At 45.1% G+C, this 230,686-nt stretch carries 183 protein-coding genes and 2 tRNA genes (2 of these 185 running past the window's edge); 103 read left to right on the forward strand and 82 right to left on the reverse strand.

Going from position 1 to position 230,686, the window contains the following annotated elements:
* On the forward strand, positions 1-999 hold the 3' portion of the coding sequence (locus ABHV44_RS00705) for an aldehyde dehydrogenase (RefSeq protein ID WP_459072710.1). Its footprint begins 444 nt before the window's first position; only the last 999 of its 1,443 coding nucleotides appear in the window; the start codon falls outside the window, past its left edge; it ends in the stop codon at positions 997-999.
* Positions 1,000-1,338: 339 nt separating this feature from the next.
* Positions 1,339-2,331 (forward strand): OmpA family protein, encoded by a 993-nt coding sequence (locus ABHV44_RS00710; protein WP_459072711.1) that lies wholly within the window; start codon positions 1,339-1,341, stop codon positions 2,329-2,331.
* A gap of 356 nt (positions 2,332-2,687) precedes the next feature.
* Here the strand turns inward: ABHV44_RS00710 and ABHV44_RS00715 are convergent, their stop codons facing one another.
* Together ABHV44_RS00715 and ABHV44_RS00720 are read right to left on the reverse strand one after the other, a co-directional pair.
* Positions 2,688-3,680: a hypothetical protein gene (locus tag ABHV44_RS00715; protein WP_459072712.1), complete on the reverse strand. Its 993-nt coding sequence runs from the start codon at positions 3,678-3,680 to the stop codon at positions 2,688-2,690.
* A 123-nt stretch (positions 3,681-3,803) separates the two neighbouring features.
* Positions 3,804-4,796 (reverse strand): hypothetical protein, encoded by a 993-nt coding sequence (locus tag ABHV44_RS00720; RefSeq protein ID WP_459072713.1) that lies wholly within the window; start codon positions 4,794-4,796, stop codon positions 3,804-3,806.
* Between the two features lie 123 nt (positions 4,797-4,919).
* Between ABHV44_RS00720 and recJ the strand changes: the two genes are divergently transcribed.
* A complete protein-coding gene (gene recJ / locus ABHV44_RS00725) occupies positions 4,920-6,668 on the forward strand; it encodes a single-stranded-DNA-specific exonuclease RecJ (RefSeq protein ID WP_459072714.1) in 1,749 nt (582 codons plus the stop codon).
* Positions 6,669-6,956: 288 nt separating this feature from the next.
* On the opposite strand, the gene ABHV44_RS00730 is transcribed toward recJ, so the two are convergent.
* The 3 genes from ABHV44_RS00730 to ABHV44_RS00740 all read right to left on the reverse strand — a co-directional run bounded on the left by ABHV44_RS00730 (position 6,957) and on the right by ABHV44_RS00740 (position 10,409).
* A complete protein-coding gene (locus tag ABHV44_RS00730) occupies positions 6,957-7,079 on the reverse strand; it encodes a GIY-YIG nuclease family protein (RefSeq protein WP_459072715.1) in 123 nt (40 codons plus the stop codon).
* A gap of 136 nt (positions 7,080-7,215) precedes the next feature.
* Entirely contained in the window at positions 7,216-9,177 is a 1,962-nt protein-coding gene (gene dnaG, locus ABHV44_RS00735; protein ID WP_459072716.1) for a DNA primase, read from the reverse strand.
* Between the two features lie 473 nt (positions 9,178-9,650).
* Complete coding sequence (locus ABHV44_RS00740; RefSeq protein WP_459072717.1) at positions 9,651-10,409, reverse strand: YebC/PmpR family DNA-binding transcriptional regulator; 759 nt, start codon at positions 10,407-10,409, stop codon at positions 9,651-9,653.
* A gap of 322 nt (positions 10,410-10,731) precedes the next feature.
* Here ABHV44_RS00740 and ABHV44_RS00745 point away from each other — a divergent pair, with 322 nt between their 5' ends.
* The 4 genes from ABHV44_RS00745 (at position 10,732) to ABHV44_RS00760 (ending at position 17,730) form a co-directional block, all read left to right on the forward strand.
* Positions 10,732-12,444, forward strand: a complete 1,713-nt coding sequence (locus ABHV44_RS00745; RefSeq protein ID WP_459072718.1) for an ABC transporter ATP-binding protein — start codon at positions 10,732-10,734, stop codon at positions 12,442-12,444.
* Positions 12,445-12,556: 112 nt separating this feature from the next.
* Positions 12,557-16,762 carry a PKD domain-containing protein gene (locus ABHV44_RS00750; protein WP_459072719.1) on the forward strand — a complete coding sequence of 1,402 codons (4,206 nt, stop codon included), beginning with the start codon at positions 12,557-12,559 and terminating at the stop codon, positions 16,760-16,762.
* Between the two features lie 78 nt (positions 16,763-16,840).
* Positions 16,841-17,164: a hypothetical protein gene (locus ABHV44_RS00755; RefSeq protein ID WP_459072720.1), complete on the forward strand. Its 324-nt coding sequence runs from the start codon at positions 16,841-16,843 to the stop codon at positions 17,162-17,164.
* A 41-nt stretch (positions 17,165-17,205) separates the two neighbouring features.
* On the forward strand, positions 17,206-17,730 hold the full coding sequence (locus ABHV44_RS00760) for a hypothetical protein (protein WP_459072721.1): 525 nt from the start codon (positions 17,206-17,208) through the stop codon (positions 17,728-17,730).
* Positions 17,731-17,930: 200 nt separating this feature from the next.
* Here the strand turns inward: ABHV44_RS00760 and ABHV44_RS00765 are convergent, their stop codons facing one another.
* Positions 17,931-19,040: a serine hydrolase domain-containing protein gene (locus ABHV44_RS00765; protein ID WP_459072722.1), complete on the reverse strand. Its 1,110-nt coding sequence runs from the start codon at positions 19,038-19,040 to the stop codon at positions 17,931-17,933.
* A 328-nt stretch (positions 19,041-19,368) separates the two neighbouring features.
* Between ABHV44_RS00765 and ABHV44_RS00770 the strand changes: the two genes are divergently transcribed.
* The 18 genes from ABHV44_RS00770 (at position 19,369) to ABHV44_RS00855 (ending at position 40,178) form a co-directional block, all read left to right on the forward strand.
* On the forward strand, positions 19,369-19,902 hold the full coding sequence (locus ABHV44_RS00770) for a hypothetical protein (protein ID WP_459072723.1): 534 nt from the start codon (positions 19,369-19,371) through the stop codon (positions 19,900-19,902).
* Between the two features lie 744 nt (positions 19,903-20,646).
* Entirely contained in the window at positions 20,647-21,105 is a 459-nt protein-coding gene (locus ABHV44_RS00775) for a GreA/GreB family elongation factor (RefSeq protein WP_459072724.1), read from the forward strand.
* 92 nt (positions 21,106-21,197) lie between these two features.
* Complete coding sequence (locus ABHV44_RS00780; protein WP_459072725.1) at positions 21,198-21,980, forward strand: enoyl-CoA hydratase/isomerase family protein; 783 nt, start codon at positions 21,198-21,200, stop codon at positions 21,978-21,980.
* 17 nt (positions 21,981-21,997) lie between these two features.
* Complete coding sequence (gene dut / locus ABHV44_RS00785) at positions 21,998-22,432, forward strand: dUTP diphosphatase (protein ID WP_459072726.1); 435 nt, start codon at positions 21,998-22,000, stop codon at positions 22,430-22,432.
* A gap of 9 nt (positions 22,433-22,441) precedes the next feature.
* Positions 22,442-23,446 carry a sugar phosphate nucleotidyltransferase gene (locus tag ABHV44_RS00790; protein ID WP_459072727.1) on the forward strand — a complete coding sequence of 335 codons (1,005 nt, stop codon included), beginning with the start codon at positions 22,442-22,444 and terminating at the stop codon, positions 23,444-23,446.
* A gap of 9 nt (positions 23,447-23,455) precedes the next feature.
* On the forward strand, positions 23,456-25,195 hold the full coding sequence (locus tag ABHV44_RS00795) for a tetratricopeptide repeat protein (RefSeq protein WP_459072728.1): 1,740 nt from the start codon (positions 23,456-23,458) through the stop codon (positions 25,193-25,195).
* Entirely contained in the window at positions 25,188-26,102 is a 915-nt protein-coding gene (locus ABHV44_RS00800; RefSeq protein ID WP_459072729.1) for a DUF4292 domain-containing protein, read from the forward strand. The genes ABHV44_RS00795 and ABHV44_RS00800 overlap by 8 nt, the downstream gene beginning before the upstream one ends.
* 7 nt (positions 26,103-26,109) lie before the next feature.
* Positions 26,110-27,306, forward strand: coding sequence for a murein hydrolase activator EnvC family protein (locus ABHV44_RS00805; RefSeq protein WP_459072730.1), 1,197 nt, complete (start codon positions 26,110-26,112; stop codon positions 27,304-27,306).
* Positions 27,307-27,789: 483 nt separating this feature from the next.
* Positions 27,790-28,506 (forward strand): carboxypeptidase-like regulatory domain-containing protein, encoded by a 717-nt coding sequence (locus ABHV44_RS00810; RefSeq protein ID WP_459072731.1) that lies wholly within the window; start codon positions 27,790-27,792, stop codon positions 28,504-28,506.
* 8 nt (positions 28,507-28,514) lie between these two features.
* Entirely contained in the window at positions 28,515-29,099 is a 585-nt protein-coding gene (locus ABHV44_RS00815; protein WP_459072732.1) for an RNA polymerase sigma factor, read from the forward strand.
* A gap of 9 nt (positions 29,100-29,108) precedes the next feature.
* Complete coding sequence (locus ABHV44_RS00820) at positions 29,109-30,212, forward strand: tetratricopeptide repeat protein (protein WP_459072733.1); 1,104 nt, start codon at positions 29,109-29,111, stop codon at positions 30,210-30,212.
* A 192-nt stretch (positions 30,213-30,404) separates the two neighbouring features.
* Positions 30,405-32,573, forward strand: a complete 2,169-nt coding sequence (locus ABHV44_RS00825) for a hypothetical protein (RefSeq protein WP_459072734.1) — start codon at positions 30,405-30,407, stop codon at positions 32,571-32,573.
* A gap of 33 nt (positions 32,574-32,606) precedes the next feature.
* On the forward strand, positions 32,607-33,416 hold the full coding sequence (locus tag ABHV44_RS00830) for an alpha/beta fold hydrolase (RefSeq protein ID WP_459072735.1): 810 nt from the start codon (positions 32,607-32,609) through the stop codon (positions 33,414-33,416).
* A 17-nt stretch (positions 33,417-33,433) separates the two neighbouring features.
* Positions 33,434-34,228: a LytR/AlgR family response regulator transcription factor gene (locus ABHV44_RS00835; RefSeq protein WP_459072736.1), complete on the forward strand. Its 795-nt coding sequence runs from the start codon at positions 33,434-33,436 to the stop codon at positions 34,226-34,228.
* Positions 34,229-34,335: 107 nt separating this feature from the next.
* A complete protein-coding gene (locus ABHV44_RS00840) occupies positions 34,336-35,106 on the forward strand; it encodes a LytR/AlgR family response regulator transcription factor (protein WP_459072737.1) in 771 nt (256 codons plus the stop codon).
* Between the two features lie 10 nt (positions 35,107-35,116).
* A complete protein-coding gene (locus ABHV44_RS00845; RefSeq protein WP_459072738.1) occupies positions 35,117-38,122 on the forward strand; it encodes a ligand-binding sensor domain-containing protein in 3,006 nt (1,001 codons plus the stop codon).
* A gap of 60 nt (positions 38,123-38,182) precedes the next feature.
* Positions 38,183-38,458, forward strand: a complete 276-nt coding sequence (locus ABHV44_RS00850) for a hypothetical protein (protein WP_459072739.1) — start codon at positions 38,183-38,185, stop codon at positions 38,456-38,458.
* A gap of 175 nt (positions 38,459-38,633) precedes the next feature.
* Positions 38,634-40,178, forward strand: coding sequence for a hypothetical protein (locus ABHV44_RS00855; RefSeq protein WP_459072740.1), 1,545 nt, complete (start codon positions 38,634-38,636; stop codon positions 40,176-40,178).
* On the opposite strand, the gene thiL is transcribed toward ABHV44_RS00855, so the two are convergent.
* Complete coding sequence (gene thiL, locus ABHV44_RS00860; RefSeq protein WP_459072741.1) at positions 40,179-41,228, reverse strand: thiamine-phosphate kinase; 1,050 nt, start codon at positions 41,226-41,228, stop codon at positions 40,179-40,181.
* A 228-nt stretch (positions 41,229-41,456) separates the two neighbouring features.
* On the opposite strand from thiL, the gene ABHV44_RS00865 reads away from it, so the two are divergent.
* The 12 genes from ABHV44_RS00865 (at position 41,457) to ABHV44_RS00920 (ending at position 51,810) form a co-directional block, all read left to right on the forward strand.
* Positions 41,457-41,783 carry a HesB/IscA family protein gene (locus ABHV44_RS00865; RefSeq protein WP_459072742.1) on the forward strand — a complete coding sequence of 109 codons (327 nt, stop codon included), beginning with the start codon at positions 41,457-41,459 and terminating at the stop codon, positions 41,781-41,783.
* 50 nt (positions 41,784-41,833) lie between these two features.
* The gene (gene sufB / locus ABHV44_RS00870) at positions 41,834-43,282 is read left to right on the forward strand and encodes a Fe-S cluster assembly protein SufB (RefSeq protein ID WP_459072743.1); all 1,449 of its coding nucleotides are present in this window, start codon (positions 41,834-41,836) and stop codon (positions 43,280-43,282) included.
* 37 nt (positions 43,283-43,319) lie between these two features.
* A complete protein-coding gene (sufC, locus tag ABHV44_RS00875; protein ID WP_459072744.1) occupies positions 43,320-44,072 on the forward strand; it encodes a Fe-S cluster assembly ATPase SufC in 753 nt (250 codons plus the stop codon).
* A 24-nt stretch (positions 44,073-44,096) separates the two neighbouring features.
* A complete protein-coding gene (sufD, locus tag ABHV44_RS00880; RefSeq protein WP_459072745.1) occupies positions 44,097-45,383 on the forward strand; it encodes a Fe-S cluster assembly protein SufD in 1,287 nt (428 codons plus the stop codon).
* 15 nt (positions 45,384-45,398) lie between these two features.
* Positions 45,399-46,133: a TlyA family RNA methyltransferase gene (locus ABHV44_RS00885; protein WP_459072746.1), complete on the forward strand. Its 735-nt coding sequence runs from the start codon at positions 45,399-45,401 to the stop codon at positions 46,131-46,133.
* A 150-nt stretch (positions 46,134-46,283) separates the two neighbouring features.
* Positions 46,284-46,964, forward strand: a complete 681-nt coding sequence (locus ABHV44_RS00890) for a hypothetical protein (protein WP_459072747.1) — start codon at positions 46,284-46,286, stop codon at positions 46,962-46,964.
* A gap of 18 nt (positions 46,965-46,982) precedes the next feature.
* On the forward strand, positions 46,983-47,873 hold the full coding sequence (locus ABHV44_RS00895; RefSeq protein ID WP_459072748.1) for a hypothetical protein: 891 nt from the start codon (positions 46,983-46,985) through the stop codon (positions 47,871-47,873).
* Positions 47,874-48,035: 162 nt separating this feature from the next.
* Positions 48,036-49,271, forward strand: coding sequence for an aminotransferase class V-fold PLP-dependent enzyme (locus ABHV44_RS00900; protein WP_459072749.1), 1,236 nt, complete (start codon positions 48,036-48,038; stop codon positions 49,269-49,271).
* Between the two features lie 50 nt (positions 49,272-49,321).
* Positions 49,322-49,747 (forward strand): SufE family protein, encoded by a 426-nt coding sequence (locus ABHV44_RS00905; protein WP_459072750.1) that lies wholly within the window; start codon positions 49,322-49,324, stop codon positions 49,745-49,747.
* Positions 49,748-49,758: 11 nt separating this feature from the next.
* Positions 49,759-50,070 carry an SUF system Fe-S cluster assembly protein gene (locus tag ABHV44_RS00910; RefSeq protein WP_459072751.1) on the forward strand — a complete coding sequence of 104 codons (312 nt, stop codon included), beginning with the start codon at positions 49,759-49,761 and terminating at the stop codon, positions 50,068-50,070.
* Between the two features lie 21 nt (positions 50,071-50,091).
* Entirely contained in the window at positions 50,092-51,270 is a 1,179-nt protein-coding gene (locus ABHV44_RS00915) for a 1-deoxy-D-xylulose-5-phosphate reductoisomerase (RefSeq protein WP_459072752.1), read from the forward strand.
* A 51-nt stretch (positions 51,271-51,321) separates the two neighbouring features.
* Entirely contained in the window at positions 51,322-51,810 is a 489-nt protein-coding gene (locus tag ABHV44_RS00920; protein WP_459072753.1) for a hypothetical protein, read from the forward strand.
* 70 nt (positions 51,811-51,880) lie between these two features.
* On the opposite strand, the gene frr is transcribed toward ABHV44_RS00920, so the two are convergent.
* From frr to ABHV44_RS00955, 7 genes are all read right to left on the reverse strand, one after another.
* The gene (frr, locus tag ABHV44_RS00925) at positions 51,881-52,444 is read right to left on the reverse strand and encodes a ribosome recycling factor (protein WP_459072754.1); all 564 of its coding nucleotides are present in this window, start codon (positions 52,442-52,444) and stop codon (positions 51,881-51,883) included.
* Positions 52,445-52,480: 36 nt separating this feature from the next.
* Positions 52,481-53,188 (reverse strand): UMP kinase, encoded by a 708-nt coding sequence (pyrH, locus tag ABHV44_RS00930; RefSeq protein ID WP_459072755.1) that lies wholly within the window; start codon positions 53,186-53,188, stop codon positions 52,481-52,483.
* Positions 53,189-53,394: 206 nt separating this feature from the next.
* Entirely contained in the window at positions 53,395-54,222 is an 828-nt protein-coding gene (gene tsf / locus ABHV44_RS00935) for a translation elongation factor Ts (protein WP_459072756.1), read from the reverse strand.
* Between the two features lie 8 nt (positions 54,223-54,230).
* Complete coding sequence (gene rpsB, locus ABHV44_RS00940) at positions 54,231-55,058, reverse strand: 30S ribosomal protein S2 (RefSeq protein ID WP_459072757.1); 828 nt, start codon at positions 55,056-55,058, stop codon at positions 54,231-54,233.
* A 102-nt stretch (positions 55,059-55,160) separates the two neighbouring features.
* Entirely contained in the window at positions 55,161-55,547 is a 387-nt protein-coding gene (rpsI, locus tag ABHV44_RS00945; RefSeq protein ID WP_459072758.1) for a 30S ribosomal protein S9, read from the reverse strand.
* A 15-nt stretch (positions 55,548-55,562) separates the two neighbouring features.
* Positions 55,563-56,012: a 50S ribosomal protein L13 gene (gene rplM, locus ABHV44_RS00950; protein WP_459072759.1), complete on the reverse strand. Its 450-nt coding sequence runs from the start codon at positions 56,010-56,012 to the stop codon at positions 55,563-55,565.
* Between the two features lie 589 nt (positions 56,013-56,601).
* Positions 56,602-57,216, reverse strand: coding sequence for a polysaccharide deacetylase family protein (locus tag ABHV44_RS00955; RefSeq protein WP_459072760.1), 615 nt, complete (start codon positions 57,214-57,216; stop codon positions 56,602-56,604).
* A gap of 93 nt (positions 57,217-57,309) precedes the next feature.
* On the opposite strand from ABHV44_RS00955, the gene ABHV44_RS00960 reads away from it, so the two are divergent.
* The 3 genes from ABHV44_RS00960 to ABHV44_RS00970 all read left to right on the forward strand — a co-directional run bounded on the left by ABHV44_RS00960 (position 57,310) and on the right by ABHV44_RS00970 (position 59,377).
* On the forward strand, positions 57,310-58,332 hold the full coding sequence (locus tag ABHV44_RS00960; RefSeq protein ID WP_459072761.1) for a zinc-binding dehydrogenase: 1,023 nt from the start codon (positions 57,310-57,312) through the stop codon (positions 58,330-58,332).
* Positions 58,333-58,412: 80 nt separating this feature from the next.
* Positions 58,413-58,919, forward strand: a complete 507-nt coding sequence (parS, locus tag ABHV44_RS00965) for a type II RES/Xre toxin-antitoxin system antitoxin (protein WP_459072762.1) — start codon at positions 58,413-58,415, stop codon at positions 58,917-58,919.
* Positions 58,919-59,377, forward strand: a complete 459-nt coding sequence (locus ABHV44_RS00970; RefSeq protein WP_459072763.1) for an RES family NAD+ phosphorylase — start codon at positions 58,919-58,921, stop codon at positions 59,375-59,377. Before parS ends, ABHV44_RS00970 begins: the two co-directional genes overlap by 1 nt.
* Before the next feature lie 3 nt (positions 59,378-59,380).
* Here ABHV44_RS00970 and ABHV44_RS00975 read toward each other — a convergent pair whose 3' ends face one another.
* Both ABHV44_RS00975 and ABHV44_RS00980 read right to left on the reverse strand, forming a co-directional pair.
* Positions 59,381-59,875, reverse strand: a complete 495-nt coding sequence (locus ABHV44_RS00975) for a DUF6495 family protein (protein WP_459072764.1) — start codon at positions 59,873-59,875, stop codon at positions 59,381-59,383.
* 97 nt (positions 59,876-59,972) lie between these two features.
* Positions 59,973-62,408, reverse strand: coding sequence for a DUF5916 domain-containing protein (locus ABHV44_RS00980; protein ID WP_459072765.1), 2,436 nt, complete (start codon positions 62,406-62,408; stop codon positions 59,973-59,975).
* 121 nt (positions 62,409-62,529) lie between these two features.
* On the opposite strand from ABHV44_RS00980, the gene ABHV44_RS00985 reads away from it, so the two are divergent.
* Together ABHV44_RS00985 and ABHV44_RS00990 are read left to right on the forward strand one after the other, a co-directional pair.
* Entirely contained in the window at positions 62,530-62,883 is a 354-nt protein-coding gene (locus tag ABHV44_RS00985; protein ID WP_459072766.1) for a hypothetical protein, read from the forward strand.
* On the forward strand, positions 62,880-63,374 hold the full coding sequence (locus ABHV44_RS00990) for an OsmC family protein (protein WP_459072767.1): 495 nt from the start codon (positions 62,880-62,882) through the stop codon (positions 63,372-63,374). Before ABHV44_RS00985 ends, ABHV44_RS00990 begins: the two co-directional genes overlap by 4 nt.
* A gap of 26 nt (positions 63,375-63,400) precedes the next feature.
* Here ABHV44_RS00990 and ABHV44_RS00995 read toward each other — a convergent pair whose 3' ends face one another.
* The 4 genes from ABHV44_RS00995 to ABHV44_RS01010 form a co-directional block, all read right to left on the reverse strand.
* A complete protein-coding gene (locus tag ABHV44_RS00995; protein WP_459072768.1) occupies positions 63,401-65,581 on the reverse strand; it encodes a S9 family peptidase in 2,181 nt (726 codons plus the stop codon).
* Positions 65,582-65,760: 179 nt separating this feature from the next.
* Positions 65,761-66,741, reverse strand: a complete 981-nt coding sequence (locus ABHV44_RS01000) for a T9SS type A sorting domain-containing protein (RefSeq protein WP_459072769.1) — start codon at positions 66,739-66,741, stop codon at positions 65,761-65,763.
* Positions 66,742-66,759: 18 nt separating this feature from the next.
* Complete coding sequence (locus tag ABHV44_RS01005; RefSeq protein ID WP_459072770.1) at positions 66,760-70,647, reverse strand: DUF7948 domain-containing protein; 3,888 nt, start codon at positions 70,645-70,647, stop codon at positions 66,760-66,762.
* A gap of 131 nt (positions 70,648-70,778) precedes the next feature.
* A complete protein-coding gene (locus ABHV44_RS01010; protein WP_459072771.1) occupies positions 70,779-71,975 on the reverse strand; it encodes an MFS transporter in 1,197 nt (398 codons plus the stop codon).
* 162 nt (positions 71,976-72,137) lie between these two features.
* Between ABHV44_RS01010 and ABHV44_RS01015 the strand changes: the two genes are divergently transcribed.
* Positions 72,138-72,488 (forward strand): DUF4260 domain-containing protein, encoded by a 351-nt coding sequence (locus tag ABHV44_RS01015; RefSeq protein WP_459072772.1) that lies wholly within the window; start codon positions 72,138-72,140, stop codon positions 72,486-72,488.
* A 7-nt stretch (positions 72,489-72,495) separates the two neighbouring features.
* On the opposite strand, the gene ABHV44_RS01020 is transcribed toward ABHV44_RS01015, so the two are convergent.
* Entirely contained in the window at positions 72,496-73,116 is a 621-nt protein-coding gene (locus ABHV44_RS01020) for a hypothetical protein (RefSeq protein ID WP_459072773.1), read from the reverse strand.
* Positions 73,113-74,060: a WD40/YVTN/BNR-like repeat-containing protein gene (locus ABHV44_RS01025; RefSeq protein ID WP_459072774.1), complete on the reverse strand. Its 948-nt coding sequence runs from the start codon at positions 74,058-74,060 to the stop codon at positions 73,113-73,115. Before ABHV44_RS01025 ends, ABHV44_RS01020 begins: the two co-directional genes overlap by 4 nt.
* Positions 74,061-74,240: 180 nt before the next feature.
* Here ABHV44_RS01025 and ABHV44_RS01030 point away from each other — a divergent pair, with 180 nt between their 5' ends.
* Positions 74,241-74,990, forward strand: coding sequence for an acetolactate decarboxylase (locus tag ABHV44_RS01030; protein ID WP_459072775.1), 750 nt, complete (start codon positions 74,241-74,243; stop codon positions 74,988-74,990).
* A gap of 2 nt (positions 74,991-74,992) precedes the next feature.
* On the opposite strand, the gene ABHV44_RS01035 is transcribed toward ABHV44_RS01030, so the two are convergent.
* The 3 genes from ABHV44_RS01035 to ABHV44_RS01045 all read right to left on the reverse strand — a co-directional run bounded on the left by ABHV44_RS01035 (position 74,993) and on the right by ABHV44_RS01045 (position 77,319).
* Positions 74,993-76,669, reverse strand: coding sequence for an acyl-CoA dehydrogenase family protein (locus ABHV44_RS01035; protein ID WP_459072776.1), 1,677 nt, complete (start codon positions 76,667-76,669; stop codon positions 74,993-74,995).
* A gap of 79 nt (positions 76,670-76,748) precedes the next feature.
* On the reverse strand, positions 76,749-77,132 hold the full coding sequence (locus ABHV44_RS01040) for a DUF2784 domain-containing protein (RefSeq protein WP_459072777.1): 384 nt from the start codon (positions 77,130-77,132) through the stop codon (positions 76,749-76,751).
* A 31-nt stretch (positions 77,133-77,163) separates the two neighbouring features.
* Positions 77,164-77,319 carry a DUF1328 family protein gene (locus tag ABHV44_RS01045; protein ID WP_459072778.1) on the reverse strand — a complete coding sequence of 52 codons (156 nt, stop codon included), beginning with the start codon at positions 77,317-77,319 and terminating at the stop codon, positions 77,164-77,166.
* 99 nt (positions 77,320-77,418) lie between these two features.
* Between ABHV44_RS01045 and ABHV44_RS01050 the strand changes: the two genes are divergently transcribed.
* A complete protein-coding gene (locus tag ABHV44_RS01050; protein ID WP_459072779.1) occupies positions 77,419-78,249 on the forward strand; it encodes an alpha/beta hydrolase in 831 nt (276 codons plus the stop codon).
* 6 nt (positions 78,250-78,255) lie between these two features.
* Here the strand turns inward: ABHV44_RS01050 and ABHV44_RS01055 are convergent, their stop codons facing one another.
* The 5 genes from ABHV44_RS01055 to ABHV44_RS01075 all read right to left on the reverse strand — a co-directional run bounded on the left by ABHV44_RS01055 (position 78,256) and on the right by ABHV44_RS01075 (position 84,054).
* Positions 78,256-79,704 carry a flotillin family protein gene (locus ABHV44_RS01055; RefSeq protein ID WP_459072780.1) on the reverse strand — a complete coding sequence of 483 codons (1,449 nt, stop codon included), beginning with the start codon at positions 79,702-79,704 and terminating at the stop codon, positions 78,256-78,258.
* Between the two features lie 19 nt (positions 79,705-79,723).
* Positions 79,724-80,299, reverse strand: coding sequence for a hypothetical protein (locus ABHV44_RS01060; protein WP_459072781.1), 576 nt, complete (start codon positions 80,297-80,299; stop codon positions 79,724-79,726).
* 136 nt (positions 80,300-80,435) lie between these two features.
* Positions 80,436-81,569, reverse strand: a complete 1,134-nt coding sequence (locus ABHV44_RS01065) for a hypothetical protein (protein ID WP_459072782.1) — start codon at positions 81,567-81,569, stop codon at positions 80,436-80,438.
* A 94-nt stretch (positions 81,570-81,663) separates the two neighbouring features.
* Positions 81,664-82,191 (reverse strand): hypothetical protein, encoded by a 528-nt coding sequence (locus tag ABHV44_RS01070; RefSeq protein WP_459072783.1) that lies wholly within the window; start codon positions 82,189-82,191, stop codon positions 81,664-81,666.
* A 60-nt stretch (positions 82,192-82,251) separates the two neighbouring features.
* Positions 82,252-84,054 carry an outer membrane protein assembly factor BamB family protein gene (locus ABHV44_RS01075; protein WP_459072784.1) on the reverse strand — a complete coding sequence of 601 codons (1,803 nt, stop codon included), beginning with the start codon at positions 84,052-84,054 and terminating at the stop codon, positions 82,252-82,254.
* A 234-nt stretch (positions 84,055-84,288) separates the two neighbouring features.
* On the opposite strand from ABHV44_RS01075, the gene ABHV44_RS01080 reads away from it, so the two are divergent.
* Both ABHV44_RS01080 and ABHV44_RS01085 read left to right on the forward strand, forming a co-directional pair.
* Complete coding sequence (locus ABHV44_RS01080) at positions 84,289-84,852, forward strand: RNA polymerase sigma factor (protein ID WP_459072785.1); 564 nt, start codon at positions 84,289-84,291, stop codon at positions 84,850-84,852.
* Entirely contained in the window at positions 84,845-85,609 is a 765-nt protein-coding gene (locus ABHV44_RS01085; protein WP_459072786.1) for a hypothetical protein, read from the forward strand. The genes ABHV44_RS01080 and ABHV44_RS01085 overlap by 8 nt, the downstream gene beginning before the upstream one ends.
* A gap of 1 nt (position 85,610) precedes the next feature.
* Here ABHV44_RS01085 and ABHV44_RS01090 read toward each other — a convergent pair whose 3' ends face one another.
* The gene (locus ABHV44_RS01090; protein ID WP_459072787.1) at positions 85,611-88,700 is read right to left on the reverse strand and encodes a CHAT domain-containing tetratricopeptide repeat protein; all 3,090 of its coding nucleotides are present in this window, start codon (positions 88,698-88,700) and stop codon (positions 85,611-85,613) included.
* Between the two features lie 77 nt (positions 88,701-88,777).
* On the reverse strand, positions 88,778-89,776 hold the full coding sequence (locus ABHV44_RS01095; RefSeq protein WP_459072788.1) for an NAD(P)H-dependent glycerol-3-phosphate dehydrogenase: 999 nt from the start codon (positions 89,774-89,776) through the stop codon (positions 88,778-88,780).
* 118 nt (positions 89,777-89,894) lie between these two features.
* On the opposite strand from ABHV44_RS01095, the gene ABHV44_RS01100 reads away from it, so the two are divergent.
* From ABHV44_RS01100 to rsmI, 12 genes are all read left to right on the forward strand, one after another.
* Positions 89,895-90,137, forward strand: a complete 243-nt coding sequence (locus tag ABHV44_RS01100; protein ID WP_459072789.1) for a hypothetical protein — start codon at positions 89,895-89,897, stop codon at positions 90,135-90,137.
* A complete protein-coding gene (locus tag ABHV44_RS01105) occupies positions 90,119-90,430 on the forward strand; it encodes a type II toxin-antitoxin system RelE/ParE family toxin (RefSeq protein WP_459072790.1) in 312 nt (103 codons plus the stop codon). The genes ABHV44_RS01100 and ABHV44_RS01105 overlap by 19 nt, the downstream gene beginning before the upstream one ends.
* A 112-nt stretch (positions 90,431-90,542) precedes the next feature.
* A complete protein-coding gene (locus tag ABHV44_RS01110) occupies positions 90,543-90,725 on the forward strand; it encodes a hypothetical protein (protein WP_459072791.1) in 183 nt (60 codons plus the stop codon).
* A 29-nt stretch (positions 90,726-90,754) separates the two neighbouring features.
* Positions 90,755-91,234 (forward strand): hypothetical protein, encoded by a 480-nt coding sequence (locus ABHV44_RS01115; RefSeq protein WP_459072792.1) that lies wholly within the window; start codon positions 90,755-90,757, stop codon positions 91,232-91,234.
* A 93-nt stretch (positions 91,235-91,327) separates the two neighbouring features.
* The gene (locus tag ABHV44_RS01120) at positions 91,328-92,875 is read left to right on the forward strand and encodes a glycine--tRNA ligase (protein ID WP_459072793.1); all 1,548 of its coding nucleotides are present in this window, start codon (positions 91,328-91,330) and stop codon (positions 92,873-92,875) included.
* Between the two features lie 195 nt (positions 92,876-93,070).
* Positions 93,071-94,033 carry a gliding motility-associated C-terminal domain-containing protein gene (locus ABHV44_RS01125; RefSeq protein WP_459072794.1) on the forward strand — a complete coding sequence of 321 codons (963 nt, stop codon included), beginning with the start codon at positions 93,071-93,073 and terminating at the stop codon, positions 94,031-94,033.
* The gene (locus ABHV44_RS01130) at positions 94,030-94,965 is read left to right on the forward strand and encodes a PorP/SprF family type IX secretion system membrane protein (protein WP_459072795.1); all 936 of its coding nucleotides are present in this window, start codon (positions 94,030-94,032) and stop codon (positions 94,963-94,965) included. The genes ABHV44_RS01125 and ABHV44_RS01130 overlap by 4 nt, the downstream gene beginning before the upstream one ends.
* Before the next feature lie 85 nt (positions 94,966-95,050).
* Positions 95,051-102,754, forward strand: a complete 7,704-nt coding sequence (locus tag ABHV44_RS01135) for a T9SS type B sorting domain-containing protein (RefSeq protein WP_459072796.1) — start codon at positions 95,051-95,053, stop codon at positions 102,752-102,754.
* A 4-nt stretch (positions 102,755-102,758) separates the two neighbouring features.
* A complete protein-coding gene (locus tag ABHV44_RS01140) occupies positions 102,759-103,655 on the forward strand; it encodes a PorP/SprF family type IX secretion system membrane protein (RefSeq protein ID WP_459072797.1) in 897 nt (298 codons plus the stop codon).
* A 60-nt stretch (positions 103,656-103,715) separates the two neighbouring features.
* The gene (locus ABHV44_RS01145) at positions 103,716-104,069 is read left to right on the forward strand and encodes an MmcQ/YjbR family DNA-binding protein (RefSeq protein WP_459072798.1); all 354 of its coding nucleotides are present in this window, start codon (positions 103,716-103,718) and stop codon (positions 104,067-104,069) included.
* Positions 104,070-104,147: 78 nt separating this feature from the next.
* A complete protein-coding gene (locus tag ABHV44_RS01150; protein WP_459072799.1) occupies positions 104,148-105,080 on the forward strand; it encodes a hypothetical protein in 933 nt (310 codons plus the stop codon).
* A complete protein-coding gene (gene rsmI / locus ABHV44_RS01155; protein WP_459072800.1) occupies positions 105,077-105,748 on the forward strand; it encodes a 16S rRNA (cytidine(1402)-2'-O)-methyltransferase in 672 nt (223 codons plus the stop codon). The genes ABHV44_RS01150 and rsmI overlap by 4 nt, the downstream gene beginning before the upstream one ends.
* Here the strand turns inward: rsmI and radA are convergent.
* The 5 genes from radA to ABHV44_RS01180 all read right to left on the reverse strand — a co-directional run bounded on the left by radA (position 105,745) and on the right by ABHV44_RS01180 (position 115,844).
* The gene (gene radA / locus ABHV44_RS01160) at positions 105,745-107,109 is read right to left on the reverse strand and encodes a DNA repair protein RadA (protein ID WP_459072801.1); all 1,365 of its coding nucleotides are present in this window, start codon (positions 107,107-107,109) and stop codon (positions 105,745-105,747) included. The genes rsmI and radA overlap by 4 nt on opposite strands.
* Before the next feature lie 93 nt (positions 107,110-107,202).
* Positions 107,203-110,598, reverse strand: coding sequence for a T9SS type B sorting domain-containing protein (locus ABHV44_RS01165; RefSeq protein ID WP_459072802.1), 3,396 nt, complete (start codon positions 110,596-110,598; stop codon positions 107,203-107,205).
* A gap of 57 nt (positions 110,599-110,655) precedes the next feature.
* Entirely contained in the window at positions 110,656-114,039 is a 3,384-nt protein-coding gene (locus tag ABHV44_RS01170) for a nidogen-like domain-containing protein (protein ID WP_459072803.1), read from the reverse strand.
* 58 nt (positions 114,040-114,097) lie between these two features.
* On the reverse strand, positions 114,098-115,288 hold the full coding sequence (locus ABHV44_RS01175; protein WP_459072804.1) for a PKD domain-containing protein: 1,191 nt from the start codon (positions 115,286-115,288) through the stop codon (positions 114,098-114,100).
* Positions 115,281-115,844 carry an RNA polymerase sigma factor gene (locus ABHV44_RS01180; RefSeq protein ID WP_459072805.1) on the reverse strand — a complete coding sequence of 188 codons (564 nt, stop codon included), beginning with the start codon at positions 115,842-115,844 and terminating at the stop codon, positions 115,281-115,283. Before ABHV44_RS01180 ends, ABHV44_RS01175 begins: the two co-directional genes overlap by 8 nt.
* Before the next feature lie 279 nt (positions 115,845-116,123).
* Between ABHV44_RS01180 and lepA the strand changes: the two genes are divergently transcribed.
* Both lepA and ABHV44_RS01190 read left to right on the forward strand, forming a co-directional pair.
* Positions 116,124-117,911 carry a translation elongation factor 4 gene (lepA, locus tag ABHV44_RS01185; RefSeq protein ID WP_459072806.1) on the forward strand — a complete coding sequence of 596 codons (1,788 nt, stop codon included), beginning with the start codon at positions 116,124-116,126 and terminating at the stop codon, positions 117,909-117,911.
* Positions 117,912-118,341: 430 nt separating this feature from the next.
* Positions 118,342-119,220: a coiled-coil domain-containing protein gene (locus ABHV44_RS01190; RefSeq protein ID WP_459072807.1), complete on the forward strand. Its 879-nt coding sequence runs from the start codon at positions 118,342-118,344 to the stop codon at positions 119,218-119,220.
* A 23-nt stretch (positions 119,221-119,243) separates the two neighbouring features.
* Here ABHV44_RS01190 and ABHV44_RS01195 read toward each other — a convergent pair whose 3' ends face one another.
* Complete coding sequence (locus ABHV44_RS01195; protein WP_459072808.1) at positions 119,244-120,107, reverse strand: hypothetical protein; 864 nt, start codon at positions 120,105-120,107, stop codon at positions 119,244-119,246.
* 43 nt (positions 120,108-120,150) lie between these two features.
* On the opposite strand from ABHV44_RS01195, the gene ABHV44_RS01200 reads away from it, so the two are divergent.
* From ABHV44_RS01200 to ABHV44_RS01220, 5 genes are all read left to right on the forward strand, one after another.
* Positions 120,151-120,531, forward strand: a complete 381-nt coding sequence (locus ABHV44_RS01200; RefSeq protein ID WP_459072809.1) for a YraN family protein — start codon at positions 120,151-120,153, stop codon at positions 120,529-120,531.
* 71 nt (positions 120,532-120,602) lie between these two features.
* The gene (locus ABHV44_RS01205; protein ID WP_459072810.1) at positions 120,603-121,499 is read left to right on the forward strand and encodes a pseudouridine synthase; all 897 of its coding nucleotides are present in this window, start codon (positions 120,603-120,605) and stop codon (positions 121,497-121,499) included.
* A 58-nt stretch (positions 121,500-121,557) separates the two neighbouring features.
* The gene (locus ABHV44_RS01210; RefSeq protein ID WP_459072811.1) at positions 121,558-122,280 is read left to right on the forward strand and encodes a polyprenol monophosphomannose synthase; all 723 of its coding nucleotides are present in this window, start codon (positions 121,558-121,560) and stop codon (positions 122,278-122,280) included.
* Complete coding sequence (locus ABHV44_RS01215) at positions 122,277-123,623, forward strand: dihydroorotase (RefSeq protein WP_459072812.1); 1,347 nt, start codon at positions 122,277-122,279, stop codon at positions 123,621-123,623. Before ABHV44_RS01210 ends, ABHV44_RS01215 begins: the two co-directional genes overlap by 4 nt.
* On the forward strand, positions 123,620-124,009 hold the full coding sequence (locus ABHV44_RS01220) for a DUF4296 domain-containing protein (RefSeq protein ID WP_459072813.1): 390 nt from the start codon (positions 123,620-123,622) through the stop codon (positions 124,007-124,009). The genes ABHV44_RS01215 and ABHV44_RS01220 overlap by 4 nt, the downstream gene beginning before the upstream one ends.
* Here ABHV44_RS01220 and ABHV44_RS01225 read toward each other — a convergent pair.
* The 6 genes from ABHV44_RS01225 to ABHV44_RS01250 form a co-directional block, all read right to left on the reverse strand.
* Complete coding sequence (locus ABHV44_RS01225) at positions 124,003-125,004, reverse strand: NAD-dependent epimerase/dehydratase family protein (protein ID WP_459072814.1); 1,002 nt, start codon at positions 125,002-125,004, stop codon at positions 124,003-124,005. The two genes, ABHV44_RS01220 and ABHV44_RS01225, sit on opposite strands and share 7 nt — an antisense overlap.
* A 43-nt stretch (positions 125,005-125,047) precedes the next feature.
* A complete protein-coding gene (gene rlmN / locus ABHV44_RS01230; RefSeq protein WP_459072815.1) occupies positions 125,048-126,106 on the reverse strand; it encodes a 23S rRNA (adenine(2503)-C(2))-methyltransferase RlmN in 1,059 nt (352 codons plus the stop codon).
* 57 nt (positions 126,107-126,163) lie between these two features.
* Positions 126,164-128,074, reverse strand: coding sequence for a tetratricopeptide repeat-containing sensor histidine kinase (locus tag ABHV44_RS01235; protein WP_459072816.1), 1,911 nt, complete (start codon positions 128,072-128,074; stop codon positions 126,164-126,166).
* Positions 128,075-128,097: 23 nt separating this feature from the next.
* Positions 128,098-128,574: a hypothetical protein gene (locus tag ABHV44_RS01240; protein ID WP_459072817.1), complete on the reverse strand. Its 477-nt coding sequence runs from the start codon at positions 128,572-128,574 to the stop codon at positions 128,098-128,100.
* Position 128,575: 1 nt separating this feature from the next.
* On the reverse strand, positions 128,576-129,790 hold the full coding sequence (locus ABHV44_RS01245; protein ID WP_459072818.1) for a phosphoglycerate kinase: 1,215 nt from the start codon (positions 129,788-129,790) through the stop codon (positions 128,576-128,578).
* 149 nt (positions 129,791-129,939) lie between these two features.
* Entirely contained in the window at positions 129,940-130,449 is a 510-nt protein-coding gene (locus ABHV44_RS01250) for an acyl-CoA carboxylase biotin carboxyl carrier protein subunit (RefSeq protein ID WP_459072819.1), read from the reverse strand.
* A gap of 45 nt (positions 130,450-130,494) precedes the next feature.
* Here ABHV44_RS01250 and ABHV44_RS01255 point away from each other — a divergent pair, with 45 nt between their 5' ends.
* From ABHV44_RS01255 to ABHV44_RS01285, 7 genes are all read left to right on the forward strand, one after another.
* Positions 130,495-131,307 carry a metallophosphoesterase family protein gene (locus ABHV44_RS01255; RefSeq protein WP_459072820.1) on the forward strand — a complete coding sequence of 271 codons (813 nt, stop codon included), beginning with the start codon at positions 130,495-130,497 and terminating at the stop codon, positions 131,305-131,307.
* On the forward strand, positions 131,307-131,900 hold the full coding sequence (locus tag ABHV44_RS01260) for a hypothetical protein (RefSeq protein ID WP_459072821.1): 594 nt from the start codon (positions 131,307-131,309) through the stop codon (positions 131,898-131,900). The genes ABHV44_RS01255 and ABHV44_RS01260 overlap by 1 nt, the downstream gene beginning before the upstream one ends.
* A gap of 433 nt (positions 131,901-132,333) precedes the next feature.
* Positions 132,334-135,000 carry a M1 family aminopeptidase gene (locus ABHV44_RS01265; protein ID WP_459072822.1) on the forward strand — a complete coding sequence of 889 codons (2,667 nt, stop codon included), beginning with the start codon at positions 132,334-132,336 and terminating at the stop codon, positions 134,998-135,000.
* Between the two features lie 162 nt (positions 135,001-135,162).
* Entirely contained in the window at positions 135,163-136,296 is a 1,134-nt protein-coding gene (hemW, locus tag ABHV44_RS01270; RefSeq protein WP_459072823.1) for a radical SAM family heme chaperone HemW, read from the forward strand.
* Positions 136,293-137,060: a cyclase family protein gene (locus tag ABHV44_RS01275; RefSeq protein ID WP_459072824.1), complete on the forward strand. Its 768-nt coding sequence runs from the start codon at positions 136,293-136,295 to the stop codon at positions 137,058-137,060. The genes hemW and ABHV44_RS01275 overlap by 4 nt, the downstream gene beginning before the upstream one ends.
* 10 nt (positions 137,061-137,070) lie before the next feature.
* Positions 137,071-137,313 carry a hypothetical protein gene (locus ABHV44_RS01280; protein WP_459072825.1) on the forward strand — a complete coding sequence of 81 codons (243 nt, stop codon included), beginning with the start codon at positions 137,071-137,073 and terminating at the stop codon, positions 137,311-137,313.
* Positions 137,283-137,585 (forward strand): type II toxin-antitoxin system RelE/ParE family toxin, encoded by a 303-nt coding sequence (locus tag ABHV44_RS01285; RefSeq protein ID WP_459072826.1) that lies wholly within the window; start codon positions 137,283-137,285, stop codon positions 137,583-137,585. The genes ABHV44_RS01280 and ABHV44_RS01285 overlap by 31 nt, the downstream gene beginning before the upstream one ends.
* Here the strand turns inward: ABHV44_RS01285 and ABHV44_RS01290 are convergent.
* Both ABHV44_RS01290 and ABHV44_RS01295 read right to left on the reverse strand, forming a co-directional pair.
* Complete coding sequence (locus ABHV44_RS01290) at positions 137,582-139,615, reverse strand: urocanate hydratase (RefSeq protein ID WP_459072827.1); 2,034 nt, start codon at positions 139,613-139,615, stop codon at positions 137,582-137,584. The genes ABHV44_RS01285 and ABHV44_RS01290 overlap by 4 nt on opposite strands.
* 65 nt (positions 139,616-139,680) lie before the next feature.
* Positions 139,681-139,854 carry a DUF5522 domain-containing protein gene (locus ABHV44_RS01295; RefSeq protein ID WP_459073006.1) on the reverse strand — a complete coding sequence of 58 codons (174 nt, stop codon included), beginning with the start codon at positions 139,852-139,854 and terminating at the stop codon, positions 139,681-139,683.
* Between the two features lie 151 nt (positions 139,855-140,005).
* Between ABHV44_RS01295 and ABHV44_RS01300 the strand changes: the two genes are divergently transcribed.
* The 10 genes from ABHV44_RS01300 (at position 140,006) to ABHV44_RS01345 (ending at position 160,996) form a co-directional block, all read left to right on the forward strand.
* Positions 140,006-140,965, forward strand: coding sequence for a 1-aminocyclopropane-1-carboxylate deaminase/D-cysteine desulfhydrase (locus ABHV44_RS01300; RefSeq protein WP_459072828.1), 960 nt, complete (start codon positions 140,006-140,008; stop codon positions 140,963-140,965).
* A 97-nt stretch (positions 140,966-141,062) separates the two neighbouring features.
* Entirely contained in the window at positions 141,063-141,233 is a 171-nt protein-coding gene (locus ABHV44_RS01305; RefSeq protein WP_459072829.1) for an addiction module protein, read from the forward strand.
* 384 nt (positions 141,234-141,617) lie between these two features.
* A complete protein-coding gene (locus ABHV44_RS01310) occupies positions 141,618-143,519 on the forward strand; it encodes an amidophosphoribosyltransferase (protein ID WP_459072830.1) in 1,902 nt (633 codons plus the stop codon).
* A gap of 69 nt (positions 143,520-143,588) precedes the next feature.
* Positions 143,589-144,551 carry a T9SS type A sorting domain-containing protein gene (locus ABHV44_RS01315; protein ID WP_459072831.1) on the forward strand — a complete coding sequence of 321 codons (963 nt, stop codon included), beginning with the start codon at positions 143,589-143,591 and terminating at the stop codon, positions 144,549-144,551.
* A gap of 73 nt (positions 144,552-144,624) precedes the next feature.
* Entirely contained in the window at positions 144,625-145,089 is a 465-nt protein-coding gene (locus tag ABHV44_RS01320) for a COG2426 family protein (RefSeq protein WP_459072832.1), read from the forward strand.
* 64 nt (positions 145,090-145,153) lie between these two features.
* A complete protein-coding gene (locus ABHV44_RS01325) occupies positions 145,154-146,230 on the forward strand; it encodes a PA0069 family radical SAM protein (protein ID WP_459072833.1) in 1,077 nt (358 codons plus the stop codon).
* 189 nt (positions 146,231-146,419) lie between these two features.
* Complete coding sequence (locus ABHV44_RS01330; protein WP_459072834.1) at positions 146,420-156,601, forward strand: T9SS type B sorting domain-containing protein; 10,182 nt, start codon at positions 146,420-146,422, stop codon at positions 156,599-156,601.
* A gap of 20 nt (positions 156,602-156,621) precedes the next feature.
* Entirely contained in the window at positions 156,622-157,548 is a 927-nt protein-coding gene (locus ABHV44_RS01335; protein WP_459072835.1) for a PorP/SprF family type IX secretion system membrane protein, read from the forward strand.
* A gap of 23 nt (positions 157,549-157,571) precedes the next feature.
* Positions 157,572-159,734: an OmpA family protein gene (locus ABHV44_RS01340; protein WP_459072836.1), complete on the forward strand. Its 2,163-nt coding sequence runs from the start codon at positions 157,572-157,574 to the stop codon at positions 159,732-159,734.
* A gap of 311 nt (positions 159,735-160,045) precedes the next feature.
* Positions 160,046-160,996 (forward strand): hypothetical protein, encoded by a 951-nt coding sequence (locus ABHV44_RS01345; protein WP_459072837.1) that lies wholly within the window; start codon positions 160,046-160,048, stop codon positions 160,994-160,996.
* A gap of 117 nt (positions 160,997-161,113) precedes the next feature.
* On the opposite strand, the gene ABHV44_RS01350 is transcribed toward ABHV44_RS01345, so the two are convergent.
* Positions 161,114-161,184 (reverse strand) — tRNA-Cys (locus ABHV44_RS01350).
* A gap of 106 nt (positions 161,185-161,290) precedes the next feature.
* Here ABHV44_RS01350 and ABHV44_RS01355 point away from each other — a divergent pair.
* Together ABHV44_RS01355 and purS are read left to right on the forward strand one after the other, a co-directional pair.
* Complete coding sequence (locus tag ABHV44_RS01355; RefSeq protein WP_459072838.1) at positions 161,291-162,028, forward strand: CDP-alcohol phosphatidyltransferase family protein; 738 nt, start codon at positions 161,291-161,293, stop codon at positions 162,026-162,028.
* The gene (purS, locus tag ABHV44_RS01360) at positions 162,025-162,276 is read left to right on the forward strand and encodes a phosphoribosylformylglycinamidine synthase subunit PurS (protein WP_459072839.1); all 252 of its coding nucleotides are present in this window, start codon (positions 162,025-162,027) and stop codon (positions 162,274-162,276) included. Before ABHV44_RS01355 ends, purS begins: the two co-directional genes overlap by 4 nt.
* 56 nt (positions 162,277-162,332) lie before the next feature.
* Here the strand turns inward: purS and ABHV44_RS01365 are convergent, their stop codons facing one another.
* Positions 162,333-162,704 (reverse strand): energy transducer TonB, encoded by a 372-nt coding sequence (locus ABHV44_RS01365; protein WP_459072840.1) that lies wholly within the window; start codon positions 162,702-162,704, stop codon positions 162,333-162,335.
* Between the two features lie 349 nt (positions 162,705-163,053).
* Between ABHV44_RS01365 and ABHV44_RS01370 the strand changes: the two genes are divergently transcribed.
* Complete coding sequence (locus ABHV44_RS01370; RefSeq protein WP_459072841.1) at positions 163,054-163,896, forward strand: outer membrane beta-barrel protein; 843 nt, start codon at positions 163,054-163,056, stop codon at positions 163,894-163,896.
* A gap of 79 nt (positions 163,897-163,975) precedes the next feature.
* Here ABHV44_RS01370 and ABHV44_RS01375 read toward each other — a convergent pair whose 3' ends face one another.
* Entirely contained in the window at positions 163,976-164,695 is a 720-nt protein-coding gene (locus tag ABHV44_RS01375) for a 3'-5' exonuclease (RefSeq protein ID WP_459072842.1), read from the reverse strand.
* A 36-nt stretch (positions 164,696-164,731) separates the two neighbouring features.
* Positions 164,732-165,895, reverse strand: a complete 1,164-nt coding sequence (locus ABHV44_RS01380) for a serine hydrolase domain-containing protein (protein ID WP_459072843.1) — start codon at positions 165,893-165,895, stop codon at positions 164,732-164,734.
* Between the two features lie 81 nt (positions 165,896-165,976).
* Between ABHV44_RS01380 and ABHV44_RS01385 the strand changes: the two genes are divergently transcribed.
* Positions 165,977-166,852, forward strand: a complete 876-nt coding sequence (locus ABHV44_RS01385; protein ID WP_459072844.1) for a tetratricopeptide repeat protein — start codon at positions 165,977-165,979, stop codon at positions 166,850-166,852.
* 232 nt (positions 166,853-167,084) lie between these two features.
* Here ABHV44_RS01385 and lipB read toward each other — a convergent pair whose 3' ends face one another.
* Both lipB and ABHV44_RS01395 read right to left on the reverse strand, forming a co-directional pair.
* A complete protein-coding gene (lipB, locus tag ABHV44_RS01390; RefSeq protein WP_459072845.1) occupies positions 167,085-167,792 on the reverse strand; it encodes a lipoyl(octanoyl) transferase LipB in 708 nt (235 codons plus the stop codon).
* A 73-nt stretch (positions 167,793-167,865) separates the two neighbouring features.
* On the reverse strand, positions 167,866-168,639 hold the full coding sequence (locus tag ABHV44_RS01395; protein ID WP_459072846.1) for a superoxide dismutase: 774 nt from the start codon (positions 168,637-168,639) through the stop codon (positions 167,866-167,868).
* Between the two features lie 308 nt (positions 168,640-168,947).
* Here ABHV44_RS01395 and ABHV44_RS01400 point away from each other — a divergent pair, with 308 nt between their 5' ends.
* Positions 168,948-169,958, forward strand: a complete 1,011-nt coding sequence (locus ABHV44_RS01400) for a T9SS type A sorting domain-containing protein (protein ID WP_459072847.1) — start codon at positions 168,948-168,950, stop codon at positions 169,956-169,958.
* Between the two features lie 587 nt (positions 169,959-170,545).
* On the forward strand, positions 170,546-173,272 hold the full coding sequence (locus tag ABHV44_RS01405; protein ID WP_459072848.1) for a hypothetical protein: 2,727 nt from the start codon (positions 170,546-170,548) through the stop codon (positions 173,270-173,272).
* 699 nt (positions 173,273-173,971) lie between these two features.
* Here the strand turns inward: ABHV44_RS01405 and ABHV44_RS01410 are convergent.
* Positions 173,972-175,021 (reverse strand): transporter substrate-binding domain-containing protein, encoded by a 1,050-nt coding sequence (locus tag ABHV44_RS01410; protein WP_459072849.1) that lies wholly within the window; start codon positions 175,019-175,021, stop codon positions 173,972-173,974.
* Positions 175,022-175,103: 82 nt separating this feature from the next.
* Between ABHV44_RS01410 and ABHV44_RS01415 the strand changes: the two genes are divergently transcribed.
* Positions 175,104-175,403 (forward strand): HigA family addiction module antitoxin, encoded by a 300-nt coding sequence (locus ABHV44_RS01415; RefSeq protein ID WP_459072850.1) that lies wholly within the window; start codon positions 175,104-175,106, stop codon positions 175,401-175,403.
* 242 nt (positions 175,404-175,645) lie between these two features.
* Here the strand turns inward: ABHV44_RS01415 and ABHV44_RS01420 are convergent, their stop codons facing one another.
* From ABHV44_RS01420 to ABHV44_RS01430, 3 genes are read right to left on the reverse strand one after another with little or no spacing between them, the layout of a single operon-like run.
* Positions 175,646-176,644, reverse strand: a complete 999-nt coding sequence (locus ABHV44_RS01420) for a YhdH/YhfP family quinone oxidoreductase (protein WP_459072851.1) — start codon at positions 176,642-176,644, stop codon at positions 175,646-175,648.
* A gap of 41 nt (positions 176,645-176,685) precedes the next feature.
* Entirely contained in the window at positions 176,686-178,134 is a 1,449-nt protein-coding gene (locus ABHV44_RS01425; RefSeq protein WP_459072852.1) for a T9SS type A sorting domain-containing protein, read from the reverse strand.
* A gap of 2 nt (positions 178,135-178,136) precedes the next feature.
* Positions 178,137-182,105, reverse strand: a complete 3,969-nt coding sequence (locus ABHV44_RS01430) for a DUF7948 domain-containing protein (RefSeq protein WP_459072853.1) — start codon at positions 182,103-182,105, stop codon at positions 178,137-178,139.
* A gap of 61 nt (positions 182,106-182,166) precedes the next feature.
* Here ABHV44_RS01430 and ABHV44_RS01435 point away from each other — a divergent pair, with 61 nt between their 5' ends.
* Positions 182,167-183,366, forward strand: a complete 1,200-nt coding sequence (locus ABHV44_RS01435) for a hypothetical protein (RefSeq protein WP_459072854.1) — start codon at positions 182,167-182,169, stop codon at positions 183,364-183,366.
* Here the strand turns inward: ABHV44_RS01435 and ABHV44_RS01440 are convergent.
* Positions 183,363-186,842 carry a hypothetical protein gene (locus tag ABHV44_RS01440; protein WP_459072855.1) on the reverse strand — a complete coding sequence of 1,160 codons (3,480 nt, stop codon included), beginning with the start codon at positions 186,840-186,842 and terminating at the stop codon, positions 183,363-183,365. The two genes, ABHV44_RS01435 and ABHV44_RS01440, sit on opposite strands and share 4 nt — an antisense overlap.
* 223 nt (positions 186,843-187,065) lie before the next feature.
* Here ABHV44_RS01440 and ABHV44_RS01445 point away from each other — a divergent pair, with 223 nt between their 5' ends.
* Positions 187,066-187,827 carry a LytR/AlgR family response regulator transcription factor gene (locus tag ABHV44_RS01445; protein WP_459072856.1) on the forward strand — a complete coding sequence of 254 codons (762 nt, stop codon included), beginning with the start codon at positions 187,066-187,068 and terminating at the stop codon, positions 187,825-187,827.
* Positions 187,828-188,180: 353 nt separating this feature from the next.
* On the opposite strand, the gene ABHV44_RS01450 is transcribed toward ABHV44_RS01445, so the two are convergent.
* Complete coding sequence (locus ABHV44_RS01450) at positions 188,181-188,849, reverse strand: DUF2490 domain-containing protein (RefSeq protein ID WP_459072857.1); 669 nt, start codon at positions 188,847-188,849, stop codon at positions 188,181-188,183.
* Positions 188,836-189,249 carry a hypothetical protein gene (locus ABHV44_RS01455; protein ID WP_459072858.1) on the reverse strand — a complete coding sequence of 138 codons (414 nt, stop codon included), beginning with the start codon at positions 189,247-189,249 and terminating at the stop codon, positions 188,836-188,838. Before ABHV44_RS01455 ends, ABHV44_RS01450 begins: the two co-directional genes overlap by 14 nt.
* Positions 189,250-189,410: 161 nt before the next feature.
* On the opposite strand from ABHV44_RS01455, the gene ABHV44_RS01460 reads away from it, so the two are divergent.
* From ABHV44_RS01460 to ABHV44_RS01470, 3 genes are read left to right on the forward strand one after another with little or no spacing between them, the layout of a single operon-like run.
* A complete protein-coding gene (locus ABHV44_RS01460; protein WP_459072859.1) occupies positions 189,411-190,118 on the forward strand; it encodes a thymidine kinase in 708 nt (235 codons plus the stop codon).
* Entirely contained in the window at positions 190,115-192,601 is a 2,487-nt protein-coding gene (locus ABHV44_RS01465; protein ID WP_459072860.1) for a bifunctional UDP-N-acetylmuramoyl-tripeptide:D-alanyl-D-alanine ligase/alanine racemase, read from the forward strand. Before ABHV44_RS01460 ends, ABHV44_RS01465 begins: the two co-directional genes overlap by 4 nt.
* A complete protein-coding gene (locus ABHV44_RS01470) occupies positions 192,588-195,197 on the forward strand; it encodes a S8 family serine peptidase (RefSeq protein ID WP_459072861.1) in 2,610 nt (869 codons plus the stop codon). The genes ABHV44_RS01465 and ABHV44_RS01470 overlap by 14 nt, the downstream gene beginning before the upstream one ends.
* Positions 195,198-195,324: 127 nt before the next feature.
* Here the strand turns inward: ABHV44_RS01470 and ABHV44_RS01475 are convergent, their stop codons facing one another.
* The 15 genes from ABHV44_RS01475 to porW all read right to left on the reverse strand — a co-directional run bounded on the left by ABHV44_RS01475 (position 195,325) and on the right by porW (position 212,739).
* Entirely contained in the window at positions 195,325-198,828 is a 3,504-nt protein-coding gene (locus ABHV44_RS01475) for an efflux RND transporter permease subunit (RefSeq protein WP_459072862.1), read from the reverse strand.
* Positions 198,829-198,850: 22 nt separating this feature from the next.
* Positions 198,851-200,008 carry an efflux RND transporter periplasmic adaptor subunit gene (locus tag ABHV44_RS01480; protein WP_459072863.1) on the reverse strand — a complete coding sequence of 386 codons (1,158 nt, stop codon included), beginning with the start codon at positions 200,006-200,008 and terminating at the stop codon, positions 198,851-198,853.
* Between the two features lie 20 nt (positions 200,009-200,028).
* Positions 200,029-201,357: a TolC family protein gene (locus ABHV44_RS01485; RefSeq protein ID WP_459072864.1), complete on the reverse strand. Its 1,329-nt coding sequence runs from the start codon at positions 201,355-201,357 to the stop codon at positions 200,029-200,031.
* A gap of 6 nt (positions 201,358-201,363) precedes the next feature.
* Entirely contained in the window at positions 201,364-201,999 is a 636-nt protein-coding gene (locus ABHV44_RS01490; protein ID WP_459072865.1) for a TetR/AcrR family transcriptional regulator, read from the reverse strand.
* A 132-nt stretch (positions 202,000-202,131) separates the two neighbouring features.
* Positions 202,132-203,595 (reverse strand): sensor histidine kinase, encoded by a 1,464-nt coding sequence (locus ABHV44_RS01495; protein WP_459072866.1) that lies wholly within the window; start codon positions 203,593-203,595, stop codon positions 202,132-202,134.
* A 178-nt stretch (positions 203,596-203,773) separates the two neighbouring features.
* Positions 203,774-204,661: an ATP synthase F1 subunit gamma gene (atpG, locus tag ABHV44_RS01500; RefSeq protein WP_459072867.1), complete on the reverse strand. Its 888-nt coding sequence runs from the start codon at positions 204,659-204,661 to the stop codon at positions 203,774-203,776.
* A gap of 41 nt (positions 204,662-204,702) precedes the next feature.
* Entirely contained in the window at positions 204,703-206,277 is a 1,575-nt protein-coding gene (gene atpA, locus ABHV44_RS01505) for a F0F1 ATP synthase subunit alpha (RefSeq protein WP_459072868.1), read from the reverse strand.
* A gap of 54 nt (positions 206,278-206,331) precedes the next feature.
* Positions 206,332-206,880, reverse strand: a complete 549-nt coding sequence (atpH, locus tag ABHV44_RS01510) for an ATP synthase F1 subunit delta (RefSeq protein WP_459072869.1) — start codon at positions 206,878-206,880, stop codon at positions 206,332-206,334.
* Between the two features lie 10 nt (positions 206,881-206,890).
* A complete protein-coding gene (locus ABHV44_RS01515; protein WP_459072870.1) occupies positions 206,891-207,379 on the reverse strand; it encodes a F0F1 ATP synthase subunit B in 489 nt (162 codons plus the stop codon).
* A 103-nt stretch (positions 207,380-207,482) separates the two neighbouring features.
* Positions 207,483-207,713, reverse strand: a complete 231-nt coding sequence (atpE, locus tag ABHV44_RS01520; protein WP_459072871.1) for an ATP synthase F0 subunit C — start codon at positions 207,711-207,713, stop codon at positions 207,483-207,485.
* Between the two features lie 53 nt (positions 207,714-207,766).
* Complete coding sequence (gene atpB, locus ABHV44_RS01525; RefSeq protein ID WP_459072872.1) at positions 207,767-208,873, reverse strand: F0F1 ATP synthase subunit A; 1,107 nt, start codon at positions 208,871-208,873, stop codon at positions 207,767-207,769.
* A 160-nt stretch (positions 208,874-209,033) separates the two neighbouring features.
* Positions 209,034-209,408 carry a hypothetical protein gene (locus ABHV44_RS01530; RefSeq protein WP_459072873.1) on the reverse strand — a complete coding sequence of 125 codons (375 nt, stop codon included), beginning with the start codon at positions 209,406-209,408 and terminating at the stop codon, positions 209,034-209,036.
* Positions 209,409-209,414: 6 nt separating this feature from the next.
* The gene (locus ABHV44_RS01535) at positions 209,415-209,588 is read right to left on the reverse strand and encodes an AtpZ/AtpI family protein (RefSeq protein ID WP_459072874.1); all 174 of its coding nucleotides are present in this window, start codon (positions 209,586-209,588) and stop codon (positions 209,415-209,417) included.
* Positions 209,589-209,595: 7 nt separating this feature from the next.
* On the reverse strand, positions 209,596-210,018 hold the full coding sequence (locus ABHV44_RS01540; protein ID WP_459072875.1) for a bactofilin family protein: 423 nt from the start codon (positions 210,016-210,018) through the stop codon (positions 209,596-209,598).
* A 48-nt stretch (positions 210,019-210,066) separates the two neighbouring features.
* Positions 210,067-212,739: a type IX secretion system periplasmic lipoprotein PorW/SprE gene (gene porW, locus ABHV44_RS01545; protein ID WP_459072876.1), complete on the reverse strand. Its 2,673-nt coding sequence runs from the start codon at positions 212,737-212,739 to the stop codon at positions 210,067-210,069.
* A gap of 156 nt (positions 212,740-212,895) precedes the next feature.
* Here porW and ABHV44_RS01550 point away from each other — a divergent pair, with 156 nt between their 5' ends.
* On the forward strand, positions 212,896-213,789 hold the full coding sequence (locus tag ABHV44_RS01550; protein WP_459072877.1) for a M23 family metallopeptidase: 894 nt from the start codon (positions 212,896-212,898) through the stop codon (positions 213,787-213,789).
* 58 nt (positions 213,790-213,847) lie between these two features.
* Here ABHV44_RS01550 and ABHV44_RS01555 read toward each other — a convergent pair whose 3' ends face one another.
* On the reverse strand, positions 213,848-214,777 hold the full coding sequence (locus tag ABHV44_RS01555; RefSeq protein ID WP_459072878.1) for a PfkB family carbohydrate kinase: 930 nt from the start codon (positions 214,775-214,777) through the stop codon (positions 213,848-213,850).
* A gap of 156 nt (positions 214,778-214,933) precedes the next feature.
* Positions 214,934-215,007: transfer RNA gene (locus tag ABHV44_RS01560), tRNA-Asn, on the reverse strand.
* Positions 215,008-215,147: 140 nt separating this feature from the next.
* Here ABHV44_RS01560 and ABHV44_RS01565 point away from each other — a divergent pair.
* The 5 genes from ABHV44_RS01565 (at position 215,148) to ABHV44_RS01585 (ending at position 219,860) form a co-directional block, all read left to right on the forward strand.
* Entirely contained in the window at positions 215,148-215,606 is a 459-nt protein-coding gene (locus tag ABHV44_RS01565; protein WP_459072879.1) for a hypothetical protein, read from the forward strand.
* Between the two features lie 154 nt (positions 215,607-215,760).
* Positions 215,761-217,239, forward strand: coding sequence for a M48 family metalloprotease (locus tag ABHV44_RS01570; RefSeq protein WP_459072880.1), 1,479 nt, complete (start codon positions 215,761-215,763; stop codon positions 217,237-217,239).
* Positions 217,240-217,246: 7 nt separating this feature from the next.
* Entirely contained in the window at positions 217,247-218,803 is a 1,557-nt protein-coding gene (locus ABHV44_RS01575; protein WP_459072881.1) for a DUF6770 family protein, read from the forward strand.
* Positions 218,804-218,973: 170 nt separating this feature from the next.
* Positions 218,974-219,393: a hypothetical protein gene (locus ABHV44_RS01580; protein WP_459072882.1), complete on the forward strand. Its 420-nt coding sequence runs from the start codon at positions 218,974-218,976 to the stop codon at positions 219,391-219,393.
* Positions 219,394-219,425: 32 nt separating this feature from the next.
* Positions 219,426-219,860, forward strand: coding sequence for a VOC family protein (locus ABHV44_RS01585; RefSeq protein WP_459072883.1), 435 nt, complete (start codon positions 219,426-219,428; stop codon positions 219,858-219,860).
* Here ABHV44_RS01585 and ABHV44_RS01590 read toward each other — a convergent pair whose 3' ends face one another.
* The 5 genes from ABHV44_RS01590 to ABHV44_RS01610 all read right to left on the reverse strand — a co-directional run bounded on the left by ABHV44_RS01590 (position 219,861) and on the right by ABHV44_RS01610 (position 227,653).
* A complete protein-coding gene (locus ABHV44_RS01590; RefSeq protein ID WP_459072884.1) occupies positions 219,861-221,264 on the reverse strand; it encodes a PP2C family protein-serine/threonine phosphatase in 1,404 nt (467 codons plus the stop codon).
* Positions 221,265-221,347: 83 nt separating this feature from the next.
* Positions 221,348-222,028, reverse strand: coding sequence for an outer membrane beta-barrel protein (locus ABHV44_RS01595; protein WP_459072885.1), 681 nt, complete (start codon positions 222,026-222,028; stop codon positions 221,348-221,350).
* A gap of 9 nt (positions 222,029-222,037) precedes the next feature.
* Positions 222,038-222,790 (reverse strand): LytR/AlgR family response regulator transcription factor, encoded by a 753-nt coding sequence (locus tag ABHV44_RS01600; protein ID WP_459072886.1) that lies wholly within the window; start codon positions 222,788-222,790, stop codon positions 222,038-222,040.
* A gap of 31 nt (positions 222,791-222,821) precedes the next feature.
* Entirely contained in the window at positions 222,822-226,088 is a 3,267-nt protein-coding gene (locus ABHV44_RS01605) for a PAS domain S-box protein (RefSeq protein ID WP_459072887.1), read from the reverse strand.
* 8 nt (positions 226,089-226,096) lie between these two features.
* Entirely contained in the window at positions 226,097-227,653 is a 1,557-nt protein-coding gene (locus ABHV44_RS01610) for a toxin-antitoxin system YwqK family antitoxin (RefSeq protein WP_459072888.1), read from the reverse strand.
* A gap of 596 nt (positions 227,654-228,249) precedes the next feature.
* On the opposite strand from ABHV44_RS01610, the gene rpiB reads away from it, so the two are divergent.
* Together rpiB and ABHV44_RS01620 are read left to right on the forward strand one after the other, a co-directional pair.
* Positions 228,250-228,696, forward strand: a complete 447-nt coding sequence (gene rpiB / locus ABHV44_RS01615; protein WP_459072889.1) for a ribose 5-phosphate isomerase B — start codon at positions 228,250-228,252, stop codon at positions 228,694-228,696.
* A gap of 14 nt (positions 228,697-228,710) precedes the next feature.
* Positions 228,711-230,300 carry a M28 family peptidase gene (locus ABHV44_RS01620; RefSeq protein WP_459072890.1) on the forward strand — a complete coding sequence of 530 codons (1,590 nt, stop codon included), beginning with the start codon at positions 228,711-228,713 and terminating at the stop codon, positions 230,298-230,300.
* Positions 230,301-230,314: 14 nt separating this feature from the next.
* Here ABHV44_RS01620 and ABHV44_RS01625 read toward each other — a convergent pair whose 3' ends face one another.
* Positions 230,315-230,686, reverse strand: partial view of a peroxiredoxin family protein gene (locus ABHV44_RS01625; RefSeq protein ID WP_459072891.1) — the 3' end only. 744 nt of this gene lie beyond the right edge of the window; only the last 372 of its 1,116 coding nucleotides appear in the window; its start codon lies beyond the right edge, outside the window; the stop codon is at positions 230,315-230,317.

Genomic DNA, 230,686 nt, shown 5'->3' on the forward strand with positions numbered 1-230,686 from the left:
TGGAACCTGCCTCTTTACCTGTTCACCTGGAAAATTGCTCCAGCTCTGGCTGCCGGCAACTGCGTGGTAGCCAAGCCATCGGAAGTAACGCCCTACACCGCATTTCTACTCAGTGAACTTTGCATAGAAGCCGGATTGCCAGCAGGTGTGATCAACATCGTGCACGGTCTCGGGCCAAAAGCCGGAGATGCCATCATTAAGCACAAAAAGATCAAAGCCATTTCTTTTACCGGAGGCACCAAAACCGGTGAGTACATCGCCCGCACTGCAGCACCGATGTTTAAGAAACTTTCGCTCGAGCTGGGAGGTAAAAACCCGAATCTGATTTTTGCCGATTGCAATTTTGACAAAATGCTCTCAACGACCATAAAATCCTCTTTTGCCAACCAGGGACAGATTTGCCTTTGCGGTTCGCGAATTCTCATTGAGAGGTCGATCTACGACAAATTCAGAGATGCTTTTGTAGAAAAAGTGAAACGGATGAAAGTCGGTAACCCCGCTGATCCCAAAACAAAAATGGGAGCCGTAGTTTCCGAAGACCACATGAATAAAGTGCTCAGCTACATCGAGCTAGCTAAGGAAGAAGGCGGTAAAGTTTTGGCCGGTGGAAACAGAGTGAAAATGGATGGTGAACTCAGTGGAGGCTACTACATCGAGCCAACCGTGATAGAAGGACTAGACCATACCTGCCGCACGAATCAGGAAGAGATCTTCGGCCCGGTGGTTACGCTCATGCCTTTCGACTCAGACGAAGAAGCTGTTGAAAAAGCAAACAGCACGCAATATGGACTGGCAGCTACTGTTTGGACTCAAAATCTCGATCGAGCTCACAAGCTTTCAGCACAGCTAGAGTCTGGAATCGTTTGGGTAAACTGCTGGCTCCTGCGCGATTTACGCACACCATTTGGAGGAGTCAAAAATTCTGGGGTAGGAAGAGAAGGAGGATTCGAGGCACTCAAGTTCTTTACTGAACCTCAAAACGTTTGCATCGAACTTTAATCGTTCGATTCAATTCTCGACTCTATCCTGTTTTGCTTTTTAAATCCGTTGGTGAAAAACCAGCCGAACTGCCGGTTAAACCACTCTTCGAGTTTGGTAATCCATTTCATCTTACTATAGTTCAATTAGGTTATCTGTTAAGATAATGCATTTTCATCGATAAAAATTGCCTTTTCACCGAAGATTTGTGCTAAAAAGTGTAAAATGCGTGATTCCGGGCATGAATGGCTTTTATCTAAAATCACTGACCACCAACATTTTTATGTTCAAAAAAACACCTCAGTGCTTAAATGTGACTGGCGAAAGCCACCATTTTTGTGTAACTTAAAAAGCAAAGTCATGAAGAGAACAATTTTGATGTGTGTTTTGGTAGCCGGATTTCTTTCGGCCTGTGTACCAAGCAGAAAGTTTCAGGAAGTCCAGACTGAAAACAACCAGTTGAAAGCTGCAAACGACCAACTGAGAAGCGAAAATGAATCAATCGAAAGCAGATTGAGTGAATTGGAATCACAGAATGAAACGTTGAGAGAGGAAATTGCCGCATTGAAGAATGACACAACAGTGCTCGGGACTTCTCTGCGCCACATGAGAAATCAGTACGACAAGATCAATGATTTAAACGAAATACTCTCCGAAAAAAGTGACAAGCTACTCCAGGAGTCAGCCGCAGAAAATCGTCAGCTTCTTTCTGAGCTGCAACAAACACAGGTGGAACTGCAGAGAAAAGAGGACAGACTCAATCAGTTGGAATCTGAACTGAACGCAAAAGAGGCAAACCTGAACGAATTGAGCACAGAGCTGAAGAGACGTGAACAACGTGTAAACGAACTTGAAAGCCTTATTGCCAGAAAAGACTCTGCAGTGGCTGCACTTGAACAAAAGATTTCTAAAGCACTTCTCGGCTTCAAAGACAAAGGTCTTACTGTGGAGCAGAAAAACGGAAAAGTTTACGTGAGTCTTGAAGCAAAACTACTTTTCCCATCAGGAAGCACTGCCATCGATCAGGAGGGTAAGCAAGCTCTGATTGACCTTGCTAAAGCAATCGAAAGCACTGAAGACCTGGAGATCATTGTTGAAGGTCACACAGACACCGACAAAATCAGATCTAGCTCTATCCCTCGTGACAACTGGGAGCTGAGTGTGCTTCGTGCTACGAGTGTTGTAAAAATCATGATGGAAAACAGCGACATCGATCCGAAGATTCTCACTGCCGCAGGGAAGAGCGAGTACGTCCCTGTAGATCCTTCAGACAAAGCTAAAAACAGAAGAATTGAAATCATTCTTTCACCTAACCTCAACGAACTGTTCGAGATCATCGGTGAGAAGCCATAGGGCTTTATTTTTGAGCATTTGAATTCACAATAAAGCCGACTGTCATGCTGAACTTGATTCAGTATCTAGTCGGCTTTTTTTATGCTTCTTTCAGGGGTAAAATCACTGGAACTTTTATTCAGCTTTGATGCTCTTTTTGAGAAACTCAATAGATCCAATGGATGCATATCTGGGCATTCTCGAGTAATAATAAAGTGAAGTCACTTCCTAGAGCTCATTCACGCAAATTTAGCTGAACCAAACTTACTGCGCCATTTAAAACAAGCTGATTTCACAGCAAAAAGAAACCCCTACCGCATTCTTTGCAAACGCAGCAGGGGTTGAATCATTAACCGTAAAAAATATTCTTGAGTCTCTTATGGTGGAGTTAGTGGCATGAAGAATTCTCCGTTCGAAACTGTGATCTCAGGTGGATTTACTCCTCCAGACATTTCGATAAGCAACGAAGAGGTGAAAGTTCCTTTGATGTAGCCCGGAGGTTCCACACTGATCTCAGTAATAGTGAGCACACCGGCCTGAGGAGATTCAGGTTCTACACCTGCCGATGAGAATGGATCAGCGCCACCACCTGGAGGCACCAACAACATAAGGTCACCTTCAGGAGCGAACTCAGTATTGAAAGTTATTTCGACTCCTTCTGAACTGGCCCAACCAACCAGAGGTTGATTAAACGAAATATTCAAGGTGTAATCGTCAAGCGTAATTCCCTGCAATACCATATTTCCATCGAGCTGTGCCGTGAAAGTTGGACACTCGTAAGCTTGTCCATCAATTGAGAAGTTGAAGTAATATTCGCAAGGCTCACAAGCTGATCCACCGCAATCTACTCCAAACTCATCTCCGTCTTGCTCACCGTTGGTGCAGTCTCCTGCAGTTTCAGGGCAATCTTCACACTCTGGTCCACCGCAATCAATCCCTGTTTCCTGACCATTTAGAATTTCATCTTCGCAGCTCGGGCAAGGATCGCATTCACCACCACAATCAATGTCTTCTTCGTTACCGTTGAGAAGTCCATCGTTACAGAGCTCTGCACAGGGAACGCAGCTTCCACCGCAGTCAATTCCTGTTTCTCCGAGGTCTGCATCAAGCTGTCCGTTATTGCAAGGTTCACATGGAGGGCAATCTTCGCCACCACAATCAACCCAAACTTCGTTTTCATCGAGCACACCGTTTGTACAAGGATCACATTCGTCACAAACTCCACCGCAATCGATCTGAACTTCATCCTGATTCAACTCTCCATCAAAACAGCTAGCTGGAATTTCGTTATCCGGATTGAGGCACCCGGTGATTATGAAGGATCCCAAAAAGAGATAGAGGAACCCGAAAATTAAATACGCTTTTTTCATTTCTAAAGAATTTTGTCAGGCAATTAGAGCCTCCGAAGATACAATTTCTGGTATAGTTTGATTAAACAGTGATTTTAATCACTTCACACGATCGAAGTGACTTTGGTTGCACCATATAGAAATTTAATTTGGAATTGGCATGTAGAACGTTCCAGAACCAATTGAGATTGTCTCTCCAACTCCAGTAACGTCCTCCACCAAGGCTCCTCCGGTAAATGTACCTTTTATGTACATCGGCTCTTCACCGCGAATTTCCGTAATGGTAAGTGTTGCAGACCCATCAGGGTCATTGGTGGTGTAGACTGTTCCGCTTCCTGGTGCAGTGAGAGTCATCACTCGACCTACATCATCAGCTGTTTCTTCATTAAACACAGTATTGTATCCTGCGGCATTCATCCATCCGGCAAGCGGCTCAGGCATACTGATAGTCACCACTGCATCGTTCAGTCCAACGCCAGTCATCACTAGTCCAGGTGCTTCCAGAGCAGATGTAAAGGTCGGAGCATCGTAAGAACCGTCCAAACTTCCCGCACCACTCACGGAAAATGTGAAGTAGTACTCACACGGCATACATGCCGAACCGCCACAGTCAACTCCGAATTCATCCCCGTCTTGTTCTCCATTTGTACAGTCACCAGCAGTTTCAGGGCAATCTTCGCATTCTGGTCCTCCACAATCGATTCCAGTCTCCTGGCCGTTCATTATTTCGTCTTCACACGAGGGGCACGGATCGCATTCACCACCGCAATCAATTCCTTCTTCGTTTCCGTTGAGAAGTCCATCATCGCACAGCTCTGCGCAAGGCCCACAAGGTCCACCACAGTCGATTCCGGTTTCACCCTGATCGGCATCTTGCTGCCCATTGGCACACGGCTCACAGGGAGGACAATTGCCACCGCAGTCTACCCACTGCTCGTTAGTGTCGAGCACTCCATTGGTGCATGGATCGCACGGATCGCACACGCCACCGCAGTCGATTTGAGTTTCGTTTTGGTTGAGCACACCGTCAAAACAGCTTTCGGGAATCAGCTCGTCCTCATCGGGACTGCAAGCTGCAAAAGCGAAAGACAACAAAAAGAGGTAAATGAAACCAAAGATGAGATAGATATTCTTCATTCCAGAGAGGTTTTGCTAACGGTTAGAAAAGCGAATTTGGGTAAAATTTAGCTTAGTTAATAATTTTTTTTGATTGCTACACTTGAAATGCCAATCTTTGAGTACACTAAACATGTCCCTAAAATGAACAAAGAGGTTGCTTCAGAACAGATCAGATGGCGAGAAGAAAATTTGCCAAATGAGGTAATACTCGAAAAAGTGAACGAAGCCTGGAAATCGCTGAGTGGCCAAAACCCTAACCCAAAAATTGCCTCACTCCTCGCTCAGCGAGAAATCGACACTGAAGAAAAAATGAAGGCCTTTTTTAAGCCTTCCCTCGATGAACTCCACGATCCTTTTTTGATGAAAGACATGGATGCTGCTGTGAGCCGCATTGAGAAAGCAATCACTGAAGGTGAAAAAATCCTGGTTTACGGTGACTACGATGTTGATGGAACAACCTCTGTAGCGTTGGTGTATTCAGTGCTAAAATCTCTGGAAATTTCTACTGGCTACTACATTCCCGACCGCTACTCAGAAGGATATGGAGTTTCAGAAAGAGGGATTGATTACGCCAAAGAAAATGGCTTCAATCTTATTATCGCTCTGGACTGTGGAATAAGGGCAATCGACAAGATCGATTACGCCAGTTCGCGTGGAATTGATTTTATAATCTGCGATCACCACACACCCGGAGATGAAGTACCTAAAGCCGTTGCTGTGCTCGACCCAAAAAGAGAGGGCTGCAACTATCCTTACAAAGAACTCTCGGGTTGCGGGGTTGGGTTCAAGTTGATGCAGGGATTATTCAAAAACCTTGGTTACGAAACCGCCAACCTTTACGAATACCTTGACCTACTGGCCGTGAGTATCGGAGCGGACATAGTGCCGATAACCGGAGAAAATAGAACTTTGGCATCCTTTGGCTTGAAGCGCGTTTTTGAAAACGGTCGTCCGGGAATTACTGAGCTTTTTAAAAGTGCCAAGTTTTCGAGAACGAAAGATGTCTCAATCTCAGATCTGGTTTTTTTGATCGCTCCAAGAATAAACGCAGCGGGAAGGCTCGACTCGGGAGAAACTGCAGTGGAACTGCTCACCACCGAGAGCGAGGAAGAAGCCGAAAGACTCAGCAAACTTCTCGAGCAAACCAACTCCACAAGAAAAACCCTCGACAAAGAAACAACAGGTGAGGCATTGACCATGATTGCTGGCAACGAAGAGTTGGAAATGAGCACCGCCACCGTTGTTTGGAAAGAAGGCTGGCACAAAGGAGTGATTGGAATTGTGGCATCGAGACTCATTGAAAAGTACTACCGTCCTACTATCGTGTTGACAATTGAAAACGGAATGGCCACGGGCTCAGCCAGATCGGTAGAAGGTTTCGACATCCACGAAGCGCTAAAAGCCTGCGACCACTGCATCGAACAATTTGGCGGTCACCCAATGGCGGCAGGGCTCAGTATACGCGAAGAAAACCTCGAGACATTTCGCGAGAGCTTTGGCAAAACAGTGAGCGAGCTTCTGCGCGAAGAACACAGTACGCCCGAAGTCTCCGTGGATCTAAATCTCGAGCTCCACGAAATCACTGCAGGATTCTACAAGCTGTTGAAACACTTCGCTCCATTTGGACCGGGAAACATGCGGCCGGTTTTTAAAACCGAAAACGTAGTGGCTTCACCGAGAACCCGCTCTGTGGGATCTGACAACGCGCACCTCAAACTCGAAGTGACTACAGATACCAACGCCCTTGGTGGAATTGGATTTGGACTAGGAAAGTATGCCAGCCAACTGGCAGCCGGTCAACCATTTTCTATGGTTTACACACTCGAAGAAAATGTTTTTAGAGGCCAGCGCACTCTTCAATTGAATGTGAAGGATATTCACCTGGAATAAGTCTTTGGCTTAAAAGGCTAGCCATTACCAAGTGGGAGAGCCGGTTGTCGAGCGGAGTCGAGACAAGCAGGGACGCTTCGCGCTGTAACATCCTCATTTTTCATGGCTTCTCCAGTTATGAACATGCGATTTATTCTTGCATCTAGCTAGTATTGGAAGGTCTGAATGCTCTCCTTCGATCAGCGCCTCTTTCTTCGCTCTTCCCCATCTTTTTACTTGGTGTTCTCTGCTAAATGCCTCATCAATTCGATGAAATTCTTCGTAGTACACTAGTTCAACAGGCAGTCTTCAACTTGTATAACGAGAAGCTTGCCCTTTCTGATGAAGTCTAACTCGTTCAATCAAATCCCTTGTGGATCCAACATAATATTTGTTATCGGAACATTGGAGGATGTACATGTAGCAAATCATAAGTCAAGCTTTCAAGAATTTAGTTTGATAAATTTCTCTCCCCTACCTCTCTCTCGACTCCGCTCGAGAAACGGCCAACACACAGACTCATTTTCAACATGAATAAGGCTCGTTGAAAAGAAAAGAGTGTAATCTTTTACAAAATCACACTACCAAAGTAGGCCGAAAGCTCGTTGCGGACTTCGATAAGTTTCTTTTTGCGTTCGAGTAACAACCGCAGCTCGAGATCATCGAGTTCACCCTCTTTAAGACTCTGGTCCACCTCGTGAATTTCGCGTCCGAGCCAACTGAGCTTTAATCGATAGATCGCATCTTTGGCCGCCTTGTTCATCTTCATGTCTTCGGTCTCTGGATAGATCTTGTGGCGCACCGCCCAGTTTTCGCTAAGCTCGTACTGATTGGCCAAAATACTGGCTGCCACTTCGCTGATCCGAATGTCTGGATGCTGGGTAAAATGCTTTTCGTCTGGAAAACGATCTTCCTCCAAAATCTTCTCGTACTCTTCGGTGATCAATCGAAAAACCTCCGACTCAAGGTGAATCTCATCTCGGTGGAGCTCATAAATCAGGTACTCCGAAACAGATGTTTCTTCATCCACTTCTTTCTCAACTTCTTCATCGAAGTGCTTTACCTCAATCACTCGGTCTCCGTAATTAAGTAGAATCCGCACCAAATCGCGCTCCTGCGGCTCTAGCGACTGAGCTTCTTTTGAATCTTTTTTTGGAACGGAAACAGGAGTAGTCTCCGACTCCGGCTGGCGTTGTGGACGATGCGAGGATGCAGTGCTTTTGTTCTGCCTTGTGCGGATCAGCCGATTGGTCTCAGCGAGCAACGTCTCCTCCTCCATGTCGAGCAAACGACTACATTCCTGGATATAGACCGTACGCTGGATGGCATCGGGAATAAGCGAGATCGAATGGACAATCTCTTTGATAAGTGTTGACCGCTGAATCGGATCGTCCTTTGAGTCCTCAGCAAGAAGATCTGTTTTGAAAACAATGAAGTCCTTTGACTCGTTTTCGATGTAATTTTTGAGCTGGGTAGTGCTCACACTTTTAGCGTACGAGTCTGGATCCTCGCCTTCCGGGAAAAGCACAACCTTCACATTCATCCCCTGCGACAAAATCATGTCGATTCCGCGGAACGAAGCTTTGATCCCGGCCGGATCGCCATCGTAGAGAATCGTAATGTTGTTGGTGTAGCGCTTTATCTGCCTGATCTGGCCTTCAGTAAGCGAAGTACCGGATGAGGAAACTACATTTTCAACTCCATTTTGATGAAGCGAGATTACATCGGTGTAGCCTTCAACAAGGTAGCAGAGATCTTTTTTAAGTATTTCGTTTTTCGCCAGGTAAAGCCCGTAAAGTACTCGACTCTTGTTGTAGAGCTCGCTTTCGGGAGAATTGAAATACTTGGCGACTTTCTTATCGCTCTTCAGAGTACGTCCCCCAAAGCCAATCACCTTTCCGCTGATGTTGCGGATCGGGAACATTACCCTGCCACGGAAGAAATCATAGGGACTGCCATTTCTCGTTTTGGTAAGTCCGGCTTTCTCCAGAAACTTGAGTTCGTAACCGTTTTTGAGCGCCTCCCGGGTAAAGGCATCCCAGTCGTCCGGGCAGTAGCCGAGCAAAAATTCTTTACAGGTCTCCTCACGGAAGCCACGCTCCTTGAAGTACGAAAGCCCCACTGCGCGACCCTCTTCGGATTCGAAAAGCTGTTTGGTGAAATATTCCTGGGCATAGGTGGTTACTATAGCGAGACTCTCACGCTCGTTGAGTTCTGCAATTTCTTCGGCACTCTGCTCCTCTTCCTGAACCTCGATTCCATACTTATCAGCCAGCCAACGCAGAGCTTCAGGGTAGCTAAACCTCTCGTGCTCCATCAAAAAGTTAACGGCATTACCACCTTTCCCGGAGCTAAAACACTTGTAGATTCCCTTTGCAGGAGACACGAAGAACGATGGCGTTTTCTCGCTGGTAAACGGACTGAGCCCCTTGTAATTGGTGCCGGCTTTTTTCAGCTGCACAAAATCCCCAACCACATCCTCAATCATGATGCTCTCGTAGATCTTATCTATGGTTTCCTTTGGGATCATGTGGTTAAATCAATTGCATCAAAACGGTAACTCTCTACGGAATTAACTCCTTCTATTATCACGATTCGATTCAGTCGTTCAATTTATCTTTTTTCCTTGATGAAAAAAGAAAGAAAAAAATCAAGGCTGTGACCTCTACTCAAAATTTTACTTCATCTCAACTAACTCCGACCGAGTGATCCTGTCGGCTTCTCGGTTTCCGTAAGTCTCGATTTTGAAAAACTTTTTGCGCGAGCTCAAGGCCGATCCGTCTTCGAGGTCAAGCCAATTAGAACAACTACTGAGTTTTCAGCTTGTCGTCTTCGGAGCTTCTTCTCTCTAAAAAGGAGCTAGCAAAAGTAATTAGCATTTGTGACGAAGAGGTCTCTGGAATCCAATTTTTTCATCATCCACCTAAATTAAAAAAGGGAGCGTTTGCGGCTCCCTTCTCTTCTTGCAGGTTGTTATGTATAGGTTTTGGTTAAAGGGCGGATTTATTCTTTTTCCAGTTCGGCTATCAGCTCATCGGTAAGTTCCATGTCGTGGTAAACCGTGTTCACATCATCGTCTTCTTCAAACTTGTCTATCATCTTCAGAATCGTCTGCGCCTGATCGAGCGGCAGAGCGTTTGTAATTTTCGGGATGCGCTGAATCTCGGCATTTTCTGTTTCGATTTTCATCTCTTCGAGCTTGCTCTGCATTTTCCCAAAATCTTCGAAAGTAGTGTAAAGCACAACCTTTTCATCGAGGCGCTCCATCGATTCGAGGCCTCCGTCAATCAATTCCATCTCCAGTTCATCAAGATCGCGCTCACCGAGCTCTTCTTTTTTGATTGTGAAAACGCCTTTAGCATCGAAAATGAAACTGAGAGAACCATTGGTTCCGAGGTTGCCGTCAAACTTGTTGAAAATCGACCGGACACTTGCCACGGTCCTGTTTTGGTTATCGGTAGTGGCTTCCACAAACATGGCGATTCCGTTTGGGCCGTAGCCCTCGAAAGTCATCGACTGCAGGTTTCCGCTGTCGTCACCCTGACCTTTTTTAATGGCGCGCTCCATCGTGTCCTTGGGCATATTGGCACCCTTGGCATTTTGAATCGCCAGCCTCAGAGCTGGATTGGTCTCCGGATCGGGACCGCCATCGCGCGAAGCAATGGTTAGCTCTTTAATAATTCGCGTAAAGATTTTGGCGCGCTTGGCGTCCTGTGCACCTTTTCTGTGTTTGATATTCGCCCACTTACTGTGTCCTGCCATCTCTGTTCCTTTTCTTTTTGCGGACGGTAAATTTAAGGGATTGAAGGTATTTGTGTCAAGGCAGTGCAAAATCCAAGCACCAAGCACCAAATTCCAAAATCCAAAACGGCAAACGCCAAAAAGTCGAGCCCCACAACATTATCACATCTCAAAAAACTCAAGCATCAAATCCCACTTGTGCTCCGCCCGCGTGCCGCTGAAGCTTTAGCGGAGGCGCAAGCTTCAGCGTAGGAATAAAACCCAACAGCTCGAGCTTCCTCAATCCCCAAATTACCTAATTACCTATTCTCCTTACCTTGCACTCGGAAAATGAAAACAATCCATGGCCGAATCTACCCTTTCTGCGAAGCCGATACTCGAAGTCAGTGACCTGTCCATTTCTTTTAGAAGTGACGAAGGACTCAATCCCGCGGTCAAGCACATTTCCTTCGACCTTGATCTGGGAAAAACGCTGGCCATTGTTGGTGAAAGCGGATCGGGGAAATCTGTAACCTCGCTCGCCATTCTCAATTTGCTGCCCATGCCCCCGGCAGTGATCGAAAACGGGAAAATCATTCTCCGTCAAAACGAAGAAGAGCGAAACCTCATCACCCAAACCGACAGGGAAAAAAGGTCACTGCGCGGAAACGTGATCAGCATGATTTTCCAGGAACCAATGAGCAGTCTGAATCCGGTTTACACCTGCGGAGATCAGGTAGCCGAAATGCTGCAACTCCATCGGAAAATGAAGTCTGCTGAGGCAAGAGAAAAAACGATCGAGCTTTTTAACGAAGTCGAACTTCCCAGGCCCGAAAAGATCTTCGACAGCTATCCACACGAAATTTCCGGAGGACAAAAACAGCGCGTGATGATCGCCATGGCCATGAGCTGCGAGCCGCGCATTTTGATTGCCGATGAGCCGACTACAGCTCTCGATGTCACCGTTCAAAAAAACATTCTTCAACTCCTTGAAAAGCTTCAGCAAAAAACTGGGATGTCGCTGATTTTTATCACTCACGACCTGGGCGTGGTGCAGGAAATTGCCGACCACGTGTTGGTGATGTATCGCGGAGAAGTGGTGGAATCCGGCACTGCCGATCAGATTTTTGCCAATCCGCAACACAACTACACCAAAGGTCTTTTAGCCTGCCGGCCAAACCCGCGAAAAAACCGCCACCGGCTGCCTACGCTCAAAGATTTTCTGGAAGATAAACCAGCAACCGACTTCGACCGGTTAGTCGAAAAACCAAAACACACCGAAAAGCTCCTCGAAGTAAAAAACTTCAATAAGTGGTATCCGCAGAAGAAAAGCTGGTTGAAGAAATTTGCTCCAACCGAATATGTGAAAGCGGTGAACGAAGTGAGTTTCGAAGTCTTTAAAGGCGAAACGCTCGGACTGGTTGGCGAGTCAGGCTGTGGCAAAACCACGCTAAGTCGGGCACTCCTTCATCTCATCAAACCCACTTCTGGAGAAGTTATCTACGATGGAAAAACCATTAGCAGCTTTTCGAAAGCTGAATGGAAAAAGCTGCGCAGAGAGATTCAGATTATTTTTCAGGATCCTTACTCTTCGCTGAATCCCCGCAAAACTGTTGGGCAAACCATCACCGAGCCGATGAAAGTGCACGGCATTGGCAAAAGCGCAGCCGACCGAAAAGCCACTGCCATTTCGCTTTTGGAAAAAGTGGGACTTAGCGCTGAGCACTACAATCGCTATCCCCATGCCTTCTCTGGTGGACAGCGCCAACGAATTGTGATTGCTCGTACGCTCGCCCTGGAACCGCGCTTTATTATTTGTGACGAATCGGTTTCGGCACTTGACGTGTCGGTACAGGCCCAGGTGCTCAATTTGCTCAACGACCTAAAAGAAGAGTTTGAACTGACCTACATCTTCATTTCTCACGATTTGTCGGTAATCAAACACATGAGCGACCGCATTATGGTGATGCGTCAGGGGAAAATCGAAGAAATTGGCGAAGCCGAAAAAGTGTACCACTATCCGGCCACAGCATACACGAAGCAGTTGATCGAGGCGATACCCGGAAAAGACTTTTAACGGGTACTTTTTACGTTTTGTCGAAGAATTTGATAGATTCGTCAGATTCTTGTAAGATTTTTCTTACATTTGCCTTCCCGATAATCTATTTGCTTAATAACGAAAAATTAGAATGATGCTATTTAACATTAGAAAAGCGGTTCTAGCGATTTTTTGCCTCGCTATCACCTCAAGCGCAATCGCGCAAGAAACACTAGCCCTTCAGGATTTTGATGGCGGAACGCCAGGTTGGAATTATTCCTCCGATGTTGCCTTTTTTGACAACGGATGGGGATCTGATGGTTATTTTGATATGATCGATATTTCCAGTGCGAGTCCTCTTGACAATCCAAACTTCTCAGGAAACATTCTGGGAGAAAATGATTTGAACGATGACGATGGTGATGGGCCAGCCTACGGAACTTCTGGTTTCGCAAACATCACATTCGAAGATGTCAACATTAACGGTTCACAAAATGTGACTCTTTCATTCGATTATCAAATAATCGGTTACAACTCAGGACAGGACAATGTCAAATATGAGCTACTTTACGATGGAGTTGGTCAGGGAGAAGTGTTCTTGCATGAAGGTGGAGTTGATCCACTTGACGCCTCAGGAAACCTTCTTCTAAGTATTCCGGACAATGTTAATTCAGTTGGACTTGTTCTTTCCATTAGCGACAATGGTGGATCTGCCTACTCCGGTTTCGACAACTTCAAAGTAGAGGGAACAGAACCGAATTCTATTGTATCGGCATCGAACAACTTCTACACTGCATCTGAAAGCAATAACAACTACGCCATTCCATTAAATGTGATTGCTCCGGATGACGTGAACGATATTGACGTTACGATTGCTTACCAGTCTGGAAATCAGGATTTAATTGATGGCTTTGTTACGACAACTGTCACAATTCCCGCAGGTGCTACTTCAGGAACTTTCTCTTTACCAAGAGCCCAAGACGGAATTTGTACAGGAACTCAGGAAGTAGTTCTCGAGATCACAGCCGTGACTGGTGGAAACAACGCACAGATCGGAACGCCTGCATCGTTCACTGTGAGCTTTACTGATAACCAAACGACTTACTCGACTGTTACGAGTGACAATTTCGAGAGTGGAACACTCAGTGGTTGGGTAAACACCGATAATTTCACTGCATCCACTGTTGATGCTATCACGGGCAGCTACTCTCTCAGACATAGTGCAGTTGATATCAACGGAGGCTACAAACACACTTCAAAAACCATTTCGGCTGAACTGGAAAGCCGTAAAACCATTTGGCAAGCGAATCTTCGCAGAACTTTTAGTGTTCCGGGAACTTCATTTGACAATTGGATTTTTTACGCACTTGCTTCCAGTGAGTCAAATCCCTTCGTAGTAGGCGCTCAGGGCTACGTGGTTGGAGTTAACTTTGATGCTTCAAACGATAGCTTGAAGTTGATCCGTTTCGATAATGGACTGCTCGATGATTCAAATTTTGTGGAACTCGCCACAGCTGATTTCACATTCGAAGACAACAATACAGTAGGTGTCAGAGTCGTTCGCGATGACTCTGGAAACTGGAGCCTGGAATACAAAGCTGGAGGTGGATTTAGCAACATGGACAATGCTGGAAGTGCCACGGATAACACTTACGTAAATGCTACCTACACTTCTTTCGGTGGTGAAATCGGCAGTAGTAATCAAAAGGGTAAAATGCATTTCGACAACCTACTCATAACTCAGGAGTCTTGCTCTGCGACTTACTACACTGTAGCCAGCGGTAACTCTGACGACCCGATTTGGTCGACAGAACAAAACGCTGGTCCTGGTGAAGGATTTATTGTCAGCTACACTTCAAACAACCGACTAACGGTTCAGGATGGACACACACTCACACTCACTGGAGAAGTGAAAGCCCTGGATTTCACTATTGATTCCTCAGGAATAGTTGAACTGAATGCAAATGAGTTGAGTATTTACAAAGATTTCATCATTGAAGGAAATTTAGATGGAACAACAGGAACCCTGAGCTTTAAGGGAAATGGTGAGCAGAACATTCTTATAGTCAATTCACCAATCCGGGTTCAAAATTTCAAACTCCAAAACAATGGTCCCAAGGTAGAAATTCAGACAGGAGTGGTAGAAGTAACCGGACTCCTTATGCCTGTAGCAGGTACGTTGGTAACAGGTTCGAACCCAGCCCGCCTGGTATTGATTTCGAATGCCAGCGGAACAGCAGCTGTTGGTGAGTTCAACGCAGCTGCAGAAGTTCAGGGAAATGTGCGCGCCCAGCGTTACATCCCAGCATCAGCAACAGGCTGGATCAATGTTAGCTCGATCCTCGAAGAGGTAACGGTAGAACAATGGGATGACGACATACTCACCACAGGATACCCAGGTTCGGATCACCCGCTGAACCAATTCACTAATATTGCTGGGCATGACGAAACGATCAACGCAGCAGTTGACGAACGTTACGTGAACATTACGTCTAACTCAACCAACCTCCCTGTAACCTCCGGGTACTTCATTTATTTGCTGGGTGGTGCTCAAAACATCGAAGTTGAAGGTGAAATCGCCAGGGATAACATTACCAAAAACGTAACTTTCAGTGGATATTTCGGACCGGCAACAGACGGCTTCAACCTTGTTGCAAACCCATACCCTTCGCCAATCGACTGGGAAGAGGTTTACGATGCATCAACTGGTGTAAATCCAACGATGTACATCTATAGCGCACAGCAAGGTAACTATGTGAGTTACAATGCAATGACCAATGGAGGTACTGCAAGCAACATCATCCCTTCGGGACAGTCATTCTTTGTAAAACTTAATGGAGGCTCTGGTACATTGAATTTTTCCGAGAATCAAAAAGTTGGTCCTTACGATGAATTCCAGCGTTCGAATGAAAACATGAAACCAACAGTGCAGCTGAAAATTGCCGGAAACGGAGAAATTGCCGGCTACACTCACGTGACACTCGATGACGAAGCGACTTTCAACTACGATGATGTAGATGGATTCCAGCTCAGATCTGCTAATAAGAATGCCCCGGAGATTTCTACACTATCGCAGGAAGAGGAATACAATCTCAGTTTCAACTCTGTGCCAACTGACGAAGGTGCGGTAGCAATTCCTGTAAATCTGGACATTCCTGTTGCCGGAACTTACACACTCGAAGTAAGTGATCTCATCAACTTCCCTTCTTCTTCATGCCTCAGCATCGAAGATTTGGAAACCGGTGAAGTGTCTCCTGTAGAATTGGGTGAAACGTTTGATGTGGTAACACAACAAGATTCGATCAACGAAGTACGCTTCATGCTTCACATTACATCGCTTAATAGTGGGAAGTCGGACGTGACTTGCTTTAATGGATCCGATGGCTGGGTAGCAGCTCGTGGAGCAGGCAATGGTCCGTGGACCTACACCTGGTACAACGAAATGGGTGGAGTGATTGCGTATGAAGAAAACATCTCAGTAACTAGCCAGGTTGATGATCTCGCCTTTGGAACTTACTATGTGGAAGTGGAAGACGAAAATTCACTTTGCGGAACACTCACCAAAGTAATCGAGATCAACGAGCCGATGCCGGAGGAGTTGAGCCTTTCGTCTCAATCTGCTACTTGCAACAATGAAGACGGAGAGATCGTGATTGGCGTTGAGAACGCAAATGCAATTGAATACAGCATAACTGGTAACAACGGCTCTGAGTTTAGCAGTTCTGTTGAAGGGGACTCATCAATCATTCCTTTGCTACAAGGAGACGTTTACACTGTAAACATTTCTACGGCTTGTAACACGTTCGAACAAATGACTGTGGATCTCACTGACGAAAATGCGGTGACTGCAGCAATCGACATTGAAAACGATGTTGTGGAAATGCAGGATGGAATTGCAGAAGTGCAGTTCTCACACAACTCAGAAAATGCTACCAGCGTTGCTTGGAACTTTGGAAACGGAGAGACCTCAGAAATGAATAATCCGATCCACACGTTCACTGAAGTTGGTGAGTATGAAATCACCCTCACTGCACAGAACGAGATTTGTGACAACACAGACACTCGCACTATCACTGTGGAAGAAAGTGTGTCTGTAGGTGACGACTTCGACCCATCAGAAGAAATTACGATGACCGCGCTTCGCGAGCGTGTACAACTCGAATTTGGCAATGCTCGCCTTGAGCAGCCGATTGTAGAGGTTTACAACACCGCAGGCCAATTGGTCATCTCTAAAAAGCTATCTAATGTCAATGGCGATATCATTCTAATTGAGACAGCCGGACTGCGTCAGGGAATTTATTCGCTGACCATTCTGGAAAATGATTCCCGAGTTTTCTCGGAACAATTCGTCAGATAACAGATAGGTTATCGGAAAAAGAAACCCCTGCGGAATGCCGTGGGGGTTTTTTTATATTCACGGTAAAGGAATCTTATCATGCTTCGAATTTCAATTCTCTTTCTGTCCCTTTTGGTACTCAGCAACTTTTCGAATGCCCAAAACCCAAGTCAATCAAACTTTAAAAAGTGGAGCGACTGGCAAACCGAAACAGTCTCAAGTTCTGACGGCTCGAGAAAAGTAATCAAACATCGAAAGAGATATTTCAGAGAAGAGGACGTTTGGTTGAGAGTCGAAATAATTCGTAACTACAATGAATGTGGCAAACTAATTCACATGTCGAAAACACGCTGGAAAATGAAGTGCTTTGCTACTGATGCAAAAACCGTTTACAATTGGAATTTTGAGAGGAAGTGCGGGTGATCGACCACAACCAAACCGCTGGCAAACAATGAGAACAGACCATGAAGAATCTTAGTAAGTTCACTCAGTATTTTTTAGGATTTGGCCTAGTCCTCATCATTTACGGATATGTTAGTCGCATAGTCGGACTCTACTTTTTCTGGGAAAGTAAATCTGTTGGATGGGGGTTAATTTTAATAGGGCTTATTGGACTATTGTCTGACAGGGTAAGAGTTAAAAGAAAGATAGACAAGAATTCAGTTCTCGAGAAAATTGGAATTGGACTAATCGTTTTCATAATACTCATTCAAACTATCCTCATTACTACCTTACCGTTTTCAGAAGCTTATTCAGTCTCTAAGAAATTTTTGACTGAGAATCAACAAGTCACTGACGAAGTCGGAAAAGTTGAAGGGTTTGGAATTATTCCTAGAGGTGCTATAGGAAAGTCAACGGACTCGGAAGGAACTTATGGTGCTGCAACCCTAAACCTGACAGTCAAGGGACAAAAGAAATACAAGGATGTCACTGTCTACGTGTTCAAGTACACTGATGAACCAAACTGGATTGTTGAAGAAATCGACTGATAAAGTTTAGCTTAATACAAGAATGCAGAAAGCCACCTAAACCATTTTTCATTAACTTGAAAATTCAATTTAGAATTGAAAATATGCCCCCTCTGGTGCGCGCTTCCAACGCGTACCTCCTCATCCTCAAAAAGCTTATCTTCCCTGTATCAACTCTAACCTCCAGCGAAACACTTCGCCCGGGCCTCAATCAAAATAGGTTATTGTCCTGGCATGCTTTCAAGCAGTGAAAATCCCAAAGCGCTGATGCGTCCCGCATGTTCATGGCCCGATGAAATATTGGTCAAAACCACTACTGCTTTTTTGCTTTCCAGATTGAGGACAAGCATTGAGCGATAACCGCCTGTTCCGCCACTGTGCCAGTACAGTTGTTTTGAGTCTTGCTTGCGAATGAACCAGCCGAGGGCCATATCCCGCTCTTCACTTTCGGTGAAGGTTTTCTGTTGCTGAAATTTCATGGCTTTGTTATTGGGATCAAAGTTGGCCTGTGCAAAACGGGCCAGGTCACCAGCTGTAGAAACTATAGCTCCAGCTCCAGGGATAGCGCCCAGATCCCAGTTCGTTGCGGGCTTTCCACGCTTGGTTAAACCCGGAACGAGATCATCAGCAACCAGTGCTCTTCGGGTTGTTGACTGGTGCATCTCCAGGGGACCAAAAATTCGTTCCTGAAGCATTTCTTCATAGCTCCTTCCCTCAATCTGCGTTAAGGTGTAGCCAAGGATTCCCGGCCCGATATTGGAGTACTGCCATGAGCTTTCCGATTCATCTTCAATTTCCATTTCGTTGCTCATATAATCCCGCAACTTGTCCTCGTCAAAATCTTTATAGGGATTATCCATGTGCCAAAGCGATTCCCAAACAAAGCCGGAGGGAATTCGAGGTAAGCCAGAAGTGTGATTCGACAATTGTTTGAAGGTAATATCGAGGCTGTCGTGGAGTGGAAAATCCAGGTAGTCCCGGATAGGCTGATCGATCTGTAGTTTGTTTTCGATTGCCAAATCAGCAAGCAAGGCAGACGTAAAGACTTTAGACAGTGACCCAATTTCAAATGCGTTGCTCTCATTATCGATGGTAATCAGCGTGTCGTTGCTCCTTTCGGCCCCGTAAAAAGTAACGGTACCATCATCAACAAAAGCGATTGAAAATTGAGTCTGACTAGGAAAGTAGCCGAGGGCTTGAGCGATGCTATCCACCTGACTATTGGATACCCCGGGGCGCAGCTCGAGATTATTTACAGCTTTGTCGAGATTGCTCACGCTACCACATGCAGTGAACAGGGCTAAGAGTATCAGTGGAAATAGTCTTTTCATTTCTTTTATTTCAAACTTCTTTCTGTCAAATTTCTATCTGGCAGAACATCTATACATCAGCGCTCTTGTGCAACTATTAAACGCTGCATTGCTGCTGTTTTCTCTATCATCAAGATTTCTCATTGAATTATTAGATGTACAGCATAAATTTAGTTTGTGCCGATTTCTAAAAAAATGACAGTCATCACCCGAACTAGTACCTTCTGTCATATTAGCGAGCGTTATGAAAGCGTACCTCTCAATTCTCAAAAAACTTAACTTTTCACCCTCAATCCCAAACCCTCAAAAAATGCTTCGAGTCGCACTTCTACTTTTAACCCTTTTCACCATGACGAATCTCTCAGCGCAGGAAAGTGATATTCCCTATCACACGATCCCCGATTATCCGAATGAGTACAATGCAGGAACTGTAGCAGCGCGAATGGTTGACGGACTTGGTTTCCGCTACTACTGGGCAACCGAGGGTTTGCGACCTGAAGACATTCAGTTTAGCCCTTCTGAGGAGAGCCGAAGCGTGCAACTCACCATCGATCACATCTACGGCATGACTCTGATGCTTGCCAGTGTGGTGAATCAATCGCCCCGGGAGATGGAAGAGAAAATGTCGTTTGAAGAAAAGCGAGAAAAAACGCTCCGAACTCTTTTTGACATCAGCAATGCGCTGAGAGAAATGGATGCAAACGATCTCGAGAAGCTCGTAATGAAACGCGGTGATCGTGAAATTCCGTTTTGGAACATGATCAACGGACCCATTGCCGACTGCCTGTGGCACTGCGGACAAATTGTTTCCTACCGCAGACTTTCGGGAAATCCGTTTAATTCGAATGTGAGTCTATTTGATGGGGCGGTGAACGGAGATTGAGGAGGCTCGAGCAATTGGGTTTTAGGTGACTGAGAACGATTGAGGTTACTTGCACAGGTCCTGACACTGAAACAACCCTGAAACAAGTTCAGGGTGACGTCTTCAGCGTGACAGTTCAGGACGACTGTCTTCGTTTTGACGATTATTGTAAGGTGGAGATAAAGTTGTTGGGCTAGCTGGAATTCACTCCTTCGTTGGTGCTTTAAGGTTCTCGTAAAGCCGCAAGATTTTCTTTCAGCTACGATGATTCTCGTGAATAATCCAAAGCTTCAGCGGAGGATTGCTAAGCCACGAAGAGCGCAAAGTACGACTCCGCTGGGGTCGTTAAATAATCGCTCAAAACCTTTTACCTACAAATATTCGTTGCCGCTGGCATCGGCTCACAGGCAAGACAAGGAACCAGCAAGCAGTCAGGTAGGGATGAGATTATGGCAACATTTGGCAAATTCGACATTGCAACCCTCGGTTGAAACCAGGGGAAAAGATTGTGATCTTGCAAAGCGGAACCCAGCAGGTTCCAATATTTGTAGCAAACAGTTTGTGAATTTAATCCCGACCCCGGAGTGGGTCGAATCTTTTTGACCTCCTAAGGACAACGAAAAGCTCCAGAGGAGCGACATTGTGGTAAAATGATATCTGTATGGATATGAGAACAAGTCCCAGAGGGACGACATTTTGGTTCTCGCAGAAATGCATTTTCACCGACATTTGCCTTGTCAAAAAACTTTAAGCTGATTGACCAAAATGAAATCATCTGAATTAAAAATTGCGCTCTGCGAAAAGCTCCACGAGGAGCTCGATCAGAAAATTGAAGCAGCACGACAGGACGTGGAGTCAAACCGAGAATCGCGCGACACGGCCACAAAAAGCACTGCTGGTGACAAACACGAAACCAGCAGGGCGCAGATGCAAACCGCTCTCGAAAACAGCGAAGCCCAGCTCAACAAAACTATCGCACTCAAAAACCAACTGAATAAAATCGATCCAAAGAAAAAACTGTCTGAAGTAGAATTTGGCAGCCTGATCAACTCTGAGCGCGGCACCTTTTTCGTTTCCATTCCCTTCGGAAAAGTAGAAATTGACGGCACAACAATTTTTGTGATTTCTCCTGCAGCACCTCTCGCTCAGGCCATGATCGGCAAAAAGTCTGGCGAAGCAGCGAACTTTCAGGGAAGTGATTTTAAAATCTTGGAGGTACTGTAGTCCACTGGTTTTAGGACTCTCCCGATCGGACTTTTATCCTCTCATTTTTCGGCTAACTTTGCACGACTGCAAATTTTGAAAAACAGGGACCTATGGCCTTTGAAAACATACTGATAGAACGAGAAGAACCAATTGCCGTGCTCACGGTAAACCGCCCAAAACAACTCAATGCGCTCAATCGCGCAACCATCAAAGAACTCAACACTGCTCTCAACGAACTCGACCAGGACGACAGCATCCGCGTGGTGATTATCACCGGGGCTGGCGAAAAAGCTTTCGTTGCCGGTGCCGACATCAAGGAGTTTGCAAACTTCAGCGTGGAAGAAGGAAAGTCGCTGAGTGCCGATGGCCACAAGTTGCTCTTCGACAGGGTTGAAGAAATGACCAAGCCGGTGATTGCCGCAGTAAACGGATTTGCCCTCGGTGGCGGACTGGAGCTCGCCATGGCAGCCCACATGCGCATTGGGTCTGACAACGCCCGCCTCGGACTTCCGGAAGTTTCTCTCGGAGTAATCCCCGGTTACGGTGGAACGCAGCGCCTCGCCCAGCTTGCCGGAAAAGGCAAAGCCATGGAGATGATCACTTCCGCAGGAATGATCAAAGCCGATGAAGCAAAAGAATGCGGACTGCTCAACAAAGTGGTTCCTCAGCCAGAGCTCATGCAAGCCTGCAAAGACCTCGCTGGAAAAATCGCCAACAACTCTCCACGCGCCATCACCGCAGCCCTCAGCTCAGTACTGGCCAATTACAAAGACGGTGTAAACGGTTTCGACAAGGAAATCGAAGAGTTTGGCAAATGCTTTGGAACGGAAGATTTTAAAGAAGGAACTTCTGCGTTTCTCAACAAAGAAAAGCCGAATTTTAAAGGAAAATAAACGTTACTTCTCGCGATATGAAAGTTAAGATCATCAATAAATCGGCTCACAAGCTGCCGAATTACGAAACCGAACTCTCTGCCGGAGTGGACCTCAGAGCTAACATCGAGCAGAGCATCGCCATCAAACCGCTGGAGCGCAAACTGATTCCCACAGGTCTTTTCATAGAACTACCTGCCGGACACGAAGCTCAAATTCGCCCGAGAAGCGGACTGGCTTTTAAACACGGAATCACCGTTTTGAACTCGCCAGGTACCATCGATGCCGACTATCGCGGTGAGCTCAAAATTCTTTTGGTAAATCTTTCGAACGAGGCGTTCTCTATCGAAAACGGTGAACGAATTGCTCAGATGGTAATTGCCAAACACGAGCAGGCCGAGTGGATTGAAACTGAAGAACTGGAAGTGACACAGCGCGGAGCCGGAGGATTCGGCAGCACTGGAAAAAACTAATTTTTAAACATGAAGATAATCGTCCCCATGGCCGGAATGGGTAAACGCATGCGGCCACATACACTCACTATTCCAAAACCACTTTTGCCCATTGCCGGCAAGCCAATCGTTCAGCGACTGGTGGAAGACCTCGCTGAAGTTTGCACTGATCCTGTTGACGAAATCGCTTTTATTATCGGTGACTTCGGGAAAGAGGTAGAAAAAAATCTTGTGGAAATTGCCGAAAACCTCGGAGCCAAAGGCACAATCTGCTACCAGGAAGAAGCGCTGGGAACAGCCCACGCCATTCTTTGCGCAAAAGAAACGCTAGAGGGCAAAGTGATCGTGGCTTTTGCAGACACGCTTTTCAAGGCAGACTTTAAACTCGATGACGAAAAAGATGGTGTGCTGTGGGTTCAGCAAATCGAAAACCCGGAGCAGTTTGGAGTGGTGAAAGTCGATGACAACAACGTGATCACCGACTTCGTGGAAAAACCTGCTGAGTTTGTTTCGGACCTCGCCATGATTGGGATCTACTACTTTAAAGACGGTGCAGTTTTGAAAGACGAGCTCCAGTACCTCATCGACAACAACATCATAAAAGGTGGAGAGTACCAGCTGCCAGATGCGTTGAAAAACATGACCGAGAAAGGAATGAAATTTTCTCCCGGCACTGTTGACGACTGGCTCGATTGTGGAAACAAAAACGCCATTGTGCACACCAACCACCGCGTGTTGCACTACAACCGCGACAAGAACATGGTAGCCGATTCGGTAAAAACCGAAAACGCTGTAATCATTCAACCATGCTACATTGGCGATGACGTAGAAATCACAAACTCTGTTATCGGCCCGCATGTTTCCGTTGGCAGCGGCTGCATTATTGAAAATTCGGTAGTTTCGAATTCCATCGTTCAAAAAAACACAACGGTAAAGCACGCCAACTTCACGAACTCAATGCTGGGTAACTTTGTAGAGTACCTGGAGTTTCCGAGCGAGCTGAGTATCGGAGATTACTCAACTACCGGCAAATAAAAAACGTGAATGACAAAGCAATTTCTGGCATATCTTTTCCTGACCGCCCTCTTGATTACTGGCTGCAAGAGCACTGAAGAAACTAGTGCTCAAGCGGATCCTGACAACCCGGATCAAACGGTAAGCAACGAGGATGATTTCTACTTCCAGCGCAAGTTTTTTGATGCGCAAGCCCAAAAGAATCTCGGCAATCTCGACAAGGCAGAAGCGCTCTTTAAAGAATGCCTGGAGAACAGGAAAGAAGCAGTTGTCTACTACGAGCTTGCACGAATTGAAAAGGAAAATAATGACCTGAGCGAGGCACTGAAAAACGCTGAAACGGCTCACAGAAAAAAACCTGAAAACTACTGGTATGCCGACTTGCTGGCTTCGATCTACAAAGAGACTGGCGATTTTGAAAAGTCTGAAGAGCTCTATCGCATTCAGCTAGAAAACAACCCATCGCGGCTGGAAACTTACTTCGAGCTGGCCACCGTGCAGCTCAATCAGGACAAGGTGGAAGAAGCTATCGAGACTTACGACAAGCTTGAAAAAGAAATTGGTGTTTCGGAGGAGCTTTCACTTCAAAAGAAAAAGCTCTACGACTCGATCGGGCAAACTGAAGAAGGAATAAAAGAGATCGAGCGTCTTTCGGCAAACTATCCAGGAGAGATGCGCTACCTGGCCTTGCTTCACGATGTTTATGCCGAAGCTGGCAAAAACGAAAAAGCCGGAAAGATCCTCGAAAAAATGGAACGCATTGACCCGGAAAACGGGATCGTTCAGATGAAGCTTTCTCAGTATTACGCGGCCAATGGACAGGACGAAAAATCCTTTGACGCGTTGAAAAAAGCATTTCACACTCACGACATCGAAATTGACCAAAAAGTCGGTGTTCTGCTCAAGTTTTACTCGATCTCTGAGTTTGACCCAACGGCCATGGAACGAGCGCTGGAGCTCCTGGAAATTTTGGAAAACACGCATCCAAAAGAGCCTAAAGCTTACGCCATTCACGGAGACTTTCTTTCGAAAAACGGCAACCTAAAAGGTGCCACTGAAAAATATGAAAGAGCCCTTACACTCGACCAGGGAAGGAAAGCGATCTGGGAACAGCTAATGGCCATCGACTCTCAGCTTCGAAATTTCGAGAAGCTTGCCGAACACAGCGATCAGGCACTTGCACTTTTCCCGAACGATGCCCGGTTTTACCTCAACAACGGCATTGCCCACGTCAATCTCGGCAATCTTGATGAGGCCATTTCCATCCTGCAGGCAGGACGTTCATTCGTGATCGGTGACGACAAATTGAAAAGCCAGTTTTACAGCACCCTCGGTGAGGCTTACCATAAAAAAGAAAATTACACAGCCTCTGACGAAGCTTTTGAAACTGCGCTGGAGTTGGACCCCACCAATGTCTTCACCATGAATAACTACAGCTACTACCTGTCGGTTCGTGAAGACAACCTCGAGAGGGCAGCTGAACTGGCACTCAAGGCAAACACACTTCGGCCAGAGCAGCCATCTTTTCAGGACACTTACGCCTGGGTTCTTTTCAAGCAAGGCAATTTTCAGGAAGCGCGCGACTGGCTCGAGAGAGCAATCGAAAATGGAGGCATCAACCAGGGCGTGATACTCGAACACTACGGTGATGTGCTCTTCGAACTCGGAGAGATTGACGCGGCCGTTGAACAGTGGAAATCGGCTCAAAATCTCGGTGGAGGAACAGATCTGCTCGACAAAAAAATTCAAGACAAGAAACTCTATGAGTAGAAGCCACCTCAGCATCTTTGCAAGTCTGCTCATGGCGGTCTTGATCCTCACCGGTTGCTCTAACAAGAAGCGTGCAGCTCGTGGAAAACCTCTTAAAAACAGAAACGCGATTGCACTGGCCAACAGACTGGAAAAGTCCCAGTTTCAGTTTGAGTGGATCGGGATGAAAATCGCAACCGAAACTGAGTTTGACGGAAACCGAGAGTCGTTTAAAGCCAACATTCGCATGAAGCGCGACAGCGCCATCTGGATATCGGTATCTCCACTTATGGGAGTAGAAATGCTGCGCGTTCTCATCACTCAGGATTCGGTAAAATACGTCAGTAAGATTCCCCGAAACAAACACTACTACAAGGGCGATTTTAAGGCTATCAGCGAGAAGCTGGGAATGGAAGTCGACTTCGACATGATTCAGGCTTTGCTGGTCGGCAATCCGATTCTCTTTGAAAAAAACCAAAATTTCAGGTCCAAAATTGACGACCAGCAGTACGTGTTGATTTCCGATTTTTCGCGGAAGCTAAAACGATTGACGGGAATTGACGAAAAAGACCTCGAGCCAGATGCCGACACGATCACCGTAGATGCTACTGGCAGAAAATACGATCGACTGGTGCGAAAGGCTGACGAAGACGAACTCATTGTGAGAAGATATTGGCTCAACGGCTACACCTACAAACTGGAGCGAACAATCTTTGACGATCTGCACACCCAGCGTTCGGTAGAAATCACTCACGATGATTTCGAGTCGATAGAAGGGCAATCCTTGCCGAGGCTCACCCGTTTGACAGTACAGCAAAGCTATCAACAGCAGGAGGTGGAGATAAAAATTTCGCGCCTGCGCCTCAACAGGCCGTATGATTTACCTTTCGACATTCCCGATGATTACGAACGCAAATACTACGATTAGTCAATTTTTGAAAACAGCTGCAGTAGCTGTTATCCTTTTGCTGTGCGCGTTTGCGGGTAGTGCTCAAACCAAAGAAGAGCTTCAGAAACAGCGCGAAGAACTCAACAAAAAGATTGAGTACACCAAGTCGCTCATCGACAAAACGAAGCAAACCAAAGCTGCCACTAACGAGCAACTCGTAATTCTCAACAAGCAAATCAACTTCCGTCAGCAACTCATTGCCAATATTCAAAATGAGATTGAAAACACCGAGGGAGAAATTTCCAGCAAGGAAGAAGAGATTAACGAGCTCGAAGAAGAAATTGAAGCACTCAAGGAAGAGTACGGGCAGATGATCTACCACGCCTACAAAAATCGAAACGCCTACGATCGTTTGATGTACATTTTTGCATCGGAGAGTTTCAACCAGGCCTACAAGAGAATGAAGGTCTTTCAGCAGTATGCCCGGGTGAGAAAAATGCAGGCTGAGGCGATTGAAAACAGCCAACAGATTTTGGCCGAAACGGTAGACCAACTCGAGGAAAACATCGAAAGTAAACGCCAACTGCTGGGGTCCAAGGAAGACGAGTTTGAAGAGCTGGCCAGTGACCGGAAAAAACAGCAGTCGATGCTGGGAGAGCTTCAGCAAAAAGAAAAATCTCTCCTGAACCAGCAACAACAACAGGAACGCGAGCGCGAAAAACTCAATGCCGCAATCCGCAAAAAGATTGAAGAAGAACTCGCGGCCGAACGAGAAAAAAACAACGGAGCTTACAGTCTCACACCAGAGGGAAAAATCATTTCCGAAAATTTCGAGAAGAACAAAGGGAAGCTTCCCTGGCCCGTCACCCATGGAGTCATCGTTTCGAGTTTTGGAAAACACCCGCACCCGGTTATCCCAGGAATTGAAATTGAAAACAAAGGTGTAGACATCGCCACCGACAAGCAATCAACCGTTTACTCCATTTTTGGCGGAACGGTAACATCAGTCTTTACGTTGCCTGGCGCGGGCTACAACGTGATCATCACTCACGGTAACTACAAAACGGTTTACACCAACCTCCGCGAAGTGAAGGTGAAAAAAGGCGACAAGGTCGACCTTCGAACGGCAATCGGGACGCTCATGGGCAGTGACGAGAAAAACACAGCCCACCTCGAAATCTGGAAGACCAACAGCCAGGGAGGCGATCCTCAAAATCCGGAGCATTGGTTGATGAAAAACTAAGTGGTGGTTGGTTATAAAGTCCGATAGCTGCGTTATGCTTGTTTTGAAAACAGTCATTCACAAAAGTGAACTCCTTGCTTTTCAAAATTGCGCAAGCCTTACTCTCGAACTTTATACCTCAAGAACACGACTGAATGGTGGGACACTAATCATTTTGAATTTCTCTGATTTGTTAAATCTAAGTTTATCTCACATAGAAGTCACATGGAATTAGTGTCAGAGCTTTCTATTTGCCTTCTGTGTTAAACTCCCATAGCTGCGCACTATTCATAATTCTTTATTGCCCCATTGATCATTGAAGTCGTAGCTACATGCTCTGTGTTCTCTCCGCGATCTCTGCGAGAAACTTTCCGTAGCTGCCTGGTTTACTTCTTACCCTGAAACGATAACCACAAAAAATTTTATGGAATCTGAAAACCGGCCGCATCTTAAAGGTGCAACGGTTGCCAAAGTAATTTTTACACACCATAAAATTTAACAGTCATGAAAAATTTAATCCTCACCATATTCATTCTTTCACTCCCCGCAATTATGCTGGGACAGACCTTCGGAGAAATCCAGGGAAAGGTCGTAGACTCCACTGGAACTCCACTGGAAAACATTGATGTTTTTGTCGTAGTCGGAGCCAACTTAGTGGGTACAACCACTGATGATCGTGGGAAGTACACCCTGAAGCCTCTGAACCCCGGAACCTACAACGTTACCTTTAGTTCTGTTCCACACGCTCAGGTGATCTACGAAGACGTGAAGGTTACTCCAGATCAGATTTCATTCATACCCGAAGTAACTATGCGAGAAAATATTTACACAACAGGAGAGGCCATTGTGTTTGGCTACGAGCGCCCGCTTATAGAGAAAGAAACCGGGAAAGTGAGCATCCTCGCAGCAGAATTCGAAAACAACCCTGCGGCCAAGACGCCCATCAAACTAATCGCCAGTATGACTTCGGAAATTTCTGCTGGTGAAGACGGACAGCTCTACTTTCGAGGGTCACGCCCCGGCTCGGTGCAGTACATTGTAGATGGCGTAAAACTCAACGGAAGTTTCAACAGCCGATTTCCATCCAGCGCCATCGGAAGCATTTCAATCTACACCGGAGGCGTGCCGGCAAAATACGGAGACGTAACCGGTGGAGTAATCGTGATCGAAACAAAGAATTATTTCGACCTTTACAATGCGGCAAAGAATGCCAACCAATAGAATCGAATTTGAAATTCTTCCAGCGGAAAATATCATCCCTCAGCGATGAGGACGTACTGGCCAGGTATCAAAACACAGGCGACAAAAAATGGGTGGGTGTATTGTTCGACCGATACGCTCACCTGGTTTTTGGTGTCGGTATGAAGTATCTCAAAGACCAACACCGCGCGGAAGAAGCGATGCAAAACCTGTTTGAAAAGTTGATGTCCAAACTGAAAGATCAGGACGTGAAAAATTTTCGAGGATGGCTGCACACCGTAGCCAGAAACGAGTGCCTGATGATCCTGCGCAAAAAAGGGCCGGTGACCACGCAGGTGGAAGAAAGCCTTTTGTCGGTTCCCGAAGAAAGTGAGCAGCCGCTGCTCAAAGAAGCAAAACTCGAAAAGCTGGAAGCTGCGATAATCTCGCTCAAACCAGATCAGCAGAAATGCATCCGGTTGTTTTACCTCGAAGAAAAAAGTTACCGGCAAATTGTGGAATCCACAGATTTTACACTCAAAGAAGTGAAGAGTCACATCCAGAATGGAAAACGAAACCTGAAAAACGCACTGGAAAACGAAGAAGAGTTCACCTCACCGGGAGGAAAGAGTTAAAGAAAAGCCATGGAAAGCAAGCAACATATCGATCAGTTTAGTGAAGGGTTCATCCGCAAGTACCTTGATGGAAAACTCTCGCCAGCTCAGGAGCATCGCCTCGAAAAAGCCATGCTCGAGGATCCGTTTTTGGCCGATGCTGTAGAAGGACTCAATGCAGTGAAAGATTCAGGTGCCGTGAACGAGGTAAAAAGTCGTGTCCGAAAATCACTCGGCTTCAAAAAGTCGCCCGTGGTTTACTTAGTGGCAATTGCGATCATCATTACGGGAAGTGTTTTTTTAATTGAGCTTAACAGCGAAAAGACTCCGACCAAAGCTGAAGAACCCGTGACAACAGAAATCTCCGAGGGCCTCGACCAGCCAACTCTACCTGAAAGTGAAGACAAGAAAATGGTGGATGCCGGAAAAACCGACTCGAGCATTTCTTTCGCTTTTGAAGTTGACAAAAACCTGGAAGAGCCAGAAGTCACAGAACGCTTTGTAGAAGTGAAACGCCAGGAGGAAATCCCTCCCATGGCAGCTCCGATCAAAAATTTCGATTCGCTACTCGCTGCAAGTTCAGACAAATTAAACCTGGAAGTAGAACGACCAAAAGGAAATTCAATTTACCACATCGAGAACTACAAGGTTGTGGACTATCGACAATTGAGAAGCGTACTATTCACCGAGCAAGACAAACTTCACAGCGGCCTTTCGCCAAATGCTGAAAACGAAGATGACAATGAACCAGGGCTTTTGGAAAATGGAAGCAAAGAGGAAGTAGCTTACACACAGTTTTTGGAAGAAGCGATGATAGAATTTGCCAATGGCAGCTACAAGCGCGCACTCAACGATTTCGAGACTATTCTGAAGAGTTATCCGAAAGACGCCAATGCCCTGTTTTACGGTGGCATGGCCGCTTACAACTCAGGCGATTTTTCAAAGGCTGAGGAGTTGATGAGAAAAAGCCTAGACAGTTCTATCGGTACCTTCTCGGAAGAGTCGGAATTCTACCTCGCGAAAACACTCCTGGCGAGGGGCAAAACTGTGGAAGCTGAGGAATTATTCAACGCAGTTGTTGCAAAAAGGGGCTTTTACCACACCCAGGCAAAAGCGCTGTTGAAAACTCTTTGACGTAGTTTTTTCACGTTTGAAGTTCAAGTTGGAAATTGGCTTTTTTCAGAATCGTCAGTTGTTTGAAATGAGTAAGCGATCGAATCCAGACATTCGGAGAAGATCACCAAACCTTACCTTTTAAATAGTTAGTGGCTTAGGTCCAGATTTTGACTTTGAAGTTGCTCTATTTTTGCGTGCCAATTTCAACTTATGCGTTTAGATACCACCCTTCTCTCGCGCCTGTTGGTGCTGAGTTCAATATTCGTTTTTCCCGGGTTTTCTCGTGCACAGCAATGTGATCATGACTCGCATTCGCATGAAGAAAACTGCGGTCTCGAACCGATTTTCGAGGATCAATTTAGCTTCATTCCTCCACCGGAAGATTATCACTACGGTGAAGAGCGCGAAGCAAATATCCTGGTCGAGTACAATGGATTTACGGCAGAGGCTCAGGAGGCTTTTGCCTACGCAGTAGACATCTGGGCTTCCATCCTTAACTCGGACATGACCATAGAAATTGAAGCTAACTTCGAGGCCACAGCTTCTAACGTTTTGGGCTATGCCGGCTCTAACGGTTACTTCAAAAACTTTAGCGGAGCTCCAATGACTTCGACCTACTACCCGCAGGCGCTTGCCAACAAGTTGAGTGGAAATGACATGAACCCAACTTCGGAAGACATCACCTGCACTTTCAACAGCCAGATGAACTGGTACTACGGCACCGATGGAAATGTGCCTTCCGGTCAGTTCGATTTTGTTTCGGTGGTACTTCACGAGCTCGGCCACGGACTTGGCTTTGCCGGCTCAGCTTCGGCCAATGCACTCGAAGGAAGTGTTGGCTTTGGAATTACACTTTCTGTTTACGACCAGTTTGTGGAAGATTCGGACGGAACCCCGATTGACGATTACGAAACACCTTCACCAGAACTGGGCGATTTCCTCACTGGAGGCAACGTGTTTTGGACCGGTCCTGCACTGCTTGAGCTAAACAACAACCAAAGTGCAGAACTCTACGCTCCGAGCTTTTGGAATACGGGCTCCAGCTATTCGCACCTCAACGAGAATAGTTACGGATCTGGAAGTGGCAACTCTCTGATGACTCCATTTTTAGGAACAGCCGAAGCCATTCACAATCCAGGACCAATCGTTAGAGGCATGTTCGAAGACATGGGCTGGGATGTAGCAACAGCCTGTTCGATTGAAAACGTGACTGCCGGAAACCAGTCTAACTGCGGCCAAAATGGAAACACTTACGACCAGCAAGTGACACTGACTTACTCGGATGCACCATCGAGCGGATCGGTAATCGTAAATGGACAGACGTTCGCGGTGCAGGGAAGTCCGCAAACCGTTACGCTACAAAATCTTCCATCGAACGGACAACAGGTGGATCTGGAAGTTTCTTTCAGTGAAGATGTGCTTTGTGTCTCAAATTTCGAAAATGTAGTTCAGGCTCCTCTATCGTGCTGTGCCAACTTCAGGCTGCTGGAGGTGTGGCCGAGTCAGGAACAGATTCAAATAAAAAACTTTGGTGACTGCCAGGCCGATGTTTCTGGCTATGTCATTATCAGCGAAAACTCTATCGGTGTTATCGAAAACATGCAAGTGCTGAATGGCTCAACCCAGATTCCTCCAAACGGAGTGGTCACTCTTGCCTGGCCCAATTGGAATCCGGGATCTCAGAAGCGCGAACTCGCACTCTACCGTCCTGGTGCTAATCCGGAAAACACCGACCACCTCATAGATTTTGTGCAGTGGCAAAACTCCGGAAGCATGCACGAAAACATTGCTCAGGAAGCCGGCATTTGGCAACAAGGCGATTACGTGGAAGCTGTTTCGCCCTATACATTCATAGGTTCGGAGAACGATTATGGAGTTGAGTTTTGGCAGTACTCCAGCGAGCCATGTGACATCATCGACCTTGAAGCAGGAATTCAAAGCGTTTGCAATGGAGCTTCTCAAACCTACTCACAAGAAGTGATTGTCACTTACCAAAACGCTCCATCCAGCGGGCAGCTGTCGGTAAAAGGACAAACTTTTGAGATTACAGAAAGCCCCCAATCGGTGGTCCTCACAGGCCTTGAAGCCAATGGCCAGCCACAAATCGTCACCGCCTACTTCACTTCTGAAACAAGCTGCAGTATGAGTCTCTACAACATTTTCTCTGCTCCAGACCCTTGTCAGCCCGAAGACAACGAAAATTGTCCGGGCGACTTTGACGGTGATGGTTTTAGAACAGTCAACGATCTACTGGTTTTGCTGGGAGAACTCAACAACGATTGTGGTGGAAACTGCCTGACAGACCTCACCGGCAACAACATCACTTCTACCGAGGACCTACTGTTATTCGTCAACCTCATCGGAATGCCCTGCCCGTAGAAAATCAGATTCAGAATTTGTAAGTTTCGGGCCATGTGGCAATCCGAAAAAAAACAATTGTCTGGAGTGTTGACAAATGCCTTTGGCAGTGGTCACAAGCAATTCGACTACCTTTTCATTCACGGGTTTTTGGAGAGTGCGAAAATGTGGAAATCGGTTGTGGAATCTCTTAATTCCGAAATCCAGTTCTTCGCTCCAGACCTTCCCGGACACGGAAAATCTGAAATGATTGAAGGCAACCCGGAGATTGAACAACTTGCAGATTGGATAAAGCCGTTGCTCCAGCAGAACAAGCGACCAGTTTTTGTTGTCGCTCATTCTCTCGGAGGTTACCTCGCACTAGAGATGGCTAATCGCTTTCCCGACCTGATCGCTGGAATTTTCCTTTTGCACTCAACCACCATAGCTGACTCGGCAGAGAGAAAAGCCTCAAGAGATCAGGGTAAAAGAGTGGTTAAAACAGACAAACTGCGATATCTAAAACCGGCTCTCGAAGGACTGTTTTTAGAGCAGTTCAAACCCAGACTAAACAGCCAAATTGAAACTCTCATTGAAGAAGCCTCGGAGATGAAGACTGACGATATCGTATGGTATCTGGAGGCAATGAAAAACCGAAGCTCGCACACTGAAACAATTGCCAATCGTGACTTTCCTTTGATTTATTTTACAGGAGAGAAAGATCCAATTTTATCAATTGAAAATCACAGAGAGGAAGTAAAGGTCACAAAGCCGGAAAAGATATTTCTGACCGAAAATGCCGGGCACATGGCGCACCTTGAGCAGCCCGCTGAGCTAACCTCAGCTCTGCAATGGTGCATTGAGCGTTTTGGCCAAGACAATTAATTTGTAATTTTCGGCAAATGGACACCGACCAAAAGCTAACTGCCCTCATTGTGGACGATGAACTCCACGCCCGGGAAAACCTCAAGATGCTTCTCGATGAGTTTTGTCCTTCGGTGCAGGTCGTTGGCATGGCTTCCAACGTAGAGGAAGCAAGAAGTGAGATCGACCAAAAGCTGCCCCAAATTGTTTTTCTCGACATCCGAATGCCAAGCGGAACAGAAGGCTTTGAGCTGCTAGACAAAATCGAAGAAAAGCAGTTTCAGGTCGTTTTCGTCACAGCGTTCAAGGACTACGCGATCCGCGCATTCAATGCCAATGCCATTCACTATTTGCTGAAGCCCATCGACATCGAGGACCTCAAAAGCGCTGTGGAAAGAGCAAAAGAGTATTTCAGCATTTTCGAAAACAGCAGCAGTGAGTTTCAACACTACACCAGATCGGTGAAGAATCTCGCGGAAAACTTACTCAGCGACAAGCTGCCAAAAAAGATAACCCTCTACCACTCGCGCGGCTTCAAAGTGATTGACGATACTGACATTGTGCGACTCAAGGCCGAAAGCAATTGCACTAACATCTACTTTGCCGATGGATCCAAATACCTCGATACGAAGACTCTTCGCGTTTACGAGGATTTTTTGAATCCAGTACGCTTCGTAAGGATTCACAAGTCGCACATGATTAATCTGGATTTTCTTGAAGAGTACAACAGTCAGGATGGAAACAAGGTGATTCTTAAGGACGGCACCGAACTTCCCGTGAGTCGGGGGCGTCTCACAAACTTCATGGATCGCGTAAAAAATCTGTCCCGATAGTGGCAAAGTGCTTTTCATTCGCTCAACGAAAGCTACCACTCACTAAATTTTGGAAGCTTCAACCATAAATTCTTTTTACATTCTGCTTCGACAATAAAACAAGATCTATGGACGAGAAATTCCGATGTCTGGTAGTTGACGATGAATCCAACTGCAGAGAAAACCTTCAGATGCTCTTGGAGGAGTTTTGTCCCGAAGTAACCGTGATTGGGTTAGCCCAAAACGGACAGGAAGCGCGAGAAATAATTGAAAGCGAAAGCCCTGACATCGTCTTTCTGGACATCATGATGCCCGGAGAAGACGGGTTCAAACTGTTGAAAACGCTTAACAACAGAGACTTTGCCCTGGTTTTCACAACGGCCCACAATGAGTATGCACTTCGCGCAATCAAAGAGAGCGCTGTAGATTACCTCGAAAAACCGATCAACATCAACGAACTAAAAGAGGCAGTGGAGCGGGCAATTTCACGTATTGGAAACCGCGAATCGAAAGCTCCGATAGGTGGAAACATCGAGCACATGCTTCAAGAATTGGCCAATCATCACTCCGTAGAGAAAACGGCCATCCCAACGCGTGATGGGCTGGCAATTGTAAAAAACAACGAGATTATTCATCTCGAAGCGGACGAGAGCTACACCACCATATATTTGACCGAGGGTAGAAAATACCTCAGTAGCAAAACCATTAAGGTTTACGAAGATCACCTGAATCCCAACATGTTTTTCAGAACACACAAGTCGCACATCATCAACATGGCGCACCACCTCAAGGAGTTTAGCCGATCTGACGGAAACGTGGCGATTATGAGCAACAATGCCGCAGTTCCCATTTCCAGGAGAAAACTGACCTCATTTCTGGAAAAGATCAGTACCTTCTAAACGATTCATCATGCGATTTAAATTAGTCACACTTCTGCTCCTTTTTCTTTTGCCGTTAGCGCTCGCAGCTCAGCAATTCGACTTCATAAAATACTCCATCAATGAAGGGCTTTCGCACTCGCAGGTGCGGTCTATTTTTCAAGACGAACAGGGTTTCATTTGGGTAGGTACACTAGGTGGAGTGAGTCGTTTTGATGGACGAAAATTTGAAAACTTTTCGGAAGAAGACGGACTTCTGGGTAACCAGGTAAACCATATTTATCAGTTGAGTTCGGGAGAATTGGTCTTCGGGATGATTGGCGGCATCACCATTTACAATGGAATTGAATGGAATAGCTATTCTTTTAGAAAACCCTTTGAGTACGGGCAGGTGAACGACATACATGAAGCTAATGATGGCTCCATTTGGATTGCTCTGGAAAGAGGGCTCGCACATTTCGAAAACGGTGAAATCAATTATTACTCGAAAAAAGATGGTTTGAGCGATGAAAACGTAAAGTCCATTGCGATGTCCAATTCTGGCGACCTGGTGATAGCCACAAAAACCGGAGTGGAACTTTTTTCGGACGGACAGATAAAAACTCATCCTTACCTGGACACCTCGCTCGTCATAATGGACATGACCATTGACGAAAAAGGGAGAATCTGGCTGGCAACTAACCATTCCGGACTTATGGAACTTTCTTCAGAAGGAGCCAGAGAACACCCGATCAACAACGAACTGGTGAGTAATCGCCTCACAGGAATTGATATCGATAATGAAGGAAGGTTTTGGGTAAGGAGCAAAAATGGGATTTCGAGGTTCAACAAAAATCACGTACTGAATTTTACTGATTCCAACGGACTTCCAATTTCTGACATTAGAGCTTTTTTCCAGGATTTTGAGGGAAATATTTGGCTCGGTAGTGACGGTGGTGGTTTGATGAAATACACTGGTGATGCCTTTTCTGCTTACACTACCGCTGAGGGCCTTGGTAGCAATCTGGTGATGTCGATTGTCAGAGATCGCGATGAGAATCTCTGGTTTAGCACGTTCGATCAGGGAGTAACCCGACTTTCACCTGAAGGCCAGGCAAAGAAATTCACCAGAAGCGATGGACTTCAAAACAACACCGTTTGGACAAGTGCCATAACTGGTGACGGAACAGTCTGGTTTGGATCTTCTAACGGATTAAGCGCTTATTCAGATGGAAACTGGAAAAACTACACAACAGAGGATGGACTATCTCACGACAAGGTGATCTTCATCTATCCAGACAATGACAGCACCTTGATCTGTGGAACCAACAACGGATACACGGTCATACAAAACGGTAGGTTTGAAGCGCGAGATGCGGGCTCTGGATTTGTAGAAACCAAAGTTAGAAGCGCCATCAGATCAGCAGACAACACGCTTTGGTTAGGTACGCTGAATGGCGTCTACGCATACGATGGAAACAACTACACCAATTTCAATGAAGAGAGCGGCCTGCCCGACAACACCGTTTATGCACTAGCAGAGGACCAGGCCAAAAGAATTTGGATCGGAACGGCTGATGGACTTGTTGTTTATGACGAAAACGGTCAGATTCACGAAGTTAAGCTAGATGAACACTACCGATCAAACACAATTAACTTTCTGATTAAAGACAATCGCGAGTCTATGTGGATAGGCACCAACAATGGGATTTACCAAATCAACACACTTGACTTCGACCCTGAAAGCTCTATCCATTATCGCCACTACACCCTAGATGACGGTATCCGCAGCCTCGAGACAAACCTCAACGCAGCTTACAGAGATAAAGATGACAATCTATGGTTTGGTACAGCCGCGGGAGTACTCCACTGCGATTTGGGGGAGCTGGATGAATTGACGAATAAGATCCCTCCAAAAGTTCACATCACTGAGGTACGTCTCAACCTCGAGCCCACCGACTGGAGCGAATTCTCAGATACGCTGAATCCCGCTACCGGGCTCCCGGTAGATCTGAAAGTTGGTTATAAAAACAACCACTTTAGCTTTAGTTACACCGGAATCAGCAATTCGGACCCACAGCATGTCCGTTATCAGTATCAGATGCAGGGCTTTGACGAAAATTGGCAGCCTCTCACGGAACTCGATTTTGCCACCTACACCAATTTACCTTACGACAATTTTCAATTTCAGGTGAGAGCCCTTAGCAAAAATGGCATTTGGAGCGAACCGGCTACTTTTTCTTTTTCAATAACACCACCCTTTTGGCTAACCTGGTGGTTTATCAGCATTTCTGCAATAGCCTTGCTATTGACCATGTATGGCATCTACCGCTACAGAAGACAAAACCTGATCACTTCTCTGGAAAAGGAGAAATACGAGTTTCAATCGAAAATGCTCACGCTTGAGCAACAGAGTCTCAACTCCAGCATGAATCGTCACTTTATCTTCAATGCGCTAAATTCGATTCAGTATTACATCAATAGGAAAGATCGGCTATCAGCCAACATTTACCTCTCCAATTTCGCCAAGCTCATCCGCAAAAACCTCGATAGTTCACAGTCTAACTTCACCTCTTTGCAAGAGGAAATTGAAAGGCTTGAATTGTACTTGAACCTTGAGCACATGCGATTTAAGGACAAATTTGAATACAGCATCAACATCGATTCTGATGTAGATACCGAAAGCATCGAAGTGCCGGCTATGCTTCTTCAGCCATTTCTGGAAAACAGCATTTGGCACGGCATCCTTCCCAAAAAAGAACTGGGAGAAATAAAGGTAAACATCAGCAAGACTGAAAAAGGCGAGATTCTATTTAGCATTCAGGACAACGGAATAGGGATAGAGACCAGTCGAAGAGAAAAACTACAAACCAATGGAAATCACATTTCCAAGGGAATGTCAATCACAAATGGTCGCATTGATTTGATTCGAAAAATGACCCGTCAAAACATAAAACTGGAAGGTCCGTACGAGATTTTGAGGGACGACCAGTCAGTTGCAGGAACTGAAGTGAAGATCTATTTACCTGTGGACATTCAAAATTTCTACCCCAACTAACTTGCAAAATCGGAAGTCCTTCCTTATATTTGTTAGCAATCGGTTAGAAATAACAAGGTTATGAAAAAATATATTTACATACTTTCTTTGCTATTCGCGGTTCTCGTGATGTCCAGCTGTCAGAAAACTGAATTGGATGACTTGGAGCCGCTGAAAGTAAATTCAGAGGAGAGAGTAGATAGCGAAAGTTACACTCCTCCCGGCAAAGGTGGTCCGGATGATGGCGATGTTGACGATTCAGACAACGGAGGAGAGCCGGAAGACGGAATAACCGATGATGATGATGAAGATGATGACGATGAACTAGAAGGTCGCGAAACTGAAGAGGCCGAGTAATTCATACAAACCAACAATATTTCAAAAGCCTGTTGCGAAAGTGACAGGCTTTTTTTTGTTCTGTTAAACCTCTAGACATGTAGATTTTTTCACAATTCTTTTACGACTTAGAGATCCAGTTGCTGTTATTTTTATCTACATTTCTAACGTAGCATTCTAAACCACTAAAAATATCATGTCTAACAAAGCCTCTGACAATCTCCATCGTCTCATAAAAGCAATGAGCAAGACTGAAAAGAGATACTTCAAAGTGTTCTCTTCGCGTCACATTATTGGTGAGCAAAATAACTATGAAAGGCTCTTTGATGCCATTGACAGTCAGGACGAGTACAACGAAGATAAAGTGCTCAAAAAATTTAAAGGCGAGGATTTCACAAAACGATTTTCCATTGCAAAAAGTCGTCTCTACCAGTCTGTTTTACAAAGTCTCGATGCTTTTCACGCCAACAGCTCTATCGATGCCCAACTCAAAAGACAAATCCACTGGGCGGAAATTCTTTATAAGAAATCGCTCTACGATCAGAGTTTGAAACTGTTGAAGAGCGCAAGGAAAGTTGCTGAGAAGAATGAGAGAATGACTTCACTCATAGAAATCAGAAACTGGGAAAAGCGCATCATTGAAAAGGATAACTACGAGGGCATTTCTAAAAAAGACCTGAGCAAAATTCTTGAAAAAGATGAAGAGATCGTAAACCGGCTCACTATCTTCAATAATCTCTGGAATATCAAAAGCCGAATTTTTCAGGCACTTTACCAACGCGGGAAAGCGAGATCTGAAAAAGAGTTGAAGCAATTCAAAAAGATCATTGACCACGTTGTGCTCGAAAACTCCGAGAAAAATATGATCGGTGAAAATGCCTACCTGCACAATCACCTCTACAGTGCCTACTACTACGGCATTGGTGACTACAGCAAAAGCTACGACTACCTGGTGGCGAATCTTCAGCTCATTGAAGAAAAACCACACATTTTTAAGGAGGAGCCTAACATTTACATGAGTGTGCTTACCAATGCGATTTATTTAGGTACAAACCTCAAAAAATATGATGACGCTGCTGGCTATCTGAAGCAACTGAACGAACTCCCAGAGAAACTCAAGATCAACAAAAACGAAGATCTCGAACTGAGAATTTTCGCTATTTCCAAAACAGCTGAGTTGGCGCTCTACTCACAGAAAAGAGAGTTTAAAAAAGGTATTGACCTCATCCCGGAGATTGAAGAAACAATGCTCCGCTACGAGGAGAAAATGAGCTCTGTTAGAAAAGCTTCGATCTACTTTAACATTGCAGTTTTGTACTTCTGGGAAAGCCATTACAATGAAGCACTTAAATGGACCAACCAACTTCTCAACAACATCGAAATTGACAAAACTCTCGACATCCACTGCTTCGGTCAACTACTCAATCTCGTGATCCATTTAGAGCTGGAAAACAAAAGCCTCATTCCGTACACGCTTCGTTCTACCAAGCGGTATCTCGACACGAGAAATAGAACCTATACGTTTGAGACAATCTTCCTAGAGTTCATCAACGAACTGCTCAAAAAACGTCAGGAGAAGAGCGAGAAAGAACTGTACGAGAATCTCGCGAATCAGCTAAAAGAACTTGAAAAAGATCCCTTTGAACGACACGTGTTCGAGTATTTCGACTTCACCCGGTGGGCACAATTGAAAGCCAAGGAGGCAAGTTCAGCACCTAAGAAAGAAACTGAAGAGTACTGATTAATCCTCTTCTTTTTTGAGAAGCGGATCCCAGCCCTGAGCGGTTAGCGGGTGAGCCTGTTCGCGTTTGTCGATCAAGTGATTCCCGGAGGCCTTGTCGACCATATAACCGATCACGGTCATATTCGGATTTCCCTTGATCTTTTCGTAATCATCCTGACTGATGGTGAACAGAAGTTCGTAGTCTTCTCCGCCACTCAAGGCACAAACGGTAGGGTCCAGGTGAAACTCTCTCGCACGGTCGAAGGTCGTAGGGTCAATAGGGATTTTGTCTTCATAGACCACACTTCCAAGATCCGACTGATCGCTGAGGTGTAGCACTTCAGAAGCCAGCCCATCGGAAATATCAATCATGCTGCTGGGCTTCACGCCAAGCTGCTCGAGCATTTCGATGATGTCCTTTCGAGCCTCTGGTTTCAATTGGCGCTCGAGGATATAATCATTGCCTTCCAGTTTTGGCTGAACTCCGGAAGTCTCTTTGAAAACTTTCTTTTCTCTCTCCAAAACCTGAAGCCCCATGTAAGCTCCTCCAAGGTCTCCAGAAACAACCAGAAGGTCTTTTTCCTGAGCCGTTTTACGATAAACTATGTCTTCCTTTTCTGCTTCGCCCACCGCAGTGACAGAAATTGCAAGCCCAGAAAGTGAGGACGTTGTGTCTCCTCCTACCAAGTCAACTCCATAAATTGTGCAGGCCTTGTAAATTCCACGGTAAAGCTCCTCCACAGCTTCCAGGGAAAAACGATTGGACAGAGCAATTGAAACAGTGATCTGCTTCGGAGTGGCATTCATCGCGTAGATGTCAGAGAGGTTTACCACAACAGCCTTGTAGCCCAGGTGAATGAGTGGAGAATACATCAGGTCAAAATGTATGCCTTCCATCAGCATATCAGTTGTGACAACTTTCACTTTTCCCTCCCCGGCATCAATCACTGCAGCATCGTCACCAACAGCGTAAAGTGTTGATGGATTTACTGATTTGTTGTTTTCAGTTAATCGCTTGATTAATCCAAATTCACCGAGTTCTTCCAGTTCTGTTCTTTCGTTGCTCATGGCCACAAAATTAAGTCTTTCTAAGAAACTCACAGCCCCAAACTACCGCAGTGTCATACGAATTAGTTGGGTTTGTTTCCATCGCTTATATATGGTATTTTTGCACTCAATTTAGATTTCGTCTAAATAAAAGAAATAACTTTGCAACAAAGTCGAAACTCAGCTGTTGGAAAATTGATTCGAATGTGCTGAGATCAAAGACTTAACAAGGTTTGAGAAAGGAGAAAAATGATAAAAGTAGATAATACAGCAAGAGAGCAGGTACAAAAGCTCATGGAGTCTGAAAACCACCCGCAAAACAGCTTTATCAGAGTTGGAGTTGAGGGAGGTGGCTGCTCGGGATTAATGTACCAACTGAAGTTCGACACCGAAATGGGTGAAGGAGATCAGGCTTTTGAAGACAACGGTGTAAAAATCGTAGTCGATAAAAAGAGTTTTCTCTACCTCGTGGGCACCGAACTTGAGTATTCCGGTGGCCTCAATGGAAAAGGATTTGTATTCAAAAACCCCAACGCCAACCGCACTTGCGGATGTGGCGAAAGCTTTTCCATCTAATCAATCCACCCAACTTTTTCAAAAGAATTCAAAAAATTTAGAATAGCGATATGGCCTACGAAGGAGATGAAGTACTAGAAGAAGTAACTAAGAAGGAGTACGAATTTGGCTTTACGACTAACATTGAGTCGGACAAAGCTCCGAAGGGACTGAACGAGGAGATCATTCGTATGATTTCGGCCAAGAAAAATGAGCCGGAATGGATGCTTGAATGGCGACTCGATGCTTACAAAATTTGGACAGAAATGACTGAGCCAAACTGGGCTCACGTGAAATATCCAAAACCGGATTTTCAAAACATTCACTACTACGCTGCTCCTAAAAGCAAAAAGAAATATGAAAGTCTTGACGATGTCGATCCAGAAATGCGAGAGACGATGGACAAGCTCGGAATTTCGCTCGAAGAGCAAAAGAGATTGACCGGAGTGGCGGTGGATTTTGTGATGGACAGTGTTTCCGTAGGAACTTCTTTCAAGAAAAAATTGGCCGAGCTCGGAATCATTTTCTGTTCGTTCAGCGAAGCCGTTCAGGAACACCCTGAACTTGTGAGAAAATACCTCGGAACAGTAGTTCCAAAAGGAGACAATTTCTATGCCGCCCTGAACTCGGCAGTTTTCACTGATGGTTCTTTCTGCTACATTCCCAAGGGAGTGAAATGCCCGATGGAGCTTTCAACGTATTTCAGAATCAACGAAGCCAATACCGGTCAGTTTGAGAGAACGCTCGTTGTGGCTGACGAAAGCAGCTATTGCAGTTATCTAGAGGGGTGCACCGCTCCTATGCGCGATGAAAACCAACTTCACGCAGCAGTTGTAGAGCTCGTAGCCCTCGACAATGCAGAGATCAAATACTCTACGGTTCAAAATTGGTATCCCGGTGACAAAAATGGAAAAGGTGGAGTGTACAACTTCGTTACCAAGCGCGGACTTTGCGATGGTGTAAATTCCAAAATCTCATGGACACAGGTTGAAACCGGATCGGCAGTTACCTGGAAATACCCATCGTGCATTTTAAAAGGCGACAACTCAATTGGGGAATTCTATTCGGTTGCTGTGACCAACAACTTTCAGCAAGCCGACACTGGTACCAAGATGTTGCACATTGGGAAAAACACCCGAAGCACCATTATCTCAAAAGGAATTTCTGCAGGTCAGAGTCAAAACTCTTACCGTGGATTAGTGCAGGTCAATAAAGGAGCTGAAAACGCGAGAAATTTTTCTCAATGCGATTCACTGCTGATGACCGATCGCTGCGGAGCGCACACATTCCCCTACATCGACATCAAAAATAAATCGGCAAAAGTGGAGCACGAGGCTACTACTAGCAAGATCGGTGAGGATCAAATCTTCTACTGCCTGCAGCGAGGACTCGATGAAGAAAAAGCCATCAGCCTTATTGTAAACGGCTACGCCAAAGAAGTACTCAACAAGCTCCCGATGGAGTTTGCCGTGGAGGCGCAAAAACTATTGGCACTCTCGCTAGAAGGAAGTGTCGGATAAACAAGAATCGAATAGTCAAGAAAATATCATTTACAGCATGTTATCAATAAAAAATTTACACGCAGAAATTGACGGTAAAGAAATCTTAAAAGGTGTTTCACTGGACATCCAGCCTGGAGAAGTTCACGCGATCATGGGACCCAATGGATCGGGGAAAAGTACGCTTGCTTCTGTGTTAGCAGGAAACGAAGATTACGAAGTAACCGAGGGTGAAGTGATTTTTATGGGTAAAAACCTCCTGGACATGGACCCTGAAGAAAGAGCCAGACTCGGTGTTTTTCTCGCATTTCAATACCCTGTTGAAATTCCCGGTGTGAGCAACATCAACTTTTTGAAAGCTGCTCTCAATGAGATTCGGGATTACAGAGGTCTTGAGCCGCTTACTGCGAAAGAATTTTTGCAGCGTGTAAAAGAAAAGTCTAAGCTCGTCCAGCTCGATGGCCAACTGACCAACAGAGCTGTGAACGAAGGTTTTTCCGGAGGCGAGAAAAAGAGAAATGAAATTTTTCAGATGGCCATGCTAGAGCCAACTCTGGGAATTCTTGACGAAACTGACTCTGGCCTCGACATCGATGCGCTGAAAGTTGTTTCCGATGGCGTGAATGCCATGCGCGACAAGGAGCGTAGCTTTTTAGTCATCACTCACTACCAGCGATTGCTCGACTACATCGTGCCCGACAAAGTTCACGTGCTTGCTCAAGGTAAAATCGTGAAAACCGGAGACAAAGATTTGGCGCTCGAGCTTGAGAAGAAAGGTTACGACTGGCTGAAAGAAGAAGCCACAGTCTAAGAATCGCAAAAAAGAAATTAGCAAATGCAAACCCTCGAGAAGGAATTGACTAAGAAAGATAAATTTTTGCAGCCTCTGAGCGAATCGCTCGAAGGTGTTTCAGCGCACGTGCCTGAAAAAATCAAGAAAGAAGCGAAAGCAGCACTTGAAGAGCTTCATCTTCCAACGAGAAAAACTGAGGCCTACAAGTACACTCGCGTTAACAAGATTGTAAATGGCGAGTGGAAAACTGGTGACGGATCTGTCGAGGTAAACTTGCTCGACAAAAACATCCCCTCAATTGATGCCTGGAAAGCGGTTTTCGTAAACGGAATATACAGAGCTGATCTTTCTGATTTGGACACGCTTCAAAATGGGATTTCGTGCCACGCCATCAGTGACCTGGATTCTTCGGACCTTGAAGGAATCTACGGAGCTCAATCGGATCACTCAACTGAAATTTTTTCTGCGCTAAACACAGCCTACAGCACTGGCGGCTTGTTTATCAAAGCTGAAAAAGGTATTGTGAGTGAAAAGCCGATTCACATCGTCCACATCACCACCGAGAAAAACGCGATTGCTCAGCCTCATCATATTTTGAAGGCGGAAACCAACAGCAAGCTCGAGGTAGTTCAATCATTTGTTTCTCAAGGGGAATCGGAGTGTTTCACAAATTCACTGACAGAGGTTCTTGTCGAAAAAAATGCGGAGTTAAAACTGGATAAAATCCAGTCGATCGGTTCTGAAGACCATCACCTTTCCACAGAATGCGTGAAGCAGGAAAAAGACAGCAGGTTCTCCATCAACTCCATGCAAATTCGCGGAGGATGGATTCGTAACAACCTCAACATTTCTTCGGGAGAACACTGTAGCTCCAATCTCTTTGGGGCTTACATGCCCGATGGACAAGAACACGTTGATAACCACACAAGAGTTGACCACACCCTGCCTCACAGCGAATCGAACGAACTTTACAAGGGAATTGCCAAAGACAAAGGAACTGGCGTTTTCAACGGAAAGGTGCACGTTCACCCACATGCTCAGCTTACCAACGCTTTCCAGAGCAACGGTAACATCTTGATGACTGATGATGCTACTATCCACTCGAAGCCTGAGCTCGAAATTTACGCGGATGACGTTCAGTGCAGCCATGGTTCTACCACTGGTCAGTTCGATGAGGAAGCCGTTTACTACCTGCGTGCTCGGGGACTGAGCGAAGAAAGCGCCAGAAAAATGCTCACCAGTGCGTTTTTGAGTGAAGCATTTGAAAATATCTCGAACGATGCTTTAAGAGTTTTTGTAGAAGGAGCTTTTGAAGAGAAAAACTCTTAACAGAAAATCTCAGACATGTCTGCAGAAGAAGTAAGGCTGGATAAATTGCTTATGCAACGCGGCTTTGCTTCTTCCCGGCAACGGGCCGTTGAACTCATTAAGGATGGCTCTGTGCTCGTCAATTCAAAGTCGATCACCAAACCCGGCCAGAAATTTCCAAAAGAAATCTCAATAGATCTCACTGCGAGCGAAATACCCTGGGTTTCGAGAGGTGCTCTAAAGCTGGAGGCCGCCCTCGATCACTGGCAAATCGATCCTTTTGGCCTCACCTGCCTTGATGTTGGCGCATCTACCGGTGGATTCACCGAGCTGCTGCTTGATCGAGGAGCTAAAAAAGTTTATGCTGTGGATACCGGCAGTGAACAATTAGCCCCGGAACTACGAAATGACCCACGTGTAGCAAGTTTTGAAAACACCGACATTCGAAATTTGAGTCATGAAGATTTCACGAGTATAGATCTCATTGTAATCGATGTTTCCTTCATCTCATTGGAGCTAATTTTCCCAGCGCTTGTTTCGTTCTGCAACAATCATCCGAAAATCATTGCACTAATTAAACCGCAATTTGAGGTAGGTCGAGAAAATGTAGGAAAGCGCGGAGTAGTGAGAGACGAGGGACTTCGCCATCTTGCAGTTGAAAAAGTCAAGAAAATGGCTGAAGGGCACGGCTGGCAGTGGGTCGACTCTATCAAATCGCCCATAACAGGTGGCGAAGGAAACGTAGAGTTCCTGGGATCAATTCGGACTTAGGTTTTGAAACTATTCCCACAGACTCGCGTATAGAACAGATTCTCAATTTTTTATCGGTCAACGATAGCTTGTTGATAAGTAACAACTCAACACTGTTAGATTTCTCTCAAGGTTCGACAATTTCGTATAAATCAAAAAACTTATTCAATCATGAAAAATCTATTTCTAACGGCAGTTTTGGCCATTGCAGTCGCTTTTAGTGCACAAGCTCAGGATGGCGGCATTATGAAACAGCAAGGAGGTGAAAATAATATTGAGCTTCAACTTGCACCTCTAGGTGGTTCTCCAATATCTATTGGTGGCATCAGATATCGTAAATTCACCACAGCTACAACAGCCATTCGCGCTGATGTTTTTGTTGGTTTTAGCAACAACTCGACAATCACTCAACAGGAAGATAGTGACAATGACCTGGAAGAGCTTAGAGACGTTGATACTGAAGTATCAATTAGCATTAGTCCAGGTATTGAAATGCACCTTGAAGGAACCAACAGACTTTCTCCTTACTACGGAGGTGTTCTCAACATTGGGTATGCGCGCATGTCTACAAAGAGCGAAGTTCAGGTAGGTGACGATGTAGAGTCTTCAACTACAACTGACGGAACGCTCACTTTAGGACTAAATGGAGTGTTCGGTTTTGACTACTACTTCGCCAAAAATATTTATATTGGTGCTGAACTTGGTTTCGGTCTGGCATTCGAGTCTGAACTTGACACAAAAACAACATATTCAGATGATTCATTGGGTGACGACACCGAGACCGCGAACGGTTCAAGTTTTAATCTCGGTCCAAACGTAGTAGGTCAGATTAGAACTGGTATTTTGTTCTAAAACTGAAAATTTAAATTTATGCTACATTCAACTAAATCGCTTTTTGCAAAAGTCAGCTGGATAGCACCTTTAGTAGCTGTTATGCTCTTGGCTGGTTGCCAAAAAGACGGTGATTTCAAAAAAGGAGAAGCTCCTGAAAAATCTCAAACTGTGAATGATCCACAGGTGAAGGAGAACTTCGTTGAAATGGCAAAGCAAATTCCTTCATTGGCTATCTACAACAGAGCCATGGATAAGGTCATTGTGATCGACATGAAGGAAAATGGAGAAAGAGATTTTTCTTTCTCATCGCCAAACAACGGATGGAACTTCAGTAACAGTACTGGTGTCGAATATGTAGAAGGACCCCAGGGTGGTGGAATTCTTTTCGTAGGCCCTGGTGCGCTCGGTAGCAATACCGGTGGTACTGTCGTTGCCGGAGACGCTTCTCTGGATATTACTTACACCTTCTGCTTCTCTGCCTCCGATGAAGCTCTTGGACTTGACTTTGGCTTCACGCCAGGTTGGGATGGAGTTTCTTACGTAATGGGAATTGCCGGAGATTTTGAGGCCCTTCAAAACGAAGAACTGGAAAATGACGAGTTTTACGATTACTTTCAGGGCTTTGCTGTTTACATTGTTTATGACAATGAGGCCAACGGCTCTTACGACATCCTTAACTGGTTTGAGGATCTCGAAGAACCAGCTGACGAACTCGAAGGTGACGGATTCACTTACGTACTAGACTTCCAAAATCTTGGAATCTATTTCTCAAGTGAGGGAAATCTCAACGTTAGTGGTGGATCCATGACATTTAATGGAGAGTACTTCGCTTTTACTGATCTCTTTGAAGATCTGTTTAACGGAAATGAACCAGAAGACCTCAACCTCTATCAGGTAGAAGGTTTTGGAACTATGGGCTGCAACTAATTTGCAGTTCCCCAAAAAACATCAGGCTCTCTCGAAAATTCGGGAGAGCTTTTTTGTTTTTAGCCCCTGTCAATCCAGTAAAATCAAGACCTTTGCAGCGAGACTGAACAGCATTGAAAACCGTTTGTTTTCAACTCACACTCGCACAGAGAAATTTATTTTATGACAGTGGCTACATCAACCTTCGATATTCAAAAAGTCAGAAGTGACTTTCCCATCCTTGCAAAAGAAATTTTTGGCAAACCTCTCGTCTACCTCGACAATGCCGCTACGGCCCAAAAGCCAAAGCCCGTAATCGAAGCGATAGAAAAATATTACGCTCTCGAGAATGCCAACATTCATCGCGGTGTGCACCATCTTTCGCAAGAAGCCACAACCGCGTTTGAAGAGTCACGCCAAAAAATTCAAAAGCACCTTGGTGCAGCCAACGATCGCGAAATTATTTTTACTTCGGGGACAACGGACGCCATCAACCTCGTGGCTTCTACCTGGGGACGAGTGAATGTGAAAAAGGGAGATGAAATCATCCTTTCGGAAATGGAGCACCACTCCAACATCGTCCCCTGGCAAATGCTGGCGGAAGAGCAAGGAGCGACAATAAAAGTAATCCCCGTTAGTGACTCTGGAGAGCTGAACATGAGCGCATTTAAAGAACTCCTGTCTTCCAAAACCAGAATGGTAGCGGTCAATCATATTTCTAATGCTCTCGGCACTATTAATCCAATCGAAGAGATTATTGAAAAAGCCCACGCTGCCGGAGCAAAAGTGCTCATTGACGGAGCGCAGTCTGTGCCTCACGCCAGCGTAGACGTGAAAAAGCTCGACTGCGATTTTTACACTTTCTCAGGGCACAAGGTATTCGGCCCCACTGGCATTGGAATTCTCTATGGAAAAGAAGAAATTCTTGAAGAGATGCCACCGTACCGAGGCGGTGGAGAGATGATTAAAACTGTCTCTTTCGAAGGAACAACTTACAACGAACTTCCTCACAAGTTTGAAGCCGGTACGCCACACATTGCCGGTGGAATTGCCCTCGGGACGGCCATCGACTACATCAACGAAATCGGTCTTGAAAACATTCAGGAATACGAGCACAGTCTGCTTGAGTACGCTACGAAGAAGCTCCTGGAAATTGAGGGTTTGAAAATTTACGGCACAGCCGAAAACAAAACCAGCGTCATTTCCTTTCTCATTGACGGAACGCACCCCTATGATGTGGGAGCGATTATCGACAAGCTTGGTATTGCCGTCCGAACAGGCCACCACTGCTGTCAGCCATTGATGGACAGGTTTGAAATTCCAGGAACGCTCAGAGCTTCTTTTGCCTTTTACAACACAAAGGAAGAAGTCGATTTGCTGGTGGCTGCTCTTGAAAGAGCTGTTAAAATGCTCCGCTAGAGCCAGTCCGATTGCCCTCAGGCGCGAATAATCAGTAACTTTGCATGTGTATGAGTATAGAAGAAAAACAACAGGAAATCATCGAGGAGTTTAGCCTTTTCGATGACTGGATGGATAAGTACGAGCACATCATCGAGACTGGAAAAGATCTTCCCGAAATTGATGAGGAGCACAAGGTGGATGAAAACCTGATCAAAGGTTGTCAGAGCCGTGTGTGGCTTCATGCAGAAATGGATGACGAAGGTAAGGTGCTGTTCACTGCCGATAGCGATGCCATCATCACAAAAGGATTGGTGGCTTTGATGGTGCGCGTTTTGAGCGGACAGGAGCCGAAAGAAATTGCAGAATCTGACCTGCACTTTGTGAACGACATCGGACTGCACGAACACCTGTCTCCTACACGCAGCAACGGATTGGTGTCGATGATCAAGCAGATGAAAATGTACGGTTTGGCATTTCAAGCCAAAACGCACTAAAAGAAAAACTTATGTCGAAAAAAGAACTCGAAAATAAAATCATTGAAGCTCTGAAGTCGGTGTACGACCCGGAAATCCCGGTAGACATCTACGAACTGGGCTTGATTTACGATGTGAAGATCAGTGACGAAAACAACGTTTTTATCACCATGACCTTGACAACGCCAAACTGTCCGGTTGCCGAGTCTCTGCCGCAAGAAGTAGAAGACACAGTGATGACCGTGGATGGCGTGAAATCCTCCAAGGTGGAAATCGTTTTTGACCCACCGTGGGACAAAGACATGATGAGCGAGGAAGCTCAGCTCGAGCTCGGCTTTTTGTAAACCACTATCTTTCCGGTGCAGATGAACGAAGAAGAAATTCCAAAAAAGCGCGTAGCCATTCTCGGGTCAACAGGATCCATTGGCACGCAGGCTCTCGAAGTGATGAGCGCCCACCCCGACTACTTTCAGGTTGAAGTGCTCACGGCAGGTTCCAATACAAAGCTTCTCATTGAGCAGGCAAAAAAGTATTCGCCCAATACCGTGGTGATTGGCGATGAAGACAAGTTCAAGGAAGTTCAGGACGAGCTCTTTCCGCTCGACATCAAGGCATACGCTGGCAAAGAAGCCCTGGAACAGGTGGTTGAAATGGACACTATCGACATTGTTCTCACTGCACTTGTGGGCTATGCCGGGCTTATGCCAACCCTTAAAGCCATCGAAGCCGGAAAACACATTGCACTGGCCAACAAGGAAACGCTGGTAGTTGCCGGAGACCTCGTAACTCAGCTCGCCCGTCAAAAAGGAGTGAACATCTATCCAGTCGATTCGGAGCACTCAGCGATCTTTCAGTGTCTTTTGGGAGAATTCCACAACCCGATAGAGAAGATCTACCTTACGGCCTCCGGAGGGCCTTTCCGGGGAAGAGATGCGGAGTTTCTAAAGACGGTAAAAAAAGAGCAGGCACTCAAACACCCCAACTGGGACATGGGCGCTAAGATCACGATCGACTCAGCTTCGTTGATGAACAAAGGCCTGGAAGTGATTGAAGCCAAATGGCTTTTTGGGTTGAAGCCCGATCAGATTGATGTGATCGTTCATCCGCAAAGTATTATCCACAGCATCGTACAGTTTGAAGACGGCTCGATGAAAGCGCAAATGGGACTGCCAGACATGAAGCTCCCGATTCAGTTTGCACTCAGCTATCCGGAAAGAAAAACCTCGAACTTCGATCGTTTTAACTTCCTTGACTACCCCGAGCTGACTTTTGAGCAACCGGACCGAAAAACGTTCAGAAACCTCAATCTCGCTTTTGAAGCGCTGGAAAAAGGAGGAAACACAGCCTGCGCTCTCAATGCAGCGAACGAGGTTGCAGTAGACCTATTCTTAAAAGACCGCATTGGCTTTTTGGAAATGAGCGACCTGATCGAGAAGTCCATCGAAAAAACAACCTTCATCAAAAAGCCTACTGTAGACGACTACATCGCCACAGACAAAGAAGCTAGGGCAATGGCTGAGGAGTTTGGGAAGAGTTTGGTTTAGGGTGATAGTGGAAATCTTGCGGATCACATAAATTATTGTTAAAGTCCTCACATGAAGTTACCTCATCTTTCAATTGGTCTTGTTGTTATTACACTTGTTGGCTGCATATATCATGCTGGTAATATTGGCTCAATTCTCACATTTAGCTCTAATATCAAGTCAGAAGTCTCACATGCAGTTTCGGATTCTTTACGTTCCAACGGAAATTTTTCACTGCCACAAGATTTCAGCATGGAAAGTTTCACCGATCATGACCATTTAGACCTAGAGCATTACTATTTTAGAGAAACTCCGAAAGAAGTGTATTTAGTTACTTACGAAGGTTCTGCCTCTATTAGGTACCTCTATTCATTTGAAAAAGATATGTGGTACAATAATGCAAGCGAAATTCCCGAAGAAGAGCTCATTCGAATCAAAAAAAGATTTTTAACACAAGTACTAGAAGAGATCAGAGACGAAGCTATCAATCTAGGGCTTAATGATAAAGAAATTTATGTTGATATAGATCGCTGTGGAAACGATGTAATCTGCCATTATTGAATGATCATTTTTCTCTGAGAAAGCTGCCAAGAGGCTGGCTGCTTTTCAAATATCTATTTCCAACTGCTGATTAGACAGTCATGATGTCTTTCTCTTTCGCTTCGTAAATCTCGTCCACCATGTTGGTGTACTTGTCTGTGATCTTTTGAACTTCTTCTTCAGCGCGTTTTGCTTCGTCTTCGCTGAGGCCTTCTTTTTCGGCCTTTTTAATTTCATCGTTGGCTTCCTTTCGGGCATTTCTGATGCTCACTTTGCCGTGCTCAGCTTCAGCCTTGGCGCGCTTGGTGAGGTCTCTTCTTCGCTCTTCGGTGAGTGCCGGGATGTTGATCATGATTACATCACCGTTGTTCTGGGGGTTGAGCCCGAGATTTGAGTTGATGATAGCCGTAGTGATTGGATCGAGCATAGACTTTTCCCAGGGCTGAATGGAAAGTGTTTTGGCATCTGGGGTGTTGACATTGGCCACTTGCTGCAGCGGAGTCATGGTTCCGTAGTAGTCCACCTGCACGCTGCTTAGCATGTTTGGATTGGCCTTACCGGCACGGATTTTCTGAAGTTCAGTCTCGAGGTGATTGATGGCTTTTTTCATCAAGTCCTTCGCCTCTTCTATTGCCAATTGTACGTCTTCATTCATGATGTCGAAAATTTTTATCAGCCAAAAATAGCATTTTTAGAATTCAACCAGTGTCCCTACGGACTCACCCAGAACTACCCTTTTAAGGTTTCCGGGGGTATTCATATCAAAAACGATTATTGGCAACTTGTTTTCGTTGCAAAGGGTGAAAGCCGTCATGTCCATAACGTTGAGACCCTTTTCGTAAACCTCGCTAAAAGAGATTCGCTCGTAGCGCGAGGCGTTTGGGTCTTTCTCAGGGTCGGCTGAATAAATGCCGTCCACTCGAGTTCCTTTCAAAATCACATCGGCCTCGATTTCCACAGCTCTTAGAGATGCGGCTGTGTCGGTAGTAAAAAATGGATTTCCGGTTCCGGCTCCGAAAATCACAACGCGGCCCTTTTCGAGGTGGCGCACTGCTCTTCTTCTAATGAAAGGCTCGGCAATTTGTTTCATCTCGATGGCCGACTGCAGTCGTGTGTCGACACCGGCTTTTTCGAGAGAAGCCTGCAGCGCCATGCTGTTGATGACCGTGGCGAGCATTCCCATGTAGTCGCCCTGAGTTCTTTCCATTCCTCCTTCTTCGGCCTGAATACCTCTAAAGATATTTCCACCTCCGATTACAATTGCCACCTGCACTCCTGCATCAACTATTTCGCTGATTTGCTCTGAGTAGCTGGTAATTCGCTTGTTGTCAATTCCGAACTGCTTGTCGCCCATCAGCGCCTCGCCACTCAGTTTCAACAAGATCCTTTTGTATTTCATGCCCGATTTTCCCTTTGAGTTGCCATGGAGTTTAAGATTGCTAATATCAAAAAAAATGGCGTGGAATCCATTCGTTTTTTGCAAACGCTGGAAATTGGTGATTGGTATCGGTTATTAAGGAAACAGATGGGCACAAAAAAGCCGGCTAGATACTGAATCGAGTTCAGCATGACAGCCGGCTTTAAAAATATCTAATCTAAATTCTCTTATCCGAGTGCTTCGCGGACAAACTTGGTAACAGTTACACCGTCACCTGCTTCTTTGAGCACCTGAGAAATTGATTTCTTGTTGTCTTTAATGAAAGCCTGGTTGAGCAAAGTGCTTTCCTTGAAGAATTTCTTCAAACGTCCCTGAGCAATTTTCTCAGCGAGGTCTTCTGGTTTTCCTTCTTCGATAGCCTGGTCTTTACCTACCTGGAGCTCACGATCGATAACGTCTTGTGGCACGCTGTCTTCAGTGATTGAAACTGGGGCCATTGCCGCAACTTGCATCGCGATGTCGCGAGCTGTGTCGTCATCGATATCTTTACTGAAACCTACCATCGAACCGAGGCTGTTACCAGGGTGGTTGTAGGCTACAACTTTTTCTGCTTCAATCTTTCCGTAGTGTGAAAGGTCGATTTTCTCACCAATCTTTCCGATCTCTTCAGTGATCTTTTCGCTGATGGTAAAATCTCCACCATCATACTTAAGAGCTTTCAAAGATTCGAGATCTGAAGGCGACTCGTTGAGTGCAGTGTTCAGGATAGAGCGAGCTACTTTACCGAATTCTTCGTTTTTGGCAACGAAGTCAGTTTCGCAGTTAAGCACGATAAGAGCACCTTTTTTGTTGTCAGATGTCACATCGGCCAAAACCAATCCTTCAGCAGCATCGCGGTCTTCGCGCTTGGCTGCTACTTTCTGACCTTTTTTACGGAGAATGTCAACAGCGGCATCAAAATCGCCATTTGCTTCCTGGAGTGCTTTTTTGCAATCCATCATTCCCGCACCGGTCTGTTGTCTAAGCTTATTTACTTCTGAAGCTGTAATCTTCATTTTTCGTCTTATTTATCAGTTTTGCTCTTTTCTTCTTCAACCTCTACTTTCTTGGCTGACTCTTTTTTGGCTTCTTTAGCCTCTTCCTTCTTAGCAGCGTCTTTTTCTTTCTTCTTCTTAGCTTCAGCTTGCTGCTTATCTTTTTCGTTCTTTCTTTCCGAAAGTCCTTCTTTCACTGCATCGGCAATGACGCTCATCACTTTGTTGATCGACTTAGACGCATCATCATTCGATGGAATAGGGAAATCGATTCTGCGTGGATCCGAGTTAGTGTCGACCATTGCAAAAACAGGAATACCGAGCTTTTGTGCTTCGGCAACCGCAATGTGTTCTTTCATTACGTCAACCACAAACATAGCCGCTGGGAGGCGAGTCATGTCGGCAATAGAACCGAACGTTCTCTCCATTTTTTGACGCTGACGAGAGATGTGGAGACGCTCTCTTTTCGAAAGGTTTTCGAAAGTTCCGTCTGCTTCCATCTTGTCGATTTGCGACATTTTGCGCACTGTCTTACGAATAGTGGCAAAGTTGGTGAGCATACCACCTGACCAACGCTCGGTAATGAATGGCATTTCGGTCGGCTCGATGAGCTCTGCTACGATGTCTTTTGCTTGTTTCTTTGTGGCTACAAAAAGAATCTTTTTACCAGACTTGGCGATTTGGCTAAGTGCGTTAGCCGCTTCATCCAATTTTACAACGGTCTTGTTGAGATCGATGATGTGGATTCCTTTTTTCTCTCCGAAGATGTACGGAGCCATGTTTGGGTTCCACTTTCTTTTGAGGTGTCCAAAGTGAACTCCTGATTCGAGGAGTTCATCAAAATTTGTTCTTGGCATTGTTTGTTTATTTACTTGTTCACTTTCACTAATAGCAACCTGTGGGTAGCCTGCTGAAGCAGAGTCCCACACGTTTGGATGCTAAACAAGCACAGCAGCGAATTAACGCTTGCTGAACTGGAATTTCTTTCTTGCTTTTTTCTGACCTGGCTTCTTACGCTCAACCATACGAGGGTCACGAGTTGTAAGACCTTCTTCTTTGAGGGATGGCTTCCAATCCGCATTGATCTCGATGAGAGCTTTACTGATAGCAAGACGAATAGCCTCTGCCTGTCCAGATACTCCACCGCCTTTAACGTTCACCTTCACATCGTACTTACCAGTTGTTTCTGTAAGTCCGAAAGGTTGGTTGAGTTTGTACTGGAGAACTGTGGTTGGGAAATAATCGTTTGCTGCTTTGTTGTTCACAGTGATGTTACCTTTTCCTTCTGAAAGGTAGATGCGAGCAATCGAATTTTTTCTTCTTCCTGATGTGTTAATTACTTCCATCGCGGATTGTACTTATTAACTGTTGATTTTAAATTCTTTTGGTTTTTGAGCTTGCTTGTCGTGCTCACCTCCCACATATACATACATGTGACGGAAGCATTCGCGCCCGAGGCTATTTTTTGGAAGCATACCTCTCACAGCTTTTTCTACCATAGCTGTAGGCTTTTTCTCCATCATATCTCTGGCTGAGCGCGTGCGCTGACCACCTGGATATCCAGTGTAGTGCATGTATTCTTTGTCACGCCACTTGTTACCAGTTAGGTTAACTTTTTCAGCGTTGATTACTACCACGTAGTCACCCATGTCGGCATGTGGTGTAAAATTTGGCTTGTGTTTTCCTCTCAAAAGGCTTGCAACACGACTCGCGAGGCGCCCGAGAGATTGACCTTCAGCGTCAACCAACAACCACTCTTTGTTGGCGTTTTCTTTGTTGGCCGAAGCTGTTTTGTAACTCAGTGTATCCACTTCTATCTTTTTTATATCTGTGTGACGTACAAATTTATTTCTCAGGGCATAAAAGGGTTCACCCCCTGAAAATGGGCTGCGAATTTAAAACTAAATTTCAGATTAGACAAATTATTAACAGCTGCCGATTGACAGCTGCCTAAAAAATGTAGAAGAATGCTCAAAAATAAGGCTTTATAGGTAAAGTCAGACTGTGGAAAAGTGATCTCATTTCCGGGCATGTCGGTGTGTTAACAGGTGTTAAACCGCTTATTGGGATAAAACGCCCGTTGACCGCCCCGCATTCCCCTTTGGTTGTTTTTGTAATGTTTAACGCTCTCTTAACGCGTAATTTAGAAGTGAGCATTTCGGAAAACCCGAAAGCTTCAATTCGAATCAAAACCTTAAAGTCATGAAACGTTCTTACAATATCGCATCAATCGCTAACGAAGTAACTCCTCAACTTATCTGGATCTTCAACGACAAATAATAAAGCATTCAAAAATCCATCTTTCCTAAGCTTTTTCCCAAGCTTACTTTTCTTGGTTTTCCAATCCTGACGCTTACACCTGATAACCTTGTGTGAGTTGTCGGGATTTTTTATGCCTTGTTACATTTCGAGTGCGTGGCTCTGCCAGCCATTTGATTCCATGAGAGCAAGAGTTTTTGGCAACACACTCAATACGCTCTCTTTTGCTTTCTCACTGTCGTGGAAAACGACAATGGAGCCAGGCTTTAAATGTTTTTCTACAATTGAATAGCACTTTTGTGGGCTGACGGACGAATGGTAATCTCCAGTAATAATGCTCCACATGATGATGTTAAATTTTTCTACAAGCTCTTTTACCTGTCGCCTTTTTATTCTGCCGTAAGGCGGACGAAAAAGGCAGGTTCCAGTCAAGGCCTGACATTCATCCACTTCCTTAAAATATTCCCGATTGTTTGTTTTCCAGCCATTCACATGATTCATGGTGTGATTACCAACTGAATGGCCTTCATCCAAAATACGCTGGAAGAGCTCTGGGTGCTTCTTTACATTTTTGCCAATGCAGAAAAATGTAGCTTTGGCTTCGGCCTCATTAAGAATATCGAGAATGTGATCAGTGACACCGGGGAGCGGACCGTCATCAAACGTCAGGAAGACTTTCCCATCCTCGTTTGGAATATCCCAAACTAGATCTTTTGATAATGGCTTTAAGATTGCCGGTGGTTTTGATATCAACATACAACGGCAATTTCTCAAAAAATGGCAGACCTTGACGAACAATAAGGCTCATTTTTTATTCCCAGGAGGTACCACTTTATTAATATCGCATTTATGAAAGCAGCATTTCTAGTTAAAAACGGCAAAGCTTCCACTGCTCTCGAAGTGAGAGAAACCAATGATCCGCAGATTGAAGCTCATCAACTCCTGATCAGAGTTGAGGCTTTCGGATTGAACTTCGCGGATGTTATGGCGCGGCTCGGACTTTATCCAGACGCTCCTGAAATGCCGTGCGTGCTCGGTTATGAAGTGGTGGGAAAAGTCGAAGAAGTCGGGAAAGATGTAGACAATTCACTTATTGGAAAACGGGTGGTTGCCATGACCAGATTTGGAGGTTACGCGGAATTGGCCGTTGCAGACCACCGCGCTCTGGCTGTAGTTGATGAGGAGCTGGAAGCAGCAAAAGCTGTGGCTCTCGCTACTCAGTACATCACTGCCTGGTACGCTGGATGCGAGATGATGAATCTCCGAAAAGGCCAAAGAGTTTTGATTCACGCTGCAGCTGGCGGAGTTGGTACTGCTCTCACACAAATTGCGAAGTGGCGCGGTTGTGAAGTTTTCGGAAATGCCGGCAGCGAAGAAAAAATCGAATACCTGAAAAAGCAGGGAGTCGACCATCCAATAAACTATAGAAAGCTCGATTATGAGAACGTAGTACGGGAAAGGCTGGGATCTGATAAAAGATTGGACGCCACTTTTAACCCCATTGCCGGGAGCACCTTTAAAAAAGATATGCGACTGCTAGGTCATGGTGGCAGACTGGCTCTTTATGGAGCTTCAGACCGAGTTGGCGGAAGCAAGTTTTGGAAAACTCTGAAAATGGTTTACCAGATGGGATTGATCATGCCAATTTCACTGGTAGGTTCTTCTAAATCTGTGATCGGAATAAACATGCTGCGAATTGCAGACACCGATCCGGAGATGATCGGCCATTGCCTGGGTCAGGTTGTGAGGCTCCAAAAAGAAGGCATTCTCGACCCAACTGTCGGAGGTGAATATGAAATAGATGACCTCGCTAAGGCTCATGAACTACTCGAAAACAGAGAAACAATTGGGAAAGTTGCCGTAAAGTGGTAACCACTGGAAATGTTAAAGTTGGACAAATAGCTTTTAAACCGAGACAAATGTCGTAACTTGTGGTGTAAAAGTCTGACTTGATGAAAGGTGATGATAATAACAATCGTGAGCTGCTATCTGAAATTACGCAAGATCTGCTCAATCTGGCGGCTCCAAAAGCTAAAGGCACAAAAGTAGAAGAGCCTGGAGTTGGCTACATTTCTTTCTTTGCCAACAAGATGGCGATCATTCAAGTGATTCAAAGCGGTCTGCCCTTCTCTCTCTTCGAAAAAATCAGAAGCGTTTCTCCCTTTACCGAGTCAGAGTGGGCAGAGTTTCTGGGCGTTTCTTCAAAAACCCTACAGCGCCAAAAGAAAGAATCCAACTTTAAGTTTAAACCCATCCAAAGCGAGAAAATTCTGGAATTGGCAGAGGTAGTCAACCTTGGTCTAAGTGTGTTCGACACGAGCAATCAGTTTTATGGATGGTTAAAAGAGCCAAGTTTTGCTTTGGGCAAGATGAAGCCCATCGATCTGATTCGAGATTCCTACGGAAAAGAGCTAGTCATGGATGAGCTCAATAGAATAGAATTCGGAGTTTTTGCCTGATGCGGGGTTTCAGGCTTTCAAGAAAAAAATACGCACGAAAACTTGACGGGCAGGATGCAGCTCGCTCCAACAACCGCTGGAACAGCAAAGGAACGGCTGTTGTCTACACAGCTGAAAGCCGGGCATTGGCAATGGCTGAGGTGCTCTTTCACTTATCGCTCAATCACCTTTCAAGCACGTTCCAAATGGTAGAGATAGAAATCCCCGACTCTGTTTCGGTTAGAGAAATTTCGTTAAAGGACCCTGGTCGTGATTGGTCCGAAAATCCACCGATGCCTTCTTCTCAAAAAATTGGCGATGACTTCATTCAGTGCGGAGATACTTGTGTATTGAGAGTTCCTTCGGCTGTTGTTCCCGGAGATTTCAATCTGCTGATTAATCCGAACCATCCAGAGATGAAAAAAATCAAGGTGGTTGAAATAAGTGATTCCCCCTTCGACAGCCGACTTTTGGGCTAACGTCTACTTGCTTTCAATCATATTTTCGAGAGCATAGTAAAGCGCCTCAGGGCAAGGTGTGCAGCCCTGCTCCATCATTTCAAAAATTTCCTGTTTGCGATCCTTTTTCAAGTCTCTCTTGCCGGTGTAAAGCTCCGGATCGAAGTCCGCAAGGCTGGCCTCTCCATTAGTCACCTTTTTCAGGTCTTCCTGATTCACGAGACTAAAGTCTTTGTCCTTCCCAATTTTCAGGTGAATCATCTCCATGCTTTCCTCATCGGGAAAACTGAAAACTTTCATGTCTTTCTCCGTCCTGGCTTCGAGGCATTTTATCTTTTCGAGAGCTTTGTCCCACACGATGTCACTGAAGATTTCGATCAATCCTTCCGCTTTTTTGGGATCTTCTTTTTTGATCTTATCCCAATCGTCCGCTGCTACTGTGTTCGCTGAAAGGAACTTTACGAAGTCTTCTTCAAGCGGCTCGAGTTCTTCTTGTGTGAGTGATCTATATTTCGCCATTTCCAGAAAAATTTTCGGCAAAGGTAGAAAGAAGAAAAGAAGCGCAGAAAAAGCGCTCCTGCTTCTCAATTGAGCTCCTCTCTTCTCGACCTGATTTTTATCGTTTCTTCAAGTAGAGATAGTCGATAAAATAGAGCACCTTGATGGAAAAATTATTGACTTGCGGAGCCCGCAAAGTGGTTTCCACGTCTTCGTAGTAGCTGAGAGGCGAGGGTTCTCCTTCTTCGAGAATGGCGAGTTTCCAGGCCACCGAAATTTCGCTGCCCGGAGCAAATCGCCATTTGTAAATCAGGTCGATGTTGAATGCATTGAACGAAATATCGCGCACGCTGCTACCGTCCGGATTGAAGCCGGCAAACTCTGAAGGAGTCAGTGAACCATCTTCCTGAACGTTGTTGAACTGGTCGTAAACGGCAGTAGACCAGTAGTGACGCAGGTCGAGCGTGAGCCACATTTTGTTGTTGAAAATGTAGCTGCCGGAGATGAAGCTTTCGTGGATTTCGACATTTCTTCTTCCGAACACGATGGTGTCAGAAAGCGTGTTGACGTACCCCATTTCATTGTTGCGCTTGGCATTGCTGTAGCCGATCACAAAAAAGAGCTTGTCGTTTGGCCTGATCCGCGGTTCGAAATAGTAAGAAAAGTTGTTGCGACCAACTTCGTCAAACTGTCGCCAGTCCACTCCTGCATCGAGTGCAAACGGCCTGCTGTAGTCTGAAGAAACAAAGGCTCCAAGACTGTAGTTTTGCGGGAATTCGTAGGCTCTTTCGAAAGTTCTGGTCTCGAAGTAGTCGTAGGTGTCTACCGGCTCCCAGGCCGCGTTGAAGCCAAAGCTGTGGAAGTTTCTCAGGGTGAAAAAGCTATTGGAGTAGACTGCGAAGTTGAAGAACGTGCTCGGTTCCAGAAGTCTTTCGTAATTCATACTGAGGTTGTGCCTCATATTGTTGAAAATAGAGAAAGGCTCAAACTTTTGAAACGAAACTGTGGCGTAGCTCTGGTTGACATTCCTGATGGTTTGAAAACCCAGGTCGTTAATGTCGTACTCTTTTCCAATGACCGTTTGTGACAGTTTAAACCTCCAGTTTCCGCTGATTTTTGAAAACCCAAGACTGTAGGTTTCGCCCAGAGAAATGCTGTCTGGATGAAACTTCTGACTCACACCACCGAAACCTTCGAGAGCATACTTATTCTTCTTGTCTGTCAGCTTCAGATCCACGCGGCTCACATTGGCATCGTAAACAGAGCCGCTGCGGAGGACATTGGTGTTAGTGAAGGTCACAAAGGAGTTGTTTCGAATCACCTGGTCGAGCACCAGCACGTTGTAGTTGGTGAGCGGGTTGGTGGTGAGCTCGCGAGTTTCTCCGGTTTCCGTGTTTTCGATTACAGCTTTGGTCTCGTTTTCAACTGCATTAAAAAATCCAATTCCCAGGCCTCGTTTGTTTCTTCCTGAGATTTTAGTTGCGTTGATGAGCTGACCTCGGTTAGGGTTTTCTACAACTTCTTCCTCTTCTAAAACCGACTGCTGAGCTTTGCTAAAATTAATTGGTCTGCCGCCCACTCGCCTCGAGTAGAACAATCCGGCTTTGTTGAAGAGCTCAACTCCTTCGGTGAAAAATTGGCGGTTTTCGTTGTACTGTACCTCGAATGGCGAGAGATTGAGGACTCGATTGTCGAATCGGGCCTGGCCAAAATCGGGAATCAGAGTCATGTCGAGCGTAAAAGCATCGTTGATTCCGTACTTCACGTCCATGCCGGCATTAAATGATTCTGCCACTCCGCCTTCTTCCACCGTGCTGTGCTCGATGTAGCCAGAAGCGTATGGAAAAAAGAAGAGTCGGGTCGGAGGCTTAATGTTTTCGATGCCTTTCAGTCTGCCCGCCTGAGTGAAAAACCCGTCTATTTCGGGATTCACAAAATTCCACCAGCTGATTTCACGATTTCTTCGAATCTGGCGGCCGAAGTTGATTCCCCAAACCTGCTCTTTAACTTCTGGAAAACGAAGTGCTGAAAACGGAATCTTAATTTCTACGATCCATCCCCGCTCGGTGATATTGGTTGCGCTTTCCCACACAGCATCCCACGTAGAACTCTCGCCACTTGTGGAATACTTCGTATCGATTTGCACACCTGCTGGAGTTACCGCAAAGCCCTCACCGTTGATACCATCGCGGTAGTTGTTAAAAACGACTTTGAAGTAATCGGCATTTCCCACGTCATCGCGCTCGGTGAGGAAGTTGTTGATGCTGTCGGGATTGTTTTCGAAAAGCTCTGCAGCGATATAAACGGCTTCATCGTCATAAATCATTCTGACTGCAGTGTTCTGGGAGCATCCTGCTCCTGGCCTCGGGGAGTTTTGTACGAAGCCTGAAGCTGGCTCCACTTCTTGCCAGGCCGCATCACTGAGCACACCATCGATCTCCGGTGCTTTTGTGACCATTTCAGTCATGTAAGTTCTGCGCACAATGCTGTCTTGCTGACCAAAAAGACAGAACGTAAAAAGACTAAGAAGAAAGGTTAGACAAGAGTTTTTCAACACACTCGTTTTTTCGCGGGTGCAAAGATCGTGAAAACGAGGACTTGTGAAAGTGGTTTTGGATGGGCGGTGAAAAATCAATTTAGGGTTTTGTATCTTTCGTTTTCCTCAAATGATTGCCATGAGTAACCTTAAATCAAAACAGGAGCTAATTGATCACACTGCCGATATGCGCTCCCGAGGCCACCAGTATCGTACTATCATCGCATACCTTAAGAATAACGCTCCAGATGAGAAAACGACTGCTGAAGTTTTGGGCGAACTGGACCGAATGGAAAAAAGTGGAGAACTCAGGAAAGAAAGTCCACAACACAAAAAGTCGAGTTGGCAGAACATTGTATTTGGTGGAGTAATACTTATTATCGGTCTAATCATGATGTCGAAGCTTTGGGATGCGGGAATCATTGCAGTACTTCCAATTGCTCTCATTGGAATAGGGTCACTGGCGATGTTGGGATTTATAAAAATGAAATGACCTTGATAGCAATCGTCAAAACCCACAACTACCTCATCAACCTCGACTGGACTGGCAACCTCGGCCAGGGAACACAGAGCTACAAGGCTTACAATCGCAACCACGAAATTTTGACAGAGGGAAAGACTCACAAAATTGCAGGCTCGGCCGACCCAAGTTTTTTAGGAGACAACACGCGTTACAACCCAGAAGAGCTGTTTGTCTCTTCGCTTGCCGCCTGCCATATGCTTTGGTATTTACACCTTTGTTCAGCCAATGGAATTATTGTCACAAACTACCGAGACGCTGCCACTGGAATAATGGAAGAAAACAAAGACGGCAGCGGCCGATTCAAGTCAGTGACGCTCAGGCCCGAGGTAACCATCACCGACCCTGAGAAAGTTGAACTCGCCAAATCACTCCACACAGAGGCCAACAAAAAGTGCTTCATCGCCAACTCTTGCAATTTTGAGGTGAGGCATGAGGGAGTTGTGAGAGTGGAAAGAAGTTAAGTTATCTTTTCAACCAGATTCTCAAACTAAACCTCCTTCTCCTCCTCCAAAAGCATCAGCATAAACGCGTACTCCAGCGCTACTTCTTTGTAGCGCTTCAATCTTCCTGAGGCGCCACCGTGGCCGGTTTCCATGTCTGTTTTTAGAAGTAGCAGATTGTCATCCGTTTTCAGGTCGCGGAGTTTAGCCACCCATTTTGCCGGTTCCCAATACTGCACCTGGCTGTCCCAGTAGCCGGTAGTCACAAGCATGTTTGGATAATCTTGCGCCACCACGTTGTCGTAAGGCGAGTAAGATTTTATGTAGTGGTAGTACTTCTCTTCTTTAGGATTTCCCCATTCGTCAAACTCGCCAGTTGTGAGCGGAATGCTTTCATCGAGCATGGTGTTTACCACATCCACAAAAGGAACCTGAGCAACTACGCCTTTCCACAAGTCAGGACTCATGTTGATCACAGCTCCCATCAAAAGCCCACCGGCAGATCCGCCCATTGCAAAGAGTTTATCTTTTGAAGTGTAGTTCTCTTCGAGCAGAAATTCCGCACAGTCGATAAAATCGGTGAACGTGTTTTTCTTGTTGAGCATCTTTCCGTCTTCGTACCACTCGCGTCCGAGGGTTTGACTTCCGCGGATGTGGGCAATAGCAAAGACAAACCCGCGATCGATCAAGCTCAGTCTGGTTGAGCTAAAATTAGGATCGATAGTGGCTCCATAAGAACCGTAGCCGTAGAGCAAGAGCGGATTCGAACCGTCTTTTTTAATTCCTTTTTTGTAAACCACAGAAACGGGGATTTGCGTGCCGTCATCGGCTGTGGCCATCAGTCGCTCTGATTCGTAAGCTGCCGGATTGTGACCCCCGATCACTTCTTGCTGCTTGAGCAGTTCGCGCTCGCGGGTATTCATGTCGTACTCGTAAGTCGAAGTTGGAGTAGTGAGAGACGAGTATCCAAAGCGAAGTTTTTCACTTTTAAAGTCGGGATTTACTCCAATCCACGCGCTGTAGGCCGGATCCTGAAACTCAATGTAATGCTCGCCTTCTCCTTCCCATGGAATTACGCGCAAATCGGTAAGTCCGCCTTTTCGCTCATCCACAACGAGGAATTTTTCAAAAATCTCGATTTGCTCCAGCAGAACATCTTTTCTGTGGGGAATCACTTCCACCCAGTTTTCCTTGGTTGTGGCATCCACCGGAGTTTTCATCAGCCTGAAGTTCTTAGCATCCAGGTTGGTGGTGATGTAAAAGTGATCGCCAAAGTGCGAAATGCTGTACTCCAGGTCGCGCTCGCGTGGTTGGATTACCCTGAACTCTCCATCTGGTTTGTCGGCTTCCAAAACTCTGTATTCGTTCGAAACGGTGCTGCTCGAACCTATGATGATAAATCGCTCCGACTTGGATTTGTAAACGTAGCTGATGAAAGTGTCATCGCTCTCCTCGAAGACTAATTCATCTTCAGATTGTGGTTTACCCAGTGTGTGCTTGTAAATCTGGAAGCTTCGCAGGGTTACCGGATCCTTTTTGGAATAAAAGAGCGTTTTGTTGTCGTTGGCCCAGGTGACACTTCCGCTAGTACCGGTGATCTGGTCATCGAGCAGTTCTCCTGTCTCCAGGTTCTTTACTTTGATGGTGTAGATCCTGCGACTTACGGTGTCTTCGGCATAGGCAAGCAGATTGTTGTTCGAGCTCACAGCTCTTGCTCCCACTGCGTAGTAGTCGTGACCTTTTGCAAGCTCGGGCTCGTTGAGCATGATTTGCTCTTCGGCATCGAGCGAACCTTTCTTTCTGCAGATCAAAGGATAGTCACCACCTTCTTCGTAACGCGAGTAGTACCAGTAGCCATTTTTGAAATACGGCACGCTCTGGTCGTCTTGCTTGATGCGGCCCACAATCTCTTCGTAAAGCTCTTCCTGAAGCTTTTCAGTTTCTTTCATCACCTCATCGGTGTAGGCATTTTCTGCTTCGAGGTATGCCACAACTTCGTTTGTTTGATCGTCTGGTGCTTCGGCACTTTTCTGTTCGTCAGACAGGCGTAGCCAGAAATAATCATCCGTCACCGTTTCACCGTGAATTTCGAATTTGTGTTCTTTTTTTGATGCTTTAGGAGGTGTGGGCATATTGTTTTTTTCTGCTTTGTTATTTGATGATTCGGAAGAATCGCAGGCAAAGATAAAAAGCGAGATGGCCAAAAGAGAGTAGAGCGAATATTTCATGGTCGAGAATTTTGTTGGCTCTAAAAGTAGCGGAAAACCGGTTTCAGAGAGAGGAGCTTCAGGAAGTTTTTGATGAGTGGTTATTTATCTATGGAGATGGTAGACAACTTACCAATTCTCGCAAAGGCGCTAAGGTGCAAAACGAAATACTAAACTCATAAGGCATTTACTTCTCCGATTTACCTTTTGACCACCTGAAAAGTTGACTTTCTATCCTCTGAAAAGATGGTCACCAGATATTGGCCCGGTACCAAATTTTTAAAGCCTCTGATTTGGTTCTTGTTGGTTTTCCCATCCATAACCACTCGCCCATCAGAGGCGATCACAAGGAATGATACTTCTCCAGAAGTTCCTTTCAAATTCAGAATATCGACCAGGGGATTTGGGTAAACAGAAATTGGATTTCTCACTCTTTCACCTACAGAAACAGGCGTGCCATAGCTAGTCACAAATTCCACCGAACAATCATCGTAAACCCTGAACTTCCAAAAATGGCTGTAAATACAACCTGCAGGACAGTCGCCCCAGGCGTGTTCATAAATCAATTCTACATGATCTTCGTTTATCGATGCTTCAATGTCTCCGCCATCGCCAGCGAACCAGGTGCCTCCAGCACTCTCTACGCCTTCGATTTCTTCAAAAAGTTCTCCAAGAGCTTCGATGTTATAATTATCTGCCGAGTAAAACATCACAGTGTGATTCTCAAGAGTGACGTAATCGTAATACTCCAGAACTTCCAACTCATAGGTTTCTATGAGAGAATTTACCTCACTACTGCTAGTTGGAAAAATTCCGTTTTCCAGGTCGTTCATCCAGGCCAGATCTCCATCAGCGTTTAATTCCAATATGTCTACAGTGGGAGTGTGCCACGTGTGGATATTAAACATCTCAATAACTGAATCTCGTGCTGCAAGATCTGTAGCATTATAAACTGCGATCAGTGCATCGAGAAATGAGTTTGAAAGCTCTTCTGGGATTTCAACTTCATTTTGAGCCGGAAGCTCATTTTCGTAAATCCATTTAATTGTCAGTCGATCAGCATCCTGCTGGTAGAGGGAAACCACACTGTCGGGAGCGTTACAAGAAGATGAAGTTAATTGACTAAAGCCTGAAAAAGCAATCGAGCAAAAAAGCAATTGAAGAAAAAGTGATCTAAGCATGATGATAAATTTTAAATGTTACCTCAAAATTGTGACATGACCTGTGAGTTCTTCTTTACCGTTTTTGGTTTCGTAGACAATTCGCCAAACGAAGAGATCGTCCTGGACGTAGTGATCTCCATTCTTGTTGGAGCCGTCCCACACCTCATCTACAGAAAAACTTTCGAAGACCAGTTGACCCCAGCGATCGTAAATCTGCATGTGAAACTCGCGGATGTTGTCGCCATAGGCTCGAAAGACATCGTTTAGCCCATCGCCATCCGGAGTGAAAGTATTCGGGACATAAATCGGTAAAATGACTTTTACGAATACAGTATCGCGGTTTGTACAGCCATACTGGTCAATTACGCTCAGCTCGTAATAAGTAGATTCATCTGGCAGCAAAATGGGCGTCAGGTCATCGGGATCTTCCATGAAAGTTGTGGGTGACCACTCAAAATCTACGCTATCGGCTGCCTGACCGTAAAGGCTAATCAGATCGCCCCAGTTGACTTCCACATCGGGTCCGGCAAATACAAACGGCTCTGGGTGAACGATGATCGTTCTCGATTCACTGTCGCTGCAGCCAAATTCATCTGTACCTATAACAGTAAGTTCTGTCGTTTCAGGAGGTGACACAGCTGTTACCTGGCTAGTGTGATCCTGAAAATAAGAAGCCGGTTGCCATAGGTAGTTTTCAGTTCCAGACGCACTCACCTGTACCCACTCGCCCTGGCACATTGAGTCGGGAACCTGAATGTTTACGTTTGGCTGCAATACGTTTACCGTAATTTCATCTACTCCGGAACCGCAGGCATTAAAAATCTCCACATAAAAAGTGGTGGTGTCTTCCAGTACAGCAATTGGATTTTGCGCGTTGGGATTGTTGAGCGGACTCTCAGGCGTCCAGTAAAATTCAGTTCCGGGGTTAGCCTGAAGCTGCACATCGCTGCCGGCACAAGCCGTAATTTCTTCGTAGACGTTTCCTCCAGGAACATTGGTGATTACATTGACTACGACCGTTTCTGTGATTTCGCAGCCTTCATCGGTGACAATGAAAACCTCGTACTCTGTTGTGTCTGTTGGAGTGGCGATCGGATTTGCCACATTCGGATTGTCCAGTGTTGATGTCGGACTCCATTCGTATTCGCCCCCACCTTCGGCAAAAAGCTGAGCAGACTGGCCAAGGCAAATGGTGGTGTCGTTGGAGACGGTCGTTTCCACATCGTAAAACTCAACAGTAATGCTCACTGTATCAGCTCCACAAGGGTTTTCATCTACGAGGTAGTAGATCGTTTCTTCTTCTGGAGAAGCAATTGGGTTTGCAATTTCTGGATCACTCAATGTAGGATCATCCAGCCAGTAAATATTCTCTGAGCCATTTCCCTGAAGTTGCACGGTTCCGCCATCACAGATCGGTTCAACTGGATCGATGCTGGGGTTTACCGGGTCAAAAACATCTATTGTCATGCTCACTGTATCGGGATTCAGGCACTCCGAATCGTCCATGGCCACCATGGTGATGGTGTACTCACCTGGTTCATCGAAAGAGTGACTAGGCTCAAACTCTGTTGAAGTTTCGCCATCGCCAAAGTCCCACTCGTAGCTACTTGCTCCGTTGCTCAGGTTAATGAAATTTGCAGGAGCATCGCCACAAACAAAGCTGGGCCCATCGATTGAAATTTCAGCTTGCACAGCCGCAAGGGAGAACTTGAAAACTCCGAGGTTGCAATTCGTGCTGTTGTTGGTAGAGCTCCATGCTCCAGGTGAAGTTGGGAAGTCGCTGTTACCACCGCAACCTGCGCAAACAGCCTGGTAAACGGTTCCATCTTTGTCAAACTTACTCGTCCCTCCATCAACGTGTTCATTACTCTCAGACCCTCCAAAAAAGGTAGCGAAAGTAAGACCGCTCATGTCGGGTTCTAACACACAGAGATAAAAGTCGCTCCCGTCTGTTGCACTTTGATAAGCATCGGTGGTAGTGGGCAATCCTATAGTCGTACTCTCTGTTGCGAAGCTGGAGTTAAACTGGTTGGTTTCTCCGCCCCAGCCAGAAAAATAAACCTGATCGCATTCAGAAACCAGAAATGCTGTAGGCGAAATGTCGATCGCTCCACTCCCTGTTCCAATCGTTGTGCTCAGCTCGAGCATCGTAAGGTTACTGGTAAATTTTTGGATGTACTGACCGCTACCGGCATTGTTGTAAACATCCCCAACAATCCCAATGTCTCCCTCAGTTTGTCCGATTACAAAAACTTCTCCCGAAGTGTTGAGCTGCACAAAGTAGTTTTGATCGTAGCTGGCAGTGCCATTGTAAGTAAAAGCCAGTAAATCGCCAGCTGGTCCGTACTTAGCGATAAAGCCATCAGTGTCGCCTGCATTACTCGATTGAAAAACGCCACTAGTAGCGGGCATGTCGATGCTGCGTGTTCCTCCGGTAACGAATACATTTCCGTCACCATCCAGCTGAACAGAATAAGCGCTTTCGTCATTCGATCCACCGATGTAAGTACTCCAAAGCAAGTCGGTTAGATTGGAGTTCAACTGGAAAACTACAGCATCACAATTACCCCCATTGTAAGTCGGTTGGTTAGCATTTCCAGCTACAGGAAAATCATTCGAGTCAGTCACAGAAGCGACAAGCACATTGTCGTCATCGTCCACAATCACTTCACCGCGAAAGGCATCACCGTAGTTGTAATTGAGGTTACCGTATCCATTTAGTCCATCAGTATCGTTACCGCCAACAAACGTGGACGCAGCAAGCGACCCATCCAAAGCAATTTTTGTGAGGAAAAGATCAACTCCATCGGGATTTGTAATTCCGGGAATAAAAAAGCTAAACTCATAAAAGGGACCTCCATTAAAACTTGGGTCGTAAGCTCCTGGCGTAGAAGGATAATCGGGAGAGCCGGTATTTCCCATGACAATGATGTTATCCTGACTATCGCAAATCAAACTGTGAGGCATCTCCAGAGCATTCCCTCCCAGGTAAGTTGAGTAGAGAAGCTGCGTTCCATCGGCCGAGAATTTTGAAATGGCCATGTCGCAATAACTGCTGATAGAAGTATTAAAGTCATCTTCAATTGCGCCAACCGTGGTTGGATAACCCGCTGCATAAACCGTGCTAGCAGCTACTAAATTTCCCTGACTGTCGTCTGTGGCCGAGCAACCGAAATTACTTGCTGTAGATCCGATGTAGGAAGAAAAACTCAACTCCGGATCGATGATTAGCGGATAAGAAGAATCGTAATCACCCAATTCGAAAGTGAGTCGGTTTCCTTTCAAATGATAGGCACTTTCAACTTCCACCATTTTACCGTTGATCAGCTGATAGCAGTAGGGTTCGTGTTCGGTGACCGTTCCCACAGAGGTTTTCACAATCAACTTGCCGTCTTTCAAAGTCATTTTTTCTGGCCCTTCGTAGCGAAGCTCAATAAGTGACGGATCAGCTCCCGGCTTTACTTTAAAGTCGTACTTTATCCGGTCGGCTGTGCTGTAAAGAAGCAAGTCGATATTCTCGTAAAGATCGCTGTAAGCCACCTGCTGGACAGGCTGCACATTGCTCGCCCAACGACTTTCATCATTGCCTTTATAAAAGTTGTAGTAGTGGGCAAATTCTTTTCTTCCTTCAATAATAGGCGCTTGAGCTCCTTCAAAATGAACTTTGTATACGTGGGAATGAAGATCCTCGGGAAACTCCGTTTGCCCTGAATGCGGGTGGAGGTTTTGCATTTCTTCAGCATCAAAAAGCTGGAAGGTAAGAGCGGTTGGCTCAGCATAGAGCACACCAGCAGGGATTTCTGTTCTGAAAGCTACATTTTGGTGCCACTGACCGTGGTTGGGAACAAACTCGGCCTGACCGGAAGCCATAAGTGACGAGGCTACCAGCAGTAGAGATAAAATATGCCGAATTGTTTTCTTCACGTTAAAGTTTGTCGACTGCTAAGATGAGACGCAATTGCGATCCAATTGGTTGGTTCAGAAGTCCTTTAAAATTAAGGTTTTTACATAGAAAATGACAACTCACTTTTATGTGAATTGACACAGGTCAAAGGCTACCTGTCCAAAGGCCTCACCCCGTTGACCACCGTTAGTGCCATGGCAGCGGTTCCCAGGCCGAAAATCAGATCGAAAGTCCAATCCAAATCGAGGAGCACACCGAAAGTGATAGGCCCCAGTGCTGTGCTCACCACCATCACTGTGGTGAAGATGCTGCGGATTTGTCCGATTACTTCAGCTCCGTAGATTTCGGCTAGCATGGCATTTTTAATGGTGCTGCCCATTCCATTGGCAAGCCCCATGAGCGCAAGAGCTGCAGGGTAGATCCACCGGTGGTCGTAAGAAATGAGCACAACTAAGCCGATCAGGTAAGGAATCAAAAACCAGGGAAACAACTTCTTTCCGGTGAGCTTGTCTACAAGCGGACCGCTGGTGAGCATTCCCACGGCACTGGCTATGGCAAAAGCCGAGAGCGAACCGGCCACCCATTCGGGGCTCCAGCCTTTGGCTTCTCCCAATTTGAGTTGAAAGAAGAAAATCGCTGTGTTGGTAAAACCCAAAATGAAAACCACTGGTGCGATGATCCAAAACCTTCGTTCACCAAAGACTTTCCAGATGCTCAGTCGCTTGAAACTTTTCTTTTCAGCATGGCTTTCCATCTCGTAAGCTCTGATTCGTGGTTTCGATTTATTGATCAAAAGCACCGCCAAAGGAATCACCAAAACAAGGCAACTCATTGCCGACAACTGAAGAGTAGATCTCCAGCCTACTGCAGCAATCAAAAGCGTGATGAGAATTGGCAGTGCAGCCTCACCAGCCGGGTGCCCAATCGTAGCAACACTGATGGCTTTTCCGCGGTTGGCAGTAAAGTAGCGAGCCATCGATGAAACCGATGTGTGGCTCATCAAGCCCTGGCCAAAAAGTCGCAGACCATAAAACGCCAACACCACCAGTAAGATGTGGTAAGAAAAAGACATCAGGAAAAGAGCTGCAGCCAGACCGAGCCCCACAAAAACGCTGTAGCGCTTTACATTGACTTTATCGAAATATCCACCAAGCCAGGGAAGCGTGAGCGCACTTCCAACTGTAGCAATAGCGTAGATCGAGCCGAGCGCTGTGTTGCTGATTTTAAAAAACTCTTCGATGGATGGCAGGTAGAGTGAGAGCAAAAACGTCTGTCCGAAGCTGGAGAAAAACGTGTACATAAACCCAAAAGCAAGCAAGGGGAAATTGTACTTCAGAAATCGGGACACCTGATCACTCACTTTCTACTTTCTTTTTTTTGGATTCGGCAAAAGTCTGTAAAACGATCTGCCTTTCCTAAAGTTCACCAGCGAGGCAAAGCCACTCGCCATAATTTTACAGTGAGAAACGGCATTTGAAATTATCTTTGATGTAAACAAACTGATCATCAAATGAAAAACCTCATCAAACTCGAAGAACTCGCCATGTTCGGCTTTTCCATTTTTCTTTTTTCACTCACCGACTTTGCCTGGTGGTGGTATTTGGTTTTGATTCTAGCCCCGGACCTTGGGATGATCGGTTATGCTTTTGGAACAAAGGCTGGAGCGTTCACCTACAACCTAACTCACCACAAAGCAGTGGCACTGGTGGTGCTAACAGCAGGATGGGTGTTGGAGAACGAATGGACCTTGCTATTTGGCATCATCCTTTTTGGCCACTCGAGCCTGGATCGCATCCTGGGATATGGCCTCAAGTACGATGATGATTTCAAACACACTCACCTGGGAAGAATTGGCGAGTAAGACCTAACTAAAACTTTACAACGTAAGAAATACCAATCTCGGCAACTTCAAACATTGGTTCGAGCTCGCCATTGGTGTACTCGCGATAAAGCTTGTAGCGAAATGGAGTTCCGTAAATTCTGATGGCATCTCCTTCACCTATTTCCCAATCAAAACCGAGTAGAAAATGGTGGTAGTTGATCGGTCCTTTGGTGAATTTATAACCGGCAAGAGCCGAGTAGTCGAAGTTTTTGCCCACCCATCTGAAGTAACCAAATTGGGGGAAACTCAAAACCATGCCTTCAAGGCCATCAGAGTTTTTTGCTGGAAATTGGAACCCCAGACCGACATTCACTTTGGCTCCTACGCTCCAATCATCCGTTTGATAAAAAGGAACACTCATACCGATGTGACCAACGATGCTAACAGTTGACGACTGGATCTCTACTTTTTGATAAACCGGCTCTCGATAGGTGAGGTTTCCACCAACTGTCTGCCCTACTGTTCCCGACCCCTGATCTTCTATACCCGTCAACCGAATCGGGTTGAAAGCGAATGTGGCATCAGAATAAAAATACAGCTCATCGCTCTGTGAAAAACTGAGAATAGAGATGAGAATGCTTGCCAATATTAGTGTCAGTTTTTTCATAGGGATGCTTTTATGATTTTTCCTTTTTCACCTCCAATAAAGAAAGTATCTGAGTCGATGAATTCAACGGAGTAGAATGTTTCGGTGAACCCGTTTCCTTCTTCAGTGAAGACTTCGGTCCACGAGTCATTTTCTCCTGTCACATAGTTTGACGTGATCGTATTCTTACCAACTGCAACCATCAAATTGCCATAACCATCAAGGCCATAGTATGGGTAGGTGTGATTGGTATGTGCAATACCATAGGATACACTTCTCTTTGTTTCCAACCTGTTGTCTGTGTTGATTAGAGCTCTTTGGGAAGGTCCGATGTAGATGTCATAGCATGAGGGAGCCTCATAATTGAAGTTTACTTCACCAGTATACAAATTGAAGGATACGGTGCCAGGGCTCTCATCCTCTACCATTACTATTCCCAGTGAATCAGCAACAGCCGCGTCTTTGAACCCAAAGACCGGCAGATTTACCTGACCTGCCAAATACTGGAAAGTATTTCCATAGTCGTGAGAAACTTCAATATTGAAGGAACTGTTGAAGGTATTCTTTTCTCCGATGATTACTTCTCCATCTTCACCCGCTCCCATAAAATCGGCATCGGCAGTTTCAGTCCAGGTCGCTCCCCCATCATCGGTGTACATGACCTCCGGGTCGAGAAAACAAACACCTTGCTGTTCATTGAAAAAATGAACTTTCTCTACAACTTCTTCAGAAAACTGAGTGATCTCTGTCCATGAATTTCCGCCATCCGTTGTTTTCCACATTCCGTAGAGACCAGGGAGGGCAAAACCAATTTCTGGAGCTGGAAAAGATAGTTCTCTAACGTTTGTATCGATTGGAATTTGCATTTCCTTTTCGACCTGAAGAACCGTGGTGATTTCAATCACTTTTTTCTTGCACGAGGCAAATAGAACAAGGCAAAAAATGGCTAATAATGATAGTCTCATAAACTTTGGGCAAACCCTCACGGATGGAGTAGTCTTTGTTTTAAAAGGTTTAAAAGAGCTTCAAAATAAATCAAAATGTCTGGCAATTCCTCATGGCGAGGAGGTCTTTTGAGTTTGTAAGATTGGAGCTTCAGCCTAAGTGCTTCTTTACCATAAAAGTTATCCTCCTAAATTTGCCACATGAAATTTTATCTGCTTCTCCTATCTATTATTCTTTTCATCGGATGTGGCGAAAACCGCAAGTCAGATCAAAAAGAACGCCCCTCACAGGTTTTGCTTTCCACTGATGTGCATCATGCCGGTGCGCTCATGAACTTCATGCACAAAGGAGATCTTTCTGCAAAAGTCGATCTCGACAGTCTTCAACCTAAACACCTCTACGCACTGGGCGCCCTTGAAAATCTGAAGGGAGAAATTTTGGTGATGAACGGTAATGTCATGACCAGTCGAGTGAACGAGGGCTCTATGGCAGTCGACAAATCGATGGACCACAAAGCTGCACTGCTCGTTTATTCGCACGTGAAAAAATGGCAAGAAGTGTCAAAGACTGAATCTTTCACAAATGGCAGTGAACTTGAAAAGTGGATTCTGGAAAAAGCCAAAAACCATGGCATCGACACAGAAAAGCCTTTTCCATTTTTACTGAAAGGAAAAGCTGAAAAGTTGAGTTGGCACGTGATCGACTGGCCTGAAGGCGACACCGAACACACCCACGAAAAGCACGTCAGCTCAGGACTCAACAGAAATTTGGAAAATGCCGATGTGAGTGTTCTCGGCTTTTACTCGAAAAATCACAAAGGTGTTTTCACTCACCACAGCTCCAACGTGCACATGCACATGTCTTCTATTGAGGAAAATCTTGCCGGCCATGTCGACAACCTAAACCCAGGAGACGAGATGACTCTCTTGCTACCCGTTTCTGAGAAGTAAACTCATACTTTCCACGCCATGAGTTTTTCGATTTCTTCTATTGAAGGAACAGATTCCTCTCGAAGCTCGACATTTTTGATTGTTTCTGATAGATAATCGATAGCTGGAGCGGTCCATACTTTGCTCTCCTCATCGGTGTTTTTCACCAACAGACTGATCTGAAAAACGGTTGTGAGTTTTTCGAAAAATTGAGGCGCATTGATCTGCATCATTTCATTGTCCATGGTCATCAGCTTTTCGCCAAAGCTCTTCAACTTCGAGACTTCATCTCTCAGTAATTCTCCAACTTTAGGATTGTCGAACGAACCAGTAATCTCACGAAACATCACTTCAAGGCCCTTCGATTTTGCAGAGGCGCGAAGCATGTCGAGAATCATGATGTTTCCGGCACCCTCCCAAATGGGCAAAACCATAATGTCGCGCATCAGCTTAGGCATGATTTGATCTTCGATGTAGCCGATTCCACCCATCAACTCCATGGATTCGCGGGTTATGTAAACTCCCTTTTCGGCACTCCACTTTTTTGTCATTGGTGTAAGAAGCCTTAGCAACTGGGCCTCTTCTTCGTCTGTTTCAGATTTGTCCAGGGCTTCTACAGCTCGCCAGGTTAGGTGAAAATTTGCCAAGTGTAGCGAACCGAGCTCGAGTAGCTTTCTGCGAATCAATGGATGCTCGAGAGCATTTTTTCCAAACGTGACGCGACCTCTCAAAAATTGATAGGCCTCTGTGAGCGCCCTTCGAGAAGCGGAAAGCGCTGCCACAGAATTGTAAACTCTTGACAGATTGATCATGTCGGTCATGATTCGAAAACCTTCGAATTGCCGGCCGACTAACTTTCCCACTGTGTCCGTTAGCTGAATTTCGGCACTGGCCATAGATTTCACTCCGAACTTGTCCTTAAGTCGGATCATCTCCATCGGGTTTCTGGAACCGTCTTCCAGTTTCTTTTCCACCAAAAAAATAGAAAGCCCGCGGGTGCCCTCCTTTTCAGAGTTCGTACGGGCCAAAACAAAAGCAATTTCTCCATTGGCATTGCTGCAAAACCATTTTTCGCCATTGAGTTTGTAGAGATCGTCTTTCCAGTGAGTCGCACTTACCAGATTGGCGCCAACATCAGAGCCACCGGCTTTTTCAGTGAGATACATCGCTCCGGTTTTGATTTCTTTCTCGCTTTCTGCACAGATCGCTTTCAGAAGTCTTTTTCTGTCTTGTTCCTCGCAGTGTTTATCGATCAACACAGCCACGCCATCTGTCATGCAAAGCGGGCAGTAAACGCCTGTTTCACTCATGGCGTAGATCGAACTAACAGCAAAGCTCATGAGGTTTCTCTCGTTAGAGAAATTCTTTCTGGCCTCGGGAGCCCACTTCAGCTTAAACATTTCGCTTCTGGCCGCGATGTCCACTAACTCTCGGTAGCTGGGATGAAACAAAATGCGATCGGTGTCTTCACCCCATTTGTCGCGCTTTTCCAAAACTGGTGGATGCTTGTCGGCAAGCTGTGAAAGCTCGTCCATTTCTTGAGCGGCTTTTTCACCGATGAACTTCAGATTGGGAGAGATGCTTTCTAGCGCCTTACTGGAAAGCTTCTTTTTGAGATGATGCCGGAGGATCAGATCGCTCTCGTAAAAATTGTCGCTTTGTGCAAATTCTGATGATAAAACACTGTTGGTCTGCTTCACTTTTCAATCGGATTTAAATGCGATATCCAATTTAGTGGATTTGGTTGGAAAAGTTAACTACACGAATTGCTCAAGATTCTTAGGATTCTTGCTCTTTTCTATGCTGATCCCGAAAATTTAGCCAACTAGAAATGATGAGAGCCAAGAGGAAACCTCCAAGAGTAGCGGCATCGGCCGACTGGTTAGATACCTCCATCCCGGTCAGCCTTTCTGTGAGGTATTCTGTGTAGGAAGGCGTTTCTGGGAGCTTGCCCAATTCGCTGAGTACTTGCCAGTGCCAATCGGTAAAAGGGCAGTAGCCGAATCCGTACCAAATCCCAAGCACCGACCACGAGAGGCCTGTAAGGATTAGAAGTAACAGGTTCCACTTGCGAGTCTTTTTCCAAATCCATCCGAAGAGGTTGAAAAGGATAATTAAAGTGTGGAAGACGGTGAAAAATATATCAGCTACCTGATAGTCCATCCACTAAAACTACAAAGAGTGTAGTTCAGTGTCACAACAAATTGGAGACTAAAATTATCGCAAGGATGATGAGGAAAATGTAAAAGAGAACTTTGCCAATTGCTGCAAAAGCTTTGGCAATTCCTGTGAAGCCGAGGACGGCAAAAATGATGACGAGCACGAAGCACGCGATTATCCAACCAATCATAACGTTTTGTTTTCGAGAGTAACAGCGCGCAGCGTCAAAAAGTTCGTGTACACGTAAATCAGTATTTTTCGGCATTCAAAAAAACATAAGCATCACCTAATGAAAAATTTAATCCTTTCTCTTTTCATAATTGGTCTGTCATCATGCACCCTGATTGGCCAGGACGAGGCAAAAACAATCAAAAAGTCGCCTTTTGTTATTGGCGAAACACTCGAGTTTCACTCAGAAATACTTGATGAAACCAGGAAACTAAATATCTATTTGCCTTTCGATTACGACACTTCATCAACGGACTATCCTGTAATCTATCTATTGGACGGGTCGCGAAGCGAGGATTTCATACACATTGCGGGACTGACTCAGTTTGCCACTTTCCCCTGGATTGATATGATTCCCCGGTCGATTGTGGTCGGAGTTGCCAACAACGATAGGATGCGAGATTTCACTTATCCGACAACTATTGAAGAAGACATAAAAAATATCCCAACTCAGGGCGGTTCAAAAGAATTTATTGAGTTTATGAAAAAGGAAGTCCAGCCACTGGTGGAAAAAGAGTACCGAACGAATCAGGAGAGAACGCTGATTGGTCAATCCATTGCTGGACTCGCTGCCGCTGAAATTCTTTTCAAACAACCCGATCTTTTCGACAACTACCTAATTGTAAGCCCGAGCATGTGGTGGGACAATGAGTCGTTGCTCGATCTGGAGCCCGCATTCTCAGAGATAGATGAACCAAAAAAGGTTTTTTTAACTGTAGGCAACGAAGGTGAAATCATGGTAGGCGGAGCTGAAAAACTCCGGGATTTCCTCCAAAACTACCCTTCGAAGATCAATTTAAGCTACCGCTATTTTGAGGAACACAACCACGGAGACGTTCTTCATCAAGCGGCATATCGGGGATTTGAGTGGCTCTACAAAGAGAAAAACTAAGTTTGCTTATTCGGAGGTATTTCCCTCACCTCCTTCTTCCTCTTTTCTCTTTCTAATCTCGTCAGAAATCTCTCTTATCTCTTCGGGAGTTTTACCTTTCAGAAATTCCGGAAGTTCCATCCCGGCCATGTTGAACATTTCCTGGAGAGGCGGCACTGATTTATAAAGTCCTGAAATGAAGTTGGCAGTTGAAGTCTTTCCATCTTCTCCGCCACCGTTACCATTGTTATCCCAAACAGTAACCTTATCGATCCTAATATTTTTAATCGCTTCAGCTTGCAACTCTACAAGTTGAGGTAGTTTGTCAGTGATCAGGAGCATCGCTGCATCGTTGGCATTTCCTCCGGCTGCTTTCACAATTTGCTCGAGTCCCTGGGCTTGTTTAGTCAAAACCTCATACAATCCCTGGGCTTCCGCCTGTCTCTTGAATAGAATCGCATCTGCCTCACCTTTTGCAGTTCTTCTGGTTTGCTCTGCAATGGCCTCGGCAGCAATCTCCACTTTCTCTTTGTCAATTTGAGCTGGGACTACGATATCGGCAGTTTGTGCTGCTTTATCGCGGATAGCACGAGCATCTTCGGCTTCACGCTCTGCGGCATAAGCTTCTTCAAGAGCTTTCGCACTTTGAACTTTTTCAGCAGCAGTAGAAATTCTCTTTGCTTCAGCCTCTTTCTCCTGGCGGGCAGCATTTGAGTTCGCAACTTTGATCTTCGCAAGGTTCTCACCCTCTACGGCCATAGCATCGGCATCGGCAACCTGCACTCTTTGATCCTGAACAGCAACAGCCTCTCCAATAGAACCGTCACGATTTTTCTCTGCAACACTTTTACGAGCATCGTTAATCGCCTTGGCAGCAGCCTCTTTTCCGAGTGCTTCGATGTAGCCAGACTCATCTTTAATGTCCGTCACGTTAACGTTGATCAGTTTCAAACCAATCTTCTTCAACTCTGCCTCAACATTGGAAGCTACATTAGCCAGAAACTTATCGCGGTTTGAGTTGATCTCTTCGATATCCATGGTGGCAACCACCAAACGAAGCTGACCAAAAATGATGTCTTTTGCAAGGTCATGAATATTCTGCTGGCTCAGGCCAAGCAGTCGCTCAGCGGCATTGTTCATCACTCCCTGTTCTGTGGAAACACCCACCGTAAATCGGGATGGCACGTCTACACGAATATTTTGTCGACTAAGGGCATTGGTAAGGTTCACTTCTATTGAAATAGGTGTGAGCTCCAAAAACTCATGAGCCTGAAAAATAGGCCAAACGAAAGCCGCTCCACCGTGAATGCATTTGGCCGACCGACCAATGTTGTCTTTAGTCCCTACTTTTCCGTATACAACAAGAATTCTGTCAGAAGGACACCTTTTGTATCGCTTAAAAAGACCAATGAGTAGAACAAAAATGAAGACAACCGCTGCAACGATTATGATAATAAAAGAACCTCCTTCTGGCATAGTAGTATGGTGTTAAGTTTTAATTTTTTGATACTAATAGTAAATTTCCGTTGATCACCTCTTTCACATTAATGACCATTCCGTTTTTCAGATCCTGATCGTCATCTGTGATGGCATCAAGCTCTCTAAAAGAACCCTGAACCAGAATGCTGACTTTTCCAATATTACCTCTATTGGCCTGAATGGTGAGATAGACTTCGCCCGTAACGCCTTTAGCATTTTTAATATTGAGGTTACCGCTGGAGGTCAATCTACTGACGAAATAGAATATAGATGCCATGAGCACCATCATGAGTAATCCGGCAAAAAACGAAATGATCAAAGACGTCATTACGCCCATTCCGGCATCGGTGCATGCAACTCCGGTCCAACCGAAAATGGTGAAGAAAGCGACAAAGTTCTTTATCGAAAAAAATTGATGACCAAAAGCACCTTCCCCTTCGGCATCTAAATCAACATCTGCATCGATTTCGCCACCTACAAAAGTGAGTATCGTTTGAAGGACGAAAATAAGCGTTGCTGGTATCGCTATCGACCAGTAGATCTTATCGATGGTGGAAAGGCCGGGCCACCACTCCTGGAGAAATTCAATCATTCTAGTTTGGTTTCGGCTAGAAAAATATCACTTTTTTTTGAATGTCATTCGCTGTGCTGATGCTCAAAAAAGAAAACCCTCTTCAACTCAATCGTTGAAGAGGGCTGCTCAGGGAGTGGATTTAAGGCAGATATTTCTAGTAAGTTCCATCAAGAAGCAGGTAAGCTTCTCTTTGCCTGTCTGGAAAAGGGCTGTCATCGGGTACGTTGAGGTTAAAATAGCCGTCCCCGGTAATGTCTCCATTATCGTTTATGTCGACAGCCGTCAACACATATGTATTGTAGCCGAGTGCATCGTGATCTGCCTCCGACACGTTGAGCACATCATTGAGATTCGTAGGATTTCCGCTGGCATCCCAATAAACCGGTGTCACCTGAACGAAACTTCCAGCCACGCCCACAACTTCATCGTTGTTGTTGATGGCATTTGTAGAACCTCCGTCAAATCCGGACGGCAGGGTAAGCAATGTCACAGATTCCGATGAAATGTCGTAGACCGCTGGATAGCTGTCACTACCGCTGTAGACAGTGCAAGAGATTTTTGAATTATTATTAATACCTGTGGGCTCTAAGAAATCGTAACCAGCCGCGTCAATCTCCTGAAATCCATCCTGTTCAGTCCAGAGGTATCCCTGATCATTCGAGGAGGAGAAAGCAACCACCTCATTATTCGAGTTGATGTCTATGAGATCGAGGTCTAAAGTATTATTGGGATCAAGCACATTGAAGAAACCTTCGCTACCAAAGGCCCACATTACAGGCGCTCCCAAAGTGCCATCCACAGTTCCTTTTCCAATGAAGACTCCACTTTGATTCGAGGCGACTACTTCTCCCGCAGTTCCTCCGTTATCGTCCATGTGCAGTTCGTTCCATGGCTCATCGTATGCGCTGTAAACCGGTCGATTTACTCCTGCTGCATTTGTTGCCTTTCCAACGTGCAGCTCATTGTCCGTGTCCATCACTTCGCTGGTAAGCCCTCCAAGCGTTCCTTTTGATTCCATCGAGTTACCACCGATGCTCACAAAACCGACCCAATTTGATCCTTCATCATGGGCCTGTCCCACCACTAATGGCTCGTTTGAGGATGAAAGTCCAATAGCATTGGCCGAAGAAACCTCCCCCCCGAGTGTGTTCAATTCAATAAACGGACTAACGTCCACTGTCACCGTCTCTTCAGTTTCTTCCTCTTCGCTGAAGAGCTCATCATCCTCGCAAGAGCTCATAAAGGTTCCAATCAGTACTCCTGCAATCAACATTCTGTAAACTTTCATTTTTCTGGATTTAAATTTTGTTTTTTTCACTCACTCTATTCCCCAAAATTTGAAGAGGTAAACATTAGCAAGTCATTTTTTTTCAGGGCTTCGTTCACTCCAACGGCTCTGCTTCAAAAGTTCCAGTCACCTGAGAAGACCCACCACTAATAGGACTGATGGCAACATCAATTTCACCTTCAATGCTAGTGCCGTCAACAGAGGTAATTATCACAGTGCCTGAATCGGGAAATTGAGGATCATCACCATTAAACTGAAATGCAATTTCATCTTCTGGTTGACCAGTGTAAGTCGCACTAACAGCCGTATAAGTTCCTGTATCAAAATCGGTCACCTCATTGCTTTGGAGGCGATAATTCATCACTATGTTTTCGGGAAACTCACTTCCTACTCTGATCCGGAGCAACTGATCTTCTGTGATTTCCCATGTTGCATAGTCTCCAAGGTCTAAAGTCACATCTCCACTAATACTCATATCGGCTGTGCCGCTACCTGATGTGTCTGTCGGATTGTTATTACCACCATTGTCGCTTGAGTCATCCTCGTCTTTTTCGCATGCCGTCAGAAATAATAAGAGACTGGCAAAAAGAAGTACTCTGCTATTGGCTTTAATTGCTTTCATAATAATATTGGTATTTGATTCTTTAATTATTTCTCTCCTAGAGATCGTGTTATGAGTTCCTTATGGAATCCTGTATTTCTTCAACTGGTCTTCATCAAATTCGTAGACATATTTACCATCATCGGTCACGAATAAGTGGTAGTTTGCATAAATCTGATCCTGACCATTGGAAGTGTGACTGCCCTCTTTTTTGTTTATTAGATAGCCCTTCACTTTGAATTGCTCAAGATCTAGAGCTATTAGCCCCGGCTTGATATCGGAATAGAAATCTTCCAGGAAGAAATTCTCTCCCTTGTAGGTAAATGTGTCGTAGTAACCAGGGACTTCCATCTGGCGTTCCACTTCAAGGGTTTGCTTGTTGTGGAGAGCTATTATCGCCTTGCCTTTAATCCCTTTCGGATAAATGGCGAAAAAACCATCTTTTAACTCCCTGAAAAGCCAGGGTTTGCCCGGAAGGTCAGGTGTTTTGGATTCTCCAGTAACCAAATCATAAACTGTCAGTTTGGGAGGAGATGTGTGCAGGTAAAGCATATTACCCACTACGAAGACATTTCCAACTCGAGTGGTATTTAGTTTGTCCTCAAGGATCAAACTTCCATCTGACGCATTGAGCACCCGCACCACGGGTTGATTTACAAAACCGCCCGTGCCTCCCAGCATGACGATTTTTCCTTCGTCACCGAAATAAAAATCAGGTGAAAATTTTGAGTATTCTGTGCGCCAGTCTTCTTCCCCCGTCTCGAGGTCATAGCGAACCATTGCAACAGTATTTTTCTTTAGAGGATTATCAAAGATCTCCGGGTAGATGGCGTAAACTTTACCATCAATTATGAGATCTTCCGATTTCATGCGTTCACCCACTGTAAGGTCTGTAGTTGTGGCAGCCGAGAAGAGCTTCAGAAAACTTTCCTTATTAAATCGCTCCTCGGAAATATTTTGCCAAATCACCTCACCGGTTTCGCGGTCGTAGGTGTGAAGTGCAATTCCATAGACTACTACTTTGTCCGAAGTGATTGCTACTTGATGATAGCCGTTTGTGTAGAATTTGTTTTGCCACTTCACAACTCCCTCATCAAGGTCGAGGTAGTAGACATCCTCTTCTATCAAACCCTTATCGTCTGCTCTGGTTAAAGCTCCAATCAGACCATCGGATCTTTCTAATAAGTCTTCAACAAGCGATTCATCTTCTGTCCCGTAGAACAAAACAGCTCCATCATCCTCAAACACATCGGCATTAATTAAGGACCCGATATTCTTTTTCACTTCCCAGCTCGACTCTCCTGTCGCTGGGTCGATGAAATGAATGTAATTTTCATTGGTAAAAACCAGGTAGTGATCGTATCCAGGCAGGTACTGCCAGCTCTTGCTTGAGTTGAGAAGGCTGGATTCATTGAGCTCCTTTAGGTCACTACGTGTCCAAAGTATTTCGCCTGTGTCGATGTCATACATTCTCAAGCCGTGAGGTGTAGGCTGCAAAAAGGCATTTAAACCTGAGTGATAACTGAATTTGCTTCTGTATGCACTTGCACTTTTATCTTCAATAAACCACTTTTCTTCTCCGGTTGTGACATCTCTCACAGAGAGCTGATAATTTCCAAAGTTCCTGGAGAGAATGAGCAGTGTGTTAGCTTCCCAAAACACATGCAAATAATCGGGATCCTTTTCAACATGATCGAGGTCTTTGGCTTTGCTCAGCCATGTTTCTTCACCTGTTTTTCCATCTATGTAAAAGAGCCTTGGTGGACCGCCAAAACCAACGGATTGCTTGCGAGCACCAAATAAGCCTTCTCCACTGGGTTCCATAGAAAGCCATCGGTCGGGGGTATACTCAATCTTAGTTTTATATACCTGTTCCAAGCTCACCTTTTGCGATTTACAAGAGCTTAGCAAGGCAACTATAGCTAAAGGAATTAACCAGTTAGAAAAACTGGATTTGATTTTATGAGTTGACATCTTCAAAAAGAATTGAGGTTTTCATTCTTTCTATTCCATGAAAATTGAAGAGGTAAACAACCCCGCCATATTTTTTTCTACTTTCACCTGAAATCGAAAAAATTTTCGAGGCCAGAGTTTACTTTTTCCAGTAAGGTGTATTAAATGACTGAAGGTGCGGAAAATAAAGAGCTGATTGAGAAGCTGAGAAAAGGTGAAACGGACTTGCTGGATCAGATCTACCTGGAAAATCGAGATCCTTTTCTCAATTGGATTACTAAAGGCTTTAGTCTAAACACAGATGAAGCCGCAGATCTTTACCAGGATTCGGTGATCGCCTTTTTTGAAAACGTCAGAAAAGGAAAATTGACGAAGCTTTCGGTTAATCTTCAGACTTATCTTTTCAGCATAGGAAAAAACCTGGCATTAAAGCTTCACCGAAACAAAGCTCAGCTTCACAAACACGAGGGTTCGATCAGAGTGGAGTCTGCAGATGTTGAAGATCCTTTTGCAGGCGATGATGATGCGAGAATCAAAGCAGTGAAGATGGCATTTGGAGAGATGGACGAACCCTGCAACTCTATCTTGAAGAGATACTATTACTTCCGGCAAAGTATGACTGAGATAGCCGAAGCTTTAGATTACAAAAATGCCGATACTGTCAAAAGTCAGAAATCGCGCTGCATGAAGCACCTGAAACAAATGGTCAAAAATGTATTAAATGGATGATCAATCGAAATATCACGATCCTGAATGGATTGATGACTACCTGCTCGATCGCTTGAGCGAATCACAGAAGCAGGAGTTTGAAGCTGCAGTGGAAAACGATCCTGAGTTGGAAAAGAAAGTTGAGGAAGCGGAAGCCCTGAAAGAAGGAATTGAAGCCCTGGGGAGAGCGGAGCAAAAAGAGAGGCTGAGAACTCTTGAGGAGGAACTCACCGAAGAAAACCGCGAGAACCGGAAGCACAACGCACTTTGGTGGACTGGCCGGATTGCTGCCGCGATTCTTCTTTTGCTTGTGCCGCTTTATTTCATTGTTAATTCAATTCAAAATAACGACCCCAAAAAAATCTATGCAACTCACTTTGAGCCGTATCCAGTGCTGGAAAGTGGAGTTGTTCGTGGTGAGGAAAATAATACAACAATGACTGAAGGTCTGGATGCTTACCAGCGCGCCAATTATGAAGTGGCCATTGAAGAGCTCTCTTCCGCAGTCGATGAAGTGGAGAATCCCTGGTCTGCTCAATTTTACCTCGCACTATCTCACCTTGGTTCCGATACTCCAAAGGATGCAATTCCTCTGCTTGAGGAGCTATCAGTTGAAGAGGATTTTAAATTGAAGGAGCAGGCAAAATGGTATCTGGGACTTGCTTTTTTGAAGGACGATCAAACCAATAAAGCACGGGATGTTTTTCAGTCACTCTACGAAACTGCAAAAGATTCGACACTCAGATTGAAAGCTGAAGGTGTTTTAAAAGCTTTGTAAGCTATTCCTCTTTACGCTCGCGATACTTTTTTCTCGCGATTCGAAAACCCACAGCAAAAATTACCAGAATTAAAATTGGAATCATGTAGAGCCAAAAGTCATCTGTGGAATCCACAGATTGCAGTGGCATGGTTTCACCGAACAGCACAAAACCCGCCCAATAGTAGGGATTCGCCTGAACAGCATCGGCCTCTTGCAAATATTTCAACTTTGCATTCCGCAAAGATTCGCTGCGGCCTTTACCATTATTCAGGTTCTGGAAAAAGCTTTTCATCAATCGCGATGACGTTTGGTCGTGCACATCCCAGTACGAAAGTACAATGCTATTGCTACCCGAGTAGATAAATCCACGCGCCAGGCTGTTCACCCCTTCGCCTTCTATCCAGGGTCCCGAGCCGGTTTTGCAAGCACTCAAAACGGTGAGCTCATTGTCGAGGTTCATACTAAAGAGTTCGTACTGATGAAGAATTCCATCGTCACGACTTTCTGTAGTTCCATCTCCCAGGTAAATTTTTGAGTTCAACGGAGACTTTTCATCTATGTCTGCATGAGTTGCCAGGTGAAGGATGTCATAGTTGTTTCCCTCATTTTTAATCAGACCTTCGAGGTCCTTATCTGACCTTCTCACCTTTTGACTGAAAATTTCTGCAGCACTTTCCACTTCTTTTTGAGCACCGAGTAGGGCCGGCTGTGATGAATTTCCACGATAAACCTGGGCAATTTGATTTTCATCTCCGGCAAACCCGGGAGCCACTCCCAGGTAGAGCTGTCGGTTCTTTCGCTCACTTTTCTTTGACAGAGTCGGAGCTAGCATGTCCGATGAATAGAGGTATGAAAAGTTGTAATCTTTGATCAGGTAGCTCAACTGGTTAAAGTGCGGATTTTCTTCCAGCTTATCCCTAACCAAAATTTCCAGTGGGATGTGAGCAATCCAGCTATCGGGCACCACCACAACCGACTTTCCATTTATTTCACTTTCAAGCGGTTCAAAAACTGCGGAGTAGAGCAAGTGGGAATCTTCCTGATATTCTTCTGCTGTCATCTGCTGCATCTCAGAAAGAAGCTTTTGGGCCCTCTCGGCTGTCTGCCCGTCAACGGACCAACTTACCAATACAGCGTCATTGCCCGAAATTACGATTGCAAAAATCCTCTCACTTTCAACAAAATATTCGACTCCGGTAGATTTTCTTGATCGGAAATACTTTTGAGCTTCCTCAAGACTAAGTGATCCCGGTTGATGGATGAATTCATAATACTCGGGATTGGTAGAACGCAATTGATCTTTCAGCTCGGTGAGTTGCTGATCGATTTCTGCCAGTCGGGCCTGAAGTTGACTCTCGTCAGAAGCCATCGACAACTGCTGCCTGATGAGATATTGCTCTTCCTGAAGCTGATCGATTTCGGTTCTTAAAGTATCATCGGCACTTGCCAGCATTTCTTTTTCAACTAAAAACTGACCGAGCAGGTGACCTTTACTCTTTTGCACCATGCTGTAGGCCGATGCGAGATGCTGCCGATTTCCGGATTCCTTATACAGTTTTTCCAGCGTTTGCAGCCCGAGTGCATAAAATTCTCTGGCAGATTTGCTCGTGCGAATTGCGGCAGCCGTAAGCTGCTCTTCATAAATGGCGTCCAGCACTTCCATCCCCAGGTTCACGTGTTTTAACACGTATTCGAGATCCTCTTGCGAACTCGCTTCTTCAGCCAGTACTTTCGATTTGGCCAGCAGTAAGTCTTTGGCAACAGAGTTGTCCAAAAATGCCGCATTGGGCGGAACGTCCATGTCAGCAGAATAATCAAATTCCGGGTGGAGAGCTGCCAAAGCTTCATTCAAAAGTTCCAGCTTTGCTTTGGTATCTGATTCATCTTCAGCCATAAAAAGCAGTGCCTTGCTTTTGTAAAGATGTTTTCCATCAAATTTTTCGTCAATCATTGCAATGAGCTCATTGTGAATTTCAAGAGCTCGCTCCTGCCGATCGATCATGTACATTGCATCGCCAATTTTGTAGAAAGCCTGAAGCTTCAAAGCGTGATCTACCCCTGAGAAAATTTCCTTCACTTTCTCTGAATAAAACATCACGCTATCGGCATTTCCATTCCTGGCGTGGTAGATTGTCAACGAAGAGTAAACATCTGATCTCTCCGGATCCTTCTCTGGTGTTAGCCTATCCAAAATGGACTTGCTTTTCAAATAGTAGTCGTAGGCTAAACTGTAATTTCCAATGTTGGAGTAAGCGTGCCCCAGGTTGATGTAAACCGAATAATGGTGGTACTGCTTTTCGCTGATCAAAAAATCGAGCATTTCTGCAGCTTTCTCGTAGTATTGGATTTCTTTTTCGTGATCTCCTATCTGGCTCGCCACGATGCCGACTGTGATGTATGCATTGGTGGTCATTAGGCTGGTGTCGCCAAAAGCTTCCCTACACATTTTTAGATCTTCTTCGACATACCGTGCAGCCTGATCGTGAATTCCCATTTCAAAGTAAAACCGACCGAGCTGTGAGAGAGCAGTGTGCTTTACGTCAGCAGCTTCACACTCCTTCACCAGTCTTTTGTAATCACTGAGAATTTCATGGCACTTCTGCAATTGTCCAGAACGGTGAAGTGCTGCAAAATAATGGGTGATGGCATTGAGCTGTTCGGCTGCCGGAAACTGGTTTTCAGTTGTAAATGAATAGGCTTCCTCACCTGCTTCCACAGCCTTCGGGTGAGCTAACTGCCCCATTGCCCAAGCCTTCCTGGTGAGTAACCTGCTGTGGAGTTCGGGGAATTCTTCGGAGTGTTCCAGAGCCAAGAGATAAACTTCCAAAGCCTGTTGTTGACCGTAGGGGTGAATAGAAGCACCCTTTAAATACTGGATGGCGAGGTGTGCTTTTGGCTGATCTTTTAGCGAATATTTTTTCAGCAGCTGTTCAAACGCTGGAATGGCTTCGGAAGAAGAAAGCGCACCTAACTCGCGCGCCTCTTTAAAGTCAGGATCTTCCTGGAGTTGATCGGGGTAGATTTTCTCCTCAAATTCAGAGAGTTGACCAAACCCGAGGGAGCAAGTAGCAAATAGATACGTGAAAAGCAGAAGTCGGAATATTTTCATCAGTCCAGTTATAGAAATGAAGGTCTGAGCCTAAAGATATAGAAATGGCTAGATAATTCGCTGATGAAAGTATCGATCTAATTCAACTTATCCGCTAAAATCCGCATTTCAACAACAGGTGAAATCTTCTCGTAAAGCACGTTGTAAACCGCATCGGCAATCGGCATGTCCACTTCAAACTTTTTGTTCATCTCGTGAATGCCTTTTGAAGCATAGTAACCCTCAGCTACCATGTTCATTTCAATGGTCGCCCACTTTACGGAATAGCCTTTTCCAACCATGGTTCCGAAAGTTCGGTTTCGCGAGTAGGGCGAATAAGCAGTCACCAGCAAGTCTCCCAGGTAGGCGCTGGTTTTAACATCGCGGTGAACTTCATGAACAGCGTCCACAAATCGTTTGATTTCATTGATAGCTGCTGAGATCAGTACTGCCTGGAAGTTGTCTCCATAGCCAATTCCGTGACAGATTCCGGCTCCTACAGCGTATACGTTCTTGAGAATGGCAGAAATCTCTGTTCCAAAAACATCTTCGGAAGTTTGAGTTTTGATGTAGCGGCAGCGAAGCATTCCGGCCATCTGCTCGGCAATGTCAACTTCGGGGCAGGCAATGGTGAGGTAAGACAACTGCTCTTTGGCCACCTCCTCAGCGTGACAAGGTCCGCAGATCAGGCCAATTTTTTCGTAAGGCGTTCTGAATTCCTTGTGAAGATAGCGCGCTGGAATGGAGTCGTACTCGTTGATCATCCCTTTAATTGCTGAAAAGATGATTTTATCTTCCAGTCCTTTCGGTTTTTCTTCCTGAAAAGTGCGGTCAACAAAAGCCGAGGGAATTACCAATACTATTATATCAGATCGATCGATCACATCCTGCATGTCAGAGGTGATGTGAATTTTATCGCGTTTAAATTCAATCGACTGAATGTAGTGCGGGTTGTGCCCATATTCTTTAATGTGGTCGATAGCATCCTGGTTGCGCATCCACCAATTCACTTTGTCGAGGTTGTTGGTGAGCATTTTAACAATGGCTGTAGCCCAACTCCCCCCTCCTAAAACGCCTACTTTCGGTTGTTCGCTCATAGGCTGCAAGATAATATTTGTCCTTGAAAATGGAAGTGGGGTGGGGAAATCTTATTGGCCAACGATCTCCGATTTGATCTATAGTCAGAAATACCGATCTTTGAGAAAATGATTAAAAATGGCTTCAGCAGATAAAATTAGAAATCGAATTATTGACAAACTACTGGCGGTAAGCAATCCCGAGTTTCTCAAAGCTCTAGATCTTCTCATTAGTTCAAAAACAGAAACTGACAAAAAAGTAGAGTTAACTCCAGCCCAGAAGAGAATGCTTCTCTTGAGCGAAGAAGATATTGCCAAAGGAAACCTAATCAGTCAAGAGGAAATTGACAAAGAAGATTTAAAATGGCTCGAAGAACTGTAGCTTGGACGACAACTGCCAAATACCAGAGACGTGAAGTACTGAAATATTGGGCCAAACGAAACAAATCAACTGCCTACCCAAAAAAACTTATAGCACAGATCAAAGATAGAGTCGCTGCTATTTCAAAAATGCCGTTTTCCTTTAAAGAAGCAGACTTCCCGAACACAAGAGTTAGTTCTATGGGACACTTCAGTATTTTCTTTAGAGTTGAGGAACAGAGAATTTTGATAACTGCGTTTTGGGACAATAGAAATGACCCTGACAAACTCGAAAAGATTATCCTTGATATTTAGAATAGTTCCCTTTCGCTTTCCCCATTTCATTCCATTCGATTTTAAGAATAAAAATCACCGAATTGGAATAGAAACTGGATTTATCGATCTTTGAGTAAAGAAATAAAAAGCAATGCTAACAAAGGAGCGAATACAATCAGCATTAAAAGACTTCCCGGACAACTTTACTTTAGAAGAGTTTATTGAAAAGCTCATTTTAATAGACAAAATTGAGAGAGGGAATACCGAGTCTCAGGATGGTAAAGTCACTTCCAACAGGGAGCTGGAGAAAGAGATGGCAAGATGGTTCAAATAAATTGGCCGAAAATCAAACTGAAATAACTTTTGAAGCAATTAGTAATAATTATACTGACAGTAGCATGGATTTCTCCTTTTGCTCAAAATCTGAATAAGAGACCTCCCGATATAGTGAACCCAAATCATTCTGATGACAACTATGAGCTAATAGAAATAAATCTCACACCTTGTGGTAACGCCTTATTGCTGGACAAGGAAGCATCAAAAGCTTATAATGATAGTCTAGGCTCAAATTCCGTTGAACACATTCATTATTCGCGTGATACAATCTTTGTGCAAACTCGCATAGTGGAAGAATGCTGCCTTTCCTTCATTGGAGACGTAAAGTCTAGTTCGACTCAAATCAACCTTCAATACCAAACCCAAGGAATCGCTTGTTCCTGTATTTGTTGTTATGGCCTCCAATACGTTTTAATACAGAAAGGAACAATTCCCAAGGATAGTATAAAGGTCTTAATCAATGACGTTCTCCCAGATTATGGACTTAAATACCTGAAAGGAGAATAGTTTTGTTAGTACAATTTAAAACTTGATCGTAGCCTCGACAATTCACGTAAACCAACTTCCCCAATTCATTCCATCCAATTATCTTTGCCGGCTATGGTAAATCAGGAAGACAATTTAAAGCAGATCATCAGCCACGCCAAAGAGTACGGCTTTGTGTTTCCATCCAGCGAAATCTATGACGGACTCAGTGCCGCATATGACTACGGTCAGCTTGGTGTGGAGTTGAAAAACAACATCAAACAATACTGGTGGGATGCTATGGTGAAAATGCACGAAGAAATTGTGGGGCTCGATGCCTCTATTTTTATGCATCCGAAAACCTGGGAAGCCTCCGGCCACCTTGATGCTTTTAACGACCCGTTGATCGATAACAAAGATTCAAAAAAACGTTACCGGGCTGATGTCCTGATTGAAGACCACATCGCAAAAATTGAAGGGAAAAACGAAAAAGATGTAGCCAAGGCGCGCAAACGTTTTGGTGATGCCTTCGATGAAGAGCAGTACCGCGCTACCAGCCAGAATGTAATCCGCAGACAGGAGCAGATTACCGATATTGAAACACGCTTTAAAACGGCCATGACCAATGAAAATCTAGCGGCAGTGAAAGAGCTGATCGAAGAGCTGGAGATTGCAGATCCTGATACAGGTTCTAAAAACTGGACCGATGTGCGTCAGTTTAATCTGATGTTTAAAACCGAACTCGGAGCCGTGAGTGGTGATTCCGGAGCAATTTACCTCCGTCCGGAAACAGCACAAGGGATATTTGTGAACTACCTCAACGTGCAAAAAACCGGACGGATGAAACTTCCTTTTGGAATTGCGCAGATTGGTAAGGCTTTCAGAAACGAGATTATCGCACGTCAATTCATATTCCGAATGCGTGAGTTTGAGCAGATGGAAATGCAGTTTTTCGTGAAGCCAGGATCGCAAATGGAATGGTACGAGTACTGGAAAGAACACCGTCAAAAATGGCACGGTGCGCTCGGCCTTGGTGATGAGAATTACCGTTTCCACGATCACGTGAAGCTGGCCCACTACGCTGATGCTGCCAGCGATATCGAATACCGTTTCCCGATGGGCTTCAAAGAACTTGAAGGAATTCACTCCAGAACCGACTTCGACCTGAAACGCCATGAAGAATTCTCCGGAAAGAAACTTCGCTTCTTCGATAATGAATCGAACGAAAGCTATGTTCCTTACGTGGTGGAGACTTCCATTGGCCTCGACCGAATGTTCCTGGCTGTGCTTTCGAGCTCCTACAAAGAGGAAAAACTGGAAGACGGCAGCGAACGAACTGTTATGACTATCCCACCGGCACTTGCTCCAGTAAAGGCCGCTGTTTTGCCATTGGTGAAAAAAGACGGACTTCCCGAAAAAGCACGCGAAATTATGAACGACTTAAAATATGATTTCAACTGCTACTACGAAGAGAAAGATGCCATCGGCCGCAGATACCGAAGACAGGATGCTATTGGAACTCCATTCTGTATCACTGTTGATCACCAAACTTTGGAAGACAACACCGTGACCATTCGCGAACGCGACTCCATGAATCAGGAGCGCGTAGAAATCAGCAAAGTCCACGGAATCATTGCCGATAGAGTGAGTTTCAGAAAACTATTCGAAGCTATTGAAAAATAAAATCGTAACGAACTGATTGCAAAGCCTGATGGAGCAGCCCTTCATTGGGCTTTTGTTTTTCGAGGAGTGATCCAACACTTTCATCCAATAGATCGTCTTACTCATCGTTTGGATATGCACACTTTCGTGTGGAAATCATTTAATTGCTGACTTCTGCAAGCGGCTTTAATAATTAATTTTAGCAGACGAATAATTATGACTAAACACCACCTGATCATATTGAGCTTCTTGCTCGTTGCCGGCTTCGGTCGTGCTCAAAATTGCGCAGATGAAACACTCTGTGCGGAAGATGGGGTTTACTCGGCTACGATGCCCGCCAGCACCGTAGTAAATTGTGGCGGAGAAGCGCTGGAATTCAGCTATATCTACTCTTTCACAACCAACAACAACGGTGATGCAACAGATGCCACCATTCTTATTGAAAACATAGATTGTGGAACAGCCACAGTTCCAGCAGACACTATTTTTGCATTTGTTGTTGAGCCGGATCCTGGCGCTCCTTGTGATTTGTCGATGGCAAACACTGTAGCTTCCTGCCAGTCGGATTCCGTTACAATGGAGATCGATCTAACCAATCTTTTTCCGCTTACGACTTATCATGTTGTCATTGGAGCGAATGTGCCCGGTTGTGGTTTCGATGCCTCCATTTCCGGTGAAGCCGTTGACATCAACGTTTGCTGCGATTCCCAGGTCGGGCTCGGACTTTCCTACACAGTAGAAGAACTCAGCGGAGCAAATGACTACACCTGGGATCCGCTTAGCTACATAGACGATCCCGACTCACCCAATCCCACTATTACCCCAGAGCAAAGCGTTGAATACACCGTAACAGCAGAAGTTGGTGGCTGCACTGTGACTGATCAGCTTTTTATCACATTGCTTCCTCCGGTGGAACCGGCAAATATGTTTACTCCGAATGGTGACCTGATTAATGACCTTTGGCTGATTCAGGGAATCGAACGCTTTCAGGGAGCCACAGTGACTGTATTCGACAGATGGGGACAGGTTGTTTTCAAATCCATTGGCTACGCCCAACCCTGGGACGGAACGAACAGAGGAAAAGAATTGCCCAGTGCTACCTACTACTACGTGATCGAAATTAACTCACTCAACGTTAATGCCGAACCTATCACCGGATCAATAACCATTGTAAAATGAGAAAGTTAGCTAGCATAATCATATTCATTTTGGTAGCTGTATCCGGTTTTGCTCAACAAATGCCCCAGTACACCAACTTCGACATGAACTACTTCGGTCTTAACCCAGCCGTTGCCGGAAGTGAGGAGTGTCTCGATTTAAAAATCGGCTACAGAAGACAGTGGATTGGCGTTGAAGGCTCTCCGACATCTGCATTTTTGAATGCTCACGGAAAAATTGGAAAATCAAGAACCGGAAACTTCCATGGAGTTGGCGGAATGGTAGAAACGGATAAAACAGGTCCGATTTCGTTCACTTCAGCTCATGGAGCTTATGCTTACCATCTCAGATTAAACAGAAAATACATGCTCGCCATGGGAGCCACCCTGGGAATCCTGCAGTACCGCCTCGATTTGGGTGGCGCAGTTCTACCAGAAGTTGGAGCACTCAATGATCCTGCGCTGCTTGCTAGCCAATCCAGCCTTGTTTTCCCCATGGCCGATATCGGATTTTGGCTTTACAGTAAAGATCATTTTATCGGACTTTCCATGAAAAATATTCTCAATACTGAAGTTCCAGATATCGGATTAGAGACTTATATCGTTCCGCACTTTTTGCTATCGGGTGGTGTCAACATCGACCTCAACAAAGGCTTTGAATTTAAACCACAGGCCTTGGTGAAGTATGTTAGTGGGTCCAGACTGGCTGCTGACCTCAACCTACTCTTTGAGTATAAGGATGTTGTTACTGCCGGAGTTGGTGTAAGAAGTGAGAATGGCATCTCCGGAATAGTTCGATTCAACGTGTTGAAATACTTTTCAGTCGGATATAGTTACGACTACACTTTGTCAAAAATGAGATTTGGCGGTCAAAATACTCACGAGTTAGTTATCGGGATTCAGGCGTGTCCTGATGGTCAGCCTCGTGGAATACCTTGTTCGGCCTATGATTAAATATTAATTGGAAAACAGAAACCCAACTCCACCCTAAACCGTATCCTTTGAGAGTTGTGGGTAATACTTAATAAGGATTATCGTCTTGAAGAACTATCTAAAACACCTCGTAATCGCCACGTTGTTTGTGGCCGCTTTTGTTTCCTCTCAGGCTCAGACGCTCCAATGGATCGGTGAATCAGGAGATTGGAACAGCTCCTCAAACTGGCAATCCGAAGCTGATTCCAGAAGCAATTTTTCTGCGTTACCAGACCAAGACACGAAAGTGATCTTCGACTCTGATCAGCCGATTTACATCCAACTTTCAGGAAATATTTCTTGCGGAAATCTGGAAATTACACCCGGAACCGAAGTCTTTTTTCAGGGTTCGGCAACTGCTGAATTATCTGTTTTTGGAGATATCTCGCAAAAAGGAATAGCTCATTTCGACTGTGGGTCGATCAATTTAGCTGGAAGCAACCAACAAATCGATTTTGGAAATCATCCATCATTTAAGGCAGACCTCATTGTCTCTGGCAGAGAAGCTACCCTCAACAGTTCTTTAAGACAAGCTTTCGATGCCGGAATTGAAGTCTGTGGTTCTTTCGATTTCAACGCTCAGCAAGTTCAGACTGGAACACTTAGTTTTTGCGAAACTGCCGGAACAATCAACCTTTTTGGAGCTTTGGTTTATGTCGACCAAAAGCTTACAGCACCAGAAAATCTTGAGGTACTTCAAAATGGTGGAAGTGTCTTTGTAAACAGAAATTCAAGTCTAAGAAGCTCACCGGGAAATATCGATTTGATCAGCCCTTCCTCAATGCCAGAAACAGATTGTGGAACAGGACCGAGCCAAACGCCATTTACGGTGGAGGCTACTGTGATTTCTGACTACAACGGTCAGGACGTAAGCTGTAATGATGCGGAAGACGGTCAGGCTTTTGCCCAGGTGATTAGCGGAGGAGTTGGACCATTCACCTACATGTGGATCAACGGGCCGGCAACACAACAGTACAATGGTCTCGGTGCCGGTACTTATACGGTTCTTGTCGTTGATCAAGGTCAGGGAGTGAGCTGTGGAGTTGACCTCCAATTGACAGAGCCCAGTGAGGTGAACATATTTGGGATGAACCTCGTGCCACCAACTTGTGCTGACACTTGTAATGGACAGGCTTCTCCATCTCCTTTTGGAGGAACTCCTGGCTACACATTTTTGTGGAACAACACCGACCCTACTCAAAACATTACGACTCTTTGCGAAGGAGAAAACAACCTCCAAATTTTTGACCTCAATGGCTGCGTTTTCGACACAACCTTCAACACACCTTTAGACGGAATCGATTTTGGACTTAGTGTTACGGACGCTCTTTGCTTTGGAGGATCTGATGGATCTGCCACTTCATCTCCTTCAGGAGGAGGCGGTGCTCCTTTTACAATCAACTGGTCTACAAGCGACTCTGGGAACTCTGTAAGCGGACTTAGCGCTGGAAATTACACACTCACAGTAGAAGACGTAGATGGATGTGTGGTAGACACTCTTTTTGAAGTTGGTGAAGGACCGGAGATTACATTAACCATAGATTCTTTGGTCGACCTTACTTGTTTTGAGTCTAATGACGGAGGCATTTTTGCAACCGTGGGTGGAGGAGTTCCTCCCTACACAACTCAATGGACCGGGCCAAACGGATTCAATTCAGCAAACGAAAACATTACAGGACTTGAAGCCGGTACCTACAATTTGACGGTAACAGACGATAACGGTTGTCAGGAAACTTTTTCTGCAACGATCAATCAGCCTAACGAACTGACTGCTTCAGGAGTCGAAACTCCAGTAGACTGCTTTGGAGCAGCTACAGGATCCATCGACCTGACCATCGCTGGCGGTAGTCTTCCTTACTCAATTAGTTGGACCGGTCCTGACGGATTCACCGCAAACACAGAAGATATTGCAAACCTTGAGGCTGGCTTTTACAATGCGACAGTGACTGATGGTAATGGCTGTACAGTGAATGCGACTGTAGAAGTAACTGAGCCTAACGAATTGCAATTTTCAGAATCGATCACTCCTATCACTTGCTTTGGTGACGATGACGGAGCCATCGACCTCAACCTCTCTGGAGGAACTCCCCCTTACGATGTGCAATGGGTTGGACCTGCTGGCTTTTTTGCAAATACCGAAGATATTTCTGGTCTTGCTCCCGGAGATTACGATGTGACTGTTACCGATGATAATAGTTGTGTTGTCACAAACACTTTCACTATAGACCCGGTTGCTGACATCACTATCGACCTCACCGTTTCGGAAATAACCTGTAACGGTAGCGATGACGGAGCAATCTCGTCCATAATTGCTGGAGGAACTCCGCCTTACACCATCAACTGGACCGGACCCAATAGTTTCTCTAGCGGAAACCAGGATATCTCAAGTCTGGAACCCGGAACATACACGATCCAGGTAACGGACGACAACGGCTGTATCAAAACCGATCAGGTAATTCTAAATGAGCCTGCCGCAATCACAGTCTCCGCAATCGTAAATGATGTAACCTGTAATGGATTCAGCGATGGATTTATTGACATCACCACTTCCGGAGGAAATCCCGGATACGATTTTTCATGGACTGGACCAGATGGATTTAGTGCTACTACCGAAGACATCAGCGGGCTTGAGGCAGGCGACTACACTTTGCTTGTGACAGACGACAACAACTGTACTTACAGTGAAATCTTCACAATCGAGGAGTTTCCGCCAATCGACATTAATGCGACTTTCTCACCAATTGTTTGTGCGGGTGAAGACGTGGGAACAATCGACCTCACCGTTACTGGGGGAGTTTCACCTTACGACTTTAGCTGGTCTGGACCAAATGGTTTTAACAGCCTAAACGAAGATATCTCCGGACTGGAAGCAGGCGATTACACCGTTATCGTAGGCGATCAGGCTGGATGTAGTGATACTGCTACTTACACCATCGACAGCACTGTTCCGATACTAATTGAGGCTACTTTCTCAGACCCGGTTTGTAACGGAGATTCGAACGGACAAATTGATTTGACCATTTCCGGAGGATCAACTCCTTATAGCATTGTGTGGAATACTACAGATACTTCTGAAGACCTGACCGGGCTTCCGGCCGGTACTTACTCAGTAGAAGTCACCGATGATGATGGTTGTGTTCAAACCGACATCGAGCTGATTGATTCAGGACTCACTGTTTCGGAAATCACGCTGACTGACCCACCGTTGCTCACACTCAACGCAACTCCAACAGACATCGCTTGCTTTGGCGATACCTTGGGAACAATCGATCTTGAAATTGTTGGTGGCATTCCACCTTACAACGTGAGCTGGTCAGGTCCCGATGGCTTCACTTCAACAGACGAAGATCTATCGAATATTCTTGCTGGTGATTACACTGTAACGGTAACTGACGATGCGGGCTGCGTGGAAACAACTACTGTTACCGTAGACGAACCTGCAGAAATTGTTTTGGACGCCACTCTCAGCACTCAGCTTTGTGGAGACGACCTGGGGTCGATCGATCTTGAAATTTCAGGAGGAATTGCTCCTTACACCACAGAATGGGTAGGGCCTAACGGATTCAATTCTGCTAGCGAGGATCTCACGGATTTGGAGCAAGGATCTTACACAGTCACTGTAACAGACGACAATGGTTGTCAGGTAGAAGAAATTTACGAAATCACTGGGCCAGACACAATTTCTGTAAATAGCACACCAGTTGACCTCGATTGTAGCGGCATTGACAACGGAACAATTGAAATTGAAGTGTCTGGAGGCACCACTCCTTACACGATCACCTGGAACGGTCCTGACGGATTCACTTCCAACGATGAAGATATTTTCAATCTCGCAGCCGGAAGCTACGACCTGAACATTGAAGATGACAATGCCTGCACGTTTGATACAACAATAACTTTGAATCAACCTGATGTAATTTCGATTACAAATGCTGTTATCACTCCTCCTCTTTGTAATGGAGAAGAAAACGCCTCAATTGAATTGGAAACTGCTGGAGGCACTCCACCTCTCAATTTCAACTGGACCGGACCGGACGGGTTTGTAGCAGGTACCGAAGACATTTTTGACCTGGCACCAGGTGTTTACGATTTGCAGATCACAGATCAGGGAAATTGCCAACTGGACACTTCTTTCACGATTGTTGACACTCCACTTCTGGAGTTAACGCTGGACCCAACTAATGTTTCTTGTTTTGGTGAAAATGATGGAAGCATTGACCTTTCAATCGCTGGCGGCACTGCTCCTTACAGCACTGCGTGGACTGGTCCAAACGGATTCATCTCGGCAGATGAAGACATCTTTAACCTTGAGCCTGGACTCTATGAGGTGACTGTTACCGATAGCAACCTTTGTGAAGCTATGGCCTCTGTTGAAATTGTGGAAGGCATTGGAGTTTCGATTACTACTTCAACGACACCTTCCAATTGCGACATCGACAACGGTACAGCTGTCGTTGATTCGATCGGTGGAGGAACGGCACCTTATAACTTTTCATGGGAAGATAACCTAGGAAACGAAATTTCAACAGACAGTCTGGCAACAGGTCTGAGTTCTGGAGACTACACTGTTTTTGTAACTGACTCCAATGGATGTCAGGCAACTCAGTTGGTAACCGTAGAAAATACTGCCAGCGCTACACTTGATGCCGCTATTACAGAACCGCTTTGCTTTGGAGACAATAATGGAACCATCGACCTTACGATCAGCTCTGGAACGCCTCCCTTTGATGTAAGCTGGAGTGGTCCCGATGGTTTCGCCTCGACAGACGAAGATATTTCCGACCTGGAAGCAGGCACATACTCAGTTTCTGTTACGGACGATGCAGGCTGTCTTTCTCAGATGGATTTTGAAGTGACACAACCCGGATTAATTTCAGTTGATGCCACCCTGACTTACATCGCATGTAACGGTGATTCTTCTGGAGCAATAGAAATCATAGTGAATGGTGGAACTCCGGACTTTGACTTCAGCTGGACCGGACCAAACGGTTTTGCTTCAACAGATCAAAACATCGATACACTTTTGGCAGGTACCTACAATTTGGAAATTACCGATACCAATGGTTGTACAGCAGATACGCTCTTTACTCTTTCAGAGGCTGACCCTTACACGATAGACATCGCTCTTACGGACACGATTTGCTTTGGCGCTGCCGATGGTCAAATCAACGTGACCACAAGTGGAGCTACTCCGCCTTACAACTTCAACTGGACAAGCACTTCAGGTGGCTTCACTTCTTTTGACGAAGATATTTTCGACCTTGTTCCAGGTGACTACATCCTCACAATAACTGACGACAATGGATGTACCCTGGACACCACAGTGACTATCCACGAAGCGGATGATCTCACAGTTACGGTCGATCAGGTATTGCCCGATTGTCAGCAAAGCAACGGATCGCTCACAGCTAATCCTACCGGTGGTCAAGAAGGAACTTCCTACAGCTACTTCTGGTACGATGTGGAAGCTGGAAATACGCTCATCAGTCAGAATCAGACCCTGAGTGGAATCACCGCAGGAATCTACTACCTCGAAGTGTTTGACGACCTCGGTTGCTCTGCAACAGCGACAGTTCCTCTTTCCGATGATGCTGGAACTCTTTCATTTGATATCACCGATGTGCTTTGCAATGGAGCAAATACGGGAGCAATCGACATGACAGTGACGGACGCTACAGACCCAGTTACCATCAGCTGGTCAGGTCCTGACGGATTTTCAAGCTCTGACGAAGACATTAATGATCTTTTCGCAGGAGATTACACTGTTCAGGTGACTGACGATCTTGGCTGCGAGCTCAATGAAATAGTTTCTATAACCGAACCTGATTCCATTTCAATTGAATTGACAACTTCAGACATCACGTGTGCCGGTCTCGATAACGGAACCATCAGTGCTGTAGTAACTGGCGGAGTATCTCCATATTCTTTCGACTGGACGGGTCCAAATGGTTTTAACTCAACAGATCAGGATATTAGCGACCTTGAAGAAGGTTGTTACACAGTGACAGTTACTGATGACAATGGCTGTGTAAACACTGCCGACACTTGTCTCACGTCTGTACCATCAGTTTCTGTGATGGCGACAGTAACCAATATCGAATGTGCCGGAGACACCACCGGAATGATTGATATCGATGTGATGGGTGGAACCACTCCTTACACACTTACATGGACTGGGCCGGATGGATTCACTTCAGATCAGGAAGACATCAATCAGCTTGTGGCAGGAGAGTACGATCTGAATATTAGCGATGTAAACCTCTGCGGCCTCGACACTACGTTTACCGTTGAAGAAAACGCACCATTCGATATCTCAGCAAACATGACCAACCCAAGTTGTCCAGGAACCGATGACGGAGCTATTGATATCACCGTTAGCGGTGGTACCGGATCTCTCGACTTTTCATGGACAGGTCCAAATGGATTTGCTTCGCCAATGGAAGATATTAGTGGGCTGGAGAATGGTGATTATGAACTCACCATTACCGACTCACTTGGATGCAGCGTGATAAACACAATTCCGCTGGCAGATCCTGACTCATTGCAACTTACTCTCAACGCCATGGACGTAACGTGCAATGGAGCAGCCGATGGATCGATCACTCTAGAAATAACTGGTGGAACCGAACCCTACGACATTTCATGGACTGGCCCCGATGGATTTACTTCAGATCAGGCAGAACTCGAAGATCTGGAGCCTGGAACTTATTCAGTTTCTGTGACAGACGACAATGGATGTAGTGCTACTGCAACTGCAGAAATTAACGAATATCCAGAAATTGATCTCAGCATTAACGATCTGCAAAATGAGTCTTGTCCTGAAACGATGGACGGCTTCATCGATATCGATATCAGCGGTGGACTCCCTTCTTACAACTTCAACTGGTCGGGACCTGATGGCTTCACAGCCGACACAGAAGACATCGACAGCCTGAGCTTTGGCACCTACTCTGTTTCAATTACAGATTCTGTTGGATGTGAAGTGATTATCAATAACATCACTCTTTCAGTGGCTGACTCGATAGATGTGAGCACTTCAGGAGATATTGCGGAATGCTTTGGAGACGGACCTTATCTGATTCTCGGTTCTAGTGAAGGATCTACTGTCGATCAGCAAAACTGGACAACCCTCGAAGGCGATACCCTGAGCACAGACGAAACATTAGAAATAAATCCTGAAGCTGGCGTTTACGAGTTTATTTACACGGCTACTGCAGGAAATTGCTCGGCAACAGACACCGTTTCGGTAGAAATTTTCGAATTGCCAGATGCCAATGCCGGTGAAGACGACTTCGTTTTTATCGATGAAATTTTCACTATTGGAGGTGACCCGACAACGGGATCTGAAAACACTGTTTCCTGGTCTCCGGGAGATATTTTGCCAGACAGCACTGCGCTTAATCCTTCTACAAGCATTGAAGAAAACACAACTTTCTACCTCACAGTGACAAGTCCCGATGGCTGTGTAGCTCTGGACACTGTGGTAATCGAGATCGTTCCTGAAATCGACATCCCTTCTGGTTTCTCTCCCAATGGAGATGGTATCAACGAATTGTGGTTGATCGGCAACATCGAGCAGTATCCAAACACGGTAATTGAGGTTTACAACCGATGGGGAGATTTGCTCCACCGATCTGCCGGAGTCTATGAACCGTGGGACGGAAAGTACGAAGGTAACGTAGTGCCGGTAGGAACGTACTACTATGTAATTGACATCAACGAGCCAGAATTTCAGGAAGAAATTACCGGCCCGGTCACCATTTTAAGATAACACCATGCACCGAATCATATACACCCTAAGCATTTTGCTCTTGTTTTCGGCACTGGTTGAAAAAGTGAGTGCTCAGCAGCTTCCACAAATCAGCCAGTACATGGAGAACGACTACGTCATTAACCCAGCCGTGGCCGGAACTCAGCAATATTTTGACGTGAAATTCATGAGCCGCCAGCAATGGTCGGGTATTACTGATGCACCTCGCACCTTCACCCTTTCCCTGGCAGCGCCAATGAAAAACGAAAAGATGGGTCTCGGAGGCTACATCTACACCGACAATGCCGGACCAACCCGAAGAAGTGGTTTCCAATTGAGCTACTCCTATATTCTCACACTCAACGAATCTCTGAAGCTCAGCCTGGCAGCTTCAGGTGGACTTCAGCAATTTGCCATTGACGGATCTCAGATAACCTTGACCAACAATGACGATCCGGCACTTTACGGTGAAAAGCGAGCCGACTTACTGTTCGATGCTAAGTTCGGTGCTTACCTCTACCACGAGGATTTTTATGTGGGTTTAACTTTTCCTCAGCTTTTGCAAAACCAGCTCGATTTGTACGATTCTGAAAATTCTATCAGCAGACTGGAAGATCACTACTACCTCACAGCAGGTTATCGTTATGAAATCAACGAAACCTTCACGGTAGAGCCTTCGGTAATGCTGAAGTACACTCAGCCGGTTCCCTTAAAAATTGATGCTTCGGCAAGAGTTTTTTATCAGGACATGATTTGGCTGGGAGGCTCTTACCGAAACAATGACGCAATTATCGTCATGGCCGGATACGAGTATCAGAACGCTTTATCGATAGGCTATTCTTACGATTTCACTACCAGCAACCTCCAGAACTACAGCTCGGGCACGCATGAAATCGTACTGGGCTTTAAGTTCAATCAATAAGCCGGTAGCGGCATTTCTTCGAATTTTTAATTTTAGTTTCGCAAAAACAATTTTGGCATCATGCACATTGAGGCTTTGCGCGACTACTGCCTATCTAAAAAAGGCGTCACTGAAGGACTACCCTTCGGTCCGGATACGCTTGTTTTTAAAGTTGGTGGAAAAATGTTTGCACTTGCTGGACTCGAGCCTTTCGATTACATCAACCTTAAGTGCGATCCAGAAAAAGCGCTGGAGCTGAGAGCTGAATTCGAAGGAATTCGCCCAGGCTACCACATGAACAAGGAGCACTGGAACTCGGTGTACGTAGATGGCACAGTACCCGAAAATCTGATCATCGAGCTGATTGACCTGAGTTATGCACTAGTTGCCAAAAGCCTGTCTAAAAAGGCGAAAGAGGAACACGGACTGAGTTAGATTCTCAGTGCAAAAAACACAATAAGAACCTCTTCGTTTAGGTTCAAAAGATTATTAGTTAATTTGGTTTTCAACCGAATGGAGGATAAAGAAAAATACAAGGACATAAAATCGCTCACTGCGGAATTGGCCAAACAAGTGAAAGCACTTGAAACGGGCGAGCTTGCTGCCGGAGACCTCGACTCTATGGCGGAAAAGTCGCGCGAGCTCTACGAGCGAATTATCGTGATCCGTCACCTGGCTTACGAACGCATTGTAAAAAATAAGACTGAAGGCTCAATGGCAAAAGAGCCGCGCGAAATGCCGTTCAGGATTAACATGAACCGCCCTCCGATTTCCAAAAATCAAACTTCGCTTATCGATGTGATCGAGGAGCTCACAGCTGGCGAAGAAGATGATTTTGCTGATGAATCTAAAGACGAGTCAACGGCCTCGACTGAAACTAATGAAGTACAGGAAGAAACTGTTGAAGAAGAGTCTGAAAAAGATGTCCAAGAAACCGTTGAATCTGAAGAAGAGACTGTAGCTGAGGAAGAGCAACCCGAAGAAGTTGAAGAAGAGGTTGCTAAAGATGAAGAGCCGTCAGAAGAAGCACCCGAGGAGGTTGAGGAAGAAGTTGCTGAGGAAGAGCAAGAATTGCCCGAGGTGAAGATTGAGCCTGAGAGCGAAAGCGAGCCTGCACCTATGGAGGAGCAGATTGAAGAAAAGCTTTCGTCTCCAGCGACCAGATCAACAGAACAGCCCGAGACGCTTGCTGATCGTCTGAAAATGACTCCGCTTGCAGACCTTAAAAAAGCGATTGGATTGAATCAAAAATTTCAATTTATCAACGAGCTTTTTGAAGGTGATGCCGATGAATACGCTGACAGCATCGAGAAACTCAACAGTGCAGACAACATGGAATCGGCAATCAAATATTTTGAGAAAGACCTTGCAGCTAAAAACGACTGGGAAGAGGATCACCCCAGCGTGCTCGACCTGCGCGAGCTCGTTCAAAGACGCTACTTATGAGCAAGCTCTATCTAGTTCCCACGCCAATTGGCAATCTTGAAGACATCACTCTCCGAGCGTTGAGAATTTTAAAAGAGGTTGACGGAATACTGGCTGAAGACACTCGAGTAACAAAGAAGCTGCTCCAGCACTACGACATCAATCAACAAGTTTTTAGCTTTCATCAAAACAACGAACACAAGGCGCTTGACGGTGTCGTTAATCGACTGAGAACAGGAGCTACACTGGCTTTGGTAAGTGACGCGGGCACTCCCGGAATTTCTGACCCGGGCTTTTTGCTTGCCCGCGAATGCATCAGAGAAGGAATTGAAATCGAAACGCTCACCGGAGCCACAGCCTTCGTTCCGGCCCTGGTAAATTCCGGTCTGCCGTGCGATCGTTTCGTATTTGAAGGGTTTTTACCTCACAAAAAAGGTCGCCAAACCAAGCTCGACTTGTTGGTTGAAGAGGAAAGAACCATTGTGCTCTACGAGTCGCCTCACCGACTATTGAAGACCTTAAAACAACTGGAAGAACGCTGTACTCCAGAGAGGGAAATCTCTGTGTCGCGCGAGATCTCAAAAAAGTTCGAAGAAACTGTCAGAGGGACGATATCAGAGGTTTTCGCCCATTTCGAAGAGAAGGGTGTGAAAGGGGAGTTTGTAATTGTTTTGGCCGGAAAGAGCTAGCCGAAAATCCTATTAAACACTTCCTCAACTTTCGTCACCATCACCAATTCCAACTTATATTTTTTCGGATCTATTCCCTTGTTGTAGCTCGAGATGAACATTCTGTCGAAACCGAGCTTGTCGGCTTCTGAGATGCGCTGATCGACTCTTGTGACAGGACGGATTTCACCGGAAAGCCCCACCTCACCCGCGAAAGCTGTAGTTCTTGCAACGGGTAGATCTTCTCCCGAAGAAAGAATTGCAGCAATCACAGCAAGATCGATTGCCGGATCGTCCATTTTTACTCCTCCCGCAAGATTCAAGAAAACGTCTTTTGCACCAAGCCTAAATCCGCAACGCTTCTCAAGAACTGCCAACAGCATGTTGAGCCTGCGGAGATCAAAACCAGTAGCCGATCTCTGAGGGGTACCATAGGCTGCGGTGCTCACGAGTGCCTGAACTTCAATGAGTAAAGGACGAAGCCCCTCTAGCGTTGAAGCCACAGCAGTTCCACTGAGCGTTTCTCCACCTTGTCCGATAAGAATTTCTGATGGGTTGTCGACTTCGCGGAGTCCACTTCCCTGCATCTCGTAAATGCCCAACTCGTTGGTTGAACCAAACCGATTCTTCACTGAACGCAATAAACGATAGATGTGGTGGCGATCTCCTTCAAACTGGATGACGGTATCCACCATGTGCTCGAGCACTTTTGGCCCTGCAAGTGAACCCTCTTTGGTGATGTGACCAATGAGAAAAACCGGAGTTTGAGTTTTCTTGGCAAAATTCATCATCTCGGAGGCCGACTCTCTGATTTGTGAGATACTTCCCGGAGAAGAATCGATGTATTCGGAGTGAAGAGTTTGAATCGAATCGATAATGAGCAGATCTGGTTGATGTTGCTTAACGGTCTGGAGGATCTGCTGAGTAGAGGTTTCAGTGTAAATCAGACAATTACCATCATTCATTCCCAGCCGCTCTGCACGCATTCTAATTTGCTCACCACTTTCCTCACCCGAAACGTAAAGTGTTTTTAAGCCTTCGTTTTGCAGAGCTGTCTGCAGCATCAAGGTAGATTTACCTATGCCCGGTTCGCCTCCAACTAAGATCAAGCTTCCGGGGACCAGTCCACCACCCAAAACCCGGTTGAATTCCTGATCTTTAAGCAGAAAACGTCTGCCACTTCCAGGTTCAATTTCACTGAGAGATCTGGCAGAGTTTTTACCGGGTTTTTTAGCCGCCTGTCCGTATTCGTCCTTTCCACCTTTGCTCACCACTTCTTCTACCATCGTGTTCCATTCTCCACAAGACGGACACTTGCCAACCCATTTGGCGGATTCGGCTCCACAATTCTGACAGAAAAAACTCGATATGATTTTTACCATAGGGCTTCAAAGATAGTGCTTATAAAAAAGGAAGGCCCGACAAAAATGCCGGGCCAACCCAATAATCGATATATAGAAAAGCTACGGGTGGATTTATCTCACAATGGTGAGGTATCCGCTGTAGGAATCGCCATTTGGCAACTCTACGATGTAGTAGTAAGTTCCTTCTCCCTGGTCGTCTGCGCCCCAATCGTTTTGGTAGTCGGCATCTTCGTAAACCAGTTTACCCCATCGATCAAAAACGCGCAAAACAACATCATTAAAATTCTGAGATCCCTGGATGATCAGTTCATCATTTATATTGTCGTTGTTAGGGCTAATGATATTCGGATAAGTAATATCACAAGGATCTGGAATAATTATGATTTCAGCCTGATCTGAACCGCAGGCGTTTACAGCATTTGCCGTGAAAATTATTGGTGCATCTAAAGATGATTGAGGGAAGTTAGCCGAGTTGACCGTAAAGTTCTGACCAGTTCCCAATACCTCATCCTCAGAGTAACTTGAAGTCCATCCGATCGTTGCATCTTCAGCTCCTGCTACTTGCACAGAAATCGTCTCTGAAATTCCCGGACAAATTACAAACCCTTCATCAACGGCTGTAATCACCGGCTCTTGTATAAAGTCAATATCATGGCAAGCTTCTGCTGTTTCGCATTCGTTTTCTACTGTTCCGCAATACGTTCCATCTGAAGACACGCTAAGCGTATTTCCTGTTGAACTGTCATCCCAGGTTACTGAACCCGAACCATTGTAGGACATCTGAAGCGTAATGCTATTCCCTTCACACCCTGTGGGTGGAGCAACAATCTGAGGCTCTAATGCTGCAAGCAAGTCTACAGTTGAAGTAGCAGTGAGCTCTTCACATCCAGTAGACACTGTCACAGTGTATTCGCCTTCACCGACTGTAATCTCAGGGTCTTCTGGGTCATCGACATCGCCTTCCCAAAGATAGGTGAGACCAGAGTCGTCTCCTGCCACGGGGTCGAGTGTAACTGTTTCTCCCTGGCAAATGGTGTAATCCTGAAGCTCCACAACAGGCTGGTCAAGGATGCTAATTACAGCACTATCGGAAACTGATGCGCAAGCATTTTCCACAGTAATTGTATATGTTCCAGGTTCGGAAACTGTCAGGTTAGGATCGCTGCCCAAGTTGTCATTCCAGAAAACGGTTGAGTTATCAAGAGGGTCATCTACATTGGCCATCAACTCTACCTCATCTCCTGGACAAATTGTGTCGCCTTGGGTAGACAGGTTCACTGTTGGTGGAAGGTTGAATTCGATATCGTAGCAGTATTCAATTCCGCACGACTCTTCGAGGAAGCAAAGTTCGTAAGTACCAAAGTCGTCTGGAGTGAAGTCTGTGTTAAACTCTTCGGTAGTTCCAAAAGTACCTCCAGGGCCACTGACAAGTTCCCAGGTTCCAACAGCTGGATCAGAAGTACAGCCAGCATAACCTTCCCAAACTACTCCTTCTTCAAGATTATCCAGCTCAATTTGATTCTGGTTGCTACAATTGAATATTGTCACGGTATTGGTTGGTCCACCAAAATCGTTATAAACGACCTCAATATATTGACCAAAAGTGATTTGGTATGTATCTATTGTAAACTGATTGAGTGTTGTGAAAAACTCTCCTTCAATCGTATCTCCATCAATAATCAGAGACAGGTAACTTCCTTGCCATCCAGAGCCCGAGTTACTGAACATATAGAAGCTCAGGTTACCGGTTCCAGGGTTGTTGTATCCTCCATCAAACTCAACAGGTTCTAGTCCTTCGCAATAGATTCCGCTCCATTCATCTTCTGGAATGTAGCTGTCAATACCCTCTATGTTAAAGATTCTTTGCCCCTGGCAACCGGCAGAGTCAGTCACTACCACTCGGTAAGTTCCTGCTGCAAGATTTGCCGTTTGCTCATCATCAGGACCATAAACTTCACCAGGGAAGTTCTGATATGGCTCCCAAAAATAACTGTCATATTCACTTTGAACTGTAACCTCTGAGGAATCGTCTGAGCAAATGGGGTTGCCAACGATATCTATAAAAGGAAGGAAAAACGCAGTCTCGTCTACAAAGATGGATGCAGATGCCTCACATCCAGCTAAAGAAGCAGTAAGAAGCACTTCACCTCCATCGTCTACATCGCAAACATTTGTAGTACAGCCGGTATTCCAACTGTAGGTATCAAACCCTTCTGTTGCAGTAAGAGTGGCTGCAGATCCCGCACAAAAGAGCGGATCCCCTTCAATCGTGAGAGTCGGTAATGTAATATCCAATACCTGAATAATATAGGTGATGCTCGTAGACTGAGCGGGTGAGCCATCATCCGTGGCTGTAATAATCAGTTCATGGGTTCCCTGATTATCACTTGTACCCACAAAAAGTCCTGTGAGTGTGGCTATGGAACCTTCATCTACTTCGAGAATCTGAAAGCCATCGGCATTGGTATCATCTACCGTGATAGTCGTAGTCTGACTGGATTCAGGAGACAAGAAACTCAGATCGAAAGTGGCAGTATCGTTCAAACATAAAAAGAGTGTATCGCAAGCGCTGCCGGTTGTTGGAACTGGCGGCACATTGTTGTCAGAAGTGTTAGAAGAGAAAATTATAGAACGGAAGTCCAACCAATCAACTCCATCTTGTGCACCGTAAGGGCCATCGTAGTTATCATTGAGCAAATTGAAACGTCCAAACTGAACACCCTGATTTCCAAAGCTTTTATCGGCACCCACTGTAGCCGGATCTGGGTTGTTGGCTCCTCCAGAACCACCACCCCAGTCGCCCTGAGCCCATTCCATTTGATCGTAACAAAAGGCTACGTTATTGCCTTCTCCCAGCACTGGACTTTCACCATCGGTGATAATCATTTGGAAGGTGTTGGTTTTATCTGTGTTCAAAAAGTAATAGCCGACATTCACAAAGTTCACGTAAACCGCATCGTCAGTCACCTTGTAATAAACTTCCCCAATCTGGCGGATATCGATGTCTGCCCAGTAACCAGCCACTAGATTATAGCTTGATCCAGGAAAAGCTTCCGGGGTAAAATCCGCAAATGGCGCAAATGAAATCACTCCTTTAGTACTTACGTAAAATTGATTGTAAGAAGCACCGTAGTGATTGTAGGTGAAAGGCATTGAAATTGGCCCGAATGATCCGTCCAAACTACTTGGAGAAAACTGACTCTGAGTAATCTGGGTATAGGTCTCATCCACTGGGGTGTAGCAGTCACACGTAGACCTTCCGCCTTCATTTGCCACAATAGGCGTTGTCTCATGAATGGCTTCTACAGCTTCATCGTAAGCGTGCTTATCAAACTGATCGATTGCAATGAGTGAATCGATCACCTCGTGAGTCAAGTCCATCACATTTGCAGTGGTGATTTCAAACACACCATTTTCACCTGACTCCTCTTCATCCAGGCCACTCGTCTGAGCAATTGCGTACCCAGAAAATGTGAGCAGCGCCATCATTAGATATAATCTGCGCATAGTATCTATTTATTAGTCTTTGGTTTATTCTTCTCTTGGTTGTTCTGAAGCAAAGGGCTATCGAACCACCGTGATGTAGCCTGAAAATTCTTCAGTCGGCAACACCAATGTATAGTAATAAGTTCCTTCGTTTTGATCTTCTGCTTCCCAGGCATCGTCATTTGAGTAGTTGTCATCGCTAAATACTTCTTTTCCCCATCTGTCGAAAATCTTCAACTGAACAGAGGAGAAGTATTCAATTCCTTCGATGTAGAAGCCTTCGTTTTTGTTATCGTTATTCGGAGAGATAATATTCGGAATAACCACGTTGCAAACCACAGGAGTTACCAATATCTCATCGCTATCAGAACCACACGGGCCACTGATGGTAACCATATATGTAATCGGCCCTCCCAGAGCGTCTTGAGGTATATCATCGGAGAATACTGTAAAGCTTTCGCCTGTTTGGGTGAAAGGCTCTTCCATAAATGAAGCTGTCCAAATATAAATGCCTCCAAAAGATCCTGATGCCGTTGTGTTGATAGACTGAGGGTCTCCCGCACACAATATGAAGTCATCATTGGTGATTTCGACCGTAGGGTCCTCTGCAATTGTGATGTTGATGCAATCTTCAGCCGACTCGCATTCGTTCGAAACTGTCACGCAATATTCCCCTGATTCATCTACCAGGATGCTGTTGGAACTTTCATTCGTGCTCCATTCGATTTCACCATCTATCTCACCCGTTAACACGAGCTCTGCTGATGTCCCATCACAGATAAGTGTATTATCTGTATCAATAATTGGGTTCACTCCCGGGAAGATTGAAACTTCCGCAACAGCTTCTTCAGAGCCACATGGGCTAGTAACAGTTACCGTGTATGTTCCCGGTTCGGTCGCTTCAAACTGCGGATCGGTAGAGCCATCGGCTGAACCACCAGTCCAGGAATAAACGTAGCCAGGATCGTTGGCAATGGGATCGAGAATTACAGACCCCGTACCACCGCAAACCAGTGTATCAGAAAGCATTGGGTCTGGAGTAGTAGACATTGTTACATCAATACAAGAGGTAGCTTGTCCGCATTGATTTGAAAGCGTGTAGCAATATTCGCCACTCTCGGTCACAGTAAGAGGGCCATCAGGATCTCCCGTATTCCATTCTCCTGTGGCATCATCTGCCGGATCAGTTTCTTCTGGTTCGATCACAAACTCATCCTCATCACAAACGAGTATTTCTTCTTCGAGCTGAACTCCTGGTTCTTCAGAAATCTCAACATCGTAGCAATACTCAATACCGCAAACAGAGTCCGTAAAGCAAAGCTCGTATTGACCGTAATCCTGAGCATCGAAAATGATGTCGTAGTCATTGTCTTCTTCGTCATTGTTGATGATCTCATAATCGGGTCCGGTCACACTCCACGATCCAAATGCTGGATCGGAGTTACAACCTGAGTAGCCTTCGTAGATAATTCCAGAAGGAATTGTATTCACTGCGATTCCGGGCTGATCAAATACAGGTGGGCCACCGCAGTTGGTGAAGTTTATAATATTTCCATTGTCGTTTGATCCAGAATTGTAAATGATCTCAACATACTCTCCGTAAGTAACAGGAATGGAGTAAGACGTTTGATTACTGCCTGTCAGTGTGTAATTCCCCTGGAGTTCTCCATCGATAAAAACATCAACTGAGCCTCCCTGCCAGCCGGGCTGCTGAGTGTTGATCAGGAAAAGTGTGATTGATCCGGCAGTAGCATCACTGTATGCACCGAAAAACTCGATTTCCTGTGGTCCATCACAATAAAGGCCAGAAATATCATCTTCGGGAATAAACGCATCCGTAGAAGAAACATTAAAGATTCGCTGACCAATACATCCATCAGCTGTTTCCACATTCAGTACAAAAGTTCCCGATGATAAGTAAACTGTTTGACCAGTTGGATCATCAGAGTAAACAGTTCCAGGAAAGTCCTGGTAGACAGACCAGCTATAAGATTCGTATTCGTTGACCGAGGTCACGAGAGTGGAGTCGTTTGAACAAATCGGTTGGTTGGCAACCTGCACTGGCGGCAAGAAAAAGTCGCCTTCCTCCACATCGATCGAAGCAGTCGCATCGCAGTTGTTCAAAATTCCCTGAACTGTGTAAGTCCCGGATTGATCAACCTCACAACTATCACTTTCGCAGTCAGTATTCCAATTGTATTCGTCAAATCCTTCAGGAACGTAAAGGATTGTAGACCCTCCACCGCAGAAAGTCGTGTCTCCACTAATTTCAAAAAGTGGAATTTCCTGTTCTGTTACCACAATAGTGATCGTCACAGAAGTGGAAGCAGCCGGAGAACCGGTATCTGTAGCCGTAATGGTTACAGTGAAAGCTCCAACATTGTCGGTTGAGCCGGTGAAAGTTGCGTTGAACTCTCCTACATCACCTTCAACAATGTCAATATCGGTGAAGCCATCCAGCCCTCCATCGTCAAAAGTTATGTTGACGTCCTGATTATTCTCAGGAGCCAAAAACTGCGTACTAAACTCAACAGACTCCCCCTGACACACAAAGAGAGTATCACAGTTTCCAATACCAGTTGCCACTGGAGGCACGTTGTTAGAAAAATCAGCACAAGCTGAAAAACCAAATGATTGATCATCGAGGTAATCAACTCCATCATCCGCTCCGAATGGACCATCGTAAGATGCGTTGTTTTGGTTGAAGCGTCCAAATTGTATGTAAGATGTTCCACCTGCACCTTCGTTTGCACCTACTGTTGCAGGGCTTCCACCGAAACCTCCGGTACCACTACTTGCAGTTCCTGTAGTCCACTGCATGTCCTGATAGCAAAAGGATACATTCCTATCTAATCCAACAAAATCATTTTCTCCATTGGTGAGAACTACCTGAAACGTATTGGTTTGACCCGGAGCATTACTTCCAAAGTAGCCAACTTGCATCCAGTTGATGTAAATGGCATCATCAGTAATTTTATATCTGATGTTTCCACCTTCGCTGAGATTTACGTCTGCCCAAAATGGCGCTACCATAGGCGTACTCACCGGAAATCCAGCAGGAGTGTAGGTTCCGAAAGAGTTTCCAAAAGTTACATTCCCATTGGCGTTGATGTACAGTCCATTGTAATCATTTCCGTAAAGACAAAAATCAAAAGGTATTGGAATGAAAGATGAAGAACAGTCGTCACACAAGTTCAGTGTGGCGTAGGTATTGTCGGGTTCAACCCAGCAATCACACGATGCATCTCTACCTGCAGTAGCCTGCAAATTTGAGTCGTAAACATCCGGGTGAAGCTCTTCATCACTCAGGCTCTCCTCCATCACGTAGATGGCCCCTTCCTGAAGCTCACCAGCAGCTTTCAGCGTGCCATATTCTTCTGCAGAAATGATTATCTCATCCTGTGCATTTGCAAATTGGAGTATAGCTACTCCGAGAAAAAGCATTATAAATCGCTTCATCATTTTGTAAGGTTTAGTATTGGCTTAGTCCCTTTCAGGGCTAACAAATATATGGTTTTATCTATCTCGTAAGAGTAATCACCTTTTGCTGTGTTGTAAGTGGATCCCCATTGGTTGCTATTGCTTTGACCACCACTACATATTTGCCTTCAGGAGCTGGTGCTCCATTGGGCATTTCCCCACCCCAGTCAGTCTGATCTGCGTGGGATTGGAAAATCTGCTCACCGTCCAAAGTGAACACTCTTACAGTATAGCTTTCAATATTTTTTGACTCCTTAAAATCTATGGAGTAGTATTCGTTTTTTCCATCGCCATTTGGGCTGAAGACGTTTGGCAAGACCAGTTTTGGTCTTCCAAAGACTTCAACTTGTTTTGTAGATTCTTTTTCAGATTCACCTCTCCGCACTCTGAGCTTCACAGTGTAATTGCCTTCGCTCGCGTAAGTATGGTTCGCGATTGGCGCGGAAGTAACTTCCGTTTTTCCATCACCAAAGTTCCAGATATACTGATCTGCCGAGGCATCGTTCGCTTGTAGCGAAACCTTCAGTGGCGATTCGTCAGAAACATTAACCGCGAATGTACTCTTCAGTGGAGTTGCAGTTGTTTGATCTGTGCTTTCTTGCTGGCCCTTCGAATCTTCACCTTCAACAGACGCATCCTCATTTGATGGCGAACCTTCCTGATCTCTTGTAGTTGAAGCAACAGAGTTCCCGGTTTCTTCGTGGACAACAGGTTGATTAGCCGATTGCTCAATCGCTTTTTCGTTGGTACTCTTTACTTCTGAATTTTCGGAAGTAGGTGCTATTTGCTTAGCTACATCATCTTGATTCGTTGCCGTTTGATTTTGAGAGTCACTGTCGATTTGCTCCTCAACTTTGGAGATAGCAGATGAGTTAATTTCTTCCTCATTCACAGCACTTTCCTCTTTTGCAGCCTTTTCAGAAGCATTTGTTTCTTCCTGAACTTGCTCAGTTTGTTCTGATGCAACAGGCTTGTCTACAGTTTTTGGAGAATCTCCAATTGTGGAAACCGCTATGACAACGGCTGCACTAACGCCAATTACTCCACCGGCAACCCAGGCCACATTCGAAGAAATCCAGCTGGTAATTGATGAACCTCCAGCAGCTCCTCCACTTGCACCGGCATTCATCCCAGACTCAATTCCAGTCCAGGCTGATGGTTTCACGGGTGCTTCGAAATTTTCGAAAGCATCCTGAAAAACTTCTCTTATTTTTTCGTCTCCTTTATTCAACTCTTTTTTCTTTTTTCTCCGGTGCTTCAATCTGCTTTCTCAAGTGAGCCTTTGCCTTAAGAAACTGCGTTTTAGAAGTGCTTTCGCTAACTCCCAGTTCTTCGGCAATTTCTTTGTGGCTAAAGCCTTCAATTGCAAATAAGTTAAACACCGTTCTGTATCCCGGAGGCATTGTTTTTATCAGCTCCAGTAATTCTTCGGCAGCCAGTTCGTCCAAAATCGTGTGCTCCTCGTTGCTGAGGTGAACCATTTCTGTGACGTCTTCTGAAAACTGCCATTTTTTATTCTTTCTAATGTGGATGAGCGCTGTGTTAATCATGATCATCCGAATCCATCCGCCCAGCGGGCCCGTTGCTTTAAATTGGTTTATCTTTTCAAAAACCTTGATAAACCCTTCTTGCAAAATATCTTCAGCATCTTCATAACTATTTGCGTATCGCACACAAACACCCATCATTTTTTGAGCAAACAGATCGTACAGCTCGCGCTGTGCCGCTGGATTTTTCTTCAAACATCCGTTTACTATCTGCTCTTCCGTCATTTTGATGTGATTCATTGATACAGGTGGATCGCAAATAGTTGCCTACCTGACACATTTATTTCAGGGTGAATTTCTGTTGTAAAAAATTACGCAAAATAATTCCCTTTTTGCAGATGCATCAATTCGCTCCACAGTTGTTTCAATAACACCTGCCTTTCGATTACTTTTGCATACCGCTTTGGCAAATCGAGTCGATTGATTTAGTGTTTGAGAGAAAGAAACTAAACGACTGATAACACTGGAAAACCCAAGATCAAAATTTCGAGAAGCGGCCAAAAAACGAATAGAATTACGATGAAGAATATCCGCAACTTTTGCATTATCGCTCACATTGACCACGGAAAAAGTACGCTCGCAGACCGTCTTTTACAAAACACTGGCTCGGTGGACCAAAGACAAATGCAAGAGCAACTGCTTGATGACATGGATTTGGAGCGCGAGCGCGGAATCACAATTAAGAGCCACGCCATCCAAATGATCTACAAGGAAGATGGTCAGGACTACGTTTTCAACTTGATTGACACTCCCGGACACGTTGATTTTTCTTACGAAGTATCGCGATCAATTGCAGCTTGCGAAGGCGCCCTGTTGATTGTGGATGCTACTCAGGGAATTCAGGCCCAGACCATTTCCAACCTGTATTTAGCATTGGAACACGACCTGGAGATTATTCCGGTGCTCAACAAAATGGACCTAGCCAGTGCGAATCCCGAAGAGGTAACCGACCAGATTGTTGATCTCATCGGTTGTAACCCCGAAGATGTAATTCGCGCCAGCGGCAAAACAGGTGACGGTGTAGATGAAATTCTAAGAGCAATTGTGGAGAGAATACCGGCACCAGAAGGAGATCCTGAAGCACCTTTGCAAGCCATGGTTTTCGACTCTGTTTTCAATTCCTTTAGAGGGATTATCGCTTACTTCCGAATAATGAACGGAACCATTCGCAAGGGAGACGAAGTGAAATTCCTAAATGCAAACAAAAAATACCACGCGGACGAAATTGGAAACCTGGGGCTTACGATGGTTCCCAAAAAAGAGCTGAAAGCTGGAGATGTGGGTTATATCATCTCGGGAATCAAGGTTGCCAAAGAAGTGAAAGTCGGTGACACCATCACGTTGGTAGACCGCCCGTGCAGTCAGGCAGTGAAAGGTTTTGAGGACGTTAAACCGATGGTTTTTGCAGGAATTTACCCTGTGGACACAGAAGAATACGAAGATCTGCGCGCTTCACTCGAAAAGCTGCAATTGAACGATGCATCGCTCGTTTTTGAACCAGAAGCTTCGGCAGCACTTGGGTTCGGTTTCCGTTGCGGATTCCTCGGAATGCTCCACATGGAAATCGTTCAGGAAAGACTCGAGCGCGAGTTCGACATGACTGTTATCACTACAGTTCCAAACGTTTCGTACACGGCTTACCTGAGCGATGGCGAAGTGAAGCAAATTCACAACCCGAGCGACATGCCAGACCCATCAAACCTGGATTACGTTGAAGAGCCTTACATTGGAGCTTCTGTGATCACAAAGGCAGACTATGTCGGTTCGGTGATGAATCTCTGCATCGAAAAGCGCGGAATTCTTAAAAATCAGGTTTACCTCACTTCTGATCGTGTGGAACTCAATTTTGACATGCCCCTGGGTGAAATCGTTTTTGATTTTTACGACAAACTAAAAACGGTTTCGCGCGGTTACGCCTCGTTCGATTATCACCCAATTGGCTACAAAAAGTCGGATCTGGTGAAAATGGACGTGCTGCTAAATGGTGACCAAGTGGATGCGCTCTCAGCTCTAATCCACCGCGACCATGCTTTCGACCTTGGTAAAAAGATCTGTCTTAAATTGAAGGAATTGATTCCGCGTCAGCAATTCGAAATTGCTCTGCAGGCGGCAATCGGTGCAAAAATTATCGCTCGTGAAACTGTAAAAGCGGTGAGAAAAGACGTTACAGCGAAGTGCTACGGTGGTGACATCACTCGTAAGAGAAAACTGCTGGAAAAGCAGAAGGCCGGTAAGAAAAGGATGCGTCAGGTTGGTAACGTAGAAGTTCCACAAGAGGCATTCCTCGCTGTTCTCAAGCTCGATTAGCGAATTCTGCCACAGGTTTTTGACACTCCGGGTATTTTTCTCCACAGCAGCCAACTCGTTCACAGTTCTGCTCACACTGCAAATTTGGACGATTAGCTGTCATGCTCTCGGGGGAAATGAAGCACTTTGGTTAAGCAATTGAATTGGAAAAACGATGAGGTTTTTTATGCCTTCTCACTGTTTGTGAGCCCTGCGTTGCCCGGTTTTACTTACGATTGTACTATTCCGCTTAAAGATGCGTTCACCTACTCACTTCTTCGAAAACAGGCCGGGGCTAATCTAGCAACACTCATCTTCGAGTATTCTCGATAACCTTTTTAATTTGGCACATTATTTCGTTGACATTTGGACACAGTTATAAAAAATAATTCCCCGGTTTTCACCGGGGCATAAAACGAGAAAATCATTCAAATCAACAATTGAACGAAGCATGAAGAATAACAAGGCTTATATCATAGTAATCATCCTTCTCCTTCTTGTGGTGGGATACCTTGGATACGAGGTTTCTCAAAGAGGAAATACAATTGAAACTCAAGAACAGGAGTATTCTGAGCTCGATGCCGAAAGAGATAAGTTGGAAGTGGATCTCATGAAGATGAGAATGAGCTACGATACGCTCAACACTGAAAACAACCAGCTCATGGCAGAGATGGATGCTCAAAAACAAGAAATAGACGAGCTTCTCGATAAATTGAGAAACAGAAACTGGAGCATTACCAAACTGAAGAAAGAGGCTTCAACACTGAGAGACATCATGCAGGGCTACGTTGTCACCATCGACTCTCTGAACACGCTCAATAAAGAGCTGATGGCTGAGAATGAAAACATGAAGACTCAGGTGACCTCGGTGCAGAAGAAAAATGAAGAGCTGGAAAACAGACAGGAGAACATGGAAAAAATCATTGAAACCGGTCAGACTTTACAAACTGACAACATCAATGCACTGGCGATTCGACTGAGGAACAGCGGTAAGCAAACCGACACGCGCAGTTCGCGAAGAGCAGAAATGTTCAGAACCTGCTTTGTTTTGAGAGAGAACAAAATTGCTCCTGCCGGAAAAAAGACGATTTACCTCAGAATTATTGACCCGAATGGTCAACTCATGAAATCTGACGAGCAAAACGATACCAGAATGTTCGATGGTGAAGAGAAGGCTTACTCAGTTTCCAGAACCATTGACTACAACAACCAGGAGACGGATGTTTGTATCTTCTACACTCTTCAGGAAGAACCTCCGGGAGGTGATTACAAAATCCACATCTACGAAAACAATACGCAAATCGGGACTGCAGATCTCAGCTTGAGGTAATCGTAGACCCTTTTCAAATTCATTTAAGGTCGGAAGTTCTCTTCCGGCCTTTTTTTGTTTCGCTTCACAGGGACGTAAAAGCCCAGAGAAATAGACCTCTCGGTAAACCACACCGAATGACTGGCTCTGGAAGGAAGGTGATCTTGTATCAACACATCTGGCAGATTGGCAAAACCATGCTGCAGTCGAAACTGTAAAAAGCCGTTTGTGAAGAACTCAAACCGAAATCCAAATTGTGCGCTGAGGGCATAGCCTGAAACGTGTGGACGATTTCGATGATGAACATTGAAAACCCTCGTATCAGTCCATGGAATCATAGCTCCGGCAGAGAAAGCACCCATGAAATTCAATGCGTGACGCTGATTCTCAGAAACCCACGCTTCCTGCAGGTGATCAATGGTGAGGTTCACAAAGTTGAACCCATCGGAATGCTCGAACTCCAGAAATTTTGGATCGAGCCTGATGCGATCGTAATGGTACACACCGTCAAATTCTTCAGACTGATCCTGATCGATAGTACCTGTTATCCTCACCTCCTGATTGGTTAGCAACTTATATTTCATGTGGTCCCAACCAAAAGAAATCGAATTGCGATCAGAGATGAAAAAACCCACTCTAAAATTGAACTGAGGAACGGTCATCTTTCGTGGATTCAGATAAACTGACGGATCCCATTCTTCGGGCATGTCGAGGGCCACAACATCGTGCAGAGTGAAGTCAAAGCCTTCACCGGAAAAGTGTATATCGCTCTTTCCGTAAGTAGTGCGATTGTAGCCCCATTGCATCCAAACATTACCCTTTCGATCTAAGACAGACTGAGAAAAAACCGACTGACTAATTGAGATCAAAGCAACTAGCAGCACAAAATAGCGAAGTACTGATTTCATGTTTGGTTGAAAATTTCGGCAAATTTATCCTAATTTTATTCTTATGTCTTATGATTTCGAACAAGATACTACCAAGCAAAAAGGAGATTCCGGAGAGTCACATGCCGTGCAACATTTAAAAGACCTGGGCTACGACATTTTAGAGCGCAACTGGCGCTTTGGCAGGCTGGAGGTAGACATTATCGCTGAGACCAAAAATCGAATTGTGATTGTGGAAGTCAAAACACGAACCAGCGACTACCTTGGCGATCCGGCCATGGCTGTAACTGTCAAAAAGCAAAAGCGACTGGTGAAAGCGGCCAACGCCTACATCATTGAAAACGACATCGACAAAGAGGCGAGGTTCGATGTCATTGGGATCATTAAAAATCAATCCGGTACCGACCTGAAACACATAGAAGGTGCATTCTATCCGCTTTTGTAAACTTTAACCCAACTGGCACAGTCTATTCTTAGAATCACCCTATCTTTGCAGACCCAAAATTTTTGAGGATCATGAGAGGAAGAAACAACAACAGCAAAAGAAAGCCGAAGCTCAAACCGATGGGCCAAAAGGACGATAAGTCCAAATCAAAAGCCAAAGGCAAGTCCAAAAGCATGCCTAAGCGCCCGGCCAAAAAAATGGAAGTACCTATTCGTGACCTCAACCCTCGCAAGGCAAAACCCAAAGTTGATGACGGACTCATTCGCCTCAACAAATATATCTCCAACGCAGGAGTTTGCTCCAGAAGAGAAGCCGACACGCTGATAAAAACCGGAGTGATTTCGGTGAACGACAAGGTGGTAACCGAACTTGGAACGAAAGTAAAAGAAGACGATGTAATAAAAGTTGATGGAGAAACCATCAGCCGCGAAACACAGCGTTACGTCTTGCTGAACAAGCCCAAGAACTTCATCACAACCATGGACGATCCCGAAGGAAGAAAAACAGTGATGCACCTCATCAAAAAGGCTTGCAAAGAACGCATCTTCCCGGTTGGCCGACTAGACAGAAACACTACCGGTCTATTGCTTTTCACCAACGATGGCGATCTCGCCAAGCGACTCACTCATCCAAAGCACGGCTTCAGAAAAATCTACCACGTAGAATTAAAAGAGAAAGTAAAGCCAAATCACCTGAACATGATCCGCGAAGGAATCGAACTCGAAGACGGTTTCATTAAAGCCGATGAGATCGATTTTGTAGGTGACGGTCAGGACATGCACCAGGTCGGAATCGAAATCCACTCAGGAAAGAATCGCATCGTAAGACGCATTTTTGAACATTTTGGATACTCAGTCAAGAAGCTCGATAGAGTGATGTTTGCCGGATTAACTAAAAAGGATATTCCTCGTGGAGAGTTCCGCCATCTCACAAAATCTGAAGTCGGATTCCTTAAAATGATCCGTTAATTTCCTCGTTCGCTGAGGTATCTGATTTGACCTATATTTGTCGCCCAACTCGCAAACATTGCCGGATAGTTTAGTCATCATACCTACCTACAATGAAAAGGAGAACATCGAGCGTATTGTGCGCAAAGTATTCTCCCTGCCTCACCCATTCGAGATTTTGGTGGTGGATGACGGCTCACCAGATGGCACTGGCAACATCGTCAAGCAGTTGCAAAAAGAATTTTCTCAGCTTCATATTCTGGAGCGCTCTGGAAAACAGGGTCTGGGCAGGGCTTACATCGCTGGTTTCTACTGGGCCATCGAAAGAGAGTACGACTACATTTTCGAAATGGATGCCGACTTCTCTCACAACCCGGAAGATTTGATTCCCCTTCGCGAAGCTTGCCACTCAGGTGGTGCCGATGTGAGCGTGGGCTCGCGCTATGTTAAAGGCGGCAATGTTGAAAACTGGCCTACCAATCGGGTTTTGATGAGCTACTTCGCCTCAATTTATGTGAATTCCATTTTGTGGATGGGCGTGAGAGATTGTACTGCGGGATTCAAGTGTTACAAGAGAAAAGTCCTCGAAACCATTGATCTAGACAACATCAAGTTCATAGGCTACGCCTTTCAGATTGAGATGAAATACACTGCCTGGCGTCACGGTTTTAAAATCAAAGAAGTTCCTATTACTTTTATAGACAGAGAGTTTGGAGAATCAAAAATGAGTCTCGATATTTTCAAAGAAGCGTTTATTGGAGTATTAAAAATGAGATTTAAAAAAATCAGGAGGCGAAAATGAGTAAGTCAGTTTTAATCAGCGGAGCAAAAGTTGTGAACGAAGGAAAAGTTCAGGAACTGGATGTCCTTCTGGAAGGTGAGTTCATCAAAAAAGTTGCGGAGCCAGGAAAAATAAATCCTGACGAAGCACAGGAAGTCATTGATGCCAAAGGCAAGCACCTTTTCCCCGGATTGATTGACGATCAGGTGCATTTTAGAGAGCCGGGGCTGACTCACAAGGCAGAGATCAAAACAGAGTCGCGAGCGGCCGTTGCCGGTGGTGTCACTTCTTACATGGAAATGCCCAACACCGTTCCGCAAGCACTTACTCAGGAATTACTACAGGACAAGTACGACCGGGCCGAAGAGGTTTCTGCTGCCAACTACAGCTTCTTCATGGGTGCCTCCAACGACAACCTCGATGAGGTACTCAAAACTGACGGAAAAAAAGTTTGCGGAGTAAAAGTTTTCATGGGTTCTTCCACCGGAAACATGCTGGTTGACAACAAAAAAACACTCGAGGGAATCTTCTCAGAATGCCCGCTTTTGATCGCCACCCACTGCGAAGATGAAGAGACCATAAAAGCCAACGAGGCGAGCTACAGGATTAAATACGGAGAGGACGTTCCGATTGAGTGCCACCCGGAAATTAGAAGTGCTGAAGCCTGCTACAAATCTTCTTCCATGGCAGTAGAGTTGGCAGAAAAACACGGAGCGCGATTGCACATCCTCCACATTTCTACCGCTCGTGAAACAGAGCTTTTTAGAAATGACATCCCGCTGAAAGACAAGAAAATCACGGCTGAGGCTTGTATTCATCATCTTTTTTTCAACGACAGTTTTTACGAAACTAAAGGGACACACATCAAGTGGAACCCCGCGGTGAAAACTGAGGAAGACCGCAAGGCTATTGTAAAAGCGGTGCTCGACAACAAAATTGACGTGATAGCAACGGATCACGCTCCACACACCTTGCAGGAGAAAAACAACAAATATTTCTCAGCTCCGTCTGGTGGTCCGCTGGTTCAGCACTCACTCGTCTCTTTGCTGGAGCTTTACCACCGCGGTGAAATTCCCCTTGAGCGCATTCCGGAAAAAGCCAGTCACAATGTGGCCGAAATGTTCAAGATCAACAAAAGAGGTTTCATTCGAGAAGGATACTTTGCCGACCTCACCCTTGTTGACCTCAACAGCCCCTGGACTGTGACTACAGAAAACATTTTGGCAAAGTGCGGGTGGTCGCCTTTCGAGGGCTACTCGTTTAAATCTGCCGTAAAGAAAACCTGGGTGAACGGAAACCTGGCTTACGACAATGGAGAAGTGAACGATTCCGTTAGAGGAAAAAGACTCACCTTCGACAGATGATAAAAAAGCTCGCGTTTCTCTGCCTCTTCTCTGTGCTTTTGGTGGCTGCTTGCGGTGAACAGCAAGAAGAACAAAAAATTGCCGAAGGGGTGATGAGCAAAGAGAATTTTACAGAAGTACTGACTGACGTTCAGCTTCTGGAAGCTTCCATGCGTCAGCGATTTATCCGAGACGAAGATCCAAAATTGCTCTACCCGATCTACTACAAACAGATTTTCGAAAAACACGAAATTTCGGAGGAAGAATTCAAAGAAAGTCTCGAATACTGGTCTGGTCAGGATGAAGAGATGACGGGGATTTATGACAACGTCATTGAAAACCTTTCACTGATGTCCGATCCTGATTCGGTGAATGCCGACACCGATTCGGTAAAAGTCGATCAGTAGTTTTTTCTCAGGAAAGCCACGGCATTTTCTACCGCTTCTACCACTGGAATAAAATCAATTTCTAATTCCTTCTTAGCCCTCGCATTGTCGTAGAAAAAATCGTGAGGGCTGGAGCGAACACTGTCTCTTGTCACAAGCGCTTTCTTTCCTGTGAGCTTTTCTAGCAGCCACATTGCACGAGTTGCCAGCTTTAGAAGCCACGGCTTGGCTGCAACAGAAGGTGGTTTTTTCCCCAGCTTATTCGCCATGGTGTCCAGCAACTCCTTAAACTTGAGATTCTCAGAAACGAGTATAAAACGTTTTTCAGAAATGTCACTTTCAGCTAGTCTGATCATGGCCTTGCTCACATCACGGGCATCTACAAATCCGTTGGTTCCGGTAGGGTAGAATTTCAAGCCGCTATCCACTTTGCCCAGCAAGGCACCAGAACTTCTCGATGAATCTCCCGGGCCGATAACCACTCCGGGATTCACCATTGCGGCAGAAAGCCCTTCTTCGATTCCTCGCCAAACTTCATTCTCGGCAGCGTTTTTTGTCACTGCATACTTGGTGTTGAAGGACCCTGATTTCCAGGTAGAGTTTTCATCGATGTGCTCTCCAGCTTTGTTGCGACCCAGAGCTGCCACACTGCTGGTGTAAATCAATTTTTCGACTCCCACGGCCATGGCCACGTTCACCACGTTGGCAGTACCTTCCACATTAATCTTAAACATCTTTTCTTCATCGGAAGGATGAAACGAAACCACCGCTGCGCAATGGAATACCCGGCTAACATTGGTCATTACTTCTTCCAATGCAGGCACATCTGTCACGTCCGCATCGACCCATTCAATTTTAGAAAAAAGAGATTCGCACTGGTAAAATCTGAAGAGATCCTTCACCACAGAAATGTCACTGGTCTTGCGTTTCATCGCTCGAACAGACTCGCCTTTTTTCAACAAGTCGATCAAAAGGTGAGAGCCTATGAGTCCTGTGCTACCCGTGACTAAATTCATGCTGCGAAGAAAAGGTTAAAATCGAAACGGGCGAAAATTGAAATCATGCTTTTACGGCAGCTTTGTTTTTGTTTGCCAGCTGTCCACATGCAGCATCAATGTCTTTCCCTCTGGATCTGCGAATGTTGACTACCAGGTTGCAGCCTTCGAGGTATTCGGCAAAAGCGTCAACTTTTTCAATATCCGCTTGCTCAAATTCACCTCCGTCAATCGGATTGTATTCGATGATGTTGATCTTGCAAGGAACATTTTTGCAGAATTCTGCCAGCTCGCGGGCGTCTTGAATAGAATCGTTGAAATCGCGGAAGATGATGTACTCGAAAGTGACGCGTGTCCCGGTTTTGGAGTAGAAATACCTGAGCGCTTCGGCCAGCGTTTCAAGATTGTTCGACTCGTTGATAGCCATGATCTTGTCTCGCTTCTCGTCATTTGCTGCGTGGAGAGAAAGAGCGAGGTTCACTTTGGTCTCGTCATCGCCCATTTTTTTAATCATCTTGGCAATTCCCGCTGTAGAAATGGTGATTCTTTTAGGGGACATGCCCAATCCATCAGGACTGGTGATTCGATCTACCGACTGCATTACATTCTTGTAGTTGAGCAAGGGCTCGCCCATTCCCATGTAAACGATATTTGAAAGCGGAATTCCGTAGCGATTTTCAGACTGATCACGAAGAGCAACCACCTGATCAAAAATTTCTCCTCCCGAGAGGTTACGCATCAAATCGAGCTTGCCGGTAGCGCAAAATTTGCAGGCCAGGCTGCAGCCAACTTGCGAAGAAATGCAGGCAGTCATTCGCGAAGTAGTTGGAATCAAAACTCCTTCAACCACTTTCCCGCGATCGATTTCAAATGCACACTTGACCGTTCGGTCGTTGCTCACTTGCAAGTCTCCAATAGTGATTCCTGTTAAATCGAATGATTCCTCAAGCATCGCTCGTGTGGACTTCGAGAGGTTGGTCATCTCCTCGAAGCTGTGAGCCGCTTTTTGCCAAAGCCACTGATAGACTTGTTTTGCACGGAAAGGTTTCTCGCCTTTTTCTACAAAAAAATCGGTGAGCTGCTCGAGACTGAGCGATCGGATATCTTTTTTGCGTATTGCCATAAGCGACTGCAAATATACGGGTTAAAAAGAGCCCTCAAGACATTGAGGTTGCTGTGATTACTTTGCGCGTCCTACAATCAGCTCTACCATGGTTCCGGCAGGCTGGCCTTCCTGATCATTAAGATCGTGAATTTCGAAGCTGGTGCTGACCTTCTTTAATTTGCTGTAGAGGTCCAATCTCCTCCTTGTAGCCTCCAATCCGAAGGAACGATGGTTTTTCACCTTCTCGCGATCAATTTTTTGAGCGGCTTCTCTTCCCACCCCATTATCGATCACTTTGCAGACAATCCGCTTTTCATCACCCTCCACCTTTATGGTAAGTCTGCCTGGCGTTTTTCTGTTCATCAGGCCGTGCCAAATGGCATTTTCTACGACCGGTTGCAACACCATTGATGGGAAAAGCTCTGCCTCAGGTTCTATGCTTTTTGAAACCTCAATTTCTGTTTCAAAGAAATCATCGGAGCGCATTTTCTCCAGATCTATGTAAAGTGAAAGCAGCTCGAGCTCCTTTTTGAGCGGTATGGAAGGATTCTCAGAATTTGAGAGCACCAGCCGCATCAAACGGGCAAATTTGCTGTGGTAAGAAATGGCCACTTTCTTGTCATCCGTCATGATGGACGCCTGAATGGAATTGAGTGCATTGAATAAAAAGTGTGGATTTATCTGGGCACGCAGTGCTTTTTGCTTAAGCTCCATTTCCTTGTAGTCGCTTTTGATCCGATTTCGCTGGAACAGGAAAACAAAGGCCAGCACTACAACAGCGAGCAAGATCGCCACGAGGATGGAGATTTTCATTCCGGCTTCCGCTCTTTCCTTTTGCTTTTCACTTTCGAGGTTCTCTCGCTTCAGCTGAGTGGTCTCATACTTTTCTTCGAGCTCTGCAATTCGCGCTTCTTTCTCGGCATTCACCAGGCTGTCTTCAATGGCCTTGTAGTTTTCAAAATATTCGAGTGCGCTTTCGTAGTCGCCATCAATTTTTGCCGCTTCAGAAAGAATGTAGTAGTGGTACTCCACCGCTTTTGGATAGTTGATTTCCCGGGCTACTTTCATTGCTCTGCGGGCGAACTCGGAAGCTTCAGCAGCATTTTTTAAATCGAGGTGAACCAAACCGAGGTTGGTCAGGATTTTCACATCAAGCTCCTTGTTGTCGAGTGGCTCGCTTAGTTCCAGTGCCTCGTAGAGATAGTCCAGCCCTTTTCTCGAGCTATCCTGCTGGTAGTAAAGAATACCTATGTTGATGTTGCACTGGGCCTGGGCTGCATCATTTTTAAGGTCGCGATTAAGCTCCCGCGCCTTTTCGTAGTAAATCATAGCCGAGTCGTACTTCGTCTCGCTTTTGTAGATAATTCCCAGGTTGTTGTAGGCACTCACCAGACTTTCATAATCCTTTCCTTCCAGGTGAGCTTCCAATCTTTTCTTAAAGTAAGTCTTGCTCTTGTCGAGCTGTCCGAGCAAAAAATAGCTTCTGCCCAGCAAGTCAAAAGCTCTCAGTTTTTGGTGTTCCTCATCGACTTTGCGCGAAGCTTCAAGCGCGGAAAAGGCATTCTCTACAGCCATCTCATACTTTCCGGCTTTCATGAGGCTGCGGCTGTAGTTGACGTAGATCTCGGGGTAAATTTTTTCAACTTTTCTCGATTGAGCTTCCTCCAGCAGCTTTTCGAAAGCCTCGATCTGCTCCGAATTATTTTCGAGAAGTTGGATTTTCTGAATCCTGCCCTGGAATTCGAAGTAAGGAAGACCCTCCTTTTTGGCTGTTTCTATCACCTCATCGATCAACTCCGCCTCACCTTCCTTGTCATCGAGAAAAACGATGAGATCGATTTGAGCCTTAAGCCGATCCTCTGTCGATTGCGCATTTTCAACTCGCTGCTGAAGTGAGTCCAGCTGGGGAAAAGCACTAAAAGGGAAAAATAGAAGTGCGCAGGAAAGGAGCAGCATTTTCCAAAGTCTTGGTAGCACTGAGTTCATAGATAGTGGTTTGGTAAAGGTTACTAAATCAACTCAAGGCAAAGCAAAATTCCATACAACTCGGGGATTGAGATCTCGCCCTCAACGGTGTAGAGAATATCGAACACTGCCTCCTGGTCTCCTTCGTAAATGTATCCGTTTTTGAATGTATATACCACATCCAAAGGAAAATTACTGTCTCCCTTGTAAATTTTACCATTTCGGTAAGTGTAGAGCACATCTCCACTAAACTGGCTGCGATCTGGAAGTAGCCTCCCCTCATCAACATTGTACATCACATCGAATGTGGAAGTGGAAAAACCCTTGTAAATCTTGTTGTCGGAAATGGTAATCAAAGCCGAATTCCAGACGTTCGACTGGTTGGGCATAATGTGACCACCCTCGATGGTGAGCACTCGTGTGCCGTAAAAAACCTCACGCTCGGGATATACCGCAGCATCCTGAGCAACAGCCGCAAAGCTGGAAAATAAAAATGCTATGAGAAGTGTGCAGCGACTCATTCTACTCCTCCTCTGCGCTGGCCAGGCTCGCTGACTTGATGGCTTTTATTCCAGGTAGCTCTTTTCCTTCGAGATACTCGAGCATAGCTCCACCGCCTGTAGAGACGTAGCTCATTTTTTCTCCGAGGCCATATTTTGAAAGTGCCGCTACGGAGTCGCCTCCACCCACGAGTGAGAAGCTTCCCGCCTGCGTGGCGTCAGCAATTGCTTCAGCTACTTTTTTGGTTCCGGTCTGGAAGTTTTCCATTTCGAAAACACCCATCGGGCCATTCCACAAAATGGTGCGTGAGTGAAGAATTGTTTCAGCAAACTTTTTGGTGCTGGCAGGACCGATGTCCAGTCCCATCCATCCATCGGGTATTTGCTTGATGTCACAAGTTTTGTGATCGGCATCGTTGGCAAACTTATCTGCGATGATGGCATCGGTAGGCAGGAGGAAATTCACTCCGCTTTGCTTTGCCAGATCCATAATATCGAGAGCTGTTTGTAGTCGCTTGTCTTCGGTGAGGCTTGAACCGATACGGCCCTTGAGAGCGCGGATAAAAGTAAAAGCCATTCCACCGCCAATGATCATATTGTCCACCGAGTCCATGAGGTTTTCGATGATTTCTATTTTGCTACTCACCTTGGCTCCACCGATAATCGCAGTTACGGGTTTTGTAGATCCGTAGAGCACTTTATCGATGTTCATAATTTCTTTTTCCATGAGAGCACCAAAGAGTTTGTCGTGCTCGAAGAAGCGTGCAATAACAGCTGTGGAAGCGTGCTCGCGGTGAGCTGCGCCAAAGGCATCGTTTACAAAAACATCTCCGTGCTCGGCAAGCTGACCGGCAAAGAACTCATCGCCCTCTGTTTCTTCTTTATGAAAGCGAACATTTTCCAAAAGTGCTACCTCACCTTTCTTGAGTTGGGCAGTTTGCTCCAGCGACTTTTCACCAACGCATTCATCCACAAACATTACTTTTTTACCGAGCAGCTCCTCGAGCTCGGCAACTACTTGTTTCAAAGAGTACTTTTCTTCATTTCCTTTTGGCCTTCCAAAGTGAGACATCAAGATTACCCGACCTCCGTCTTTTGAAATCTTCTTAATCGTTGGCAAAGCAGCTTTGATTCTGCTGTTGTCTGTCACCTTGCCGTTTTCGTCAAGAGGAACGTTAAAATCTACACGAACAAGCGTGCGTTTTCCTGAAAAATTGTAGTCCTGAAATGTGCTCATGGTATAATGTTTTTGGGTGTTCTCAACCAAAGGTAGAGAATATTTGGTGTTGACAAGAGAGCTAACTGAGTTGATTTTATTTACTCAGAAAGACATGGCTGATCGCCTTTTTTAGAAATCTGAATTTAGAAAAACTGAAGCGCCTGAACTTACTCAAACTCGATAAGGACAGCGTTCTTCTCAACCGATTTGCCTTCTTCTACTTTCACGCTTTTCACTACTGCTTCATCCTGTGCTTTTATGACGTTTTCCATTTTCATGGCCTCCAGGATCAACAGTGGCTCGTTCTTTTCCACTTCCTGTCCTGGCTCTACCATCACGCTAAGCACTTTCCCCGGCATAGGAGCTTTTAGTTCCTTTTGCTTGGCAGCCGCAAGGTTTTCGAGCCCCATTTCTTTGAGTAGTCGGTCATACTCATCTTCGAGCTCGATGCTGTAGGCATTTCCGTTAACCGCAATTTTGTAAACCTTTTCTTCACTATCGTATCCAAGCAAATCAATGTTAAAAGATTGATTGTTTTTTAGCACGTGAAAACTGTCTTCCCCGGTTTTAATGAGGTCCAGCTCAAATGCTTTTTCATTTACCTTTCCTTCGATAATGTCACCGAGCAACATTTCGATTTCGTAGGTGTTCTTCTTGTTTACAGTTGCTTTTATCAAATCCTAAGAGCTTTAATTCGTTATGCCTAATTGCAGATGTCAAAAATGAAGAAGTCGCCTTTTGTTCACCTGACCTTTCTGCTGTTGCTATCGCTTTCTTTTAGCGGTTGCGACTGGTTGGAGTACAGCCCCAATCAGCTAATTCTGGACGAAGATAATAAAAACCTCACCGAACGGAATATTTCCAAACTGCAAGCTACTGCTGAAAAGGACTCACTAAGAATAGCTGTGATTGGCGACACTCAGAGGCATTACGAAGACACAGAGAGTTTTGTGGAAGCAGTGAATGGCAGAGGCGATATTGATCTGGTAATCCACACTGGCGACATTACAGATTTTGGACTCAGCCAGGAATTCAACTGGATGGGCGAAAGGTTAAACCAACTGAATGCTCCCCACTTTACGGTGATTGGGAACCACGACTTTGTGGCCCAGGGAGAAGACGTTTACAACGAGATGTACGGACCTTACAACTACAGCTTTAACCACTCCGGAGTGAAGTTCATTTTCCTGAACACCAACAGCCGGGAGTTCAATTTCAATGGAAGGGTACCGGATCTTGATTGGCTCGAATCTGAGGTCCAAAATTCAGAAGGTTTTGAGTTGGCAGTCGTTGTGATGCACGTCCCCATTTTCAGTCAGGATTTCGACTCGGGCCTCGAAAGTGAATTTCTCGAAATTCTATCAAGCTCGCCAACTCCTGTGCTTACCTTAAACGGTCACCACCACAACTACGGCAGTGGAGAGTTAAAAAATTCTGGTGTTCCGTATATCAACACCGACAGCGTGGGCAAAGAACGGTTCGTTTTGCTCGATATCAAATCGGGCGCATTTTCTCACCAAATCATTGAGTTTTGATGAGGAGGACGATTCTAACTTTCGTGGCTTTAGCTCTTGGACTTGCGGCTTTTTCTCAAGAAGGTGATGAAAAAGTAGACTGGATTCCAGACCACGCTCTGGGCGAGTTTGCTGGTGGAAAAGGAGTTTTATCTGTAGGCTTCGGATACGAAAACCGAGTCAAAAACCTGCAGTTCGATTTTCAGCTTGGCCATCTGCCAGAGCAGTTTGCCGCAGGTGATGGCTTCTGGATTTTGACAACCACAGGAACCTACTCTTTTTGGAACATCGAAAAGGACGATTTTCATTTCAAGCCTATTAGAGCTGGAATGCACCTCAGCTTTTCTACGGGAGATGATTTTTTTATCAATTCGGCACTTCAAGAAAGATACCCCAGGAAATACTATTGGTGGTCTTCGGCTTTTCGGTTCAATGTTTTTATCGGAAGTGAAGTGACTTATTCGCTTGGCGATAAGAACCGCATATCGGCATTTTATGAGCTTGGAACCAACGACCTCTACCTGGCGAGTTATTTTCACGATGACAATTACGAAGCTTTGTCCGTTTCCGATATAATGGTTCTCGGCCTCGGTGTGAAGTTCTCGTGGAAGTAGGACGTTGCAGATTTTAGGATGGTGAACTAACCATAATGTCGTCCCTCCGGGACTCTCGTTTTTTAATCGTCAAACCCGGATTCTACCAAAGTGTCGTCCCGCTGGGACTTAGGTGGTTAATTCCAAGCACCAAGTTTCAACTGGCAACTGGCAACTGGCAACTGGCAACTGGCAACTGGCAAAAGTCCTAATTCCAGTCGGCCACACAACTTTATCTCTAATTCACCTCCAAAAGCATCAGGCACCAAGCTTTAAAATTCCGAAAGACAATAACTCGAACCACTTCAATTCCTCAATCCCTTAATCCCCCAATTACCTCAATCCCTATTTCCCTCCTTTCTCCCACCCTTCATCCAATCCATTTTCCGATAAACCGAATATTGTTTCGCCAGCTGAGTCAATCACTTAATTTTGCCGGTAAATTGAAACCCTCATGAACAGAATCTCTTTAGTGGCCATTTTTGCAGCGACCATCTTTTTTTCTGGTTGCAAGCTTTTGAGCAACTCCAACGAATCTGCTGAAACCTCGGCTCCTCAGGTAATCGACCTTCCGGAAATTGAAGTGGAACCAAAACCTGAAAAAGTTTATCGCGCCTCGAACACGATCACCAACGATTTGCTGCACACGCGCCTCGATGTTTCCTTCGACTGGGAAAAGCAGCACTTGCTTGGAGAAGCCGAACTCACCTTTAAGCCACATTTCTACGATGTGGACAGCCTGGTGATTGACGCCAAAGGGATGGACCTCCACAAGATCGCCATGATGGGCGAAAACAACCAGAAGAAAGATTTGAGCTTTAGCTACGACAGTCTGAAAGTTTTCATCGACCTCGACACTACTTTTTCCAGGACAGACACGTTCATGGTTTATATCGATTACACCGCTCGCCCAAACGATTTGCCGGAAGGTGGAAGCGCGGCAATTTCTTCTGACAAGGGGCTTTACTTTATTAACCCAATGGGCAACGAAGACAAGCCTCAGCAAATTTGGACACAGGGAGAAACTGAAGCGAGCTCGTGTTGGTTCCCAACGATGGACACGCCAAATGAAAAAACCACCCAGGAGATTTTCATCACGGTAGATGACCGATTCAAAACCCTCTCAAATGGCGAGTTGGTTTACAGCAACTTTAATGCAGACGGCACCCGCACCGACTACTGGAAACAGGATCTTCGTCACGCTCCTTACCTCTTCATGATGGCGATTGGAGAATTCTCTGTGGGTCGCGACAAGTGGATGCGCGAGAGCGGAGAAGAAATTCCAGTCGACTACTACGTGGAAGAAGAGTATCAGGATTACGTTTTCAAGATTTTCGGTAACACTCCCGAGATGATCGAGTTTTACTCAAACGCGTTGGGCTACGAATACCCGTGGGCAAAGTACAGCCAGGTGGCCGTTCGCGACTATGTTTCGGGAGCAATGGAGAACACTTCTGCCAGCATTTTTGGAGAATTTGTTCAGCAAACCGATCGCGAGTTGCTCGATGGCGACAGTGAAGCAATTATCGCTCATGAGCTTTTCCACCACTGGTTTGGCGACCTGGTAACCTGCGAGTCGTGGGCCAACCTACCGCTCAACGAATCATTTGCGACTTACGGAGAGTACCTCTGGTTTGAACACAAATACGGAAAAGACAAGGCTGACTACCATCGTCAGAATGCGAATGGCGGTTATTTTTCCGAAGCGCAAAACAAGAAAGTGGATTTGATTCGATTCCACTACGACCACCGCATGGACATGTTTGACGCGCACTCTTACAACAAAGGTGGCTCCATTTTGCACATGCTCAGAAAAACGATTGGCGATGAAGCATTTTTTGCTTCACTGGAAAAATACCTCAAGGACAACGAGTTTGAACCTGCCGAGATCCACCACCTCAGACTTGCCGTTGAGGAAGTGACAGGGAAAGACATGAACTGGTTTTTCAATCAGTGGTTTTTGAACAGCGGTCACCCGGTGCTCGACATCAGCTATTTCTACAACGATTCGCTAAAACAGCAGCAAGTGGTGATCAAGCAGATGCAAAACCTCGAATCGGCTCCGATCTTTAAGCTCCCCATCGACATTGAAATTTGGAACGGTGACGAATACCGCAGACAACGCGTTTGGCTGGAGCACGATGAGCAGATGTTCAGATTCGATGTAGACTCGAAGCCGACTCTCGTGAAAGTGGATGCAGACAAATCACTGCTTGCCCAAAAAACAGACAACAAGCCAGACGAAATGTGGCAAGAACTCTGGGAAAACTCATCAAATTACTTCGATCGCTACGAGGCGCTGAACGTTGCGCTGAACCGAAGCATTCCCGGTGATACCACAATTATTTTTGAAGCACTCACCGATCCTTTTTGGAACATTCGCGCAATGGCGTTGGGCGGTGTCGACAAAATAGAAGCTGCCAGACCTCAAATCGAAAACGTGCTTAACCAGATGGTTGACCACGACTCGAACTCGCGTGTGGTGGCAACTGCGATTGAAACACTTGCAGCGACTTACCCAGAACAGAACTACGAGCAGCTTTTTGTCAACCACCTCAGCGATAGCTCTTACACTGTGATTGGGTCAGCACTCAAAGCACTTCACAAGGTGAATCCGAAGAAGGCGATGACAGAAGCTAAAAAACTCGAAGATGAAGAATCAATGGAGATTTTATTGAACATCGCAGAGCTTTACGCGGCTGACGGAAGTCCGAAGCACAACGAGTTTTTCATTGCGAAGTCAAAAGAAGTCACCGGATTCGAGCTTTTCCCATTTATGCAGAGTTACTCGGCATTTCTCACCGGGCAAAACGATCAGGTGATCAACAAGGCAATTCCGGTTTTTGAGAGCACCGTGACTGACACCGACACCTGGTGGATAAAGTACAGCGGCTATCAGGGGTTGACCAACATCAGAGGGGACTACAAAGCTCAGTTGGAGAGTCTTGAAAAAGAACTCTCAGCAGCGCAGAGCTCGGAAAACTCAGACCCGAAGCAAGTCGAAAACCTGAAGAGTGAAATCTCCAGAATTGAAGCTCAAATTGCCAAAGTGCAGGAGGTTCTGGAAGAGCTGAAGGAGAATGAGACTAATGAGCGGATTCTTGGCATGATGGGAGAATAGCTTCGGTGCTGTCATCAATAAACTTGCACTTAAGCTTGAAATATAATGTTCAAGTTCGAGGCTTGTGAAGTTTTGAAAGCAAGGAGTTTACTTTCGTAAATGACTGGTTTCAAAACTAGCGTAACGAAAAAATCGGACATTTATAGACGAGCGTAAAAATCAATGGCAGGAATCTACATCCACATACCGTTTTGTAAGCAGGCCTGCCACTACTGTGACTTCCACTTTTCGACTTCGCTGAAGCAGCGGACTGAGTTGGTAGAGTCGATTCGCAGGGAGCTCGAGCTGCGAAAAGGCTACCTCAACGATCAACCGGTAGAAACCATCTACTTCGGTGGTGGAACTCCCAGTTTGCTGAACCCACAGGAACTGCAGTCGATTTTGGATAAAGTCTACGAGTTGTTTCCGGTAACCGAAAATCCAGAAATCACGCTGGAGGCCAATCCGGATGATCTTTCAGAAGAAAAGCTGAAAGAGTTGGAAGCACTGCCGATCAACCGGCTCAGTATCGGCATCCAATCTTTTCGGGCTGATGACCTCAAAATGATGAACCGGGCTCACGATGTGGAGCAGGCTCTAACCTGTGTTCCGTCAGCTAGAAATCATGGTTTTAAAAACATTTCAATCGACCTGATTTACGGCATTCCGGGATTGACAAACGAGGAGTGGAAAGCTAACCTGCAACAGGCTTTCGATCTAAAGCCCGATCACATTTCCAGCTATTGCCTCACCATTGAGCCGGGAACTGCCTTTGCACACTTCGTGAAAAAGGGAAAGCTAAACCCAGTTGACGAAGAAATGGCCGCCAACCAGTTTGAAATAATGGTGAAGGCGATGAAGGAAAACGGTTTTGATCACTACGAGGTTTCCAACTTCGGAAAAGCAGAGTTTTACTCTCGTCACAACACGTCATACTGGCTCAGCAAGCACTACCTCGGAGTTGGTCCTTCGGCACACTCTTTTGATGGAAAAAGTCGCTCGTGGAATGTCGCAAACAACAGCCGCTACATCAAGTCGCTGGAGAAAGACGGACTTCCGATAGAAACCGAAGAACTGAGCTTAAACACTCAATACAACGAGTACATCCTGACTTCTTTAAGAACGATTTGGGGCGTTTCAGTGGAAAAAATGAAGACTGAATTTGAAGTCGATTTTGAAGAGAAGTTTGCAAACGAATTGAAGCGATTCAAAGATGAAGGCTGGATAAAAAAACAAGCCGACACCTGGAAAGTCACCGAAGAAGGAATGCTGATGGCCGATGGAATTGCCGCAGAATTCTTTATTATTGAATCATGATCGCAACCATCAAAAAAGGAGACAGGGAAGTCAAAGTCGACTTGTCAAAACCCATCGACATCAGTTTGCTTCTTTCCTCAAAAGAAGGCGCCTTAGCCTGGTACGTTGATCCGGTTTCCATCGAACCGGTGATGACCGAGCAGTTCACCGGAAGTGTGAAATTGGGTGGCTCGGTGAATTTTCGAGACATCAAATTTAACCCACACGGAAACGGCACCCACACAGAATGCGTGGGTCACATCAGCCATGAAGAGTACAGCATCAACCAGACTTTGAAAAACTACTTTCACTGGGCCCGATTGATCTCGGTACAACCAGAAGTTGCTGACGGATCAAAAGACGGAACCCAAAAAGGCGATCGAATTATCACTGCAGATTTACTTAAAGAAAAGCTGAAAGGATTTGATGGAAAGGCCATCGTGATCAGAACTCTTCCTAACGATTCGCTCAAAAAAACCACCAACTACTCAAACACCAATCCGGCTTACCTAACTACTGATGCCATCCAGGCAATTCTCGATGCCGGAGCAGATCACCTTCTGCTCGACCTACCTTCAGTAGACCGTGAAGAAGACGGAGGTGCACTGGCAGCTCATCACCTCTTTTGGAATTATCCTTCAAATCCAAATCTGGAGAGAACCATCACCGAATTGATTTTCGTTCCCGATGAAGTGAAAGACGGGGATTATCTGCTGGAAATTCAGTTTGCCCCGTTTGAAAATGACGCTTCGCCTTCGAGGCCGGTTTTGTATTCTTTTTCTTAATTTTATTCCTATGAGCATCAAACAATTAATCATAGACCGGATATCTGAAATTGAGAATGAATCTGTTCTCAAAGAAATCCTGCAACTTATCTCGGCAGAAACAGAATTCACTGAAGTCTACACGCTGAACCCGCAACAAGAAAGCAAGGTTAATGAAGCCTTTGAAGATATTTCGAGAGGCAGAACTATGACTCAGGAAGAATCTGAAAAATTTATTTCAGAATGGTTGAAAAAACAGTCCACTGGTCTCTAAGAGCGAACAGGGACAAACTGGCAATCTTCGAATACTGGATTAATAGAAATAGGTCTATTACTTACGCCCAAAAACTTGAGCGACTCTTCAATGAGGCCATGAAATTAGCCGCAACCTTTCCTGAAGCCGGTACCCCCACGAACACTAAAAAGGTGAGGTATAGGCAAATTCGTCATTTTAAGATCTTCTATCAAATCAGCGAAAAATCACTGATTGTCCTATTAATCTGGGACGATAGACGAGATACCGCGAACCTTCCTTATTTAGATTAACCCTTCAAAACCCCCTTCACCAAATCATCATCCGCCACATTCGGCAAAGTCACTTTCAGTCTTGGCTCTTCTTTCATCGCTCGTTTGATGGCGAAGATGGCCCCTTCGTTTCTGGCCCAGCTTCTGCGTGCAATTCCGTTGTTTACATCCCAGTGGAGCATCATTTTTAGTCTGCGCTCGCTGTCTTCAGATCCATCGAGGAGCATTCCAAAACCTCCGTTGATCACTTCGCCCCAGCCTACTCCACCCCCATTGTGCAGCGAAATCCAGGTGGCTCCGCGGAAACCGTCTCCCACGAAGTTTTGCACGGCCATGTCGGCTGTGAATTGAGATCCATCATAAATATTTGAAGTCTCACGGTAAGGCGAATCTGTTCCCGAAACATCGTGGTGGTCGCGACCGAGAACTACCGGTCCGATCTCACCTTTGGCGATAGCATCGTTGAACGCTTTGGCGATCTTCATTCGACCTTCTGCATCGGCATAAAGAATTCTTGCTTGCGATCCGACTACCAGTTTATTTTCCTGTGCTCCCTGAATCCACTGGATGTTGTCCGCCATCTGTTGCTGGATTTCTTCAGGTGAGTTTTTGCGGATTTCTTCGAGCACTTCGCAGGCAATGTCATCGGTTTTTTGAAGATCCTCAGGCTTGCCGCTCGTACAAACCCAGCGGAACGGACCAAAGCCATAATCGAAACACATCGGCCCCATGATGTCCTGCACGTAAGAAGGATAGATGAACCCATCACCGTCTTCGTTCATGATATCGGCTCCGGCACGGGAAGCTTCCAACAAGAAGGCATTTCCGTAATCGAAGAAATAAGTTCCTTTTGCAGTGTGGTTATTGATTGAAGCCGCCTGCTTTCTCAGTGATTCCTGAACTTTCACTTTAAACTGCTCAGGATTTTCGGCCATCATTTTGTTGGACTCTTCAAAGCTCAATCCTGCCGGATAGTAACCACCAGCCCACGGATTGTGAAGCGATGTTTGGTCGGAACCAAGATCAACGTAAACGCCTTCTTTATCGAATTTCTCCCAGACATCCACAATGTTTCCGAGGTAGGCAATCGACACGACTTCTTTACCTGCTTTTGCCTTCTTCACTCTTTCTGTCAGCTCGTCCAGGTCTTCGATAATTTCATCCACCCATCCTTGTTTGTGGCGCTTGTGAGCCGCGTTTGGATTCACTTCTGCAGTCACCGAAACACAACCAGCAATGCTTGCTGCCTTTGGCTGAGCCCCACTCATTCCACCGAGTCCGGCTGTGACGAAAAGCTTTCCGGCCAGTCCTTCGCCCGACTTTGAAATTTTTCTTCCGGCATTTAACACGGTGATCGTTGTACCGTGCACAATTCCCTGAGGCCCGATGTACATGTAAGAACCTGCAGTCATTTGTCCGTACTGTGTCACACCCAGCGCATTAAATTTCTCCCAGTCGTCTGGCTTGCTGTAGTTCGGAATCATCATCCCGTTGGTCACCACCACTCTCGGTGCATCTTTGTGGGAAGGAAAAAGCCCCTGCGGATGGCCGCTGTTCATGATCAGTGTCTGCTCTTCGGTCATCTCCGAAAGGTATTTCATCACCAGTCTGTACTGCGCCCAGTTTTGAAAAACCGCTCCGTTTCCACCGTAAGTGATCAGTTCATGCGGGTGCTGCGCCACTGCCGGATCGAGATTGTTTTGGATCATCACCATTATCCCCGCAGCTTGCTGGCATTTAGCCGGATACCAGTCTATCGGTCTGGCCAACATTTCGTAATCTGGACGATAGCGATACATGTAAATTCTTCCGTAATCTTTCAACTCCTGCGCAAACTCAGGTGCCAATTCAGCGTGCTGCTCTTTGGGGAAGTAGCGCAGAGCATTTTTCAGCGCCAACTGCTTTTCCTTTTCATTCAAAATTTCTTTTCGCTTCGGTGCGTGATTAGCTTCCGGATCATAGGGTTTTGCAGCAGGAATATCCGAAGGAATTCCCTCCACAATAGCTTTCTGAAAATCTTCTTTGGACATGGTGTCTGTGAGCGTTGGCATAACTGAAAAATTTTTGATCGTGTAAAGTTAATGAGACTTGGGCAAAACAGCCATTTTCGGGCAGATCACTTCGCCTTGCGATTGGTAAATCCATAAGGGCAGTGCTTACAGCCACTGCGGCAGCAATAGCCTCTTTTTAAATGATACTTCTCTGTAAAAACTATGTAGCCTTCTGGACTTTTATAAAAGTCTTCGGGATCCAGCTTACGGAACGGGTTAAAGCCCGACATGTCATCCATCTCTGCCATCGGTCTGCTCTTTCAAAATTAGTTTGGTTACGGCTTTGCAACAATCGAATGCAAAAAAAGTTATTCCATTTTTCACATCGAAAAGAAATCGTTCAAAATGCCAGTTGTTCGTGAATGACTGAGAAAAATTAAATTGCGTTTCATGATTGATCTCGACAAAGCCATAAATAAGGAATTGACTTTCTCCTTTCTGGAGAAGGCAGGAGTAAAACTCTTCCTCAAAAGGTTGGATCGCATTCACCCGGAGGTTCAGGGAAACAAGTTTTTCAAGCTTAAATACAACCTCGAAAAAGCCCGTGAACTCGGCCACAAAACGATTCTCACTTTTGGCGGAGCCTGGAGCAATCACATCTTTTCTACTGCTGCTGCAGGAAAGGAATTTGGTTTCGAGACGATTGGAGTGATACGGGGCGAAGAACCTGCAGAGTACAGCGACACGCTGAAATTTGCCAGGGGGTGCGGAATGAAACTTCAATTTGTTTCGCGAGCCGAATACCGTGAAAAGAATGAAGACTACTTCAAAGCGTGGCTGCGCGATCTACACGGCTCGGTTTACATCATTCCCGAAGGCGGTTCCAACTTTCTCGGTGTAAATGGCTGCATGGAAATCCTTGAAAAAGAGGATGTGGATTACGACCTCATCGCCACGTCTTGCGGAACAGGAGCCACTTTGAGCGGGATCGTTCTCTCACTAAAAGACAATCAAAAAGCCTGGGGCTTCCCGGCTCTTAAAGGCGGTGAGTTTCTTAGAGAAGAAATCAACAGTTTTACCGGTTGGACGCTGGGCGATCCGGCAGTAGGAAAGGAATTCGATCACAAATTCGACCTCATCACAGACTACCATTTTGGTGGCTTTGCCAAAACTACACCGCACCTTTTGGCCTTTATGAAAGAGTTCGAAGATACAACGGGAATTCCACTCGACCCGATTTACACTGGCAAAATGATGTATGGTTTACTAGAGCTAATCGCACATGGTAAAGTGAAATCCGGAACAAAAATTTTGGCGATTCACACGGGAGGATTGCAAGGCAGAATGGGGAAGGAATTAAATGCTCAACCTGAGATGGTCTCCCCTCTCGCTCATTTGATTCGGGCATAGAGAGGATTTCTTAAATTTGATTACAGACACTCAATGCACCATGAAAGAAGTCACACTCTAAATACCAGAGAATAAAGTCAAGTTTTTCCTTGAACTCGTGAAGCACCTGGGCTTCGAAATCTCTGACGAAACGGAAACTTCGCACGACTATGAAATTCCAGAAGAGCACAAGCAAATTGTGAGGGAACGAATGAAGCACTATGAGCAGAATCCAGGTAGCGCCAAAAAATGGGATGATATAAAAGATAAATCCAACCTGGATGACTAAAAGTCCGGATATTATAGTTCTTTAAGAAGCCGAAGTAGATATTCAAAAATCTATCCGTTGGTACAATTAACAGAAACCTGGATTAGGCCGAAGATTTTACAAAGAAGTTTATAAATCCTTAGAAGAACTCAAGTCCGTTCATTTTTTTCAAATTCGTTACGATACCACGCGTTGCTACCCCCTAAAGAAATTCCCATTCATGGTTCACTTTTCTGTTGATGAGAAGAAAAACGTGATCTACATCCAGGCCGTTTTCCACACTTCCAGAGATCCGAAAATCCGGAAAAAACGGAATTGAAAACGAACGACTTCACCTTTGAGAATTTAACTTTCCATTCCTATTAAAATCCGTACTTTTGCAGCTCAAATTTCGAGCAAATTCCAATGAGTGACGCTATCAAGCACGAGTGCGGAATCGCACTTCTCCGGTTAAAACAACCACTCGACTATTACCGCAAAAAATACGGAACAGCATTCTACGGCCTAAACAAAATGTACCTGCTCATGGAGAAGCAGCACAACAGAGGTCAGGATGGTGCCGGTTTGGCCAACATCAAACTCGATGTGGAGCCCGGCAAGCGCTACATCAGCAGAATGCGATCGAACAGCAACAAGCCCATTGCCGATGTTTTCGATCAGGTAAACAGTCGATTTCAGGAACTCGAAAAGAACGACCCTGAAAAACTCAAAGACGTACAGTACCTGAAAGACAACTTCGGATTCACTGGAGAGCTTTTTCTCGGTCACCTGCGCTATGGTACTTTTGGGAAAAACAGCATCGAAAGCTGTCACCCGTTTTTGCGCCAAAACAACTGGATGACCAGAAACCTGGTTGTTGCCGGAAACTTCAACCTCACCAATGTTGACGAGCTTTTTGGACTGCTTGTAGAACTCGGACAGCACCCAAAAGAAAAAGCCGACACCGTTACGGTGATGGAGAAAATAGGTCACTTTCTGGATGAAGAAAATGAACGCCTCTTTCAACTCTACAAATCACAGGGCTACTCCAAAAAGCAAATTTCAGATCGCATCGCAGCTAACCTGGATATTCAGGGGATTTTGCAGCGATCTGCAGAAGACTGGGACGGTGGTTACGCCATGGCCGGACTCATGGGTCACGGAGATGCATTCGTTCTCCGCGATCCTTCGGGAATACGCCCGGCATTTTTCTACGAAGATGACGAAGTTGTGGTGGTCACTTCAGAGCGCCCGGTAATTCAAACGGCTTTCAACGTGCCCATCGAGAGCATCAAAGAAATTGATCCGGGACACGCGCTGATTATCAAAAAAGACGGTAAGGTGAGCATGAAGCAGGTGCGCGAACCACTAGAACGAAAAGCTTGCTCATTTGAACGAATCTACTTTTCTCGCGGAAGCGACAAAGACATCTACGAGGAGCGCAAAAACCTCGGTAGGTTCATCGTCCCAGCCATTTTAAAATCGGTGGACTACGACTTGAGAAATTCGGTTTTCTCGTTTATCCCCAACACGGCTGAGACTTCATTCTACGGAATGATTAAAGGCGTAGAAGATTATCTGAATGAGGTAAAGCTGAAGAAGATTAAAAAGCGTGGATTGGATGAAAATGACGAAGAGCTCATCGACATCCTGAGCATTCGACCAAGAGTTGAAAAAATTGCGATTAAAGATGCCAAGCTCCGAACTTTCATCACGCAGGACGATGCCCGCGATGACATGGTGGCCCACGTTTACGACATCACTTACGGCACCATCAAAGACAAGGAAGATAACCTGGTGGTGATCGATGACAGCATCGTTCGCGGAACAACTCTTCGCCAGTCGATTATTCGTATTCTCGACCGCCTGAACCCCAAGAAAATTGTTGTGGTTTCGTCTGCTCCCCAAATTCGCTATCCGGATTGCTACGGCATCGACATGGCCAGAATGGGCGACTTCATTGCTTTCCAGGCTGCGGTGGCACTTCTCAAAGAAAACGGAAAAGAAGATGTGCTTAAGTCGGTTTACCAGAAGTGCAAAGAGCAGGAAAACCTACCCAAAGAGCAGATAAAAAACTACGTGAAAGAAGTTTATGCACCGTTTTCGGCAGATGAAATATCTGCCAAGATTTCTGAACTTCTCACACCACCTGAAATCAATGCAGAGGTAGAGATCATTTATCAGACGATAGAAAACCTTCACAAGGCTTGTCCAAACAACCTGGGAGATTGGTACTTCACTGGAAACTACCCAACGCCTGGTGGCAACAAGGTGGTGAATAGGGCTTTCATTTACTACATGGAAGGCCGAAAAGAAAGAGCCTATTAGGTATCTTCGGGTGTTAGGTTTTGGATTGTCTTTTGAGATTTTCATATTCGTGAAAACTCAAAGCGACTTATGAAAAAACTGATACTTTCACTTACGACAACTTTCTGTGTATTAACGGCCTTCACTCAGATCACTGTGACTGCATCTGAACACAATCCAAGCGTGGGCGATCAATTCACTCAGCAAATTGTGAGTTCTCTACCGGGAGGTTTCAATGCAGGACCATCGGGCGAAGACGTGACCTGGGATTTTTCATCGCTGGAGCCTTCGAGTTCGGCACCAGTGGATATTGAGTCCAGCAGCAACGCTGACTTTCCCGAAGCGGATATTTTTTTCAACCAACAGGGAACCAACACCTACTTTGGAACTGGCAACAATGCTTTTACTTTTTATGGGACCTCTGGCTCAGGTGCAAGCATCATCTACACTGACGGCCAGGATCAAATGAGATTTCCATTCACCTATGGCGATAGTTACTCAGACACTTATTCGGGTACCATCGACATTTTCGGTCAGAATTTCGATCGGGAAGGAACAGTTGATGTAACATCAGACGGCTATGGAACTTTGATTACTCCTGAAGAAACTTTCTCCAATGCACTGCGCATCCAAATCGTGAGGAATGCTCAAGAATCTACATCGGGCCAGGTTGTGACAACTACTACTGACACCATCTATTTTTGGTACGAGGAGAATATCAGCTTCCCAATTGCCACTTATTTTAGAAACTACTCAGATGGCCAAATGACCGGAGAACTCTTCAACTATCTAGGTGATGGTACTATCGATGTGCAGGAACAGGAGCCAATTCATGCTTCCGTTTACCCAAATCCAGCTTCTGAAAAAGTACAGATCAAAGGACTTAAAGGCGAACAGTTTTTTGTTGAAGTCCTCGATCTCACAGGAAAAATCCACCGGAAGGGTGAAAATCTCAGATCAGTGGATGTAAGTGAGCTGGAAACCGGCATCTATCTGATTCGGATCTCTATGAGTGGAGATCGTCAAAAGGTGCTCAAGCTGATTAAGGACTAACTTCGATATTTAGAAATATTTAGAATCGCCAATTTATCATTTCAATTACCTTTGCGCTTCTGAAAATTTTGGAATGATAACGCACTTAGCTTGGGTATTTCTTATAAGTATTTCTCCACTTGGAGAAGCCAGAGTCGGCATTCCCTATGGCATTATTCGAGATGTTAATCCGGTTTTGGTCTTTCTGGTTGGGCTCTCCGCCAACTTACTGGTTTATCCCTTGCTGACTTTCCTGATCGACAAATTCGACACGCGTTTTTGGAAGTATAAGAGTTACAGGAGGCAAAGCATTAAGCTCGCAAGACGCGCCAAGTCCGGGATTGGTGAAAGAGTGCAGAAATATGGCTTCTGGGGACTTATGCTTTTTGTAATGATTCCATTGCCCGTCACTGGTGCTTACATGGGGACAATCGCAGCTCACGTTTTCAAAGTGAAACGAAGTCACGCGCTCCTGGCCATCAGCCTCGGAGTGATTATTTCCTGCATGATCGTAGCTTTCACCGCTCACTATGGAAAAACCGGTGTGGAAAGAATGTAGTCTCATCACATTCACTATCTCTTGTTGATTATTTTTTCGCTCATTATATTAGCACTCTAATAAAATGAGTAATTCCAAGAAAGATATTCACGGACGCGGTGCGCAGCACAATCCGCACAACAGGTTTGAAGCAAATCAATACCTGACTGACGAAGAATATCTCGAATACTGTCACCTGGAAGGTGAAGAACCGGAATCGAACAAAACCAACTACCTCGAAGTATTTCCGAAATCCATTATCAGTAAAAACAACAGCCCGGATATCGGATTCAACTATTCAATTAATCCGTACCAGGGTTGCGAACATGGCTGCGTTTACTGTTATGCCAGAAACAGCCACGAATATTGGGGATACAGTGCCGGCCGCGACTTCGAGAAAAATATCCTGATTAAGAAGAATGCTCCTGAATTACTGGAGAAAGCATTCGCCTCTAAATCTTACAAGCCTGAGATTATCGTAATTTCCGGCAACACCGATTGCTATCAGCCAGCCGAGCGAAAGTTTCAACTCACGCGTCAGCTGCTGAAAACGTGCTTGCGCCATCGTCACCCTGTAGGCCTGATCACCAAAAACAGCTTAATACTCCGCGATCTTGATTTACTAAGGGAGCTAAATGAAAGAGGTCTGTTGAGAGTAACTATCTCGATCACCTCACTTGACGAATCTCTTCGAAGGGTTTTAGAACCTCGAACGGCCAGCGTTAAACAACGACTAAAAACGGTAGAAGTCTTATCCCAAAATGGAATAGCCGTTAACGTAAATATGGCTCCAATTATACCAGGGATGAACAATCACGAAGTGTTTAAACTCGTGGAAGAAGTTGGAAAACGGGGAGCCAAAACTGTGAGCTACATCATGGTGAGACTCAACGGTCAAATTGCCGAGATTTTCGAAAAATGGGTAGAAGAAAAGTTTCCAGACCGATCTGAAAAAATTATTAACCAGATTAAAGCCACCCACTCAGGGACTCTCAACGAAAGCCGTTGGAAGACACGAATGAAAGGCGAAGGAAGATACGCTGAGCAAGTGAAACAAATGGTAGAACTCGCTCGAAAACAGTTTTTACCCAAATGGGAAAAAGAGCCTCTTAATTTTGACGACTTCATTCCACGCCACACTTCTCAGTTAAAGATGTTCTAAAAGCCTTTCCTCATTCCTACAACCTTGTAGGAAAAGTCAACATGGTCTAAAGGCCGGCTTCTTACACTGCTACTACTTTAATAGTGGTAGAATTGCTCTGCAAATTAGGGTAACCTAAACCGCTAAAACGAGTAAATCTACTGAATGGCAAGACCATTCAGAAGGTCAAAATATTTAAGGAGCAATTAAATGAAAACGTCAACTTCTGCCCGAATTAGACGTGCAACGCTAACTGTTGCATTCCTCTGTGCTATTTTCTCTGTGCATGCCCAGTTCGATACACAATTCTGGATGCCCCCGATTTGGGAAACCGGCAACGCCCAGCAAAACCAACCATCAGAGCTTTTTATCTCTACGCCATTTTCCAATCCGGTAGATGTGCATATCGAGACTTCTGATGGAACTACTCTCGTGATCGACACGGTGGTATCTTCGGGAAACCCTCTCAACATTCCGCTCACTCCTTCCCTTGGGATGACTCAGATTTCAAACCAGATTTTGCAAAATGGGTTTCTGATAAATTCCTCTGCAGCGATTCAGGTTTCGCACAGAGTTTCCGGAGTGCACAACCAAACGGTAGTAACATTGAAAGGAAGAAGCGGACTCGGAACAGACTTTTGGACGGGCAGCCAGGTTCGAAATCAAAACGCAACTTACGGTCCCAACGAACATCACTTCATCTCCGTGATGGCTACGAAAAACAATACTCAGATCACCATTGAAACTCCTTTCGACATGTATCAGCCGGGTGCGGGAGATCTTCCAAACCCATTTACACTCACGCTTGATGCAGGAGAAAGCTATTTGGTGAGAGGCCACGGTCCCACCGAGCACGTAGCCGGAGGTCATGTCACCAGCGACAAAGAAATTGTAGTGATTAGTGGCTCTACCCACACGCGCATTCAAGGAGGCGGTGCGGCAGATGGAGGAACAGATCAGCTCGTTCCTATCGAATTAGTAGGCACAGATTACATCATGATCAAAGGAAAAAACGACAACCCTTTTGACTATGTGATTGTGGTGGCCACAGAAGACGATACAGAAGTAAGGAGAAATGGAATTCCCGCTCCTATCGGCACTCTCGATCAGGGAGAGTTTTTGAGCTACACCCTCAATGGCAATTTTGGGAATCCTCTTTATATCCACGCGGATAAGAAAGTTTACACCTACCACGTAACCGGTGCATCCGATGATGATGAAGTTGGAATGTCACTCATGCCTCAGCTAAACTGCACGGGGAGTCGCTACGTGGAGTTTTCTCTTTTCGATCAGAATGCTGACTACCAGGCGATGAATGTGATAGCCACGACAGATGCCTTATCGACACTCGAGTTGAATGGCGTACCTTATACGGATTACGATGCAGCAATTATCCAAAATGTTCAGGGAAATCCAGATTACGTGGGAGTTACTTTCCCTCAGGAAACTCTCCAAAATGACAACATCATTTCATCTGACGGCTTTTTCCACGTTGGATTTCTAACAGGAAACAACGGAGCAACAGGGACCTACGGATTCCTCTCTGGTTTCGATGATGCTTTCGAATTCATTGATCCTTTCGAGAATGTTCCTTCCACAAACTACACCGTTGACACGCTCTGCCCTGGTGACATTGTTTACCACTGCATGGAAGTCTACAGTTGTGGAAACGACCACAACATTGTAGAGTTTTCGGATAGCGAGGGTGAAGTTACGGTAGCACCATCTCAGGCTCCTTATGACACGTGCTTCGCTTACACTGCTCCTTTTAACTTCACAGGAAAAGACACTGTCACTTTTAGCCTCACCAACAGGTTCGATTTCGAAGATCAAATCGATTTGGTTTTCCACATTGTCGATCCCGACACGCCCATCGATGCCGGAGCTAACCAGGAATTCTGCGGTGAAACAAATGCTTTTTTGAGTGCTGTTGATCCAGATCCATTGGTGGATGGCTACTGGACTGTAGTCGCTGGCGGAGGAACCATTGCTGACCCACTCGGTCCCAATACCGAAGTCACAAACCTGTCGGTTGGAGAAAATATTTTCCAGTGGAACCAGGACTATGGATGCGCACTAAATACTGATCAGGTTACTATTACCATTTTTGATGGAACGCTGCCTGCGGCAAATGCCGGCAACGATGAAGACATCTGCTCAGATCAGACTTCACTTCAACTTGATGGAAGCCCTTTGAGTGAAGGCGCTGTGGGCACCTGGAATGTTACTTCAGGAAATGCTTTTATAAGCGATGAAAACGACCCAAATGCTCAGGTGTCGAACCTACAGGTGGGAACAACTATCCTCACCTGGACAGTGGAAAACGGTCCGTGTTTGGGTGGAAACACAACTGATGAAGTACAGATAGATGTGTACGATCAGAACCAGCCTGCGGCAAATGCAGGCGAGGATCAGGAATTTTGCGAAGCCAATTTTGTGCTTTTCGAAATGGAAGGAAACGATGTGATCGCACCGGCAACGGGCCAATGGACAGTGCTCGAGGGAACCGGAACTTTTGACGACCCAAACGATCCGAATGCGGAAGTCTCCGGTCTTGCACTTGGATTGAACCGTTTTGAGTGGACAATCGACAATGGCCCTTGCGGAACTACCTCCGACATCGTGCAAATTTTTATTTACGACAGCTCTGTGCCCGTGGCCAATGCCGGAAGCGATGACGCCATCTGTTCGAGCGACCAGATTTATAACCTCCAGGGTAGTGCTCTCGGAACTACCGCCAATGGCACCTGGACAGTGATTTCAGGTGCTGGAGTTTTCAGTGATTCTTCCGATTCGCAGACAGTCGTTTCAAATCTTCAGGTAGGGGAAAATATTTTTGAGTGGACCGTAGAAAATGGCGCTTGCGGAAACTCCTCTTCCGACCAGGTGACGATCACGGTTTACAACTCTTCTGCTTCCATAGCCGATGCTGGGGAGGACGAAGAATTTTGTGAAACAGGCTTCACTTCAGCTTCACTTTCGGCAAACTCTCCAGTTAGCCCTGCAACTGGAACGTGGACGGTTGTTAGTGGAACCGGAACTTTTGCTGATGCCAACGATCCGAACACAACTGTCAGCGGCCTGTCAGTTGGATCCAATATTTTTGAATGGACTTTAGACAACGGACCGTGCTCAAGCGGTGACTCAGATCAGGTAGAAATCACACTTTTCGAAGGCGCTCAAGCTCCGGCAGAAGCAGGTCCCGATGCGTCTTATTGCACGCCCACCAGCACCTACTCGATGCAAGCCACCGCAGCTGTATCGCCCGCTGTGGGGACCTGGACACTCGAAAGTGGAAACGGAACTATCAGCGATATCAACGATCCAAACGCCAACATTAGTGGTTTGGGAATCGGTGAAAATGTTTTTCGCTGGACTGTCCAAAACGGACCTTGTGGGGGATCGAATTTCGATGAAATTACCATCACCATTTTTGACGAAAATGCACCCGTAGCTGAAGCAGGCCCAGACCAGGAACACTGCTACAATCTGGCCGTTTCTGTGACGGCAGACATGGACGCTTCGCCAGTGCCAGGACCGGGCACGGGAACGTGGACAGTCATTCAGGGTGGCGGGAATTTTTCCGATCCAAACGATCCGAATGCCACAGTGACCAACCTTCCTGTGGGTGAAAATATTTATGAATGGACTGTAGACAACGGAGCGTGCTCTGGCGCATCGAGCGATCAGGTAACCGTTTTAGTTTACGACATCTCACAACCAGCAGCTGACGCAGGCGATCTAATCGAAATCTGCTCTACGCAGTCTTCAACAACATTGAACGCCAACTCCCCGGTTTATCCTGCTTCTGGCCAATGGGAATTGGTTGACGGCTCCGGAACTTTCGCAGACCCTACCGATCCAATCACGTCTGTTTCAGACCTGAGCATCGGGATAAACACTTTCCAGTGGACAATCACCAACGGGCCTTGCGATCCTGCGGCAACTTCTGACGAAGTTACTGTGATCGTGTACGATGAAAACGCCCCAAATGCCGATGCCGGACCCGACCAATCGATCTGCTCTGGAGTTGCTTCGGTAACGATGGATGCCAGCAACTCGGTTTTCCCTGGAGTTGGTACCTGGACGCTCGTCAGCGGTCAAGGTGACATCAGTGACCCCAATTCATCATTTCCAGAAATCACCAACCTCGGTGTGGGCGAAAATGTATTTGAGTGGACCATCGATAATGGCCCTTGCCCTTCTGGAATCACAGTAGATCAGGTGTCGATTTTCGTGCACGAAGAAAGCGCACCAGCAGCTTCTGCAGGTCCCGATCAGGAACTTTGTCTACCAACAGATTTTACAACTCTCGCAGGAAACGAACCGATCTTTCCGGCAACAGGTGAATGGATTTTGGTTTCAGGAACAGGCACGATCACCGATCCAACGCAATTCAACACCACAGTTACAGGTCTTGGTGTTGGCGAAAACAGATTTAGATGGAATACGAACAACAGCCCGTGTAATCCGGGAATCACTACAGACGAAGTTTCGATTTTCGTTTACGACAATGCCGCAACGACAGCCGATGCAGGTGCAGACCAAGAGTTTTGTGAACCTATCAGCTCAACTACACTCAACGCCAACGCAGCAGTTTTCCCCGCCACCGGACAGTGGACAGTTGTGAGCGGAACCGGAATCATTGACGACCCAACCAATCCAAACACAGAAGTAACCGGCTTGACTGTCGGAGAGAATATTTTTGAGTGGACCATCGACAGCGGAGTTTGCGCAGGTGAAGACAGTGATCAGGTATCAGTTTTCATTTTTCCAACCGATCAGCAAGAGTCCAATGCCGGACCAGATCAGGAGTTTTGCTCCACGGTGAGCTCTGCCAGTCTTTCGGCTAATAGTGCCACCTTCCCGGCAGTTGGAACCTGGACAGTTGTTAGTGGAACAGGAGCTTTTGCGGATGCGAACGACCCCAACACTACAGTCTCAGGACTGACCGTGGGAGTCAATACTTTTGCGTGGACAATCTCCAATGGGCCTTGCACTCCAGCGACCACCACAGACGAGATCACAATTCTCATCTTTGACGACAACGCTGACGATGCCGATGCGGGAGCCGATCAGGAGTTTTGCTCGAGTACCACATCAACCGTTCTTCAGGGAAACAGCGTGCCAGCTCCCGGTCAGGGGACCTGGACAGTTGTCAGCGGAAACGGCTCTTTTAGCGATATCAACGATCCGAACGCAACGGTTTCCGGTCTTGAAGTTGGAGACAACGTGTTTGAATGGACCATCGAAAATGGCGGCTGTGCCGGAGGAACTACTTCCGATCAGGTGACAATCAGTCTTTACTTTGAAGACGCAGCAGCAGCGAATGCCGGGGGAGATCAAAACTTATGCTTGCCAGAAACATCTACTTTCCTTGAAGCCAACTCACCAATTTACCCGGCCACTGGTCAATGGACTCTCGTGAGCGGAAGTGGTTCTTTTGCAGATGCCACGAACCCCGCAACCGAAGTCACTGGACTGGGTACTGGAGCAAATGTTTTCGAATGGACGATTACCAACGAGCCTTGTGCAGGAGGATCAACTTCAGATCAAATTACAGTGACGGTCTACAACAGCGGTGGAACTCAGGCTGATGCCGGTGACAACCAGGAACTTTGTCTACCAACAACTTCGACCACGTTGGATGCCTCTGTACCTCAATCTCCGGGAGTGGGTACATGGACGGTTTTCCAGGGAACTGGATCTTTTTCCGATGTCAACGACCCGCAATCGAATGCTACTGGACTCTCACTGGGAGTCAACAGGTTTGTCTGGACTCTGGACTACGCAACTTGCGGAACGCAGCAAGACACAGTGGACATCATCGTTTTTGACAACACAGTGGCCGATGCAGATGCGGGAGCTGATCAGGAGTTTTGCTCCACGACTTCAACAACAAACCTCAACGCAACGGCCGTAACTGCTCCAGCACAGGGAACCTGGACGTTATTTTCTGGAAGCGCAAACATTTCAAACCCTAACAATCCCAACACTCAGGTGAGCAACCTGACTCAGGGTGAAAACATTTTTGTGTGGACGATCTACAACGGAACTTGCGCCAACCCAGCAGTAGAAAGTGACACGGTTTCAGTTTTTATCTACAACCAAAATCAGCCTGCGGCAAATGCTGGCGATGATCAGGAAATCTGCAGCAGCACGAGCTCAGTGGAACTCTCTGGAAGCAACTACACTTATCCAGGCGTAGGAACCTGGTCAGTGATTTCAGGAAGTGGAGTCTTTAGCAATGAAAATGATCCGCAAGCCACGGTAACCGGACTTTCTGTGGGTGAAAACATTTTTGAATGGACAGTCGAAAACGGAGCCTGTCCGTCTGGAACCACCACCGATCAGGTAAGCATTTTTGTGTTTGATGAAAACCAGGCTATGGCAGATGCAGGAAACGATCAGGAACTGTGTACCCCTATCGGATCGATTTCATTAAACGGAAATTCGCTCACCACTCCAGCAACCGGGCAATGGCTTCTGCTCAGCGGAACTGCCACGATTCTAGATCCTACAGATCCAAACACAACCGTAACCGGTCTTGGAGTAGGTGAAAACGTTTTCCGCTGGACTGTGGACAACGGACCTTGCGGACCTTCTACCAATGACATCGTTACGATCACTGTTTACTCCTCCGCAGCTGCCGATGCAGACGCTGGAACCGACATTGAGATTTGCTCGACAACCAGTCAGGTTACGCTTTCGGGTAACAGCCCAATTGGCGCAGCCGAGGGAACCTGGTCAATTGTTCAGGGCAGCGGAAACTTTAGCAATAGTTCGAGTGCTACGCCAAGCGTAACCGGACTCTCTGTTGGAGAAAACATTTTTGTGTGGACCATCGACAATGGAGTTTGCTCCAATGGAATCACATCTGACTCTGTTTCTGTATTTGTTTTCGACACGAGCGCGCCACTAGCCAATGCCGGAGTCGATCAGGAGTTTTGCAGTCCAACCTCGACTGCATTGTTAAATGCCAATCCTGCGGTTTTCCCTGCAACGGGAACCTGGCAGTTGGTGAACGGAACGGGAACGATTACAAATCCAAACGATCCTAACTCGGAAGTAACGGGACTAACAGTAGGCGCTAACATTTTTGAATGGACAGTAGAAAACGGCCCTTGCGGAAGTAGCGTTTCGAGCGATCTGGTTACAATTTTCATTTTTGATCAAAACCAGACGGACGCCAATGCGGGCCCAGATCAACAGCTTTGCACACCGAACATCAACACAAACCTCGCGGCAAATGGAGTTACAGCTCCAGCTCTCGGACAATGGACGTTGATTCAGGGAACTGCAGAAATCGAAGAGCCTTTTAATCCAACAACCGATGTGAACGACCTCGGACTTGGCAACAACGTCTTCGTTTGGACTATCGACAATGGAGCTTGCGGTGGAATCACCACCGACACTGTTACTGTAGCCGTCTTCCAACAAAACGCCACAACAGCAAATGCAGGTCCGGATCAGGAATTTTGCGGAGCTCAGCCGAGCACCAACCTCATCGGGAATGCTCCTCAGGGAGCGCAAACCGGGGAGTGGACACTTTTCTCGGGTACTGGTACTATTCAATCACCAGAAAGCAATGTGACGGCTGTGACCAATCTTTCTGTGGGTGAAAACATTTTTGTGTGGTCTATCGACAACGGATCTTGCGGAGTTTCTACTGATACCGTTTCCGTGATTCTCTTTGACAACGCAAACCCACCGGCTGATGCAGGCGGAGACCAGTTCTTCTGTACCCCGGTGAGCACTGCCCAGATGACCGCGACTACACCACTCGACCCGGCCGAAGGAACCTGGACTCTGATTTCCGGAAACGGAACAATCAACGACATCCATAATCCGCAGACAAACATCAGCGGACTGACTATTGGTGAAAACGAATTCGTATGGGAAGTTTACAACGGGCCTTGTGGATCGCTTACCACCGATACAATTTCGATTTTTATTTACGATGAAAATGCACCTGCAGCAAATGCTGGCGATGACATCGAAATTTGTTTTCCTCAAACTACAGCAACGCTCGATGGAAACGAATACTACCCGCCAGCTTCGGGTCAGTGGAGTTTGCTCTCCGGAACGGCAATCATCGCGCAGCCGAGCAATCCAAACTCGATTGTCTCCGGTCTTTCGGTAGGAACAACGGCTTTTGTTTGGACGCTCGACAATGGAGCGTGCTCAAACGCCATAACCTCGGATACCGTTTATGTTTCCGTTTTTGAAGACGGAGCTGTTTCTCAGGCAGGAGCAGATCAGTTCCTGTGTACGCCAACTTCTACAACTGAACTTGAGGCCAACACCCCTTCTTCGCCAAACGTTGGGACATGGAACGTGGTAAGTGGAAATGGAATTTTTGAAGATGTAAATGATCCTGACACTGAAGTTAGCGGTTTGACCGTTGGCGTGAACACATTTACCTGGAGTGTCGACAACGGAGCCTGTGCGAACAGTGCTGTCGTTGATACCGTTCAGATTTTCGTGAACGACAACTCGATGAGTGACGCGTTTGCCGGAAGCGACCAGCAACTCTGTCAGCCTAACAACTTTACTCAACTTGAAGCCGCTGCACCGATATTCCCTGCTACCGGTAGTTGGGCAGTCATCAATGGAACAGCAACATTTGACGATTCTTCGGATCCCACAAGTCAGGTAACCGATCTCAGTACTGGAATAAACACATTTGTTTGGACAACAGAAAACGGAGCCTGTAATTCGGTTTCTAGCGACACAGTGATTGTTTCACTCTTCGATGAAAACATTCCGCAGGCGGATGCCGGAGAAGACATCGAAATTTGTACACCAACAAGTTCAGTACAACTCAATGCTACACCTCCAGTCTCACCAGCGCAGGGAACCTGGACAGTGATGAGTGGAAGTGCTTCCATCAGCGATGTGAACGACCCGAATGCCACGGTAAGTTCGTTGACAGTAGGAGTTCATTCTCTTCGATGGACAGTGGACAACGGAGCATGCGCTCAGGGTGGAAGTTTCGATATGGTGAACATCACTGTTTTCAATGAAAATGGAGGACTTGCCGATGCAGGTCCTGACCAGGAGCTTTGCGGCCCGATTGACAACACAACATTGGAGGGAGTGGCACCGATCGCTCCAGCTACAGGAACGTGGAGCATCATCGAAGGTACAGGCTCGCTATCGAATGTGAATGATCCTTCTGCTCAACTCAGTGGAATGGGAACTGGTGAGTACCTACTTACCTGGACTGTTTACAATGGAAACTGCGAAATTGCCGGAGTCGACTCTGTCCGAATCACAGTTTTCGACCCATCTTCACCAATGGCTTCTGCGGGAGTGGATCAGGAATTCTGTTCACCTTTTAACGGTACAACCCTGGAAGGAAATCAGCCAGTTTCGCCAGCTTATGGTGAATGGACAGTGATTAGCGGAAACGCAACAATAGCAGACTCAAGCATTGCCAATACAACTGTCGATGAGCTTGACTTTGGTCAAACAATACTCACCTGGCAAATCTACAATGGCCCTTGCGCATCGGGAGTAAGTACAGACACCATCAACTTGTTTTTGAACAACACTGATGTGGCTATGGCCAATGCCGGGGAAGACCTGAGCTTTTGCAGTGCAGTGGACTCACTTCAACTTGGAGGTAGCGTAACGATCGGCAACACTGCTTTTGGAGAGTGGACGATCCTACAGGGCACTGGTGAATTTGCCAACACGGCCAATGAAGTTTCTTACGTCTACGATTTGCCAATTGGAGAGCACATTTACGAATGGACGGTTAACAACGGTTTTTGTGGAGTAACCTCAGATACGATGTCTGTTTTTGTGTATGATGAAACGGTAGGAGAAGCTTACGCAGGAGAGGATCAGGAAATTTGCGAAGACGAGTTTTATCCATTCGAGTTGATGGGAGAAGAACCCCCGCATCCAGGTACTACTACCTGGGAAGTGATCTCTGGCCCTGCCCAACTTCAGGATCCATCAAATCCTCAAACAACCGTGCTTTCACTCGGTAACATCAATCAACCTCTGGAAGATGTGACGAGCACTTTCACATTCACCATCGACAACGGAGTCTGCGGAACATCAACCGACACCGTGGCATTCATTCTTCAGGATTGCCTGACCCTGGAAGTTCCCGATGCGTTCTCGCCTAACGGTGATGCTTACAACGAATTCTTTGTGATTCCGAACATCGAGAATTATCCAAACAATTCATTAAAAATCTTCAATCGATGGGGTGCTCAGGTTTATGCTGCGGCACCGTATCAAAATAAATGGCGCGGTGTCAGTGAGCATTCGGCTACGATAGGTCAGGAGTTACCTGTCAGCACTTACTACTACATCCTCGATTTGGGAGTGGACCACATCAAGCCAATTACCGGATTCATTTACCTAAGAAGGTGATCGAAAAACGAAAATGAACCATGAAAAAACTTTATAACATATTTTTTCTTGCCATTGGAGTTCTGAGCTGTAGCGTGCTCTCTGCTCAGCAAGACCCCATGTTTTCGCAATACATGTTCAACACACTGGCGATCAACCCGGCCTATGCGGGAAGTGCAGATTTGCTGAACGTCACTGCGCTGTACCGACATCAGTGGACCCAGTTTGACGGAGCACCGGTTACTCAAACACTCACTGCTCACAGTCCGCTTGGCAGAGAAAGCATTGGTCTCGGAGGAACCGTGATCAACGATAGCTATGGACCTGTGCAGCAAACAGCTTTTTATGCTGACTTTTCCTATCGGATAATTTTCGACAGAACAAAGCTGGCCTTTGGGTTAAAAGCCGGAGCGAGTCTTTTCCAGGCCGATCTTCTTTCTCTCAACCCGCTGGATCAGGACGATCCTGCCTTTGCTGGAAACATCGAAAGCAAGCTGCTTCCCAACCTTGGAGCAGGAGCAATGTACTACTCCGATCGTTTTTATGTGGGTCTCTCTGTCCCCCGACTTTTTCAAAATAAACTGTGGGACTCTACACTGCCCGACTTTCAAGAAAACACGGAGCGAGTACACGGATTTTTTATTGCCGGCATTGTTTTCGACATCAATAGCTACGTAAAATTCAAGCCTTCGATGTTGGTGAGAGCTGTCAACGGAGCCCCTCTTTCTGCCGACCTCACAGCCAATTTCCTTTTCTATGATAAGCTCTGGATTGGAGCCATGTATCGCTACGAAGATGCCGTAGGCCTTTTGGCTCAGTATGAGATCAACAACAAAATTAAGATTGGCTACGCTTACGACTACACCGTTTCCGATTTGGGACGCTACAACAACGGAACACATGAAATTATGCTCGGTGTAGACTTTGGCCGAAAATACGGAGGTGACAAGTCTCCACGCTACTTCTAAAAAAACTGCGAAAACCAATTTCTATGAAATCCATAGTCACCTTTTTCATTTGTCTTTTTCTTTTCACTGGCTTTTCGCTGGCGCAAAAGAGCAAGCTAACACTTGCGGACAAGCACTTTCAGGCGTTTGACTTTACGGAAGCTATTGCCATTTACGATGACGTTTTGGAGAAGCATCCCGAAAACAGCGAGGCTCTTCGCAAAGTTTCTGTGAGCTTGAGCAATACCGGGAACTACGCCCTGGCCGAGGCCCGACTAAAAACACTCACGGAACTCGAAGAGAAGTCCGTTGATGATTTGATTTTGCTGGCCGATGTGCTCAAGCAAAATGGAAAGCTGGATGAGGCAGCAGAGATTTATGAAGAAATCTACAGGCAGTATCCAGAAAATGAAATTGCCAAAAAATACCACGAGCATCCCAATTGGGTAAAGAGCCTCTTACGAGATTCAAGCCGATTCAACCTCGAGATTGCCGCAATCAATTCAAAGTATTCCGATTTCGCACCTGTTTTTATGGACGACAAAGTTCTGTTCTCATCATCCAGAAGAGAAGGTAAAGGCCAAACGAGAACCTACAACTGGAATGATCAGAGTTATCTGAACATCTTTGCTTCAGACCTTGAAAAAGACAGCACGTTGGCAAATCCCGATGTACTTCGAAATGACCTGAACACACGGTTTCACGAGGGAACCGTAAGCTACGATCAAAACGAAGGGAAACTGTACATCACCAGAAATAATTACATCGATGGCAAGCAGCAAAAAGACGAAAACGGAAATTTAAACCTTGGAATTTTCATCAGCTCTTTCAACGATGGAGAATTCGGTGACGTTCAGCCATTTGAGCTCAACAATAAAAACTATTCCGTTGGGCATCCGACACTGACGTCAGACGGAAGCACGATTTACTTTGTTTCAGACATGCCTGGTGGACATGGCGGAACGGACATCTACTACTCTGAGAAAATCGATGAAAAATGGAGCGAGCCAAAAAATCTCGGACCAGTGGTCAACTCCTCCGGCAATGAAATGTTCCCGTACCTTGTAGATGACGAAGTGCTCTACTTTTCCTCAGACGGACACGTTGGCCTTGGTGGTCTCGACCTCTATTACTTCCGTTTAAATTATAATAATCCTGTGGCTTTTAACATGGGCTATCCCATCAACACAACCCACGATGACTTTGGGATTTGTGTTTTTGAGAATGGAAAAAGTGGGTTTTTAAGTAGTAACAGACCTGGAGGAATGGGCGATGACGATGTGTATCACTATGCAATTGCAGATCCTGAAAAAACTGTTATCAGCGGAATCGTTTTCGATCAGGAAACCAAGGAACCGGTTGAAGGCGCTACGGTAACCGTGAGACGAAGCTCTGTAACCGATAGCAGCGATGTGGCAATCAGCACAGACGAATCGGGACGCTACGAACTGGAACTCGACACAACTGATCAGGCAGTAGTGATGGGCTCAAAGGAAGGTTACTTCAAAGAAGCCTCCACAGCCAATAGAGATAACAATTCGGAGTACGTTGATCGGGTGAACATTGAACTCGAAGATTATGACTTTGGTGTAGAGGGGTTTGTTTATCTCGCGAAGGAAAAGATTCCGGCAGAAAATGCCACTCTCCAGCTTTTGGATGAAAAAGGTAATCTGTTAAAAGAGATCTCTTCCGATCCCGAGGGCCAGTACGCATTTGCTCTGGAAGCTAATTCGAGGTACACTGTGGTTTGCAAAAAAGAGGGATACGTTACACAAAAAACAAACTTTGAGACTCCAGCAGAATCAGCTCCTGCTCAACGATCTGACTTCCAGCTGTTCAAGCCTGAAAAAGATCAAACCATTCAGTTGAGCAACATCTACTACGCCTTCGACAAATCTTACATTAGAGAGGAAGACAAACCTGAACTCAACAAACTTGCAGACCTCATGAAGTCTAATCCGAATATGGAGATAGAAATCCAATCTCACACCGATAATCGTGGCAGTGCTGATTATAATCTAGACCTGTCTCGCAAGCGCGCAGCTTCAGTTGTTCGCTATCTCACGTCAAATGGGATTGACAATTCGCGACTGACCGCAAAAGGATTTGGTGAATCAAGCCTCCTACACGAATGCTCTGAAGAAGAGTGTCCTGAATGGAAACATCAGGAAAACAGGCGAACAGAATTTGTTATTAAAGAAATTTAATCCACTGAATTATAGACCATTGAGAATAGGAATCAAATTTTTTTCAAAAAAAGAGACAACCCCCGCGCAACCTTCTCGTCTTTTAACCACGAGAGTCGCGATAGCGGTTTTCGACCAACACTAAAACCGACTCTATAAATTTCTATTCCTTAACTAAGTCTAGCTAATTGACTCTTAAAAAAAGTCATTAACTAAGAAACAACCCGGAGCCAACCACTCCGGGTTTTTTTTGGCTTCGTTTCAGCCTAAACTTTTATTTGCTAGGGATTTGTACCTTTGTGCAGACAATTCTAAAACCAAAAAATACTACGATGAAACTTTCGACTAGCTTCCTTTCAGCAATTCTGCTCACCTTTACATTTCTCGTCTTCACTCAAGGACAAGCCCAGGTGACCGATCGGGCAAAAGAAAAAGCAGAGCGCAAAACCAACCAGCGTGTAGATCAGAAAATTGACAACGGAATTGACAAAGGACTCGATGCCATCGAAGGACTTTTCAAAAAAAAGGACAAAAAGAAGAAGAAATCTGATAAACAGGAGGAAGCTCAGGAGCAATCTCAAGAGAGTAATCAGCAGCAGCAAGAAAATGCGATGATGGGCCTCTTTGGGGGTGGCGATGTCGAGGTTCAGGATGAGTATCAGTTCGACCACTCAATGGACATGCACGTGCAGATGTACGACAAAAAAGGCAAGGCCACAGATGAGATGGAATACACCATGCTTTTCTCGGAGTCGCAATCTTATTTTGGAATGTATGGTACAAACCAGGGAACATCTTTTAAAATGGTCTTTGACTACGACAATCTTCAAATGATTACTATGCCAGAGGCACAGCCTGGAGCGCCAAGCTACGGAATGGTCATGAGTCTGGATGAAGGTGTCTTCGAAAGTGAAGAAGGAGAAATGGAGTCAAGCGATATTACATTTGTTGAAACAGGTCGCACCAAAACGATAAATGGCTTCAGTTGTAAGGAGTACAAACTCGAAAACGCGGATGACGAAGATTACGAAACATTCGTTTGGACGACAATGGACAGTGATATGGAATGGACTTCTTACTTTCAGGCTATGTCTGAGCAGCAAAAGATGAAAATGCAAATGCCGGAAAGTTACCCTGAAGGAATGGTTGTTCAAACAGTGATGGAAAGCACCAAGAATGATGAGAAAACGGTGATGACTATTAAGAACATGAAGAAAAATAGTAACGAAACTCTATCTACATCAGGCTACAAGTTCATGAGCATGGGCGGGAAAAAGAAGTAAGCACGACTTAAAAAAACATTTTAGGGGGCGTCAGGAAATGAGCGCCTCTTTCTTTTTCCGATAGCCATTAAATCAAAAAAGCCCGGACGATGCAATGCATGTCCGGGCTTTTTCTTGAGGTCTGGAGCGGATTCGAACCGCTGTACGAGGTGTTGCAGACCTCTGCCTAGCCGCTCGGCCACCAGACCAAATTTTTCATTGGAGGACAAATATAAAAAATTGCTCTCTCAAACCAACAGGTTAAACGACCAGGAGGTGTAAAAGTTCCGTCAATCGAATTTTTATCTTAGCCCCGTGCAAATCAAGAAACATATCCCCAACCTGATTACGCTCTCTAACCTGCTTTGTGGAGCGGCTGCAGCGATTTTCATTCTTCAGGAGAAAGACCTGGCGACTGCTTCCCTTTTGGTTTTACTGGGAGCGGCTTTCGATTTTGCAGACGGTGCCGTAGCGAGAATTTTAAAAGTTAGTGGTGAGCTCGGAAAACAGCTCGACTCTTTGGCTGATGTAATCACTTTTGGACTTGTGCCTGCCTTGATGGCTTACCACCTTTGTCTGGAATCAATTGGTGAGCTCGATGCGCGCTTAGCTTTCATCCCGCTGGTGATGGCAGCTTTCTCCGGATTTCGTCTCGGAAAATTCAACATCGACACGCGACAGTCGGATTCGTTCATCGGGCTACCCACTCCGGCAAATGCACTACTTTGGGTATCATTGAGCATGATTTATGCTGCTGAAGTGCAATTGCCAGCTGCTTTGAAAAACTTCATTTTCAGCCCTGCCACACTAGTGGTACTTTCAATAGTTATGTCCATTTTGCTCGTAGCAGAACTTCCTCTTTTCGCCATGAAATTCAAGAGTCTGAAGTGGCGTGAAAATCAAATTCGAATCATCTTCGTAGCTGTATCGCTCGTCCTGTTGATTTTGGCGTTCGTTATCATCGGAAATCTTTTCACAGCGATACCAATAATTCTATTTTTGTACCTGATTTTATCGCTCATCAACAACTCATTTAAGAACACAAATCCATGAAGTTTAAAGCTCACATTAACGTAATGCCACTCGAAGCCCTACTCGACCCACAGGGCAAGGCGGTTACCGGAAGCATGAAAAACCTGGGACTGGAAGAAATTTCGAATGTCCGCATCGGCAAGCACATCACCTTGATGATTGAAGCTAGTGACGAAAAAGCCGCTGAGAAAAAAGTGGATGAAGCTTGTAAAAAGCTCCTGGCGAACGAAATTATGGAAAGCTACGACTTCCGATTGGAAAAAGCATAAGCACAAAAAAACCCTGACCTCGAAAAGTCAGGGTTTTTAATTTCCCTTGATCATCATTAAGCCTGTTTTTTAAATACGAAGCGATACTTTATTGTTTTTCCTACACTCTCATCCTCTTCCGAGAGTTTTATTTTCTTCAGTTTCTCCAGCACGTAGTCCACGAGATCTGGATTAGTAGACTGAATGTTTAGCACTTTTACTGTACCTTCTTCATTTATCATAAAGCTCACTTCTACTGTTCCGTGCATTTCTTGCTGTGCAAAAATTGGATAGAACATGTGACGGTTGATCTGCTTTTTGAGCTTTTCACCGGCATTGCTAATCAATACTTCCTCGTGGGGTGCAACCTCACTCGGTGTGATGGCCTGCAAACTAATCGCAGAAACCAAACTGAATAAAATTAAGCTGATTGCTACTGCTTTTTTCATGACATTGTTTTTTGGTTTGTAGGGGTAAGACGCTTTCGTTTAATCTAAGTTACAGCAAAGTAGCAGTTTCCTGATTTTTAATTGTTAAGCGGAATGTTTCTCGTGATGAGTGGAAATTAGAACCCGTTGAGATTTCACACTCCCTTACCTTATTTCTCAAAAAGGGAACGAATCTTTATGCCTACACACACGCATGGCTGTTTCAAATCACCTCCGCTCTATTAGTTTTTCTATTCGTCCCTATAATAAGGTATGAAAAACAGGATCGACTAAATATTTTTTTGAAGGCTGTAACAAATATTCATTGGGGGGCGTCCTACGGTCAAACAAACACGAAAATCACACAGTCATGAAAAAATATTTGTTAATACTACTCATTTTTATCGGCCCTTTGCTGGCCATGGCTCAGGAAGAGCAAGAGGAAAAAAATTCTGATACAACACGAGTTAAAGTCGGAAAATTGAATGTCACCATCACCGAAGACAACACGAAGGTGAGCAATGAAGACGAAGAAGAGGAAGACGATGATGACAGCGACAACAAAGACGAGTTGACCCACTGGGGCGGAATTGACCTCGGAGTGAACATCCTCCTCACCCCGGATCACGATACAGATTATCCCGAAGGAAGTGAATGGTTGGAGCAAGATTACGCTCGTTCACTGAGCTGGAGCTTCAATCTCTTCGAAACTAAGATTCGTATCGTAAAAGACTACGTTGGATTGGTTACCGGTATCGGGCTGACCTACAATAGCTACACTTTTGGGGATAGCGTGAATGTTGTAACGAATGAATTTGCTGGACTACCAGGTGACTCGACCTTTGCGGATGTAGGTGACTATAATGATTTTGACAAGAACAAATTCCGTGCTTCCTACCTCAAAATTCCACTGATGCTTGAGTTCAATACGAGCTTAGACCCTGAGAGAACTTTCCACGTTGCCGGTGGTGTAATCGGTGGCTGGAACATGGGAACAATTAAAAAGCAGAAATACGAGCAAGAGGGCGTAAAAGTAAAACACCGTGAAAAAGGTGACTTCAACCTGACTCCATTCACACTCGATGCAGCCGTGCGAATCGGTTATAGAAACTACACCCTATTTGCCAACTACGGACTCACTCCTCTCTTTGAAGATGGAAAAGGTCCCGAGCTTCACAACCTCACGGTTGGCCTCGCACTGGTGCCGTGGTAAGACAAAATCGAAACTCAACAAACGGAACCAGACCTTGATTTTTAGGCTTACAGCTCCCGATTTATCGGGGGCTGTTTTTTTATACAGCATGCACGTTTTCATCCTTCACTAGCGGAAGGCGCATAAAGCGAAGGAGAACCTGAGCAACAGTTAGCGTGTCCTTTCGGCAGTATTTTTCAATTCGCTCCAAATCGTTCTCTTCGTAGTAAACTCTCCTCACCTGGCTGCCGTCAATGTCGTCCTTGGGCGTTGGCACATCCAAAATTTTCGCGAGCAGGTGCAAAGCAGTGTAGTGCTTATAGTCGCCAAACTTCCAGAGTTCCATCGTGTCGAGGTGGTTTGTTTCCCAGGGTTTCTTACCATGCGTTCGGAGCATATAGGGAATTTCCATTCCGTGGACCACCATTCTGCGGGCGATGTAGGGGAAATCGAACTCCTTGCCGTTGTGAGCACAAAGCCTGTCATAATCGGTTTTGTAAAACTTCCTGACTACCTGGGCAAAATCTTCGAGCAGCTCGCGCTCATCGTGACCACAAAAAGACTTGGTGCGAAAATTCCAGTCGGTGCCTTCCTGCACGAAAAATCCAACAGAGATGCAGATGATTTTTCCGAACTCGGCATAGATTCCTGCATTTTCGTAGGAATCTTCGAGATCGATTCCTTTGCGTTCGCGCATAAACTGGGACTTCTTTTCCCAGAGCTGTTGGAAGTCATCATCGAGATCATCAAAACTTCTGTTTTGCGGCACTGTCTCAATATCCAAAAAGAGAATCCGGTTGATTTTTAGTTGATCCAGCATAGGTGTTAAGTATTTAGTTTCGTAGGTCGTAGCCTTCTACCTTGCGGTAACTTCGTAGGCCAAATCCAGTAGTTGATACACATCCACATGGGCGTGATCAATTTTTCGCTGTGGACGGGTGTGGCCAAGTTTCACAACGATCAGGTCATCTTCGGGCACCACCAAAATATACTGTCCGCGCATTCCTCTCGCTGAGAAAAATGGTTTTCCGTTGTGCTTTCCAAGCCACCACTGATAACCATACCAGTCCACAACCTCGCCAAAGCGATCTTCGACCATCACGGGTTGCGTTGAGCAAATTACAAAATCCTCTGGTACAAGCTGTTGACCTTTCCAGCGACCGGAGTCGAGGTAGAGTTTTCCAAGCCTGGCAAAATCTCTCGGGTTGGAATAAAAAGCGGAAAAAGCCTTTTCAAGTCCGCCTTCTCGATCGAGGTTCCAGAACGCTGGTTTTCTAGCTCCAACCTTTTGCCACACCTTTTCGGAAAAATATTCGCTGAGTGTCTTGCCTGTAGCTTTCTCTAAAATCTCAGCCAAAATCACAGTGTTGCCACCTTCATACTCCCACATCGATCCGGGCTCGAACTCCACCGAATAACCTTCCGTTTCCGTTCTCAAATCATCTCCATAGTAGGCTCTGGCCATGTAGCCAAAAGGACTGGCGTAGCTTTCTCCGAAGGGAATTCCAGATCGCATTTGAAGGAGGTGTTCGATCTCTAGTTTTGCATTTTCACCTTCTTTAAATCGAGGCAAAAAATCTCCAACTTTTTGGTGCACGCTTTCGATCAATCCGTCTCCAATAGCACATCCAATAGCTATTGAAGTGAAACTCTTGGCCATCGAAAAAGAATTGGAGTAGGTCGTGTCGGTGTAGCCTTCCCAGTATTTTTCAAGGAAGATACTATCGTGGCGAATCACCAGCAGGCCAACGGTTTCGTATTTTTCCAGCGTATCGTTTTGAGCTTCTGAGATCTCCGCTTCACCGAAGGCGTTCGCTGTTGCCCAGGGCTGGTAGTCTCCTGCTTCCACTTTCCGCAAGTCGAAATTTTCCATGTCATCGATATCGGGCTTCGATTCGCCTACAAACCAGGTCTGAGTTATCCCATTCAAAATGTGTCCATTTCCAGAAATGAAAAGGATCACAACGGCAAGCAGAACCACGGCTGCGAGCACTATCAGTGTTTTAAGTAAAGTCTTCATTGTAATAGCCAAGGTAGCATTTTCCGTTCAAGCGTAACAAATGGCGCTGATGTGAGTAAAAATACCCAAACAATTACTGCGATGAAACTCACAATACTATCCATCAGACCACTTTTGGTAGGCCTGAGCTTTTTATTCTCTATTGGGATTTTTGCACAGGACACTACTACGTCCCTTTCTGAACTGCAAGCACTTTACGAGCAAGAACAATACGAGGCCTGCCTGGAAGGCCTTGAAAAGACACTCGAAGAAGAACAGAGCGCTGAAGCCCTTCGACTGCAAGCCGATTGCTATCACAAGCTTGGCGCGCTCAACGAGGCTCTTCCTTCTTACAACGAAGCGCTTGAAAAAGAATCGAAAAACGCCACAGCACTTCTCCACAGAGGAATTTGCTACTATGGTCTCGGTGACCTGGATGCCGCATCCCGCGATCTGGAAGAGTGCATGAAACTCGACCCCGACAACGCTATGATTTATTACTACCAGGCGGAAATTGATTATGAAAAGTTTGAGCAAGAATCGGCCATTCAAAAACTCGGTGTTGCGATTGACCTCGATGAAAATTATATGGAAGCTTACTACTTGCGCGCTGCAGCAGCTTCTGAAATCGGCAATTACGAACTCGCCATTACAGATTATAAAAAAGCATTGAAGTTGAAGCCGGAGTTTCGCAGAACGGCCCTCAACCTCGCATTGGTGTACATGGATCAGGGAGATTTTGAAGTGGCACTTGAGAAATTGAAACAACTAACTCTCGAAGTGATCGATTTCAAAGCAGAAGTTTTTTACTACACTGCGGAGGCGAAGCTTTCGCTAAACGACAAAGAAGGCGCCTGCCAGGCACTCTCTGAGGCATCAGCCCTGGGAGACAAGGAAGCAGAAAAAGCCTACAAGTCCATTTGTAAGAAGAACAAAGAGAAAATGCCTGAGCGTAGAAGAACGCGTGCTGCTTTCTAAAAAGGCCACAGAAGACAATTATAGTATCGGCCGCAGCAAATGTTATTGGCTCGTGCCGATGGAGGTTCTCGAGCGTAGCCGAGAGAGAGCGTAGGAGAACTCGAGCTGCTTTCTAGTAGATCCGAAGAGAAGGGAAATTTTGATTGCCTCCCTCCTTGTCTCGACTCCGCTCGACAAACGGCCTACGCGCAAGCCAGGAACTTTTAAAGAAAAGTACGCTCAAGCGGCATAATCACACAGAAATATATTCCAGATCAAAAAGATTGGCGAGGTTCTCTTTGAGCTTCGCCTTTACTTTTTCCAGGTCTACCTTTTCGCCCAGTTCTTTTTCCATGGAGGTAACGGCTTTATCGTCAATGCCACAAGGCACGATGTAGTCGAAATAGCTTAAGTCCGTGTTGACGTTAAAAGCAAATCCGTGCATCGTCACCCAGCGTGAGCATTTCACGCCCATTGCGCAAATTTTTCTGGCTTTTCTCATATCATCACCATCGAGCCAAACTCCGGTGAGACCTTCCACTCTGCCAGCTTTTATTCCATAATCGGACAGCGTGAGAATGATGGCTTCTTCGAGAAACCTAAGGTATTTGTGGATGTCGGTGAAAAAATTGTCGAGGTCAAAAATTGGGTAACCCACAATTTGCCCGGGTCCGTGGTAGGTGATGTCTCCCCCGCGATTGATCTTGTAGTAAGTTGCTTCGACTTCCTGAAGCCGCTCCCTGGAGATGAGTAGGTTTTTCTCTTCACCACTTTTTCCAAGAGTGTAGACATGCGGATGCTCAACAAACAGCAGGTGATTTTCAGTGGGTTTTTCATCTTCCGGCTCCCCTTTTCTGTTAGCGATTTTCAGGTCGACCGTTTTTTTAAACAGCTCTTCCTGATAATCCCAGCAGGCTTTGTAGTCCATTTTGCCGAGGTCCTGAAACTTTACTTTCCGCATTCTTTTATTCAAAAAAATTCCCCACGGCAATAGCCGCAGGGAACAAATTTACGTTGAATATTTTCTGAAACGCTTAAGACATTGTTGCCGCATCGTAGTTAGCTGCAACAACATCCCAGTTGATGAGATCCATCCATGATTTGATGTACTCACCGCGCTCGTTTTGATAGTTGAGGTAGTAGGCGTGTTCCCAAACATCGATTCCGAGGATTGGGCGGCCGGTTTTCTCAACCACGTTTTTCATCATTGGATTATCCTGGTTTGGCGTGCTGGTGATGAAAAGGCTTCCATCATCGTTGGCACAAATCCATGCCCAGCCGCTACCGAAAACTCCTTTGGCTGCGCTGAAGAACTGTTCTTCGCAATCTTTGAGAGTTCCAAAGGCAGACATCATGGCTTCCTTGAGTTTACCTGAAGGTTCGCTAGCTCCGCCTGGCTTCATCACGTCCCAAAACATGCTGTGGTTCCAGTGGCCACCACCATTGTTTCTCACATTGGTATCGCCTTCTTTCACGTTCATCACGATTTCGTCAAGCGACATTCCACCATAGCCTGAAGTTTCTTTGAGGGCGTTGTTGAGTTTTCTAACATAGCCAGCGTGGTGTTTGCTGTGGTGAATCTCCATAGTTTCAGCATCGATAGCCGGAGCCAGTGCTGTGTAGGCATAGCCCAAAGCCGGCAGCTCGAAAGTCATCGGAGCTTTTTCGGAGGAGTCTTCTTTTTTATCGGATTTGTCGGAAGCGTTGCTGTCGCCAGCTTTTGAGGCTTCATCGCAGGCGAGAAACGGGCTCACCACGATTCCGGCACCCACGATACCCGACAAGCGTAGAAATTCTCTTTTCTTCATAGCAGTAACTGATTCTGATTTGCGTTAAAATTGCCTCTTTTGAGGGAGGTATCAAAATTTAAAAGGGAGAAAGGAGGAAATTGTTCGGAGTTGAGGTAAAAGAAAAACCCGCTAGCTCATCACAAGCTGACTGTGTTCAATCTCTCACTATCAGGTAAATCTCGTCTCGAAGCTTTAAAATTTGCCTCGCCACACGAGTGGCAAAAAAAGCCGATCCGCTGGCATTTTTTGCCGTTTGTGGAAATGGATATTTCATGGCGTTTTGCGTGAGATAATTTCGCTTAAATTTTAATAACACCATCAAAAAAATGAAAAACATCTCCCTCTTTTTGCTTTTGAGTTTGCCTGCCATATCGCTGGCTCAGCCCGTGATCAACAGTTCAAACTTTATCATTTCAGGCGATACTCAAATTCGATGGATTGAGCTTGAGTATACTGACGTGACCGACCTTTCCGGATCCAACCAGACCTGGGATCTATCAGATTTGGAGGCATCCGGAACTGAGGAAAACTTTGGCTTTATTCCTTCAGAAGGAACTCCTTTTGAAGATAATTTCCCTTCGGCAAACTACGCCTGGACAATGGAGAATTCTGCTTATTTCTATCACGACATCTCTACTACAAAATGGGATGAGCTCGGTTTTGCTTTCACCGAAGAAGAGACAGACGTGACTTTGACCTACTCCAACCCGAGAACCATTCTTTCTTTTCCATTGGCATACAGCTCAACACATGAAGATGACTATGCCGGAAGTTTATCTGGCTTTGGTTTTGAAACACAAATAGCCGGAAACTACTCATATGTGGTAGACGGCTACGGTACGTTGATTCTTCCTTCAGGGACTCTTAATAATGTGCTTCGACTTAAGGTCGAATACCAGGAAACGACATCCTTTATGGGTGAAGTTGGCGAAGTGGAAAATACTACGATCTACCAGTTTTATGTAAATGGAATTCCTTATCCAGTTGCTGCTATTCAGTATACTGAATACGAATCTGAGGATGGCATTGAAGTGGAATCTTACAGCTACTACACCGATCAGACAATCTCAGGAGTTGAAGAAAACGTACAGCCTGTTTCTGTAGAAGTGTGGCCTAACCCTGCCAACGAAATGGTAAATGTAAAGGTCTACAACAGTTCCGAAACTCTTGAAGTAAACATCTTTGACATCAACGGCAAATTGGTGAAGCAACAAGTAGGAGGAATGAAAGGAACCAATCAGTTTCACATCTCAACCGAGGACCTCAGCTCTGGCTTTTACACCATTCAGGTGATTCAACCAGGCAGTAGCAAAGCAATCAAACTCATTGTTGAGTAATCGAAACCAAAGCTCAATAAAGCCGCTTTCCAGCTTTGGGGAGCGGTTTTTTTTCGAAAAAGAAAAACCCGGCAGCTTATCACAAGCGGCCGGGCTCTGAATCCTTTAATTCAGTGAAAGATATTCTGTCACCTACTTATTGGTGTCTATCTACTTAATCATTTGACTGATCTAGAAAGACAGACACCTACTAAAGGACAAGGTATAGGCCGAAGCCTTACATCTCACCTCTAGTTTTGGTGATTCCTGAATTTTCTTTTTGAGTTAGAGAAACCATGTGTTTCTCTGAAGGATTACTACAATTTGACATTACACACCTCCTTTCTTTAATTCGACATTGCCGAACTGAGCATCGAACAACTTACGACCTCCTTTGAACGACAGGAACAGCACTCTGCTATCCGACCTAAAGGAACAAAAAAGTGTGGGCTTTATTTCACTTTCAAAATTTAAATTTATCCATACTCTTGTCTTGAAAATTTCCACATCACATTCCCGTTGATACATAACCAATTAACACTGAGCTGTTCGCACTGGCCAGTTAGTTGAGTTAATTGAATTGCCATTATCCCAATTTTTGCATCTTGGTGAAAAGACTGAAAAAAATCCTCAAGCGTGTGTTTATCTTCCTCGTGGTGCTGGCAGTGCTGGCCGGAGTTGGAGGCTTTCTGGTTGTGCATTTCTACGAAGATGAGGTGAAGGCTTTTGCCCTCGAAAAGATCAACGAAAGCCTAAAAACGCAGGCAGATGTGGAAGAGGTTGATCTCACTGTCTTCCGTCAATTTCCCAATGCTTCTTTGGCATTTTCAAACGTGCTGATCCGGGAGACTTTTCCCGAAGCCGACACGCTGATGCACGCAGAAAAAGTGTACCTCGAATTCAGCCTGTGGGACCTGATCCGCAAAAACTACGTGGTAAAAGAAGTCGACATCAACCAGGCTGTGCTTCGACTGAAGCGAAACAAAGCAGGCGAAGACAACTACCACTTTTGGAAACCCTCGGAAGGTGATGGCGGAAACTTCGCTTTCGAACTTCGCAAGGTGGGTTTGAAAAATACCAACGTCTTTTACGGTGATCAGTCGGCCGATTTTACGCTCGACATTGACGCCAACAAGCTGGCACTTTCAGGAAACTTCGAGCAAAAGATTTTTGACCTTTCGGGAGATGCTAACCTCTTCGCCACTCAGCTTCAGGTGGGCACGACCAATTACCTGTCGGAGAAAAATGTGGATGGTGACTTCGAACTTTCGATAGACACGGAGAAAAATGCCTACCTGATAAAATCGGCTGCCCTGGAAGTGGAGGGCGTTCCTTTCACAGCATCGGGAGGTTTCGAGCAAAAGGCCAATCTCGTTTATTGCGACCTCAGCATCGATGCCCCTTCGGTGAATTTGCCAACGCTCATTTCAGCATTGCCTAAGTCGTATCACGAGGCGCTCACCGACTATGAGGTAGACGGTTACGCAGACATCAAAGGAAAGATCTTCGGCATGGCGGGAAGTGGGGCCGAACCACAAATAAAGGCAGACTTCACTGTTAGAAATGGAGACTTCCACCAACTTTCAACAGGAATCGCCATCAGCGACATCAACGGATCGGGGAGTTTTCAGAAAGATCCCGGAGAACCGGAAGTGCTCAGGGTGAATGAAGGATCGGCTAACTTCGAGGGTGGTGAGTTCACTTTTTCCGGAGCTATGGAAGATCTCGACCAGCCGTGGATGAACGTGCAGGTTGCCGGAGAATTCGACCTCGACAATCTCCGCCAGTTTGCCAAAATTGAAAGTCTCGAGGTTTTAAGTGGCGACTGCGAAGTCAACGCGAGTTTTAAAGGGAAAATCCATGACTGGAAAAACATCACCAAAGCCGACCTCAACACTGCTGAGACGAGTGGGAAAATCACCGTTGCGGATGGCGAACTTCAGTGGCGCGGGAGTCCGCACCTTGCGGAAAACATAAATGGAACCATTCTGCTCGATGACAACGATGCGGCTATTCGCAGTTTCGAAGCTTACATCGGTGAGTCGGATCTGAAGCTCGAAGGGTTCTTCAGAAACTTCATGCCTTTTCTCCTGGTCGAAGGAGAGGCGATTACGATCGAAGCGAATCTTTTGTCGGAAAACCTCAACTGGGACGAGCTCCTGGCCAACACCAACGCCAATGAGCCGAGCGATGATCCTTACAAACTTTCTTTTCCCAAAACGCTGAATTTCAACATCGACTTCAATGTAAGTCACCTGCAATTCAGAAAATTTGAAGCGTCTGAAATCTACGGTGATGCCAGGCTGAAAAACCAGGTGCTCACCATCGATCCGATTCACCTCAAAACTTCCGAAGGTTCTTTTGACGCAACGCTCACGGCAAACGGAAAAACCAACAACCTTTTCGTTGTCAACTGCTCTGCTCACCTGGAACGGATGGATGTGAAAAAGCTGTTTTACTCCTTCGAAAACTTCGGTCAGGATTTTATTCGAGACGACCACCTGAAAGGGACAGCCACGGCTGATGTAACTTTCAGATCGCAGCTCAACAGTGCTCTGCAGTTTGACGATGACAAAATCTACAGCCTGATCGACATCAAGCTCGAGAATGGTGAGCTGGTGAATCTTCGCTCGATGGAAAACATCAGCGATTACCTACGCCACAAGCGTTTGCTGGCGAGTTTTATCGATGTCGACAAGCTGGACAACAACTTGAGGCACATCCGTTTTTCTACTTTGGAAAATCAGATCGAGATCAAAAACCAAAAGATTTTTATTCCTGCCATGGATATCGAATCTTCAGCCATGGATCTAAGCGTGAACGGTACTCACTCTTTTCAAAATGCCATCGACTACTCGTTGAAATTCAACCTCCGACAGGTACTTGCCAAAAGCAATCGCGAGTCGGAATTCGGTCCCGTTGCCGATGATGGGCTCGGCACCAACTTTTTCCTTTCGATGACCGGAACCACCGAGAATCCCGAGTTTGGCTACGATCAGGTGGCAGCTCGTGAAAACCGCAGAGAGCAGTTTCAGCAGGAGAAAGAAAACTTCAAAAACATGCTGAAGGAAGAATTTGGCAGAAACAAGAATACTGGAGACGAAGAAGTGGGTAACCCTAACTCAACGAGTGAAGATCCTGGGGTTTCCGTGAATGTGGAATGGGGCGGTGAAACGAAAGCTGACGAAACGAAAAAGGACGACTCTGAGCCAAAAACCGAAGAAGAAAAAAAGAAGCAGAGCTGGCGCGATAAGTTTAAACTGAACGACAAGAAAGAAGAGAAAAAGGACGATAAACCGAAGCCTCCGCCAAAAGAAGAGGATGACGATTTTTAAGAGCGTTGCCCGCCAAAACTCGAAACTTTCAGCTACGGAAAATGTCTCGCAAAACCTACGCAAAGCTTCGGTCTTCAAAGAAAGACGCACTTGTCCTCCGAAGCCATTGGGCGAAGGAGGATAAGTCGCAAAGCTTGCAGCCAAGGGTTAAATTATCAATGGGTGAATTATGAACTTTCAATGGCATGCAGCTACGGTAAATAAAACACAGTAGGCACAATAGGAAGAAACAGGCACATAGGATATTGCGCTGAAAATTTCTATGTGACTTCGAATGAAAGTGATTGAATTTTGGATCGGACTCAAGTTAAGTGTGCTTGTGAAAAGTAGAAGAAATTCTACTGTGCCTATTGTGGTTTAACCATCATGAAACGAGGCTTTTCGCAATGCCCAAAAGCTACTAGCTACTCAGCTACGGAAACAGACTGGCAAAGACGAAAAAGGCGCAAAGCTTGCAGCTACGGATTAAACATTAAGAAATTAAGGGTTTTCATTAAGTGGTAATAAGCAGATCTTAATGTCACTTCACTTCTTAATGACCCTTCATGTTTCCATTTCCCGCTGTTGTAAAGTTTCGAAGGTCATTCTTCTTCCTAGCCCGGTCCTTTCGATACAATCCCGACTCTTCAAGTGCGGGATCACTCAAGGACCTCCAATCAGGTAAATTCGTAATTGCTCATTCGTAAATCGTAATTCAGCTTATTGTTCCATTGATCGTAGCTTGCGGTTCCAGCGGGAGGATTTTAGTTCGCGGACGATAATCGGGTTAAGAACATCAACCAGTGGCGATCCTTTCGGGAAACTCAGGCTGTAGTAATCCGTCTTGAGGTTCTCAGAGACAATGATTAAATCCCCAAAGTCTCCTTCGTTCATAAAGTGGCGCAAGATGGGACGATCGTAGACGAACACATCAAGCTCACCATTTTCAAGTGCATTCAGGCCGTTTTCTACGGATGAGTAGTTTGCACTTTCCACATCAAAGATGCCCAGATACTCTGCGCTGCTAGACCCGCCAATCGTGCCCACGTTGAACTTTCTCAAGTCTTCTACATTCTCGATGTTGCTTTCCAGAGAGGAAACGGTAAGTGCCGAAGCAATGCTTGCCGTGAGACCGGAAATCATGAGTATGGCAGCAAACATCCAGATGAAGCCAACTGTCCGGCCGCCCTTGCTTACCGGGGCTTTGTCACCGTAGCCGACTGTTGTCATTGTCACTGCGCTCCACCAGAATCCGTCTCCAATTCCTTTCCAGCCTTTACCAAATTGATCTGGATTTGCTCTTCTTTCGAAAATCCAAATAAGAAACCCGAAGATGAAAATCACGACAAGCAAAACCGCCACTGCGGAGAAAAACTGCTTACTGAAAAGGTTGTCGAAAAAGGAAAGCCACTTGTTACCGGTCTTTCGCACCATGGCCGTGCCGGAGATGAAATAAGGCTGAGAAAAATCGATGGCTTGCATACGCTGGTCGGTGACTGTCACCGGGTTGATGCTCAGGTCGACCTCGTTATTTTCTATCGCTCCGATTAAATCGTTGAGAGATTCGTAGCGCCTGTACTCTACCGAAACTCCCAGGTTGTCGTCTACCAAATCCCAGAAATCGATGCTGAGGCCTGTAGCATCACCGCTGGCGTTGAACTGCACAAAAGGTGGAGCTTCCTTAACTCCTATGGTGAGGGTGCTGTCCTGAGAAAAAGTGAAGCTGCAGGCAAAGAGAAAGAGTAAGCTGACGGAAAGAAATCTTTTCATGGTCGTGGGTTTTGGATTAACAAGTTTAGGAAAATGCATGGGAAATGGAAATTGCTACCTAATGCTTACCTTAGATTCACTCATGAAAAAATTAAGAAACATACACCCGGGAGAAGTTCTGAAAGAAGAGTTTTTAGAACCACTTGATATTTCTGCGTACAGGCTTTCAAAAGAGACTTTTATACCGCAAACCAGAATCAGTCAAATCGTCAAAGGACACAGGAGAATCACAGCAGATACAGCTTTGCGACTGGCCAGGTTTTTTGGAACCACGCCAAAGTTTTGGTTAAACCTACAAGATGATTATGATTTGGAAGAGGAGCGATCAAAGAAGAAGAAGGAGCTCGATAAAATCGACCCTATCGAAAACAGCGCTGCTTGAGTTTGTTAGAGTGATATTGTAGTTGTTGGAGGTGAACTCTCCATACTTTCAGCTACGGATATAAACATACTGAAACGAGTTCAGCACAGGTTGAAGGAATTAAGGGGTTCATTAAGTTAGTTAAGACGACCTTAATGACCCTTAACTGCTTAATTTTCTTAATGTTTCCATTTCCGAGGTTGCAAAACCACGATATGCAGCTACCAACAATTCGTAATTCTCCGCTCGTAATTCGTAATTGATTATCTCATTTCCGCCACAACTCTACCCACTGTTTCTCCTTTTAGGATTTTGTCCATCCAGCCAGGAATTTCTTCGAGAGTGGTGATGGTCTTCAGTTTGTCGAGGTGATCTACTTTCCATTCGTTGGCCAGTCGGTCCCAGATGAGTTGGCGGATTGCCATTGGTGTTTCTGCTGAGTCTACACCAAGCAAGTTCACTCCATTGAGGATGAATGGATAGACGGTCGTTTCGAGTTTTGGTGAAGCCACAAGCCCGCAGGTAGCAATGTTTCCGTTTCTATCGCAGGCCTTGAGCAAAGTCGCCAGGGTGTTTCCACCGACTGTGTCGATACCTCCTGCCCACTTCGGTTTTATCAGCGGTCTGCCGGAATCGTCATCGGTTTCTTCTCTACCCACACAGCGTTTTGCTCCAATGGATTTTAAAAACTCGTACTGGTCTTTTTTACCGGATGAGGCAATCACCTCAAAACCGGCTTTTGCCAAAATCGAAACTGCCATCGAACCCACTCCACCGGAAGCTCCGGTGACCACCACTTCGCCCATTTCAGGAAGTTGGCCCGACTGCTGCATTTTGTACAGTGCCAGTCCGGCTGTGTAGGCCGCAGTTCCCATCACCATGCTTTCTTCCAGTGTCATTGCAGGTGGCAATTTCACTACCCATGCTGCCGGCACCCGGATGTACTCCGCAAATCCGCCATGGGTATTCATTCCCAAATCATAAGAAGTACAGATGACTTCTTCTCCTTCTTTAAAATTTCCACTGGCATCGTGTTCCACAGCTCCGCAGGCATCCACTCCAGGAGTGTGAGGAAATTTCCTCGTGACACCCTTGTGGCCGGAAGCTGACAGTGCGTCTTTGTAGTTGAGCCCTGCGTATTTCACGCGAATCAAAACTTCGTGATCGGGCAGATCGCTGATTTTCTTGTTTGCGATTGATCTGGAAAAAGAGCCGTCCCGGTTTTCTTTAACTACCAGCGCTTTGAAGGTTTTGTCGGACATGTGGGAGTGGTTTTTTGAGCGATGAAGATAAGAAACAACGCTTACTCCACTTTTACCCACCTCTCTGTTGCTGTTCCCTCAGTCGTGGTCACCTTAACCAGGTAAGTTCCAGGAGGAAGGTGTTCAAGATTCATCTGCTCTTCATGCTTACCTAACTTAAAGTGTTTCGATTTCTTTGATAGAACAACTCTACCTTTTAAATCTGTTATTTTCCATTCAACGTTTCCGGCCTTAGCTTGAGACCAAGCAAAAGAGAGATTCCCTGAAGAGGGGTTTGGATAAAGTTCGAAACGAATTGGACTCCTCACTTCCTCAGAAACTGAATTGGGAATTGGGGGGAAATCTGTTATTAGGTTTTTATTGAGCTTCGCTACTCCTCTTACCGTATCCTGACTCATTCGATAAAACTCTCCACTTAGATACAGAGTATCTTGCATTATTTCAAAGTCTCGAATTACTGTTGGATGGCCCAGGCCCTGATAAAATCCTGTTTTGCTAAACATCGAATCTGTGTTCACTGCCAACCATGATTCTCCGTCAAACCTGGCTACGTGCTCAGCTTCAACATCACCGACCTGAGTAAACCCACCTGCTATGTACAATGCCCCTTCATGTACACGCATGTTTCGAACACTATAGTTAGGCTGGTTTTCAATAGGCCTCAGAGAATCACCATCAAATGTCAAAATGCTGTAGAGATTGTCACTTCCCGGTAGCTTCAGATTACCTGATAAATACAATTTATCATTAAAGACTGCAAGATCTCCAACCCAACTTCCAGGATATTCTTGTAAACCCTGCCCTACTGGACGATAATACTCACCATCGAAGAAGAAAATTTTATAGATGTCCTCGCCCAATCCATTAGTGAAAACAGCACCCCCTCCTACAAAAAAATTATCCTGAAAACGTTCAATACATAAAGTGATATCACTATCAGTAGAATGCTCACTTAAAGAAGCCCAGGACTCTCCATCGTAATATACTGCCAAACCGGTCACTGCATCACCTTGATAAGATATATCACCTACTGCATAAAGTACGTCATCCCATTCATAGAACTCCATAATATTTCCAAATGGCCCTCCCGGTATAGTATCCCATTCGGTGCCTGTCCAGATATTCGTATTGTTGGGATATCCTATTATATCCACAAACAAGAATGGACCAGAAGCTATCAAATCGCCATTGTAGATCACTGAAGAATATGAAGTTGAATTATCAACTTCCCCTAGCATCTCCCAGCTTTCACCATCCCATTTTCCCAGTCCTTCTAAAGGATTACAATTTCCATCGTGGTGCATTGTTCCAGTTGCATAAATTTCATTTTCAACTGTATCCACATACAGGTCATATACACTGGTGGTCGGAAAAGAGTCGCAAAACAGTCCCTGATCTAAAGGAAGCCAGTCGGAGGTCTGAGCAAGACTTGATGTAGAAAACAGCAAGATGACTATCCAGCAGAAGGTATTTTTAACTGAGTTTGTCATTGTTAGAATATTTCAAATTTTACAAGTTCTCGGGAATTTTGAGAAAAATAAACAGCCATATAAATGCCAGATTCAACCTGCAATTTTACCTGAATCAATCTATTTATGTTCGCCAAATGGACCTCCTTAACAACACGACCGGACATGTCATAAATAATAATTTTGTCGTTTTGCTTTGGATTATTCTCAAAATGGAGATTGATAGCACCTTGACTAGGATTAGGATAAATAGAAAAAGAAACTGAGTTATTCGGCTCCTCAGAATCCCCCCAAATGGAAGTAATATTTGATGGTAAATCAAACCGTGCAAAAGCACCATCATCCGATCCGGCTTGAAATGGTTGATAATATCCTTCACCTGGATCAAATAATGTAAAGTTATTATAAGAAAAGCCTCCCATGAACACATAGGAATCACTTACAGAAATGCCCTTCATTCCATTTCCATCACCCATTCCATAAGGAGATGACCAAATCATTTCCATATTTTCCCTAAAAGCAGCTATAAAACTGTGATTGTATTGCCCTCCAATAGATGCCGAGTTTTCTGTGTAATTTGTGCCATTGCCGTCACACACAGGAAAGTCACCGTTTGTGGGGGGGGTACAAAGAACAGAACTCTCACTGTCCATCCATTCGCGACCTCCTATGAAAATTGTCGCATTGCCTGATTCGCTCTCATGAATATCGACATCCATATTAATCATTCGTTCGTCACTCCCGTAAAAAGTGCTACCGATATGCTCAACCTCATTTGGATTAGTCCCATCGTCAATAAGTTTGAATTTGGCAATGAAGCCTGAAGCTTGACCATCGTCAGGTTCTTCACCAGCGAAGTCTTGATTATAGCCGGGAGATGAAAAGGGTGAAATTGGGAATTCATCTACAGCTAAATTGGGGGTCACACCTGCAAAATACAGATAATGTTCATCACCTTCTTTTGTGTTTCCAATAACTCGAGGGCCATCAAAGTAATTAGCCGAAGTATTCGACAATCCATAATATGATGAATAGATCAGATTTTTGGAGTCGTTAAAAACAGCTATGAAAGAATTTCCATTAGAAGCCTCTGATATGAATTGATTTTGATACCATGTGCTTCCCTGATTACACACAGGAAAACCTCCATCAGTTGATCCAGAACATGGGTTGACCGAATATTGATCACTGTTCGTTCTACCTACAATTGCCACTTGATTATCCACTACTGCCACATCTGTTACAAAGTCGTTATACTGCCCCCCATAATAGGTGGTCCAACTCCTCTCCCTAGATTCATCTAACTCAATAATAAATCCGTCCATTTCATTATTAATCGATGTGGAATGAGGTGGCTGATAGAATGTTCCGGAAAACTGTTGAACTGGAAAACCTGTGGCATTTGTAGTTATTCCAACTAAATAAACCTTATAATCATTAACTAAATGCGTGGCCTCGGTTGCCACTGACCAAGCTTCATCCCTTTCGATTCCACCTATGTATGAGTCACAAATAATTGTAAAGCTCTTGCTTAATTCAAGGTAAAAAGCATCTTTTTCTCCACCATTATAAGTATTGTCATTAATACCATAGTCTGAAATAAAATTTATGTCATTACTTGCTGTACCTCCGACTAAGTGAAGCCGATTATCAACAGGCTCATGAGCAATGGAATAGAAACTATCCCAGCTACTTCCCCCATAATATAAAAGGCGCTTAGGCTCGGTATCAATAAATTTGGCTACGAATGCGTTTGAAAATTTGTCATCTGAGCTATTATAAACGAGAAAAAAATTCTCCTCTGGCAAAAGAGGACTTGACGTAGACCCCGCTGCATAGAATTTGTTGCCCCATGAATCTATGCAATTAATATTATCATTTCCTTCGCCACCAAAATAAGTACTCCACCCTAAATTTTCTTGCACTGAAACTTGAGATGGAGTTGACGTTGTTTTTGCTCCCCATTTGAGCACCAGAATTTCATTCTGCGAATAAGTTCCGGTATTTATCTTGACTTTATCACTCTGGATCAGATAGGATCCTGACCAAGCCAACTCAGTTAGAGCACCAGTTGAAGAATTCATGTAAAAGGCTTCAGGCTTGGTTTGATGAAAAGATCCCAGTTGGGTCTGTATTTCCAATTGCCCACTAGCTGTGACTAACATGGAGTCATGGCCAGAAACCTTAAGTTCTGCATCAGAAGGATCACTCCCTGGCATACAAACCATGTAAATACAATAACCATGTTCATCAGCAGAATAAATAAACTCAATACCCTCATATAGATCAAAATGAATGGCTCGCTCGTGCGCGTCACTTCGGTATACTGGTTTGTTTAGATGGCCTAAGTGATAAATAGAATAGTAGTCTTTTAGTCCGTGAGTGTATAAGCGACCTTGTTTATCTGGACGATAAAATTCAAAATCTACACGTTGCAAAGAATCTAAACTATCGCTGTGGCTAGAATAGACTAATGAATAAAAGTCATCATTAATGTAAATCTGTGGGTTTCTTTGATTGTAATATACCTGTGATGTGGTGTCCGAATTTCCATCTTCATTAATGACCTGGCCATAATTATCTTGAAAGTTAACATAACTCTGAAGATTCAGGTTCTCAGCAGGAATATGAACAGCACGTAACGAGTACTTTAAAGTTAAATAAGTCGTGTTCCCTGCTGGCTGATCAGCTTGTCCAGACACGTAAATGTCACTCCCACTTATTGCAATATTTGTGGCATGATCATCCAAGTTATCATCATTGCAATAGAAAGTCTTCCATTCCAGACTTCCTGAGGAATCGTAGCTGAACAAAGCAATATCTAAGTTTCCATCACGATATATTTCACCACAAGAAACAATGCTAGAGCCTTCTATCTTCACCTTAACACCTGTATCATCCCCTCCATCTTCACCGGAAATGGTCTCACTCCATTGAAGTGAGCCAGAACTATCATATTTGAGCAATAAGTAATCTCTATCTCCATTGGCATTTGTAGTGTATCCAGTAACATATACATTTCCACTTCCGTCTACCGTTACACCGTTCGCTAGATCGTCAAGGTCATTAAGACTATTCCATTCTACGCTCCATTCTTCATCAAGCTCATCGTCAAGTTTGATAAGAGTAACATCTTTTCCCTGACCTGAATTTTCAACCGCCCCAACTACGTAATAATTATCGCTAGAATCTTTTGCTAAGTCTGTTACTCTGTCTAGACTTGCTGAGCTAGTGCCAGACCAATAGAGGTTTGAAGTATTGCCAGTCGAGCCATTAATATCAAGAGTAACCATTCGCCAGCTATTAGAATTATATTGCGAAGCTCCGGTAACAACAACTGAACCTGTTCCACCGTAAAAGGAAATTTTTGCAGGAACATCCATCAAGTTCGATTGATTATATCTATTCTCCCATTGCAAGGTGCCCGATGAGTTATATTTCTGAATTGAATAATCGGACATGGTAGGGTTCCCTGAATTAACTCCATAGCTACCTGCTGCAACGTAAATATTATTTTGGCTATCAGAAGTTAGTGCGACACCACCATCATATGACTGAAATGGTCCATCGAAGGTGGTCATCCATTGTTGAACACCTGAAGGATTGTACTTCATAAGAATCATGTCATAATCATCTGGTGATGAGTTTCCTGTAAAAGTAGCACCGGTTATTATTAAATCGCCATTGGAGTCTAAAATGATATCAGCAGCCATGTCGTGCCCATCGGCTGACCCGCTCCAGGTCTCTGACCATTGCTCATCTCCATTTCTATCATATTTGGCAAGCAGCACATCATAATCACCGTCTGCATTTATGGTAGCCCCAGTAACATATATGTTGCCATATAAATCCGTAGCAGAAGCATTTTGATAATAAAACTGCTGTTCTCCTGATTTAGAGACCCATTCGAAAAAAGCATTCTCACTTTGAGAATACGATATTGAGCAAACAACAAAAAGGAATAATGTAAGTAGGGTAGATAAGAATTTCATAATAGTTAGTTTTGGATGTGAATAGGAAGTTCTGGTCTAATCTACTAAATATTATTAACTTATGGCAGTACTCCTTTTGGGTGCAGGCGCAGTAATAGATTGGGGCGCTCCAAGCACTAGCCAAATCACCGATGAAATTATTGCAGATAGCACGTTCCGTTCATATCAAGATCAACCTTTGGGTGAATGGATAAATCATAAATTAGCGGGGTTGTATAGCCGAGATCCTGAATCGATCAACTTTGAAACGATTGCGAATTCTATTGAATATCTCAGCACATTTTTTTCTTCAAAGTATCGACCCGCATTCTCAGAGTTTAAAAACTTAATGCCCGCCTTTTTTACCGAAAGAGATGATCTGATGGAAATTCTATGGTTTGATAGAATTTACCAAACGAAAAATAATGAATGGGTAGTGGATGGTCGTGAGCAAGGTCAAATCTTTTGGAATGACTATGATGCCTTTTTTGCAAGCGTGTACCGATATTATATCAACAAGGTAGTTTCACTAGTTGAAAAATACTCCAAACGTCTAGAAGAGCATCATGGTTTGAATGGTCAATTAGATTGGTTCCTCAAATCTCTGAAGGAACCAATCCGGTGTTACACCACTAACTACGACAGATTTATACCTCTCATTAGTAAATTGCCCATCTTCGAAGGCTTTACAGAAAATTCTAAGAATGAGCTAGTATTTGATCCTACGACTGTTTTAAATAACAGTCAAGTAAACTGTTGGTACAACTTGCATGGATCAGTTCATTTTAAGAAGAGTGGCTTCAATAGTGTGAAGTATGAGAAAGAAAAGTTTATTAGAAATTTCGGGATAGGCTCAGGGTCAGTTGAGGATAATGATCAGGATAGCAGACGACTTCTGCAAAGTAATTTGATTACCGGCTTCAACAAGTCTTCTAGAATCCTTCTAGATCCATACTCCCAATTTTACCATAGGTTCTATGCCGATTGTCTGGAAGCAAAAAAGATTTATGTCATAGGCTACTCATTCACTGATTTCCATTTGAATAGAGCATTAAGAACAGCATTAACTATAAACGAAGATGTAACTATCGAAATAATCTCTTATCACGAATACTCTCAACTTTTTAAAGAGTGGCAAAGCCTTGACCAACTTGAAGGCAACATGCACAATATTCAACTATTGAATTCTCTTTTTGGACGAGTTGCAACTAGTGACACGGCTGATAGAATTAACATCTGGCTTCAAGGGTTTAAGAAATTTCTCGAAAAATACACCAACTAGAAAAACGCTCTCACCTGCACATTGCCGGAGTGGATGGCGCTGTCGTCTTCGGATTTGCGGCCGTTGTAGATGAGATTGAGCTGGAGGTTTTCGGCAATGTTGCGCTGCACTGAGGCCGACCATGTGAAGTTCTGCCCGGGCTGCAGCCCGTTGAGCATTTCAAATGAAAGCGAGTTGTTGCCCGAGCCGTTGTAATCAATCTTGATGGCATTGAAAGTGACCTGGAAACTTCCCTTGGAAACTTTGTTGAACCGACCTTCAAAGCCGATATCCAACACTTCGGCTTCTTCACCTCCAAGGTCTTCTTCGTTGGTCTTCTGAGTACTTTCAGCACTCAGCGCCAGCCTGGTTCCGTTGTTTGGCTGCCAGGTAATCTCAGGCTTTATCGTGTTATAGTCGATCGAGTAGTTTCTGCCGCTCAAAAAATCTGAGAGACTTCCCTTTTTACCTAGCGTACTTTCTACACTGAGAATGAAAACTTCGGAGAAATTCCATCGCACACGCAGCTCGTTGTAGCGAGTGAATCGCGAGTCGAAGCCATTGGTCAGCAAACTCTTGCTTCGGTTGTCCTGGTAGGTGTAATCGGCTCCGAAATCAGAGTTGGTACGGTTGAAAAACAGCGTGTTTCGAAAAGAGGAATTCAGCGTGATCAGGCTGCTGTCCGCAACGTCCTGCAAAAATGGATTAAACCTTTCTAGTGGTTCTTCGTCTCCGGTTTTGCGTTCCACCTTGTAGCTCGCCTGATCGGAAAATCGCGAGACAAACTTTTTAAATCCTTCCTTATCGCTCCAAACTCTTGCCGGATTGATCTGCAAGCCTTGGCTAAACTGGTTTGTGAAGGTTTTTGAGTAATCGTCCGAAGGCACAAAACTGCGGATGTAGTTGGCTTCATAGTCGAACTGGGCCACTTCAAATTCGTTGAGGTCTTTCACTCCGTCTTCGTTGTAGTCGTTCCACACGTAAACTCCCTGGCCGGCCGGAACTTCGAGGTAAACAAAAGCCCTCCGCTGTTCCAGTCCCGATCCGATTTCATAAAATGTGCTGGTGGTGATCAATCCACTGGCCAGTCGCAAGCTGTGCTCGAGTCGCGACACGAGGGTGTTCTCTGGGTCTTGCTGTGCCAGCTCACTGTTAACAATGCGCAGCGATCGGTTACTCACATTGATCTTTAGCTGGTGCTTGGGGTTTCGGATCAGCTCCAGTCGACCTCCGTACTCCTCTGCAAAAGCGGACTTTACCAACTCATTTGACAGCGGTCGCCAGTCGGTACGTTGGCGGTAAAAAAGTCGGTAACGGTTTTCCGTGGTATCGGGATTGGCAATAAAAATCTGCCAGTCGTACCACTGATAGGTTGTGGAGAGCAAGGTGTCTGCTTGAGGATCGAAAAACTGATTGAGCTCGTGGATGTCGGCAAAGCCCAGACGAAACCAGGGCAGCTCCTGAGAAATTTCCGACTCGTGGCGCAAGAACTCGGATTTGTTGTTTCCCTGCGTAAACAGATACGACCCGTCAATGTCAATCTGCGTTTTGTTGAGTTGGAGGTTGGTTTGCAACAGACCGTTGTAACCGGTGAAATCCTCACCAGCCTGAAACGATTCGGCACCGACAGTCGCCACTCCCTTTTCTTTTTGAGTAAATGAAAGCGTCCCGGTTGTGATGTTTTGCGCATCGTCAATCTGGTAATTTCTGATGTTCCAGTTTCGGTCGAACTCCACCTTTCGAAACCGCTCGATGGGTTCGAAAAAAACGTTCACGAATTCGTGATCGACTCGCGATACCAGCTTCCAGGGCTCTTCTTTTTCGGCCTGCAGCGGTAGTTCGTTTTCTACAGCGGCTTTTACAGCCAGCCCCACATTGTCGCGGTTTCCCTCTTGCGAAAATGTGTTTCGATCGTAGTTGGATACAGCGGTTTCGAGGAAAACTGTTGTTCGATCGCTCACCTGCACGCGGCCTCCGCCCACAGCCATTTGGTTTTTGTTGGGCGCCACCAGTCGGTTTACCGGAGCGAAGTTTCCGTTTCTCACAATCTGGTTGTCTACAGTATCGGGGGCTACCCACTGGTAAGTCTTTCCATTGGCGGTAAACTCGGATTCTACGTAATCGCCATTTGCCTGGCCTACTCTGCTAAACCGCAACTGATAAAAGGCTTCGTTTTCGTTGGTCGAAAAAACAAAAACCGAGTCATAGCCCAGGCTGTCGCGCAAGGCGTAGAGCACTCTGTCGTTGGAGTAGCCCACGCTGTCGATTGCCGGGCGAACTGCATTTTCGATGTTGTCGCCAACGTCCGACAGCAACTGCCTGTCGTTTTCATCGAGATCTTGCTGAAGCGGCTGATTCTTGCTATCCTGCTCTCCATAAACATTCACAAACCACGAGTACTTTTCGGAGTCGTAGTTCACCGCACCTTGAACCATGCTGCGCGCGTAGTTTTTCTCGGAGTACTGAAACTCAACGATGATCCTCCTGTCTTTGGTGATCAGGTTGTTCGGAGTAAACGTGACTTCGGCCGTGTTGTAATCGATCGTGTAGTCGTATTCCTGGCCACGCTCCTGCAACTTACCATCGATGTAAACCCGCTCCGTTCCGGAAAGTACAATGATGAAAGGCTCGTTATTGGCACCCGTCAATCGGTACGGACCCTGATTTCCTTCTACTCCCTGAATAATGTTTCTGGCGAACTTTCCCTTGGAAATGGCTGCACTGGCCTGTGCCGAAAACTCACCTCCAGCCTCCGGGTTCTCCTTTCGTTGCTTGTCGTCCCATTTGGTTTCGAAGGTTGCTCCGCGTGCCCTCTTGAAATAAGTCATGAAAAAGCTCTCTGGGTTGGTGAGCTGAAAATCCCCAGCTGTGAGCTTCGATCGCTCGTTAAAAAGCTCGATGTAGACCTGGTCGAAGTCCTCGAGTTGCTGCGTGTTTCCTTCGGGTTGGATAGGAATGTTGTCGTCTGTTACCGAAGCCTGGATTTGAATGTCGTCCGTGAGCCTTCCCGAAAGTTGGAGACTGAGGTTTGAGTTTACCGAAAGATCCTGACTGTTTCCAAATGCAATTCCCCTGGAGATAGAGCCCGATTTATTGAGACCACCAAACTCGTAGACATTCTCCACCTGCTCGTTGGGGTCGTAAACAAACGGATCGAAGTTGTCCGATTGCTCGGGGACAATCATCGTGGAATCCTTGTGGAAATAGGGCTCGGAAAACTTGATCGGAAAAACGCGATAGCTCACTTTTAGAGAGTCGCTGAAGGAGCCATTCTCTCTGATCAGCAAAGCATTTACCGCATCGAGACGAAGACCGACACTATCGAGCGTAGGTGAGCTTATAAAAGTTCCCGGAACCATGCTCAGGCTGTCCACAACGGTAGTGTCAACGCTGATGGCAATGGTTTTCTCACGCAGGTTGCTCTGTGCCCGACTCGCAAAAAACGAAACCAGAACCACTGAGAGAGTAAGCGTTGCTATTTTGAGCGAATAGTTCAAATCAAGGTCTGTGGGATCTGTCTCATGCAGTTCCCTTCACGTTTTCTTTTGCCGGTTTTTGCAAGGACGAAATTGCACAATCGTGCGATAGAATGAGAAAATCTGTTAGTTTTGTTTTTACCAATAGAGTACATTTCGCACTGATAACAACTCTAAAATGCGGTTTTCATTATTCAGATAAGAATGAAAGCTCCACTTACTTTAAAACAATCTTTGCCAATCCATGATCAGAACAATCATTGTAGATGATGAGTCACGCGCGCGTCAGGTGCTACGCGCTCAACTCGAAGAGTTTATCCCCTCTGTGAAAATTATTGATGAGGCAAGCTCGGCAGAGGATGCCAGAAAGAAAATTCTCGAGCACGAACCCGACCTTGTTTTTCTCGATGTGGAAATGCCCCATGGTGATGGTTTCTCACTTTTGAGAAGCCTCAACGAAATCAATTTCGAGGTTATTTTCACCACTGCTCACAACGACTACGCGATTGATGCCATTAAACTATCGGCACTCGACTATCTTCTCAAACCTATCGACCCTGAGTTGCTCGAAGAGTCCATTGAAAGATTTGAGAAAAAAACCGAACGCGTGAAGCGAGATGGATCTGAAGTTTTTGTTATTCCAGACAGTCAGCTGAACATTAACCAACAACACAACAAAATTGCCCTGCCTATCCACAAGGGATTTAAGATTGTTACGCTGCTCGATATCATCGTTTTAAAAGCCGGTGGAAGCTACAGCAACATCGTAATCAAAAATGACGGTGAGCTGGTGGTGACCAAAAACTTAAAGCATTTTGAAGAGATTCTGCACCCATTTGGTTTCGTCCGTGTGCACGATAGCTATCTGGTGAACGGCCGCCACATCGCCAGCTTCACGAGAAATCACGGCAGCGGAGGAAGTGTCACCCTCACCAACGAAGAAATTATCCCGGTTTCGAGAGGAAGAAAAAGTGCTTTGTTGGATTATTTCTTGATGAAGGGGTGAGGTAAAAACCCAGAACCAACGTGGTTGGCGAAGACAGGCCAGCATGATTGCCTGGCAACTTAGTCAAAGGAGAGTCAGGATAGCTTCCTGGAAATTTTAAGGCCCGTCAGAAGGAATTTGCCTTTGAGTGGCATTCGCCACGTTCGTCATTTTGGCCCCGGGTTTCAACCCGGGTGTTTGAATGTGTTGTTGTAAGATTAGTCGTAGGTACGGCCGACAACTCTGGCTCACTAAACCCAAGATTCTTATGTCGACCATGTCTACGACATTCTCATTCATTGGGTGACCTAAAACCAATGGTTAAAACCATCGGCTACAAGGTATTTCGTGCCGATGGCACTTTGATATTTCAATCAATCTAACTCGTAGCTGTAGGATATCAAAAAGATGAACTCCATCAACGGGTTATTTTCGTTGACTTGTCTTTGGATGAGGTAACCGAGGGAGATGTTGTCGTCTTTGGTGATTCCTTTTTTGATTTCGGCTTTTACCCGCCAGTCGGTTTGGTCAAATCGATTTTGGTCGGTTCTGCCGGTAAAAATTTCATATTCGGTTTCAATCTCATACCTGTCGGGCAAGTCAAGTGTGACAGAAAATTTGTGACGCACAGCCGAAGAAAATTCAATACCGGCTTCGTCTCTTCTAATGCCTTCCAGATTTCGCTGCAAACGTAATCTGTAAACAAACTCCAGATCGCGCCAATCGGCATCGAGATAAATATTTCCAGCTACCCTTTGTCGAAGCAGGTAAGTATCATTGAGTTCCTTTTTGTTGCCAAATCGGTAGTCGACAGACACATCTAGAAATTTCGTCAGCTTATATTCGAGCGAGAGATCAAAGAAAGCGGACTCCAACTCCGATATGTTTTCATAGAAACGGGTTTCCATTTCCAGATCTGCCTTGAGGTCATCCGCGATTTCTTTGTCAACCGAGACACCGGTCCACAATCCCGCATCGCTCACCTGACTAAAGGCGGAAAGAGAAAACAGCAACATGAAAATTGAGAGGCTACTCCACTTCATAAATCGTCATAGTTGGAACTTCTACCGTTTCCCCTTTTTCGTTGATTTCTACTTCTTCGATGATCGGCATGCGATTCGGATCAAATTGATTTGTCCCTGTAGTGTCTTCAGAATAGGTGTAGATGGTGTATTTCCCAGGCCTCAGGTAATCAAACTCATACTCGCCTTTGTAGTTGGTTTCGATGTTGTCTCCAACGCCTACCTCATCCCCATAAATAATGAACACGTTTTCATCTGCAGCAGGCACAGTGTATTGAGCCGTGGAAGGATTGGTCAGCACAAGGCGATACTCCTTAAGCACTTTTCCGCGAATAGTTGAGTTTCCGCCTTCTCCAGCAGGCTTCTCACAAGAAGTGAGCACAAAAGCTGCGAAAATGGACAGTCCGATTAGTTTATACATTGAGAGCTTGTTTTTAAGTTGACCAAAAATAAGACTTTGGTAACAAAAGCGTTGATCTCAATTTACATGGGTTAGTTGTATCGGTAAAAGTCTTTGGTTCGCTCAGCGTTTCAATTTCGCTACTTTTGTTCCTCAGCATTTCACAACTCCATCAGGCAGGCATGTTCTTAGAGAATAATCACGCAAAAGACAAAAGACACGGCTGGATCGAAGTGATCTGCGGGTCGATGTTTTCAGGTAAAACCGAAGAGCTCATCCGTAGGTTGAAGCGAGCCAAAATCGCCAGGCAAAAGGTGGAAATCTTTAAGCCTTCGATGGAAAAACGTTACAGCGAAGACGAAGTGGTGAGCCACGACAGAAGTGCCATTCGGTCAACTCCGGTTCCGCATTCTTCGCAACTTTTGCTAATGGCCAACGATGTGGATGTGATTGGAATTGACGAGGCGCAATTTTTCGACAGCGAACTCCCAAACGTTTGCAGCCAGCTAGCCGATAGTGGGATTCGCGTAGTTGTTGCCGGTCTCGACATGGACTTTAAAGGTCGCCCTTTTGACCCCATGCCGCAGGTTTTAGCCATGGCAGAATATGTCACTAAAGTTCACGCCATTTGCGTAAAAACCGGCAACCTGGCGAATTTCTCTTACCGCATTTCCGCCAGCGAAGATCTGGTGCAACTCGGAGAAAAAGACCACTACATTCCTCTGTCGCGTGAGGTTTTTGAGGAAGCTAAGCGTAATCCGAAACTCAGAGAAGAGCTGAAAGAGCTGGCCATCAAACAAGCTGAAGAACAACGACTAGAAGAAGAACAACTCCAGCGAGAACAGGAAAAGAGAGAAGAAGAGAGTGTGAAAGACGAGGAACATTCATGAGTCATTTACAATATTCACTGCCCGGGCTAAAGGATGAGCTCAATGGAAAGCTGCTGTCTGAAAATGCAGATCACAGCTTTGACCTCATTTCTATCGACACTAGAAAAATGTATCTGCCGGCTCAGTCGGTTTTTGTCGCGCTCTCAGGAATTCACCATAACGGGCACAAGTTTCTAGCTGAAGCATTCGAAAAGGGAATTCGTCAGTTCATTGTGGATGATGAAAGTGAAACCCCAAAGGAGCTGCTGGATCGCTGCACTGTACTGAAAGTCGACAACAGTTTGCTCGCTCTACAAAAGCTCGCAGCTCATCATCGATCGCAGTTTGACATTCCGATTATTGGAATTACCGGAAGCAACGGAAAAACCATCGTAAAGGAGTGGATTAACTCACTGACAACTCCCGAGCAAAACATAATTCGAAGTCCGCGAAGCTTCAACTCGCAGGTAGGTGTGCCACTGAGCGTGTGGAACATTGAAAAGCACCACACTCTGGGGGTTTTTGAAGCCGGCATTTCGCAACCTGGAGAAATGGATGCGCTCAGAAAAATGATTGACCCAACAATTGGCGTCTTGACGAACATTGGAGTGGCCCACCTGGAACACTTTGACGATCAGGCACAAATCCTGAAAGAAAAACTCAGGCTTTTTAAAAACTGCAAAACTCTGATTTGTGCGGAGATGGAAAATGTCAGCATTGACTCTGTCAGAAACAGTTTGGAACCATCAGCGAAAATTCTCCGCTGGAGTCGAACAGCTAAAAATGCCGACTTATTTGTTGCCGAAGAAGAAGTAAAAACGCACGCTTCAGTTTTTAGACTAAAGTGGCAGCAACGTGTGTTTGAATGCACTTTGCCTTTCACCGATCTGGCGCATCGCAACAACATGCTGACAGCTTTACTCACAGCGCTTCAACTGGGCATTTCTGTCGATGAACTTTCTAAGAAAACCGAAACTCTTCGCCCTGTCGGAATGCGACTTGAGCTATTGGACGGCCCTCAGGGAAGCTTTTTGATCAACGACACCTACAGTGCCGATTTGCACTCGCTCGAAGTGGCGCTCGACTTTATGCTGCAGCAGCGAACAGCGCAAAAACGAGTGCTCATTGTTTCTGATCTTTTGCAATCCGGTTTGGAACCTGCGCTCCTCTACTACCGACTGGCTTCGCTCGTTGAGCACAAAAAGGTGGATGAGGTTTACGCCATCGGACCGGAGATCTCTGATTACAAAGACGAATTTAAATGCTCGATAAAGTGTTTTCGATCTACCGAGGATTTTCTAAACGACCTCAACCCATCGTGGTTCGAGAACTCAACTGTGCTCATTAAAGGAGCCAGAAGTTTTCACTTCGAAAAGATTGTTCACCTGCTGCAGGCTCGCTCCCACGAAACAATCTTCGAAATCGACCTCAACGGAATGGTTCACAATCTCAACTTCTACCGCGAAAAACTGAAGCCGGGAGTAAAACTCATGGCTATGGTGAAGGCATTTGCCTACGGTAGTGGTAGCTACGAAGTGGCTAGCTTGCTCGAATACCATCGTGTGGATTACCTTTCAGTGGCCTATGCCGATGAAGGCGTTGAGCTACGAAAAGCCGGCATTCAGCTGCCGATCCTGGTGCTCAACACTGAGCGGGCAGCGCTGAGTAGCTTTTTCGATTACCGCCTGGAACCAGAGATTTACAACTTCGCAACCTTTCAGCGATTTGCTGAAGTGAGCAAAAATTACCCTGAAGAGAAAATTCCAGGAATTCACCTGAAGGTAGAAACCGGAATGAACCGACTTGGATTTACCTCGGCCGACATCGGAGAGCTCTGTCAATTGATCCGGCAAAACAAGCACGTAAAGGTGAAGTCGGTGATGTCTCATCTTGCCGCAAGTGACGACCCGCAGGAAGATGATTTTACGAAAAGGCAGATTTCGGAATTTGACAAGTTCAGTGCACAAATTGAGGAGGCCACCGGTTATCAGGTACTTAAGCATATTTCTAACACAGGTGCCATCACGCGCTTTCCGGAAGCTCAATTCGACATGGTTCGACTCGGTATTGGCCTCTACGGAGCACCAGTGGCCGAAGAAGACGAAGGCAAGCTAGCTGTGGTCGGAAGACTCAAAACGGTGGTTTCTCAGGTGAAGACTGTATTAGCTGGTGAAACCATTGGGTACGGCCGCAGTTTTAAAGCCGAAAGAGACATGCAAATCGCCATTTTGGCCATCGGCTACGCAGACGGACTCAACAGGCGGTTGAGCAACCAAAAAGGCGAAGTAAGTATCAAAGGAAGAAGATGCAAAATCGTTGGAAGAGTCTGCATGGATATGACAATGGCTGATGTAACCGGACTAGATGTAAAACCAGGTGACGAAGCAGAAATTTTTGGAGATGATATTTCTTTGGAAGAAATTGCCCAATGGCTCGAAACCATACCTTATGAAGTGTTAACCAGCGTTTCGCAACGCGTAAAACGAATTTATGTTCAAGAATAGCTACACTCTACTCGTACTCTTTTTATGGGCTTCTCTGTCCCTTGCTCAAAACCAGCCGAACACGGTTCCCGGGCAGTTGATCATCCAGCTTCAGCCGGAAGTGGAAGCGGAAAAATTCGACAAATCACTAGTCGAATTTCAGGATTGGCATTTCGAAAAGAAACTATCGAAACATGCCAATATCTGGCTGATTCAAGTCGATGATGACCAGTTTGACACCGAGCTTTTAAGACGTGACCTCCAAGGGCACAGACAGATTACTGAAGTGCAATACAACCACATTGTGGAAATGCGCGAAGTGCCCAATGATCCTCTTTTGGGCGAACAGTGGCAGCACGTAAACGACAATGATGCCGACATGGATTCGGATGCAGCGTGGGACATTACTACTGGTGGAACTACTGCCTACGGAGATGAAATTGTGGTCTGCGTGATCGAAGGAGCCAACCTGAACCACCCTGATCTGATCGACAACAAATGGGTAAACGAGGGTGAAATTCCCGACAATGGAATTGACGATGACGGAAATGGTTACGTAGACGATTACGAGGGCTGGAATGTGCAAAGTGAAGACGACAGTGGCGTGATGAGTGGCGGACACGGAACCCAGGTTGCCGGATGTGTGGGCGCCAAGGGAAACAACGAACTTGGAGTAGTTGGTGTCAATTGGGACGTAAAAATCATGAGCGTTGCAGGTGAAAACCTCAGCGATGAAGCATCTGTAATCGCGGCATATGACTATGCACTCAATGCACGAATGCTCTACAATGAAACCAATGGTGAAGAAGGAGCTTTTGTGGTTTCTACAAACGCTTCCTGGGGGATTGACAGCGGAGATCCAGCAGACATTCCTCTTTGGTGCGCTTTTTACGACACGCTGGGAACACACGGTATCTTGAGCTGTGGGGCTACAACCAACAACACAAGCATCAATATCGATGAGCAGGGAGATATCCCGACAGGGTGCAGCAGTGAATACCTTTTTAGCGTTACTGCAACCAACCAAAACGATGTGAGAACTACTGGCGGTTACGGACCGATCGGAGTTGACCTGGCTGCTCCCGGAGCCGGAGTTTACGGTGTAAGTGGCAGCTCTTATGGTTCGATGAACGGAACCTCTTTTGCCAGCCCTCACGTTGCGGGAGCTATCGCCCTGATGTACTCAGCGCCTTGTCCGGCTTTCATGAGTTTGGTACAGAGTAGTCCCGGAGAAGCTGCACTGCTGATCAGACAAGCCATTCTCGATGGTACTGATCCGGTAGAGGAGCTTGAAGGAATTACTGTTACCGGTGGAAGATTAAACCTGAACAACTCGCTTCTCGAATTGCTCAACCTTTGCTCCGAGGACGATTGCCTTGCGCCTTTTGGAGTACAGGCAGAACTGCAAGGTGAGTCGGATTACCTCATTACCTGGGAAAGTTTGAATTCTGAGGTATTTGATTTGCGCTACCGCGAGATCGGAGCTCCCGACTGGATAACTACAGAAAACATTGACGTCAACGAATTTCTACTCAGCGACCTTCAGTGGTGTACAGATTTTGAAGTACAGCTAAGAGCACATTGCGCAGGTGGTCTACTCAGTGGATGGTCACCATCGCTGACCTTTATCAGCAATGGATGCTGCGAAGCTCCGAGCCTTGATAGTTTTGTTGTGCTCTCAGAAGATTCTACACAAATAGAGTTGACCTGGCAAGACATTCTTCCTGCCGATGGCTACGAGGTTGGAATTTCTCTGATTGACGAAGGAGACTTCCTTTTTATCACTGTTGATGATAACTCAACCACACTTACTGAACTCTTACCATGCACCTCTTACGACATTGTGGTAGCGCCAGATTGCGATGAGTTTGCACTCTCTGATGTGTTCACCATCACTACACCCGGTTGTGGTGCGTGCATCGGAAACGAGTACTGCGAATCGATGGGAGAAAGCGCTGCCTCGGAGTGGATCGCATCAGTAGAAATCAACGACTTTTTGAACGAAACTGAAAGCGACAATGGTTATGGAGACTATACAGGAAATAGCTTTTCACTCAACGATACCGAAGAACATGAAATTAATCTGGCTCCAGGCTTTTCTGGGTTCCAGTATTCAGAGTATTTCAAAGTGTGGATTGACTACGATCACAACGGGGAGTTCGAAGAAACAGAACTGATTTTTGAATCTTCTGAGTCTTCAATCGAACCAGTTTCAGGAACATTTAGCGTTCCTCTTTCCGCAACTCCAGGAATAACGCGAATGAGGGTTTCAATGAAGTATAATGCTTCAGGCTCCCTTCAGCCATGCGAAACGTTCGACTACGGTGAGGTAGAAGATTATTGTGTTTTTCTGGATATGACTTCTAGCGTAGCCGAAAACGAAAGGGCAATGGTTTCTGTTTATCCTAATCCTTTTGATCAGGAACTGACAGTTTCTAATCCATTTGAAAATGCAGACTTTGTTATCTACGATTCCTTTGGTCGCGTAGTCATGAAAAAGGAAATTGAAAAAGGAACCAATAGAATTCAACCTTCAGGTCTAGCTCCGGGAATGTACTTCTACTCGCTGGAGCAGGCTGGAAGACCTATGAGCACAGGCAAGCTGATCCACAGATAAGCGGACTTTCAAAAAGAAATTACCCCAAAAAGAAAAAAACCTCCCGGACGTTTCCGGGAGGTTTTCTCTTTAAACCTTAACCAAACTATATTGAATGAGTCGGATCACTCTCAAAAACCCGACTGAATTAGTTCATTGTCTTTTTGTAGATAAACCGGAACTTGAACTTGTTTAGCAACAAGTACATAACCGGTACAATGACTAACGTGAGGAAGGTGGCAAATGTCAGACCAAAAATGATGGTCCAGGACATCGGGCCCCAAAACATTACGTTGTCCCCACCAATATAGAATTGAGAATCGTATTCTGTGAAAAGTGTTATGAAGTTGATATTCAAACCGATGGCAAGAGGCACCAGTCCGAGTACGGTAGTGATGGCTGTGAGCAGTACGGGTCTCAATCTCACTTTTCCACCTTCAATCACGGCCTCTACAACCTTTGGAAACGGCAGTTTGTCGTCTTCACCAAGATCGAGCTCGCGCTTCATTCTCTCGCGGATAAGATCGGTGTAGTCGATGAGTACAATGGCGTTGTTTACTACAACTCCCGCCAGCGCGATGATTCCGACCATGGTCATAATCACAACGAACTCCATTCTGAAAATGATCAGCCCGAGGAGCACACCTATCAAACTGAAGATCACCGAAAAAATGATGATCACCGGAGTTGATGTACTGTTGAATTGCGCCACAATAATGAGGAATATCAGAAACACGGCTATGATCAAAGCCACACTCAAAAACTCCATTTCTTTGGCTTGCTCCTCCTGCTCACCCGTGAAACTGTAAGAAATTGAATCTGGCTTGTCGAAGTTCTCAAGAGATTCTTCGATGTTTTGGTTTACCTCAGTTGGGTTAAATCCATCCAAAACATTTGATGAAATGGTAATTACTCTGTCGAGATCTTTTCTTTTTACCGAGTTGAAGGTCGTACTCCTATTTGCGCTTGCAACAGAAGAAATCGGCACTTGCTTTATTTGTCCATCAGCCGGGTCACGGAAGGTTATCCGCTGATCCAGGAGCATGTTAGGATCATAGCGATATGCATCCTGGTAGCGCATGTTGATTGGATAATCGTCCTCTCCGTCCTTGAATCTCGACACTTCTTTCCCAAAGAGACCAGTTCTGATGGCATCCCCAATCTGAGCTGTCGACAGTCCGTATCTACGAGCTTTTGTCCGATCGATATCAATCGGCATTTCCGGCTTGTTCTTGTTCACATCGAGTTTGAGTTCTTCAATACCACCGATTCCCTTCGACTGGATGTACTGTTTCATTCGCTCTGCGTAAAACAGCAAGGTGTCGTAATTCTCTGACGAAAGCTCAATGTTAATTGGCGCTCCAGTGGGCGGACCAGCCTGGTTCTTATCCACACTGATGTCCACTCCAGGGTATCCACTCAGTCTCTCACGAACAGCCGTTTGAGCATCGCTGGTAGTAAGATCACCACGGTACTGCGAGCGCACAAACTGAGCTGTGACCTTCGCCTTGTTTGGTGTTTGCCCTGTTGACGGCCCCTGCATCGGGTCGCTGGTTCCCTCACCCACCTGGCCGATTACAGAAGTCACCAGATAAGGTTCTACTTCTCCTGTTCTCGGATTTTCAGCTGTGAATTCTTCACTTGTGAGCTCGTCAATCACCAGCTCCTCGATTTCCATCGCCACTTCATTGGTCCGCTCAATGTCGGTTCCTTCGGGCATTTCGATGAAGACGTTGATGTACTGTGGTTCGTTCTCAGGGAAGAAGAGCACCTTTGGTGTAAATGCTCGAAAAAGCACCCCCGCCAAAATCAGCATCAAGAAAGTACTTCCGAAGAAGATGTAAGGCTTCGTGCCTGAAACCGCAAAAGTCAAAAACTTCTCGTAGTAGTGCTCCAGCCATGGAATGATTCTCTTTTGGAAAAATTCGCCACCAGGAGAAAAAACGTAGATCTGGAGAAGGTAAACGATACCTCCAAACATAAACAGGTTTCCGAGCCAATAAACTCCGGTAAGAGCAATGATTCCACCTAAAACGATCATGATTGCCGCGGTGACATTTACCTTTTTGCGGTTGATTCGTTCTTCGTCTACCCGCATAAAAACAGCAGTGAGAACCGGGTTGATCACCAAACCGACAAAGAGCGATGACCCCAAAACAATAATAAGCGTAATCGGCAAATACTTCATAAACTCACCGAAAATTCCTGGCCAGATAGCGAGCGGTGTGAAGGCTGCTAACGTGGTGGCGGTAGAAGCAATAATCGGCCACGCCACTTCAGCCACACCTTTTTTGGCAGCCAACTTTCGAGGCAGGCCTTCATCCATCAGTCGATAAATATTCTCGACCACCACAATTCCGTTGTCCACGAGCATTCCCAGAGCTAGTACCAAAGAGAAAAGCACCATGGTGTTGAGCGTTACGCCCATCGCATTCAAAATCATAAACGACATGAACATCGACATAGGAATGGCGATACCAACAAAAAGTGCATTTCGCAATCCGAGGAAAAACATCAGAACACCAACAACCAGCAGCATCCCGAAGATGATGGAGTTCTCAAGCTCGCTCACCTGAGTTCTCGTGTCGTCACTCAGGTCATTGGTTATCGAAATGCTCAGGTTTTTAGGAAGGTCGTTCTTTTTGGCTTCCTCGAGGATCTCGTTAATCTTATCAGAAGCGTACAGAAGATTTTCACCGGCTTTCTTTTTCACATCAAGACTCACCACAGGCTGCAAATACTCACGAGCATAGCTCTCTTTCTCTTCCTCCTGAAAGGTGACCTCACCGATGTCTTTGAGGTAAACCAGCTCCTGGTTTTCGCTCTTCACAACGGTATTTTCAATTTGCTCGGCATTTTTGAACTCACCGATCACCCGAACAGATCTTCGAGTTCCATCGGTAAGCAAGTTACCACCAGAGATAGTCGTGTTTTCATTTCGAATGGCACCGGCCACATCGTTGAAGCTCACATTCATCGCTTCCATCCTAAGTGGATTCAGAGCGATGCGCATTTCTTTGTCCATCACCCCGCGAATGTCAACCTCCGAAACTTGCTCAACTTCTTCAATGTCATCCTGAAGAAGCTCTGCGTATTCTTTAAGTTCGTCCAGCGGATAGTCTCCAGAGAGGTTGATGATCATAACTGGAACCATCTCTGAGAAATTCAGCTCGAAAACGTTTGGATCGGCCGGAAGATCTGTGGGAAAATCGGCATCGGACTTTGCAATGTCCACCTTGTCTTTCACCTTTCTCAACGCTTCTGACGGATCTACATCAAAAGTGAATTTCACCTGGATGGATGAGTATCCTTCTGCCGAGGTAGAGTTGATTTCATCGACCTCCGAAATGAGATTGATCTCCTTTTCGAGAGGCCTAGTGATCAACTTCTCAATATCTTCTGCAGAGTTTCCAGGGTAAGGCGTTCCGACATAAATCTCGGGTACGTTCACTTCCGGGAAGCTCTCTTTGGGCATGCTCTGATAGGAGAACATCCCTCCAAAGAGAATGATAAAGGCAATTACAAAAACAGTGGTTTTGTTGTTGATAGCTGCACTGGAAAGCTTGAAGTGCTTGAAGTGACTGCTGTTCTCTTTGCCTTTTTTATCGTTGGAGTCCGGGATAATGTCTCCCGACTTGTTATTTTCTTCCATTGCTCAATTGCTGCTTTAAATTCTATTTCTGAACAAGTGCTTTACTGTCTTTGAGGATATTGACCATCTGTCCGTCAACGACCTTTCTCGAACCTTTGTCGAGAACCTCATCACCGGCCTTAAGCCCAGATAGAATTACCATTTGCCCTTCGTAGTATCTTCCCGCTTCCACAAACTGCTTTTCTACCAGGTAGCCGTCCTCCTCTTTTTTGGCCGTGTAGACAAATTTTCTTCCACGGGTGTCTTGCTGAATAATTGACGAAGGAATGGTGATGGCTGAGTCCAGAGTATAATCGTTGATTTTCACCTCAGCGAGCATGTTTGGTTTCAGCTTTTTCTCCTTGTTGGGCACTTGCACGGTGATCTCAAAAGATCGATTTGCCGGGTCGATGTAGTTTCCGATGCGAGTGATTACTGTCTTTACCGTGTCGATTTCCGGAAATGTCACTCTCACAGAATCGCCTACCTCAATGCGGCCCATGTAACGCTCAGAAATGTCTGCCGTGAGGTAAACATCTTCTAGGTTAACCACTCTTGCAACAGGCATTGCCGGATTGGCCATCTCCCCAATTTTAGGGACGATCTTATCGAGAACTCCTGAAAATGGAGCTCTGACCAAGGCCTTGTTTCTCTGCTCACGCAACGTAGCTAATGTATTTTCGAGCTGCTCCTTGCGGTTTTTGGCTTCCAAATACTGCATCTCTGAACCGATGTTTTGGTCCCAAAGTCTTTTTTGTCTTTGGAAAACATCCTTTGCCAGATCCAGATTGGTTTGCACTTCGGCAATATTTTTCTCGATTAGCTCGGTGTCGAGCTCCATGATGACATCACCTTTTCTCAACTTATCACCTTCCTGCTTTCTGATATCGATCACACGACCTTGAGTTTCCGGATAAACCTGAGCGTTTTTGGTAGCCTCCAGACTCGCCTGAACGGTAAAAAAGTGGTGAAACATCGAGGGGCTCACGGACATAGAAGTCACTTCTGTGAGCTCCTCTGTCGTGTCTTTCTTGGCCAACAATTTTTCGATTTTCTCGATCTCTTCTGTAAGTTCAGTTTTCTCTTCCTTGAGAGAGTCTCTTTTTGCAGTGAGCTCCTCAATTCGCAGATCCTCGGGGCTCTGGTCGCAGGCAATCAACACTGCAGCCAAAACGATGTATGTTATTGCTTTAAATTTCATTAGTCCTTCAATTCTTTTGATTACTGATTGAGTATTTTATTGTAGCTCGCCTTGGCGTTGAGCAGGTTTACTACAGCGTTGATGTATGCTCCTTGTTTGTCTAGAAGTTGATTTTCAGCCTGAGTGAGCTCAAAGCTGTCGGAAATCCCCTCCTGATATTTCGTTTGTGTTTTGTCGAATATTTTCCTTGCCAGCTTCATGTTTTCCTCTGCAGTCTGAAAATTTTCCAGTGCATAGAGATAATCTGACTTTGCTCTGCGGTATTCGAGCTTGAGGCTTTCTTCAGCTTGCTCAAGTTGCAGCTCGGCTACTTTCACATCGAGCTTGGCTTTTTGTACGATGTTGTATCTCCTAAAACTGGTGAAAATTGGAACGTTCAATCGCACGCCTACCACTTGTGTTGGAAACCAGGGTTCTGAAGACTCCAAAAAGTTAAACTCCTGGCTCTGACCCTGTTGTGTATACTGGTAAAAAGCAGAAAGCCTCGGAAGAGCAAGTGCTTTTTCCCTTTTGGCGTTTAGCATTTGCAGTTCCATATTGGTGCGTGCAATGCGATACTGATCATTCTTTTGAGCTGCAAACTCTGAATTTGTCAAGCTCGCGAGATCACCTTGTGTCAACTTATCAATGTCGTCTTCGAGCACAATTTCCGTATCGAGCGACATTCCCATTTGAAACTTGAGAAGGTCGATTGCGATACCTGCTTGCTGCTCTGCGTAGCGAATTTGATTTTCGATGTCTGCTACAGAAAGCTCAAGTTGATCTACATCCTGCTCTTCCACGAATCCATTTTCGTACATCGCCCGGGTGTCGCTCAGCGATTTTTGAAGTAGGTTTAAACTCTCGTTCAGAATTTCTGCATTCTCCTGAGCGGAAAGAGCGTTGTAGTAAGCCTGGGCCACCTGAAATCTGGTTTCTGTTTTGGAGCGCGAAAGCTGAATTTGCGATAGCTCCTTGTAGGTTTTGGAAGCCTGCAATCCCACGAAAAACGAACCGTCAAAGAGAAGCTGGTCTACAGTGAGGCTCGCGTTGAGGTTGTGTTCTACTCCGAACTGAACGGCTTGAAATGTTCCCGGTGGGCCTCCAAAAGCTTCCGCGGGAATCAGCTGAGTTGGAATCTGCACGTTGTTTTGGTAGTTCACAGCCCCGTTGATTTGCGGTAAACCAATGGCCGTAGTAGCTTTCACATCCCTTTTGGCCTTATCGATTTCCAGCTCTGCCGAGCGTGTGCTGTAGCTATTTTCCAGCGCAAACTGCTGTGCCTCCTCCAGTGTAAGCTCTTCTGTTTGCTGCGCCAGCAAAACTGTTGGGGCCAACAAAAGAAGTATGAATATTTTCAGTTTTGTCATCTCAGTTTATCCTTTTAATCCTTCTTGACTGTTTTGTTCTTTCTTGACTTTCTCCACGAGATACTTCACGCCCTTATCACTGGCGATTCCGCGAATGTGGTATCGAAAAGACTCCATGTAAACTTCGCTGAAGTTGGTCTCGTGGGGTGGAAATGTTTCACCGTCAAAAAACATGTCCATTCTGGCGATGTAAATTTTGGCGATGATATCAGTTTTAAGATCTTCCCGATAAAGACCCTCTATCTTACCTTTTTCCAGGTTTTGATGCATCACATCATAAACCATGTCTTGCTGCTGCGATTTCCTTTTGCGAAATACTTCAGGGTGATACTTCACCAGGTCGTAATGGATAGATGGGTGGACTTGTGAGAGCATTTGCACAATGTACCTGCTCAACTCAAAAAGTTCGTCTATAGCATTTAATCCTTTATCCGTTAGGTCCTTCACTTCACAGCACTCCTCTTGTATCACTTGTGCAAAGGCTCGATCTACCAGATCATTTTTATCGTTTACAAACTGGTAAATCGTTTTCTTGGACACTCCAAGCTCACGAGCTATGTCGTCCATGTTCAGCGACTTAATGCCGAATCTCATGAACAGGTCGCGAGCACCAACAATGATTCTTTCCTCTTTCTTATCCATAGTGGCGGCAAAAGTAAGTCACTGATTCCACATTGGAAACGATTTTTATGTTAAATGTTTCCAACGTGTCGAACGTTTACAGGAGTGGACGATAAAAATGGCGAGCGGAAGCTGCGGCTGACGGGTTTTAGATTAGGCCGCTGGAAAGGAGATAAAGAACACAGTGCCAGACCCTGGGACAGACTCAAACCAAACCTCACCACGAGAATTTTCGATGATGTTTTTAACCATGGCAAGTCCCAAACCGGTCCCGGTTCTTTTCGTTGTGAAATTGGGTTCAAAAATCTTATTCTGTTTATCCTCCGGGATGCCCTCTCCATTGTCTCGAACCTCAACTAGCAGCTGTTCGTGGTCGCGTTTCAGGAGTACATCAACTTTGCCTGGCCGGCTATCCGGAATGGCCTGAATAGCATTGGTAATCAAATTGTTGAACACACGTGTAAGGTGATCTTTATCGGCTCGAATCCAGGCTTTTCCCTCAGACTTGTCCTCAAAGTTAAATTCGACTTTCTCACTTTCCTGAAAGAGTTCGAGCGAAGACTTAATGGTGTCTGAAAGATCGATTCTCTCAATTTTGGCCTTGGGCATCTTTGCGAAGTGGCTGAACTCGTTGGCAATATTCGTTAGCGTGTCGATTTGCTCAACCAGCGATTTAGAGAAATTTCTCAGCCGTTCATCAAAATCTGGCTTCTGATCCTGCCAGGCGCGTTCGAGATGCTGAACGCGCAGCTTCATAGGAGTTAGCGGATTCTTTATTTCGTGGGCTACCTGTTTTGCCATTTCGCGCCAGGCGCTTTCTCGTTCGCTACGAGCCAGCAGGTTTGCACTTCGCTCCACCTCTTTAAGCATTCGATTGTATTCGTCTACCAGCGTCCCTATCTCGTCATCTGCATGCCATTTGATCGGCTTATTTTTCTTTCCAAACTCTACGGTCTTTAGGCGTTGCCCAATGGTTTTCAAACTTATGGTGATATAGTTAGAAAGAAAATAAGCGAGAGCTCCAGCACCGATAAAAAGCAGGATGTAAATTTCTGTGAGCTGGATTAGAAAAATGTTGAGTTCTTCTGGGTTAATTCTTTCCGTGTCGAAGTACGGAATGTTGATTATCGCGATTGGCTTGTCGCTGGAATCCATGAAATACCAGTAGGCCAAAAAATATTCGTCCTTTTCGTAGTGCTTGTCGATCACAGCCCTGGTGTTTCCCGTAGCCAGTTGTTTTAAAATCGTGTACTCAATGTTTTCAGGCAACTGCTTTTCTTCCTGAAACGCGGGATTGGAGCTAATGATCAACTCCCCATCGAGGTTGTACATGTTGATCGGAAGGTTGTGGATATCCGATAGCTCGCAGATTTTACTTGAAAAAACAGCGGTGACGGAATCCTGACTGATGTGTCCTCCTCTTTGTCTCAGGAAATAATCCATGCTCGACTGAACGGCATTTTCCTTCCGTTGCAATCGCTGCTCGTGGTACTCTTCATTTTGCTGCTTGTAGTGGTAGTAAGCCGTGAGCCCGGTGAGCAAAAATGCCAACAGGATAAGCGCAAGCATGGAGAGCCAGATGCGCATTCTTAAGTTAAACTTCAGTCTTCTCTTCATGTGGAGGTCCGGTCAGGACGAATTTACACTTTTGTGAGTTGCCACGTGTAGCAAAAACTGCACCACCTCTACAATGTCCGTCAGCATTGGATCTCAGGGATTTTGAAAAACCATCTCCAAACAAAAATCCCGCACTCGATTTCTCAAATGCGGGATTCATTTTGAAGTTTATTCTTTCCTAACCATTCAAAGCTTCTGCTCCACTCACGATTTCCAAAATCTCGTTGGTAATCGAAGTCTGACGCGCTTTGTTGTAGGTCAGTTTCAATTCTTTGAGCAGGTCGCCTGCGTTGTCGGTTGCCTTGTGCATCGCTGTCATTCTGGCTCCGTGCTCAGATGCCCATGAGTCGAGGATAGCTTTATAGAACTGAATCTTGAGTGACTTAGGAATCAGTTCTCTAACGATATCTTCCTTATTCGGCTCAAAAATATAGTCGCTGTTAGCTGACTTATTGTTAGGGTCTGAGTCGTCTTTCGCTGGCTTTATTGGCAAGAACTGTTCTTTTTGAACTTGCTGTACAGCTGCATTTATAAAGTGGTTGTAAACAAGAACTACGCGATCCCATTTTTCATCAACGAACTGCTCCATAATCGGCTCAGCAATCGACTTCACATTATCAAAAGACAAGTCGTCAAAGATTTCGTTAGGCTCGAGCTTTTGCCCCTCGGCTGTGTAGTTTGGAGTTCGCTTCAATGCATCATAGGCCTTCTTACCCACTGTCACAACGCTCACATCAGCATCCATGTAATCATCGTTGATCATGGTCTTCACGGTCTTGATGATGTTGTTGTTGAATGCACCGCTAAGTCCTCTGTTGGACGTGATGGCCACGAGCAATACCTTCTTTACTTCTCGCTGTTTGGAGTATACTCCTTCGGTATCATCGAGACTGGCACTTACATTTTCAAGGAGCTCCCGTAGCTTTTCAGCGTAAGGATGCATTCTTTCGATTGCCTCCTGAGCTCTTCGCAGCTTCGCGGCAGAAACCATTTTCATGGCGCTGGTGATCTGTCTGGTAGAGTTTACCGATGTGATCCTGCTGCGTATTTCCTTTAGTCCTGCCATGTTCTATTTTTCTTTTCTTCTCTTTCCTTTAACTGTCCAAATTAGTATTTGGCGGTGAGGTCTTTGGCAACCTTCTCGAGTACTTGAGTAGCTTCTTCAGCCAACTTACCTGATGCAAGTGTGTTGAGCGCGTCCTTGTGGTTTGCTTCGAGGTGCTCTAGGAATTCTGCTTCGAATTCTTTCACCTTGTTCACCGGAACGTTTCTGAGCAAGTTGTTTACACCGAGGTAGATGATCGCAATTTGCTGATCAACTCTCAATGGTGAATTTTCTGGCTGCTTCAAAATCTCCACGTTGCGCGCACCTTTTTCAAGTACAGACTTGGTCGCCTCATCGAGGTCAGAACCGAACTTGGCAAAGGCCTCGAGCTCGCGGTACTGAGCCTGGTCGAGTTTGAGTGTACCGGCAACTTTCTTCATCGACTTAATTTGTGCCGAACCACCAACACGAGATACCGAGATACCTACGTTGATCGCTGGACGAACACCAGAGAGGAAGAGGTTCGACTCGAGGAAGATCTGACCATCGGTAATCGAAATTACGTTGGTTGGAATATAAGCCGAAACGTCACCCGCTTGTGTTTCGATAATTGGAAGAGCTGTGAGTGATCCTCCACCTTTTACTTTTCCTTTGAGCGAGTCTGGAAGGTCGTTCATTTGCTCTGCAATGGCATCCGTTTGATTAATTTTTGCCGCACGCTCGAGCAAACGCGAGTGCAGATAGAAAACGTCACCAGGGTAAGCCTCACGACCTGGAGGTCTTCTCAAGAGAAGTGACACCTCACGGTAGGCAACAGCCTGCTTTGACAAGTCATCGAAAACAATCAATGCCGGACGACCTGTATCGCGGAAATATTCTCCAATTGCAGCTCCGGCAAATGGTGCGTAGAACTGAAGTGGTGCCGGGTCAGAAGCGTTGGCAGCTACCACTGTAGTGTAGTCCATTGCTCCGTTATCTTCGAGTGTCTTTACTACCTGTGCCACTGTAGAACCTTTTTGTCCAATAGCCACATAGATACAGTAAACTGGCTCACCTTTTTCGTAAAACTCGCGCTGGTTGATGATCGTGTCAATCGCCACAGTAGACTTACCAGTTTGGCGGTCACCAATGATCAACTCACGCTGGCCACGTCCGATTGGAATCATCGCATCTACAGACTTAACACCTGTTTGAAGCGGCTCGTCAACTGGCTGGCGATAAATAACACCCGGAGCTTTACGCTCAATAGGCATTTCAAAAGTTTCTCCTTCGATAGGTCCTTTACCATCAATTGGCTCACCGAGTGTGTTAACAACACGCCCGAGCATGCCTTCACCTACATTGATTGAGGCAATTTGTCCGGTGCGCTTTACGGTGTCGCCCTCTTTGAGGTTGTTGTATTCACCGAGCAATACGGCTCCAACATTGTCTTCCTCGAGGTTCAGAACAATTCCTCGAACACCTGTTTCAAATTCGATTAGCTCTCCGGACTGTACGTGTGACAATCCGTAGATACGTGCGATACCGTCACCAATTTGCAAAACGGTTCCAACTTCCTGGAGGTCTGCTTCAGATTTGAAGTTTGACAATTGCTCGCGCAAGATTGACGATACTTCTGCCGGTTTTACTTCAGCCATTTTATTCTGTTTTTTTATCGGTTAGGGATTAGTTCCCTGAAAAATCTTAACTAATTAATTGACGCTAGCTCCTACGAACTCTCGTCTCAATTTTCTCAATTTACTCGCCACTGATGCATCGATGCGCTGATCTCCTACTTTGAGAATGAATCCTCCAACGATTGAAGCATCCACTTTTTCGTGCAGCTCCACAGTGCCTGTGTGGCTTTCTGTAATAATTTTTCTCAACTTATCTCTACTACTGTCATCCAATGGAATTGCAGTAGTCACGTAAGCTTCAATAATGTTTTTGTGCTCTTTTACCATCGCAATGAATTTCTCGACTATTTCAGCCGTTCCTTTCTCTCTACCCTGACGGCAGATGAGACGAATGAAATTCATTGATTGTTCATCAATATGCTCGGTAAAAATAGCCTCAAGTGCTTTCACCTTTTGCGAAGGCTGCAAAACTGGGCTCAGCAACATTCGCTCGAGGTCGCGGCTTTCACCGATGGCTCTCAGTATAGTCTGCATGTCCTCATAAGTCTTGTCGAGAATGTTTTTCTCAAGAGACAAATCGAGCAGCGACTTTGCATACCTTTTAGCAACCTTCGAATTCTTCATGGTGTCGAGATCAGTTTAATTTCGCTTCTTCGAGGTAGTTGTTTACCAATTCCTTCTGGCGCGTTTCGTCTGATAGATGCTCGCGAATTACCTTCTCGGCAATTTCGATAGAGAGAGACGCTACTTGCGATTTTAGCTCCTGAAGAGCTGCACGCTTTTGGTTTTCGATTTCGTCTTTGGCGTTTGCCATCAATCGATCTCCTTCTTCACCCGCCTTTTTCTTGGCTTCAGAAATAATGTTTTCTTTCACTTCGCGTGCTTCTTTCAGGATATTGTCGCGCTCTTCACGCGCTTCCTGAAGTAGCTTTTCGTTGTCCGAACGCAAGTTGGACATTTCCTGACGAGCCTTTTCTGCTTCCTGTAGGGCGTTCTCAATAGAGTCTTCGCGATCACGGAGCATTTTAAGGATTGGCTTCCACGCTGTTTTGGCGAGGATCAAAAGCACCACCAAAAAGGCGATGGTTGACCAAATTACTGTTCCTATACTGATTGATAACATGCTATTATTATCTATTAAAAAGTTTCAATTCACAATTTTGGTAAAAGCTGCAGCCCGCGCCAATCGCGCGGGACTTAGCAGCTTTCTACTTTCTTTCGTTGGCTTATAGTACCACGAGCAGACAAACAATCACAGCAAAAAGTGCAACACCTTCAATAAGTGCCGCGGCCACGATCATGTTTGCACGAAGGTCACCAGTTGATTCCGGCTGACGAGCAATTGCTGAAAGCGCACCTTCACCGATACGGCCAATTCCGAGTCCGGCTCCGATCGCTGCAATTCCAGCTCCGATTCCTGCCCATCCGGCTTCAGCAGCCAACATGATAAGATTCATAAGATCCATTTGTGTGTGTATTTAACTATTTATAAATAAATCCAAATTTGTTTTTAGTGATGCGCCTCCTGGGTAGCATCAGCAAAATAGATAGCGGCCAACAGCGTAAAAACATACGCCTGAAGAAACGCTACCAACAGCTCGATGAAGAACATGAAAACCATGAACAACACAGAACCTACCCCTACAGAATATCCTGCAACTGCACTCTGCTCACCAAAGATGAGCACCAAACTCACAAAAGCCAAAATGATGATGTGACCAGCCGTGATGTTGGCTGTCAAACGAACCATCAATACGAATGGCTTAATGAAAATTCCGAGGAATTCGATAGGAACGAGAATTAACTTGATCGGAAACGGAACGCCTTCTGGCCAAAGGATGTGTGTCCAATAGTGGCGGTTTCCTTTCACTGTAGTGATGATGAATACAATGGCCGCCATCACAGCAGTTACACCCATTGTTCCGGTGATGTTAAATCCACCGAGGAAAGGAATCAGTCCGAGAATGTTTGCAATCCAAATGAAAAAGAAAATCGAAAGCAGGAAAGGCAAAAACGTATAGGCTTTTTCCTTGCTGCTAAAGTTTGGAAGTGCCACCTCATCGCGAATGAAAACGATTAGCGGCTCCATCAGTGACTGCACTCCTTTCGGAGCTTGTCCTTTGTTCTTTTTAAACCCGCGGGCTACTGAAGTAAAGATGATCACCATCAAAACCATCACCAGCAACATACCTGCTACTGTTTTGGTGATCGAAAAATCGAAAGGTTTTGCATTGTCCAGATGTCCATCGTGAAAACCTGCAATGTCGTTTGTGTCTCCCTTGTAGTAGATGGTTTCGTGGTGCATGATGTAGTCATCGTACTCCATGTACTCAATCGTGGTGGTGTCATTCACCTGAGCGTGTTTCACATTGTGGTAGAAATGTGAAGAAGAAAATACATCTACTCCATCTTCGGTGAAGAGAATCACCGGGAGGTAAATAGCGATGTCGCCAATTACGTGAATTTCGTGTGCATCCGAAATGTGATGCATGATCATTTCACCAGGATTGAATTCTTCGTCATCTCCCCCAGCGGAAGCAAAACCGGTTGTTGAAAAAAGCGCAAAGGCCAACGCAAACAACCCGGTAAAAATGCTCTTTCTGTATGCTACATTCATGTGTTTTCGCATCCTTTTAGAATATTACCTCCTCTAAAAATTCGGTGCAAAAGTAGACATTAATAAAAGATTTGAAGGGTTTTTCAACATTTTTTTTGCCCCCTGTTGAAAGGTCTTGCGAGTGTTGCTGCAATTGAAGTTTCTGTATCGAAAGAGCAGCCTATTTTCCGCGAAGAAGACCCTGCATGGTGATAACTTCAAAAAAGGTAAAAACCATGTAAGTGCTGAGCAGTGAAATGGCAACTTCTACCTTGTGAGCTTTCACGAGGTAGAGGTAAATCACCAAAAAGGCAATGGAGGCAAAAAGCTTGACGGTAATGCTCGCCATAAAATGAGCGACAAATCGCTGCGGGCTCTGTTTGTTGGCACTCATCACAAAACCGTGCAGTAGCCAGGTGAGTAGAGTGAAGCCGACAATAATAAAGTAGACTACGATTGGGAGGTTGACTTTTTCAACGTAGGTGTCGAGAAGCCAGGCTGCAGCTAATAGAATGACTGCAGTGATCAAAAGCCTGACGATGTATTTAGCTCCCATATTTAATTAGCGTGATGTGTCTTTGATAACGAAGTAAATGGCCAGGGCAACACCAACCAAGGAGAGCACGAGGGTCCACAGTGGGAATTCCATCGAGCTGCGATCATCGATTTCGCGTCCGCCCAGCACACCGGCTAAAATAACAATAGCCATTTTCATGGCCATGCCGGTGTATTTCATAAAGTCATTAGGCTGACTTTTCTTCGATGTATTCTTCGTCTTTTTTGGATTTTGATTTTGACTCAAGGTCTTTCATGTCTTTCACCTTCGAGGCCATGTTGCATGCTCCTGTAAAGCTCGCTCCCGCCTCGATAGATAGTTTGTCGGTAAAAATGTCTCCGTCAATTTTTGCTGTCGGCTTGAGCGTGAGCAGCTGGTCAACAGAGATCTTCCCGATCATGTTTCCTTCAACTTCGGCATTCTGGCAAACTACTGTTCCTTCCACCAAACCAGTAGGTCCAATAACCAGGCGACCCTTTGTTTGAATTGTCCCCTTGAACTTGCCGTCAATTCGGATATTGCTTTCCGACTTGATGTCGCCTTCTACCTGAGTTCCTTCTACAATCCTGTTGATAGACATGTCCGGTGCCGGATCTGAATTTCGTGCCATGTTGTTTCTGTTTTTAAACATGATTAAAGCGAGTTTAACGCGAATGTACTAAGGCTTTTCCTGACCGTAGCAAGCATTAAAGAAGCTAACGTATTGGTCCATGTTTTTGTTTTTGAAAAGCTCGATGTAGTTGTCCTTTGTAACCACAAATATTTTATGACCTGCGCTGTTCAGGTCTTTTACTTCATTATCGTTGTTGTTGAAAGCAGTTAAGTAATCCATGGCCTCTGTTGACGATGGAAACTGCTTAACCAATACTACGGCATAACCGCCCAGCAGGTTTGAGGTAACTCTAAGTCCGGCACTTTTGTAGCTTGCCTGGTTGAAGTTGGAAATTGCTGCCTTAACCGCAGGCAGATTTTCTGAATCTCTTTCAAAGGCCAAAGCAAACCACTGCTCTTCGTTTTTCTTGCACTCAAACGGACCTTCTTCCATTTCTTCTTCGCTCATGTCGAGCTCAACCTGTGCTGCTTCTTCTTTCTCGTCATTTTTGCCATTGAGTTCATCGAGCATCTCCTGCGCTCGGATGGCTTCTTCGGTTTCAGGGAAAGTTCTTACCACGTCTTCGAGTGCTGCGATGTAGTTGTCGCGAATTCGAGACATCGCATCGAGCTCTCCCTGAGCCAGAGCTTTAAGCAGATAGTACTTTGGCAACAGGTGATTGTCTTCCTGCTCCTGAATAACTTTCTTGGTGGCCTGCACCACATCGATGTACTGTCGGTTTCGATATTGTTGGAAAATCGCCTTGTACTCTTCCAGCTCCTCGGCTTTCTCAAGTTCTTCAATTTCGAGGAAGTCTGGGTTTTTCACCAGCATGGCGTATTCCGATTCGGGGTATTCTTCGAGAACGAGGTCACCCCAGTACTTGGAGTTGCATGTGCTACAAAAAGGGTTTTGGTAACCTTCCTGCTCCTTGTTATAATAAGCGCGATAGAGCTGGTAGTAGGTCATCACGTGGAAATCGCTCTCTTCGAAAGTTTTTGCCAAAACCTCGAACGACTCGATGGCGTTGTCAAAATCATCTAGCTTTTCTTTGTAAATCAATCCGGCCAGGTAGTAGGCTTCGGCCATCGCTTCGCGCAGCGAGTCTTTTTCTGCCTGAGTGGAAGGCACGTTGGCCATGTACTCTTCGAGCGGTTTCACCATGCTGTCGGCATCAGGTGCCACAAAAGGATTTTCCTCTTCACCTGTTTCTGGCTCGTCTTCGGCAAAGGCATCTCTTACTTTGTTTTTTCTACGCCAGTTGTCCTCGAGTGGACGATCTCCCCAGGTTTCCACAAAAGTTTGCATTCCGCGCTGCTTCATGTTTGGATTGTACGCCCAAAAGTTGCTTTCAGCTCCGTCTTCGAGATTGCTAGATGCGAGCATTTCCTGACGCTGACGGTCGAGCTCTTCCTGTTTCTGACGAACGTCTTCTTCTCTGATTTCCTGAAGTCTTTTCTCAAGGTCGCTAGCAGAAAGTGAAGCGAGTTGCAAGAGGCTGTCGTTGCGTTCAATGACGTTGAGGTGCTCTACCAGTTCATCGAGACTTTCTGCCTTGTTGGCGATGTCTTTGTAGCGCTGATGCTCCTCGCCAATCATCATTCTTGTGCTGTCGTAGTATGCCTGAGCCGGCTGGTACTCACGTTGCTCAAAGTAAAGGTCGGCAAGCCTGATGAGTGATTTTACACGCTGTTTTTGGTTACCATCGTTTTTCTGAAGCGATTCTTTGAGGTGATAAATTCCACGTTCAAAGTTTCTTTCTTCAAGAAATATTTCAGCCAGTGCGTAGTGAATTTGATCGCGATACTCGAGGTTTTTGTCATCATCGAGCATCTCGTTGAGCGTGTTCTTTATCTGAGTGGAGTTGTCTCCCCTTCTGCTGAAGGCCATCGCCTGGTGGATGCGAGAGTAAAACTCCATCTCGTACTTCGGCTTGTACTCCAGCACCTGATCGTAAGCCGCAATGGCTTTTCCAGAATCGTTGATTCGCTGATAGAGCTGAGCAAGGATGAAAGTTGGCCTGGCCTTTTCTTTTTTCTTATCGATAAAAGGGATAGCAATTTCTACGTGCTTGGCCGCCTGAGCGTATTCTTCTGTGTAGATGTAGTACTGAGCCCAGGCCAGGTTGTATTCGGCTTTCAGCTCTGTGGGAAAGTTGCGCTCCTGTGATGCTTTTACCAGCGCTTCGCGAGCTTTGTTTTCCTGATCTCTTTGGATGAAAGTCCGCGCAAGCCAAATGTTTGACTTGATCTGCATTTCTGGAGATTCGTACTTCTTTCTTACGAACTTGAAAAACTCCTCTGCCTTGTAATATTCGCGCTTGTAGAAATGACCAATCCCAATAAGCAGGTAGTTGTCGTCAATCCACTTGTTCATTTCGGGGCGCTCCATTTTTTTCTTGTAGCGTCCAGAAACTTTCATTGTGTGCTCATCCACCACTCTGGAAGACTTTTCGATCACACGCTCCATCTGCGGATAAATAGTAGAAGCGGTTTCTTCCGTTCCATAAATGTAGATCGGAAGAATTTCATCGTAGTTATCCTGATGATTCTCTTTGAGTTTTTCCCTTCCTTCTCTCAGACTTTCTTTGGCATAGAAAAATCCGTTGTAGCGTGCTGTCGTGTTGTGGTAAACTCTGTGAACGAAGCTATCTCGTTCAGTAGAGCAACCCGCAAAGAGAGTAGTGAGTAACAACAGCAGTCCTGAAAAGTAGAGAGTATGACGTTTGATTTTGCTCAAGTTCTTTAATCGTTAGCTTTCGGGCTTTTAAAAACTGAAAAGAGACAAAAATATTTCATTTTTCTTGAAAAGAAAGGTGAATCCCGGAAATACCACTAATGACAAATCATTCGGTAAGAATTTCGGATATTTGAAATTCCATTTTTTCGACAAGAAGTGAGCAAGAAAAAGAAGAAGAAAAAAGTGATACATCGCCTGCGGATTCCCTACCGTTTGGTGATTTTGAATGAGGGTAGTTTTGAAGAGCGATTCAGGCTTCGACTCACTCCACTGAACGTGGTGGCGAGCCTTGTTTTTGTGACTGCTCTCTTTATTGGCATTTTTTGGATGCTTGTAAGTTTTACTCCCTTGAAAGAACTTATTCCCGGCTATGCCGACACGGAATGGCGGCAAAACGCCAATTACGCTCGCGCTCAGGTAGACTCTTTGAGAGAAATCAACCAGCAACAAGAGCGTTATCTGGAACACGTGAGACTCATCCTTTCTGGGCAAACCATCGACCAGATTGACAGCCTGAAAAACGACAGTGCCGGACAAAGAACAAGACAGGAAACCGAAGACCTCAACTTCAACGTTTCACCAGCCGACTCAGCGCTGCGAGCGCAAATTTCTGAAGAAGATCAGTTTAGCCTAACCATGGAAAACCCTTTTTCAAATGCTTCATCGTTGAGCAAGTCGCTACTTTTTAAACCACTTGAGGGAACGGTTTCGTCTGGATTTGACGCCAAAATTGGACACTACGGCATCGACATTGTGGCTCCGAAAAACGAAGCCATAAAAGCAGTGATGGACGGCTCTGTCATTTTAAGCACCTGGACATCCGATGCAGGTTACGTCATTCAGATCCAACACGATTTCAACCTTGTGTCGGTATACAAGCACAACTCTGCACTTTTCAAAAAGCAGGGCGATATGGTGAAGGCCGGAGAAACCGTGGCCATTATTGGAGACACTGGCGAACACACCGATGGTCCTCACTTGCACTTTGAACTTTGGAAAGGTGGAGTTGCAGTAGATCCGGAATTGTATTTCCCTTTCAACAAAAACTAAAAAAAGCCCTCCACAGTCGGGAGAGCTTTTCTAATAAAATTCCTTTTAGGAGAAAATCCTAGTTATCTACCAGAGCGATGTCAAAATCAACAAGGCTGACAAATTCCTGAATTCGGGTATCGATTTCTTCCTGGGTGAGGCTCATTAATCTTTCGGTTCCGAATTTTTCGCAAGTAAAAGATGCCATTGCCGAACCGATAATGATTCCGCGCTTCATGCTTTCGAAAGAGTGATCCTGAGCGTGGGCCAGGTAGCCAACAAATCCGCCCGCGAAAGTATCTCCGGCTCCGGTTGGGTCAACTACATCCTCGAGTGGGAGCGCAGGAGCGAAGAAAACGCGGTCACCGCGGAAGAGCAGAGCACCGTGTTCACCTTTTTTAATGATTACCGTTTTTGGACCCATCGTGTAGATCTTTCGGGCGGCTTTCACCAGTGAGTGTTCGCCAGATAGCTGACGAGCTTCTTCATCGTTGATGGTAACCACATCCACTTTGGCGAGTACTTTTTTGAGGTCATCCAAAGCTGAGTCCATCCAAAAGTTCATGGTGTCCATCACCACGAGGCCGGGGCGTTTTTCCATTTGCTCAAGTACAGAAAGCTGCACCTGTGGAGCCAGGTTCCCGAGCATGACCACGTCAGGGTTTTTCCAATCATTTGGAACTTCTGGTTCGAAGTCTGCCAGTACGTTGAGCTCAGTGGCTAGTGTGTCGCGCGAGTTCATGTCGTAGTGGTACTTGCCCGACCAGAAAAAGGATTTTTCGCCTTTTTTGATTTGGAGTCCACTGAGATCTATGCGTCTCTTTTTCATCTCGTCCATCATGTCCTGAGGGAAATCATCTCCCACAACGGAAACCAGTCCAGAGCGTTCTACAAAAAAGGAGGCGGCAAGGCCGATGTAAGTAGCAGCCCCACCGATAATTTTATCGGTTTTTCCAAAAGGCGTTTCTATGGCGTCAAAGGCAACGGTGCCCACTTCAACTAACTTCATGCTGTAAAATGTTTTTTTTGCGTTGGCAAGCACATCGTTTCGCGGCTTGCTGTTCAGTTTCTCCGGCAAAGATATTGTTTCGAATCGAAGTGAGGGAACCAGTGGGACAGAATCAAAAAAACCCGCTACTCGAAAGCAACGGGTTTTCGTTTTAAGCTCCTCAGGCTGGACTCGAACCAGCGACCCTCTGATTAACAGTCAGATGCTCTAACCAACTGAGCTACTGAGGAATGTGTTTTTCCAATTTTTAGAAGCTATTTCTGCTCCCGAAAAATGGAGTGCAATATTACTGCAATCATCCAAACTGTGCAAAACAAATGGAAAATATTTTTTATCCTATTTTTAGCACTCTACACAACACATTTAAACCATGAGAATATTTTTCTTCCTCCTTGCCATTTTGATAGTCTGTCCGGCTGCTTTTGCCCAAACTAATTACACTGATCTTCAATCCGAAATCACAGCGGTGTGCGGAGTACCGAGCTATGATAGTGTTGTAGCTGACAAAGAGTTTTTAGACTCACTGAATGTGAATGAAATTAATGTCGGTCTGGAAGATTTTTTGCTTGACAAAGCGTGGGTCTACTATTTGAGCTACGGTTTCAATCACAAAAAAGATGATTTAAAAGAGAGCTGGTCCTTGTTCGAACGATGCTGGGAGGAGTTTCAAAACAAAAGAGCGCTCTACAATCTGATTGTCCTAAGTCGCATTCAAAACAATTGCGAAAAACTGGATAGCCTTTCGAATCTTTTCAAAGAAAAATTTTCTGATTTAGAAGATGTAGCTTCACACATTGAGATTAAGCGAATGAGGGAGGAATGCCAGTAGCTTTTTTGCTGGATTTGTATGATCCCTAAAAATCTCATTTTCAGCTAATTTTGTTCCCCTACGAACTATACTTCCCGATCAGTCAGTATTTCAGGTTTGAATTTTACCCCGATAAGCGATATATTGCCGGCTGTTTTACTACCGAGCTATAAAAATGAAGCCTTCTATTCTAACCTTTTTCTTCTTCTTATTCTTCTCAAGATTTTTTTTCGCACAGGATCTCTATCAAAATTTTATCCCCTGTTTTGATTACGAGCCTACAGCGGAAGAGTACACAAACCTTATCAATGCCTTCAACGAGATTGAAGTGACATTTCCTGAGATGCAGAGAAAAACTCGCAAGGAATACGAAGAGCTGCTTTTAAATAGAAAGGAAATGGTTGAGCGAATGAAGGAGCGCAGTTCGTTGATGACGAGCGATTCTTCTGGAGTGGTATTAAAAGAAATGCTCAGCCACATTGTGGCTTCCAATCCAGGGTTACTGACAAAAGAATATCAAATTTTCATCTTGCGAACCTTCAGGGTTAATGCCTTCAATATGGGTGGAGGTGTGGTATTTATCAGCGAAGGGCTCCTAAGTCATGTGCGGTCGCTCGATGAAATAGCTTTTGTGATTTGTCACGAGCTTGCACACGACATTGAGCAACACACGATCCATTCCGCACGCAAGAGAGCGCAAATCCTGACCGACAAATCTTTTAAAAAAGAAGTTAGGCGGATTAAGCGAATGAAATACAATCAATCATCCGCTATAAGCGAATTTTCACTTAGCCTTCAGGCCGACATTTACGAAAAGTCTGTGGATAAAGAACTGCAAGCAGATTCACTGGGTCTTCAGCTTTTTCTAAATACAGATTACGACTATTCTAAGGTGATTGATGTGATGAACACACTCAGCCTTTCAGATTGGCCTATTTATCGCGATTCGATTCAACTGGATAAACATTTGTCGTTTGATGATTTTCCTTTTCAGGATGATTGGACGAAAACTCATTACGAAACAGACATCGGAGGGAATCTTGAAAAACTTTACGAAATCCCCGATTCACTGAAGACTCACCCAGATACAGAATTGAGGATTGAGGAAATCGCTAAAACACTCAATCTGGAACTGAAAGAAGCTCCCGCGGACTCTTTTTACACAGACCTCAAAAACCTGTCGCCCACTCTTCTTCGTGCCAGATTTGAAATGCTTCACTTGCTTGCGAAATACGACAATCGGGACTATCAACTTTACCACTCCCTGCAGCTACTTGAACACTTTCCAGAAAACCAGTATTTGAAAAACTCGGTAGCTGAAGCCCTCTACGAAATTTATGCTGCAGCACTTGAACATGAGTTTTCGGCTGTAGTGAATATGCCTTCGAGCCAGTACCATCCTGCTTTCAATCAAATCGTAAATTTTTTGCATTCCATCCGCACTTCTGAGATCAAGGAGTTAGCAAAAATCTACGCAAAACAGCATGTGGCTCCACGACAAAAGGATGATGTGTTTTCAGGATACGTAATGCTTTTGATAAACAGCATGGACCAAAGTGAAAAAGAACGAGCCGAACTAGCTGCCACTTTCAAAAAACAATTTGACAACGAAGAGTACCACTCCAAATTGAAGAATAAATTCATAACCAAATAATTCAATAATGAAAAACCTAGTTTTAACCTTAACCATGCTCATAGCATGTTCTGTATCACTGATCCAGGCTCAAACTACCAGCATCACTGGAGTAAAATCATTTCAGTCGGGTAACTCAGGATCAATCTTCGATAACAATGAAGTTCTTGGCTATTACTCATTTTACGTGACAGATAAAGTGAGTCGAAGAGAGAAAAAATACCTTCTTCAAATTATGGACAACAATATGAAGGTGAGCCACGAAATCGAGTTTGTGAAATCAAAATATTACTACTTCCTCGAAAGTGCTTACAATGGTGAAGCACTTTGCTTTTCGTTTTACAATGCGCAGTTTAGAAGAGTGGAGTATCTGCTCTACAGCAGAGAAGGCGAAAAGCTGGGTGAAACCAATACCAACGAGCTAAATTCAGCTGAGATTGAAATGATCTTCCAGGTAGTTGGTGATGAGGATAATAATTACTCTGGTGGTCTCACAGCTATTCCAAACGAAGGGTTTGTGCGCTACGAAATGGACTACAAAAAAGGAGTTTGGATGAAAATGGTAATGTTCGATAATAATGGTAAGCAACAATGGATTGCCGATTCGAATACAAAAGCCAAAAAAGCATTTGAATCTGGAATTCCGTTCTATTCTGATGAAAATATTGTTGCTACTTTCTTTAGTACCCGCTCGAAAAGAATGAGCGTCAAAGACCAGGTCTCAATGATCTTGTTTCACGATGCTCAATCTGGTGACCTGCTTTTCCAAAGCGAACCAATAAAAGCGAAGAAAAAATTTATGCCTAATGGTGTTTCGTATGACGCCATTTCAAATGCCTACATGGTGTATGGAGAGTACTACGACTTTACAGACCGGATAGGAAAAGACGAAAGTAAGGGACTCTATTTTCAATCATTAAATGCAGACGGAAAATTGCAAAGCGAAGGGTTCGCTTCGTGGAAAGAAGACATTTACCCGAACTTACCTGCCGGAGACGATCTTTATGACAAGGACGCGAACCTGACCATCCACAACATGCTGAGAACTGCAGATGGAAAGGTGTTTGCTGTTGGTGAGCAGTTCAAAAAGACTGCCAGTGCTCTTGGAATTGCCGGGGCAATGCTCGGAGGTGAGACTGCTCTTGTTCAACTCACTATCCTAAATCTGGTTGTATTTGAATTTAATGATAACCTCGAGGTACAAGACATCAAGGTATACGAAAAGGATAAATCAAGAGTACAACTTCCTCAAGGTGCAGGGCTGAACAGCCCAACAGCGCTGGCGTATTTCGCAAGGTTCTACGGTGCATTCGATTACAGATACACGACCACGGCCAACAACTTTGAAACTTTTAGTGTGGCGTACATTAACTTTGACAGAGAAAAAGGGGAAAAGAACAATTACGTTGTAGGTAACCTCTTGTACGATTCAGAAAACCAGGAACTCGTTAGCGATTTGATGAAGCTCGATGATCGTCCTTCTTCATTTGCAGTTTACCCGGCAAAACCGGGATATTTTGGCTTGATCAAATACTATAAACGCGATGATCGCCTTCGCTTCTCACTTGAAAAGATGAATCTCTAACCTGATTTTTTATCAATTAAAAAAAGGCTGTCAAAAAAATTGGCGGCCTTTTTTACGCTTTAGCCTCAGACCTGTATAGTCACTTTTACAACCAAATGAAAATGCAATAAAACTGACTGGTTCAAGTTCTCATTATACCTTATTTCTCGTTAAATAAAAACTAATCTATTGTGAAAACAATCAAATTATTATCTCTGCTTTTAGTCTTCTTTATTCTTGCCTCTTGCTCTAAAGATGAAGAGGTCAACAATTGTGAAAATCCTCCTAATTCAGAAAACTCTATTCAAGGATACTGGAGTCAAACCATGATGGCTAATGGATTGGCAGGGTATCAGGAGTTTGAACCAGGTGAAATTATATGGACGTTTAGCTCCAACAATCAGGTGACTTTAGAATTCAATATTCCTGATTCAGAAGTTGAACAAAATCTTCCTCTTGAACCAGGCACACACACTTACACGATTGAAGACGGTCAGGTAAAATTTGCGGATCAAACGAGCTGGTACGACTACTATTTCGAAAATGGTCAGCTCATTATCGAAAATGATCCTGAGGCGGATGGTCCGAGGATGGAGTTTGAGGAGTTCTGATTAACTTCGGAGCGAAATCAAACAACACCATCATGCCAACAATTAATCCCTATCTCACCTTTTTAGGTAACTGCGAAGAAGCGTTCAAATTATACAAAAAGGTTTTTAAAAAGGAATTTGCTCACATTGGGTATTTCCGCGATATGCCTCAGGATGAAGCCAATCAAATGCCCAAAGAACAGCTCGACAGAGTGATGCATGTTTCGTTGCCAATTAGCGAAGAAACCGTGTTGATGGGGAGTGACACCGGTGGCGAATGGGCCGATAACACGGTGATTGGAAACAACATTACCATTTCGATAACGGCTGAAACCAAAGAAGAGGCGGATAGAATTTTCACTGAACTTTCGGATGGTGGAAAAGTGACGATGCCAATGGAAAAAACGTTTTGGGGAGATTACTTCGGGATGTGCACCGACAAATTCCAAATCAACTGGATGGTGAGCTGGAATGAAAATGCTGGCTAATTAAACCCTCACTCCTACAACACAAACATCGTCAGTTTGTGGCGTTTCTCCCTTCCAGTCGAAAAAAGATTTTTCGAGTGTTTTTTCCTGAGTGATCGCGTTGTGATTGGCGATTCCTTTAAGTAATTCTCTAAAGCGTTTACGACCAATTTTTTTGTTTCGAGATCCGCCAAACTGGTCGCGGTATCCATCGGAATAAAGATAGATCATGCTGCCTTTTTCAAAATCAATTTCCTGACTTTCGAATGGCTGCATGTTTTCATCGCCAATGGCTCTTCGATCGCCTTTAATGTCAATCGTTTCCGATCCTTTCACAATTGAAATGGATGAATTGGCACCTGCAAACTGCAGTTTGCTATTGGCCCGATCAAGAACGATAAATGCCAAATCCATTCCATCCCTAATGTCATTTTCTCCATGGCGCTGGAGTTCCTTTCGGATTTGGTTTTGGAGAGAATCAAGAATCTCGTTGGGTGTTTTCAGTTGTTGCTCCTCTACGGCCCTCGCGATGGCCGTGTGGCCCATCAAACTCATAAAAGCACCCGGAACACCATGGCCGGTGCAATCGATCACTGAGATATACTCTAAGCCTTCTCTTTCGTAGATGTAGTAAAAATCTCCGCTGACAATGTCCTTGGGTAAATAGAATACCGCAAAAGTGTTTTCTTTGGTTTGAAGAAATTCCCTCGAAGGCAAAATCACTTTTTGCAGTCGCTCTGCATAACGAATGCTCGATTCTATTTCTTCGTTCTTCTGCGAACTTTCTTTCAATAGATCTCGAATTTTTAGCTCATAGCGATAATTGCTGTTTTTCAAAAAGATCATTCCCAAAATCAGAGAAATTCCGGCAAAAGACGAGGCAATTGAAATGAAAAATTGATTGGAAATATAGATTCCCAGGTCTTCTGGTGCGGCACCGAGCAGGTCATGAATGGTGTTGTAGAAAATCAGAATTGCCAGATTCACAGCCAGACTGAAAATCAAGCTCGCTCTTTCCTTTATGTGAAAGATCATTAATGGAATGAATACAAGTCCTATGAGGAAGTAGCGCGGGTTGTAGTAGCTTCCGGGATGGATGAGTTCGGGCTGGCTCACCTTAGATTGAATTGTAGCAAAAAGCGCAATGAGCGGCAGACCTATCGACAACAGAATTCGAGTCACCTTATTGAATCCAAAATAATTGAGTGCCAAAATGGTGAACAGCAAAACCTGCAAAATGAGCAGCCAGCCGATGACAATTTTGTTGTCTGGGAAGATGAAATAAAAAGTAACCAGGAGAGCTACAGTAAGCAATAAAATGGACACACTCAGTTGGTTAGCGAGGACTAGATTTCTGCGAAGAGAATTCGATTTGTCCTGATGAACTCCGGCATTGGAAATAACTTGCCAAACGTGTGCGAGCATAGCTTTACTGAATAGGTAAATTGTGTGAATTACCTACGGAAAACGCACTGCCAAGGTTTTATTTAAAGAAGTTAGGATTGAGCTCAATAGAGCAAGAAGAAAACCCCGATACGATAATTGAGTTGGTTGGTCCTACTTTCAAAGGTGCCTTCATCCAAATTAGATTGGAAAGCATCGGAGGCTGCCATGTTGCGGTAACGGGCTCTAGAGCCCGGCATGTATGAAGCTGAAAGATCAATTCCGAAATCACTGTTCTTTCCAAAGGCTATCATAACCCCAGCTCCAAAAGAAGTGTGGAAAGCGGTGCCGTGAAAATCTGTGTCTGTAGGATAGTCATCTACGTATTCCTCTTGCTCATCGCCAGATACCATGATGGTAGAAAAGAATGAAGTACCGCCAATTTTGGCTTCGGCATAAGGATTAAACATAGCTTCTTCAAACAAAGTGTATCGCACCACTCCCTGATAAGTGAAAAAACAATCCTCTTCAAATACCTCAACTTCGTGATGTGCTCCGTTGATGATAATTTCCTGATTGTAGGTTTCTCCTGAATACATGGCTACACCGAGTTCTCCTCCTACTCTCCACTGCGAATTTTTGATCTGATAAAGACCTGCGAAAGAAACTCCCTTTGGAGCAGCGTCCACATTCTCATTGAAATCGTCCAGCGTGTTGAAAATATTGAAATTTACTCCGCCAATGGATTGAGTGAATCCAACCGCAGTTGCCAAAAAGAAAAGCGCTATGGATAAAAGTAACTTCACTTCAGCAAGTTACAACAAATTTATTCTCGATGCCAAAGCTTCCTTGTAAGAGCCACCGATGGCAATCTCCTTATCGGGATGATCTTCCATTAGTAGGTTGTTATTCTGAATCGCTTCGATCTTATCCATGTTCACGATGTAGGATCTGTGAACCCTCAAGAAAACATTGTCTGGAAGTTTCTTTTCAATGTCTTTCATAGTGGAGTGAATCGTGTAGGTTTCTCCACTGGTGTGAATCATCACGTAATCTTTCAGGGCTTCCACGAAGTAGACTTCATCGGTTGGCAATTTCACCAGTTTTCCCTGGCTTTTTACGAAAAGATAGTCGGCTGTGTCTTTGTGTTGCGCGAGTGATTTTAGAAGGTCGTTTTCGAGTTTCAGCTCGTTTTCTTTGCCGTGTTTGTGGATGGCCATTTCGATGCTCGTGTGCACATCGATTTCCTTGAATGGCTTTAGAATATAGCCGTGCGGCTCAGTAATCTTTGCTTTCGAAAGCGTCTTTTCATCAGCGTAGGCTGTGAGGAAAATAATTGGAATATCGATTTCCTTCTTGATTTTCTCCGCAGCTTCAATACCTGTCATATCGCCTTTGAGCATGATGTCCATCAGGCACAAGTCCGGTTTTAGCTCCAGGGCAAGAGAAATGGCTTTCTCACCGGTGTCGACAGAACCGACCACGTTGTATCCCAGTTTTTTCAGACTTCTTTCGATGTCCTTTCTAACGATGCTTTCGTCTTCTGTTACTAAAATATTGATTGCCATTTTTTATCCTATCTATTTAGTAGTAAGTGTTTTATTTCTTTTCGAGCTGCTCAAAAGTAATCAAAAACGAGGTGCCTGTATCGTTGCCTACTTCGAGTTTTGCATCGAGCTGTTCGGAGAGTGTGTAAACCAATTGAATACCGAGTGAATCCGATTCTTCGTGCTTAAAATCTTCTGGCAGCCCCACTCCATTGTCGGCTACCAACAGTGAAATCGTACGTTTATTTTGCTTCACATGGAGTTTGATTGTGTTGTCTCTGCTTTCATCTGCTTCTGGAAATGCATATTTGAGTGCATTACTCACCAACTCGTTTACGATCAGCCCACATGGAATAGCCTGATCGATAGAAAGATAAATTGTATCAAAATCAGTATCCAGCTCTACAGGGCCGGTTGTGTAGCTGTAAGAGTGAATCAAATTTCTAGAAATCGTTTCGATATACTGAGTAAACTCAATAGACGAAAAATCTGTGGTTTGGTAAAGCGACTCGTGAATGAAAGACATGGATTTTATCCTGTTCTGACTTTCTTTGAGAATGTCCAGTGTGTTTTGATCTTTCACGTAGGACGACTGCAGATTGAGAATGCTTGAAATCACCTGAAGGTTGTTTTTCACGCGATGGTGAACTTCCTGCAGCAGCACTTCTTTTTCTTTCAGCGAGTCTCTAATCTTTCTGTCAATTTCCTTACGCTCTGTAATATCATAAGCCAGACAGCTTATTTCATCAAAGTCGTTTCCTTCAAGGTAAACCGGATTGAGGAAAAACTGAAGCCAAACATTGTTTCCATCTTTGTCTAAAAGTGGTAATTCGAACTGTTGGGGTTTTCCTTTAAATGCTTTCTTGATGGCATCGAGCTGACCCTGGTAAAGATCTTTGTTTACCAGTTTTTTGATGATGGTTATAAATGGCTTTCCGAAATTGAGCGACTTGTCGAAAAGCTCTTTCATGTGCTTCACAAAGTTGATGTTTGTGGAAGTTATCACATGCTCCCTGTTGAGCGTCCACATCATCATATTCTCAGTACTATTGAAAATCGACTCGAGCTTGGCCTGCTGTTGGATGGCGGCTTGCTGGTTTATTTTTGCTTCGGTAACATCCCTCAAAATTGCCCGAATGGCGTGAGGTTTTCCACCTTTGTATCGGATACTGGTGTCGCCTTCCACTAAAATCTGATCACCGTTTTTGGCTACAAAAATGGTTTCCAAATCGTCTGAAACAAACACATTGAAAAGATCTTTGGACGTTTCCACTCTCGGATCGTCCGCAATGTCGAAAATGGTCAGCTTTTCCATTTCCTTTTCGGTGTATCCAAGTGCGTGGAGAAAGGCATTGTTGAAATAAATTAACTTTCCTTTTTTGTCGATACTTAGAATAAAATCGGTTGCATTTTCGAAAATATCGCGGTAGCGTTCTTCACTAGCCCGAAGCTCCTCTTCGGCCTTTTTCAATTCGGTGATATCTCTCGAAACGCCCATTGAACCGAGGATTTCTCCCTCCTGATTTTGAATGAGAGACGCTGACAAAAAGGAGGTGAACATCTCTCCACTCTTCTTTTTGTTCACAATTTCACCAGAAAATGAAGCATTTTTATCGAGCTCCTTTTTGACCTTGTCAAAATCAGACTTTCTTCGATAAAGCATAGAGGCTTTTTTACCCAGGACCTCATCTAGTTTGTAGCCAAAAAGTCGCTGAGCCGCTGTGTTGAACTCTGTGATGATATCATTTTCATCAATGGCGATAATCATGTCAATAGAACTCTCAATGATATCGCGCACGAAGTTTTGAGCCTCCTGAAGTTTTTGTTGCGTCTTCTTATGCTCCTCAATTTCGTGGCGCAGAATAGTGTTGAGCTCCTCGGCAATATTGGCCCTCACCTGCTCTTGCATCAATTGCTTCCGCGTGCTCAAATTGGTGATCGTCACCTGAATAGAAGGTTTTCCTTCAAAAACCGTAAGCGTTGCTTTGATCCCAACTTCAATTTGAAATCCTTCTCTGTCCTGAAGTGAAATTTCACTGTAGTCAACCTCTTCTCCTTCGCGCACAGACTGCAGATTATCTTCCACTTCATCTTTAAATCGATCACTTACAAATTCGATGAAGTTGGTTCCGTAAACATCGTCTTCATCATCAAAACCAAGCAGTGTTAATCCCTTGTTGTTGGTGTATTCAACCTTGTTGTCGATGAGAATGTAAACACCATTCGGAGAGTTTTCAATCAGACTTTTGTAGAGATCGATGCTCTGAAAAAGCGCTTGTTCCGTGCGTTTCCTGTTGGTTATATCATAAAAAAGGACGACAATTACCTTTCGATCGTGATACTGAATATTAGAAGCCGAAGCTTCCAAATACTTCATCTTGTCGTTTTTGGTGTAGGCTCTAATTTCTGTTTTCAATGCTCCACGACCACTGGTGTAGAGTCTGTTGATATCTGTTGTGCGGATAAATTCTGTAATGTCTTTGCCAATTACTTCATCTCTGGAGTGGTAATCCAAAAGTTTGGCAAACTGATCGTTGCAATCAATGATGCTGTTATCGTCAACAAAACAAATACTCTCAATTGCTACGTTAGAAAGCAGTTTAAATCGCTCTTCACTTTCGCGAATGGATTGCTCAAAAATTACCCGCTCAGAAATGTCTTTAACAACTACCTGCAGATAGGATGCATTTTCTACAACGAATGGAATAAGGTGAAACTGGGCGTGAAATTCTTCTCCGTTTTTTCGAGAACAGTTTTTGTAAAAGTCGCTTCTCTGTCCACCCAGCGCCTCCGAAACCTGGCGTGCTAAGAAAGAACTTGTTTTATCCACCTTGCCAGCAATAGCATCGCAAAGTTCTTGAGGCAAACAGCTCTGCATATCTTTGTTGTCGTAGCCGAAAAGCTTGCTGGCGCGTTGATTAAACTCAATGAGTTCCCCTGATTTGAAAATGAAAATAGCATCTGAAGAGGCCTCAAAAATCTGTTCGAACTTTGCTTTTTCCTGCTCAATATCTCCAATAGGATCCGGAGTGTGTCGAAGGAGAATTTGATCCATGCCCTTGTAGACAATTTTCTGAATCAGAATTCTTTTTCTTTCATCGTGAAAAACAGTTTGATCTGAAAACCAATTTTTTACTGAATCCTCATTAATTTCCAATCCATAGAAATCCGTCAACACTCTGTCTTCTCCAATTTGATTTTGAAGCTCGCGCTTCCCGGCACTGTTTAAATCAATGACTTTTAGTGATTTAAATTCCAACAGCACCAGGATATCCACTGGATGATCAAGGAGAGAATAATTGACAGATTGCTGGGTCATGTCCAAATTTACTGAGTTTCTGCGGCATTGGATTTCGATTGCTCCACTTTTACACCATTGATTTTGTATTCGACCCCGTTTTTGTAGCGTATTGTTAGAAAGAGAATTCCATCGCTACCGTAGTATTTCCAGTCACCGCTCTTCACACCTCCTTCGTATTCTCCTTGTTTGGCTTTGTTTCCAGTTGGGTAGTAATAGGTGTGTTCACCAACGGGCATTCCATTCACGAACTCTCCTTCAAATTGCTTTTTGCCATTATCATAAGTGTGAACCCAAACACCGTGTTTTTCGCCATCCACATATTTTCCTTCTTCTTTGTGATCACCCACTCGATACATCCACTCACCATTCTTAAATCCGGCAATGTATTCTCCCTCATGGATGACATTTCCTTCTTCATCGTATTCAACTGACAGTCCATCTTCTTCGCCTCTTCTGTAATATTCTTCCCTTTTCAATGAGCCATCTTCATAATACCACTTCCACTTACCTGTTGGTTTGTTTTCAGAATATTCACCTTCTTGTTCGAGAGCTCCAGATTTGAAATAAAATTTCCAGTCGCCAGTTTTCATTCCGTCCTGGTATCCACCTTCCGATCTTATCTCTCCAGTTGGGTAGTACATTTTCCAACTTCCCTGGTAATCTCCACTTTTATCGACCAGTCCTTCTGCTGTTTTTACGTTGTTTTCATAGATGTAAGAATTGACAACGTTTCCTTCGTCATCATACTCTCTGAAAATTCCCTGTTTCGATCCGTCCTGGTAACTACCGCTTAGTCGGAGATTACCTTGCTTGTCGTATTCTTTCCGAATGTCGAGCATCACAGTTTCTTTTGACTTCGAATCTTTCACCAGTTCACCACCAACGTATTTTTCTACTGTGAGTAGTTCTCCTTTGCGATTGTAGGTTTTAAAAATTCCGTTTTTCAGTCCGTTGTTCCAAACACCCTCTTCTTTGATGTTCTCGTTGTCCCAATAAATAACCCAGGGACCCTGTCGCTCGTCTTTTCCGTTGTAGCGATTTACTTTCTGAATACTATTGATGTAACCATCTTCAAAATTGAGAAATGTAATTATTCGACCGTCTTTGGCATACTCAAATCCTTTTCCCTCTTCCTTTCCATTTTCGAAAGTCACCTTTCTGTAGAGCTCTCCACTTTCGTAATAAAACCTCGCTTCACCCTGCTTTTTACCCTCTTCGTAGTTGTACTCTTCAATGAGATTTTCATCTTCAGAATAAACAAGCTCTTCACCGTGTTTCTTGCCTTGTTGGTAGTTCATTATTTTTTCGAGTGAACCATCTTTACGATAGAACTTCCAGGTGCTGTCGAGTTTAAAATTCTCACGGTTTCCTTCGGTTTTAAGTTCTCCGTTTTCGTAGTAAGTCTTCCAATAGCCTTCTGGCTGGCCATTTTCCATAGTTCCTTCGCTGGAGATAGTGCCATCGGGATATCTAAAAATATTGTAGCCATTCGGATCTATGTCCTCTTTTTGAGCATACGCTGAAAGAGTCAAAAGTAGGACAGAAAATAGGAGCAGACTCCGAATAGTTTTCAAACACTTCATCTATTAATCTTTAATTTTTTTAAAAATATTGTTGTTGTTTATTAGTGCGTTCATTCTGTTTAGAAGAATTGGCTTCGGGGTTTTGAAATTACAGTTTTAAACAAGACTTACCTACTTATGAACACGATGTTACCAGTAAAACGATTGATTTTAAAAATATTACTATCGTTTTTAACAGCATGTTGAGAAAGTGAAGGTTTTACAAGTCACGTTTCAAGTTCGCGTTTTTGATGTTCACAAGGATGTCAAAATTCGGTGATAAAATTCCGGTTTATGCGCTTTGAATTTTAAAAGATCTGCGCAATGGAAAAATTTGGTTCGCTTCGACATCATTGTTAAGAAATAGTTATTGACAAGTTGAATAGGAGTTAACAAAAAGTGTGTTGAAAAGTGAAAAAATTTAGTGGCGCCAACTGGGACTTTTTAGAAGGTGATTTTCGACAATGTTGATAAAATGTGATTTCTGAAACTGGTAAAATCCACTCGAAATTAGTTTGCTTTCAAAACGTCTTGCATTGTTTGGCAAGGCTTGTAGCTGTTGGTGTTTGCACCCGATCGAAAGTATTATCTTTGGAACTGCTATTAAGTAGACAAACATGGAAATAAAAAGTTTAGCAATTGGATCAGATCATGCCGGATATGATTTGAAGGAATACCTCAAGAAGTATCTGGAAATGTGGGGGTATGTGGTAGAAGATTACGGAACCTATTCTAGCGAGAGCGTGGACTATCCAGACTTTGCTCACCCAGTGGCCAAGAGTGTAAATAGCGGAATGCATACCACAGCCATTTTAATTTGTGGAAGCGGGCAGGGTGTTTGCATCACTGCCAATAAATACGAAAAGGTGAGAGCAGCACTGTGCTGGACAGAAGAGCTCGCAGAGCTAACGCGCCAGCACAACAACTCTAACATTCTTTGTCTTCCTTCTAGATTTATCGATGAGAAAACAGCTTTGAAAATTACAGAGAAGTTCCTGAAAACCGATTTTGAAGGCGGACGTCACGATAGGCGAGTTCGTAAAATTGCCTCACTTAATAGTTAAACGAAACAACGATCATGAAATTAGTCAATCAACTTGCCTTTATCGCTTTTGGAATTTTGTGCTTACCGCAAGGCGTTTTTAGTCAGGATAACCAAAAGGCGGAAGAATATGCCAGGACCATTAATCCAGAGGATCTAAAATTTCACATCGACACTATTGCCTCGGATTACATGGAGGGAAGAGAAACCGGAATGAAAGGTCAAAAAGCAGCGCGCGATTACATCACTAATTATTACGCAAATATTGGAATAAACCCAATCGGTGACAGCACTTATCTGCAGACGTTTCCTCTAAAACGCGTTTCTTCAACAGAATCTACAATGAAATTAGGCGATAGCGAATTTCACTTTTTGGAAGATTTTTACTTCTTCGGTGGTTTTTTTGCAGATTCTATTAGAGCTGAGGAAATTGTTTTCGCTGGGTTTGGAATAGAAGACAGTAGCTACAACGATTACGAAAACCTGGAGGTAGAAGGAAAAGTTGTTTTGATGCTCAGTGGAGAACCTGTGGATAGACGAGGAAAATCTCTCATCACAGGTGAAGACCACCTTTCAGAATGGAGCGATCACTACCGCATGAAACGGGAAACTGCGAGAGAAAAAGGAGCAAAGGCAATTTTGGTAGTCAATCAGAATTTCGATCAATACGTTGGACGAATAAAATATTATCTCGAGTCACCAAGAATGCAGCTCGATGACGGATTTCAGGGAGAGGAAGTGCTACCGGCATTTTTCATTTCTCCAGAAGTGGCAGATTTTCTTTTCAGTAAGGCAAAGAAGGGATCTATCGAAGAAGTAGCTGAGAAAATTTCCAAGAAGGAAGGCTCTATGAACTTTGATATTAATTTGCCGTTGCAGATCGATATTCAACGAAATGTTGAGCATTTTACTTCTTCAAATATTCTGGGATATATTGAAGGTTCGGATTTGAAAGATGAGCTCATTGTCATTTCAGCACATTACGATCACATAGGTGTAAACGAGGATGGATCAATCAACAATGGCGCAGATGACGATGCTTCTGGAACTTCTGCCGTACTTGAAATGGCTCAGGCATTTAAGAAGGCGAAAGAAGAGGGGAACGGCCCCAGACGAAGTATTTTGTTCTTGCATGTTTCTGGAGAAGAAAAAGGACTTCTCGGTTCGCAGTATTACACAGACAATCCCTGGTTTCCACTTCAGCAAACCGTGTCAAACCTGAATGTGGATATGATAGGTCGTGTTGATGAAAAGCACAAAGATGACGAAAACTACATCTACGTGATTGGTTCCGATAAATTGAGTACGGATCTGCACGAGATAAATGAAACAGCTAACGATACTTACACGAATCTTGAGCTAGATTATACTTACAATGATCCAAACGATCCCAATCGTTTTTACTACAGATCTGATCATTACAATTTTGCTAAGTACGGCATTCCAGTGATTTTCTACTTCAGCGGAGTTCACGAGGATTATCATCAACCTACCGATACTCCAGAAAAAATCATGCACGAAAAAACAGCCAAAATAAGCCGCTTGATTTTTCACACTGCATGGGAACTGGCCAATCGCGATGAGCGAATCGTTGTTGATGTAGAAAACGACTTCAAAGAGAAATAATCACTGGCTTATTGCTATTCTTTGGACAGGAGTTCATCGATAAAAGCTTCTGTGTTTGCTGTGTATTTATCATACCAGTCGCCAGTTCCAGGTCCGTAAAATCCAGTGTGAATTTTTCGAATCTTCCCTGATTTGTCGATGAAGATACTTGTGGGGAAACTCGATACATCGCTTAAGAAAGGAAATTTTTCCAGGGCAACGTCTTTATCCGCTTCTCCTCCAAGATAAATGTCATAAGGAATTTCGAGTCTTTCTTTGTGGCGCTCCAGGTAGTTCAATCGCTGTTCTGTGGATTGGCCTCTTTCGAACCCTACTGGAATTATTTCCAATCCTTTCTCATGGTATCGCTCGTACAAATTCTTAAAGAACCTGGTTTCATCCAGGCA

The organism is Halocola ammonii (assembly GCF_049334165.1).
Lineage (GTDB): Bacteria > Bacteroidota > Bacteroidia > Flavobacteriales_D > Sanyastnellaceae > JBEGHD01.

Coding starts and splice junctions, on each gene's coding strand:
- ABHV44_RS00710 (WP_459072711.1), top strand. CDS start 1,339: ATGAAGAGAACAATTTTGATGTGTGTTTTGGTAGCCGGATTTCTTTCG.
- ABHV44_RS00715 (WP_459072712.1), bottom strand. CDS start 3,680: ATGAAAAAAGCGTATTTAATTTTCGGGTTCCTCTATCTCTTTTTGGGA.
- ABHV44_RS00720 (WP_459072713.1), bottom strand. CDS start 4,796: ATGAAGAATATCTATCTCATCTTTGGTTTCATTTACCTCTTTTTGTTG.
- recJ (WP_459072714.1), top strand. CDS start 4,920: ATGAACAAAGAGGTTGCTTCAGAACAGATCAGATGGCGAGAAGAAAAT.
- ABHV44_RS00730 (WP_459072715.1), bottom strand. CDS start 7,079: ATGATTTGCTACATGTACATCCTCCAATGTTCCGATAACAAATATTAT.
- dnaG (WP_459072716.1), bottom strand. CDS start 9,177: ATGATCCCAAAGGAAACCATAGATAAGATCTACGAGAGCATCATGATT.
- ABHV44_RS00740 (WP_459072717.1), bottom strand. CDS start 10,409: ATGGCAGGACACAGTAAGTGGGCGAATATCAAACACAGAAAAGGTGCA.
- ABHV44_RS00745 (WP_459072718.1), top strand. CDS start 10,732: ATGGCCGAATCTACCCTTTCTGCGAAGCCGATACTCGAAGTCAGTGAC.
- ABHV44_RS00750 (WP_459072719.1), top strand. CDS start 12,557: ATGATGCTATTTAACATTAGAAAAGCGGTTCTAGCGATTTTTTGCCTC.
- ABHV44_RS00755 (WP_459072720.1), top strand. CDS start 16,841: ATGCTTCGAATTTCAATTCTCTTTCTGTCCCTTTTGGTACTCAGCAAC.
- ABHV44_RS00760 (WP_459072721.1), top strand. CDS start 17,206: ATGAAGAATCTTAGTAAGTTCACTCAGTATTTTTTAGGATTTGGCCTA.
- ABHV44_RS00765 (WP_459072722.1), bottom strand. CDS start 19,040: ATGAAAAGACTATTTCCACTGATACTCTTAGCCCTGTTCACTGCATGT.
- ABHV44_RS00770 (WP_459072723.1), top strand. CDS start 19,369: ATGACGAATCTCTCAGCGCAGGAAAGTGATATTCCCTATCACACGATC.
- ABHV44_RS00775 (WP_459072724.1), top strand. CDS start 20,647: ATGAAATCATCTGAATTAAAAATTGCGCTCTGCGAAAAGCTCCACGAG.
- ABHV44_RS00780 (WP_459072725.1), top strand. CDS start 21,198: ATGGCCTTTGAAAACATACTGATAGAACGAGAAGAACCAATTGCCGTG.
- dut (WP_459072726.1), top strand. CDS start 21,998: ATGAAAGTTAAGATCATCAATAAATCGGCTCACAAGCTGCCGAATTAC.
- ABHV44_RS00790 (WP_459072727.1), top strand. CDS start 22,442: ATGAAGATAATCGTCCCCATGGCCGGAATGGGTAAACGCATGCGGCCA.
- ABHV44_RS00795 (WP_459072728.1), top strand. CDS start 23,456: ATGACAAAGCAATTTCTGGCATATCTTTTCCTGACCGCCCTCTTGATT.
- ABHV44_RS00800 (WP_459072729.1), top strand. CDS start 25,188: ATGAGTAGAAGCCACCTCAGCATCTTTGCAAGTCTGCTCATGGCGGTC.
- ABHV44_RS00810 (WP_459072731.1), top strand. CDS start 27,790: ATGAAAAATTTAATCCTCACCATATTCATTCTTTCACTCCCCGCAATT.
- ABHV44_RS00820 (WP_459072733.1), top strand. CDS start 29,109: ATGGAAAGCAAGCAACATATCGATCAGTTTAGTGAAGGGTTCATCCGC.
- ABHV44_RS00825 (WP_459072734.1), top strand. CDS start 30,405: ATGCGTTTAGATACCACCCTTCTCTCGCGCCTGTTGGTGCTGAGTTCA.
- ABHV44_RS00830 (WP_459072735.1), top strand. CDS start 32,607: ATGTGGCAATCCGAAAAAAAACAATTGTCTGGAGTGTTGACAAATGCC.
- ABHV44_RS00835 (WP_459072736.1), top strand. CDS start 33,434: ATGGACACCGACCAAAAGCTAACTGCCCTCATTGTGGACGATGAACTC.
- ABHV44_RS00840 (WP_459072737.1), top strand. CDS start 34,336: ATGGACGAGAAATTCCGATGTCTGGTAGTTGACGATGAATCCAACTGC.
- ABHV44_RS00845 (WP_459072738.1), top strand. CDS start 35,117: ATGCGATTTAAATTAGTCACACTTCTGCTCCTTTTTCTTTTGCCGTTA.
- ABHV44_RS00850 (WP_459072739.1), top strand. CDS start 38,183: ATGAAAAAATATATTTACATACTTTCTTTGCTATTCGCGGTTCTCGTG.
- ABHV44_RS00855 (WP_459072740.1), top strand. CDS start 38,634: ATGTCTAACAAAGCCTCTGACAATCTCCATCGTCTCATAAAAGCAATG.
- thiL (WP_459072741.1), bottom strand. CDS start 41,228: ATGAGCAACGAAAGAACAGAACTGGAAGAACTCGGTGAATTTGGATTA.
- ABHV44_RS00865 (WP_459072742.1), top strand. CDS start 41,457: ATGATAAAAGTAGATAATACAGCAAGAGAGCAGGTACAAAAGCTCATG.
- sufB (WP_459072743.1), top strand. CDS start 41,834: ATGGCCTACGAAGGAGATGAAGTACTAGAAGAAGTAACTAAGAAGGAG.
- sufC (WP_459072744.1), top strand. CDS start 43,320: ATGTTATCAATAAAAAATTTACACGCAGAAATTGACGGTAAAGAAATC.
- sufD (WP_459072745.1), top strand. CDS start 44,097: ATGCAAACCCTCGAGAAGGAATTGACTAAGAAAGATAAATTTTTGCAG.
- ABHV44_RS00885 (WP_459072746.1), top strand. CDS start 45,399: ATGTCTGCAGAAGAAGTAAGGCTGGATAAATTGCTTATGCAACGCGGC.
- ABHV44_RS00890 (WP_459072747.1), top strand. CDS start 46,284: ATGAAAAATCTATTTCTAACGGCAGTTTTGGCCATTGCAGTCGCTTTT.
- ABHV44_RS00895 (WP_459072748.1), top strand. CDS start 46,983: ATGCTACATTCAACTAAATCGCTTTTTGCAAAAGTCAGCTGGATAGCA.
- ABHV44_RS00900 (WP_459072749.1), top strand. CDS start 48,036: ATGACAGTGGCTACATCAACCTTCGATATTCAAAAAGTCAGAAGTGAC.
- ABHV44_RS00905 (WP_459072750.1), top strand. CDS start 49,322: ATGAGTATAGAAGAAAAACAACAGGAAATCATCGAGGAGTTTAGCCTT.
- ABHV44_RS00910 (WP_459072751.1), top strand. CDS start 49,759: ATGTCGAAAAAAGAACTCGAAAATAAAATCATTGAAGCTCTGAAGTCG.
- ABHV44_RS00915 (WP_459072752.1), top strand. CDS start 50,092: ATGAACGAAGAAGAAATTCCAAAAAAGCGCGTAGCCATTCTCGGGTCA.
- ABHV44_RS00920 (WP_459072753.1), top strand. CDS start 51,322: ATGAAGTTACCTCATCTTTCAATTGGTCTTGTTGTTATTACACTTGTT.
- frr (WP_459072754.1), bottom strand. CDS start 52,444: ATGAATGAAGACGTACAATTGGCAATAGAAGAGGCGAAGGACTTGATG.
- pyrH (WP_459072755.1), bottom strand. CDS start 53,188: ATGAAATACAAAAGGATCTTGTTGAAACTGAGTGGCGAGGCGCTGATG.
- tsf (WP_459072756.1), bottom strand. CDS start 54,222: ATGAAGATTACAGCTTCAGAAGTAAATAAGCTTAGACAACAGACCGGT.
- rpsB (WP_459072757.1), bottom strand. CDS start 55,058: ATGCCAAGAACAAATTTTGATGAACTCCTCGAATCAGGAGTTCACTTT.
- rpsI (WP_459072758.1), bottom strand. CDS start 55,547: ATGGAAGTAATTAACACATCAGGAAGAAGAAAAAATTCGATTGCTCGC.
- ABHV44_RS00955 (WP_459072760.1), bottom strand. CDS start 57,216: ATGTTGATATCAAAACCACCGGCAATCTTAAAGCCATTATCAAAAGAT.
- ABHV44_RS00960 (WP_459072761.1), top strand. CDS start 57,310: ATGAAAGCAGCATTTCTAGTTAAAAACGGCAAAGCTTCCACTGCTCTC.
- parS (WP_459072762.1), top strand. CDS start 58,413: ATGAAAGGTGATGATAATAACAATCGTGAGCTGCTATCTGAAATTACG.
- ABHV44_RS00970 (WP_459072763.1), top strand. CDS start 58,919: ATGCGGGGTTTCAGGCTTTCAAGAAAAAAATACGCACGAAAACTTGAC.
- ABHV44_RS00975 (WP_459072764.1), bottom strand. CDS start 59,875: ATGGCGAAATATAGATCACTCACACAAGAAGAACTCGAGCCGCTTGAA.
- ABHV44_RS00985 (WP_459072766.1), top strand. CDS start 62,530: ATGAGTAACCTTAAATCAAAACAGGAGCTAATTGATCACACTGCCGAT.
- ABHV44_RS00990 (WP_459072767.1), top strand. CDS start 62,880: ATGACCTTGATAGCAATCGTCAAAACCCACAACTACCTCATCAACCTC.
- ABHV44_RS00995 (WP_459072768.1), bottom strand. CDS start 65,581: ATGAAATATTCGCTCTACTCTCTTTTGGCCATCTCGCTTTTTATCTTT.
- ABHV44_RS01000 (WP_459072769.1), bottom strand. CDS start 66,741: ATGCTTAGATCACTTTTTCTTCAATTGCTTTTTTGCTCGATTGCTTTT.
- ABHV44_RS01015 (WP_459072772.1), top strand. CDS start 72,138: ATGAAAAACCTCATCAAACTCGAAGAACTCGCCATGTTCGGCTTTTCC.
- ABHV44_RS01020 (WP_459072773.1), bottom strand. CDS start 73,116: ATGAAAAAACTGACACTAATATTGGCAAGCATTCTCATCTCTATTCTC.
- ABHV44_RS01025 (WP_459072774.1), bottom strand. CDS start 74,060: ATGAGACTATCATTATTAGCCATTTTTTGCCTTGTTCTATTTGCCTCG.
- ABHV44_RS01030 (WP_459072775.1), top strand. CDS start 74,241: ATGAAATTTTATCTGCTTCTCCTATCTATTATTCTTTTCATCGGATGT.
- ABHV44_RS01040 (WP_459072777.1), bottom strand. CDS start 77,132: ATGGACTATCAGGTAGCTGATATATTTTTCACCGTCTTCCACACTTTA.
- ABHV44_RS01045 (WP_459072778.1), bottom strand. CDS start 77,319: ATGATTGGTTGGATAATCGCGTGCTTCGTGCTCGTCATCATTTTTGCC.
- ABHV44_RS01050 (WP_459072779.1), top strand. CDS start 77,419: ATGAAAAATTTAATCCTTTCTCTTTTCATAATTGGTCTGTCATCATGC.
- ABHV44_RS01055 (WP_459072780.1), bottom strand. CDS start 79,704: ATGCCAGAAGGAGGTTCTTTTATTATCATAATCGTTGCAGCGGTTGTC.
- ABHV44_RS01060 (WP_459072781.1), bottom strand. CDS start 80,299: ATGATTGAATTTCTCCAGGAGTGGTGGCCCGGCCTTTCCACCATCGAT.
- ABHV44_RS01065 (WP_459072782.1), bottom strand. CDS start 81,569: ATGAAAGTTTACAGAATGTTGATTGCAGGAGTACTGATTGGAACCTTT.
- ABHV44_RS01070 (WP_459072783.1), bottom strand. CDS start 82,191: ATGAAAGCAATTAAAGCCAATAGCAGAGTACTTCTTTTTGCCAGTCTC.
- ABHV44_RS01080 (WP_459072785.1), top strand. CDS start 84,289: ATGACTGAAGGTGCGGAAAATAAAGAGCTGATTGAGAAGCTGAGAAAA.
- ABHV44_RS01085 (WP_459072786.1), top strand. CDS start 84,845: ATGGATGATCAATCGAAATATCACGATCCTGAATGGATTGATGACTAC.
- ABHV44_RS01090 (WP_459072787.1), bottom strand. CDS start 88,700: ATGAAAATATTCCGACTTCTGCTTTTCACGTATCTATTTGCTACTTGC.
- ABHV44_RS01095 (WP_459072788.1), bottom strand. CDS start 89,776: ATGAGCGAACAACCGAAAGTAGGCGTTTTAGGAGGGGGGAGTTGGGCT.
- ABHV44_RS01100 (WP_459072789.1), top strand. CDS start 89,895: ATGGCTTCAGCAGATAAAATTAGAAATCGAATTATTGACAAACTACTG.
- ABHV44_RS01105 (WP_459072790.1), top strand. CDS start 90,119: ATGGCTCGAAGAACTGTAGCTTGGACGACAACTGCCAAATACCAGAGA.
- ABHV44_RS01110 (WP_459072791.1), top strand. CDS start 90,543: ATGCTAACAAAGGAGCGAATACAATCAGCATTAAAAGACTTCCCGGAC.
- ABHV44_RS01120 (WP_459072793.1), top strand. CDS start 91,328: ATGGTAAATCAGGAAGACAATTTAAAGCAGATCATCAGCCACGCCAAA.
- ABHV44_RS01125 (WP_459072794.1), top strand. CDS start 93,071: ATGACTAAACACCACCTGATCATATTGAGCTTCTTGCTCGTTGCCGGC.
- ABHV44_RS01130 (WP_459072795.1), top strand. CDS start 94,030: ATGAGAAAGTTAGCTAGCATAATCATATTCATTTTGGTAGCTGTATCC.
- ABHV44_RS01140 (WP_459072797.1), top strand. CDS start 102,759: ATGCACCGAATCATATACACCCTAAGCATTTTGCTCTTGTTTTCGGCA.
- ABHV44_RS01145 (WP_459072798.1), top strand. CDS start 103,716: ATGCACATTGAGGCTTTGCGCGACTACTGCCTATCTAAAAAAGGCGTC.
- ABHV44_RS01150 (WP_459072799.1), top strand. CDS start 104,148: ATGGAGGATAAAGAAAAATACAAGGACATAAAATCGCTCACTGCGGAA.
- rsmI (WP_459072800.1), top strand. CDS start 105,077: ATGAGCAAGCTCTATCTAGTTCCCACGCCAATTGGCAATCTTGAAGAC.
- radA (WP_459072801.1), bottom strand. CDS start 107,109: ATGGTAAAAATCATATCGAGTTTTTTCTGTCAGAATTGTGGAGCCGAA.
- ABHV44_RS01165 (WP_459072802.1), bottom strand. CDS start 110,598: ATGCGCAGATTATATCTAATGATGGCGCTGCTCACATTTTCTGGGTAC.
- ABHV44_RS01170 (WP_459072803.1), bottom strand. CDS start 114,039: ATGATGAAGCGATTTATAATGCTTTTTCTCGGAGTAGCTATACTCCAA.
- ABHV44_RS01180 (WP_459072805.1), bottom strand. CDS start 115,844: ATGAATCACATCAAAATGACGGAAGAGCAGATAGTAAACGGATGTTTG.
- lepA (WP_459072806.1), top strand. CDS start 116,124: ATGAAGAATATCCGCAACTTTTGCATTATCGCTCACATTGACCACGGA.
- ABHV44_RS01190 (WP_459072807.1), top strand. CDS start 118,342: ATGAAGAATAACAAGGCTTATATCATAGTAATCATCCTTCTCCTTCTT.
- ABHV44_RS01195 (WP_459072808.1), bottom strand. CDS start 120,107: ATGAAATCAGTACTTCGCTATTTTGTGCTGCTAGTTGCTTTGATCTCA.
- ABHV44_RS01200 (WP_459072809.1), top strand. CDS start 120,151: ATGTCTTATGATTTCGAACAAGATACTACCAAGCAAAAAGGAGATTCC.
- ABHV44_RS01205 (WP_459072810.1), top strand. CDS start 120,603: ATGAGAGGAAGAAACAACAACAGCAAAAGAAAGCCGAAGCTCAAACCG.
- ABHV44_RS01215 (WP_459072812.1), top strand. CDS start 122,277: ATGAGTAAGTCAGTTTTAATCAGCGGAGCAAAAGTTGTGAACGAAGGA.
- ABHV44_RS01220 (WP_459072813.1), top strand. CDS start 123,620: ATGATAAAAAAGCTCGCGTTTCTCTGCCTCTTCTCTGTGCTTTTGGTG.
- ABHV44_RS01225 (WP_459072814.1), bottom strand. CDS start 125,004: ATGAATTTAGTCACGGGTAGCACAGGACTCATAGGCTCTCACCTTTTG.
- rlmN (WP_459072815.1), bottom strand. CDS start 126,106: ATGGCAATACGCAAAAAAGATATCCGATCGCTCAGTCTCGAGCAGCTC.
- ABHV44_RS01235 (WP_459072816.1), bottom strand. CDS start 128,074: ATGAACTCAGTGCTACCAAGACTTTGGAAAATGCTGCTCCTTTCCTGC.
- ABHV44_RS01240 (WP_459072817.1), bottom strand. CDS start 128,574: ATGAGTCGCTGCACACTTCTCATAGCATTTTTATTTTCCAGCTTTGCG.
- ABHV44_RS01245 (WP_459072818.1), bottom strand. CDS start 129,790: ATGAGCACATTTCAGGACTACAATTTTTCAGGAAAACGCACGCTTGTT.
- ABHV44_RS01255 (WP_459072820.1), top strand. CDS start 130,495: ATGAAGAAGTCGCCTTTTGTTCACCTGACCTTTCTGCTGTTGCTATCG.
- ABHV44_RS01260 (WP_459072821.1), top strand. CDS start 131,307: ATGAGGAGGACGATTCTAACTTTCGTGGCTTTAGCTCTTGGACTTGCG.
- ABHV44_RS01265 (WP_459072822.1), top strand. CDS start 132,334: ATGAACAGAATCTCTTTAGTGGCCATTTTTGCAGCGACCATCTTTTTT.
- hemW (WP_459072823.1), top strand. CDS start 135,163: ATGGCAGGAATCTACATCCACATACCGTTTTGTAAGCAGGCCTGCCAC.
- ABHV44_RS01275 (WP_459072824.1), top strand. CDS start 136,293: ATGATCGCAACCATCAAAAAAGGAGACAGGGAAGTCAAAGTCGACTTG.
- ABHV44_RS01280 (WP_459072825.1), top strand. CDS start 137,071: ATGAGCATCAAACAATTAATCATAGACCGGATATCTGAAATTGAGAAT.
- ABHV44_RS01285 (WP_459072826.1), top strand. CDS start 137,283: ATGGTTGAAAAAACAGTCCACTGGTCTCTAAGAGCGAACAGGGACAAA.
- ABHV44_RS01290 (WP_459072827.1), bottom strand. CDS start 139,615: ATGCCAACGCTCACAGACACCATGTCCAAAGAAGATTTTCAGAAAGCT.
- ABHV44_RS01295 (WP_459073006.1), bottom strand. CDS start 139,854: ATGGATGACATGTCGGGCTTTAACCCGTTCCGTAAGCTGGATCCCGAA.
- ABHV44_RS01300 (WP_459072828.1), top strand. CDS start 140,006: ATGATTGATCTCGACAAAGCCATAAATAAGGAATTGACTTTCTCCTTT.
- ABHV44_RS01310 (WP_459072830.1), top strand. CDS start 141,618: ATGAGTGACGCTATCAAGCACGAGTGCGGAATCGCACTTCTCCGGTTA.
- ABHV44_RS01315 (WP_459072831.1), top strand. CDS start 143,589: ATGAAAAAACTGATACTTTCACTTACGACAACTTTCTGTGTATTAACG.
- ABHV44_RS01320 (WP_459072832.1), top strand. CDS start 144,625: ATGATAACGCACTTAGCTTGGGTATTTCTTATAAGTATTTCTCCACTT.
- ABHV44_RS01325 (WP_459072833.1), top strand. CDS start 145,154: ATGAGTAATTCCAAGAAAGATATTCACGGACGCGGTGCGCAGCACAAT.
- ABHV44_RS01330 (WP_459072834.1), top strand. CDS start 146,420: ATGAAAACGTCAACTTCTGCCCGAATTAGACGTGCAACGCTAACTGTT.
- ABHV44_RS01335 (WP_459072835.1), top strand. CDS start 156,622: ATGAAAAAACTTTATAACATATTTTTTCTTGCCATTGGAGTTCTGAGC.
- ABHV44_RS01340 (WP_459072836.1), top strand. CDS start 157,572: ATGAAATCCATAGTCACCTTTTTCATTTGTCTTTTTCTTTTCACTGGC.
- ABHV44_RS01345 (WP_459072837.1), top strand. CDS start 160,046: ATGAAACTTTCGACTAGCTTCCTTTCAGCAATTCTGCTCACCTTTACA.
- purS (WP_459072839.1), top strand. CDS start 162,025: ATGAAGTTTAAAGCTCACATTAACGTAATGCCACTCGAAGCCCTACTC.
- ABHV44_RS01365 (WP_459072840.1), bottom strand. CDS start 162,704: ATGAAAAAAGCAGTAGCAATCAGCTTAATTTTATTCAGTTTGGTTTCT.
- ABHV44_RS01370 (WP_459072841.1), top strand. CDS start 163,054: ATGAAAAAATATTTGTTAATACTACTCATTTTTATCGGCCCTTTGCTG.
- ABHV44_RS01375 (WP_459072842.1), bottom strand. CDS start 164,695: ATGCTGGATCAACTAAAAATCAACCGGATTCTCTTTTTGGATATTGAG.
- ABHV44_RS01380 (WP_459072843.1), bottom strand. CDS start 165,895: ATGAAGACTTTACTTAAAACACTGATAGTGCTCGCAGCCGTGGTTCTG.
- ABHV44_RS01385 (WP_459072844.1), top strand. CDS start 165,977: ATGAAACTCACAATACTATCCATCAGACCACTTTTGGTAGGCCTGAGC.
- lipB (WP_459072845.1), bottom strand. CDS start 167,792: ATGCGGAAAGTAAAGTTTCAGGACCTCGGCAAAATGGACTACAAAGCC.
- ABHV44_RS01395 (WP_459072846.1), bottom strand. CDS start 168,639: ATGAAGAAAAGAGAATTTCTACGCTTGTCGGGTATCGTGGGTGCCGGA.
- ABHV44_RS01400 (WP_459072847.1), top strand. CDS start 168,948: ATGAAAAACATCTCCCTCTTTTTGCTTTTGAGTTTGCCTGCCATATCG.
- ABHV44_RS01410 (WP_459072849.1), bottom strand. CDS start 175,021: ATGAAAAGATTTCTTTCCGTCAGCTTACTCTTTCTCTTTGCCTGCAGC.
- ABHV44_RS01415 (WP_459072850.1), top strand. CDS start 175,104: ATGAAAAAATTAAGAAACATACACCCGGGAGAAGTTCTGAAAGAAGAG.
- ABHV44_RS01420 (WP_459072851.1), bottom strand. CDS start 176,644: ATGTCCGACAAAACCTTCAAAGCGCTGGTAGTTAAAGAAAACCGGGAC.
- ABHV44_RS01425 (WP_459072852.1), bottom strand. CDS start 178,134: ATGACAAACTCAGTTAAAAATACCTTCTGCTGGATAGTCATCTTGCTG.
- ABHV44_RS01430 (WP_459072853.1), bottom strand. CDS start 182,105: ATGAAATTCTTATCTACCCTACTTACATTATTCCTTTTTGTTGTTTGC.
- ABHV44_RS01435 (WP_459072854.1), top strand. CDS start 182,167: ATGGCAGTACTCCTTTTGGGTGCAGGCGCAGTAATAGATTGGGGCGCT.
- ABHV44_RS01445 (WP_459072856.1), top strand. CDS start 187,066: ATGATCAGAACAATCATTGTAGATGATGAGTCACGCGCGCGTCAGGTG.
- ABHV44_RS01450 (WP_459072857.1), bottom strand. CDS start 188,849: ATGAAGTGGAGTAGCCTCTCAATTTTCATGTTGCTGTTTTCTCTTTCC.
- ABHV44_RS01455 (WP_459072858.1), bottom strand. CDS start 189,249: ATGTATAAACTAATCGGACTGTCCATTTTCGCAGCTTTTGTGCTCACT.
- ABHV44_RS01460 (WP_459072859.1), top strand. CDS start 189,411: ATGTTCTTAGAGAATAATCACGCAAAAGACAAAAGACACGGCTGGATC.
- ABHV44_RS01465 (WP_459072860.1), top strand. CDS start 190,115: ATGAGTCATTTACAATATTCACTGCCCGGGCTAAAGGATGAGCTCAAT.
- ABHV44_RS01470 (WP_459072861.1), top strand. CDS start 192,588: ATGTTCAAGAATAGCTACACTCTACTCGTACTCTTTTTATGGGCTTCT.
- ABHV44_RS01475 (WP_459072862.1), bottom strand. CDS start 198,828: ATGGAAGAAAATAACAAGTCGGGAGACATTATCCCGGACTCCAACGAT.
- ABHV44_RS01480 (WP_459072863.1), bottom strand. CDS start 200,008: ATGAAATTTAAAGCAATAACATACATCGTTTTGGCTGCAGTGTTGATT.
- ABHV44_RS01485 (WP_459072864.1), bottom strand. CDS start 201,357: ATGACAAAACTGAAAATATTCATACTTCTTTTGTTGGCCCCAACAGTT.
- ABHV44_RS01490 (WP_459072865.1), bottom strand. CDS start 201,999: ATGGATAAGAAAGAGGAAAGAATCATTGTTGGTGCTCGCGACCTGTTC.
- ABHV44_RS01495 (WP_459072866.1), bottom strand. CDS start 203,595: ATGAAGAGAAGACTGAAGTTTAACTTAAGAATGCGCATCTGGCTCTCC.
- atpG (WP_459072867.1), bottom strand. CDS start 204,661: ATGGCAGGACTAAAGGAAATACGCAGCAGGATCACATCGGTAAACTCT.
- atpA (WP_459072868.1), bottom strand. CDS start 206,277: ATGGCTGAAGTAAAACCGGCAGAAGTATCGTCAATCTTGCGCGAGCAA.
- atpH (WP_459072869.1), bottom strand. CDS start 206,880: ATGAAGAATTCGAAGGTTGCTAAAAGGTATGCAAAGTCGCTGCTCGAT.
- ABHV44_RS01515 (WP_459072870.1), bottom strand. CDS start 207,379: ATGTTATCAATCAGTATAGGAACAGTAATTTGGTCAACCATCGCCTTT.
- atpE (WP_459072871.1), bottom strand. CDS start 207,713: ATGAATCTTATCATGTTGGCTGCTGAAGCCGGATGGGCAGGAATCGGA.
- atpB (WP_459072872.1), bottom strand. CDS start 208,873: ATGAATGTAGCATACAGAAAGAGCATTTTTACCGGGTTGTTTGCGTTG.
- ABHV44_RS01530 (WP_459072873.1), bottom strand. CDS start 209,408: ATGGGAGCTAAATACATCGTCAGGCTTTTGATCACTGCAGTCATTCTA.
- ABHV44_RS01535 (WP_459072874.1), bottom strand. CDS start 209,588: ATGAAATACACCGGCATGGCCATGAAAATGGCTATTGTTATTTTAGCC.
- ABHV44_RS01540 (WP_459072875.1), bottom strand. CDS start 210,018: ATGGCACGAAATTCAGATCCGGCACCGGACATGTCTATCAACAGGATT.
- ABHV44_RS01555 (WP_459072878.1), bottom strand. CDS start 214,777: ATGAAGTTAGTTGAAGTGGGCACCGTTGCCTTTGACGCCATAGAAACG.
- ABHV44_RS01565 (WP_459072879.1), top strand. CDS start 215,148: ATGAGAATATTTTTCTTCCTCCTTGCCATTTTGATAGTCTGTCCGGCT.
- ABHV44_RS01570 (WP_459072880.1), top strand. CDS start 215,761: ATGAAGCCTTCTATTCTAACCTTTTTCTTCTTCTTATTCTTCTCAAGA.
- ABHV44_RS01575 (WP_459072881.1), top strand. CDS start 217,247: ATGAAAAACCTAGTTTTAACCTTAACCATGCTCATAGCATGTTCTGTA.
- ABHV44_RS01585 (WP_459072883.1), top strand. CDS start 219,426: ATGCCAACAATTAATCCCTATCTCACCTTTTTAGGTAACTGCGAAGAA.
- ABHV44_RS01590 (WP_459072884.1), bottom strand. CDS start 221,264: ATGCTCGCACACGTTTGGCAAGTTATTTCCAATGCCGGAGTTCATCAG.
- ABHV44_RS01600 (WP_459072886.1), bottom strand. CDS start 222,790: ATGGCAATCAATATTTTAGTAACAGAAGACGAAAGCATCGTTAGAAAG.
- ABHV44_RS01605 (WP_459072887.1), bottom strand. CDS start 226,088: ATGACCCAGCAATCTGTCAATTATTCTCTCCTTGATCATCCAGTGGAT.
- ABHV44_RS01610 (WP_459072888.1), bottom strand. CDS start 227,653: ATGAAGTGTTTGAAAACTATTCGGAGTCTGCTCCTATTTTCTGTCCTA.
- rpiB (WP_459072889.1), top strand. CDS start 228,250: ATGGAAATAAAAAGTTTAGCAATTGGATCAGATCATGCCGGATATGAT.
- ABHV44_RS01620 (WP_459072890.1), top strand. CDS start 228,711: ATGAAATTAGTCAATCAACTTGCCTTTATCGCTTTTGGAATTTTGTGC.